161 protein-coding genes, 3 tRNA genes and 2 pseudogenes are annotated in these 174,910 nt (G+C 63.5%); 90 read left to right on the top strand and 76 right to left on the bottom strand.

What is annotated here, in order from left to right; genetic code table 11:
- Nucleotides 1-17: 17 nt before the first annotated feature.
- From etfB to PPL01S_RS08865, 6 genes are all read right to left on the bottom strand, one after another.
- The gene (gene etfB / locus PPL01S_RS08890; RefSeq protein WP_028625513.1) at nt 18-788 is read right to left on the bottom strand and encodes an electron transfer flavoprotein subunit beta; all 771 of its coding nucleotides are present in this window, start codon (nt 786-788) and stop codon (nt 18-20) included.
- Nucleotides 789-798: 10 nt separating this feature from the next.
- Nucleotides 799-2,031: an electron transfer flavoprotein subunit alpha gene (etfA, locus tag PPL01S_RS08885; RefSeq protein ID WP_028625514.1), complete on the bottom strand. Its 1,233-nt coding sequence runs from the start codon at nt 2,029-2,031 to the stop codon at nt 799-801.
- Entirely contained in the window at nt 2,031-3,983 is a 1,953-nt protein-coding gene (gene dgcB / locus PPL01S_RS08880; RefSeq protein WP_028625515.1) for a dimethylglycine demethylation protein DgcB, read from the bottom strand. Before dgcB ends, etfA begins: the two co-directional genes overlap by 1 nt.
- Nucleotides 3,984-4,165: 182 nt before the next feature.
- A complete protein-coding gene (dgcA, locus tag PPL01S_RS08875; RefSeq protein WP_016392224.1) occupies nt 4,166-6,226 on the bottom strand; it encodes a dimethylglycine demethylation protein DgcA in 2,061 nt (686 codons plus the stop codon).
- A gap of 15 nt (nt 6,227-6,241) precedes the next feature.
- Nucleotides 6,242-6,772 carry a DUF5943 domain-containing protein gene (locus PPL01S_RS08870; RefSeq protein ID WP_008091518.1) on the bottom strand — a complete coding sequence of 177 codons (531 nt, stop codon included), beginning with the start codon at nt 6,770-6,772 and terminating at the stop codon, nt 6,242-6,244.
- A gap of 77 nt (nt 6,773-6,849) precedes the next feature.
- Nucleotides 6,850-7,827, bottom strand: a complete 978-nt coding sequence (locus PPL01S_RS08865; RefSeq protein ID WP_016392223.1) for a dipeptidase — start codon at nt 7,825-7,827, stop codon at nt 6,850-6,852.
- A gap of 276 nt (nt 7,828-8,103) precedes the next feature.
- Between PPL01S_RS08865 and PPL01S_RS08860 the strand changes: the two genes are divergently transcribed.
- The gene (locus PPL01S_RS08860; RefSeq protein WP_028625516.1) at nt 8,104-8,505 is read left to right on the top strand and encodes a lysozyme inhibitor LprI family protein; all 402 of its coding nucleotides are present in this window, start codon (nt 8,104-8,106) and stop codon (nt 8,503-8,505) included.
- A gap of 34 nt (nt 8,506-8,539) precedes the next feature.
- Here the strand turns inward: PPL01S_RS08860 and PPL01S_RS08855 are convergent, their stop codons facing one another.
- Complete coding sequence (locus tag PPL01S_RS08855; RefSeq protein ID WP_016392221.1) at nt 8,540-9,484, bottom strand: GlxA family transcriptional regulator; 945 nt, start codon at nt 9,482-9,484, stop codon at nt 8,540-8,542.
- Nucleotides 9,485-9,629: 145 nt separating this feature from the next.
- On the opposite strand from PPL01S_RS08855, the gene choX reads away from it, so the two are divergent.
- The 5 genes from choX to PPL01S_RS08830 all read left to right on the top strand — a co-directional run bounded on the left by choX (nt 9,630) and on the right by PPL01S_RS08830 (nt 13,583).
- Nucleotides 9,630-10,574, top strand: a complete 945-nt coding sequence (gene choX / locus PPL01S_RS08850) for a choline ABC transporter substrate-binding protein (protein ID WP_016392220.1) — start codon at nt 9,630-9,632, stop codon at nt 10,572-10,574.
- 121 nt (nt 10,575-10,695) lie between these two features.
- Complete coding sequence (cdhC, locus tag PPL01S_RS08845) at nt 10,696-11,580, top strand: 3-dehydrocarnitine:acetyl-CoA trimethylamine transferase CdhC (protein ID WP_016392219.1); 885 nt, start codon at nt 10,696-10,698, stop codon at nt 11,578-11,580.
- Between the two features lie 18 nt (nt 11,581-11,598).
- Nucleotides 11,599-12,564 carry an L-carnitine dehydrogenase gene (locus tag PPL01S_RS08840; RefSeq protein WP_016392218.1) on the top strand — a complete coding sequence of 322 codons (966 nt, stop codon included), beginning with the start codon at nt 11,599-11,601 and terminating at the stop codon, nt 12,562-12,564.
- A gap of 10 nt (nt 12,565-12,574) precedes the next feature.
- Nucleotides 12,575-13,051, top strand: a complete 477-nt coding sequence (locus tag PPL01S_RS08835; RefSeq protein WP_028625517.1) for a thioesterase family protein — start codon at nt 12,575-12,577, stop codon at nt 13,049-13,051.
- A gap of 274 nt (nt 13,052-13,325) precedes the next feature.
- Nucleotides 13,326-13,583, top strand: a complete 258-nt coding sequence (locus tag PPL01S_RS08830) for a hypothetical protein (protein WP_003255717.1) — start codon at nt 13,326-13,328, stop codon at nt 13,581-13,583.
- Nucleotides 13,584-13,641: 58 nt separating this feature from the next.
- Here PPL01S_RS08830 and gbdR read toward each other — a convergent pair whose 3' ends face one another.
- Both gbdR and PPL01S_RS08820 read right to left on the bottom strand, forming a co-directional pair.
- Nucleotides 13,642-14,748 (bottom strand): choline metabolism transcriptional regulator GbdR, encoded by a 1,107-nt coding sequence (gene gbdR / locus PPL01S_RS08825; RefSeq protein ID WP_016392216.1) that lies wholly within the window; start codon nt 14,746-14,748, stop codon nt 13,642-13,644.
- A 431-nt stretch (nt 14,749-15,179) separates the two neighbouring features.
- A complete protein-coding gene (locus PPL01S_RS08820) occupies nt 15,180-16,556 on the bottom strand; it encodes an L-serine ammonia-lyase (RefSeq protein WP_016392215.1) in 1,377 nt (458 codons plus the stop codon).
- Nucleotides 16,557-16,997: 441 nt separating this feature from the next.
- Here PPL01S_RS08820 and PPL01S_RS08815 point away from each other — a divergent pair, with 441 nt between their 5' ends.
- From PPL01S_RS08815 to choV, 3 genes are all read left to right on the top strand, one after another.
- On the top strand, nt 16,998-17,945 hold the full coding sequence (locus tag PPL01S_RS08815) for a choline ABC transporter substrate-binding protein (RefSeq protein WP_016392214.1): 948 nt from the start codon (nt 16,998-17,000) through the stop codon (nt 17,943-17,945).
- An 81-nt stretch (nt 17,946-18,026) separates the two neighbouring features.
- The gene (choW, locus tag PPL01S_RS08810) at nt 18,027-18,875 is read left to right on the top strand and encodes a choline ABC transporter permease subunit (RefSeq protein ID WP_171817228.1); all 849 of its coding nucleotides are present in this window, start codon (nt 18,027-18,029) and stop codon (nt 18,873-18,875) included.
- Nucleotides 18,872-20,050, top strand: a complete 1,179-nt coding sequence (gene choV, locus PPL01S_RS08805; protein WP_016392212.1) for a choline ABC transporter ATP-binding protein — start codon at nt 18,872-18,874, stop codon at nt 20,048-20,050. Before choW ends, choV begins: the two co-directional genes overlap by 4 nt.
- A 36-nt stretch (nt 20,051-20,086) precedes the next feature.
- Here the strand turns inward: choV and hisF are convergent, their stop codons facing one another.
- The 5 genes from hisF to hisB are packed head-to-tail and all read right to left on the bottom strand — an operon-like array spanning nt 20,087 to nt 23,126.
- Complete coding sequence (gene hisF / locus PPL01S_RS08800) at nt 20,087-20,857, bottom strand: imidazole glycerol phosphate synthase subunit HisF (protein ID WP_003255729.1); 771 nt, start codon at nt 20,855-20,857, stop codon at nt 20,087-20,089.
- Nucleotides 20,858-20,867: 10 nt separating this feature from the next.
- A complete protein-coding gene (gene hisA / locus PPL01S_RS08795; RefSeq protein ID WP_003255731.1) occupies nt 20,868-21,605 on the bottom strand; it encodes a 1-(5-phosphoribosyl)-5-[(5-phosphoribosylamino)methylideneamino]imidazole-4-carboxamide isomerase in 738 nt (245 codons plus the stop codon).
- A gap of 27 nt (nt 21,606-21,632) precedes the next feature.
- Nucleotides 21,633-21,893 carry a DUF2164 domain-containing protein gene (locus PPL01S_RS08790; protein WP_016392211.1) on the bottom strand — a complete coding sequence of 87 codons (261 nt, stop codon included), beginning with the start codon at nt 21,891-21,893 and terminating at the stop codon, nt 21,633-21,635.
- Nucleotides 21,894-22,532 carry an imidazole glycerol phosphate synthase subunit HisH gene (gene hisH / locus PPL01S_RS08785; RefSeq protein WP_016392210.1) on the bottom strand — a complete coding sequence of 213 codons (639 nt, stop codon included), beginning with the start codon at nt 22,530-22,532 and terminating at the stop codon, nt 21,894-21,896.
- Nucleotides 22,533-23,126 (bottom strand): imidazoleglycerol-phosphate dehydratase HisB, encoded by a 594-nt coding sequence (gene hisB, locus PPL01S_RS08780; RefSeq protein ID WP_008091492.1) that lies wholly within the window; start codon nt 23,124-23,126, stop codon nt 22,533-22,535. It lies immediately after the preceding gene.
- 320 nt (nt 23,127-23,446) lie between these two features.
- On the opposite strand from hisB, the gene PPL01S_RS08775 reads away from it, so the two are divergent.
- The 4 genes from PPL01S_RS08775 to PPL01S_RS08760 all read left to right on the top strand — a co-directional run bounded on the left by PPL01S_RS08775 (nt 23,447) and on the right by PPL01S_RS08760 (nt 27,183).
- Nucleotides 23,447-25,684 (top strand): AsmA family protein, encoded by a 2,238-nt coding sequence (locus PPL01S_RS08775; protein ID WP_016392209.1) that lies wholly within the window; start codon nt 23,447-23,449, stop codon nt 25,682-25,684.
- The gene (gene mutY, locus PPL01S_RS08770; RefSeq protein WP_016392208.1) at nt 25,681-26,748 is read left to right on the top strand and encodes an A/G-specific adenine glycosylase; all 1,068 of its coding nucleotides are present in this window, start codon (nt 25,681-25,683) and stop codon (nt 26,746-26,748) included. Before PPL01S_RS08775 ends, mutY begins: the two co-directional genes overlap by 4 nt.
- Nucleotides 26,745-27,017, top strand: coding sequence for an oxidative damage protection protein (locus PPL01S_RS08765; RefSeq protein WP_016392207.1), 273 nt, complete (start codon nt 26,745-26,747; stop codon nt 27,015-27,017). The genes mutY and PPL01S_RS08765 overlap by 4 nt, the downstream gene beginning before the upstream one ends.
- Nucleotides 27,018-27,107: 90 nt before the next feature.
- A tRNA-Phe gene (locus tag PPL01S_RS08760) sits at nt 27,108-27,183 on the top strand.
- Nucleotides 27,184-27,320: 137 nt separating this feature from the next.
- Here PPL01S_RS08760 and PPL01S_RS08755 read toward each other — a convergent pair.
- Nucleotides 27,321-27,626, bottom strand: coding sequence for an addiction module antidote protein (locus PPL01S_RS08755; RefSeq protein WP_016392206.1), 306 nt, complete (start codon nt 27,624-27,626; stop codon nt 27,321-27,323).
- Nucleotides 27,627-28,107: 481 nt separating this feature from the next.
- On the opposite strand from PPL01S_RS08755, the gene PPL01S_RS08750 reads away from it, so the two are divergent.
- The 5 genes from PPL01S_RS08750 (at nt 28,108) to PPL01S_RS08730 (ending at nt 32,116) form a co-directional block, all read left to right on the top strand.
- On the top strand, nt 28,108-29,241 hold the full coding sequence (locus PPL01S_RS08750; protein WP_028625518.1) for an XRE family transcriptional regulator: 1,134 nt from the start codon (nt 28,108-28,110) through the stop codon (nt 29,239-29,241).
- The gene (locus tag PPL01S_RS08745; protein ID WP_028625519.1) at nt 29,238-29,735 is read left to right on the top strand and encodes a DUF4411 family protein; all 498 of its coding nucleotides are present in this window, start codon (nt 29,238-29,240) and stop codon (nt 29,733-29,735) included. Before PPL01S_RS08750 ends, PPL01S_RS08745 begins: the two co-directional genes overlap by 4 nt.
- Before the next feature lie 314 nt (nt 29,736-30,049).
- A complete protein-coding gene (locus PPL01S_RS25060; protein WP_016394198.1) occupies nt 30,050-30,397 on the top strand; it encodes a DUF3077 domain-containing protein in 348 nt (115 codons plus the stop codon).
- Nucleotides 30,398-30,584: 187 nt separating this feature from the next.
- Nucleotides 30,585-31,565 carry a polyphosphate kinase 2 gene (gene ppk2, locus PPL01S_RS08735; RefSeq protein WP_028625520.1) on the top strand — a complete coding sequence of 327 codons (981 nt, stop codon included), beginning with the start codon at nt 30,585-30,587 and terminating at the stop codon, nt 31,563-31,565.
- 107 nt (nt 31,566-31,672) lie between these two features.
- On the top strand, nt 31,673-32,116 hold the full coding sequence (locus tag PPL01S_RS08730; RefSeq protein WP_016394196.1) for a hypothetical protein: 444 nt from the start codon (nt 31,673-31,675) through the stop codon (nt 32,114-32,116).
- Nucleotides 32,117-32,223: 107 nt separating this feature from the next.
- On the opposite strand, the gene gabP is transcribed toward PPL01S_RS08730, so the two are convergent.
- On the bottom strand, nt 32,224-33,609 hold the full coding sequence (gene gabP, locus PPL01S_RS08725) for a GABA permease (RefSeq protein WP_016394195.1): 1,386 nt from the start codon (nt 33,607-33,609) through the stop codon (nt 32,224-32,226).
- A 651-nt stretch (nt 33,610-34,260) separates the two neighbouring features.
- Between gabP and PPL01S_RS08720 the strand changes: the two genes are divergently transcribed.
- The 5 genes from PPL01S_RS08720 (at nt 34,261) to PPL01S_RS08700 (ending at nt 38,582) form a co-directional block, all read left to right on the top strand.
- Entirely contained in the window at nt 34,261-35,034 is a 774-nt protein-coding gene (locus PPL01S_RS08720) for an ABC transporter ATP-binding protein (protein ID WP_028625521.1), read from the top strand.
- 11 nt (nt 35,035-35,045) lie between these two features.
- The gene (locus PPL01S_RS08715; RefSeq protein ID WP_016394193.1) at nt 35,046-35,807 is read left to right on the top strand and encodes an ABC transporter substrate-binding protein; all 762 of its coding nucleotides are present in this window, start codon (nt 35,046-35,048) and stop codon (nt 35,805-35,807) included.
- A 55-nt stretch (nt 35,808-35,862) separates the two neighbouring features.
- Nucleotides 35,863-36,555: an ABC transporter permease gene (locus tag PPL01S_RS08710; RefSeq protein WP_016394192.1), complete on the top strand. Its 693-nt coding sequence runs from the start codon at nt 35,863-35,865 to the stop codon at nt 36,553-36,555.
- Nucleotides 36,555-37,244: an ABC transporter permease gene (locus tag PPL01S_RS08705; RefSeq protein ID WP_016394191.1), complete on the top strand. Its 690-nt coding sequence runs from the start codon at nt 36,555-36,557 to the stop codon at nt 37,242-37,244. The genes PPL01S_RS08710 and PPL01S_RS08705 overlap by 1 nt, the downstream gene beginning before the upstream one ends.
- 132 nt (nt 37,245-37,376) lie before the next feature.
- Nucleotides 37,377-38,582 (top strand): methyltransferase, encoded by a 1,206-nt coding sequence (locus PPL01S_RS08700; protein ID WP_028625522.1) that lies wholly within the window; start codon nt 37,377-37,379, stop codon nt 38,580-38,582.
- A 97-nt stretch (nt 38,583-38,679) separates the two neighbouring features.
- On the opposite strand, the gene PPL01S_RS24575 is transcribed toward PPL01S_RS08700, so the two are convergent.
- The gene (locus tag PPL01S_RS24575; protein WP_081833304.1) at nt 38,680-38,910 is read right to left on the bottom strand and encodes a hypothetical protein; all 231 of its coding nucleotides are present in this window, start codon (nt 38,908-38,910) and stop codon (nt 38,680-38,682) included.
- A 485-nt stretch (nt 38,911-39,395) separates the two neighbouring features.
- Between PPL01S_RS24575 and PPL01S_RS08695 the strand changes: the two genes are divergently transcribed.
- The 3 genes from PPL01S_RS08695 to PPL01S_RS08685 all read left to right on the top strand — a co-directional run bounded on the left by PPL01S_RS08695 (nt 39,396) and on the right by PPL01S_RS08685 (nt 40,185).
- Complete coding sequence (locus tag PPL01S_RS08695) at nt 39,396-39,644, top strand: hypothetical protein (RefSeq protein ID WP_016394189.1); 249 nt, start codon at nt 39,396-39,398, stop codon at nt 39,642-39,644.
- A 98-nt stretch (nt 39,645-39,742) separates the two neighbouring features.
- Nucleotides 39,743-39,818 (top strand) — tRNA-Thr (locus PPL01S_RS08690).
- Between the two features lie 151 nt (nt 39,819-39,969).
- Nucleotides 39,970-40,185: a DUF3079 domain-containing protein gene (locus PPL01S_RS08685; protein ID WP_016394188.1), complete on the top strand. Its 216-nt coding sequence runs from the start codon at nt 39,970-39,972 to the stop codon at nt 40,183-40,185.
- Between the two features lie 109 nt (nt 40,186-40,294).
- Here the strand turns inward: PPL01S_RS08685 and PPL01S_RS08680 are convergent.
- Nucleotides 40,295-42,038 (bottom strand): annotated as a pseudogene (locus tag PPL01S_RS08680) (TonB-dependent siderophore receptor).
- Nucleotides 42,039-42,179: 141 nt separating this feature from the next.
- On the opposite strand from PPL01S_RS08680, the gene PPL01S_RS08675 reads away from it, so the two are divergent.
- The 3 genes from PPL01S_RS08675 to PPL01S_RS08665 all read left to right on the top strand — a co-directional run bounded on the left by PPL01S_RS08675 (nt 42,180) and on the right by PPL01S_RS08665 (nt 46,127).
- A complete protein-coding gene (locus tag PPL01S_RS08675) occupies nt 42,180-42,887 on the top strand; it encodes a response regulator (RefSeq protein WP_016394187.1) in 708 nt (235 codons plus the stop codon).
- Between the two features lies 1 nt (nt 42,888).
- The gene (locus tag PPL01S_RS08670) at nt 42,889-44,256 is read left to right on the top strand and encodes an ATP-binding protein (protein WP_028625523.1); all 1,368 of its coding nucleotides are present in this window, start codon (nt 42,889-42,891) and stop codon (nt 44,254-44,256) included.
- Between the two features lie 209 nt (nt 44,257-44,465).
- Complete coding sequence (locus tag PPL01S_RS08665; protein WP_016394185.1) at nt 44,466-46,127, top strand: FMN-binding glutamate synthase family protein; 1,662 nt, start codon at nt 44,466-44,468, stop codon at nt 46,125-46,127.
- Nucleotides 46,128-46,231: 104 nt separating this feature from the next.
- Here the strand turns inward: PPL01S_RS08665 and PPL01S_RS08660 are convergent, their stop codons facing one another.
- Complete coding sequence (locus tag PPL01S_RS08660) at nt 46,232-47,551, bottom strand: OprD family porin (RefSeq protein WP_016394184.1); 1,320 nt, start codon at nt 47,549-47,551, stop codon at nt 46,232-46,234.
- Between the two features lie 416 nt (nt 47,552-47,967).
- Here PPL01S_RS08660 and PPL01S_RS08655 point away from each other — a divergent pair.
- Nucleotides 47,968-48,759: pseudogene (locus tag PPL01S_RS08655) on the top strand (TonB-dependent receptor); the annotation flags it as partial.
- A 55-nt stretch (nt 48,760-48,814) separates the two neighbouring features.
- On the opposite strand, the gene PPL01S_RS24570 reads toward PPL01S_RS08655, so the two are convergent.
- The 3 genes from PPL01S_RS24570 to PPL01S_RS08645 form a co-directional block, all read right to left on the bottom strand.
- The gene (locus PPL01S_RS24570; protein WP_081833305.1) at nt 48,815-49,012 is read right to left on the bottom strand and encodes a hypothetical protein; all 198 of its coding nucleotides are present in this window, start codon (nt 49,010-49,012) and stop codon (nt 48,815-48,817) included.
- A 181-nt stretch (nt 49,013-49,193) separates the two neighbouring features.
- Entirely contained in the window at nt 49,194-50,300 is a 1,107-nt protein-coding gene (gene aguA / locus PPL01S_RS08650; RefSeq protein WP_028625525.1) for an agmatine deiminase, read from the bottom strand.
- Nucleotides 50,301-50,440: 140 nt separating this feature from the next.
- Entirely contained in the window at nt 50,441-53,341 is a 2,901-nt protein-coding gene (locus PPL01S_RS08645) for an aminotransferase (RefSeq protein ID WP_016394180.1), read from the bottom strand.
- A gap of 191 nt (nt 53,342-53,532) precedes the next feature.
- On the opposite strand from PPL01S_RS08645, the gene rfbC reads away from it, so the two are divergent.
- The 5 genes from rfbC to PPL01S_RS08620 are packed head-to-tail and all read left to right on the top strand — an operon-like array spanning nt 53,533 to nt 58,647.
- Nucleotides 53,533-54,078: a dTDP-4-dehydrorhamnose 3,5-epimerase gene (rfbC, locus tag PPL01S_RS08640; protein ID WP_016394179.1), complete on the top strand. Its 546-nt coding sequence runs from the start codon at nt 53,533-53,535 to the stop codon at nt 54,076-54,078.
- Entirely contained in the window at nt 54,075-54,935 is an 861-nt protein-coding gene (rfbD, locus tag PPL01S_RS08635; RefSeq protein WP_028625526.1) for a dTDP-4-dehydrorhamnose reductase, read from the top strand. Before rfbC ends, rfbD begins: the two co-directional genes overlap by 4 nt.
- A 39-nt stretch (nt 54,936-54,974) precedes the next feature.
- Nucleotides 54,975-56,789: a sensor histidine kinase gene (locus tag PPL01S_RS08630; RefSeq protein ID WP_028625527.1), complete on the top strand. Its 1,815-nt coding sequence runs from the start codon at nt 54,975-54,977 to the stop codon at nt 56,787-56,789.
- Nucleotides 56,786-58,195: a sigma-54-dependent transcriptional regulator gene (locus PPL01S_RS08625; RefSeq protein ID WP_028625528.1), complete on the top strand. Its 1,410-nt coding sequence runs from the start codon at nt 56,786-56,788 to the stop codon at nt 58,193-58,195. The genes PPL01S_RS08630 and PPL01S_RS08625 overlap by 4 nt, the downstream gene beginning before the upstream one ends.
- Nucleotides 58,192-58,647 (top strand): thioesterase domain-containing protein, encoded by a 456-nt coding sequence (locus PPL01S_RS08620; protein ID WP_016394175.1) that lies wholly within the window; start codon nt 58,192-58,194, stop codon nt 58,645-58,647. The genes PPL01S_RS08625 and PPL01S_RS08620 overlap by 4 nt, the downstream gene beginning before the upstream one ends.
- 43 nt (nt 58,648-58,690) lie before the next feature.
- On the opposite strand, the gene cysQ is transcribed toward PPL01S_RS08620, so the two are convergent.
- Together cysQ and nudE are read right to left on the bottom strand one after the other, a co-directional pair.
- The gene (cysQ, locus tag PPL01S_RS08615) at nt 58,691-59,518 is read right to left on the bottom strand and encodes a 3'(2'),5'-bisphosphate nucleotidase CysQ (RefSeq protein ID WP_016394174.1); all 828 of its coding nucleotides are present in this window, start codon (nt 59,516-59,518) and stop codon (nt 58,691-58,693) included.
- The gene (gene nudE, locus PPL01S_RS08610; protein WP_016394173.1) at nt 59,515-60,081 is read right to left on the bottom strand and encodes an ADP compounds hydrolase NudE; all 567 of its coding nucleotides are present in this window, start codon (nt 60,079-60,081) and stop codon (nt 59,515-59,517) included. The genes cysQ and nudE overlap by 4 nt, the downstream gene beginning before the upstream one ends.
- Nucleotides 60,082-60,145: 64 nt before the next feature.
- Between nudE and yrfG the strand changes: the two genes are divergently transcribed.
- Nucleotides 60,146-60,808 (top strand): GMP/IMP nucleotidase, encoded by a 663-nt coding sequence (gene yrfG, locus PPL01S_RS08605; RefSeq protein WP_028625529.1) that lies wholly within the window; start codon nt 60,146-60,148, stop codon nt 60,806-60,808.
- A 90-nt stretch (nt 60,809-60,898) separates the two neighbouring features.
- On the opposite strand, the gene lysM is transcribed toward yrfG, so the two are convergent.
- A complete protein-coding gene (lysM, locus tag PPL01S_RS08600; RefSeq protein WP_028625530.1) occupies nt 60,899-61,339 on the bottom strand; it encodes a peptidoglycan-binding protein LysM in 441 nt (146 codons plus the stop codon).
- Nucleotides 61,340-61,514: 175 nt separating this feature from the next.
- Here lysM and fdhD point away from each other — a divergent pair, with 175 nt between their 5' ends.
- The 3 genes from fdhD to PPL01S_RS08585 all read left to right on the top strand — a co-directional run bounded on the left by fdhD (nt 61,515) and on the right by PPL01S_RS08585 (nt 65,429).
- Nucleotides 61,515-62,345 carry a formate dehydrogenase accessory sulfurtransferase FdhD gene (fdhD, locus tag PPL01S_RS08595; protein WP_028625531.1) on the top strand — a complete coding sequence of 277 codons (831 nt, stop codon included), beginning with the start codon at nt 61,515-61,517 and terminating at the stop codon, nt 62,343-62,345.
- A gap of 5 nt (nt 62,346-62,350) precedes the next feature.
- On the top strand, nt 62,351-64,696 hold the full coding sequence (locus PPL01S_RS08590; RefSeq protein WP_016394169.1) for an FdhF/YdeP family oxidoreductase: 2,346 nt from the start codon (nt 62,351-62,353) through the stop codon (nt 64,694-64,696).
- A gap of 253 nt (nt 64,697-64,949) precedes the next feature.
- The gene (locus PPL01S_RS08585; protein WP_016394168.1) at nt 64,950-65,429 is read left to right on the top strand and encodes a YMGG-like glycine zipper-containing protein; all 480 of its coding nucleotides are present in this window, start codon (nt 64,950-64,952) and stop codon (nt 65,427-65,429) included.
- A 53-nt stretch (nt 65,430-65,482) separates the two neighbouring features.
- On the opposite strand, the gene PPL01S_RS08580 is transcribed toward PPL01S_RS08585, so the two are convergent.
- The 4 genes from PPL01S_RS08580 to PPL01S_RS08565 form a co-directional block, all read right to left on the bottom strand.
- Nucleotides 65,483-65,923 carry an acyl-CoA thioesterase gene (locus PPL01S_RS08580; RefSeq protein ID WP_016394167.1) on the bottom strand — a complete coding sequence of 147 codons (441 nt, stop codon included), beginning with the start codon at nt 65,921-65,923 and terminating at the stop codon, nt 65,483-65,485.
- A 134-nt stretch (nt 65,924-66,057) separates the two neighbouring features.
- Nucleotides 66,058-67,599 carry a phosphoenolpyruvate carboxykinase gene (locus PPL01S_RS08575; protein ID WP_016394166.1) on the bottom strand — a complete coding sequence of 514 codons (1,542 nt, stop codon included), beginning with the start codon at nt 67,597-67,599 and terminating at the stop codon, nt 66,058-66,060.
- A 179-nt stretch (nt 67,600-67,778) separates the two neighbouring features.
- Nucleotides 67,779-68,678 carry an Hsp33 family molecular chaperone HslO gene (hslO, locus tag PPL01S_RS08570; RefSeq protein ID WP_016394165.1) on the bottom strand — a complete coding sequence of 300 codons (900 nt, stop codon included), beginning with the start codon at nt 68,676-68,678 and terminating at the stop codon, nt 67,779-67,781.
- A gap of 248 nt (nt 68,679-68,926) precedes the next feature.
- Nucleotides 68,927-69,328, bottom strand: coding sequence for an RNA-binding S4 domain-containing protein (locus PPL01S_RS08565; RefSeq protein ID WP_016394164.1), 402 nt, complete (start codon nt 69,326-69,328; stop codon nt 68,927-68,929).
- Nucleotides 69,329-69,437: 109 nt separating this feature from the next.
- Here PPL01S_RS08565 and rimB point away from each other — a divergent pair, with 109 nt between their 5' ends.
- Both rimB and rimK read left to right on the top strand, forming a co-directional pair.
- Entirely contained in the window at nt 69,438-69,920 is a 483-nt protein-coding gene (gene rimB, locus PPL01S_RS08560) for a retropepsin-like aspartic endopeptidase RimB (protein ID WP_016394163.1), read from the top strand.
- A complete protein-coding gene (gene rimK / locus PPL01S_RS08555; protein WP_008099005.1) occupies nt 69,917-70,822 on the top strand; it encodes a 30S ribosomal protein S6--L-glutamate ligase in 906 nt (301 codons plus the stop codon). Before rimB ends, rimK begins: the two co-directional genes overlap by 4 nt.
- Before the next feature lie 48 nt (nt 70,823-70,870).
- On the opposite strand, the gene PPL01S_RS08550 is transcribed toward rimK, so the two are convergent.
- Complete coding sequence (locus PPL01S_RS08550; RefSeq protein WP_016394162.1) at nt 70,871-72,184, bottom strand: ATP-binding protein; 1,314 nt, start codon at nt 72,182-72,184, stop codon at nt 70,871-70,873.
- Between the two features lie 13 nt (nt 72,185-72,197).
- Nucleotides 72,198-72,938, bottom strand: a complete 741-nt coding sequence (gene ompR, locus PPL01S_RS08545) for an osmolarity response regulator transcription factor OmpR (RefSeq protein WP_016394161.1) — start codon at nt 72,936-72,938, stop codon at nt 72,198-72,200.
- 183 nt (nt 72,939-73,121) lie between these two features.
- Here ompR and PPL01S_RS08540 point away from each other — a divergent pair, with 183 nt between their 5' ends.
- The 5 genes from PPL01S_RS08540 to PPL01S_RS08520 all read left to right on the top strand — a co-directional run bounded on the left by PPL01S_RS08540 (nt 73,122) and on the right by PPL01S_RS08520 (nt 83,855).
- Entirely contained in the window at nt 73,122-75,446 is a 2,325-nt protein-coding gene (locus PPL01S_RS08540) for a Tex family protein (RefSeq protein WP_016394160.1), read from the top strand.
- Nucleotides 75,446-75,829: a PaaI family thioesterase gene (locus tag PPL01S_RS08535; RefSeq protein ID WP_016394159.1), complete on the top strand. Its 384-nt coding sequence runs from the start codon at nt 75,446-75,448 to the stop codon at nt 75,827-75,829. Before PPL01S_RS08540 ends, PPL01S_RS08535 begins: the two co-directional genes overlap by 1 nt.
- A 261-nt stretch (nt 75,830-76,090) precedes the next feature.
- On the top strand, nt 76,091-77,668 hold the full coding sequence (gene gshA / locus PPL01S_RS08530) for a glutamate--cysteine ligase (protein WP_016394158.1): 1,578 nt from the start codon (nt 76,091-76,093) through the stop codon (nt 77,666-77,668).
- Complete coding sequence (locus tag PPL01S_RS08525; protein WP_016394157.1) at nt 77,668-78,303, top strand: TetR/AcrR family transcriptional regulator; 636 nt, start codon at nt 77,668-77,670, stop codon at nt 78,301-78,303. The genes gshA and PPL01S_RS08525 overlap by 1 nt, the downstream gene beginning before the upstream one ends.
- Nucleotides 78,304-78,374: 71 nt before the next feature.
- Nucleotides 78,375-83,855, top strand: a complete 5,481-nt coding sequence (locus tag PPL01S_RS08520) for a dermonecrotic toxin domain-containing protein (RefSeq protein WP_028625532.1) — start codon at nt 78,375-78,377, stop codon at nt 83,853-83,855.
- Between the two features lie 98 nt (nt 83,856-83,953).
- Here the strand turns inward: PPL01S_RS08520 and PPL01S_RS08515 are convergent, their stop codons facing one another.
- The 7 genes from PPL01S_RS08515 to PPL01S_RS08485 all read right to left on the bottom strand — a co-directional run bounded on the left by PPL01S_RS08515 (nt 83,954) and on the right by PPL01S_RS08485 (nt 90,483).
- Nucleotides 83,954-84,169 (bottom strand): TOBE domain-containing protein, encoded by a 216-nt coding sequence (locus PPL01S_RS08515; RefSeq protein WP_008095172.1) that lies wholly within the window; start codon nt 84,167-84,169, stop codon nt 83,954-83,956.
- 44 nt (nt 84,170-84,213) lie between these two features.
- A complete protein-coding gene (ssuB, locus tag PPL01S_RS08510; RefSeq protein WP_016394154.1) occupies nt 84,214-85,026 on the bottom strand; it encodes an aliphatic sulfonates ABC transporter ATP-binding protein in 813 nt (270 codons plus the stop codon).
- The gene (gene ssuC / locus PPL01S_RS08505) at nt 85,023-85,820 is read right to left on the bottom strand and encodes an aliphatic sulfonate ABC transporter permease SsuC (protein WP_028625533.1); all 798 of its coding nucleotides are present in this window, start codon (nt 85,818-85,820) and stop codon (nt 85,023-85,025) included. Before ssuC ends, ssuB begins: the two co-directional genes overlap by 4 nt.
- A 10-nt stretch (nt 85,821-85,830) precedes the next feature.
- On the bottom strand, nt 85,831-86,979 hold the full coding sequence (ssuD, locus tag PPL01S_RS08500; protein WP_028625534.1) for an FMNH2-dependent alkanesulfonate monooxygenase: 1,149 nt from the start codon (nt 86,977-86,979) through the stop codon (nt 85,831-85,833).
- 60 nt (nt 86,980-87,039) lie between these two features.
- Nucleotides 87,040-88,005 (bottom strand): sulfonate ABC transporter substrate-binding protein, encoded by a 966-nt coding sequence (locus tag PPL01S_RS08495; RefSeq protein WP_028625535.1) that lies wholly within the window; start codon nt 88,003-88,005, stop codon nt 87,040-87,042.
- Between the two features lie 342 nt (nt 88,006-88,347).
- Entirely contained in the window at nt 88,348-88,986 is a 639-nt protein-coding gene (locus PPL01S_RS08490) for a peroxiredoxin (RefSeq protein WP_016394150.1), read from the bottom strand.
- Nucleotides 88,987-89,151: 165 nt separating this feature from the next.
- Nucleotides 89,152-90,483, bottom strand: coding sequence for an OprD family outer membrane porin (locus PPL01S_RS08485; protein ID WP_016394149.1), 1,332 nt, complete (start codon nt 90,481-90,483; stop codon nt 89,152-89,154).
- 501 nt (nt 90,484-90,984) lie between these two features.
- Here PPL01S_RS08485 and tauA point away from each other — a divergent pair.
- Genes tauA through tauD form a run of 4 tightly spaced genes read left to right on the top strand, consistent with a single transcriptional unit; the run spans nt 90,985 to nt 94,480 of the window.
- Entirely contained in the window at nt 90,985-91,956 is a 972-nt protein-coding gene (tauA, locus tag PPL01S_RS08480; protein WP_028625536.1) for a taurine ABC transporter substrate-binding protein, read from the top strand.
- A gap of 19 nt (nt 91,957-91,975) precedes the next feature.
- Nucleotides 91,976-92,764, top strand: a complete 789-nt coding sequence (gene tauB, locus PPL01S_RS08475; RefSeq protein ID WP_016394147.1) for a taurine ABC transporter ATP-binding subunit — start codon at nt 91,976-91,978, stop codon at nt 92,762-92,764.
- Complete coding sequence (tauC, locus tag PPL01S_RS08470) at nt 92,761-93,600, top strand: taurine ABC transporter permease TauC (RefSeq protein ID WP_028625537.1); 840 nt, start codon at nt 92,761-92,763, stop codon at nt 93,598-93,600. The genes tauB and tauC overlap by 4 nt, the downstream gene beginning before the upstream one ends.
- 46 nt (nt 93,601-93,646) lie before the next feature.
- A complete protein-coding gene (gene tauD, locus PPL01S_RS08465) occupies nt 93,647-94,480 on the top strand; it encodes a taurine dioxygenase (protein WP_016394145.1) in 834 nt (277 codons plus the stop codon).
- Between the two features lie 96 nt (nt 94,481-94,576).
- Here tauD and betT read toward each other — a convergent pair whose 3' ends face one another.
- Nucleotides 94,577-96,538 carry a choline transporter BetT gene (betT, locus tag PPL01S_RS08460; protein ID WP_016394144.1) on the bottom strand — a complete coding sequence of 654 codons (1,962 nt, stop codon included), beginning with the start codon at nt 96,536-96,538 and terminating at the stop codon, nt 94,577-94,579.
- 318 nt (nt 96,539-96,856) lie between these two features.
- The gene (gene epsC / locus PPL01S_RS08455; protein WP_016394143.1) at nt 96,857-97,789 is read right to left on the bottom strand and encodes a serine O-acetyltransferase EpsC; all 933 of its coding nucleotides are present in this window, start codon (nt 97,787-97,789) and stop codon (nt 96,857-96,859) included.
- 271 nt (nt 97,790-98,060) lie between these two features.
- On the opposite strand from epsC, the gene tcyJ reads away from it, so the two are divergent.
- The 9 genes from tcyJ (at nt 98,061) to PPL01S_RS08410 (ending at nt 106,973) form a co-directional block, all read left to right on the top strand.
- Nucleotides 98,061-98,855 (top strand): cystine ABC transporter substrate-binding protein, encoded by a 795-nt coding sequence (gene tcyJ, locus PPL01S_RS08450; RefSeq protein ID WP_016394142.1) that lies wholly within the window; start codon nt 98,061-98,063, stop codon nt 98,853-98,855.
- The gene (tcyL, locus tag PPL01S_RS08445) at nt 98,852-99,520 is read left to right on the top strand and encodes a cystine ABC transporter permease (protein WP_016394141.1); all 669 of its coding nucleotides are present in this window, start codon (nt 98,852-98,854) and stop codon (nt 99,518-99,520) included. Before tcyJ ends, tcyL begins: the two co-directional genes overlap by 4 nt.
- Before the next feature lie 2 nt (nt 99,521-99,522).
- Nucleotides 99,523-100,281, top strand: a complete 759-nt coding sequence (gene tcyN, locus PPL01S_RS08440) for an L-cystine ABC transporter ATP-binding protein TcyN (RefSeq protein ID WP_016394140.1) — start codon at nt 99,523-99,525, stop codon at nt 100,279-100,281.
- A 195-nt stretch (nt 100,282-100,476) separates the two neighbouring features.
- Entirely contained in the window at nt 100,477-101,718 is a 1,242-nt protein-coding gene (locus PPL01S_RS08435; protein WP_016394139.1) for an SfnB family sulfur acquisition oxidoreductase, read from the top strand.
- Nucleotides 101,719-101,867: 149 nt separating this feature from the next.
- A complete protein-coding gene (locus PPL01S_RS08430; protein WP_016394138.1) occupies nt 101,868-103,049 on the top strand; it encodes an SfnB family sulfur acquisition oxidoreductase in 1,182 nt (393 codons plus the stop codon).
- Nucleotides 103,049-104,434: an LLM class flavin-dependent oxidoreductase gene (locus PPL01S_RS08425; protein WP_028625539.1), complete on the top strand. Its 1,386-nt coding sequence runs from the start codon at nt 103,049-103,051 to the stop codon at nt 104,432-104,434. Before PPL01S_RS08430 ends, PPL01S_RS08425 begins: the two co-directional genes overlap by 1 nt.
- Nucleotides 104,427-105,227 carry a MetQ/NlpA family ABC transporter substrate-binding protein gene (locus PPL01S_RS08420; protein WP_028625540.1) on the top strand — a complete coding sequence of 267 codons (801 nt, stop codon included), beginning with the start codon at nt 104,427-104,429 and terminating at the stop codon, nt 105,225-105,227. Before PPL01S_RS08425 ends, PPL01S_RS08420 begins: the two co-directional genes overlap by 8 nt.
- Before the next feature lie 2 nt (nt 105,228-105,229).
- On the top strand, nt 105,230-106,339 hold the full coding sequence (locus PPL01S_RS08415) for a methionine ABC transporter ATP-binding protein (RefSeq protein ID WP_016394135.1): 1,110 nt from the start codon (nt 105,230-105,232) through the stop codon (nt 106,337-106,339).
- Entirely contained in the window at nt 106,329-106,973 is a 645-nt protein-coding gene (locus tag PPL01S_RS08410; RefSeq protein ID WP_028625541.1) for a methionine ABC transporter permease, read from the top strand. The genes PPL01S_RS08415 and PPL01S_RS08410 overlap by 11 nt, the downstream gene beginning before the upstream one ends.
- 287 nt (nt 106,974-107,260) lie before the next feature.
- On the opposite strand, the gene dibA is transcribed toward PPL01S_RS08410, so the two are convergent.
- Nucleotides 107,261-109,156, bottom strand: coding sequence for a phosphodiesterase DibA (gene dibA, locus PPL01S_RS08405; protein WP_028625542.1), 1,896 nt, complete (start codon nt 109,154-109,156; stop codon nt 107,261-107,263).
- Between the two features lie 147 nt (nt 109,157-109,303).
- Between dibA and desA the strand changes: the two genes are divergently transcribed.
- Together desA and PPL01S_RS08395 are read left to right on the top strand one after the other, a co-directional pair.
- Nucleotides 109,304-110,488 (top strand): delta-9 fatty acid desaturase DesA, encoded by a 1,185-nt coding sequence (desA, locus tag PPL01S_RS08400; protein ID WP_016394132.1) that lies wholly within the window; start codon nt 109,304-109,306, stop codon nt 110,486-110,488.
- A 141-nt stretch (nt 110,489-110,629) separates the two neighbouring features.
- Complete coding sequence (locus tag PPL01S_RS08395) at nt 110,630-111,616, top strand: GGDEF domain-containing protein (protein ID WP_016394131.1); 987 nt, start codon at nt 110,630-110,632, stop codon at nt 111,614-111,616.
- Nucleotides 111,617-111,724: 108 nt separating this feature from the next.
- On the opposite strand, the gene PPL01S_RS08390 is transcribed toward PPL01S_RS08395, so the two are convergent.
- The 5 genes from PPL01S_RS08390 to PPL01S_RS08370 all read right to left on the bottom strand — a co-directional run bounded on the left by PPL01S_RS08390 (nt 111,725) and on the right by PPL01S_RS08370 (nt 120,355).
- Complete coding sequence (locus tag PPL01S_RS08390) at nt 111,725-112,960, bottom strand: response regulator (protein WP_016394130.1); 1,236 nt, start codon at nt 112,958-112,960, stop codon at nt 111,725-111,727.
- Nucleotides 112,961-113,097: 137 nt separating this feature from the next.
- Nucleotides 113,098-114,375, bottom strand: coding sequence for a 4-aminobutyrate--2-oxoglutarate transaminase (gene gabT, locus PPL01S_RS08385; protein ID WP_016394129.1), 1,278 nt, complete (start codon nt 114,373-114,375; stop codon nt 113,098-113,100).
- Nucleotides 114,376-114,553: 178 nt separating this feature from the next.
- Nucleotides 114,554-115,996, bottom strand: a complete 1,443-nt coding sequence (gene gabD, locus PPL01S_RS08380; RefSeq protein ID WP_016394128.1) for an NADP-dependent succinate-semialdehyde dehydrogenase — start codon at nt 115,994-115,996, stop codon at nt 114,554-114,556.
- 306 nt (nt 115,997-116,302) lie between these two features.
- Nucleotides 116,303-117,979 carry an aryl-sulfate sulfotransferase gene (locus PPL01S_RS08375; RefSeq protein ID WP_028625544.1) on the bottom strand — a complete coding sequence of 559 codons (1,677 nt, stop codon included), beginning with the start codon at nt 117,977-117,979 and terminating at the stop codon, nt 116,303-116,305.
- Between the two features lie 18 nt (nt 117,980-117,997).
- Nucleotides 117,998-120,355 (bottom strand): TonB-dependent receptor, encoded by a 2,358-nt coding sequence (locus tag PPL01S_RS08370; RefSeq protein ID WP_415639443.1) that lies wholly within the window; start codon nt 120,353-120,355, stop codon nt 117,998-118,000.
- A gap of 156 nt (nt 120,356-120,511) precedes the next feature.
- Here PPL01S_RS08370 and PPL01S_RS08365 point away from each other — a divergent pair, with 156 nt between their 5' ends.
- Nucleotides 120,512-121,426: a LysR family transcriptional regulator gene (locus tag PPL01S_RS08365; RefSeq protein ID WP_016394125.1), complete on the top strand. Its 915-nt coding sequence runs from the start codon at nt 120,512-120,514 to the stop codon at nt 121,424-121,426.
- A gap of 49 nt (nt 121,427-121,475) precedes the next feature.
- Here the strand turns inward: PPL01S_RS08365 and PPL01S_RS08360 are convergent, their stop codons facing one another.
- Both PPL01S_RS08360 and PPL01S_RS08355 read right to left on the bottom strand, forming a co-directional pair.
- Entirely contained in the window at nt 121,476-122,381 is a 906-nt protein-coding gene (locus tag PPL01S_RS08360) for a TauD/TfdA dioxygenase family protein (RefSeq protein WP_016394124.1), read from the bottom strand.
- A 37-nt stretch (nt 122,382-122,418) separates the two neighbouring features.
- Nucleotides 122,419-123,462 carry an ABC transporter substrate-binding protein gene (locus PPL01S_RS08355; protein WP_028625546.1) on the bottom strand — a complete coding sequence of 348 codons (1,044 nt, stop codon included), beginning with the start codon at nt 123,460-123,462 and terminating at the stop codon, nt 122,419-122,421.
- A gap of 297 nt (nt 123,463-123,759) precedes the next feature.
- Between PPL01S_RS08355 and PPL01S_RS08350 the strand changes: the two genes are divergently transcribed.
- Both PPL01S_RS08350 and PPL01S_RS08345 read left to right on the top strand, forming a co-directional pair.
- Complete coding sequence (locus tag PPL01S_RS08350) at nt 123,760-125,352, top strand: ABC transporter permease (protein WP_028625547.1); 1,593 nt, start codon at nt 123,760-123,762, stop codon at nt 125,350-125,352.
- Complete coding sequence (locus PPL01S_RS08345; protein ID WP_028625548.1) at nt 125,349-126,212, top strand: ABC transporter ATP-binding protein; 864 nt, start codon at nt 125,349-125,351, stop codon at nt 126,210-126,212. The genes PPL01S_RS08350 and PPL01S_RS08345 overlap by 4 nt, the downstream gene beginning before the upstream one ends.
- 27 nt (nt 126,213-126,239) lie before the next feature.
- Here PPL01S_RS08345 and PPL01S_RS08340 read toward each other — a convergent pair whose 3' ends face one another.
- From PPL01S_RS08340 to PPL01S_RS08320, 5 genes are all read right to left on the bottom strand, one after another.
- A complete protein-coding gene (locus tag PPL01S_RS08340) occupies nt 126,240-126,515 on the bottom strand; it encodes a DUF971 domain-containing protein (RefSeq protein WP_016394120.1) in 276 nt (91 codons plus the stop codon).
- Complete coding sequence (locus PPL01S_RS08335; RefSeq protein ID WP_028625549.1) at nt 126,515-127,480, bottom strand: HEAT repeat domain-containing protein; 966 nt, start codon at nt 127,478-127,480, stop codon at nt 126,515-126,517. The genes PPL01S_RS08340 and PPL01S_RS08335 overlap by 1 nt, the downstream gene beginning before the upstream one ends.
- Nucleotides 127,481-127,506: 26 nt before the next feature.
- Nucleotides 127,507-127,752: a 4Fe-4S dicluster domain-containing protein gene (locus tag PPL01S_RS08330; RefSeq protein WP_008096634.1), complete on the bottom strand. Its 246-nt coding sequence runs from the start codon at nt 127,750-127,752 to the stop codon at nt 127,507-127,509.
- A gap of 133 nt (nt 127,753-127,885) precedes the next feature.
- Entirely contained in the window at nt 127,886-129,610 is a 1,725-nt protein-coding gene (locus tag PPL01S_RS08325; protein ID WP_028625550.1) for a fumarate reductase/succinate dehydrogenase flavoprotein subunit, read from the bottom strand.
- Nucleotides 129,607-130,356, bottom strand: a complete 750-nt coding sequence (locus tag PPL01S_RS08320; RefSeq protein ID WP_016394116.1) for a GntR family transcriptional regulator — start codon at nt 130,354-130,356, stop codon at nt 129,607-129,609. Before PPL01S_RS08320 ends, PPL01S_RS08325 begins: the two co-directional genes overlap by 4 nt.
- Before the next feature lie 231 nt (nt 130,357-130,587).
- Between PPL01S_RS08320 and PPL01S_RS08315 the strand changes: the two genes are divergently transcribed.
- From PPL01S_RS08315 to PPL01S_RS08295, 5 genes are all read left to right on the top strand, one after another.
- Nucleotides 130,588-130,664 (top strand) — tRNA-Arg (locus PPL01S_RS08315).
- A gap of 133 nt (nt 130,665-130,797) precedes the next feature.
- Nucleotides 130,798-132,525, top strand: a complete 1,728-nt coding sequence (locus PPL01S_RS08310; RefSeq protein WP_016394115.1) for a dipeptidase — start codon at nt 130,798-130,800, stop codon at nt 132,523-132,525.
- A gap of 184 nt (nt 132,526-132,709) precedes the next feature.
- On the top strand, nt 132,710-133,066 hold the full coding sequence (locus tag PPL01S_RS08305) for a DUF4190 domain-containing protein (RefSeq protein WP_028625551.1): 357 nt from the start codon (nt 132,710-132,712) through the stop codon (nt 133,064-133,066).
- Nucleotides 133,067-133,086: 20 nt separating this feature from the next.
- Nucleotides 133,087-133,554, top strand: a complete 468-nt coding sequence (locus PPL01S_RS08300; RefSeq protein WP_016394113.1) for a DUF805 domain-containing protein — start codon at nt 133,087-133,089, stop codon at nt 133,552-133,554.
- Nucleotides 133,555-133,736: 182 nt separating this feature from the next.
- Nucleotides 133,737-134,174, top strand: coding sequence for a CBS domain-containing protein (locus tag PPL01S_RS08295; protein ID WP_016394112.1), 438 nt, complete (start codon nt 133,737-133,739; stop codon nt 134,172-134,174).
- A gap of 6 nt (nt 134,175-134,180) precedes the next feature.
- Here the strand turns inward: PPL01S_RS08295 and PPL01S_RS08290 are convergent, their stop codons facing one another.
- From PPL01S_RS08290 to PPL01S_RS08280, 3 genes are all read right to left on the bottom strand, one after another.
- Entirely contained in the window at nt 134,181-134,819 is a 639-nt protein-coding gene (locus tag PPL01S_RS08290) for a hypothetical protein (protein ID WP_028625553.1), read from the bottom strand.
- 71 nt (nt 134,820-134,890) lie between these two features.
- Nucleotides 134,891-135,133 (bottom strand): DUF2789 domain-containing protein, encoded by a 243-nt coding sequence (locus PPL01S_RS08285; RefSeq protein WP_016394110.1) that lies wholly within the window; start codon nt 135,131-135,133, stop codon nt 134,891-134,893.
- 62 nt (nt 135,134-135,195) lie between these two features.
- Complete coding sequence (locus PPL01S_RS08280; protein WP_008099435.1) at nt 135,196-135,654, bottom strand: aminoacyl-tRNA deacylase; 459 nt, start codon at nt 135,652-135,654, stop codon at nt 135,196-135,198.
- 97 nt (nt 135,655-135,751) lie between these two features.
- Between PPL01S_RS08280 and PPL01S_RS08275 the strand changes: the two genes are divergently transcribed.
- Together PPL01S_RS08275 and PPL01S_RS08270 are read left to right on the top strand one after the other, a co-directional pair.
- A complete protein-coding gene (locus tag PPL01S_RS08275; protein WP_028625554.1) occupies nt 135,752-137,098 on the top strand; it encodes an NfeD family protein in 1,347 nt (448 codons plus the stop codon).
- 2 nt (nt 137,099-137,100) lie between these two features.
- The gene (locus PPL01S_RS08270) at nt 137,101-137,853 is read left to right on the top strand and encodes a slipin family protein (protein WP_016394108.1); all 753 of its coding nucleotides are present in this window, start codon (nt 137,101-137,103) and stop codon (nt 137,851-137,853) included.
- Nucleotides 137,854-137,884: 31 nt separating this feature from the next.
- Here the strand turns inward: PPL01S_RS08270 and PPL01S_RS08265 are convergent, their stop codons facing one another.
- Nucleotides 137,885-138,517 (bottom strand): LysE family transporter, encoded by a 633-nt coding sequence (locus PPL01S_RS08265; protein WP_016394107.1) that lies wholly within the window; start codon nt 138,515-138,517, stop codon nt 137,885-137,887.
- A gap of 119 nt (nt 138,518-138,636) precedes the next feature.
- Nucleotides 138,637-140,547: an ATP-binding cassette domain-containing protein gene (locus tag PPL01S_RS08260; protein ID WP_033743379.1), complete on the bottom strand. Its 1,911-nt coding sequence runs from the start codon at nt 140,545-140,547 to the stop codon at nt 138,637-138,639.
- A gap of 50 nt (nt 140,548-140,597) precedes the next feature.
- On the opposite strand from PPL01S_RS08260, the gene PPL01S_RS08255 reads away from it, so the two are divergent.
- Nucleotides 140,598-141,080, top strand: coding sequence for a TIGR02444 family protein (locus PPL01S_RS08255; RefSeq protein WP_016394105.1), 483 nt, complete (start codon nt 140,598-140,600; stop codon nt 141,078-141,080).
- On the opposite strand, the gene PPL01S_RS08250 is transcribed toward PPL01S_RS08255, so the two are convergent.
- The gene (locus PPL01S_RS08250; protein WP_016394104.1) at nt 141,056-142,084 is read right to left on the bottom strand and encodes an AlgP family protein; all 1,029 of its coding nucleotides are present in this window, start codon (nt 142,082-142,084) and stop codon (nt 141,056-141,058) included. The genes PPL01S_RS08255 and PPL01S_RS08250 overlap by 25 nt on opposite strands.
- A 223-nt stretch (nt 142,085-142,307) precedes the next feature.
- On the opposite strand from PPL01S_RS08250, the gene PPL01S_RS08245 reads away from it, so the two are divergent.
- Nucleotides 142,308-142,961: an FKBP-type peptidyl-prolyl cis-trans isomerase gene (locus PPL01S_RS08245; protein WP_016394103.1), complete on the top strand. Its 654-nt coding sequence runs from the start codon at nt 142,308-142,310 to the stop codon at nt 142,959-142,961.
- Nucleotides 142,962-142,970: 9 nt separating this feature from the next.
- On the opposite strand, the gene PPL01S_RS08240 is transcribed toward PPL01S_RS08245, so the two are convergent.
- From PPL01S_RS08240 to PPL01S_RS08210, 7 genes are all read right to left on the bottom strand, one after another.
- Nucleotides 142,971-143,441: an Rsd/AlgQ family anti-sigma factor gene (locus tag PPL01S_RS08240; RefSeq protein WP_016394102.1), complete on the bottom strand. Its 471-nt coding sequence runs from the start codon at nt 143,439-143,441 to the stop codon at nt 142,971-142,973.
- A gap of 231 nt (nt 143,442-143,672) precedes the next feature.
- The gene (locus PPL01S_RS08235; RefSeq protein ID WP_028625556.1) at nt 143,673-144,176 is read right to left on the bottom strand and encodes a disulfide bond formation protein B; all 504 of its coding nucleotides are present in this window, start codon (nt 144,174-144,176) and stop codon (nt 143,673-143,675) included.
- A gap of 195 nt (nt 144,177-144,371) precedes the next feature.
- Nucleotides 144,372-145,610 carry a heme biosynthesis protein HemY gene (locus PPL01S_RS08230; RefSeq protein WP_016394100.1) on the bottom strand — a complete coding sequence of 413 codons (1,239 nt, stop codon included), beginning with the start codon at nt 145,608-145,610 and terminating at the stop codon, nt 144,372-144,374.
- A complete protein-coding gene (locus PPL01S_RS08225) occupies nt 145,607-146,707 on the bottom strand; it encodes a uroporphyrinogen-III C-methyltransferase (protein ID WP_016394099.1) in 1,101 nt (366 codons plus the stop codon). Before PPL01S_RS08225 ends, PPL01S_RS08230 begins: the two co-directional genes overlap by 4 nt.
- A 45-nt stretch (nt 146,708-146,752) precedes the next feature.
- Complete coding sequence (locus tag PPL01S_RS08220) at nt 146,753-147,520, bottom strand: uroporphyrinogen-III synthase (RefSeq protein ID WP_016394098.1); 768 nt, start codon at nt 147,518-147,520, stop codon at nt 146,753-146,755.
- Complete coding sequence (hemC, locus tag PPL01S_RS08215) at nt 147,517-148,458, bottom strand: hydroxymethylbilane synthase (protein WP_016394097.1); 942 nt, start codon at nt 148,456-148,458, stop codon at nt 147,517-147,519. Before hemC ends, PPL01S_RS08220 begins: the two co-directional genes overlap by 4 nt.
- Nucleotides 148,459-148,654: 196 nt before the next feature.
- Nucleotides 148,655-149,398 carry a LytR/AlgR family response regulator transcription factor gene (locus PPL01S_RS08210; protein ID WP_016394096.1) on the bottom strand — a complete coding sequence of 248 codons (744 nt, stop codon included), beginning with the start codon at nt 149,396-149,398 and terminating at the stop codon, nt 148,655-148,657.
- 309 nt (nt 149,399-149,707) lie between these two features.
- Between PPL01S_RS08210 and argH the strand changes: the two genes are divergently transcribed.
- Nucleotides 149,708-151,102, top strand: a complete 1,395-nt coding sequence (gene argH / locus PPL01S_RS08205; protein ID WP_028625557.1) for an argininosuccinate lyase — start codon at nt 149,708-149,710, stop codon at nt 151,100-151,102.
- 39 nt (nt 151,103-151,141) lie between these two features.
- Here the strand turns inward: argH and PPL01S_RS08200 are convergent, their stop codons facing one another.
- Nucleotides 151,142-151,804 (bottom strand): glutathione S-transferase, encoded by a 663-nt coding sequence (locus PPL01S_RS08200; RefSeq protein ID WP_028625558.1) that lies wholly within the window; start codon nt 151,802-151,804, stop codon nt 151,142-151,144.
- A gap of 111 nt (nt 151,805-151,915) precedes the next feature.
- Between PPL01S_RS08200 and PPL01S_RS08195 the strand changes: the two genes are divergently transcribed.
- The 4 genes from PPL01S_RS08195 (at nt 151,916) to PPL01S_RS08180 (ending at nt 156,502) form a co-directional block, all read left to right on the top strand.
- Nucleotides 151,916-152,218 carry a hypothetical protein gene (locus tag PPL01S_RS08195; RefSeq protein ID WP_016394093.1) on the top strand — a complete coding sequence of 101 codons (303 nt, stop codon included), beginning with the start codon at nt 151,916-151,918 and terminating at the stop codon, nt 152,216-152,218.
- 69 nt (nt 152,219-152,287) lie between these two features.
- A complete protein-coding gene (locus PPL01S_RS08190) occupies nt 152,288-152,533 on the top strand; it encodes a TIGR02647 family protein (RefSeq protein WP_016394092.1) in 246 nt (81 codons plus the stop codon).
- A 183-nt stretch (nt 152,534-152,716) separates the two neighbouring features.
- A complete protein-coding gene (locus tag PPL01S_RS08185; protein ID WP_028625559.1) occupies nt 152,717-155,581 on the top strand; it encodes a class I adenylate cyclase in 2,865 nt (954 codons plus the stop codon).
- Nucleotides 155,582-155,659: 78 nt separating this feature from the next.
- The gene (locus PPL01S_RS08180) at nt 155,660-156,502 is read left to right on the top strand and encodes a PI-PLC domain-containing protein (RefSeq protein WP_016394090.1); all 843 of its coding nucleotides are present in this window, start codon (nt 155,660-155,662) and stop codon (nt 156,500-156,502) included.
- A gap of 14 nt (nt 156,503-156,516) precedes the next feature.
- Here the strand turns inward: PPL01S_RS08180 and rnk are convergent, their stop codons facing one another.
- From rnk to cyaY, 3 genes are all read right to left on the bottom strand, one after another.
- A complete protein-coding gene (gene rnk, locus PPL01S_RS08175; protein WP_016394089.1) occupies nt 156,517-156,927 on the bottom strand; it encodes a nucleoside diphosphate kinase regulator in 411 nt (136 codons plus the stop codon).
- Between the two features lie 132 nt (nt 156,928-157,059).
- On the bottom strand, nt 157,060-157,272 hold the full coding sequence (locus PPL01S_RS08170) for a DUF1289 domain-containing protein (RefSeq protein ID WP_016394088.1): 213 nt from the start codon (nt 157,270-157,272) through the stop codon (nt 157,060-157,062).
- Nucleotide 157,273: 1 nt separating this feature from the next.
- The gene (gene cyaY / locus PPL01S_RS08165; protein ID WP_016394087.1) at nt 157,274-157,606 is read right to left on the bottom strand and encodes an iron donor protein CyaY; all 333 of its coding nucleotides are present in this window, start codon (nt 157,604-157,606) and stop codon (nt 157,274-157,276) included.
- A gap of 188 nt (nt 157,607-157,794) precedes the next feature.
- Here cyaY and lptM point away from each other — a divergent pair, with 188 nt between their 5' ends.
- The 8 genes from lptM (at nt 157,795) to PPL01S_RS24565 (ending at nt 164,094) form a co-directional block, all read left to right on the top strand.
- Nucleotides 157,795-157,998, top strand: coding sequence for an LPS translocon maturation chaperone LptM (lptM, locus tag PPL01S_RS08160; RefSeq protein ID WP_016394086.1), 204 nt, complete (start codon nt 157,795-157,797; stop codon nt 157,996-157,998).
- Between the two features lie 9 nt (nt 157,999-158,007).
- Complete coding sequence (gene lysA, locus PPL01S_RS08155; RefSeq protein WP_016394085.1) at nt 158,008-159,255, top strand: diaminopimelate decarboxylase; 1,248 nt, start codon at nt 158,008-158,010, stop codon at nt 159,253-159,255.
- A 4-nt stretch (nt 159,256-159,259) separates the two neighbouring features.
- Nucleotides 159,260-160,090, top strand: coding sequence for a diaminopimelate epimerase (gene dapF, locus PPL01S_RS08150; RefSeq protein ID WP_016394084.1), 831 nt, complete (start codon nt 159,260-159,262; stop codon nt 160,088-160,090).
- Nucleotides 160,091-160,103: 13 nt separating this feature from the next.
- Entirely contained in the window at nt 160,104-160,814 is a 711-nt protein-coding gene (locus tag PPL01S_RS08145) for a DUF484 family protein (RefSeq protein WP_016394083.1), read from the top strand.
- Nucleotides 160,814-161,713, top strand: coding sequence for a tyrosine recombinase XerC (xerC, locus tag PPL01S_RS08140; RefSeq protein ID WP_016394082.1), 900 nt, complete (start codon nt 160,814-160,816; stop codon nt 161,711-161,713). The genes PPL01S_RS08145 and xerC overlap by 1 nt, the downstream gene beginning before the upstream one ends.
- Nucleotides 161,710-162,405, top strand: a complete 696-nt coding sequence (locus PPL01S_RS08135; RefSeq protein WP_016394081.1) for an HAD family hydrolase — start codon at nt 161,710-161,712, stop codon at nt 162,403-162,405. The genes xerC and PPL01S_RS08135 overlap by 4 nt, the downstream gene beginning before the upstream one ends.
- Nucleotides 162,406-162,724: 319 nt before the next feature.
- Nucleotides 162,725-163,960 carry an autotransporter-associated beta strand repeat-containing protein gene (locus tag PPL01S_RS08130; RefSeq protein WP_028625560.1) on the top strand — a complete coding sequence of 412 codons (1,236 nt, stop codon included), beginning with the start codon at nt 162,725-162,727 and terminating at the stop codon, nt 163,958-163,960.
- A gap of 11 nt (nt 163,961-163,971) precedes the next feature.
- Nucleotides 163,972-164,094, top strand: a complete 123-nt coding sequence (locus tag PPL01S_RS24565) for an autotransporter-associated beta strand repeat-containing protein (RefSeq protein ID WP_016394079.1) — start codon at nt 163,972-163,974, stop codon at nt 164,092-164,094.
- A gap of 75 nt (nt 164,095-164,169) precedes the next feature.
- Here the strand turns inward: PPL01S_RS24565 and sutA are convergent, their stop codons facing one another.
- The 3 genes from sutA to glnK all read right to left on the bottom strand — a co-directional run bounded on the left by sutA (nt 164,170) and on the right by glnK (nt 166,645).
- Complete coding sequence (sutA, locus tag PPL01S_RS08125) at nt 164,170-164,499, bottom strand: dormancy-specific transcriptional regulator SutA (protein WP_011536349.1); 330 nt, start codon at nt 164,497-164,499, stop codon at nt 164,170-164,172.
- 428 nt (nt 164,500-164,927) lie between these two features.
- The gene (locus PPL01S_RS08120; protein ID WP_028625561.1) at nt 164,928-166,259 is read right to left on the bottom strand and encodes an ammonium transporter; all 1,332 of its coding nucleotides are present in this window, start codon (nt 166,257-166,259) and stop codon (nt 164,928-164,930) included.
- Between the two features lie 47 nt (nt 166,260-166,306).
- A complete protein-coding gene (gene glnK / locus PPL01S_RS08115) occupies nt 166,307-166,645 on the bottom strand; it encodes a P-II family nitrogen regulator (RefSeq protein ID WP_002555808.1) in 339 nt (112 codons plus the stop codon).
- Between the two features lie 363 nt (nt 166,646-167,008).
- Between glnK and PPL01S_RS08110 the strand changes: the two genes are divergently transcribed.
- Nucleotides 167,009-167,272 (top strand): accessory factor UbiK family protein, encoded by a 264-nt coding sequence (locus tag PPL01S_RS08110; protein ID WP_028625562.1) that lies wholly within the window; start codon nt 167,009-167,011, stop codon nt 167,270-167,272.
- 25 nt (nt 167,273-167,297) lie between these two features.
- Nucleotides 167,298-167,726: a TOBE domain-containing protein gene (locus tag PPL01S_RS08105; RefSeq protein WP_016394076.1), complete on the top strand. Its 429-nt coding sequence runs from the start codon at nt 167,298-167,300 to the stop codon at nt 167,724-167,726.
- 14 nt (nt 167,727-167,740) lie between these two features.
- Here the strand turns inward: PPL01S_RS08105 and PPL01S_RS08100 are convergent, their stop codons facing one another.
- Nucleotides 167,741-169,765, bottom strand: coding sequence for a DUF4034 domain-containing protein (locus tag PPL01S_RS08100; protein WP_016394075.1), 2,025 nt, complete (start codon nt 169,763-169,765; stop codon nt 167,741-167,743).
- Nucleotides 169,766-170,019: 254 nt separating this feature from the next.
- Between PPL01S_RS08100 and PPL01S_RS08095 the strand changes: the two genes are divergently transcribed.
- A complete protein-coding gene (locus PPL01S_RS08095; RefSeq protein ID WP_016394074.1) occupies nt 170,020-171,510 on the top strand; it encodes a YifB family Mg chelatase-like AAA ATPase in 1,491 nt (496 codons plus the stop codon).
- A 72-nt stretch (nt 171,511-171,582) separates the two neighbouring features.
- Here PPL01S_RS08095 and PPL01S_RS08090 read toward each other — a convergent pair whose 3' ends face one another.
- Entirely contained in the window at nt 171,583-171,855 is a 273-nt protein-coding gene (locus PPL01S_RS08090) for a DUF3077 domain-containing protein (RefSeq protein ID WP_016394073.1), read from the bottom strand.
- 4 nt (nt 171,856-171,859) lie between these two features.
- Nucleotides 171,860-172,129 (bottom strand): hypothetical protein, encoded by a 270-nt coding sequence (locus PPL01S_RS08085; protein WP_016394072.1) that lies wholly within the window; start codon nt 172,127-172,129, stop codon nt 171,860-171,862.
- A gap of 539 nt (nt 172,130-172,668) precedes the next feature.
- Here PPL01S_RS08085 and PPL01S_RS08080 point away from each other — a divergent pair.
- Complete coding sequence (locus tag PPL01S_RS08080) at nt 172,669-174,456, top strand: monovalent cation:proton antiporter-2 (CPA2) family protein (RefSeq protein ID WP_016394071.1); 1,788 nt, start codon at nt 172,669-172,671, stop codon at nt 174,454-174,456.
- Nucleotides 174,457-174,910: the final 454 nt, after the last annotated feature.

Raw genomic sequence — 174,910 nt, 5'->3', positions numbered from 1 at the left:
CGATGAGGCCAGTGCGATCAGCGCAAGACCCCCTCCTCCACCAACAACTTCAGAATCGCCTCGGCGCCTTCCTGTGGAGAAACATCCTTCAACACCTTGCCGCCGCCGCCACTGGCCTTGGCTGTCGCCGCCTTCATCCGGTCCGCACCGCTCTTGGCCTTGATCACCTTGAGCCTTTTGGGCCGTGGACGCGCCGGCTGCAGCTCGGCATCCGCCAACAGTTCATCCTCGACAATCGCCACATTCCTCGCCGCCAGCACACCCCGGCGCGCCGGCCCAAACGCGCTCTGGCGCGGCTTGGGCGCGGCGTTATCCACAGTCGCCAGCAGCGGCAGGCGTACCTTCAGCCGACGCCGTTGCCCACGTGGCAATGCTTGCAGCACCTGGGCAGTGCCATTATCGATCGACTCCACTTCGGCCAGCCCCACCACCAGCGGCCAGCCCAGTTTCTCGGCCAGCAGGAACGGCAACATGCCCGATCCTTCGCCAGTCTCTGCCTGGCTGCCGGTGAGTACCAACTGGGCACCGGCATCGCGCAAATAATCACCGAGCACGCCCAACACATCGGCGCCAGCCGGCTGTTCCAGCACGTCGAGATGATCCAGGCCCATGCCCAGGTAAGCCCGCAGCGCCTCTTCCCGCGGGTCGCCGGCATGCACCACCTGCATGTTATCCCCAGCCAGTTGCAAGCCCAGCTCCACGGCGCGGGCATCTTGCTCGGCGCGGCGGGCGCGACCGGAGCTCGGGTGGGCACCAATGGAAACCAGGCTGATGACTTTCGTACTCATGCTCGTGCCCTTATGCCGCGTCGCGCTGACCGCCGCTGCGGAAGTTGTCCACAGCCTCGATCAGTGCCTGGAGAATCGCCGAGCTGTCGCCAATCACCGACAGGTCGGCCCGTTTGATCATGTCGCAGCCAGGGTCCATGTTGATCGCCACCACCTTGTCGCAGGCACCGATGCCCTGCAGGTGCTGGATCGCGCCAGAGATACCCACAGCCACGTAGACACGCGCCGTGACCCAGGTACCGGTGGCACCGACCTGGCGGTTGCGCGGCATGAAGCCGTCGTCCACCGCCACCCGCGAGGCGCCTTCGGTGGCGCCAAGGGCCGCGGTGGCCTTGTGGTAGAGGTCCCAGTCCTTCACCCCGTTGCCGCCCGAGACGATGAACTCGGCCTCGGCCATGGCGATGGTGGCCGGGTCCACGGCTACCGCACCCAGGTCTTCGATACGCGACAGGCTGCGTGCCACGCTTGTGGACAACTCCACCGGCAATGCCTCGTGACGGGTTTCGCTGACCGGCTCGGCACACTCCGCCGCCCCCAGGATCAGCCGTGGAACAGCACGCTGCAGGTCCTGCTGGCCAGCACCGGCACGGCCGATGCACTGGCCATCCCTGACCTGCCAGACCCGCGTCGCCGGGCGTTCGCCCAAGGCCGCGCCGAGGCGCCGGCCCAGTTCGCCGCCACCGCTGCGGCTATCGGGCAACAGCCAGTGACGCGGGGTGAACTGGTTATCCACAGCCCGCAGGCCCTGCACCAACTGCTCCGGTGCATAACCTTCGAATGCCTCGCCCTCGATGACCAGCAGGCGGTCGACCCCGGCTGTGGAAAAGTTGCTTTCCTTGTGCTCCCCGAACACCACGGCCAGCACGGCGCCGTCGTTGCCGGCAAGGCTGTGGGCCAGCCCCAGCAGGTCGCGGTCGTGGCTGCTCAAGCGACCACCGACCATGTCCGGCACCACGGCGATATAAAACGCCGGTGCCGGTACCTGGTGCAGCGGCAGCTGCACCTCGGCCGCTGCCGTGCGCCGCCCACCGACACCCGTACCCTGCTGGGCACCACTGCGGTCGATGCGCTTGAGGCCAGCCGGGCCGATGAAGCCGGCGGCAAGCGCATGGGGATTCTTGCGGATCAGGCCGTTGGGCCCCATCCAGCGGGTCTGTTGCGTCTGCATCGCCGCGTGCAGCGGATGCAGACGGTTACGGGCGATCCACTCGGCGCGTGGATCGCGGCGGATGATGTCGCTCATCAGTGCACCTCCGCAGGTTCACGTTTGACCGTTGGCGACTTTGGGGCCGACGGAGTGTCCTCTTCGATCAGCACATCGGCTACCAGCTCGGCGAGGTCCTTGATCTGTGGGCGTGGTTCGACCACACCTTCGAGCATCGCGGTGCACTGCGGGCAGCCCACGGCCACCAGCTCGGCTTGCGTTTCGCGGATGTCGTCCATGCGCATGTCGGGAATACGCTGCTTGCCCGGGATGTCGGTGATCGGCGCACCGCCACCACCGCCGCAGCAACGCGAGCGGAAGCCCGAACGCTCCATCTCGCGCACTTCGATGCCGAGCGCCTTGAGCACTTCACGGGGCGCTTCGTACTCACCGTTGTAACGGCCCAGGTAGCACGGGTCGTGGTAGGTGACGCTGCCGCCCTTGTGCTGGCCAAGGTTGAGTTTCTTCGCCGCGATCAGCTCGGCGATGTAGGTGCTGTGGTGCTGCACCTGGTACTCGCCGCCCAGCGCGCCGTACTCGTTCTTCAGCACATGGAAGCTGTGCGGGTCGCAGGTGACGATGCGCTGGAACTGGTACTTGGCCAGGGTCTGGATGTTGCGCTTGGCCAGTTGCTGGAAGGTCGCTTCATCACCCAGGCGACGGGCCACGTCGCCGCTGTCGCGCTCTTCCAGGCCGAGCACGGCGAAGTCGACGCCGGAGGCCTTGAGCACCTTCACGAACGACCGCAGGGTGCGCTGGTTGCGCATGTCGAAGGCGCCGTCGCCGACCCAGAACAGCACCTCGGTGGTTTGCACCTCCGAGAGCAGCTTCAGGTTCAGGTCCGCCGCCCAGTTCATCCGCCCGCCTGGGGCAAAGCCGCCCGGGTTGTCGGTGGCGATCAGGTTGTCCAGCACCTCGGCGCCCTTGTTCGGGGTCGCGCCTTTTTCCAGGGTGAGGTGACGGCGCATGTCGACGATGGCATCGACGTGTTCGATCATCATCGGGCACTCCTCGACGCAGGCGCGGCAGGTGGTGCACGACCACAGCGTTTCGGCGTCGACCAGGCCGTTGACGATCGGCTGGTGCGGGTTGCCGCCATGTTCGCCGATCGGCTTGCCAGGGTAAGGGCTGCCGGCGAACTGCGCGTCAGTACCGCCGGCCAGGCCGATGACCATGTCCTGGATGAGCTTTTTCGGGTTCAACGGCTGGCCGGCCGCGAACGCCGGGCACATGGCCTCGCATTTGCCGCACTGCACGCAGGCGTCGAAGCCGAGCAGCTGGTTCCAGGTGAAATCCACCGGCTTTTCCACGCCCAGCGGTGCGTTCGGGTCTTCCAGGTCCAGCGGTTTGAGGCCGGTGGAGCGGCCGCCGCCGAAGCGTTCGGCGCGGCGGTGCCAGGCCAGGTGCAGGGCGCCGGCGAAGGCGTGCTTCATCGGGCCACCCCAGGTCATGCCGAAGAACAGCTCCGACACGCCCCACAGCACGCCCAGGCCCAGCACCGCGACCATCACCCAGCCACCGGTGTTGGCCGGCAGGATGCCGGCGACCGGCAAGGTGGCGATGAAGAAGCTCGCGGAGAACGCCAGCAGGCTTTTCGGCAGGCGCATCCACGGGCCCTTGGACAAGCGCGAAGGCGGGTTCAGGCGCCGTTTGAAGACGAAGATGGCGCCCGCGAACATGATGACCGTGGCCACCAGCAAGGCATAGCCGAGGAGCTTGCTCTGCAGGCCGAAGCCGTGCACCAGGATCGCCAGCACGGCCGACAGCACGAAGCCGCCCGCGGTGGCCACGTGGGTCTTGGACATGTACTTGTCGCGCTCGACCACGTGGTGCAGGTCCACCAGGTAGCGCCGCGGCATGGCCAGCAGGCCGCCGATCAGGTCGACCTTGGAGGCGCGGCCACGCCGCCACATGCGCACCCGGCGCAGAGCGCCGAGCACCGCCAGGCCAAGGGCAGCGAACAGCAGGATGGGTAGAAGGGTGTTCAACATGGGAGGCTCCCACAAACAGCTGGATTCTTGCGCCGCTCTCTAGGGCAGCGCGGACCCCTGTAGGAGCGAGCAGCGCTCGCGATAGCGCCCGATCAGACAACCCGGTTGCCAAGGCTGACGCCATCGCGAGCTATGCTCGCTCCTACAGGGGGGCCAGTCCCGCCTCTACAGAGGCGGTGCGATCAGAAGTCCTTGCACAGGCGCAAGGCGTCGTAGATCGCCGCATGCACGTTGCGCTGGGCCACGCAGTCGCCGATGCGGTACAGCAGGTAGCCCTCGCCCGGCTGGCTGAGGATCGGCTGCGGCTTGATGGCGAACAGCGCCTCCACGTCGATCTGGCCCTTGTTGCGCGAACCGTCCTTCAGCGCGTAGTACAGCTGCTCGTCAGGACGCACGCCGTTCTCCACCACCACCTGGTCTACCACGCGTTCTTCCTTGGCGCCGGTGTACTCGTTCTCGAGCACCGCCACCAGCTTGTCGCCCTCGCGGTAGACCTTCTCCAGCATCATGTCGCCGGTCATGATCACTTCTTTGGGGTACATGCTGCGGTAGTAGGTCGGGAAGGTGGTACCACCCATGGCCACACCGGGCTTGATGTCGTCGGTGACGATCTCGACCTGGCTGCCCTTGTCGGCAATGAAGTCGGCCACGGACATGCCGGTGAACTCGCAGATGGTGTCGTACACCAGCACGTTCTTGCCCGGCGCGACCTTGCCGTCGAGCACGTCCCAGCTGCTGACCACCAGCCCTTCGGCGGCGCCCCAGTGCTCGTTCTGCTCGAGGAACGAATGCCCGCCCACCGCCAGCACGATGATGTCCGGGCGCAGGTCCTGGATGGTCGCGACATCAGCGGCGGTGCCCAGGCGCAGGTCGACCTTCAGGCGCGCGAACTCCAGCTGGTACCAGCGGGTGATGCCGGCGATCTGGTCGCGCTGCGGTGCCTTGGCGGCAATGGTGATCTGCCCGCCGATCTGGTCCTTCTTCTCGAACACGGTCACGTCGTGGCCGCGCTCTGCAGCCACACGAGCGGCCTCCATCCCGGCAGGGCCGGCACCGACCACCACCACCTTGCGCCTGGCCCCGGTGGTCTTCTCGATGATGTGCGGCACACCCATGTATTCACGGGAGGTCGCGGCGTTCTGGATGCACAGCACATCCAGGCCCTGGTACTGGCGGTCGATGCAGTAGTTGGCACCGACGCACTGCTTGATCTGGTCGACCTGGCCCATCTTGATCTTGGCGATCAGGTGCGGGTCGGCGATGTGCGCACGGGTCATGCCGACCATGTCCACGTAGCCGCCTTCGAGGATGCGCGTGGCCTGGTTCGGGTCCTTGATGTTCTGCGCGTGCAGCACCGGGACCTTGACCACTTCCTTGATACCGGCCGCCAGGTGCAGGAACGGCTCCGGCGGGTAGCTCATGTTGGGGATGACGTTGGCCAGGGTGTTGTGGGTGTCGCAACCCGAGCCGACCACGCCGATGAAGTCGATCATGCCGGTGGCGTCGTAGTAGGCGGCGATCTGCTTCATGTCCTCGTGGCTGAGGCCATCGGGGTGGAATTCGTCACCGCAGATGCGCATGCCCACGCAGAAGTCGTCGCCGACCTCGGCGCGCACGGCTTTCAACACTTCCATGCCGAACTTCATGCGGCCTTCGAAGGTGCCGCCCCATTCGTCGGTACGCTTGTTGACCCGCGGGCTCCAGAACTGGTCGATCATGTGCTGGTGCACGGCCGACAGCTCGACGCCGTCCAGACCGCCGTCCTTGGCACGACGCGCCGCTTGCGCGTAGTTGCCGATCACGCGCCAGATCTCCTCCACCTCGATGGTCTTGCAGGTAGCGCGGTGCACCGGTTCACGGATGCCCGACGGCGACATCAGGGTCGGCCAGTTGAAGCCGTCCCAACGCGAGCGACGGCCCATGTGGGTAATCTGGATCATGATCTTGGCGCCATGCTTGTGCATGGCGTCGGCGAGGTTCTGGAAGTGCGGGATGATGCGGTCGGTCGACAGGTTGACCGACGACCACCACTCCTGCGGGCTGTCGATGGCCACCACCGACGAGCCGCCGCAGATCGCCAGGCCGATGCCGCCCTTGGCTTTCTCTTCGTAGTACTTCACGTAGCGGTCGGTAGTCATGCCGCCGTCAGTGGCGTAGACCTCGGCGTGCGCGGTGCTGAGCACGCGGTTGCGGATGGTCAGTTTGCCGATCTGGATCGGCTGGAACATTGCTTCGAATGCCATGACGCTCTCTCCGGCTTACAACGGCTTTGTAACGAACAGGCCATCTTCGTGGCCTTCTTCCGAACCGCCGTAGACCTGTTCGGCCACCGTGCGGATCTTGCTGCCGCGGGCAGCGAGAATCTGGTCCATGGCACCGGCGAACCAGCCGGTGAACATGTAGTCGACCTTGCGGCCACATTTGCCATAGACGTACACGAACGCGGAATGCTTGAGCTTGACGCTGCAAGTGCCCTTGTCGAGGTCGATGTCCTGGATCTCGAACAGGCCCCAGCCACGTTGCGACAGGCGCTTCATGTAGTGCTCGAACACCGCCACGCCTTCCAGGCCGTGGCACTCGGCTTCTTTCTCACACCAGTGCCAGGCCGACTTGTAGCCCGCCTTGTAGAGGATCTCGGCGTAGGCGTCGGCGCCCAGCACTTCCTCGATGCCGATGTGATTGTTGACGAAGAAATGCCGCGGCACGTACAGCATCGGCAGGGCATCGCTGGTCCAGACTCCGGTCTCGCTGTCGACTTCGATTGGCAATTGCGGGGCGATCTTGGCCATGGAAACTCAACTCCATAAAAATTTTCATGTGGGGGCCCCGGCGTTGCTGGCAGGGGCTATCAGGCTTGGAGAGCGGCTTACTCGCCCCAGACGTCCTTGAGGACGTTGACCCAGTTCTCGCCCATGATCTTGCGCACAACACGTTCGGAGTGGCCGCGCTTGAGCAGGGTTTCGGTGAGGTTGGGGAACTCGCCGACGGTGCGAATGCCCAGCGGGTTGATGATCTTGCCGAAGTTGGTCAGGCGACGGGCGTAGCCCTTGTCGTGGGTCAGGTATTCGAAGAAGTCCTGGCCGTGGCCCTGGGTGAAGTCGGTACCGATACCGATGGCGTCTTCACCGACGATGTTCATGGTGTACTCGATGGCTTCGGCGTAGTCGTCGATGGTCGAGTCGATGCCCTTGGCCAGGAACGGCGCGAACATGGTCACGCCGACGAAGCCGCCGTGGTCGGCGATGAACTTCAGTTCTGCGTCGGACTTGTTGCGCGGGTGTTCCTTCAGGCCCGATGGCAGGCAGTGGGAGTAGCACACCGGCTTCTTCGACTCGAGGATGACTTCTTCGGAGGTCTTGGAGCCGACGTGGGACAGGTCGCACATGATGCCCACGCGGTTCATCTCGGCGACGATCTCGCGGCCGAAGCCCGACAGGCCGCCGTCACGCTCGTAGCAGCCGGTGCCGACCAGGTTCTGGGTGTTGTAGCACATCTGCACGATGCCCACGCCCAGCTGCTTGAACACGTCGACGTAGGCGATCTGGTCTTCGAACGCATGGGCGTTCTGGAAGCCGAAGAGGATGCCGGTCTTGCCCAGTTCCTTGGCCTTGCGGATGTCGGCGGTGGTACGCACCGGCATCACCAGGTCGCTGTTGTCGCGGATCAGCTTCTGGCTGGCGGCGATGTTGTCGACGGTGGCCTTGAACCCTTCCCAGACCGACACCGTGCAGTTGGCCGCGGTCAGCCCGCCCTTGCGCATGTCCTCGAACAGTTCGCGGTTCCATTTGGCAATGATCAGGCCGTCGATGACGATGCTGTCGGCGTGAAGTTCGGCTGGGCTCATCAGGCTGTCCCCTTTTTATTCAGTTGGGCTGCGCCAAACCTTCTGCCGGCGCTTTGGGGCCAGCATATGCCTGCGGCTGGATACGCCCCGATGCAAAAACGACAGGGGGTTTGCCGAAAGCGTCAATGCGCGACATCAGGCTGTCTGGCCCGCGACCTGGGGATGAGAGACAGTCTCGATAAGCGACTTACATGAACTTTTCTTCAGGAAGCTACCGTGTTGCCATTGGCTGAGCGAGAATCCCAGCCATTCGTCAGCCTGTTAAGGAGAAAACGGATGAAATCAATGGCATGGCTGGTACTGCTGGCCGTCGTCGGCGTGGCCCACGCCGGCGAGGAAGAAAGCACGCCTTGCGACAACGTCGAGACCGATCAGCAGACCTACGCCTGCGCGGCCTACAACAAGCAGACTGCCGAGCGTGAATTGAAGTCGGCCTATGACGACCTGATCCAGCGCATTCGCGCCCAGTACGCCGACGAAGCGGACAAGTCCACGGCGCTGACCGGGCGCGTGGACGCCGCCGAGAAGCTCTGGGCACAGCTGCGCGATGCCGACTGCAAGGTCGAGACCTATGCCGAGAAACCGGGCAGCAAGGCCTTCGAGGCAGCCTGGAATACCTGCGTGGCGCAGCGTAGCGATGATCGCTCGGAATATCTGCAGACCATCGGTCAGCAGTGATTCTGCGCCGGCGATGAGGTCCGCATGGCCACCCTCAAACGGCCCGCGCCAACCGGTCCTCGCGCGGACAGCGCTCGAAGCGCACCCGGTAACACCGGGTGAAGTACGAAGCCGACTCGAACCCGCACGCCACCGCCACCTCCAGCACGCTCATGTCGGTCTGGCGCAACAGCTGTCGGCCCTTGTCCAGCCGCAGGCGCAGATAAAAGCCACTGGGCGTGTCGCCCAGGTGCAAGCGAAACAGCCGCTCCAGCTGCCGTCGGGTCACCTGCACCGCATCGGCCAGCACCTGGGTATTGAGCGGCTGCTCGATGTTGCGCTCCATCTCGCCAATCACCTTCACCAGTTTCTTGTTGCTGATGCGATAGCGGCTGGCGATCTGCATGCGCTGGTGGTCCTGGCGCGGGCGGATGCGCCCGAGCACGAACTGCTCCGACACCTGCACCGCCAGCTCGCCGCCATGGGCCTGGGCGATCAGGTCGAGCATCAGGTCGATCGAGGCGGTACCACCGGCGCAGGTGATGCGCCGACGGTCGATCTCGAACAGCTCCTGGGTCGCCTGCAGCCGCGGATAGCGCTCCTTGAAGGCATCCAGCGCCTCCCAGTGCAAGGTCGCCCGATAGCCGTCGAGCAAGCCGGCCTCTGCCAGCAACATCGCCCCGGTATCGATACCACCGAGGATCGCCCCGTCATGCTCGAAGCGGCGCAAGCCCTGCTGCAGCGCGGGGCCGAAGTGTGCCAGCGGATCGAACCCGGCCACCACCAGCAGCAGGTGCCCAGGCGCTTCCTGAGCCAGCGCGCCGTCGGCATTCACCGACATGCCATTGCTCGCCTGCACCGCACCGCCGTCCAGACTGAGCACGCGCCAGCGGTACAGCGGGCCGCGAAAACGGTTGGCGACGCGCAGGGGTTCTAGGGCACTGATGAAACCCATGGCGGAAAAGCCCGGCAGCAATAGAAAGTGGATGGTGTCCGGCATCGAGTGCTCCACAGTGGAGGTGGTCGCTTGCGTGCAATTGTTGGTCGCCAGGGTGCGATTTTTCAACCTGGCAGCAGCGTAGCGTGTTCACACGGTCCAGAGAGGCCGGCCCCTATAAAAAATGCACTGCCGATGGAGAGCCACCATGCACAGCTTGATCCGCCGCAGCCTGTTGTCCCTTGCCCTGAGCAGCATCGTCGCTACCCCGCTTTTCGCCGCAGAACCTGCGGCCTGCAAGAACGTACGCCTGGGCGTGGTCAACTGGACCGACGTCATCGCCACCAGCGCCATGGCCCAGGTGCTGCTCGACGGCCTGGGCTACCAGACCAAGCAGACCAGTGCCTCGCAGCAGATCATCTTCGCCGGTATTCGCGACAAGCGCCTGGACATGTTCCTGGGTTACTGGAACCCGATCATGACCCAGACCATCACCCCCTTCGTCGATGCCCAGCAAGTCAAGGTGCTCGACAAGCCGAGCCTGGAAGATGCCCGGGCGACCCTGGCAGTGCCGAAGTACCTGTATGACAAGGGCCTGAAGACCTTTGCCGACATCCACAAGTTCGAGAAGGAACTGGGCGGCAAGATCTACGGCATCGAGCCCGGCTCGGGTGCCAACACCCAGATCAAGGCCATGATCACCAAGAACCAGTTCGACCTGGGCAAGTTCCAGCTGGTCGAGTCCAGCGAAGCCGGCATGCTCGCCGCCGTCGACCGCGCCGTGCGGCGCAAGGAAGCGGTGGTGTTCTTCGGCTGGGCGCCGCACCCGATGAACGTGAACATCCAGATGGCCTACCTGGGCGAGAGCCAGGACGCCCTGGGCCCGGACGAAGGCCGTGCCACGGTATGGACGGTGACCGCCCCGGACTATGCCGAGCGTTGCCCCAATGCCCATCGCCTGCTGGCCAACCTGAACTTCAGCGCCGAGGACGAGAGCCGCATGATGCAGCCGCTGCTCGACCACAAGGACGCCCTGGAGTCGGCGCGCCAGTGGCTCAAGGACCACCCCGAGGACAAGGCCCGCTGGCTTGAAGGTGTGACCACCTTCGATGGCAAGCCTGCCGCCGACAACCTCAAGCTCACCGCCAACTGACAGGGCCTCATCGCCGGCAAGCCGGCTCCTACAGGGACAACGCTCACCAGGGTTCACCGCGAACCCTGTGGGAGCCGGCTTGCCGGCGATAAGGCCACCACAGACACCACAAGGAACCGCCATGAACCACGACGTCATCATCACCTGCGCCCTCACCGGCGCCGGCGACACGGTCGCCAAGAGCCACCTGGTCCCTGTCACCCCCAAGCAGATCGCCGAATCCGCCGTCGAAGCCGCCAAGGCCGGCGCCACCGTGGTCCACTGCCACGTCCGCGACCCGCAGACCGGCCGCTTCAGCCGCGACGTGAACCTCTACCGTGAGGTCATGGAACGCATCCGCGAAGCCGACGTCGACGTCATCGTCAACCTCACCGCCGGCATGGGCGGCGACCTGGAGATCGGCCCTGGCGAAAACCCCATGGAATTCGGCCCCGGCACCGACCTGATCGGCCCACTGGAGCGCCTGGCCCACGTCGAGGCGCTGCTGCCGGAGATCTGCACCCTGGACTGCGGCACCCTCAACTTCGGCGATGGCAACGCCATCTATGTCTCTACCCCTGCGCAACTGCGCGCCGGCGCCAAGCGCATCACCGAGCTGGGCGTGAAGGCCGAGCTGGAAATCTTCGACACCGGCCACCTGTGGTTCGCCAAGCAGATGATCAAGGAAGGCCTGCTCGAAGACCCGCTGTTCCAGCTGTGCCTGGGCATCCCATGGGGCGCGCCGGCCGACACCACCACCATGAAGGCGATGGTCGACAACCTGCCGGCCAACGTCACCTGGGCCGGCTTCGGCATCGGCCGCATGCAGATGCCGATGGCCGCGCAGGCCGTGCTGCTCGGCGGCAACGTGCGGGTCGGGCTGGAAGACAACCTGTACCTGGACCGTGGCGTGCTGGCCAGCAACGGCCAACTGGTGGAGCGCGCGGCCGAGATCATCACCCGCATGGGTGGTCGCGTACTCAGCCCGGCAGAAGGCCGGGAAAAAATGAACCTCAAGCGCCGCTGATCCCTTCAGGAGACCGATATGCCTTTCATCACCGAGATCAAGACTTTCGCCGCCCTGGGTAGCGGCGTGATCGGCAGCGGCTGGGTCGCCCGCGCCCTGGCCCACGGCCTCGACGTGCTCGCCTGGGACCCGGCACCGGGTGCCGAACAGGCGCTGCGCAAACGCATCGCCAACGCCTGGCCGGCACTTGAAAAGCAAGGCCTCGCACCTGGCGCGGCGCAGGACCGTCTGAAGTTCGTCGCCACCATCGAGGAATGCGTGCGCGACGCCGACTTCATCCAGGAAAGCGCGCCAGAACGTCTGGACCTCAAGCTCGACCTGCATGCAAAGATCAGCGCCGCAGCCAAGCCCAACGCCATCATCGGTTCCAGCACTTCGGGCCTGTTGCCCAGCGAGTTCTACGAGTCTGCCACCCACCCCGAACGCTGCGTGGTCGGCCACCCGTTCAACCCGGTGTACCTGCTGCCACTGGTGGAGATCGTCGGCGGCAACCGGACCGCACCTGAAGCCATCGAGGCGGCAAAGACCATCTACACCGCACTGGGCATGCGCCCACTGCACGTGCGCAAGGAAGTGCCCGGCTTCATCGCCGACCGCCTGCTCGAAGCGCTGTGGCGCGAGGCGCTGCACCTGGTCAACGACGGTGTCGCCAGCACGGGTGAAATCGACGATGCGATCCGCTTCGGCGCCGGCCTGCGCTGGTCGTTCATGGGTACCTTCCTGACCTACACCCTGGCCGGTGGCGATGCCGGCATGCGCCACTTCATGTCGCAGTTCGGCCCGGCGCTGAAGCTGCCCTGGACGTATCTGCCGGCCCCGGAGCTGACCGACAAGCTGATCGACGACGTGGTCGACGGCACTTCCGAGCAACTGGGCGAACGCAGCATCGCGGCGCTGGAGCGCTATCGTGACGATACGCTGCTGGCGGTGCTGGAGGCGGTGAAGACCAGCAAGGCCAGCCATGGCATGTCGTTCAGCGACTGAGGAGACCGCGATGCCGGCACTGATCACCTATCGCACCCCAGTCCAGGAGGACTGGGTCGACTACAACGGGCACCTGCGCGATGCCTTCTACCTGCTGATTTTCAGCTACGCCACCGATGCGCTGATGGAGCGTATCGGCCTGGATGCCGACAGCCGGGGGCAGAGTGGGCAGTCGCTGTTCACCCTGGAGGCCCATATCAACTACCTGCACGAAGTGAAGCTGGGCACCGAAGTGTGGGTGCAGACGCAAATCATCGGCTTCGACCGCAAGCGCCTGCACGTCTGTCACAGCTTGCACCGGCAAGGGTTCGGCGAAGCGCTGGCAGTCAGCGAACAGATGCTTCTGCATGTCGACCTGGCGGGCCCGAAAGCGGCGCCGTTCAGTGAGCGCAGTGCAGGGTTGCTGCAGGCACTGGTCGATAGCCAGCGCGATCTGCCAGCGCCTGAGTACCTTGGGCGAGTGATTGCCCTTCCCCCCGCTAAATAAACGGCAGGCAAAAAAATGGCCCCGGGAAGCCGTGAGCATCCGGGGCCAAGAGAGCGAGCAACATCCACTGTGCGTGAGCGAGGGTGACCAAACCCTCTGGTACCGTGAATGGCTTCAGTGTGCTGGCTTCTCAGGCCAGGGATTTAGCCGGGAACGACCTGTTCTTAGCCAAAGCAGCCATCGCGACATTCTGCCCTTGCGGGCATGTCGTGCTCGTCACAGAATCGGTCGTGAATCAAGCAGCACTCTCTTCGCGATAAAAGGGACAACAGCCATGATGCATGCGGATTTGATTGATCAGGACGACCTGGCAGGCCACCTGCGCGCGCGCGGTTTCGACATCCCCGCCGGGGCCTCTGCCGAGCAGGCCTGCGAGGCGGTGGTACGCGGGTTGACCGAGCCCAATGCCCGAGCGCTCAAGGGTATGGTCGAACAGATGTATACCGGCAGTGCGACGATCCTGCCGGCAGTGCGCCAGGCCATCGACAAGCAACTGTTGCCAGCGCTGGCGCAATTCAACAAGCGCGCGTAATCGGTCCTTCCTGTTCCGGCCTCATCGCCGGCAAGCCGGCGATGAGGCCGGTGCTGTTTCAGAGCCTCACACTGGCAAAGGTCGACTCATTGCGCGCCTGGCTCAGTGCGGCCATCGGCCCACTGTGCGGCGACAGGGCCATGGCCTGCGGAATCGGCATCATCGCTACCTGCTGCGCGGTATTGGAACCGACGCGCTCATCCCGCGGCGGAATGCCGAAATACTCGCGGTAGCACTTGGAGAAGTGCGGCGTGGACACGAAGCCGCACACCGACGCCACCTCGATGATCGACATCGGCGTCTGCTTGAGCAACTGCCGCGCGCGGATCAGGCGCAACTTCAGGTAATAGCGCGATGGCGAGCAGTGCAGGTACTTCTGGAACAAGCGCTCGAGCTGTCGCCGCGAAACCGACACGTACACCGCCAGCTCGTCCAGGTCGATCGGCTCTTCCAGGTTGGCCTCCATCAGCGCGACGATTTCCTGCAGCTTCGGCTGGTTGGTGCCGAGCATGTGCTTGAGCGGCACGCGCTGGTGATCCTGCTCGTTGCGAATGCGCTCGTAGACGAACATCTCCGAGATCGCTGCCGACAGCTCGCGGCCATGGTCGCGGCTGATCAGGTGCAGCATCATGTCCAGCGGCGCGGTGCCGCCGGAGCTGGTGAAGCGGTTGCGGTCGAGGGTGAACAGGCGGGTGCTCATGTTCACCCGCGGGTAGGCCTCCTGCATCGCGGCCAGGCATTCCCAGTGCACGCTGCAATCGAAGCCATCGAGCAGGCCGGCGCAGGCCAGCGCCCAGCTGCCGGTGCACACTGCACCAAGGCGACGCGACTGGCGGGCCTGGGCCTGCAGCCAGGTGACGTGCTCACGGGTGACCGAACGCTGGATGCCAACGCCACCGCAGACGATCACGGTGTCCATGGGCGGTGCATTGCCGATGGCCGCATCCGGGGTGATCTGCAGGCCATCGCTGGCCCAGACCTGGCCGCCGTCGACGGTCAGGGTGTGCCAGCGGTACAGCTCGCGCCCGGACAACTGGTTGGCCATGCGCAGCGGCTCGACGGCCGAGGCGAGGGAGATCAGGGTGAAATTGTCCAAAAGAAGAAACCCGATGGACTGGGGTGCTGTGCGGTTCTGGGTTGGGTTCCCGGAGGTGTACGACGTCATCGCGATTTCTCCTCACACAAATGCTGGGTGTGCCTCAGGCGGGCACTGATTTCTTGTTATTGACCCGCCGGTCATTTTCCGGGGGTGGGTTGCCAATCTCAACGCAAACGCCGTGCCTGAAGTTGAACGGTCATTCGAAAAAACCTGAAAACGACGCCTTTATTGGGGCAATTCAGGCTCTTGCATGAGTTGGTCAGTCATCGCAAACCGCCGAGCTAGCGCGTTGCGTGTAACGGGTGAGCAATTTGGTGACACGGGCACTGTAGGTTTCCCAGAAACGACACTATTGAGTGTCACCGACAATGCCCACACCGATAACGACATCCGACGATCGGCGGTGCTCCAGAACAGGGCACCACCGAGTGTAGTGGCCTCTTGAGAATGCACGGCCCCTATCTCCGGCAAGCCGGCGATAGGCCCAGCGCGGTGTGTCAGCATTCGATGGCGCTGACCGCCAGGCCACCGCGCGAGGTCTCTTTGTACTTGTCGTGCATGTCGGCCCCGGTGTCGCGCATGGTGCGGATCACCTGGTCGAGGGAGATGAAGTGCTCGCCATCACCGCGCAGGGCCATCTGCACGGCGTTGATGGCCTTCACTGCGGCAATCGCGTTGCGCTCGATGCACGGTACCTGCACCAACCCGCCAACCGGGTCGCAGGTCAGCCCGAGGTTGTGCTCCAGGGCGATCTCGGCGGCATTCTCCACCTGTGGTGGAGTCGCCCCCAGCACCTCGGCCAGGCCCGCGGCCGCCATGGCACACGCAGAACCCACCTCGCCCTGGCAGCCAACCTCGGCTCCGGAAATCGAAGCGTTCTTCTTGCACAAGATGCCGACGGCGGCCGCGGCGAGGAAGAAGTCGACCACGCTGGACTCGTCCACCGCATCACTGAAGCGCATGTAGTAGTGCAGCACCGCCGGGATGATGCCCGCCGCACCGTTGGTGGGCGCGGTGACCATGCGCCCGCCGGCGGCGTTCTCTTCGTTGACCGCCAGGGCGAACAGGTTGACCCATTCCATGGCGCTCATGGTCGAGCCGATCACGTTGGGCTTGCCGATTTCCTGCAGGCTGCGGTGCAGCTTGGCGGCGCGGCGGCGCACGTTCAGCCCGCCGGGCAACGTACCTTCGTATTTGAGGCCGTTGTTGACGCATTCCTGCATGGCTTCCCAGAGCCTGTACAGGCCGGCGCGGATCTCCTCTTCACTGCGCCAGACCTTCTCGTTGGCCATCATCAATTGCGACACGCTGAGGTCGTTTTGCTTGCACAGGCGCAGCAGCTCGGCGGCGCTGTTGAAATCGTACGGCAGTACCGTCTGGTCGGCATCCAGCACACCGCTGGCGGCCTGGGCCGCATCGACCACGAAGCCGCCACCTACCGAGTAGTAGGTGTCACGGTGCAGCTCGCCCTGCTCGCCTTCGGCAATCAGGGTCATGGCGTTGGGGTGGTATGGCAGGTTCTCGTCCAGCAGGCGCATGTCGCGGGCCCAGACGAATTCGATGGGCAGACGGTTGTCCAGCAGCAGGGTGTCGGTTTCGCGCAGGTCGGCAATACGCGGGACGATCCGGGTCGGGTCGATGGCGTCCGGCCATTCGCCCATCAGGCCCATGATGGTGGCGTTGTCGGTGCCGTGGCCGATACCGGTGGCCGATAGCGAGCCGTACAGCCGTACCTCGATCCGCTTCACCCGTTCCAGCTCGCTACGTTCGCGCAGGCCCTGGACGAACAGGGCGCCGGCGCGCATGGGGCCTACGGTGTGGGAGCTGGAAGGCCCGACACCGATCTTGAACAGGTCGAACACGCTGATGGCCATTGTCGCTTCACCTCTTGCTGGGCTTGTCTCTGCGCGCCATGCGCAGGGCGGGGCAACTGCTAGGCTGAAGCTGCGAGCCGCCACGAATGCACGCATCATCGGTTTTTTACCGCCCTTCTCGCCGTCTGCAACCGACGTACTTTTGTCCAGCAGCGCCGCGCCTTTTTGGCCGCCTGCGCGCCGCTTTCCAGCGCTCTGGTGACGCAAAAACGCGGCCGTGGGGGTGGAAAAATCCATATGCGACATCGCCCGTACTGGATACGACCCGTTGCGTACTGGTTACGACCCCACCAGTAGGCGTTTGCCCGCCGCTGGAGGATTATCGAAAGCGACTCGTATTGCACGGCCTCGCAACCTGCCCTCTGCAGGCCTGGTCGACCGGACCCTGAGAACGCCCGGCGACCCTCGCGAACCCGAAGATAAAATCACAGGAGTCCATCCATGAAAGGTTCACCCTCGCTGTTGCTGGTTGCGTTGCTCTCGGCACCGTTGCTGGCCCAGGCCGCCGAACCCGAGCAGTGTCAGACGGTACGCTTCTCGGACGTCGGCTGGACCGACATCACCGTGACCACCGCGACTACCAGCGTCGTGCTCGAAGCCCTGGGCTACAAGACCCACACCACCATGATCTCGGTACCGGTGACCTACAAGTCGCTGGCCGCCGGCAAGGACCTGGACGTGTTTCTCGGCAACTGGATGCCGACCATGGAGAACGACATCAAGCCGTACCGCGACGCCGGCACTGTCGAGACGGTTCGCGCCAACCTGGAAAACGCCAAGTACACCCTGGCCGTGCCCCAGGCGCTGTATGACAAGGGCCTGAAGGATTTCAGCGACATTCCCAAGTTCAAGAAGGAACTGGACGGCAAGATCTACGGCATCGAACCCGGCAACGACGGCAACCGGACCATCCAGAGCATGATCGACAAGAACGCCTTCGGCCTGAAGGACGCCGGCTTCAAGATCGTGCAGTCGAGCGAGGCCGGCATGCTTTCGCAAGTCGACAGGGCGCAAAAACGCGGCGACGCGGTGGTCTTCCTCGGCTGGGAACCGCACCCGATGAACACCCGCTTCAAGATGCAGTACCTGACCGGGGGCGACGAATTCTTCGGGCCCGATTTCGGCAAGGCCACTGTGTTTACCAATACCCGCAAGGCCTACGTACAGGAATGCAGCAACGTCGGGCAGCTGTTGAAGAACCTGTCGTTCGAGCTCAAGGATGAAAGCACCATGATGGGCTATGTCCTGGACGACAAGATGAAACCCGACGCTGCGGCCAAGAAGTGGCTCAAGGACAACCCTGGCAAGCTGGACGCCTGGCTGGCGGGTGTCACCACCGTGGATGGCAAACCCGGCCTTGAGGCGGCCAAGGCCAAACTGACGCAATAACGCAAGACGCTATGGCAACACCGCGGGGCGGGACCGTGCCCGCCCCGGACTGATTTCAATCATTGCAGGTGGAAGCTCGCTATCATGCTTATCGATCAGAAAATACCCCTGGGGCAGTACATCGCCTCATTCGTCGAATGGTTGACCCAGAACGGCGCCAGCTACTTCGATGCCATCGCTCAAGGCCTGGAATTCATGATCCATGGCGTCACCAGTGCCCTGACCTGGTTCAACCCGTTCGTCCTGATTGCCTTGTTCGCCGCCCTCGCGCACCTGATCCAGCGCAAATGGGCGCTGACCGTGTTCGTCGCCCTGTCGTTCCTGCTGATCCTCAACCTGGGCTACTGGCAGGAAACCATGGAAACCCTGGCGCAGGTCACCTTCGCCACCGTGGTCTGCGTGGCCATCGGCGTGCCGCTGGGTATCCTCGCCGCGCACAAGCCGCTGTTCTATACCGCCATGCGCCCGGTGCTCGACCTGATGCAGACGGTACCGACCTTCGTTTACCTGATCCCCACCCTGACCCTGTTCGGCCTGGGTGTGGTGCCGGGGCTGATATCCACGGTGGTATTCGCCATCGCCGCGCCCATCCGCCTTACCTACCTGGGCATCTGCGACGTACCGCAGGAGCTGCTGGACGCCGGCAAGGCCTTCGGCTGCTCGCGGCGCCAACTGCTGACCCGCATCGAACTGCCGCATGCCATGCCGAGCATCGCTGCCGGTGTCACCCAATGCATCATGCTGTCGCTGTCGATGGTGGTGATCGCCGCCCTGGTCGGCGCCGACGGCCTGGGCAAACCTGTGGTCAACGCACTGAACACCGCCGATATCTCCCTGGGCTTCGAAGCGGGCCTGGCGATCGTGCTGCTGGCGATCATGCTCGACCGTATCTGCAAGCAACCGGAACTGCCGGTAAGGGGTGAGGCATGAGCATCATTCGCTTCGAAGACGTCGACGTCATCTTCTCCAACAAGCCGCGCGAAGCGCTGACGCTGCTCGACCAGGGCAAGACCCGCGAGCAGATCCTCAAGCAGACTGGCTTGGTGGTAGGTGTCGAAAAGGCCAACCTGGACATCAACAAGGGCGAGATCTGCGTGCTGATGGGCCTGTCCGGTTCGGGCAAGTCGAGCCTGCTGCGCTGCATCAACGGCCTCAACACCGTGAGCCGCGGCAAGCTGTTCGTCGAGCACGAAGGCAAGCACATCGACATTGCCCACTGCACCCCGGCGGAGCTGAAGATGATGCGCACCAAGCGCATCGCCATGGTGTTCCAGAAGTTCGCCCTGATGCCCTGGCTGACCGTGCGCGAGAACATCAGCTTCGGCCTGGAAATGCAGGGCCGCCCGGAGAAGGAACGGCGCAAGCTGGTCGATGAGAAACTGGAGCTGGTGGGCCTGACCCAGTGGCGCAATAAAAAGCCGGACGAACTGTCCGGCGGCATGCAGCAGCGTGTGGGCCTGGCCCGGGCGCTGGCGATGGATGCCGACATCCTGCTGATGGACGAACCGTTCTCGGCCCTCGACCCGCTGATCCGCCAGGGTCTGCAGGATGAGTTGCTGACCCTGCAGAGCAAGCTGAACAAGACCATCGTGTTCGTCAGCCATGACCTCGATGAAGCGCTGAAGCTGGGCAGCCGCATCGCCATCATGAAGGATGGGCGGATCATCCAGTACAGCAAGCCCGAGGAGATCGTGCTCAATCCGGCCGATGAGTACGTGCGCACCTTTGTTGCTCATACCAACCCACTGAACGTACTGTGCGGTCGCAGCCTGATGCGCACGCTGGACAACTGCAAGCGGATCAATGGTTCGGTGTGCCTGGACCCGGGGATCGACTCATGGCTGGACCTGGGCGAAGGGGGATCGCTCAAGCGTGCCCGCCAGGGGCAGAACGGGCTGGATCTGCAGAACTGGGCGCCGGGAGAGGATGTGGAACTGCTGGATCGGCGGCCGACGCTGGTCAATGCCGATATCGGCATGCGCGAGGCGCTGCGGATTCGTTATCAGACCGGCAACAAGTTGGTGTTGCAGGATAACGACAAGGTAGTGGGGATTCTCGGGGATACCGAGCTTTATCACGCCTTGCTGGGCAAGAATCACGGGTGAAGCTGTTGGGGCCGCTTTGCGGCCCCAATCATTTTTTCAGCGAACCACGATCCCGCGCGAAGCCATGTAGGCCTTGGCCTCAGGCACCGTGTACTCGCCAAAGTGGAAGATGCTCGCCGCCAGCACCGCACTGGCATGCCCTTCCAGAATCCCGTCCGCCAGGTGCTGCAGGTTACCCACACCCCCCGAGGCAATCACCGGAATCCCCAGCGCATCGCTGATGGCCCGGGTAACGCCCAGGTCGAAGCCGTTCTTCATGCCGTCCTGGTCCATGCTGGTCAGCAGGATCTCACCGGCACCCAGGCCTTCCATCTTCTTTGCCCACTCAACTGCATCCAGCCCGGTCGGCTTGCGCCCGCCGTGGGTGAAGATCTCCCAGCGCGGCGCTTCACCCGGCCCGGACACCTTCTTGGCGTCGATGGCCACGACGATGCACTGCGAACCGAAACGGTCCGCCGCCTCGCCGACGAACTCCGGGTTGAACACCGCGGCGGTGTTGATCGAGACCTTGTCGGCACCGGCGTTGAGCAGGTTGCGGATGTCCTGCACGGTGCGCACGCCACCGCCAACGGTCAGCGGGATGAACACCTGGCTGGCCATGCGCTCGACGGTATGCAGCGTGGTGTCGCGACCATCGACGCTGGCGGTGATGTCGAGGAAGGTGATCTCGTCGGCACCTTGCTCGTCGTAGCGACGGGCGATTTCCACCGGGTCGCCGGCATCACGGATGTTCTCGAACTTGACGCCCTTGACCACCCGGCCGTTGTCCACGTCCAGGCAAGGGATGATGCGCTTGGCCAGTGCCATGGTTCAGTCCTCAGCCTTGGTAGTTGTCGCAGAAGGCCTGGGCCTCGGCGACATCGAGGGTGCCTTCGTAGATGGCACGGCCGGTGATGGCGCCGATGATGCCCGGAGCCTTGGCGTCCAGCAGGGCCTTGATGTCGCCCAGGTTGTGGATGCCGCCCGAAGCGATCACCGGAATGCGCGTGGCTTCGGCCAGTGCCTTGGTGAACGGCACGTTGCAGCCCTGCATCATGCCGTCCTTGGCGATGTCGGTGTAGACGATCGCCGAGACGCCATCGGCCTCGAAACGCTTGGCCAGGTCGATGACCTGCACCGAGCTCACTTCAGCCCAGCCATCGGTGGCGACGAAGCCGTCCTTGGCGTCCAGGCCGACGATGACCTTGCCCGGGAATGCCTTGCACGCTTCGGCGACGAACTCAGGCTGCTTGACCGCCTTGGTGCCGATGATCACGTAGCTGACGCCAGCCTTGACGTAGTGCTCGATGGTTTCCAGCGAACGGATGCCGCCGCCGATCTGGATCGGCAGGTTCGGGTAGCGCTTGGCGATGGCGGTGACGACCTCACCGTTGACCGGCTGGCCTTCGAAGGCGCCATTGAGGTCGACCAGATGCAGGCGGCGGCAGCCACCCTCGACCCACTTGGCGGCCATGCTCACCGGGTCGTCGGAAAATACCGTGGAGTCTTCCATGCGGCCCTGGCGCAGGCGCACGCAGGCACCGTCCTTGAGATCGATAGCGGGGATAATCAGCATCTTGGGAACCTGTCTATTTGTTGGGTTTCAGGGCTTCTCGAGTGCCCACAGGTCGCTTTCGATGCTCTCGAACCGCTCCTTGAGGTGCAGCTGAACATCGGCAATCGCCCTGTTGTAGTAATGGGGTGCAATCTCTTTGCTGAACACGTCGAGGACCTCGGCCACTTCGAACGACCCCAGCTGCAACTCGAAACGGTCTTCGAGAAATCGCTTGAGGGTATCGAGCGCCTCGCGCTCCTGTTCGGGGGCCAGGGTGATGACCGGGGCCTTGGTCTTCGACCTGTTCATCTACCAGCGCCCGTCCCAGGCGGCGAAGTTCTGCAGCAGCTGCAGGCCATGGGTATGGCTCTTCTCCGGGTGGAACTGCACGGCAAAGCGCGAACCATCGGCCAGCGCGGCGGCGAAGTCGACGCCGTAATGGCCGCGGCCGACCACCTGGCCCGGCTTGCCGGCATTGATGTAGTAGCTGTGTACGAAGTAGAAGCGCGCACGCTCCGGAATGTCATGCCACAGCGGGTGGTCGATGGTCTGGCTGACCTCGTTCCAGCCCATGTGCGGCACCTTCAGGTGCTCGCCGTCTTCTTGCAGGTCCTTGCCGAAGAAGCGCACCTGGCCGGGGAACAGGCCGATGCAATCGACGCCCTCGTTCTCTTCGCTGTGGTCGAGCAAGGCTTGCATGCCGACGCAGATACCGAGGAACGGGCGGTCCTGGCTGACTTCACGGACCAGGCTGTCGAAGCCCAGACGGCGAATCTCGGCCATGCAGTCGCGGATCGCGCCCACACCCGGGAACACCACGCGATCAGCCTCGCGGATCACCGCCGCGTCGCTGGTGACCAGTACCTTGCCGGCGCCGACGTGCTCCAGCGCCTTGGCCACCGAGTGCAGGTTGCCCATGCCATAGTCGATTACGGCTACCGTCTGCATTTACAGGCATCCCTTGGTGGATGGCATCTGCCCGGCCATGCGCTCGTCCAGGGTCACGGCCATGCGCAGGGCGCGGCCGAAGGCCTTGAATACGGTTTCGATCTGGTGGTGGGTGTTGTGGCCACGCAGGTTGTCGATGTGCAGGCTGACCAGGGCGTGGTTGACGAAGCCCTGGAAGAACTCCTGGAACAGGTCGACGTCGAAGCCGCCCACCGTGGCCCGGGTAAAAGGCACGTGCATCTGCAGGCCCGGGCGACCGGAGAAGTCGATGACCACGCGCGACAGCGCTTCATCCAGCGGCACGTAGGCGTGGCCGTAGCGGAAGATGCCTTTCTTGTCGCCGATGGCCTGGGCGAATGCCTGGCCCAGCGTGATACCGACGTCTTCGACGGTATGGTGATCGTCGATATGCAGGTCACCCTTGCATTCGATATCCAGATCGATCAGCCCATGGCGGGCGATCTGGTCGAGCATGTGCTCAAGGAAAGGCACGCCGATATCGAATCGAGCCTTGCCACTGCCATCGAGGTTGATCGAGCACTTGACCTGGGTTTCCAGGGTATTGCGCTCGACGGAAGCCTTACGTTCGACCATCACCAGCTCCGCAAAATCATTGGGCGAAAAGGGCTCCATTATAGGCCCAGAACGCTCAAGCTTGAAACGCGGATGACATATGGCAATGCAAGGAACTGCTTTGCCCTTGTGAGCAGTGTGGATACCTGTGGGAGCCGGCTTGCCGGCGAAAAGGCCATTACGGCTTGCGCGGAACTGTCAAAAACCAGGCTGTCGAAAGCAGCATCTCCTGATCCATTGGCAGGAAATGTCCTGTATCGCTTGTCGAATACGCAGGGCCCACCCCGGCGGCGCTATACTCAACCGCTTGAAATTCAATAACGGACTACAAGGACTCGCCCATGAAAGCGTTCGGCAAAATCCTGGGACTGGGGCTTCTCGGGTTGCTGCTGATCATCGTGGCACTGGGCTTTGCCCTGACCCACCTCTTCGATCCCAACGACTATAAAGACGAGATCCGCCAGTTGGCGCGCGACAAGGCCCATGTCGAGCTGACCCTCAACGGCGATATCGGCTGGAGCCTGTTCCCCTGGCTGGGCCTGGAGCTGCACGAGGCCAGCATCGCCACCCTGAACAAACCCACCGAACCGTTCGCCGACCTGCAGATGCTCGGCCTGTCGGTCCGCGTGCTGCCCTTGCTGCGCCGCGAAGTACAGATGAGCGACGTGCGCGTCGAAGGCCTGAACCTGACCCTGCTCCGCGACGAGCAGGGCCATGGCAACTGGCAAGACATCGGCAAACCGCTGCCAGCGCAGGCTGGTGCCGACGCCAAGGCACCGGCGCCCACGACGGCAGAGCAGCCAGGCGCTGCGCCCGACAGCGGCAGCGAGCGCACCCTCAAGCTCGACATCGACAGCCTGACCGTCAACAACGCACGGGTGCAGTACACCGACGCCAGCAACGGTAAGAGCTACAGCGCCGAAAGCATCCAGCTGAGCACCGGCCCTGTGCACGAAGGCGCGAACATCGCCCTCAAGGCCAGCGCGTTCCTCGCCGCCAGCGAGCCGAGCCTCAAGGCCCGTACCGAGCTGGCCGGCGAGCTGCGCTTCGACCGCAAGCTCAAGCGCTACAACTTCGAGGACATGCGCCTGTCGGGCGAGACTTCGGGTGAACCCACAGGCGGCAAGCCCCTGACCTTCGCCGCCCAGGGCCAGCTGCTGGTCGACATGGCGGCCAACGTCGCCTCGTGGAACGGCCTGAAAATCTCGGCCAACCAGCTGCGCGCCATTGGCGAGCTGAACCTGCGCGACCTGGACAAGGAGCCGCAGCTCAGCGGTGGCCTGTCGATCGCCCAGTTCAACCTGCGTACCTTCCTCGACAGCATCGGCCAGCCGCTGCCCGCCACCAACGACCCCGCTGCCTTCGGCAAGCTGGAGCTGGTGACCCGCCTGCAGGGCTCGCCAAACAGCCTGACCCTTGCCGACCTGGCAGTGAAACTGGACGACAGCACCTTCACCGGTCGCGTGGCCGTGGAAGACATCGCCAAGCAGGCGCTGCGCCTGCAGCTCAAAGGCGACAAGTTCGACGCCGACCGCTACCTGCTGGCCAAGAGCGAAGAGGCCAAGGGCGCCACCGCCGCACGCCAGAGCGAAGTGCAGCAGCAGGAAGCCAGCGTCGTAGCCAGCCCCGGCAACTCGCCGTTGCCCAACGCCCCGACCCAGGTGGCCTGGAGCAATGACAAACTGCTGCCGGTGGATCGCCTGCGGGTACTCGACCTGCAAGCCGACCTGGCCTTCGGCGCGCTGACCCTGGACAAGCTGCCGATCAGCGACGCTCAGCTACAAGTCACTGCCCAGGGCGGCCTGGTGACCCTGCAAAGCCTGCGTGGCGGCCTCTACAACGGCAACTTCGACGCCAAGGGCAGCATCGACGTGCGCCCGGCGGTGCCGCAGGTGGGCGTGAACACGCGGATCACCCGGGTGCCGGTCGAGCACTTCATCAAGCGCGAAGGCAAGGAGCAGGCCCCGCCCGTGAAAGGCCTGCTGACCTTGACCGGCGATCTGACCGCGACCGGCAACAGCCAGAAGGCACTGGTCGACACCCTCAACGGCAGCGCAAACTTCACCATCAACGATGGCGTGCTGGTCAATGCCAACCTGGAACAGCAGCTGTGCCAGGCCATCGCCACCCTCAACCGCAAGTCCCTCAGCGGCGAGCCCCGCGGCAAGGACACCCCGTTCGAAGAGCTGCGCGGCAGCCTGGTGGTACGCAACGGCGTGGCCAGCAACCCGGACCTCAAGGCACGCATTCCGGGCCTGACCGTCAATGGCCATGGCGACCTCGACCTGCGCGTGCTCGGCATGGACTACAACGTCGGCGTGATCGTCGAGGGTGACCAGCGCGCCATGCCCGACCCGGCCTGCCAGGTCAACGAACGCTATGTCGGCGTCGAAGTGCCACTGCGCTGCCGCGGCCCGCTGGAGCTGGGCGCCAAGGCCTGCCGCCTGGACCAGGATGGCCTGGGCAAGGTGGCGGCAAAACTGGCCGGCAGCCGCCTGCAAGACAAGATCGATGAAAAACTCGGAGACAAAGTGAGCCCAGAACTGAAAGAAACGCTCAAGGGGCTGTTCAAGCGATGAGCCCAGAGCAGTTCTCCAGCGCCGTGCTGGCCTGGTACGACCAGCACGGCCGCCACGACCTGCCCTGGCAACAGGGCATCACCCCCTACCGGGTGTGGGTGTCGGAAATCATGCTGCAGCAGACCCAGGTCAGCACCGTGCTCAATTACTTCGACCGCTTCATCCAGGCCCTGCCGACCGTGCAGGCGCTCGCCGAAGCGCCGGAGGACGAGGTGCTGCACCTGTGGACCGGCCTGGGTTACTACACCCGTGCACGCAACCTGCAGAAAGCGGCGAAAATGGTCGTCGAGCAGCATGGCGGCGAGTTCCCCCGCAGCGTCGAGCAACTCACCGAGCTGCCCGGCATCGGGCGCTCCACGGCAGGGGCCATCGCCAGCATCAGCATGGGCATCCGCGCGCCGATCCTCGACGGCAACGTCAAGCGCGTGCTGGCCCGCTACACCGCCCAGGCCGGCTACCCCGGCGAGCCCAAGGTGGCCAACCAGCTGTGGGCCACCGCCGAGCGCTTCACCCCGCAGCAACGCGCCAACCACTACACCCAGGCGATGATGGACATGGGCGCCACGCTGTGCACCCGCAGCAAGCCCAGCTGCCTGATCTGCCCGTTGCAGCGCGGCTGCGAAGCGCACCTGCACGGCGAAGCAACCCGCTACCCCGAGCCCAAGCCCCGCAAGGCCCTGCCACAGCGGCGCACGCTGATGCCGCTGCTGGCCAACCACGAAGGCGCGATCCTACTCTACCGCCGCCCGTCCAGCGGGCTGTGGGGCGGCCTGTGGAGCCTGCCGGAACTGGACGACATCGCCCAGCTCGACGACCTCGCCTACCAGCACGGCCTGCGCCTGGCCGAAAGCCGCGCACTGGACGGCCTGACCCACACTTTCAGCCACTTCCAGCTGGCGATCGAACCATGGCTGGTGCGAGTCGACCCGGTCGACCCGCACGTGGCCGAGGCCGACTGGCTCTGGTATAACCTCGCCACCCCGCCGCGCCTGGGCCTCGCCGCCCCGGTCAAGAAACTGCTCAAACGCGCGGCCGACGAACTGATTGCAGGAGACGCCCGATGACCCGCACCGTGATGTGCCGCAAGTACAAAGAAGAACTGCCAGGCCTGGACCGCCCGCCCTACCCCGGCGCCAAGGGCCAGGACATCTTCGATCACATCTCGCAGCAAGCCTGGGCCGACTGGCAGAAGCACCAGACCATGCTGATCAACGAAAAGCGCCTGAACATGATGAACGCCGAGGACCGCAAGTACCTGCAGGGCGAGATGGACAAGTTTTTCGCCGGCGAAGAATACGCCCAGGCGGATGGCTACGTTCCACCGGCCGAATGACCCCAGAAAACGTAAGCGACGGAATTAATTTAAAATTTTTTCAAAAAGTCGTTGACGAGCGGTCTGGAAATCTATTTAATTCACCTCGTCGCCCAGATAGCTCAGTCGGTAGAGCAGAGGATTGAAAATCCTCGTGTCGGCGGTTCGACTCCGTCTCTGGGCACCACCTTCAAGCTTCTGGTGGTTGCAAAGTTACCCGAAGCGACAACAAGAAACCCGCCTAGTGCGGGTTTTTTGTTGTCTGGGATTTTTGCTGCAGATGACAGCCTCCCCTGAAAAGGATGTGCTGTCGCAGCGATACCTCTACCCCACTGTTTGTGGACGCACGATCTCCGCATGCAACCTCACCCCAAGCGCCGCCATGACCTTCATGACAGTGGCCAGACTGGGGTTACCTTCTGCAGACAATGCCTTGTACAGCCCTTCGCGCGTCAGACCGGTGTCACGTGCCAGTTGGGCCATCCCACGGGCACGGGCGATATCGCCCAAGGCCGCAGCGAGCAATGCCGGATCATTTTCTTCAAGGCAGGCCTCAAGGTACAAGAGCATGTCTTCTTCGGTCTTCAAGTGGTCTGCTGCATCCCACTTGCTCAGATTGATATCAGCCATGGTGGCCTCCTAAAGCTTATCCACGATTGAGATCGCGATACCTGAGCGTAAACCATAGCTCACAAACTGATCCCCGAAGCTTCTCATAAGCTCTGCCGACGCTTACCACACAGCCTAGCGCGCACTGCAGGACTCGAGGCGAAACGAACGCACCGCACGCTTACAACAAAGCCGAACGCTGAGACATCCCGACACCATTTCAGAAAGCCATAACCTCCACAAAGGCGCGTAGCGCTACTAACGTTAGGCCCTCATCGCCCCCGTGATCGCTCACAAGACTACGCAAGGCAGAGCATAACCGCCTATCGTGTTGACGAAGCCCGCATACTGCAAATACCGTAAAGTCGCTCAGCCCACTGGGCGACCTCAGTAGCCAAGGAGAAAGGCTAATGCGTACCCAGACTCGACTCGCTCGCCTCGGCAGGCCAAGTAACGGTGTGATCGGACACCAGAATGGAAACATCTGCATACCAACATTGCCATGACTCAAGCCGCCTTCGTCAATCCCACGATCCTCACTTGGTCCAGACTGCGCGCTGGCTTGTCTACCGAGCAGTTTGCAAGAAAGCTTCCGGTGAAAACTGAACGCCTTGAAAGCTGGGAAGCAGGAAAGGCCAAGCCTACCTTCCTGCAAGCTCAGAAGTGGGCTAACGCTGCCCATATTCCATTTGGTTTTTTGTTTCTTCCGCAGCCACCAGTTGAAAATTTGCCTCTTCCAGACCTGAGGACCGTAGGCGGTATTGCACCTGAGCGACCGAGCCTAAATTTGCTGGACACGGTGAAAGATGCAATACGAAAGCAAGACTGGTATCTGGATTATCTCCAAGAGCATGAACGCGCACAGTTAGACTTCGTAGGCCGGTTTAACAGTCGCTCCCCGGTAAAAGCTGTAGTTGAAGATATGCGTAGAACACTTGGCGTAGACCCTGCCGCGTCCCGCTTGGACTATGACAAATATGTTCGCGCACTCATACAAGCAGCAGAAGATATTGGCATCCTTGTAATGAGGAGTGGTATTGCTGTCGGAAACACACACCGGAAGCTTGAGGTTAGCGAGTTTCGTGGTTTCGCCATCAGCAACACTCTCGCCCCACTGATTTTTATAAATAGCTCTGACGCGCCTTCTGCCCGCCTGTTCACCTTAATCCATGAGCTGGCTCATATCTGGATAGGCACAAGCGGCGTTTCGAATGGCAGCTCTAGTGGACATGATGAAGAGCGGTTTTGCAACGCAGTCGCTGGAGAGTTTCTTGCTCCCGAGGAGTCCTTTCGCGAGACTTGGAATTCTCGAATTCTCTGGGAAGAAAACCTGCCTCCTCTGGCAACAAAATTCCATATTAGCAAGCTAGCAGTGGGTAGACGTGCGCAGGATCTCGGGCTGATCTCTAAAGATCAGTATAGTGCTTACTACCTAATGGTTCTCAAAGCCCATCAAAACAAAGAAGATGGAAGCGGCAACTACTACCGAAACCTGATCGCGAAGAACAGTGTGCGATTGAGTAAAGCAGTTTTGAGCGAAACCCTAAGCGGCCGACTACTTCTACGTGACGCCGGACACATTCTGGGCGTACAACCGGCCAACCTCCGAAAACTAGCCGGCCAGTTCATGGAATGAAGCATCTACTAGACGCAAACACTTTCATTGAAGCGAAGAACCGCTATTACGGCATGAAAATCTGCCCAGCATTTTGGCAGTGGCTACTCAACCAAAATCAGACCCTTGAGCTAGGCAGTATAACCTCTGTGATGGAGGAGCTCGCCAAAGGGAATGATGAGCTTGCCGAGTGGACGACTAAAAACCGCGCCTTCTTCCACAGTGTGAGTGACGAGCAAACGCAGACTGCATATACTCGGATCGCCGCCCATATTTCAGAGCAAGCCCCGAAAATGAAAGCCGGAGCCTTGGACGAATTCCTATCTGGGGCGGACCCGTGGTTAATAGCGAAAGCGATTTCCACGGGTGCCACCGTAGTTACTCACGAAGTACTAAATCTGGATGTGAAAAGAAAGTTCATAATTCCAAATATATGTGAGAACTTTAGCGTTCCCTACATGAATACTTTTGAACTGCTACACAGGCTTGAGGCGAAATTCGTCCTTCAACAGTGAGCAGGCAATTGTAACTGCATGATTTACCTCTGAGACCGGTATTGCCTAACCAAAGCAAGGTCGGTATCGTCTACACCGTCGCTTATAAACCAGCGACCAGGCTTGGCGGCCTGAACAGTACAAGGCGCAACAGCGCCCCATCACGGTTGTCGGCGCTTTTTTTGCGTCCGGCACTCCTGTGCTATGGCGGGTTGCGCAGGAGCACCTTCGGGTGCGCCGGTTCCCTTGTACGCCGGTCCGCCAATCCTGTGCAATCCGCCACCCTTACTGCTTGGCGGCAGCGGGTAGCGGCAACTAGTACAAGGAGTCTACTCATGCCCATTGCTTCTCACCCATCTCCACCTGCCAATGTCGGTCGCGACCTGAAGATCGCCAAAGGCCATCGTTTTTGCCCTACTGGCATGGCGGATAACGATTTCAAACTTTTCACCGTCACGCCCGGGGTTCCGGTTTCCGATGCTGCACGAACGCTGTGTGAGCTACTGGATGCACTGGACGAACCTATCTATGCAACGGCCATGAATGAGCGCGAGTTCTCTGCTCGCGATGCATGGTTAGCCAAGTACACGCTTGATGCGGCAAAGGCGGTTGCCTGTGCAATTGCTCATTCGCTGGAAAAGAATGAGTCAGAGATTCCAGGCCCTCAGGTCCCAATTGATTGAAACGCTGACGAAAGGGCCGCCCAGCGGCCCTTTCTGGGTGTCGTGTCACCTATCGAGCCAAATACCGTACGCGACTGGATGATCGGTTTGTACACCCATCCCCAAATTGACCAGCATCAACAAACGCCCTCTCGCTCAACTCGACAATTGCAATCGGACAATTAGAATCGACCTTGCAAGGATCTCCATGAGCGAAGAATCCCTCCTCCTGCTCCCCGCCCCCGAGGCGCCCTCCAGCAACACCTCGCCAGTGCCACGTCGCCGCCAACGCAAGCCTGCCCCGTGCATCACCCAGGTCAGCCAGCAACCTGCCGCACTCGAAGTGGCCAATGCGCCGCGAGGCAGCCGCGAAGACAGCACCCGTGCCCGTCTGCCGGCCTGCTACCCCTATCGCACCCGCATGTGCCGCCAGGAATACGAAAAGGCCAAGCATGCGCTGCAGATCGAGCTGCTCAAGGTACAAAGCTGGGTCAAGGAAACCGGCCAGCGGGTAGTGATCATGTTCGAAGGCCGGGATGCCGCCGGCAAGGGCGGCACCATCAAGCGCTTCATGGAGCATCTCAACCCCCGCGGGGCGCGGGTCGTCGCGCTGGAGAAGCCTTCCGAGCAGGAGCGCGGCCAGTGGTACTTCCAGCGTTACATCCAGCACCTGCCCACGGCGGGTGAAATGGTCTTCTTCGATCGCTCCTGGTACAACCGCGCCGGGGTCGAGAAGGTGATGGACTTCTGCACGCCGCTGCAGTACATGGAGTTCATGCGCCAGGCGCCGGACCTTGAACGCATGCTGTGCAACAGCGGCATCCTGCTGTTCAAGTACTGGTTCTCGGTGAACCGCGAAGAACAACTGCGCCGCTTCATCTCGCGCCGCGACGACCCACTCAAGCACTGGAAGCTTTCGCCCATCGACATCAAGTCGCTGGACAAGTGGGAGGACTACACCGCGGCCAAGGAATCGATGTTCTTCCATACCGATACTGCCGCTGCGCCCTGGACGGTGATCAAGTCGGATGACAAGAAGCGGGCACGGATCAATTGCATTCGGCATTTCCTCTACTCGCTGGATTATCCGGGCAAGGACCACGCCGTGGCGTGCGCGCCGGATTCGCTGCTGGTCGGGCGGGCATCGCATGGGTTCGAGGAAGATGAAAGCTCCGTGATTGGCAGTTGAATTGCCGGCGATGGGGCCGCATGGCGGCCCCTTTCAACAGCACTTGGGTTTCCCGGCCAACTGCGCTTCAATACGCGCAATTTCAGTCACACCCAAGGATTCGCCCCATGGCCACCAGCACCAAGCAACAGAAACGCGCCAAGCGCGCCGCCAGCAAGGCCAAGCAGAACCGCATGGTGCGCAGCGGCCAGGCGGTCAAGGCCAGCACCGGCGACAGCGCCAGCATCGAGCAGGTGTTCCACAAGGCCATGGAGTCGGACAGCTACAAAGAGCTGTTCAACAAAATGAAAGCCGCGCAGGAAACCAGCCTGGTCGCGATGATCTCGGTATTCCTGGTCGACCCGCTGCTGGCACTGGTGCTCAAGGGGCACAAGGAAGAGCACGCCACCGACTACATCGTGCTGGTGTTCAACGCCTACCGCACCTGGCTCGACGGCGCCGACGAAGACACCACAATGGCCTGGCTGGAAAGCGACGAGTTCCAGGAGGCGTACATCGCCGCTTCCGAGCTGGTGGCCAAGCAGCAACAGCAGCAGAAGCAGTTTGGCTGAGACCTCACTGGCCCTATCGCCGGCTTGCCGGCGATAGGGCCAGTACAGACCAACAAAAAGGCCGCGCCCTTCACAGGACGCGGCCTTTTCATTGCAGCCAGCGCGGATCAGTTATCCAGCGCCACCCGCCCGGCAGCTTCACGCTTGCGATGTACCAGCAAGCCCGCCGCCACCACACCAATGCTCAGCAGCGCAGTGGCGATGATCTCGGCACGGTGATCCTCACGCAGCGCCATCACCACCAGAATCGCAACGATGAAGGCAATGGTCGCCCAGGTCAGGCCCGGGAACAGCCACATCTTGAAGGCGATCTTCTCGCCACGGGCCTCACGTTGGCTGCGCATGCGCAGCTGCGAAATGGCGATCACCAGGTACACCAGCAGCGCGATGGCGCCGGAGCTGGCCAGCAGGAACTCGAACACCTGGGCCGGGGCCACGTAGTTGGCGAACACGCAGAGGAACGCCGCCGCGGTCGACAGCAGCACCGCCACATGCGGGGTAGCCGCCTTGGTGGTGCGCTGGGCAACGGCCGGGGCATCGCCACGCTTGCTCAGCGAGAACAGCATGCGCGAGGAGGTATACAGCGCCGAGTTCAGGCAGCTGGTCACGGCGATCAGCACGACGATGTCGACGATCAGCTTGGCGTTCGGCACGCCGATGCGGCTCAGCACGGTCTGGTAGGAACCGGTTTCGGCCAGGGCCGGGTCGTTCCACGGCACCAGGGCCACGACCAGGAAGATCGACACCAGGTAGAACAGGCAGATACGCCAGATCACCGAGTTGGTGGCGCGGCTGATCTGCTTGCCCGGGTCTTTCGATTCGGCAGCCGCGATGGTGACGATCTCGGTACCCATGAACGAGAACATGGTGGTCAGCATGGCCGCCAGCACAGCGCCCAGGCCGTTGGGCATGAAGCCCTGGGTGTCGAACAGGTGGCTGGCACCGCTGACCTGGCTGCTTGGCACGAAGCCGAACATGGCAGCACAGCCGACCACGATGAAGCCGATGATCGCCAGCACCTTGAGCAGGGCGAACCAGAACTCGAACTCACCGTAGTTCTTCACGCTGCACAGGTTGGTCGCCGTCAGCGCCAAGGTGATCAGCAGGGAGAACGCCCACAGGTCGACCGCCGGGAACCAGGCGTGCAGGATCGCTGCGGCCGCGTTGGCCTCCAGCGGGATGACCAGCACCCAGAACCACCAGTACAGCCAGCCAATGGTGAAACCGGCCCAGCGGCCAATGGCGCGGTCGGCATAGGTGGAGAACGAACCGGTATCCGGCGAAGCGATCGCCATTTCGCCCAGCATGCGCATCACCAGCACCACCAGGGTGCCAGCGGCAGCATAGGCCAGCAGAACGGCAGGGCCGGCGGCGGCGATGGCGTGGCCGGAGCCTACGAACAGACCGGCGCCGATGACGCCAGCAATGGACAGCATGGTGACATGCCGTTGTTTGAGCCCCTGAGCGAGGTCATTGGAATTGTTACCGCTCATTGAAACTACCTTTGTAAGGAGTGGACCACCCGACTGAATACCAAGCGCGCCAGGGGTTGGGTTAGGCGTCGCTGCAATCGGCGGTTTCCAGACGGCAATAAGCGGGCCATGTGCTGAATGCATTCGTCAGATAAACCTGGCAGGCCGTAAAGGACGCGGCTTGCAGGGCATTCGGCCAACTCCTGACCGAAAGGCCGTCAAATCCGACAGGAAAGACGGGATTACGGAAATACCCACTTACAAACGCACCAAAGGTGCTCCTCGGTAACACCTTTGCACCATTGCATAGCAGAAAAGTGCAACCTCGAGGTACAACCTTTTGTCTGGGCGGGCCGATCGCGGGCAAGCCCGCTCCTACAAGGGTCAAAGGTATCTGTAGGAGCGGCTTTGGCCGCGAGGGGGTCAAAACCGCTTCCCAGCCCTGGCCAAAAGTGGCACCATCGCGCCTTTTCTCATCAAGGCTCTGGAGCTGGGCGAGACCTTCGCGGACATCTGCGCGACGTTGCACTGCAGCGATGCGACAAACTGCCCCGGCATTGCCCCGAGCCCCCTGCGACCCTGTTGGCCGCCCTGATGCCGCTATGCTAGCTTGGCGCACGCCAGGAAGGCCGCCAAGAACTGGGAACGCACCCGAACACATGAGGACCGCACATGGCCCAGGCCACGCCCGCGCTGGAAATCCGCAATCTGCACAAACGCTACGGCGAGCAGGAAATTCTCAAGGGCATTTCGCTGACCGCGCGTGACGGTGACGTGATCTCCATCCTGGGATCGTCCGGCTCCGGCAAGTCGACCCTGCTGCGCTGCATCAACCTGCTGGAAAACCCCCACCAGGGCGAAATCCTCGTCGCAGGCGAAGCCCTCAAGCTCAAGGCCGCCCGCAACGGTGACCTGATCGCCGCCGACAACCGCCAGATCAACCGCCTGCGCAGCGAGATCGGCTTCGTCTTCCAGAATTTCAACCTCTGGCCGCACATGTCGATCCTCGACAACATCATCGAGGCGCCGCGCCGCGTGCTCGGCCAAAGCAAGGCTGAGGCCATCGAGGCCGCCGAGGCGTTGCTGAACAAGGTCGGCATCTTCGACAAGCGCCACAGCTACCCAGCCCAGCTTTCCGGTGGCCAGCAGCAGCGCGCTGCCATCGCCCGGACCCTGGCCATGCGACCTAAAGTCATCCTGTTCGACGAGCCGACTTCGGCGCTCGATCCGGAAATGGTCCAGGAAGTGCTTAACGTCATCCGCGCATTGGCCGAAGAAGGCCGTACCATGCTGCTGGTGACGCACGAGATGAACTTTGCCCGCCATGTGTCCAGTGAAGTGGTCTTCCTGCACCAGGGCCTGGTTGAAGAGCAAGGATCGCCGCAGCAGGTCTTCGAGAGCCCGACCTCGGCGCGTTGCAAGCAATTCATGTCCAGCCACCGCTAACGGAGCAATACATGCACACTTACAAGAAGTTCCTCCTGGCAGCCGCTGCCATGCTGGTGATGTCGGCCAACGCCATGGCCGCGGAAAAACTGCGCATGGGTATCGAAGCTGCCTACCCACCGTTCAACAACAAGGACGCCAGCGGCCAGGTGGTCGGCTTCGACAAGGACATCGGCGACGCGCTGTGCGCCAAGATGAAAGTCGAATGCGAAGTCGTCACCTCCGACTGGGACGGCATCATCCCGGCACTGAACGCGAAGAAGTTCGACTTCCTGGTCTCGTCGCTGTCGATCACCGACGAGCGCAAGAAGGCCGTTGATTTCACCGACCCGTACTACTCGAACAAACAGCAATTCATCGCCCCGAAGAACGTCGACTTCAAGACCGACCGCGCTTCGCTCAAGGGCAAGACCATCGGCACCCAGCGCTCCACCCAGGCCGCGACCTGGCTCGACGACAACGGTGGCCTGGACGGCGACTTCAAGGTCAACCTCTATGACGGCCAGGAAAACGCCTACCTGGACCTGACCTCCGGCCGCCTCGACGCCATCCTCGCCGACAAATATGCCAACTATGAATGGCTGAAGTCCGAAGCCGGCAAGAACTACGAGTTCAAGGGCGACCCGGTCAACGAAGACGACAAGGTCGGCATTGCCGTGCGCAAAGGTGACAACGAGCTGCGCAACAAGCTCAATGCCGCACTGAAAGAAATCATCGCCGACGGCACCTACAAGAAGATCAACGACAAGTACTTCCCGTTCAGCATCTATTGATTCGCCCCGACCGGCACGCCCTTCCGGCGTGCCGGTCCCTAGAACGACCCTGCCCATGAATATCGACCTGCACGGATTCGGTCCGGCCCTGGCGGCTGGCACCGTGATGACCGTAAAACTGGCGCTTTGCGCCTTGCTGCTGGGCCTGGTCCTGGGCCTGCTCGGCGCCCTGGCCAAGACTTCCTCGATCAAGCCACTGCAATGGCTTGGCGGCTTCTACTCGACCCTGGTTCGCGGCGTGCCCGAACTGCTGTGGGTCCTGCTCATCTATTTCGGCACCGTCGGGCTGATGAACAGCCTTGGCAATTTGTTCGACATGCCCGGCCTGGAACTCAGTGCCTTCGCCGCCGGTGTGATCGCCCTGGGCCTGTGCTTCGGCGCCTACGCCACCGAAGTGTTCCGCGGCGCCATCCTGGCGATCCCCAAGGGCCACCGTGAGGCCGGCCTGGCGCTGGGCTTGTCGAAAGGGCGCATCCTGTCGCGGATCATCCTGCCGCAGATGTGGCGCATCGCCCTGCCCGGCCTTGGCAACCTGTTCATGATCCTGATGAAGGACACCGCGCTGGTCTCGGTGATCGGCCTGGAAGAAATCATGCGCCACGCCCAGATCGGCGTGACCGTGACCAAGGAGCCGTTCACCTTCTATATGGTCGCCGCCTGCATCTACCTGGGCCTGACCATCATCGCCATGACCGGCATGCACTTCATGGAAAAACGCGCCGCTCGCGGCTTTGCGAGGGCCGAATAATGGATTGGGAAGTAATCATCAAGTGGCTGCCACGCCTGGCTCAGGGGGCGACCCTGACCCTCGAGCTGGTGGCCATCGCCGTCGTCGCCGGGTTGATCCTGGCCATTCCGCTGGGCATTGCCCGCTCGTCGCGACACTGGTACGTGCGCGCCCTGCCCTACGGCTACATTTTCTTCTTCCGTGGCACGCCGCTGCTGGTGCAGTTGTTCCTGGTCTACTACGGCCTGGCGCAGTTCGACCTGGTGCGCCAGAGCAGCTTGTGGCCATACCTGCGCGATCCGTTCTGGTGCACCGTGCTGACCATGACCCTGCACACCGCCGCCTACATTGCCGAGATCCTGCGCGGTGCACTGCAGGCCATCCCCAAAGGTGAAGTCGAGGCAGCGCGGGCGCTGGGCATGTCGCGTGGCAAGACGCTGTTCTACATCATGCTGCCGCGTGCCGCGCGCATCGGCTTGCCGGCCTACAGCAACGAAGTGATCCTGATGCTCAAGGCCAGCGCCCTGGCCAGTACCGTGACCCTGCTGGAACTGACCGGCATGGCGCGGACCATCATCGCCCGGACCTACCTGCCGGTGGAGATCTTCTTCGCTGCTGGCGTGTTCTACCTGGTGATCTCGTTCGTACTGGTGCAAGGCTTCAAGCTGCTGGAGCGCTGGTTGCGCGTGGACGCCTGCCAGGGCCGTTGAGACCTCACTGGATTCATCGCCGGCAAGCCGGCGCCCACGGGTGATGCACAGACCTCGAAATCTGTGATGCTCCCTCTGTGGGAGCCGGCTTGCCGGCGATAGGGCCCTCCAACTCAACCATTACCTATACCCATGCCCCCTTTCCTCCACAGCCACCACCTAAGCGACCGCTTCCAGGCCCTCGACCAGTTCCTGGCCGACCACCAGCCGCTGTGGAAACCCCGCCCATTCACCGCGCTGCGCCTTGACTGGGAAACCACCTACCCCGAACTCGCCGCCCACCTGCGCCAATCCTCCCTGGCCGACGCAGAAGCCGACATCGACCCCCAAGACCTGCCTGCCCCCTTCCCGCAGCTGGCCCAACAAGCCCGGCAGCTCTGCGCCGTGGGCGAGCTCCCCGACATCGGCCTGCCCCCGGCCGGCCACCGCCTGGACGTCAACGTCCCCGGCCGCAAATGGCAGCAGATCGAAGCCTTCAGCCGCCGCCTGGGCTTTCGCCAGCAAACCGCGCACTGGCTGGACTGGTGCTCGGGCAAAGGGCACCTCGGCCGCCGCCTGCGGCAACCCGGCCAACAACTGACCTGCCTGGAATACGACGCCGAACTTGTGCATGCCGGCCAGGCCCTGAGCGACCATCACCAGCTGCCGGCCACCCATGTTCACCAGGACGTCATGGCCGCCGACAGCGCTCGCCACCTGGGCAGCGACAAGAGCGCGGTAGCCCTGCACGCCTGCGGCGACCTGCACGTGCACCTGTTGCGCACCGCCAGCCAGCAAGGCTGCCGCCACCTGGCCGTGGCCCCATGCTGCTACAACCGCATCCAGGGCGAGCACTACCTGCCGTTATCCACAGCCGCGCAACGCTCGCCCCTGCAGCTGTCGATGATCGACCTCGGCCTGCCGTTGAACGAAGCCGTCACCGCCAGCGCCCGGGTCCGCCACCAGCGCGACCGCTCGATGGCCCGGCGCCTGGGCTTCGACCTGCTGCAGCGCCAGCAGCGTCAGTGCGACGAGTACCTGTCCACCCCTTCCTTGCCGACCGCCTGGCTGGACAAATCGTTCGAGCAATACTGCCGCGACCTGGCCGAGCTGCGCGGGCTGGAATTGACCCTCGCCCCGGACTGGGCGGCGCTAGAAGCGGCCAGCTGGCAGCGCCTGGCCGAGGTGCGCAACCTCGAACGGCTGCGCAACCTGTTCCGCCGCTCCTTGGAACTGTGGCTGGTGCTGGATCGCGCCCTGTTCCTCGAAGAACAGGGCTACAGCGTCCAGGTGGGCACCTTCTGCGACTATCCACTGACGCCGCGCAACCTGCTGCTGCTTGCCGAACGCGACCGTTAGCCGCAGCACAACCTGTGGATAAGTCTGTGAACAAGCTTTTGATGACCGGTGCAAGCGGAGCGCTATTTCAGCGCTCCTGGTTATTCCCTCTAGTGCTTCAAGCCCAGTAAAAACAGGCGTTTGCGCAAAGACCAGCGGTGCAGCCCGTCGGCATGCCTTTCGCGCAAGTGGTCAATGCCTCTTGTGCATAAGCTTTGCTTGTGCATGGACGCGGAGCCTTGATGCAAGCGTAGACAAGGGCATCAGGCGGGGTGATATCGCTGTGGATCGAGAAGAACGGGGTGTTGAGGATTTTCTGGCGGGGTGGGTCGGGGACAATCTTTTTCATGGCAGCAGCTCCAGATAGAACTGCCACAGTGACCTTTCTCACGGATCAAGGCGGCAGCCATACACGGGGTGAGAAAACCGAGGGAGCTACAAAGCTCGGCCAGACCGAGGTCTGCCCGTGTACGACTGCCATAACAGCAAGCTCAGTAACTCCATAGCGGGTTCTCACACCCGGTCACCAGGAATTGGCGACCCGGGAACGGTATTCCTGGGGCACTTCCCCGCCAACAGTGAAACTTCGCTAGCGGCTGTAGGATAATTCGCTTTGTGATGTTTCCTGAAGCATTTGGTTGCAGGATCAGAATCTCCTGACACCTGAGGGCCCTATCGCCCCCCACAAAACCAAAGCGTTGCCCCACCCCCAACCCACCGGTGTATCATCCGCCCCCCAAGCCATTCCAGAACCAACGTCGCCCGCTGCCCGCCAGCCCCGCGACCGTCTGGCGTTGCGCCAGAATCGACATTGGACTAACGGACTTACCCATCGTGACCCGAGCCAAACCCCTGATCCTGCTGGCCTGCACCCTGGCCCAGGGCGCCTGCGCCAGCGGCACCCCGAAACCCCACGGCACCAGCCTCGACTGGAACACCCCCGGCATGCAGCTGGGCGGCGACAACGGCCTGCCCCTGCGTACCGAAAGCCCCTGCCGCAAGCGCGGCTGTGACAACGACAAGCTGTTCTTCAACCCCGCCAAGACCGAACCGAACGTCAATACGATCCATCGCGGCTGGTAGGAAAATTCTCCTTTCAGACCGATGACTTAGGTCATTTTCGGGTAATCGAAAGGAAGTGGTTTACAGGCGCCAACCGATCGCTATAATGACGCCCCATTGCCGGTATAGCTCAGATGGTAGAGCAACTGACTTGTAATCAGTAGGTCCCGGGTTCGATTCCTGGTGCCGGCACCATACGCAGTATCAAAAAAGGCTCACCGAAAGGTGGGCCTTTTTTGTTTTCAGCTGCCCCAACGCCCTCCTCTCCCGCAACTTGATTTCAATCAATCCCCGTTGGGGTAGCAAGCGTAGGCTCAGGCCAAGCGGATATTTCTGGAGGCATGCGATGGCCAAGACATTTCCACAGAACCCCAGTCACCCCGAGCGCATCTGCTGGGGGTGTGACCTGTACTGTTCGGCCAAGTCGCTAGCCTGCGGTAATGGGGCCGAGCGCACCATGCACCCGGTGGAGTTGTTCGGGGAGGATTGGGACAGCCTCGATGGGCATTTGCAACAGGCTGACGCGGGGCGTGGGGATAAGCACGTGGACAAGAGGGCGTGAGGGCAGCCAGGTGCATGGCATTGGTAATGCGGCGATGTTCAGATCGAGCGCCGCCCGCGCGGCGCTCGATCGCAAGACCACTACAAGGCCAAAGGCTTGCACCTGCCACTCAAAACGCCGTACTCACCGTCACCGACATGCTCCGCGGGTCGCCATAGATCGCCCCCGCATAGAACCCATACTGGGTGTAGTAATGCTTGTCGAACAGGTTCTCGACATTCACGCTCACCGTAGTGTCATCGGTCAGCTGATACCTGGCCATGGCATTCCAGATCGCATACCCCGACCAGTTCACATCCGTCGCCCCCGCACTCACCCCATTCACCGGCTGCCCCGCCGGGCTTGAGATGGCGCGGATGTTGGTTTGCGCCTTCACCCCGGCGCCCAGGGTCAGGCGATCGAGCGGGCCGGACAGGCGATAGGTGGTCGACGCCTTGAACAGGTGCGAGGGGTCGCTGCGCCCGTCGCTGTCGACGCGACGCAAGTGCAGGTAGGTATAGCCGCCATACACATTCCAGTTCGGTGTCAGCGCGCCGGCGATTTCCAGGTCGATGCCGTCGGTTTCCTGGCCGGTGCCGGCCTTGTAGGCATCACCACCGGTCGGGGTGGTCAGGCCGTCGTCGAGCACTGCCTTGTTTTCCTGCCGGGTGCGGAAATAGGCAGCCGAAGCATTCAGCCGCCCGTCCAGCCACTCGCCCTTGATACCGGTCTCGTAACTCTGGCCACGGATCGGCTCGACCTTGGTGCCGCTCGCCGTCTCCGCGGTCTGCGGGTAGAAGATGTCCACTGCCATCCTGGTCCCAGTAGCCGCCATAGCTGCCGCGCCCGGCCGAGTTGACCTTGGCCAGCCCTCGGTGGTTGAGCACCTCACTGGTGCTCTGGGCGGCTTTCAGGTCCAGGGCCCAGTCGTTGTCGAAGCGGTGCTGCAGCGAGCCGAAGGCGGTGCGGGTGGTGTACTCGCCAAAGCTCCAGCTCGGCACCAGGTTGGTGCTGCGCGGCAGGTCGGTGGTGCTACCGTCGCGGTACCAGATGGGAATGTTGGCACCCCAGCCGCCGCCGACCACCTTGTTGTATTCGTACTGGTAACCGGCGCCGAGGGTGGTGGCGTCATGCAGGTCGAACTCGAAGTTGGCCAGGGCTGCGCGGGCGCGCTCGGACTGGTTGTCGCGGAACGAGTCGGCGTCCTGCTGGGTCACGACGAAACGCGAGCGCAACCGGCCATCGGCCGACAGCGGCAGGTTGAGGTCGGCGCCCAGGCGGCGTTTGTCCCAGCTGCCGTAGGTGGCGTACGCACTGCCGCCGAAGGCGCGGGCCGGGGCCTTGCGGATCAGGTTGACCGTGGCCGACGGGTCGCCGGTGCCACCGAGCAGGCCGTTGGCGCCACGCACGATGTCGATGCGCTCGTACAGGTCCATGTTCAGCGCGTTGCCGCCACCGCTGAAGTCGGAGCCGCCCTGGAACTGCAGGCCATCGACCTTCCAGTTGCTGATCGAGTAGCCACGTGCACGAAAATCGGTGCGCCCGCCCACTTCGGACTTGCTCGCGCTGACGCCGGGCGTGGTGTCCAGCGCCTGCTCGAGGCTGTGGACATCGCGGTCGTCCAACTGCTGGCGGGTGATGCTGGTGACCGATTGCGGGGTCTGCCGTGGCGTCAGGGCAAGGCCGGTGGAACTGCGGGTGTTTTCCACCGTGTAACCGAGCTGGCCAGCCTCGTCGGCCGGTAGCAGCGCACTGTCTTCGATCTGCGTGGCCTGCAGTTCCAGCGGTTGAATGTCGGCGGCCATGGCACTGCCACTGACGACCCAGGCGATGACACAAGCCAGCGGGTGAATCCTGATGCTTTGAGGTTTCATTTGGGAAGGTTTCGTATTTGCAGATGATTTTTTGTTACGATTCTAGGGATCCGCTCTCCGGGCTCCATGCCCGGCTTGTACGGGCATGTAATTGAACGTAACGAGCGCTGCCGGCCCTCCCCTGACAGGTGTTTCCCCCCGATGAGCACGACCCTGCTGGTCGTCGACGATGACGACGAAATCCGCGAACTTCTCTGCGATTACCTGAGCGATGCCGGCTACACCGTGCTGGCGGCAGCCGACGGCGATGGCATGCGCGCGCAGCTGGCCCGGCACAAGGTCGAGCTGGTGGTGCTAGACCTGATGCTGCCAGGTGAAGATGGCCTGAGCCTGTGCCGCCAGCTTCAGGCGACGCCGGGCCTGGCGGTGATCATGTTGTCGGCCAAGGGCAGCACACTGGACCGCATCATCGGGCTGGAAGTCGGTGCCGACGACTACCTGGCCAAGCCGTTCGAGCCGCGTGAACTGATCGCCCGCATCAAGGCGGTACTGCGCCGGCCACAACGCCTGGATACACCTGAAGCGCAACCCGCGGCGGCCGACGCGCAGCACTTCGCCGGTTTCAGCCTCGATCACGCCAAGCGCCTGCTTACCCGCCCCGACGGCGAGTCGCTGACCCTGCCCCGCTCCGATTACCGAGTGCTGCGCGAACTGCTGGAGGCCAACAACCGCGTGGTTTCGCGGGATCAGCTGACGCGCAGTGCATTCGGCCGCGAGCACCTGCCCGACGACCGTTCGGTGGACATGTGCATCAGCCGCCTGCGCCAGCAACTGCGCCGCGCGCCAGGCGGTGAAGTGCAGATACTCACGATCCGCAACGAAGGCTATCTGCTGAGCATCGCCCGCTGACATGGGCGGGCTCCGCCGTCTGTGGCCGCGCACGCTGTTCGGCCAGTTGCTGCTGATCATGGTCAGCGGCACATTGTTGATCCAGCTGATGTCGAGCAGCATCTGGTTCGATGTGCGCTTTGCCCAGGTGCTGGAAGCGCCGGTGCGGCTGATGGCCGCCCGCAGCGCACCACTGATCGCCCGGGCCGATTGCCAGGCCTCCGACCTGCAGCTGCCCCGCCATTACGCTGTGCGCTGCGCCGACAACCCGCCGGCAGCCGATGACAACCCGCGCCGCGGGCATCGGCGCATCGCGCTGCTGCTGCAGCAGTCGCTCGGTCATGAACTGGGGCATGCCCAGACGGTGCGCCTACTCAAGGCTCACCTGACTGACGAACAAGGCCAACCTATCGTCTGGCACAGCCTGTTCGGGCTGCGCACGGCCCAGGCGCATCTGCAGTTCGCGGTGCCCTTGGCCGACGGCCACTGGTTGCTGGTCGACGGCCAGGAACTGCAGGGCTGGAGTGGCGAGTCGGCCTGGGTGCTGATCAGCGATTACCTGTTGCGGGTGTATGCCTTGCGCATCGTCGCCGTGCTGGTGGTCTGCCTGGTTGCAGTGCGCCTGTGCCTGCGCCCGTTGCGGCGCCTGGCCGATGCCGCACGGGGGCTGGGCAGCAACCTTGCGCAAGCGCCGCTGGCACTGGACGGGCCGCAGGAAGTGCGCCAGGCCGCCCAGGCCTTCAATGCCATGCAGCAGCGCCTGATCGCGATGGTCAACGACAAGGCGTATTTCCTCGCCGCCGTCTCCCACGACCTGCGCACGCCGCTGACCCGCATGCGCCTGCGCCTGGAGCGCCTGCCGGACGACGAGCACCGCGAACGCCTGCGGCAGAACATCACGCAGATGGACGGCATGATTGGCCAGGTGCTCGATTACCTGCGCGCGGGCGAGCAGCAGAACCTGCAGCAGGTCGACCTCGACCGGCTGGTACCGCGGCTGTGCGCCGACCTGGCCAGCGCCAGCGAGCCACTGCCGGTGCAAGGCGTGGGCGGCAGCGTGGAGGTCGATGCCGTGCTGCTGCAGCGTTGCCTGCAGAACCTGCTGGTCAATGCCCTGCGCTATGCCAGGAAGGTGTCGGTCACGCTGGAGCGAGACGCCAAGGGCGTGGCCATCCATGTCGATGATCGTGGGCCGGGTATCGCACCTGGCTTGTTGGCGACCATCACCGAGCCGTTCGTGCGTGGCGAGCATTCACGCAACCAGGCCTCCGGTGGGTATGGCCTGGGGTTGAGCATCGCCCAGCGAATCACTATCAGCCATGGGGGTGAGTTGGTGTTGAGCAATCGTGACGGTGGCGGTTTGCGGGTCAGCGTTCTGCTGCCCAGCTAGGGGCTGCTTCGCAGCCCGATCGCTGGCAAGCCAGCTCCTACAGGAACAGCGCGAGGCTTGAGTCCTGTGGTGTACCTGTGGGAGCCGGCTTGCCGGCGATGAGGCCAGCAGCAACACCGCAACCGTAATAGTGTTTTACCGATTCGACAGGTTTTCCAACCGACCACTTTGCCTATCCTTGGCCCGGTCATCCTGCCTGCGATGGACCCATGAAACACTCTCTACCCAGCCGCTACGCCTGCCTCGTTCTCTGCCTGCTCTTCACCTTCGCCAGCCTGCCGCTGCTGGCCCAGCACGCCTGGCTCTGGCCGTTGGCAGTGGTGACCACCCTGCTCAGCCTGGTCGGCCTCAACGACCTGCGCCAGAGCCAGCACGCGGTGCGCCGCAACTACCCGATCCTGGGCAACATCCGCTACCTGATCGAAACCATTCGCCCGGAAATCCGCCAGTACCTGATCGAGGGCGACGACGACAAGCTGCCCTTCTCGCGCTCGCAGCGCTCGCTGGTCTACGCCCGAGCCAAGAACGAAAGCGCCGAGAAAGCCTTCGGCACCCTCAACGACGCCTACAAACCCGGCTTCGAGTTCATCAGCCATTCGATGCTGCCCGTGGCAACCCCGGACCCCGCATCGTTTCGCATCGCCATCGGCGGGCCACAGTGCCGCCAGCCCTACTCGACGTCGATCTTCAACATCTCGGCGATGAGCTTCGGTGCACTCAGTGCCAATGCCATCGCCGCGCTGAACCAGGGTGCGCGCCTGGGCCGTTTCGCCCACGACACCGGCGAAGGCAGCATCAGCCCCTACCACCGCGAACATGGCGGTGACCTGATCTGGGAAATCGGCAGTGGCTACTTCGGTTGCCGCACCGAAGACGGGCGCTTCGACGCGCAACGCTTCGCCGCCCAGGCCAGCGACCCGCAGGTCAAGATGATCGAGATCAAGCTCAGCCAAGGCGCCAAGCCGGGCCACGGCGGCATCTTGCCGGGGCACAAGGTGAGCGCGGAGATTGCCGAAACCCGCGGCGTGCGCGTAGGTGAAGACTGCATTTCGCCCGCCGCGCACAGTGCATTTCGCACCCCGGTCGAATTGCTGCACTTCGTCGCCAGCCTGCGCGAGCTGTCGGGTGGCAAGCCGGTGGGTTTCAAGTTCTGCCTCGGCCACCCATGGGAATTCATGGGCATCGCCAAGGCCATGCTGGCCACCGGCATCACCCCGGACTTCATCGTCGTCGATGGCAAGGAAGGCGGTACCGGCGCGGCGCCGCGCGAGTTCAGCGACAACATCGGCGTGCCCATGCGCGAAGGGTTGATGTTCGTGCACAACACCCTGGTCGGCCTGAACCTGCGTTCTAGCATCCGCATCGGCGCGGCCGGCAAGATCGTCAGTGCCTTCGATATCGCCAGCGTGCTGGCCATCGGCGCCGACTGGGTCAATTCGGCGCGCGGCTTCATGTTCGCCATTGGCTGCATCCAGTCGCAGAGCTGCCACACCAACAAGTGCCCGACCGGGGTCGCCACCCAGGACCCCTTGCGCCAACGCGCGCTGGTGGTACCAGACAAGGCCCAACGGGTTGCCAGTTTCCACCGCAATACCTTGCACGCCTTGGCCGAAATGCTCGCGGCGGCGGGCCTGGAGCACCCGTCGGAGCTCAAGCCCAAGCACCTGGCGCGACGGATCAGCGCCAGCCAGATCAGCCTGTTATCGGACTTGCACCACTTCCTCAAGCCTGGCGAATTGCTCAGTGGCTCGATCAAGAGCGAGTTCTATGCACGGATGTGGCGGATGGCGCGCAGTGACAGCTTTGCGCCGGAGACGGGGGATGTGATGGTGGCGACAGTGCATCGCCAGAAAGAAGTGGAACCTGCCTAGGCCCCATCGCTGGCAAGCCAGCTCCCACAGGCGTGATTTCGCGCTCTTTGTGGGAGCCAGCTTGCTGGCGATCGGGCTGCCAGGCAGCCCGCGAGGCCATCAGATCAGAAGATGCTGATCGGGTACTCGACGAATACGCGGACTTCGTTGCCGTCGTCGTTGTAGCCGTTCTGCTGTACAGCGTTGTTGGTGCGAACGAACGAGCTGCGCAGCTTGATCGACAGATCCTTGGCCGGGCCGTCCTGCACCACGTAGCGGATCTGGTTGAAGATCTCGCGCTCTTCACCCTCGCCGAAGCCCTGCGGGTTCTTGACGTTGCGGGTGTTGATGTTGTCACCCACCACGTAGGCCAGCTTGTAGGTCAGGCCCGGGATGCCGTAGGCACCGAAGTCCAGGCCGTAGCCCAGCTGCCAGGAGCGCTCGTCTTCGGCGTTGAAGTCGGACCAGTAGGAGTTGGCCAGGTAGATGGTCGAGCCACCGTCACCCACGCCGCCTTCGTTCTGGTACCAACCGTAGTTGTAGCCAGTGCTGCCGGTGCTGCGCTGGTGCGCGAGGGTGAACGAGTGCGCGCCGTAGGCGTAGGTCGCGGCCAGGCTCCAGATAGTGTTGGAGTCACCGTTGAGCTCGGCGGACTCGACGAACTTCTTGTCGATGTCCGACTTGTAGCCGTTGAAGTCCAGGGTCAGGGACTGGTCGCTGGCGATCGGGAAGACGTAGTTCAAGCCCAGGTAGTGCTTCTTCATCACGTCTTCGTTGTCTGCGGTGTACAGCGAAGCGGTGAAGTTGTCGGTGAACTTGTAGCTGCCACCGAACACGTTGATCGACTTCAGGCCACCGCCGTCGCGGCGCTCGGCGCTCTTGCGCGCTTCCTGGGTGAAGCGACCGGCGTTCAGCTCCAGGCCCTGGATCTCCTTGGAGGTCAGCAGGGTACCGGTGAAGCTTTCTGGCAGCAGGCGCGCGTCGTCGTACTGCAGCACAGGCAGGGTCGGCATCTGGTCACCGTACTTGAGCACGGTGTTGGAGACGCGGAACTTCACGGCAGCACCGGCACGGGACAGGTCATGCGGGCTGCTGGCGTTGCCGTTGGCGTCCTTGGTGTTTTCCGGCTTGAAGAAGTCGATACCGGCGCCACCGTTGTGGCCCTGGCCGCCGTCCAGGCGCACCGCGTACAGGCCGAATGCGTCGACACCGACGCCGACGGTGCCCTGGGTGAAGCCGGAGGAGAAGTTGCCGATGAAGGCCTGGCCCCATTCCATCTGGTCATCGGTACCGTGTTTCTTGTCACGGTTGATGTACGCGTTACGCAGGAGAACGTTTGCGTGGCTGTCTTCGATAAAGCCTTTGCTCTCGGCCTGCTCATTGGCCTGGGCCTGGGTCGCGGCGATCATCGCCAGGGCGACCAGGCTGATCCTGGTTTTCAACATGTTATTTTCCTTATTTCTTAATCAAAAACGCTCTGCACTCTGACGCCAGGAGCCAACGCCCCTTCGTAGGTTCGACGCTATGCGGATCCAAACTGAAAAGCCCGCCGGAGCTTGCTTGGCGGGCCTTGAACAGCAGCATGGCCAAGTCATGGCCAGCGGGCGTTGGCCGAATCCTAGCGGGCTGTGATTGCAAATGTCAAAAAGTCGTGAAAAGCAGGTCGATATAACCAGAATCACAGGAACGAACGGTGCATTTTCACGCATGTTCGCGCCGTAGGCGGGTAATTTATCTTTTGTCAGAAATGTCATTTTGAGAACAATGACAATTTTCGCGGCATGCAGCGTGCCAGGAACGGAGTTACGAAGTGATACATACGTAAAGACAAGTCTTTACGAATAGCCGAGCAACAGCAAATCGTTTCGACCAGTTCGAGGTGGAGACCACCAACAAGCTGCGCGACCTCACCGAGAAGCAGGACAGCAACAGCACCAGCCCGCGCATTGGCGTGGTCTATACGCCGTGGCGCGATCATTCGTTCTACGCCTCGTGGAGCAAGACCTTCTCGCCGGTTGGCGGCGGCCTGATCGGCATCACCCCGGGCGCCCCCGGCAACGCCAACGACACCAGCCCCGAGCAGACCCGGCAGAAGGAAATCGGGGTGAAGAGCGACTGGCTGGATCAGCGCCTGACGACCACCCTGGCCATCTATGAACTGGAGCTCTACAACCGCCGCACGCGCGACCCGAACAACCCGGAGATCACCCAGCTGAGCGGCCTGCAGCGTTCGCGCGGAGTCGAGCTGACGGCCACGGGCAACATCGTTGGCAACTGGTACGTGCGCGGCGGGATCGGCCTGCAGGACGCCACCATCGTCGAGGACAACAATGGCCTGGAAGGCAACCGCATCAACGATGTGGCCAAGCGCAACGGCAGTCTGTTCGTGACGTGGAAACCGGAGCTGGGCTGGTACGCCGAAACCGGGTTGACCCTGGTGGGCGAGCGTTATGCGGATAACCAGAACACCACGCTGATGCCGGGTTATGGGCGTTGGGATGCGTTGGCGGGGTTCCGCACCCGCGATTGGGATGTGCGGGCGGCGTTGAGCAACATCGCCGACAAGACCTACTACAGCTCGGCGACCAGTGCGGCGCAGATTCAGCCTGGGGATCCACGTAGCCTGGTGGTGACGGGGACCTACAGCTTCTGAGGGTTGTCTGCACCGGCCTATCGCCGGCAAGCCGGCGATGGGGGCAGCGCTTGTTTCAGTGCCAGACACCCATGAGCGCTTCGAACTCCGCATCGCTGATCAGACCTTGCGGATAGCGGCCGTCAAGCAGACGTCGTGGGTCGGTCGTCCTGATCCTGTTGCTTCCCTGGTGTTTCAGCCACCGCTTCAGCGTGCCGAGCGGTTGGCGATTCACGGATGATGGGCGCAAAGCCGTCTCACTTGCTGCATTCATGTCTACACGTACTCCTAAGCCCGTGAGCGGCTAATCTACGTCGTGATTGTTACAGGACGGATATCCGACCCTCAAAGTTAACTCCCTGAAATCAATACAAAAGATATGCCATTTGGACCACCGGATATCGCACCTAAAAAAAAAGCCCGTCATCTGACGGGCCTTTTCGTTCAACGCTGGATCAACGCTTGACCGGCGCCGGTTGCTGCTGGGTCAGGCAGTGGATGTTGCCGCCACCCAACAACAGCTCACGGCCAGGGATCATCACCACTTCGTGGTCTGGGAAGACCTTGGCCAGGATCGCTCTAGCCTGGGCATCCGCCGGGTCGTCGAAGCTTGGCGCGATGATGCCGCCATTGACGATCAGGAAGTTCACATAGGAGCCGGCCAGGCGCACCGATGGGTCGCGCTCCTGGCTGCCAGCCACGTGATCGACACCGGCACATTCTTCTTCGGTGGCGAACAGCGGGCCCGGGATCGGCATCTTGTGCACCACGAACTCACGGCCTTTGGCGTCACGGCTGTTTTTCAGCACCTCATAGGCCGCGTGGCAGCGTGCGTAGTTGGGGTCGTTGGAATCATCGGTCCAGGCCAGTAACACTTCGCCTGGGGCGACGTAACAGCAGAAGTTGTCGACGTGGCCGTCGGTTTCGTCGTTGTACAGGCCGTCCGGCAGCCAGACGATGGTTTCCACCGCCAGGTGCTCGCGCAGGATCTCTTCGATCTGCCCGCGGTTCAGGTGCGGGTTGCGGTTGCGGTTGAGCAGGCACTCTTCGGTGGTGATCAGGGTGCCTTCGCCGTCGACGTGGATCGAACCGCCCTCGAGCACGAAGCCCTCGGTGTGGTAGCGCTGGCTACGTTCCATTTCCAGGACCTTGGCCGCCAGTTCCTCGTCACGGTTCCACGGCGCATACAGGCCGCCATCGAAGCCACCCCAGGCATTGAAGCCCCAGTCCACGCCGCGCACTTCGCCGGCATCGTTGATCACGAACGTCGGGCCGGTGTCGCGCACCCAGGCATCATCGTTGCTGATTTCCACCACGCGGATGTTCGGCAAGTCGAGCTGGCGACGGGCGTTTTCATACTGGCCGGCGGAAACGGCGACGGTCACCGGCTCGAACCGGGCGATGGCCTTGGCCAGGGTCACGTGGGCAGCCTGTGCGGGCTTGCCACCCAGGCGCCAGTTGTCCGAACGCTCTGGCCAGACCATCCAGACCTGGCTTTGCGGCGCCCACTCGGCAGGCATGTGGAAGCCGTCGGCACGTGGCGTGGAGTTGAGGGTTTTCATCGGTAACCTCTGGGAAGAAGGGAAGGCATGGCGATTTTATACCCGATATATATCGACAATAAAAGCTAACCAACCAACCGTTAAGGAATAAAAAAAGCCGCGCAAGTCGATAACAATCGACATGCGCGGCTTGACCGTTGTTACAGGTCTTCCGACAGGATGCGATCGACGCTGTCGACAAAGTAGTCGACGCTCGCCCGCGTGGTACACATCGGCGGCTTGATCTTGAGGATGTTCAGGTAATCGCCGGTGGGCTGCATGAAGATGCCCAGGTCGCGCAGGCGGTCGCACAGCACCATGGTCTCTTCGGTAGCGGGCTCCAGGGTCTGGCGGTCGCGTACCAGCTCCAGCCCCAGATAGAACCCGGTGCCATGGGCCGCACCGGCAAGCGGATGTTTATCGACCAGCGCCTGCAAGCGCGCCTTGAAGTAGCGGCCGGTATCACGGGTGTTCTCCCACAACCCCTCCTCCTTCATCACATCCAGCACCGCCATGCCGATGCGGCAGCTGACCGGGCTGCCGCCCGCCGAGGAGAAGAAGTAGCCCTCCGCCTCCAGCGCCTCGGCGATTTCGCGGCGGGTGATGACGACGCCCAGTGGCTGACCGTTGCCCATGCCCTTGGCCATGGTGATGATGTCGGGCACCACGCCCTGCTCCTCGAAGCCCCAGAAGTATTCGCCCAGGCGGCCATAACCGACCTGCACTTCGTCGGCGATGCACACGCCGCCACGCGCGCGCACCTTGGCGTAGGCCTGCTGCAGGTAGCCCGCAGGCAGCGAGATGCCACCGGCGTTGCCATACACCGGCTCGCAGATCATGCCCGCCAGCTGACGGCCACGGGCATCGAGGTCGGCAAGCTTGGCATCGACGTCGCGCAGGTAGTCGGCTGCGCTGTCGGCACCGCGGTAACGACCACGGAAGGTATTCGGTGCCTCGACCGGGTGCACCCAGTCCGGCCGGGTTTCCAGGGCCTGCGGGTTATCGGCGATGGAGGTGGAGATGGCATCGGTGGCCATCGACCAGCCGTGGTAGGCCTCCAGCACGCTGATCAGGTCGCGCCCGCCGCTGTAGGCCCATGCCAGGCGAATCGCCAGGTCGTTGGCTTCGGTACCGCTGTTGACCATGAACACCCGGTCGAAGCCCGCGGGTGCCAGTTCGAGCAGGCGCTCGGAGAACTCGGCGATGGCGGCATAGTGGAAGCGCGAGTTGGTGTTGAGCAGCGACCATTGCCGCGCCGACTCGGCGGCCATGCGCGGATGGCCGTGGCCCAGTACCGCGACGTTGTTGAGCATGTCCAGGTAGGAGCGGCCCTGCATGTCGATCAGGTAGTTGCGCCAGCCCCGCTCGATCTGTGGCGGCTGGGCATAGTAGTGCTTCTGCGAACGGGCGAAGCTGGCATCGCGTCGGGCCAGCAGGGCCTGCGGGTCGGCCAGCGGCTCGGCATCGCAATCAAAATCCAGCAGCGCTGCCGGCGACGGGCATAGCGCCAGCCAGGCGGCGGCCTGAGATGGCTTGGCGAAGAACGGTGGCTGAATGTCGCCCTCCATGCACAGCTGCACATTGAGGAAACCACAGCTGCTGCCCAGGGTCTGCTCCTTGGCCACGGCCTGGCCATCTGCCGGGGCCTCTTCCAGACCGCTCAGCCACAACGTCCAGCCTGGCGTGCGCAGGCAACCGCGGCCGTCGCCCTGGCGCTGCCAGGTGCCCGCCTGCGGCGCCTGTACCACGGTGCCGTTGGGCACATGCAGCTCGACGCCCAGGGCGCAGGTGGCCGGCTCATCGGCGCGGTCGACATGGGTTTGCGACAGGCGGTACTGCCCGTGCAGGCTGCAAGCCGGCGCGGGTTGCGCCGTCAGCAGGTGCTGATCGAACCCCGGTTGCTCCCAGTTGCCGGCTTCGCAGTGGCTGCTGAGCACGCCCAGGTCGACCCGACTCACCGCCTGCCCGGCCAGCTCCGGGAGCAAAGGCGCGCAACCGGCCAGTTCCGGCGCGCCCGCTTCGACCCCGGCGGCCTGCAGGATGGCGGCCTGCATCAGGGCAAAAGGCACGGCAGTGGCGGTGTCGAAGATCTCCCATTCGTGGGCGATGTTGTCGCGGATGTACTGGTTGCCCGGGTCCACGGCCAGTTGCTGCTCGCTGCTCAGCACCAGCACGGCGGCGCGGTTCAGCACCAGCGGCCAGAGGGCGCGCAGCTCGGCTTCGCCCAGCGGGTTGACGGCCTGGTAGGCACGCACCGCCGGCAGGATGCGCAGCGGGTCGCCCTCGGCATGGTGCAGCAAGGCTGCGCAGGTGACCGAAAGGTCGGCGATACGCCAGGTCCGCAGCAGGTCGCCGAAGTCGATGACGCCCTGCAGCTGCCATTGGCGCTGGTCATCACGGGCCCACACGGCGTTGTCGTCGGTGATGTCCAGGTGCACCGCCTGGCTCGGCAGTTGCCCCGCCAGCGGTGCCAGTTGCGCGCCAGCCTGGCGCGTGGCCTGTTCGATGCGGGCGCGTTGCGCAGGATCCTGCACCACCGGCAGCAGGTGCTCGATCAGTGCCTGGGCATGCTGCGGGTCCCATTGCAGGGTACGCACCAGGCCCGGGTGATCGAAGCCGGCCAGCGCCGCGTCGACGCGGGCGCAGAGCGCGCCCAGTTCAGCCATCAAGCGCGCCGGCATGTGCTTTATTCGAGTCAGCGGCTGCCCCTCGATATAATCGAGCAGCCGTGCGCGCAGCGGTTGCCCGTCGATGTCCAGCGCCAGCAAGGCCTGCCCGTCACGCGCCGGACGCACGGCAGGCACCGGCACACCCTGCTCGCGCAGGAAGGCCAATGCCGCATGCTGCGCCTCCAGTTCCACCTGGGCATAACTGCCATGGCAGACTTTGAGCACATAACGCCCCTGGCCCGTGTCCAGCCGGAAGTTCAGGTCCTGCTGGCTACCCAGGGCGCTCAGGCTGCCGGCAAGGTCATAGTGCGCCTGCAGCAAGGCATGGGCCTGGGCTTCGCTCAGCGAAGGGCTGGGCAGGCTGGAACGCTGGATCAGGGTGCTGAGGGGCATGAAGATGAAACCTCTTTTACTTTTCGCTTATCTCGCCACTGCCAAGGCCGATAAACAAGTGGCAAAGATGAAATGATGACCATGCGTCAACGCGCAGATCATTCGAGAAACTAGGCTGCAAAGGGCCAAGGGCGGCAAACTGCACATGACCGGTACGGTCCAATTCTGAGCACACTGGTCAAAGAATCGCCATGAACATAATCGCTACTGAAATTCCCGACTTGCTGATCATCGAACCCAAGGTCTTCGGCGATAGCCGCGGATTCTTCCTCGAAAGCTTCAATGCGCGCGATTTCGCCAGGGCGACCGGCGTCGAGGCGCGTTTCGTGCAGGACAACCACTCACGCTCCCAGCGCGGTGTGCTGCGCGGGCTGCACTACCAGATCGACAACCCCCAGGGGAAACTGGTGCGGGTCACCCAGGGCGAAGTGCTCGACGTGGCCGTGGATATCCGCCGCAGTTCGCCGACGTTCGGCCGCTGGGTGGCTGCCCGCCTCAATGCCGACGACCATCGCCAGTTCTGGATCCCGCCAGGGTTTGCCCATGGCTTCCTGGTGCTGAGCGAGTCGGCCGACTTCCTCTACAAGACCACCGACTACTACAACCCCGCTGCCGAGCGCTGCATCCGTTGGGATGACCCGCAACTGGCGATCGACTGGGGCCTGGAACTGCCGCCCTTGCTGTCGGCCAAAGACCAGGCAGGTGCGCTGCTGGCAGATGCGGACCTGTTCCCATGAAAATTCTTGTCTGTGGCCACAATGGCCAGGTCGCCCAAGCATTGGCGACGCAACTGGCGGGCCTCGGCGCAATACACCTGCTGGGCCGCGACCAGCTCGACCTGGCCCGGCCGCAGGCACTGCGCGAACCGCTGCGCCGGCTGGCCCCCGACCTGATCATCAACGCAGCGGCCTATACCGCCGTGGACCAGGCCGAAAGCGAGCCCGAGGCTGCCTACGCGATCAATGCCGACGCGCCGCGCGTGCTGGCCGAAGAGGCGCTGCGCCTGGGTGCACCGCTGATCCACTACTCCACCGACTACGTCTTCGACGGCTGCAAGGCAACGCCCTACACCGAAGCCGACCGGCCCAACCCCTTGAGCATCTATGGCCGCAGCAAACTGGCAGGTGAACAGGCGATTGCCGCTGTCGACGGCGAACACCTGATCCTGCGCACCAGCTGGGTCTATTCGCTGCACGGGCGCAACTTCCTGCTGACCATGCAGCGCTTGCTGCAGGAAAAGCCGCAACTGCGTGTGGTGGATGACCAGATCGGTGCGCCGACCTGGGCGGCGAGCATCGCAACCAGCACCCGCGCCCTGATCGAACGCTGGCAAGCCGGCCAGGCCGGTGCCTGGGGCACCTACCACCTGACCGCACAGGGCGAGACCTCCTGGTTCGGCTTCGCCCAGGCCATCGCCGCGCAGCTCGAGGCCCGCGGCCTGCCCTGCGCCGAACTGCTGCCGATCCCCTCCAGCGAGTACCCGACCCCCGCGCACCGGCCACTCAACTCGCGCCTGGACTGCACACGTCTGGCCCGCGAATGGGACATCCACCTGCCGCATTGGCAGCAGGCGCTGATCGACTGCCTGAAGTAGCGCATAATTGCGCCAGACTCTTCTGGCGCATCCACGCAAATGATTGCAACACCGACGCCCCCACGCCGTCCCCGCTGGCGCAGCCTGGCCTTGCTGGCCCTGTGCCTGGCATCGCTGCTGTGGCCGCTGAACCACCTCGCCGAACGCTACTACCAGGACCAGTTGGCCTCGCAGAACCGCCAGACCCTCGACCTGTACGTGGCCAACCTGCTCGGCATCCTGCACCGCTACGAAACCCTGCCGCAGATCCTCGGCGAGCTGCCCGCCCTGCGCTCGGTACTGGCCGACCCGCTCAAGCTGGAAACGGTGACCAACGCCAACCGCCTGCTCAAGGACATCGCCCAGCAGACCGGTGCCGAAGTGATGTACCTGATGGACGTGCGCGGCAACACCCTGGCGGCCTCGAACTGGGACAAGCGCGACAGCTTCGTCGGCCGCAACTTCGCCTTCCGGCCGTACTTCAACGAAGCCATGGACGGCCACCTGGGGCGTTTCTTCGGTCAGGGCACCACCTCGGCCAAGCGTGGCTACTTCTTCGCCGCCGCCGTGCGCGAACGCGAGCGCATCGTCGGCGTGCTGGTGGTCAAGGTCGACCTCGACCACACCGAAACCCTGTGGGGCCGTACCCCCGAGCAACTGCTGCTGACCGATCACAACGGCGTGGTCATCCTCACCTCGCGGCCTGACTGGCGCTTTCGTGCGACCCGTCCGCTGACCGAGGCCGAGCGACAGGCCATCATCGCCATCCAGCCTTACCCGACCCAGGCGCCACAGCCCCTGGCGCTCAACCCGGACGCCTGGCTCACGCAAACCCGTGACATCAAGGAAACCGGCTGGCAGGTCAGCCTCCTGGCCCCGCGGATGCTGGTCGACCGTTCGGTACAAACGGTGATGGCCATCGGTGGTGCAGCGCTGCTGGTGTTGGTGCTGCTGGCCGGCCTGGTGATGCAGCGGCGCCGGCACTACATCGACCGCATCGGCTTCGAGGCCCGCGGCCGCCAGGAGCTGGAGCACCGCGTGGCACAGCGCACCGCCGACCTCGAAGGCCTCAACACCCGCCTCAAGAGCGCCGTGCTCGAACGCGAGAACGCCCAGCAGGAGCTGGTGCGGACCCAGGACGAGCTGGTGCAGGCGGGCAAGCTGTCGGTGCTCGGCACCATGTCGGCGAGCATCAGCCACGAGCTCAACCAGCCGCTCGCAGCGATCCGCAGCTACGCGGAAAACGCCGAGATCCTGCTCGATCACCAGCGCACCGAGGATGCCCGCGGCAACCTCAAGCTGATCGGCGAACTGACCGGTCGCATGGCGTCGATCATCGCCCACCTGCGCGCATTCGCCCGCCGCGACCGCCATGCACCGGAAAGCGTGGCCCTGCAGCCGGCGCTGGACGATGCCCTGGCGTTGCTGGCCAAGCGCCGCCGGGCGATGGCCGTGGAGCTGATCCGCGACCTGCCTGACGCCACCTTGTGGGTGCAGGCGGGCGAAACACGCCTGCGCCAGGTGCTTGGCAACCTGCTCGCCAACGCCCTCGACGCCTTGACCGAAAAGGCCAACCCGAGGCGCCTGTGGCTCAGTGCCGAAACCGGCGAGGGCTACGTCTACCTGTATATCCGCGACAATGGCCCGGGCTTCAGCCGCCAAGCCCTGGAGCACGCCAAGGAGCCGTTCTTCACCACCAAGACCCGCACCCAGGGCCTGGGCCTTGGCCTGGCCATCTGCGAAAGCCTGATGCGCGCCCTGGGTGGCGAACTGCTGCTGGCCAACCACCCGGAAGGCGGCGCCCTGCTGACCCTGCAACTGCGCATGGCAACGCCCGGCGCCAACCTGCAACCCACGGAGGACCCCTCGGCATGACGACCGAGACAGCGATCGACAGCCAGGCCCAGGTGCTACTGGTCGACGATGACCCGCACCTGCGCCAGGCCCTGAGCCAGACCCTCGATCTGGCCGGGCTCCAGGTGGTCGCCCTGGCCGACGCGCAGGGGCTGGCCGAACGCCTCGAGCCCGATTGGCCTGGCGTGGTGGTGAGCGATATTCGCATGCCCGGCATCGATGGCCTGCAACTGCTGGAACAGCTGCATGCGCGTGACAACGAACTGCCGGTGCTGCTGATCACCGGCCATGGTGATGTGCCACTGGCGGTGCAGGCCATGCGCGCCGGCGCCTATGATTTCCTGGAAAAGCCCTTCGCCAGCGAGGCCTTGCTCGACAGCGTGCGCCGCGCCCTGGCCCTGCGTCGGCTGGTGCTGGACAACCGCAGCCTGCGCCTGGCCCTGAGCGACCGCCAGCAGCTGGCCACCCGCCTGATGGGCCAGTCGCCCTCCATGCAGCGCCTGCGCGAGCAGATCGGCGCCCTGGCCGGGACCCGCGCAGACGTGCTGATCCTCGGGGAAACCGGGGCCGGCAAAGAAGTGGTCGCCCGTGCCCTGCACAACTTGTCCAGCCGCCGCGACGGGCCCTTCGTCGCCATCAATGCTGGCGCGCTGGCCGAATCGGTGGTGGAGAGCGAACTGTTCGGCCACGAGCCCGGGGCGTTCACCGGCGCGCAGAAGCGCCGTATCGGCAAGTTCGAATTCGCCAACGGCGGCACGCTGTTCCTCGACGAGATCGAGAGCATGAGCCTGGACGTGCAGGTGAAGCTGCTGCGCCTGCTGCAGGAGCGCGTGGTCGAGCGCCTGGGCGGCAACCAGCTGATCCCGCTGGACATCCGCATCATCGCCGCGACCAAGGAAGACCTGCGCCAGGCCGCCGACCAGGGCCGTTTTCGCGCCGACCTGTACTACCGCCTGAACGTCGCCCCACTGCGCATTCCACCGTTGCGCGAGCGCGGCGACGACATCCTGGTGCTGTTCCAGCACTTCGCCGATGCTGCCAGCCAGCGCCACGGCCTGGCCCCGCACAGCCTGCAACCGGCGCAGCGCGCCATGCTGCTGCGTCACGGCTGGCCGGGCAACGTGCGTGAACTGCAGAATGCCGCCGAGCGCTTCGCCCTTGGCCTGGAGCTGGCCCTCGACGGCGAGGTAAGCGCGACAGTGCCCGCTGCGACACCGATCCTGCTGGGCAACCTCAGCGAGCAGGTCGAGCGCTTCGAGCGCTCGCTGATCGCCGCCGAACTGGCCCAGCCCCATAGCTCCATGCGCAGCCTCGCCGAAGCCCTCGGCATCCCGCGCAAGACCCTGCACGACAAGTTGCGCAAACACGGCCTGCATTTCGAAGGTGGCAACAGCGGGCCCGACGACCACGAGGAAAACCGCCCATGAGTTCCGATAGCCAATACCTGCAGTCCGTTCTGCACGGCGACATCCCGCTGACCCGTGAAATGGGCATGGAGGTCATCGATTGGCATGCCCATACCCTGCGCCTGCAACTGCCGCTGGCTGCCAACGTCAATCACAAGAGCACGATGTTCGGCGGCAGCCTGTACTGCGCCGCAGTGCTGGTGGGCTGGGGCTGGCTGCACCTGCGCCTGCGTGAACTGGGTATCGATGACGGGCATATCGTCATTCAGGAGGGGCAGATCAGCTATCCGCTGCCGGTCACCGGCGCTGCGCTGGCACGCTGTACGGCGCCGGACGAGAAGACCTGGGAGCGGTTCCTCACGATGTACCAGCGCCGCGGTCGAGCGCGGCTGACGCTGGAGACCACGGTGAGCAATGCTGGCAGCGACGAGGCTGCCGTCAAGTTCAGCGGGCAGTACGTCCTGCACCGCTGATCATGCTTTGTTGGCCTTGCCGGCGATAGGGCCGGGCCTGCCTTCAGCGCTTGATATGCTGTTCGATGAACGCCTGCCGCCACACCGCCGCAGCAGGCAAGGCCAGGAAGAACGGGTTGAGCAGCGACTCGCGCGCGGGGTAACGGAACGGCAGGCCCTCCAGGTCGATCACCTCGCCCCCGGCGCCTTCCAGCACGCCCTGTGCAGCCGCGGTGTCCCACTGCGAAGTCGGCGCCAGGCGCGGGTAGCAGTCGGCGCTGCCTTCGGCCAGCAGGCAGAACTTGAGCGAGCTACCGATGTTCGCCAGCGCCAGCTCACCCACTGCAGTCCCCAGGCCAGCCAGCAACGCTTCCTGCTCCGGGCTGGAGTGGCGACGGCTGGCCACTACGGTGAAGCGGCCATCGGCAGGCGGCGCGTTGCGCACCTGGATCGGCAGGGCATCGCTGCCCGCGTCAGTGCGCCAGGCGCCCAGGGCACGACCGCCGAAATAGCAGCGCCCGCTGGTCGGCATCGACACCACGCCAAACACCACCTCACCGTTCTCGATCAAGGCGATGTTGACAGTGAACTCTTCGCTGCCGGCGATGAATTCCTTGGTGCCGTCGAGCGGGTCGACCAGCCACCAGCGTTGCCAGCCCTGGCGCGTGGCCAGGGGGATATTGCAGTCTTCCTCGGAAAGCACCGGAATCTGCGGCGCCAACGCCTGCAGGCCGTCGGCGATCACGCGGTGCGCCGCCAGGTCGGCAGCGGTCACCGGTGAGTCGTCGGCCTTGTTGGCAACAGCGACATCGGCGCGCCAGAACGGCAGGATCGCCTCGCCAGCCAGACTGGCCAGCTTGACCACTTCATGCATCAGTTGCTGGTCGTTCATGCCTCGAACAGCCCCCGCTGGATAAGCAGGTCACGGGCCAGGTACAGCGCCGCCAACGCCCGTCCTTCGGTGAACTGCGGGTGCATGGCCAGGGCCGAGAGCTCGCGTAGGTTGACCTTGTCGACGCGCATCGGCTCGGGCTCGTCGCCTTCCAGGCGCTCTTCGTACAAGTCACTGGCCAGCACCACCTGGATCTTCTGGCTCATGTAGCCCGGCGACAGCGACAGTTCGGTCAGGTGCTCCAGCTGGCGTGCGCCGAAGCCGGCTTCTTCCTTGAGCTCCCGGTCTGCCGCTGCCAGCACGTCCTCGCCCGGTTCGATCAGACCCTTGGGCAAGGACAGTTCGTATTCGTCGGTGCCGCCGCAGTATTCCTCGACCAGCACCGCGTGCTCGGCGTCGAGCATGGCCACGATCATCACGGCGCCATAGCCATTGCCACGCCCGACCAAGCGCTCGTAGGTGCGCTCGTTGCCGTTGCTGAAACGCAGCTGTACGGCTTCGACGCGGAACAGGCGGCTGCTGGCGACGATTTCGCGGCTGAGGACGGTGGGTTTCTGGCGCATGGGGCGGCTCCTTGGCGTGAACGGGTTACTATACCGTGGCTTGCCGACTGAACGAGAGTTTCCCATGCCTGTTCTTCCCTGGTCCGACATCGATACCGTCCTGCTGGACATGGACGGTACCCTGCTCGACCTGCACTACGACAACCGCTTCTGGCTCGACCACCTGCCCCAGCGCTACGCCGAGCTGCACGGAGTGAGCCGGGCCATGGCGGAAATAGAGCTGCAGCCGCTGTTCGAGCGTAATGCCGGCACACTGAATTGGTATTGCCTGGATTTCTGGAGCCGCGAGCTGAACCTGCCGATCCGCGAGCTCAAGCGCGAGATCGCCGACCTGATCGCCCTGCGGCCCGATGCCGACACGTTCCTGGCAGCGATCCGCCAGGCGGGCAAGCGCGTGGTGATGATCACCAATGCCCATCGCGATTCGCTGTCGCTGAAGCTGGAGCGGGTGGAACTGGCGCCGTATTTCGAACGGCTGATCAGTTCGCATGACTATGGGTATCCCAAGGAGAGTCCGCAGTTCTGGGATGCGCTGCAGGCGGATATCGGCTTCCAGCCGGGGCGCAGCCTGTTCATCGACGACACCCTGGCCATCCTGCGCAGTGCGCGGCGGTTTGGCGTGGCGCATCTCCTGGCGGTGCGCCAGCCAGACAGCCAGGCAGCGCCGCGCGATACCCAGGAGTTCGCGGCGGTCGAGGATTACCGGGACTTGCTGGTGGGTCTGTAAGGGCCTCATCGCCGGCAAGCCGGCTCCCACACAGACAATGAAGATCCTTGTGGGAGCCGGCTTGCCGGCGATGAAGCCTCTACGGATCCATCAGTCAGGAATACGCAGGACCTGCCCCGGATAGATCTTGTCCGGATGCTTGAGCATCGGCTTGTTGGCCTCGAAGATCTTGTTGTACTGGTTGGCATTGCCATACACGACTACGGAAATGGCCGACAGCGTGTCACCCGACTTCACGGTAACGAACCGCGCAGCCTTGACCACCGGCCCGGTCACGGTAATCTGGTCATCGACGCTGGCCACACCATTGATATTGCCCGCCGCCAGGATGATCTTCTCCTTCTCCTCCTGGCTGGCCACCTCGCCCTTGAGGGTGATCGTGTCACCCGTTACAGTGGCGGTGATGTTGGGGTTGCCCAGGCCGACACTCTCCACGTGTTTCTTCAGCTGCTCCTCGGCATTGGCATTGCCGGGGGTCAGCAGGTCGATCAACTTCTCGCCGGCTTCCTTCACGAAACTGAACAGACTCATGACGCGCTCCTTGTTGACGTTAACCTCGGAGCAAGGAGTCTAGGCCAGGATTGCCCTCCCCGCCCTCTGCGACCCATCGACGCGCTCTATCAAGGCATAGACCCTAGCGATTAGACGCAACCGGCGCACGCGCCTAGGCTGGTGCTATCGAACAGCCGCCGGTAGTCAGCCCCCGATGCAAAGCAAACCTCCGGTCTGCGCGGCCTCCACGCCCCTGGACATGCCCGCCGCCAGCAACACTTACGACTACGTGCAACTGAGCGACGGCGAGCGCGCCTGCACGCCACTGGCCGAAGAAGTCGCATTGGCCATCGCCTACAACGGCCTCAGCCAGGCGGTCATGCTGGTCAGCCCGACCGACCTGGAAGACTTCGCGGTCGGCTTCAGCGTCGGCAGTGGCATCGTCGACGGCACGGACGAAATCTACGACCTGAAACTCTCCGGCAGCGGTTCGGCGATGTACGCCGACCTGGAGATTTCCAGCCGTGCGTTCTGGAACCTGAAGAACCAGCGCCGCCAACTGGCCGGCACCAGCGGGTGCGGGTTGTGTGGGGTCGAAGCGCTGGAGCAGGCCTTGCCGGAACTGAACGCACTGGCAGGCGCACCCTTGCCGCCCGCGCAGTGGCTTGCCGGCCTGCGTGAACGCATCGACGCCTTCACCCCACTGGGTCGGCACTGCGGTGCGGTGCATGCAGCCTTGTTCATGAAGGCACAGGGCGAACTGCTGCTGGGTCGCGAAGACATCGGCCGGCACAACGCCCTCGACAAGCTGATCGGTGCCTTGCTGCGCCAAGGCATCAGCACCACCGGCGGCCTGGCCATCGTCACCAGCCGCTGCAGCCTGGAGTTGATCCAGAAAGTCCTGCGCGCCGGCATCCAGACCCTGGTCAGCCTGTCGGCACCGACCGGCCTCGCCCTGCAATGGGCACGCAAGCACAACCTCAACCTCATCCACCTGCCCAAACACAGTGCACCGCGGGTCTATAGCCCAGCGGCGGAGTCGTAACAGCCGTGACCTCGTACCAGAACCTTCCTGACAACGCCCCAGCCTCCTCCCCTCGTTACCAGCCCTACCACGGCCCTGCCGGCGGTTGGGGCGCGCTGCGCAGCGTGGCCAAGGCCTGGGTCGGCAGCGACAATGCGCTGAAGAACATCCGCGCGCTGCTCAAGACCAACCAGAACGGCGGCTTCGACTGCCCTGGCTGCGCCTGGGGCGACTCGCCGGAAAGCGGCATGGTCAAGTTCTGCGAGAACGGCGCCAAGGCGGTCAACTGGGAAGCCACCAAGCGCCGTGTCGACGCGGCCTTCTTCGCCCGCTACAGCGTGAGCGCGCTGCGCCAGCAAAGCGACTACTGGCTCGAATACCAGGGCCGCCTGACCGAACCTATGGCCTACGACCCGGCCAGCGACCGCTACCGGCCCATCGCCTGGGACGCTGCCTTTGCCCTTATCGCCCGCGAACTGAACAAGCTGACCAGCCCGGACCAGGCCGAGTTCTACACCTCGGGGCGCGCCAGCAACGAAGCGGCGTTTCTCTATCAGCTGTTCGTGCGCGCCTACGGCACCAACAACTTCCCCGACTGCTCGAACATGTGCCACGAAGCCAGCGGCGTGGCCCTGGGGCAGAGCGTCGGGGTCGGCAAGGGCACGGTCACCTTCGACGATTTCGAGCACGCCGACGCGATCTTCGTCTGGGGACAGAACCCCGGCACCAACCACCCGCGCATGCTCGACCCGCTGCGTGACGCGGTGAAGCGCGGGGCCCAGGTGGTGTGCGTCAACCCGCTCAAGGAACGAGGCCTGGAGCGCTTCCAGCACCCGCAGAACCCACTGGAGATGCTCACCAACAGCGACCGCCCGACCAACACGGCGTTCTTCCGCCCAGGCTTGGGCGGTGACATGGCGATGCTGCGCGGCATGGCCAAGTTCGTCCTGCAATGGGACCGCGAAGCCCAGGCCAAGGGCGAGCCTGCCGTGTTCGACCATGTGTTCATCGCCGAGCATGGCCAGGGCGTCGACGCGTACCTGGCAGCGGTGGATGCCACGCCGTGGCAGCACATCCAGGAACAATCCGGCCTGGCGCTGGCCGACATCGAGCTGGCCGCACGCATGTACTGCCGGGGCAAGCGGGTGATCATGTGCTGGGCGATGGGCATCACCCAGCACCGCCATTCGGTGGCGACCATCCAGGAAATCGTCAACCTGCAGATGCTGCGCGGCAATATCGGCGCGCCCGGTGCCGGCTTGTGCCCCGTGCGCGGCCACAGCAACGTGCAAGGCGACCGCACCATGGGCATCAACGAGCGCCCGCCGCAGGCACTGCTCGATGCCATCGAAAAGCGCTTCGACTTCCCCGTGCCGCGTCACAACGGCCACAACACCGTCGAAGCCATCCACGCCATGCTCGAGGGCCGTGCCAAGGTCTTCATCGGCCTGGGCGGCAACTTCGCCCAAGCGACCCCGGACACCGAACGTACCGCCCAGGCCCTGCGCAACTGTGCGCTGACCGTGCAGATCAGCACCAAGCTCAACCGCAGCCACCTGATCCACGGCCAGCAGGCGCTGATCCTGCCGTGCCTGGGGCGCACCGACATCGACCTGCAGTCCGAAGGGCCGCAGGCAGTCACCGTGGAAGATTCCTTCAGCATGGTTCATGCCTCCAATGGCCAGTTGAAGCCGCTGTCGACACAGATGCGCTCGGAGCCGGCCGTCATCGCCGGCATCGCTGCCGCCACCCTTGGCAAGCACCCGGTGGACTGGCACTGGCTGGTGGCCGACTACGACCGCATCCGCGACCTGATCGGCGACACCATCGCAGGCTTTCGCGACTTCAACCAACGCCTGCGCCAGCCGGGTGGTTTCCACCTGGGCAACAGCGCCGCCAACCGGCAATGGAAGACCGCCTCGGGCCGTGCCAATTTCAAGCCCAACCTGCTGCCGGACACCCTGCTCGACGAGCGTGTGCGCGCCAGCGGGCAAGTGCCGGACCTGATCATGCAGTCGATGCGTTCGCACGATCAGTACAACACCACCATCTACGGCCTGGACGACCGCTATCGCGGCGTGCGCGGCCAGCGCGAGGTGTTGTTCGTCAACGAGGCAGACATCGTTCGTCTGGGCTTCCAGCCGGGGCAGAAGGTCGACATCGTCTCGCTGTGGGGGGATGAGCACGTGCGCCGTGTGCAAGGCTTCACCTTGCTGGCGTTCGATATCCCTGCGGGGCAGGCAGCGGCGTACTACCCGGAAGTGAACCCGTTGATCCCGCTGGAGAGCATTGGCGAGGGCAGCCATACGCCGACGTCCAAGTTCGTTGCAATCAAACTGGAGCGGGCGCGGGACGACGGGCGCATTCTTTAAACGATCACTGGCCCCATCGCCGGCAAGCCGGCGATGGGGCCCGTCGCAGCACCGCCAAAAACGAAAAAAGCCCTGATCCACGGGGGTCAGGGCTTCGTCACAAATATTTCAGACCTGCAATATTTGAGAAAGTTTCATCGCAAAAACAATAAGTTAGAAAATTGTGTACAACCCGTGCTACTCGTCGGATTTCAATTGCCACACGCATTCCAGAGCCTCAAATTCGCCTAGTCATCCCTATGAGGCTTTGTTGATGAAGAAGTACTCCTCGATTCTGTTGTTGTCTTTTAGCTTGCTCAGCGGCGTTGCCATGGCCGGTGGCAATACCGAGGCCGGCATTGGCGGCGCATTGGGTGGGGTACTCGGCTCCGTAGTGGGCAACTCCATCGGAGGCAGCACCGGCGGCGCCATTGGTGCCGGTCTGGGTGGTGCGGCCGGTGGTGCCCTGGGTGCCGACAAGCACCAGCGTGGCGAAGCCGCCGTAGGTGGCGCGCTGGGTGCCGCAGGCGGCAACGTGGTAGGTCGTTCGATGGGCGGCACCACCGGTAGCTACATTGGTGCAGCCGCTGGCGGCGGTATCGGTGGCGCGGCGGGTAACTACCTGGGCAACAAGGCCGATGAAGACGAGCGCCATGACGAGCGCAAGTACTACAGCCGCGGCTACCGGGACGGTCGTCATTATGACCGTGGTCGCCACTACGGCCACCGCAAGCACAAGCACTACCACCACTGATACCGGGATCACCACCCCGGTTTGAAAAGCCCCGCCTCGCCAGCGGGGCTTTTTCATGCCTGCGCGTCGAGCTGCAGGCCTGACAGGATGATCTGCAGCCCCTCGGGCAGCGGCACGGGCCTGCCAGTGGCGCGCTCGACGAAGACCTGCACCACCGACCCCGCCGCGCAGGCATCTGCCTCTCCAGGGCGGTACAGCGCCAGCCGGTACTCCACCGTGCTCCCTGCCAGGCGCGTGACACCCAGCCCCACCTCGAGCACGTCCGGGAAGCCCGGCAAGGCGTAGAAATCCGCCGCAGCGCTCACCACAAAGGCCGCCAGCGCACCCTCGCGCAGGTCGAACGCTGCCTGTTCGACCAGGAAGGCCTGGATGGCGGTCTCGAAGAAACCGTGCACGCTGGCACCGGCAATGTGGTCGTTGTGGTCGTTGTCCTGGGGGCGGGTGAGGATCGGGTGGAAATGGGAGAAGGCAGTGCGGTTGGGGGATTCGATCATCTGGCTGACTCATAGCGGCGCAAGGGGGGCTACCAGTGAAACAGAATTTCCGGATCTTGGGGTGGCGATAGGGCCCGAACAGGCACAAAAAAGCCGCCCCAGAGGGCGGCTTTCTCGTTGCGGTCGGGCTCAGCTTACAGCTGAGGCCCCGCGGCCTTGATGGCCTCGGATACGTCGAACTTCTTGAAGTTCTCAGTGAACAGCTTGGCCAGGCCTTTCGCAGCTTCGTCGTAGGCAGCCTTGTCAGCCCAGGTATTGCGTGGGTTGAGCAGCTCGGTCTCGACGCCCGGAACGGCCTTCGGCACGTCCAGGTTGATGATGTCCAGGTGCTCGGTTTCCGCACCGACCAGAGCACCGCTCTGGATCGCGGCGATCACGCCACGGGTAGTCGGGATGCTGAAGCGCTTGCCGACGCCGTAGCCGCCACCGGTCCAGCCGGTGTTGACCAGGTAGACCTTGGAGCCGAAGGCATTGATACGCTTGATCAGCAGCTCGGCGTACTCGCCGGCCGGACGCGGGAAGAACGGTGCGCCGAAGCAGGTGGAGAAGGTCGACTTGATGCCGCCGCCCGAACCCATTTCAGTGGAACCGACCAGCGCGGTGTAGCCGGACAGGAAGTGGTAGGCCGCCTGCTCGTTGTTCAGGATCGAAACAGGAGGCAGAACACCGGTCAGGTCGCAGGTCAGGAAGATGACCGCGTTCGGCTCGCCACCCAGGTTGGCTTCGGCGCGCTTGGCGACGTGCTCCAACGGGTAGGCGGCGCGGCTGTTCTGGGTCAGGCTGACATCGGCGTAGTCGGCGTGCTTGTTGGCGTCGAGGACGACGTTTTCCAGCACGGCGCCATGCTTGATGGCTTTCCAGATGACCGGCTCGTTCTTCTCGGACAGGTCGATGCACTTGGCGTAGCAGCCGCCTTCCATGTTGAAGACAACGCCTTCGCCCCAGCCGTGCTCGTCGTCGCCGACCAGGTAACGGCTTTCGTCGGCCGACAGGGTGGTCTTGCCAGTGCCGGACAGGCCGAAGAACAGGGTCACGTCGCCTTCTTCGCCGATGTTGGCAGCGCAGTGCATCGGCAGCACGTCAGCGGCCGGCAGCAGGAAGTTCTGCACCGAGAACATGGCTTTCTTCATTTCACCGGCGTAACGCATGCCAGCGATCAGCACCTTCTTCTTGGCGAAGTTGATGATCACGCAGCCGTCGGAGTTGGTGCCGTCACGCTCAGGTTCGCACACGAAGTTGGCGACGTTGAGGATCTGCCACTGGTCGCGGCCAGCCGGGTTGAACTGCTCCGGGTTGATGAACAGGCAACGGCCGAACAGGTTCTGCCAGGCGGTCTGGGTGGTCATCTTCACCGGCAGGTAGTGCTCGGCGGCAGCCCCTACGTGAACGTAGGAAACGAAGTGATCCTGGGCGTTGTTGAACGCCTCGACGCGGTCCCACAGGGCATCGAACTTGTCGGCCGGGAACTTGCGGTTGATGGGGCCCCAGGCGATGGCGGCCTGGGTGGAAGGTTCTTCGACGATGAAACGGTCAGCCGGCGAACGGCCAGTACGGTGGCCAGTTTCGACTACCAGTGCGCCAGTATCGGCCAGCACGCCTTCACCGCGGGACAGCGCTTCTTTAACCAGCTCATCGACGCTCAGGTCGGTGTACACGGTGTTGTTGGCTTGCGTCATGAGATACCCCATCCGGCCCGAGGCCGAGTGCTCCAAACGTTTTGTAGTTGTCTGTAAAAAACTACTACAGCGAAAAAAGTGGCCGGATTATGCCAGAAACGCCCAAAAAAAGTAGGCCCCTCCTGTCGTAACCGCGCTTTTGCGCAATTAGACAGGAGTTTTACCTGTAGTTAACCGTTTCAGTGGCGAGTTTCTGAGGCCGTGTCGGTGCCGCCACCGGCAAAGAGTTGCGCGACATCGCTGGCATCGAAGAAATAGCGCTCGTTGCAGAACTGGCAATCGATCTCCACCGTGCCGCCGCACTCCTCCACCAGTTGCTTGGCATCGTGCTCGCCAAGACTGACCAGCGCATTGCCGGAACGTTCGCGCGAGCAGCTGCAATTGAAGCGCAGGGGATGGATATCGAACAGGCGCACGGCGTCTTCGTGATAGAGACGGTGCAGCAGGGTTTCGTTGTCCAGGCTCCACTCTTCGGACTTGAGCGTTGTAGCCAGGGCCACGACGTGCTGCCAGCTCTCCTCTCGCTCTTCATCGTCAGGTTGACGATCGCGCGGCAGCTGCTGAAGCAGCAGACCACGCGCCTTGCCGTCCTGCGCGTTGAGCCAGAAGCGGGTGTTGAGCTGCTGCGACTGCACGAAGTAGTTGGTGAAGCACTCCGACAGATTGGCACCGTCCAGATCGACAGTGCCCTGGTAGCGCTGGCCCTTGACCGGATCGACCGTGAGGGTCAGGTGCCCGTCCGGCATCAACTGCGAAAGGGTCGCGTCAGCCGGAATCTGGTCCTCTTCGTAGCGGGCCATGCCGCGAATGTCGCGCTCGCCCGAGCACTCGACCATCAACAGCGGGATCGGCCCCTGCGAACGCGCTTGAAGAATCAGCAGACCGTCGAACTTCATCGCCCCCACCAGCAAGGCAGTGGCTGCCATGAGTTCACCCAGCAGCGTTTGCACGGGCTGCGGGTATTCGTGACGTGCCAGCACCGAGGCGTAACTGTCATCGAGAGACACCCACTCGCCGCGCACGTCGCGCTCGTCGAAGATGAATCGTTGGGTGAAATCGGTATCCGGCAAATCGCTCATAGGTTTTGGCTATCTGAAATAATCACTAAAGGGTTACACGGGCATGCGACATGGCGCGCGCTGCTGCTATCGCTCTACTGTGTTTCTGGATATGGCCATTTGGCCAGATCTTGTGCATGACTTTCGACGAGTGGCTGTTCCCACAAGATTTGTACTATGTGGTGACTGATGCGCTGTTTTCCAAGTGGCATCAATGTCGGGGCTGCTCTGCAGCCCTATCGCCGGCAAGCCGGCTCCCACAGGCCCACTCAATCGAAATTGCCATGCAGCTGGTGGATCTGCCGCCGCTGCTTCTTGTTCGGCCGACCATCGGTCGTCATACCCAGCGCGCCGGCCTTGCGCATCTCTGCCGCCTGCTCACGGCGGCGCACACTGTCCTCGGTCTCTTCATACAAGGTCTGGGCCTCCGGAGCGCCCCTGCGCACCACAGACAGCGCCTTGACCACCACCGTGCGCTCATCGAAGCCGGTGCGCAGGACCAACTCGTCGCCCACCCGTGGCTCCTTCCCCGGCTTGCAGCGCTCGCCTCGGCAATGCACCTTGCCGCTTTCGATCGCCGCCTTGGCCAGTGCCCGGGTCTTGTAGAAACGCGCCGCCCACAGCCACTTGTCCAGGCGAACCTTGTCGTCGTCTTCGGCTTTTTGTGCCATCCCGTTTCCTCGAATGCTGTCTTTCATCGAACTGTACTACCGTAACTGACGGATGCAAAAAGTGCCCGCCGTGCTTACAGTTCACCACCTCATTCGCAGGGTGTGATTCGTGAAGACATTTGACCATCTGAAAGTGATCGGCCTGCGCGAGTGGGTCGCCTTGCCCGACCTCGGCGTGGCGGGGCTGCGCGCCAAGATCGACACCGGCGCCAGCACCTCCAGCCTGCATGCCACCGACGTCGAGCCGTTCGAGCGCAACGGTGAGGCCTGGGTACGCTTCACCGCCCACCTGGGTTCGGTGGTGCAATTGCGCCACCGCCGTTGCGAGGCACCTTTGGTCACCATGAAGAACATCAAGAGCTCCAACGGCCAGGCCCAGACCCGCTATGTCATCCGTACCGCGCTGGCGCTGGGCGACGGTGTGTGGGAGGTCGAGTTCACCCTGGCCTGCCGCAAGAGCATGCGTTATCGCCTGTTGCTCGGCTCGAAGGCACTGATTCGCGGCCAGTTGGTGGTCAACCCTGGCCTCAAGTACGTCCAAGACAAACCGGCCTTTCCGGCAACCCTTTCCCCTGTCACAGGTGCTGCATGAAGATCGCTGTGCTGTCGCGCAATCCGCGTCTGTATTCCACCCGCCGCCTGGTCGAAGCCGGTATCCAGCGTGGCCATGAAATGGTGGTGATCGATACCTTGCGGGCCTACATGAACATCGCCAGCCACAAGCCGCAGATCCACTACCGTGGCAAGCCGCTGGAGGGCTTCGACGCAGTGATCCCGCGTATCGGTGCCTCGGTGACCTTCTATGGCTGCGCGGTCCTGCGCCAGTTCGAAATGATGGGTGTTTACCCGCTCAACGAATCGGTGGCCATCGCCCGCTCGCGGGACAAGCTGCGCTCGCTGCAGTTGCTGTCGCGACGCGGTATCGGCCTGCCGATCACCGGTTTCGCCCACTCGCCGGACGACATTCCCGACCTGATCCAGATGGTCAACGGCGCGCCGCTGGTGATCAAGGTGCTCGAAGGTACCCAGGGCATCGGCGTGGTGCTGTGCGAGACCACCCAGGCGGCCGAGTCGGTGATCGAAGCCTTCATGGGCCTGAAGCAGAACATCATGGTCCAGGAGTACATCAAGGAGGCCGGCGGTGCCGACATTCGCTGCTTCGTGGTGGGCGACAAGGTGATCGCTTCGATGAAGCGCCAGGCCAAACCAGGCGAGTTCCGCTCCAACCTGCACCGAGGCGGTGTCGCCAGCCTGATCAAGATCACCCCTGAAGAACGCATCACTGCGATTCGTGCGGCCAAGGTGATGGGCTTGAGCGTGGCGGGTGTGGATATCCTGCGCTCGAACCATGGGCCGTTGGTGATGGAGGTGAACTCCTCGCCGGGGCTGGAGGGGATCGAGGTGACCACCGGCAAGAACGTGGCCGGGATGATCATCGAGCATCTGGAGAAGAATGGCGGGCCGAATCAGACTCGGACCAAGGGCAAGGGTTGATTCAAGGGCCCTGATCGCCGGCTTGCCGGCGATCAGGGCCAGCGAAAATCAGACAGCATTACGCGGTAACAAAAGCCCCAACGGCAACCGCACCCGCGCCTCGATCCCACCGCCGGACCGATTGCGCAACTCCACATTCCCCCCATGCTGCGCCGCGATCCGCTTGACGATCGCCAGGCCCAGCCCGGTGCCCTTGCCACCCCGGGCTCGGTCTCCACGAATGAACGGGTTGAAGATGGTCTCCAGCTCCGATTCGTCGATCCCGGTACCTCGGTCGAGCACACTGAGCACTACATAAGGCGCACTCTCGTCACCCGACACATAGGCGGCCACTTCGACCCCTTTGCCCGCATGGTGCAGGGCATTGCCGATCAGGTTGCCGAGCATGCGCTTGAGCGATATCCGCCGCAGCGGGAACGGCGGAATCGGCTCCAGGCACAGGCGCACACGCTCCACAGGCTGGTTGTAGGGCGCCACCACCTCGCGCACCAGGTCGGCCAGGTCGACCTCCTCCACCGGCTCGTCGCGGCCATCGCGGATGAACGCCAGGAACTGGTCGAGAATCGCGTCCATGTCCTCGATGTCGCGCACCATGTCATCGCTCAGCTCGTTGTCGCTGTCGAGCAAGGACAGAGACAAGCGCAAGCGCGTCAGCGGCGTGCGCAGGTCGTGGGAAACCCCCGCCAGCATCAGCTCGCGCTCACGCCCGGCCTGTTCGACGTCCTCGGCCATCTGGTTGAAGGCCCGGTAGACCTCAGTCATCTCGCTGGGCGTGTCGCTGATCGGCAGGCGCACGCTGCGTCCCTGGCCCAACTGGCGAGCGGCGAACACCAGGCGCTTGAGCGGCTGGTTGAGCTGGCGCACGAAGATCCACGCCGAGGCGGTGGACAACAGCCCGATGGCCAGGAACCAGCCCAGCACGTTCCAGATCTTCTGTCCGCGCAGCGGGTGGGGATACAGCGGCACTTTCAGCCAGCCAGGGCCCAGGCTCGGGGCGTTGACCCACAACGCCGGCGGCGCATGTATGCGCAGGCGCACTTCGGTGTCTTCGCCCAGCTCGGCCTGCATCTGCCGCTGGTAGATTTCGCTGTAGGGCCAGTGTTGCTCGCCTTCGGGAACGCCAGAGCCGGTCACCCGGATCAGGCCGGCGGCCTCGGCGATCTTGTCGCGGTTCTCTTCATCGGCGGCCCAGTAGGCGCGCAAGGTCAGTGCCACACCGTGGCTGTACTGACGATCGACCAGCACGTCCTCGTTCATCAGCAGGTAGACCAGGGTCAAGGCCTTCGAGAACAGGACGACGATCAATACCAGCCACAGGGTGCGGGCAAAGAAACTCTGCGGGAACCAGACCGGTGTCTTCATCGATGGCAAGGCATCATTTACCGGCGTTTCCGTCCGGAACGAACACGTAACCCACGCCCCAGACCGTCTGGATGTAGCGTGGCTTGGACGGATCAGGCTCGATCATGCGACGCAGGCGCGAAATCTGTACGTCGATGGAGCGCTCCAGGGCATCCCATTCGCGACCGCGGGCCAGGCTCATCAGCTTGTCGCGGGTCAACGGCTCGCGTGCATGCATCACCAGCGCCTTGAGCACGGCGAATTCACCGGTGGTGAGCATGTGCACTTCGTCACCGCGCTTGAGCTCGCGGGTGGCCAGCGACAGCTCGTAGTCGCCGAAAGTGACCGACTCGTCCTCGCTGCCCGGTGCACCCGGCACGCTGGGAGCCTGGCGGCGCAGCACGGCCTTGACCCGCGCCATCAGCTCGTCCGGGTTGAACGGCTTGCCGAGGTAGTCGTCGGCGCCCAGTTCCAGGCCCTTGATGCGGCTGAGTTCGTCGCCCTTGGCGGTGAGCATGATGATCGGAATCTGGTTGTTCGACTGGCGCAGGCGCTTGCACGCGGACAGGCCGTCCTCACCCGGCAGCATCAGGTCGAGCACCACCAGGTTGAAGACCTCGCGCTGCAGCAGGCGGTCCATCTGTTCGGTGTTGGGGACCGCACGGGCGCGATAGCCCTTGCTGGTGAAGAAACGTTCCAGCAGGCTGCTGAGCCCCGGGTCGTCATCGACGATGAGAATCTTGTCACCTTCAGCGGTGTTGGGGGTGCCAGTCATGAATAACTCCTCTGATTTCGCCGCGCATTATGGCGTAGCCATTACCCTGCGTGACGTGAGCATTGTTAGCAGATTTTTCCCCGGGCGCCAGTTCCTGACCAGCGTCGCTGGCCGGGCGCCATCACCGCAAGCCGTTTTCGATGGGTATAATGCGCGGCTTTCAATCCTTGTCAGGTGGTTCACATGGACAGCATCAACAGCCGTATCGCCGAGGAACTGGGCGTTCGCCCACAGCAGGTCGAAGCGGCCGTGGGCTTGTTGGACGAAGGCTCGACCGTGCCCTTCATCGCCCGTTACCGCAAGGAAGTGACCGGCAGCCTCGACGATACCCAGCTGCGCCACCTGGAAGAGCGCCTGCGCTACCTGCGCGAGCTCGACGAGCGCCGCGCCAGCATCCTCTCCAGCATCGAGGAGCAGGGCAAGCTGACCCCGGAGCTGGCCCGCGAGATCAAGCTGGCCGACACCAAGACACGCCTCGAAGACCTCTACCTGCCGTACAAGCAAAAGCGCCGCACCAAGGGCCAGATCGCCCTGGAAGCCGGCCTTGGCGCGCTGGCCGACGGCCTGTTCGACGACCCGCAGCTGACCCCCGAGAGCGAAGCCGCACGCTTCGTCGACGCCGACAAGGGCGTGGCCGACGTCAAGGCCGCCCTGGAAGGTGCCAAGTACATCCTCATGGAGCGCTTCGCCGAGGACGCCGCTCTGCTCGACAAGCTGCGCAACTTCCTCAAGCAGGAAGCCGTGCTCAGCGCACGCGTGGTCGCTGGCAAGGAAGAGGAAGGCGCCAAGTTCCGCGATTACTTCGCCCACGACGAGCTGCTGCGCAACGCGCCGTCGCACCGCGCCCTGGCGATTTTCCGCGGGCGCAACGAAGGCGTGCTGAGCGCATCGCTGAAGGTCGGCGAAGAGCTGCCAGGTACCTTGCATCCGTGCGAGCTGATGATCGGCAGCCATTTCGGCCTGCAGAACCACAACCGCCCGGCCGACAAATGGCTGGGCGAAGTGGTGCGCTGGACCTGGAAGGTCAAGCTCTACACACACCTGGAAACCGACCTGTTCGGCGAGCTGCGCGACAACGCCGAAGGCGAGGCGATCAACGTCTTCGCCCACAACCTGCATGACCTGCTGCTGGCCGCTCCGGCCGGCCCGCGCGCCACCCTGGGCTTCGACCCAGGCCTGCGCACCGGCTGCAAGATCGCCGTGGTCGACGCCACCGGCAAGCTGCTGGACTACACCACGGTCTACCCGCACGCGCCGAAAAACGACTGGGACCGCACCATTTCCATCCTCGCCGCCCTGTGCGCCAAGCACTCGGTGGAACTGATCGCCATCGGCAACGGCACCGCCAGCCGCGAAAGCGACAAGCTGGTGGCCGAGCTGGTCAAGAAGTACCCGGCCCTGAAGATCACCAAGATCATGGTTTCGGAAGCCGGCGCTTCGGTTTATTCGGCTTCGGAGCTGGCCGCCCGCGAATTCCCGGACCTGGACGTCTCGATCCGTGGTGCGGTGTCGATCGCCCGTCGCCTGCAGGACCCGCTCGCCGAGCTGGTGAAGATCGACCCGAAATCCATCGGTGTCGGCCAGTACCAGCATGACGTGTCCCAGGTGAAACTGGCTCGCGGCCTGGACGCGGTGGTCGAGGACTGCGTGAACGCCGTGGGCGTGGACGTCAACACCGCCTCGGTGGCCCTGCTGACCCGCATCTCCGGCCTCAACGCCACCCTGGCGCAGAACATCGTCGCCCACCGCGACGCCAACGGCCCGTTCGCCACCCGCGCCGCGCTGAAGAAAGTCAGCCGCCTGGGCGAAAAGACCTACGAACAGGCTGCAGGTTTCCTGCGCGTCATGAACGGCGACAACCCGCTGGACGCCTCCGCCGTGCACCCTGAGGCCTACCCGCTGGTGAAGCGCATCGCCGCCGACACCGACCGCGACATTCGCTCGCTGATCGGCGACAGCGGCTTCCTCAAGCGCCTCGACCCGAAGAAATTCACCGACGAGAGCTTCGGCCTGCCAACCGTCACCGACATCCTCCAGGAACTGGACAAACCCGGCCGCGACCCGCGCCCGGAGTTCAAGACCGCCACCTTCCAGGAGGGTGTCGAGGACCTCAAGGACCTGGAGCCGGGCATGATCCTCGAAGGCGTGGTCACCAACGTCACCAACTTCGGTGCCTTCGTCGACATCGGCGTACACCAGGACGGCCTGGTGCACATCTCGGCGCTGTCGGAGAAGTTCGTGAAAGACCCGCGTGAGGCGGTCAAGGCCGGTGACGTGGTCAAGGTCAAGGTCATGGAAGTGGACATCCCGCGCAAGCGCGTCGGCCTGTCCATGCGCATGAGCGACACCCCGGGCGAGAAGGTCGAAGGCAACCGCGGTGGCAACCGTGGCAACGGCGGCAACCGCCCGCAACAGGCGCCACGCCAGCGTGAGACCGCCACCGCAGCCCCGTCCAACAATGCCATGGCCGCACTGTTCGCCAACGCCAAGCAGCTGAAGAAGAAATGATGGAGATCCCCAAGGAGCTGGTCGAAAGCGCTTACAGTCAGCTGCTCGGCTGCCGCGTGCAACGCCTGGATACAGGCGTCGCCGAGGTGGCCCTGGCGCTGGAGCCACACCTGCGCAATCGCGGCCAGAAGCTGCACGGCGGGGCGATCTTCAGCCTGGTGGACATCGCCATGGGCCTGGCCTGCTCGGCCAGCCATGGCTTCGACCAGCAGAGCGTGACCATCGAATGCAAGATCAACTACCTGCGTGCCGTCAGTGAAGGCGACGTACTGTGTACCGCCCGTGTCCTGCATGCCGGGCGCCGTACGCTGGTGGTCGACGCCGACGTAGTCCAAGGCGACAAACTGGTGGCGAAAGCACAGGGAACCTTCGCGGTTCTCTAGCTCACCAAGCGTTATCTGCGGTATTTTTCGGCAATAGCTTGGGGCCACTTCCTGGCCCATCACCGGCAAGCCGGCTCCCACAAGGTCCACCACGGATCTCCTGTGGGAGCCGGCTTGCCGGCGATGGGCCGCGAAGCGGACCCGAATTCGGCGCCGGAACCGCGTAAACCAGGCGACAACGCCAGTTCCTTTTCCAACTACCCTTGTAGACCGTCATCTCTACCCCCATATTGGGGCGACTGACGCGTGAAGGAATCCATCTTGAGCGACCTCCTCAACCGCCGCCTGAGCCTGCTCGGCGCCAATCTCCCCCTGCTCGAGCAGTGCCTGCACGGTATTGAGCGCGAATGCCTGCGCGTGACCGACGAAGGTCGCCTGGCCCAGACCCCACACCCGGAAGCACTGGGTTCGGCGCTGACCAACGAGCAGATCACCACCGATTATTCCGAGTCGCTGCTGGAGTTCATCACACCGGCCCTGGCGGACCCGGCCAAGGTGCTCGAGAGCCTCGAACAGACCCACCGCTTCGTCTACAGCAAGCTCGGCGACGAGTACCTGTGGAGCCCGTCGATGCCGTGCACGCTGCCGGCCGAGGAAGACATCCCGATCGCCGAGTACGGCACTTCCAACATCGGCAAGCTCAAGCACGTCTACCGCAAGGGCCTGGCCCTGCGCTACGGCCGCACCATGCAGTGCATCGCCGGCATCCACTACAACTTCTCGCTGCCCGAAGCGCTGTGGCCCCTGCTGCGCGAAGCCGAAGGCGGCAGCGAAAGCGACCGTGACTACCAGTCCTCGGCCTATATCGCGCTGATCCGCAATTTCCGCCGCTACAGCTGGCTGCTGATGTACCTGTTCGGCGCCTCGCCGACGCTGGACAAAGGTTTCCTGCGCGGTCGCCCGCACCAGCTCGAAGAGCTGGATGCCGAAACCCTGTTCCTGCCCTACGCCACCAGCCTGCGCATGAGCGACCTGGGCTACCAGAGCAATGCCCAGGCGGGCCTCACGCCCTGCTACAACAACCTGGCCAGCTACACCGACAGCCTGCGCAAGGCCGTTGGCACGCCCTACCAGCCCTATGTCGAGATCGGCACCCATGTGGATGGCGAGTGGGTGCAACTGAACACCAACATCCTGCAGATCGAGAACGAGTACTACTCGAACATCCGCCCCAAGCGCGTCACCTACACGGGTGAGCGGCCGATCCAGGCCCTGACCTCGCGCGGCGTGCAGTATGTGGAAGTGCGCTGCCTGGACATCAACCCGTTCCTGCCGGTAGGCATCGACCTGACCGAGGCGCGCTTCCTCGATGCGTTCCTGCTGTTCTGCGCGCTGGAAGAAAGCCCGCAACTGGACAACGGCGAATGCAGCCAGTGCACCAGCAACTTCCTCACCGTGGTCAAAGAAGGCCGCCGCCCGGGGCTGGAACTGCACCGTGATGGCCAGCCCATCGCATTGAAAGCCTGGGCCGGCGAACTCATTGCGCGCATCGGCCAACTGGCCGACCTGCTCGACCGCGCCCACGGTGGTGACGAACATGCCAAGGCGCTGGCAGAACAGCAGGCCAAGGTCGAAGACACCTCGCTGACGCCGTCGGCGCAGGTGCTGGCGCGCATGACCGAGCATGACGAAAGCTTCGTGCAGTTCTCCCTGCGCCAGAGCCGCCTGCACGCCCAGGCCTTCCGCGAACAGCCGCTGCCCGCCGAGCGTCAGCAGGCCTACGAGACCCTGGCCCGCGACTCGCTGGCCGAACAGTCGCGCCTGGAGCAACAGGAGGTCGGCGACTTCGACCTGTTCGTCGGTGCGTACCAGGCGAGCATCCTGGCGATCAGCAACTGATGAGCCGCAGCGCCACCCCTCGCAAGCCACGCGCCAGCAGCCAGGCCAGGATCGAAGCGATCCTGGCGGCGGCACGCGAACTGCTGGCCGGGCAAGGGGTGGCCGCGTTGTCGATCTACAGCGTGGCCGAACGGGCGCAGATTCCGCCATCGTCGGTGTACCACTTCTTCGCCAGCGTGCCGGCCTTGCTTGAGGCACTGACCGCGGATGTGCACAGGGCGTTTCGTGAAGCACTGAGTGCACCGATCGACAGCAGCGCGTTCGATACCTGGCATCAGCTGTCGCGCCTGATCGAACAGCGCATGCTCGCCATCTACAACGAAGATGCCGCGGCGCGGCAGTTGATCCTCGCCCAGCATGGATTGAGTGAGGTGGTGCAGGCCGACCGCCAGCACGACATGGAACTGGGCGACCTGATGCACAAGCTGTTCGACCAGCATTTCAAGCTGCCGGTGATGCCTGTGGATGTGGATGTGTTTGCCCTGGCCATGGAGCTGAGCGACCGGGTGTATGCGCGCTCGGTGCAGTTGCATGAGCAGATAACGCCGCGCATGGCCGAGGAAGGCATGAGGGTATTCGAGGCATACCTGGGGCTCTACCTGCCACCGTTCCTGGCGAAACGCCACATACGCTGAGAGAGCAACATGTAACACCGTTCGTAGTCGGTCTGACGTTGAAATGAGCGCTCTTCAGCACTCACGCAAATGTGGACCATGACCATGACCCCCCCCCCTCTCTTCCTGATACACCCATCCCCGACACCGACACTCAAAACGTTGCTACGCTCCTGCTCCCAAGCGATGACTGGATTCTCGCCGGCCGTGGCAATGCCCTGATCCTTGCAGACGAACACCGACGCCATGCCGCCGATACGCTGCAAGATCTGTTCAATCACGCGCCTTCACTGCGCATCACACTGAACAATGCGCTGCGCCGCGCCCTGGAAGTCGACCCGCAAACCTGTGGCCTGGAAGATCGCGACCGCCGCATAACCTTGCTGGATTTCGCCGCCCGCCTACTCGTCAACCCCGCAATGACCAACTCTGTCATCGAGTGGTCGACCTGGGGAGTTGAGGAGGCGTCAAGCTATGCAGCATTCAGCGCAAGGCACTGGCTGCAGGCACTCACATCCGTACTTCCCAAGAGGACCCTGCCCACTGCGTACTGGGACACCCGTATGCCTGGCCAATCTGTATCGCGCAGGTCTTACGCGGAAAAGAACCTGCGCGAACATTTCCGTCACACCCTTGATCTGAACTACGGACTTGACCGTCTTCAAACACAAGGTTGGAAAATCGGCCAGTTAGACGAGGCCAGCCGCTATGCCCAGCTTCACTGGCGCCAACCTGGAGAGGGGGTAGGCGTGTGTCCAGGGGCGTTGCTGATCCAGTCCGGTGCAAATGATAAAGCGTGGCTGATCTACCGGCCGATGGCCAAAAATCCAGTACGTGCCTTTCAGAACGAAGCCGCGCTGCTGGAATGGGCCCACAAAAACCAACACCAACTGTGGAGCACCCCCTCTACACCCCTTGCAAGCGAAAGCGACAGCGCATTCATCCAGGTCACGTCGCTTGTCGGTGATGCTTTCAGCGGCCTCTTGGACAGTATCCTGACGAACCAAGAGCAGTTGGTCGAAGGCGAACTGCTACAAGCCCCGCAATCACCGATGGACTGGGTAGGGCTCGAAGAGAAGGAAGCCGAGTGCAAACCTCGGTTCAGAAAGGCACTGCCCGATGCCTTGGATCAACAACTGAAAATGTTGGTGAGCGGGGATGAAGCACTGGCCGCGCAAGAGGTTCATTTCGACTCGCTGGATGAGCGTTTGCCACTTGGCTGGCGCAAACAGCGGATAAATCGCCAGGAGAAGTTGCTGTCCGCTTATCTGGGCAACGATACCGAGCCAACATCACCCCTCATGGCCGCCTTGCGGACACAGCAGGCAAAATTGGACGAGCAGGATGCCGCGTTACAAAAGCTGCTGAGCACCTTACCTGAAAACATCACCCTGCAGAGCTGGAGCCAGGCATACGATGACCGTAGCCGCTTCGATTGCCTCAGCCAACACTTCGCCAGCAGCCTGCTGCTCGAAGCCGACTTCCAGCAGCTACTGGGTGAGCTCAGTTCGTCACACCTACAGTGGGTCCATGAACTGGTGGAAAGGCCCGAACCTAGTCTTCAGCGCCCCGTCATGCCCAGCGCGCTCAAGCTGGTGGTGGGCGATCGCAGCTGGATGTTGACTGGCCTGATGACCCTACAGGCGCTGCCAGACGAAGAAATGCAAGCGCCAGACACCACACTGCTCCTCTACAAGCCTGGCTTCGACGGTGGTTTGGCTACTTACGAAAGTGAGCACGTACTGTTCGATCATCTGCTGAATACGCTTTACGGCGCTTGGCCGGAAATGTTGCTGGAAAGCGCCTGGCCCCAGGATAGCGAGGCATTGCTGGAGCAATTGGACAGCACAGGCACCAAAGCGAAGCTCGTCAGCATTCCAATTACCAACCATGCGTTCGACTATTTGACGCAGACCCACTTGGCCTTGCTCACCGATGCCGACGATGCCACAAAGCTTCAATTGCGCTGGAAGCTCGGTATAACCAACAACAGCGCAAGGCAACAAGCATTCGAACGGCTCGCAGAACGCAATCGAACTTCCCACCTGCACACCAACCTCCACCCCCTGAGCCACCTTGACGCTGCTCAGCGCACTGCGCTGGCTGCACAAGTCGACGCGCTGCGCAATGCAATGCTGGCCTCCAGCCAATTATTGGCCAAGGACTTGCCCGAACGCGGGCAATTCGCCAGCAATCAACTGAATGCCCACCTGCGCAGCACGTTCTCAGTGTCTGAAGCCCCGAAGATCACCCTGGACATCGCCGACTACACGGGCAAGAAACGGGAGCCAGTACCAGAGTCCGGCTTCGGACACGCCTACAAGATAGTCACGACATTCAGTGCCGAGCGCAGCCATGTACCCCTGGAGGAATTCCTGCTCTGGGCACTGAACGATGACCTCACCTTGCGCCTTGGCAATGCCAATATCATCTTCGACGACTCGGTATCCGACCCAGAGCTGAAGCAGAAGATCACCCTTTCGACCATAGCCAACCTGGTAAAAACCCTGGACCTGGCAGGTGCCTATGAGCAAAAAATTCTCGATGCCTTCAAGGGTGATGGCGGGCAGACCGATTGGGAGGCCCAATGGCGCCAGGAAACCTTGCGCAGGCCCTTCGAGCATCAGCTCAAGATCCTGGCACTCAGCCAGCCACAGGCTTTGGACGAAGCTGGCAAAAAGGTACTCGAACTGTACTGCCAGGAACAACTTGATGCCTCCCGCACTCCCACGGTCAGGCATCACAGTCTTGTGCTACGACCCGGCACCGCCCCTGACGGGTCCAGTCATCAGCTAACCCTCTCCGGTATGTTTCTGCTCGAACCTTCTGAGGGTCCCCTGCTAGTACTCATGCCCGACGCACCGAACGGCAAGGTCATAAGCCAGTACGCCAGCCGTGAGGCGGCCTGTCAGGCGCTGGAAAACCTGGCCATGGACACGGACATGCGCACTTACCTCGCCAGCCGCCCGCTCGATGGTGATAGCAGCACCCACTTGTCCTACATTGACCAGGCACTGCTGAAGCGACTTTCAGGGTTCATCGCAATCGGCGAAACCCGCTCGGAGTCGTTTGCCCAAATGCAGATCAACCTGTTGATGGGGCGTCTGATCACGAAGCACCGCGCTTCGTCTCGCAGCCAGGTCGACTTGTATCTGGAAAAGGAAGCAATCCGCCACGGGCGAGTATACGACTACATCAAACTGGCAGTGGGTTTTATCCCGGGTGTTGGCACCCTAGTGGCACTGTACGACGGCTGGCACGCTGCCAAGGAAAGCGTGGAAGCTTTCTTGCGAGGCGCCCCCGGCGAAGGGATCGAACACCTGAACAGCGTTTTCCAATCGCTGGTCGATGCCCTCTTCGACGTGGTGGTCACCACATCCTTTCATCCCTCAGGCACTCAAGCGCGTACGCGCACCCACAACCGCCAACAGCTTGCAGGCCTGCGCTCCACGAGTGTGACCCGACAAGCGCGCCCTGACCCTTTCGACGGCTACACCACAGAAGCGCCAACAGGCCCTTGGATCAACCACCCTGAGGCGTATGGCAAAGGCGTCTACCGCCATGTGGAGAGTGGCGGCGACTACATCCGGCATCAAGAAATGCATTACCTGGTGGAATGGGACACCACCTATCTCACCTGGCGGCTCAAGGGCGGTTCTTCACGCAGATACAAACAACCGATCCGGCTTGATGAGCAGGGCACCTGGACGACTCATGGAGGCTTGAGCGGGCGATTGGTCGACAGCGGATTGGCGGGTGGCGGCGCCTATCTCGCCAGGCTGTACCAACAAGGCTGGGAGACTTTGCGTACCTACACTGGACGACAACCTGCATTACGTTCACCCAGGCAAGTCGTCCAGGACATCGTGGACAAACGCAAAGCCCAGGTCGACACCCTGAACGCGAAGCTCAGAGCATTTAAGCAAGCACTCAGTGCCTCCTCTGACCACCCGGTTGAATTAGCCTCGTTACAACGCGCTCTGCAAGAGTCCGTCGATCAACTGGAATCATTCGTGAAGTTCAGCTTCGAGAGCCTGGAGGCTCTGCGCAGGATAAGAGCGGAGTTGGGACGCCTTTACCAGGGTATGCGCGATGAGGTCGCCTCAGGTCTGGGCAGACAGCACCCCGCCCTCGTCCAGCAACGCCACCTACAAATGCAGCATCAATTCAACCAGGTGAAAAAACTCGAAGATGCTTCGCCCAACAACCTCGACGAGGTCCTCGAATATCATCGGCAATTGAGTGTCGCGCAGGAAAAACTTTGCCAATCGCTCTCACGGATGGAAGAAGAACTGCACAGAACTGCCAAGGTAACCGAGACGCTGCGGGGCGGTCATCTTACCGATTACCAGAGACGGCTCGACACCTTCGACATTCCGCTGGATCCGAACGGATTTCGCACCTTCCGCCTGTCCATTCAGGCTGGCAACATCATTCGGACTCCGGGCTCGTTCAGCGATGATCTACTGTTGCTGATGAGGCAGGTGCGGCGGGAACTCCTGGAGTTGCGCCACCAACTGTTCAGCCACCAAGATCTTCCCGCCGCAGACTTGAGCCGAGCCCAACGGTACAAATTTCTGCAACAGGTCAAAGCTCGCTACCAGCGCTACGACAATTACATGACCACATGGCAAGACAGCTTCCCAACACTCGTCACGCCACAAAGTACCCAATGGCTGCGCAAAGATTTGAAGAAGCTGGTAGCCGAGGTCGATGAAGCACTTTCCGCATCCGCGCCCATCAGTCGAGCGAAAGCTGCCAAACGCGGTTCAAGCAAACCACGCATCTTCGACACCGTGGATCAACAACAATTGATCGGCCACGAAGTCCGCGTTGATGGTCAGGTTCAGATACAGGTCGGCAGCCGCCTCGACGAAGCGGGAACTACCACATTCACCCAGTCAGCCAACAACCTTTGGCAATCGAGCATCCGCCAACCCTCTGAGTCCTTGATCAGCATGTCGTCACTGCTGGCCATGGCCGGAAAGCGGCTGAAGGGGGCCGCCGCCCAGCATGCGAAGCTTCGGCAGTACCAGGCACTCAACATGACGCCAGCCAGCCTGGAAGATCTTGCCAATGGCTACGCCGCCACTCTCAAGGAACTTGCGCAAAGCATCACGCGTAAAGGTGGAGAGCGTCTTGAGGATGTTCAGCGAGCCGTGGCCCTGGATCTCCAGAACAGCGCGAAGAATCTGGAGCGTACAGGCCAGCAATTGCGCATCGAACAGACCAAGATCGCCCAGCAACCTGGTTTCGGTCATTTGGAATATCTGCATGTTCAAGAGGAAGTCTGCATTCATTGGTCCCGAACGCTGGAGCCGGCAAAGAACAAGCAGGGGAACGCCATCGAGTACCTGGAGGAATATCGCATCGACGACAAGACCACCGGTGATCCTCTCTGGTATGCCCACTTCCATTTCAAGAATCGGCCAAAACAGGGCTTCGCTCGCCTGGAGGCCGGTCACCTCAAGCTGGCTGCCGAGGTCAATCAGCGAGCTGGCGTATGGCGAGGCGTCTTGACTGAAAGCCAGGCCGGCAAACTGTTTGGCGGGTTACGTCCAGCCGAGGTGTGAGGTCAACGCTGTTCACCCACAGGTGCACCAATGCGTTCAAGGCAAGGGTGTACCTGTGAGTGTCATTGCGACAGGTGAAGGCGTGGTGCTCACAGGCATCACAGTTTAGCAATGGATACTTCGGTAGATTTGACGAAGGCAATCACCTCGCTGCCCACCTGCAGTTCCAGCTCCTTCACCGAACGCGTGGTAATCACCGACGTGACGATACCCGAGGCCGTCTGCACGTCGATTTCCGACAGCACCGGGCCTTCGAGGATCTCCTTCACGGTGCCTTTGAACTGGTTACGTACGTTGATCGCTTTGATGGTCATGGCTTGATTCCTTCTCTTTGGCTTCAGTCGGGTAAGTGAGTCATTCAGTGCGCCCAACGCAGTTGCGTGGGCAAAGGGGCTACAGGGTCCGGCTCGGGCGCAGTGCCCGGGGCCGACAGAACACGGTCGAGCACTTCGCTTTCCAGCGCGGCCAGGCGGTGCGAACCACGCGCCCTGGGCCTTGCCAGTTCGACATTGAGGTCCAGGCCGACCTCGCCGTCCTCGATCAACACCACCCGGTCGGCCACCGCGACGGCCTCACTGACGTCGTGGGTCACCAGCAGCACGGTAAAGCCGTGCTGGCGCCAGAGGCGTTCGATCAGCTGCTGCATCTCGATTCGGGTCAACGCATCCAGCGCGCCCAGCGGCTCGTCCAGCAGCAACAGGCGCGGCTGGTGGATCAAAGCGCGGGCCAGGGCCACACGCTGTTTCTGGCCACCGGACAGCGCCGCCGGCCATTCATTGGCACGGTCAGCCAGGCCGACCGCCTCCAGGGCATCCAGCGCAGGTTGGCGCCAGTCGCCACGCAGGCCCAGACCGACGTTGTCGATGACCTTCTTCCAGGGCAGCAAGCGCGCATCCTGGAACATCAGGCGGGTATCCTCGCGGGCATCTGCCAGCGGTGCGGCGCCGGCCAGCAGTTCACCGGCGCTGGGCTGGTCGAGCCCGGCCAGCAGCCGCAGCAAGGTGCTCTTGCCGCAACCACTGCGGCCGACGATGGCGACGAACTGTCCGGCCGGAATGTGCAGGTCGATACCGCGCAGCACTTCACGCTGGCCGAACGTCTTGCGCAGGCCGTTGGACGCCAGCGGAATGCCCCGCAACAAGCGCGGCGGTTGTTCCTTGAGCACGGTCATGCGCCCTCCTTCTTCGCCACTTGGTAGGCCGGGTGCCAGCGCAGCCAGACACGCTCCAGGCCGCGGGCGGCGAGGTCGGCAAGCTTGCCGAGCACGGCGTACAGGACGATCGCCAGGACCACCACGTCGGTCTGCAGGAATTCACGGGCATTCATCGCCAGGTAGCCGATGCCGGCATTCGCCGAAATAGTTTCCGCGACGATCAAGGTCAGCCACATGAACCCCAGGGCAAAGCGCACGCCGACCAGGATCGACGGCAGCGCGCCCGGCAGGATCACCTGGCGAAACAGACCGAAGCCCGACAGGCCATAACTGCGCGCCATCTCGACCAGCGCCGGGTCGACATTGCGGATGCCGTGGTAGGTGTTCAGGTAGATCGGGAACAAGGTGCCGAGCGCGACCAGGAAAATCTTCGCCGACTCGTCGATACCGAACCACAGGATCACCAGCGGGATCAGCGCCAAGTGCGGCACGTTGCGGATCATCTGCACCGAACTGTCGAGCAGGCGTTCGCCCCAGTTCGACAGGCCGGTGATGAAGCCCAGCACCAGGCCGAGGCTGCCGCCGATCAGGAAGCCCAGGCCGGCTCGCCATCCGCTGATGGCCAGGTGGCTCCAGATCTCGCCGCTGCGCACCAGCTCGACACCTGCGCTGACCACCGCGCTCGGCGCCGGCAGGATGCGTGTCGACAGCCAGCCCGCGCTGACTGCCAGCTGCCAGACCGCCAGCAGCGCCAGCGGCAGTGCCCACGGCGCCAGGCGCTGGGCCAGGGTGGAGGACGTTGCACGACTCATGGCCCTGTCCTCAGCTCTGCGACACGGATTTGGGCAGGATGTCGTTGGCCACCATCTCGCCGAATGGGCTCACGTAGCCGCCGGTTTTCGGCTGTTCCGGGCGTTGCACATCAAGGTGCGGGAACAACAGTTCGGCCACGCGGTAGGACTCTTCCAGGTGTGGATACCCGGAGAAGATGAAAGTATCGATGCCCAGCTCGGCATACTCCTTGACCCGCGCCGCCACGGTCGGGCCATCGCCGACCAGCGCGGTACCTGCGCCGCCACGCACCAGGCCGACACCGGCCCACAGGTTGGGGCTGACTTCCAGGTTGTCACGGTTGCCGCCATGCAGCGCAGCCATGCGCTGCTGGCCGACCGAGTCGAAGCGCGCCAGCGACGCCTGGGCGCGAGCGATGGTGTCGTCGTCCAGGTGCGAGATCAGGCGGTCGGCGGCGGCCCAGGCTTCGTCGTTGGTTTCCCGCACGATCACGTGCAAGCGGATCCCGAAGCGTACTTCGCGGCCTTGGGCGGCGGCCTTTTCCCGTACCTGGGCAATCTTCTCGGCCACCGCGGCCGGTGGCTCGCCCCAGGTCAGGTAGAGCTCGACCTGCTCGGCGGCCAGGTCCTGGGCGGCTCCAGACGACCCACCGAAGTACAGCGGCGGGCGCGGCTGCTGAATCGGCGGGTAGAGCAGCTTGGCGCCCTTCACCTGGATGTGCTTGCCGTCGTAGTCGACGTTTTCGCCTTCCAGCACCTTGCGCCAGATGCGGGTGAATTCGACCGAGGCCTCGTAGCGCTCCTGATGGTTCAGGTGCAGGCCATCACCAGCCAGTTCGTCAGGGTCGCCACCGGTGACCAGGTTGAACAGCGCGCGGCCGTTGGACAGGCGGTCGAGGGTTGCGGCCTGGCGTGCCGCCACGGTCGGCGAAATGATGCCCGGACGCAAGGCCACCAGGAATTTCAGGTGCTGGGTCACCGGGATCAGCGATGCCGCCACCAGCCAGGAGTCCTCGCAGGAACGACCGGTCGGGATCAGCACCCCACCGAAGCCAAGACGGTCGGCGGCCTGGGCAATCTGCTGCAGGTAGCCATGGTCGACCGCGCGGGCGCCGTCGGAAGTGCCCAGGTACTTGCCGTCACCGTGGGTAGGGAGGAACCAGAAGATGTTCAGGCTCATTGGAGTTGTCTCCTCAAGGGTGGCTCATGCCGGAGCGGTGCCCCGGCGCAGGCGAATCGATCAAGGCGCGCTGGCGACCTTGGCAGGGGGTGTCCAGATCACGTCCTTGATGCTCAGCGGCTTGGGAATCAACTTGAGCGCCTGGAAGGTATCGGCGATTTTCTGTTGCGCAGCGACTACCTCGGGGGTCAGCGCCGCGGCACCGTAGCCCTGGCGCTTGACCGAGGTCAGGGTGATGTCGGTGGGCAGGCCGAGCAGCGGCGCGACCTGGTCGGTGACCTGCTGCGGGTTGGCCTGGGACCATTCACCCACCGCACGCACTTCTTCGATCAGGGTGTTGATCACGGCCGGGTGCTGGGTCGCATAGTTGCGAGTGGCCAGGTAGAACTGATGGTTGTCGACCAGACCCTTGCCATCGCGCAGGGTACGCGCCTGCAGCTGTTGCTCGGCGGCGGCCTGATACGGGTCCCAGATCACCCAGGCATCGACGCTGCCTCGCTCGAAGGCGGCGCGGGCATCGGCGGGCGGCAGGTAGACCGGCTGGATGTCACTGTACGTGAGGCCGGCGTCTTGCAGGGCGCGAACCAGCAGGTAGTGGACATTGGAGCCTTTGTTGAAGGCGACCTTCTTGCCTTTGAGATCCTTGACCGACTGGACGGTCGAGCCCTTCGGCACCAGGATGGCTTCGCTGTGCGGCGCAGGCGGCTCGTAGGCGACGTAGAGCAGATCGGCACCGGCGGCCTGGGCGAATACCGGTGGGGTTTCGCCGGTGACGCCAAAGTCGATCGAGCCGACGTTCAGTCCTTCCAGCAGCTGCGGGCCACCGGGGAACTCGGTCCACTGCACCTGCACGCCCTGCTCGGCCAGGCGCTTTTCCAGCGTGCCCTTGGCCTTGAGCAGCACCAGGGTGCCGTATTTCTGGTAACCGATACGCAGGCTCTCGGCCTGGGCTTGGGTGATGGCGCCGAAGGACACAGCCGCCGCGAACAGGGCGACCAGACCACGACGCAAGAAGACTGTGCGCATGGCGCTCTCCTGTGCGAGTTGGGTTCGGGTTGCACCTGCTTGCCTCGTTGGCGGGCGAGTAAGGTGATACAGCGGTAGGACGGGGATCAGACGATCTGTGGAAGTGACAGTACCAGCCTTGTTATATATCTAGAAATCATATTTTTTCATTTGTTTATTCCATTTTTGCGCTTTGCTTCCAGGGCCCTATTGCCAGCAAGCTGGCTCCCACAGGTTGGATCCTGCCCCAATCCCTGTGGGAGCCGGCTTGCCGGCGATGGGGCCCTTGCAGGCATAAAAAAGGGCCGTCGAAACGGCCCGAATATCCCTGCTATGGCTAAGAGCAATGCAACGAGGAATGCGTCAGCGATTGGGTTGCGGGGTCAGCCGCAGATAAGGTTTGACCGCCCGATAACCTTTGGGGAAGCGCTGCTTGATCTCGTCCTCGTCCTTCAGCGAAGGCACGATCACCACCTCGTCACCATCCTGCCAGTTCCCCGGCGTGGCGACCTTGTGGTTGTCGGTCAATTGCAGCGAGTCGATCACCCGCAGGATTTCGTTGAAGTTGCGCCCGGTACTGGCCGGATAGGTAATGGTCAGGCGCACCTTCTTGTTCGGGTCGATGACGAACAGCGAGCGCACGGTCAGGGTGTCGCTGGCATTGGGGTGGATCAGGTCGTAGAGGTCGGACACCTTGCGGTCGGCGTCGGCGATGATCGGGAAGTTGACGACGGTGTTCTGGGTTTCGTTGATGTCATCGATCCAGCGGTGGTGCGAGTCGACCGGGTCCACCGAAAGGGCGATGGCCTTGACCCCGCGCTTGGCGAAGTCGTCCTTGAGCTTGGCGGTCAGGCCCAGTTCGGTGGTGCACACCGGCGTGAAGTCGGCCGGGTGGGAGAACAGCACACCCCAGCTGTTGCCCAGCCATTCGTGGAAGCGGATCTTGCCTTCGCTGGATTCCTGTTCGAAATCGGGGGCGATGTCGCCGAGTTTGAGGCTCATGGGGTGCGGCTCCTGTGCTGTGTTCTGGCCTTGTGGGATTCAATGTGCCTGCATCCGGATAAAAATAAAAAGAATAAATACTGATTTATTTATAACCGTAATGCATACAGAAAAGCAGGCACAAAAAAGCCTCGCACTAGGCGAGGCTTCTCGATCAGCTACGGCTTACAGGAAGTTGTAAGTGTAGTTGAAGATCAGGCGGGTCTGATCCTTGTCGGCTGGCGACTGGCCTTCACCGCGGAACACACCGTGGCGCAGGCTGGCGCCCAGGCCTTTGAGGGTGCCTTCCTGGATCACGTAGTCGATACGCGCGTCGCGTTCCCACTCGTGGTAGGTACCGTCGCCGGAAGTGTTGCGGATGTCGGTACCACGCAGGTAAGCGATGGACGCCTTCAGGCCAGGTGCGCCGACACGGGCGAAGTCGTAGCTGTACTGACCGAAGGTGGTGTTGGTACCGGCACGGGCGAACTGGTTGATCATGCTGTCGGTGAACAGGTAGAAGCTTGCACCGCCAGCGCCTTCCAGGTTGCCGTTGCCGTCTTCGACGTTACCTTGGTTCAGCCAGACGAAACCGCCGTCGTCGCTGACCTGCTGATGGCCGAGCATCAACGCATGGCCACCCAGGGCGTAGGTGAACATGGCCGACCAGGTCTTGTTGTCGATCTCGCCGGCATGCTTGGCATAGCCGCCGTTGTTGTTGAAGAAGTACTCGCCGCCGTCGCCGTTCTTGCCGTCGCTGCTGCTGTCGAAATAGCGCAGGTCGGTCTTGAACGAGGAGTCGTCGGAAATCTTGTAGACGTGGGTCGCACCCAGGAAGTGCTGTTTGTAGAAGTCCTTCAGGTTCGAGTAGTAGTACTGCAGGGTCAGGTCCGGGGTGAGCTTGTAGTCCAGACCGCCGTAGTAGAACTTGTTGCTGTCGACCGCGGAACCTGCGACGGACAGGCCGGTACGGTTGCTCGAGGCACGGCCCATGGCGTGAGTCAGCTGACCGGCGTTGAGGGTCAGGTTGTCGATTTCCTTGCTCTGGATGGTGCCGCCTTCGAAGGTCTGCGGCAGCAGACGGCCATCGTTGGCTACCAGGATCGGCAGGTTCGGCGCCAGGGCGCTACCGAAGTGGGCCTCGGTCTTGGAGAAGCGAGCCTTGGCGTTACCGCCAATGCGAGCCCAGTCATGGACGGCAGAGCCATCGGAATCGCTAGGGAAGAAGGTGTTGTTGGCATCCGGACGGCTGCCACGGCCACCATCCAGGTGAATGCCCCACAGCGCCTGGATATCGACGCCGAAACCTACGGTGCCTTCAGTGAAGCCGGACAGGTAGTCGAGCTTGAAGCCCTGACCGGTTTCGTTCTGGTCAGCGCCGCCTTCACGGTTGTCGTCGTTGAAGTACATGGTGCGCGAGCTGAGCGCCAGTTTGCTGTCTTCGACGAAGCCGGCAGCGCCTGCTTGTTGGGCGAGAACCCCCAGTGCCACGGCCAGGGCCAGGCTGGACTTGTACATGTTTTGCTCCTCTACGTTCTAATTCTTGTGTATCTCTGACGGCGAAGTCTGCTGCTCCGCTCGTCGTGGATGGGCGATTAAGTCCCAAAGCGTGACCAATAAGTCAAACGTTTCTAAACGTTTCGCGACTTTGGTCTAAGGACGCCTCCTGCGCTACAGGATAATGACAATCCTATAAATCCAAAATGACTGTTTTATGAATTTGTAAGACTTTTAAGGAATATCATTGAAACCTTTACTGCGAAAAATTGTATCGACTCTGTCAGTCATACCTTTAGGTTATTTGCAAACGTTTGCCGACCGACAACGTGTCAACCCCCCTTTGACAAGGGATCAAAGCCTAGCAGTGGGGACGTGATTCGCCAGTGGGTATCCACGGCAGCGGACGTGGGTTAAAGCAATTGGCTCCTAAGCTAATTCTAAAAAGTTATTTATTTTCGATTTCTTAGATCATCTAGTCTCTTCGTCATCCAAGCCCACTTGCCTGACGAGAGGTTCACCATGATCCCGCATGCCCCGCTGCGCCTGTTCGCCGCCCTGACCCTCGCCAGCGCCAGCTGGCTGGCCCAGGCCGCCGACCTCACGGTCGCCTACCAGACCACCGTCGACCCGGCCAAGGTCGCCCAGGCCGATGGCACCTATGAAAAAGCCAGCAAGGCCGACATCGCCTGGCGCAAGTTCGACAACGGTGCCGATGTCATCACGGCGGTGGCCAGCGGCGATGTGCAGATCGGCTACCTGGGTTCGAGCCCGCTGGCTGCAGCCGCCACCCGCAAGCTGCCGGTCGAGACGTTCCTGATCGCCACCCAGATCGGTGCCGGCGAAGCGCTGGTCGCCCGCGACAGCATCAAGTCGCCGCAAGACCTGATCGGCAAGAAGGTCGCCGTGCCCTTCGTCTCCACAGGCCACTACAGCCTGCTGGCTGCGCTGAAGAGCTGGAACATCGACCCGTCGAAGGTACAGATCCTCAACCTCGCGCCCCCGGCGATCATCGCTGCCTGGAAGCGCGGCGACATCGACGCCACCTACGTCTGGGACCCGGCCCTGGGCGTGGCCAAGGAGAACGGCAAGGTACTGATCACCTCGGGCGAACTGGCCGACAAGGGGGCACCGACCTTCGACGCCTGGATCGTGCGCAAGGACTTCGCCGACAAGCACCCCGACGTGGTCAAGGCCTTCGCCAAGGTCACCCTCGACGCCTACGCCGACTACCGCAAGGACCCGAAGACCTGGCTGGCCAACCAGGACAACGTGACCAAGCTGGCCAAGCTGTCCGGCGCCAAGGCCAGCGACATCCCGGTGCTGCTGGAAGGCAACGTCTACCCGCTGGCCGCCGACCAGGCCAGCGCCCTGGGCGCGCCGACCACCCAGGCGTTGACCGATACCGCCACCTTCCTCAAGCAGCAAGGCAAGGTCGACGCGGTACTGCCGGACTACTCGCCGTACGTCAGCGCCAAATTCCTGCCTAACTGAACCTGACCCGGAGCCCGTCATGGCCTTGCTCGAACTGGAGCGCATCAGCGCACAGTACCCCGGCGCCAGCACCCCGGTGCTGGCCGACATCAACCTGAGCCTTGGGCCTCGCCAGCTGCTGGTGGCCCTGGGGCCATCGGGCAGCGGCAAGACCTCGCTGCTCAACCTGATCGCCGGCTTCGTCGCCCCCAGCAGCGGACGCATCAGCCTCGATGGCGTGCCAGTGCAAGGCCCCGGTGCAGAACGTGGCGTGGTGTTCCAGGATGACGCGCTACTGCCGTGGCAGAACGTGCTCGGCAACGTTGCCTTCGGCCTCGAACTGGCCGGCGTGCCGCGCGCCGAGCGCGAAGCCAAGGCGCGGGAGATGCTGGCCCTGGTCGATCTCGACGGTTTCGCCGAGCGCCGTATCTGGCAATTGTCCGGCGGCCAGAAACAGCGCGTGGGCCTGGCCCGTGCGCTGGCGGCCGCCCCCCGGGTACTGCTGATGGACGAGCCGTTCGGTGCACTGGACGCCTTTACCCGCGAGCAGATGCAGGAACTGCTGCTGCAGGTGTGGCAGCGCACGGCCAAGCCGGTGTTCCTCATCACCCACGACATCGAAGAGGCAGTGTTCCTGGCCACCGAGCTGGTCCTGCTGGCCCCTGATCCGGGCCGTGTGGTCGAACGCCTGCAGCTGGATTTCGGCCAGCGCCATGCCGCAGGCGAGCCGGCCCGGGCGATCAAGTCCGATCCACGCTTCATCGAAACCCGCGAGCATGTGCTGGCGCGGGTGTTCTCCCAACGCCAAAGCCAGCAGGAGCGCGCATGAGCAGCCTGGACCTGCCGGTCACCGGCAAGCATCACAGCCAACCCCGGCCCGCCGTATGCGCCCGCCGCCCGCTCGCCACCCGCTGGATCAGCGCCCTGACCCTGGCCAGTCTGCTCCTGGCCTGGTGGCTGGTGACCGCCGCCGGCTGGATCGAGCCGCTGTTCCTGCCCTCGCCCGGCGATATCCTGGCCAGGGCCTGGAGCTTGCTCACCCAGGGCTACATGGACGCCAGCCTGTGGCAGCACCTGGGCGCAAGCCTCGGCCGGATCGGCCTGGCCCTGGGCGCCGCCACCCTGAGCGCCATCCCGGTCGGCATCGCCATCGGCTACAACCGCGTGGCACGCGGCATCTTCGACCCGCTGATCGAGTTCTACCGGCCGATTCCGCCGCTGGCCTATCTGCCACTGATCGTCATCTGGTGCGGTATCGGCGAGCTGTCCAAGGTGCTGCTGATCTACCTGGCGATCTTCGCCCCGATCGCCATCGCCACAGCCACCGGCGTACGCACCGTGGACCCTGCCAAGTTGCGCGCTGCCCAGTCGCTGGGCGCCAGCCGAGCGCAGCTGATTCGCCATGTGATCCTGCCCAGCGCATTGCCCGACATCCTCACCGGTATCCGCATTGGCCTGGGCGTCGGCTGGTCGACCCTGGTCGCTGCCGAACTGATCGCCGCCACCAGCGGCCTGGGCTTCATGGTGCAGTCGGCGGCGCAGTTCCTGGTCACCGATGTGGTGGTGCTGGGCATCCTGTTGATCGCCCTGATCGCCTTCGCCCTGGAGATGGGCCTGCGCGCCCTGCAACGCAAGCTGGTGCCCTGGCACGGGCAAAGCCACTGAACTGGACTGACCACGCCGGCACCCCGGCGCCTGCACGAGAAAAGCCATGAGCCTGACCATTACCCCACTCAGCCCGGCGCTTGGCGCCCAGATCAGCGGCGTGGACATCAGCCGCGACATCAGCGCCGAACAGCGCGACGCCATCGAGCAGGCATTGCTCGAGCACCAGGTGCTGTTCTTCCGCGACCAGCCGATCAACCCCGAGCAGCAGGCACGTTTTGCTGCTCGCTTCGGTGATTTGCACATCCACCCGATCTACCCCAACGTGCCGGAGACCCCGCAGGTGCTGGTGCTCGACACGGCCGTCACCGACGTGCGCGACAATGCCGTATGGCACACCGACGTGACCTTCCTGCCCACCCCGGCGCTGGGCGCGGTGCTCAGCGCCAAGCAGTTGCCGGCCTACGGTGGCGATACCTTGTGGGCCAGCGGCATCGCGGCGTTCGAGGCGCTGTCGGCGCCGCTGCGCGAGATGCTCGAAGGGCTGAGCGCTACCCATGATTTCACCAAGTCGTTCCCATTGGAGCGCTTCGGCACCACGCCGCAGGACCTGGCGCGCTGGGAGGAGACACGGCGCAAGAACCCACCGCTGTCGCACCCGGTGGTGCGCACCCACCCGGTGAGCGGGCGCAAGGCACTGTTCGTCAACGAAGGGTTCACCACGCGGATCAACGAATTGAGCGAGCTGGAGAGCGAGGCGCTGCTGAAGCTGCTGTTCGCCCATGCGACGCGGCCGGAGTTCAGCATTCGCTGGCGTTGGCAGGAGAATGACGTGGCGTTCTGGGATAACCGCGTGACGCAGCATTTTGCGGTGGATGACTACCGGCCGAACCGGCGGGTGATGCATCGGGCGACCATCCTTGGGGATGCGCCGTTCTGAAGGGCCTTGGGAGGCCGCTGGCCTCCAATCGCCGGCAAGCCGGCTCCCACAGGATCTGCACTGCCCTTGTGGGAGCCGGCTTGCCGGCGATTGGGCCTACCGGACCAGATGCAGGTACTGCATGTGCCGCTCGTACTGGTCGAGGATGTCGTTGATGATCTGCTCCTTGCTGTAGCCCACCAGGTCGTAGTTCTGGCTGCCTTCGCTCAGGTGCACCTCCGCCCGGTAATAGCGACGGTTCTTCAACTCCTGAGTGCCCAACCCACCCAGCGCGAACGATGGCGTGAAATACCCGCGCATCTGCACCTGGTAGATGAACGGCTGCTCCTCGCCATGGCCGACCTTCAGGCTGACGTTGTCATGGCTCGGGTCATCCTGGGTGACCAGCACCAACCCTTTCTGCTCGAACACTTCGCGCACCTCGGCGATCGCCGGGCGCACCACGTCGTCCATGAAGCGGTACACCTCATCGCGTGACGGGAAGTGCACCGCCTGGCTCAGGCGCTGGCGCCAACCGCCGCGGCCACGCCGAGACTGGGCGAACGGTGCCAGCGAATGCATCTGCGCGATCTGCCGCTGGCTCTCCAGGTAGAAGGCCTTGTGCAGCCCCCACATCATGCACAGCAGGATCAACGAGAACGGCAGCGACGTCAGCACCACCGCCGATTTCAGCGAATCGATGCTGCCGGCGAACAACAGGCCGCTGGTGATCAGCGCGGTCATCACGCCCCAGAAGATGCGCAGCCAGTTCGGGCCGTCTTCGTCGGCGCCACCACCCTTGGCCGACAGGGTCGACAGCACCACCGTGCCAGAGTCGGCCGAGGTGACGAAGAACACGAAGCTGATGAACACCGTCACGGCGATGACCGTCTTGCTCCACGGGTAGGTTTCCAGCAGCAGGTACAGGCTCATCGACGGGTTGTCCAACGCCGACTGGCCGAGCGCCGTCATGCCGTGATTGATCACCTGGTCGAGCGCGCTGTTGCCGAAGATCGACATCCACGCCAGGGTGAAACCCAGCGGAATCAGCAGCACGCCGAAGACGAACTCGCGGATCGTGCGGCCGCGGGAAATCCGCGCGATGAACAGCCCCACGAACGGCGCCCAGGCAATCCACCAGGCCCAGTAGAACACGGTCCAGCCACCCAGCCAGTCGCGGTTCTCCCCGTAGGCGTAGACGTCGAAGCTCTTGCGCGGCAAGGCCCCCAGGTAGTCGCCCAGGTTCTGGATCAGGGTATTGAACAGGTGCTGGGTGGGCCCCGCGAACAGCACGAACAGCAGCAGCGCACAGGCCAGGAACAGGTTGATGTCGCTCATCACCCGCACGCCCTTCTCCACCCCGGCGACCGCCACGGCCACGGCCGCGCCCATCATCAGGGCGATGAGCATCACCTGCACCCACTGGCTGTGGCTGATGCCGAACAGGTAGTCGAGGCCGGCATTCAGGTGCAGCACGCCGAAGCCCATGTCGGCGCCCAGACCGAACACCGTGGCGATGATGCCGAAGCCATCCACCGCGTAGCCGATCGGCCCGTTGATGCGCTTGCCGATCAATGGGTACAGCGCCGAGCGCAGCGCCAGTGGCAAGTTGTGGCGGTAGGCGAAGTAGGCCAGCGCCATGCCGACGAAAGCGAACACGCCCCAGCCATGCAGGCCCCAGTGCAGGAACAGGATCTGCATTGCCTGGCGCCCGGCCTCTGCCGTGCCGGCCTCGCCTTGCGGCGGCTGCAGCATGTGGGTCAGCGGTTCGGAGACGCAGAAGAAGAACAGCGTGATGCTGATGCCGGCAGCGAACAGCATCCCGGCCCACGACAGGTAACTGAACTCGGGTTCGTCGTGGTCGGCACCGAGCTTGATCTTGCCGTAGCCGGACAAGGCGGTGACCACCACGAACACCAGGTACAGGGTCATGGCCAGCATGTAGTACCAGCCGACCGTGTTGGCCGCCCAGTTCTGCGCGGCCAGCAGCCACTCGCCCGAAGCTTGCGGGAACGCGATGACCACCAGGCCGAAGATGAGGATGAAACTTGCCGCGAAGTAGAACACCGGGGGGTTCATGCGGATCTTGCCGGGGGCAAGTGAAGCGGTTGGTGCACTCATGGAACAGGCACCTCGTCGATCGACGTGAGGTACGGATTGAACGGGTTCAGCAAAGGAATCCTCCTGTTGAACACCGGCAGCGGACCAGCGTTTTTCATTGAACAAGCGTTCAAGTTAAACATGGATTGGCATTCAATGCGAACCGGGGAGCTGATCGGTGCAGACCTGTACCGGCCCCATCGCCGGCAAGCCGGCTCCCACAGAGTCGCCACCGAACCTGACTGCTGTGGGGTAAGTGTAGGAGCCGGCTTGCCGGCGATAGGGCCGGCAAGGAACTCAGTTCTTGTCCTGACAATCCAGCTGCAAGTTCGCCTGGGTGATGTTGCTGTCGGCCGGCACGCTGCGGGTCAGCCACACATTGCCACCAATGGTCGAACCCTTGCCGATGGTAATACGCCCAAGGATGGTCGCCCCCGCATAGATCACCACATCATCCTCGACGATCGGATGGCGCGGCAGGCCCTTGTGCAGCGTCCCCGACTCGTCGCTGGGGAAACGCTTGGCGCCCAGGGTCACGGCCTGGTAGATGCGCACGCGCTCGCCGATGATCGCCGTCTCGCCGATCACCACACCGGTGCCATGGTCGATGAAGAAACTCGGGCCGATCTGCGCGCCGGGGTGGATGTCGATGCCGGTGGCCGAATGCGCCAGCTCCGAACTGATCCGCGCCAGCAACGGCAACCCGGCCTGGTACAGGTGGTGGGCCAGGCGGTGATGGATGATCGCCAGAATCCCCGGGTAGCACAGCAGCACTTCATCGACACTACGCGCCGCCGGGTCACCGTGGTAGGCCGCCAGCACGTCGGTATCGAGCAACACCCGAAGGCCAGGCAGCGCCGCAGCGAAGTCCTGGATCAGGCGCAGGGCCTGGCCTTCGACACCAGCCACATCGCCCTTGCTCTGGCGGGCGGCATAGCGCAGCTCCAGGCGCGCCTGGGCAAGCAGTGCGGTCAGCGCCGCATCGAGGGTATGGCCGACGTAGAAGTCCTCGCTTTCCTCGCGCAGGTCCACCGGCCCCAGGCGCATCGGAAACAGCGCGCCGCACAGTTGCTCGAGGATTTGCCGCATGGCCTCGCGCGAGGGCAACTCGCGCCCGCCCTGTTCGCCGATGCTGCGGCCATTGCGGCTGCGCCACTGCTCACGGGCACCGCGCAGGCCGCTGACGATGCTCTGCAACTGCCAATGGGCGGATGATGGTTGTTCGCTCACGGGGTTCTCCTGCCAGGGGGCAATCTGTGGTTTTGCATTCCACTCTACGGCAAATCCGTCCCTTGGAAAAAACAACGCTTTATTCCATCCTGCGCTAAGTCGGGCATAAGGCGCGATGACGAACCGGGCAACCTCGCCTACCCTCAACACAGCCGAAATGCCAAATTTTTTCTTAAATAGAATAACAAAATAAGTTTTTATTATTTCCTGGCCTATGAAGCCAACTCTATAGTCGCCACCCACTACTTCCACAACAAGCGCGGGGCCTGACATGTCGAAATTCGCCAAACCGCTACTCAACGCCAGCCTGGCCATCCTCCTGGGCGCCGGCCTGCTCGGCCAGGCATTCGCTGGTGAGCAATTGAAGACCATCCAGGAAAAAGGCGTGATCAACGTCGGCCTCGAAGGCACCTACCCACCGTTCAGCTTCCAGGATGAAAACGGTAAGCTGGCCGGCTTCGAAGTCGAGCTGTCGGAGCTGCTAGCCAAGGAGCTGGGGGTCAAGGCCAAGATCCAGCCGACCAAGTGGGACGGCATTCTCGCCGCGCTGGAATCCAAGCGCCTGGACGTGGTGGTCAACCAGGTGACCATTTCCGAGGAGCGCAAGAAGAAGTACGACTTCTCCGAGCCCTACACCGTCTCCGGCATCCAGGCGCTGATCCTGAAGAAGAAAGCCGATCAACTGAACATCAAGAGTGCACAGGACCTGGCAGGCAAGAAGGTCGGCGTGGGCCTGGGTACCAACTACGAGCAATGGGTCAAACAGGACGTACCGAAAGCAGAAGTGCGTACCTACGAGGATGACCCGAGCAAGTTTGCAGACCTGCGCAACGGCCGCATCGACGCCATCCTGATCGACCGCCTGGCCGCGCTGGAATACGCGCAGAAAGCCAAGGACACCGAACTTGCCGGCGATGCCTTCTCGCGCCTGGAAAGCGGCGTGGCCCTGCGCAAGGGCGAGCCTGAACTGCTGGCGGCCATCAACAAGGCCATCGACAAGCTCAAGGCTGACGGCACGCTGGCCAAGCTGTCCGAGAAGTACTTCGGTGCCGATGTCACCCAATGATCGCTGAAAGCCTGCAACTGGTTGCCGACTCCACGCCCTTCTTGCTGAAGGGCGCGGGTTACACGGTGCTGCTCAGTGTCGGCGGGATGTTCTTCGGCCTGGTGCTGGGCTTTGCCCTGGCACTCATGCGGCTGTCGAGGATCCTGCCGCTGAACTGGCTGGCACGCATCTACGTCTCGTTCTTCCGTGGCACGCCGCTGCTGGTGCAGCTGTTCGTGATCTACTTCGGCATGCCGCAGATCGGCATCGAGCTCGACCCGATCCCGGCCTCGCTGATCGGCCTGTCGCTGAACATGGCCGCCTACATCTGCGAAATCCTTCGGGCAGCGATCTCGTCCATCGACCGTGGACAGTGGGAGGCCTGCGCCAGTATCGGCATGACCCGCACCCAGGCCATGCGCCGCACCATCCTGCCCCAGGCCCTGCGCACCGCGCTGCCGCCGCTGGGGAACAGCTTCATCTCGCTGGTCAAGGACACCGCCCTGGCGGCGACCATCCAGGTGCCCGAACTGTTCCGTCAGGCGCAGCTGATCACGGCGCGTACCTTCGAGGTGTTCACCATGTACCTGGCGGTTGCGGTGATCTACTGGATCCTCTGCAGCATCCTTGCGCACTTCCAGAACCGCATGGAAGCGCGCGTCAACCAGCACGACCAGGAGCACTGAAGATGATCGTCGTAGAAGGCCTGACCAAGCAGTTCAAGGGCCAGACCGTGCTCAGCGGCATCGACCTGACCGTGCAGCCCGGCGAAGTGGTGGCCATCATCGGCCCCAGCGGCTCGGGCAAGACCACCTTCCTGCGCTGCCTGAACCTGCTGGAAACCCCGGACGCCGGGCTCATTCGCATCGGCGACATCAGCATCGATGCCAACCGCCCGCTGGGCAGCCAGCAGAGCGCGATCCGCCGTTTGCGCCAGCAGGCCGGGTTCGTGTTCCAGAACTTCAACCTGTTCCCCCATCGCACGGCCCTGGAGAACGTCATCGAAGGGCCGGTGATCGTCAAGAAGACGCCCCGCGAGCAGGCCCTCGAACTCGGCCGGCGGTTGCTGGCCAAGGTCGGCCTGGCGGGCAAGGAAGACGCCTACCCCCGGCGGCTTTCCGGTGGCCAGCAGCAGCGCGTGGCCATCGCCCGGGCCTTGGCCATGGAGCCTGAGGTGATCCTCTTCGACGAACCCACCTCGGCGCTCGACCCGGAGCTGGTCGGCGAAGTCCTGGCGACCATCCGAGGGCTGGCCGAGGAAAAACGCACCATGATCATCGTCACCCACGAGATGAGCTTTGCCCGGGATGTGGCGAACCGGGTGATCTTCTTCGACAAGGGGGTGATCGTCGAGCAGGGCGAAGCCAAGGCGCTGTTTGCCAACCCCAGGGAAGAGCGGACCCGGCAGTTTCTGCGCAAGTTTCTCGGTACCGCAGCTTCCGAATAATTCACTGGCCTCATCGCCGGCAAGCCGGCGATAGGGCCATCTGATTCACCAAAAAACCCACTTCTATGCATATTCCAAAAGGTTAGTTTATAAACTTTTAACAAATCATTACGATATATGAACCGGACCACCGGACCAGCAAACGCTTGTCGCATCAGCTGAAGCGACGCATCCACTTTGTGAGGTTCGGTACTGATGTCCACCCTGCCAAAAACCCAATTCCACAGCGACCTCGACAGCTCGCCCCTGCTGCTGCAGGCCCAGGTTCTGCGCAACGACGCCGAAGCCCTGCAAGCCGCCCACAACCTGGCCGCAGTCGCCCGCGAGCAAGCCGCCCGCCGCGACCAGCAACGCAAGCTCCCTTGGGCCGAGATCGAGCAGTTCACCCGCAGCGGCCTGGGCAGCATCAGCGTGCCCAAGGCCCATGGCGGCCCCGACGTCTCGTTCGAAACCATCGCCGACGTGTTCCGCATCATCAGCGCCGCCGACCCGGCGCTGGGGCAGATTCCGCAGAACCAGTTCGGCATGCTGCAGCTGCTGCGCCTGACCGCTACCGAGGCGCAACAGGCAGTGATCTTCCGCAACGTGCTCGACGGCTGGCGCATCGGCAATGCCGGACCGGAGCGCGGCACCAAGGACACCCTGACCCTGAAGGCGCGAATCACCCGGACAGGCGCTGGCTATCGCATCAGCGGTGAGAAGTTCTATTCCACCGGCGCGCTGTTCGCCCACTGGGTCGCGGTCAAGGCCCTGGACGACGAGGGCCGCCAGCGCCTGGCATTCGTCCGCCGGGGCTCGCCGGGGCTGCGTATCGTCGATGACTGGTCGGGCTTTGGCCAACGCACCACCGCCAGCGGCACCGTGCTGCTCGACCAGGTCCCGGTCGACGCGGAACTGGTGATCGACAACTGGCGCCAGCGTGACGTGCCGAACATCCAGGGCGCCGGCTCGCAGTTGATCCAGGCCGCCATCGATGCCGGCATCGCCGAAGCGGCGATCGATGACGCCATTCACTTCGTGCGTGAAAGATCGCGTCCATGGATCGAGGCCAAGGTCGAGCGGGCCAGCGACGACCCTTACGTGATTGCCGACATCGGCCGCCTGAAACTCGAACTGCATGCGGCCCAGGCGCTGCTGCGCAAGGCGGCGCGGGTGCTCGACGAAGTGAACGCGGCACCGATCGATGCCGCATCGGCAGCCCGCGCCTCGATTGCCGTGGCCGAGGCCAAGGTGCTGACCACCGAGATTTCCCTGCAGGCCAGCGAGAAGCTGTTCGAACTGGCCGGCAGCCGCGCCACCCTCGCCGAATTCAACCTCGACCGCCACTGGCGCAATGCCCGGGTGCACACCCTGCATGACCCGGTGCGCTGGAAGTATCACGCGGTGGGCGCCTACTACCTCAACGGGACCTTGCCGGCGCGGCATTCCTGGATCTGATTCTGGCCTCGGGGCTGCTGTGCAGCCCAATCGCTGGCAAGCCAGCTCCCACAGAGATCCCACACCAGTCGAGATCAGCGCTGTACCTGTGGGAGCCGGCTTGCCGGCGATTGGGCCGCACAGCGGCCCCCAAGGCCCCGGAGAACACCATGACAACATCGATCATCACCAGCGACACCCAAGCCCTGGCCATCGCCGAAGAACTCGCCCAGCAACTGCGCCGCGACAGCCCCCAGCGCGACCGCGAACGACGCCTGCCGCACCCCGAACTGGACCTGTTCACCCGCAGCGGCCTGTGGGCCATCAGCGTGCCCAAGGCCTTCGGCGGCGCGGGCGTGTCCAACGTCACCCTGGCCAAGGTCATTGCCCGCATCGCCCAGGCCGATGCTTCACTCGGACAGATTCCGCAAAACCATTTCTACGCCCTGGAAGTACTGAGGGTAAACGGCACCCCCGAACAGCAGCAGCGCCTGTATGCCGAAGTACTGGCCGGCCGACGCTTCGGCAACGCCCTGGCCGAGCTCGGCACGAAAACCGCCCACGACCGCACCACCCGCCTGACCCGCGACGGTGACGGCTACCGCATCGACGGTCGCAAGTTCTACGCCACCGGCGCCCTCTACGCTCAGCGCATCCCGACGTCAGTGATCGACGAACAAGGCGTGCAGCACCTGGCCTTCGTCCCGGCTGACAGCCAGGGCCTGCAGGTGATCGACGACTGGAGCGGCTTCGGCCAACGCACCACCGGCAGCGGCTCGGTGGCATTCGAAAACGTGTACGTGCGCAGCGAAGACGTGGTGCCGTTCCAGTCGGCTTTCGAACGCCCCACGCCGGTAGGCCCGTTGGCGCAGATCCTTCACGCGGCCATCGACACGGGCATTGCCCGCGCCGCCTTTGATGACGCCCTGCACTTCGTGCGCACACGCAGCCGGCCCTGGGTCGACTCCGGCCTCGACAAGGCCAGCGACGATCCGCTGACCCTGAAAAGCTTCGGCCATCTGAGCATTCGCCTGCACGCCGCCGAGGCCTTGCTCGAGCGCGCAGGTGAATACCTCGACCGCGCCCAGGCCGACAGCAACGCCGACACGGTCGCCGCGGCTTCCATCGCCGTGGCCGAGGCGCGGGCGATCAGCACCGAGATCGCCCTGGCCGCCGGCACCACCCTGTTCGAACTGGCCGGCAGCCAGGCCACCCTGGCCGAGCACAACCTCGACCGCCACTGGCGCAACGCCCGCGTGCACACCCTGCACGACCCGGTGCGCTGGAAGTACCACGCCATCGGCAACTACTACCTCAACAACGAAAACCCACCCCGCCGAGGGACCATCTGATGGCCAGGGAAATCCTCCTCAATGCCTTCAACATGAACTGCATCGGGCACATCAACCACGGCCTGTGGACCCACCCGCGGGACACCTCGACCCAGTACAAGTCGCTGGACTACTGGACCGACCTTGCACGCCTGCTCGAACGCGGGCTGTTCGACGGGCTGTTCATCGCCGACATCGTCGGCACCTACGACGTCTACGGCCAGTCGCTGGACGTGACGCTGAAAGAGTCGATCCAGCTACCGGTCAACGACCCGCTGCTGCTGGTTTCGGCCATGGCTGCAGCCACCCGCCACCTGGGCTTCGGCCTCACCGCCAACCTCACCTACGAAGCGCCGTACCTGTTCGCCCGACGCCTGTCCACGCTCGACCACCTGAGCAACGGCCGGGTCGGCTGGAACATCGTCACCGGCTACCTCGACAGCGCCGCCCGTGCCATGGGCCTGGAGCAGCAACCGGAACACGACCGCCGCTACGACCAGGCCGACGAATACCTGCAGGTGCTGTACCAACTGCTCGAAGGCAGCTGGGCCGACGATGCGGTGGTCGAGGACCGCGAGCGGCGGGTGTATGCCGAGCCGGAAAAAGTGCGCAAGGTGCGCCACCACGGCGAGTTCTACAAGGTCGAGGGCTACCACCTGTGCGAGCCTTCGCCGCAGCGCACTCCGGTGCTGTTCCAGGCCGGCAGTTCACCGCGTGGCCTGGCCTTCGCCGGCAACCATGCCGAGTGCGTGTTCATCAGCGGCCAGGAAAAAGCCGCGACCCGCGCCCAGGTCGACAAGGTGCGCGCCGCCGCCCAGGCGGCTGGCCGCAACCCGCAGGCGATCAAGGTGTTCATGGGCATCACGGTGATCGTCGCGCCCACTGAGCAAGAGGCCCAGGCCAAGTACGCGCAATACCTGTGCCATGCCAGCCCGGAAGCGGGCGTTGCGCACTTCGCCGCGTCGACCGGGATCGACTTTGCCGCCTATGAGCTGGATGAACCGATCGACGCCAGCAAAGGCAACGCCATCCAGTCGGCCACCCGCCAGCTGCAGGACAACGCCTGGACTCGCCGCCGCCTGCTGGAGCAGCACGCTCTGGGTGGACGCTACGTGACCCTGGTCGGTGCGCCGGCACAAGTCGCCGAACAACTGATTGCCTGGATCGACGAAACCGGCCTGGACGGTTTCAACCTGACCCGCACCGTTACCCCTGAAAGCTTCGAAGACTTCATCGACCTGGTGGTCCCGCAACTGCAACAGCGTGGCCGCTACAAGACCGCCTACGCCGACGGCACCTTGCGCGAAAAGCTGTTCGACAGCCGCCACCCTCACCTGCCTGCCGACCACATCGGCTCGACCTATCGCCACACCTCTGCCCCGACTGGAGTTGCGCACCATGCTTGAGAACCTGTTCCGGCCCGTCGCGGCCATCGCCCTCGCCCTCGGTCTGTCCAGCGCTGCAGTGGCTGCCGAGCCGCTGAAGATCGGCACCACCGCCGCCTTCGCCATCCCGCTGGAAGCTGCCGTGGAAGAAGCCCACAAGCAGGGCCTGGAAGTGAAGCTGATCGAATTCAGCGACTGGATCGCGCCGAACGTGAGCCTCAACAGCGGCGACATCGATGTGAACTACTTCCAGCACATCCCCTTCCTGGAGAACGCCAAGGCCGCGGCAGGCTTCACGCTGGAGCCCTACGCACCGGGCATCATCAACAACGTCGGCCTCTACTCGAAGCAGTACAAAAGCTTCGCCGAGCTGCCCGAAGGCGCCAGCGTGGCCATCGCCAACGACCCGATCAACAGCGGCCGTGGCCTGCAACTGCTGGCCAAGGCCGGATTGATCACGCTCAAGCCGGGCGTCGGCTACAAGGCCACCGAAGACGACATCGTCGCCAACCCGAAGAAGCTGAAGATCCTGCAGGTGGAGGCCGTGCAGCTGGTGCGCGCCTATGACGATGCCGACCTGGTGCAGGGCTACCCCGCCTACATCCGCCTGGCCAACAGCTTCGATGCCACCTCGGCCCTGCTGTTCGACGGCCTTGAGAACAAGGAATACGTGATCCAGTTCGTCATCCGCCCGCAGAGCAAGGACGACCCGCGCCTGGCCAGGTTCGTCGACATCTACCAGCATTCGCCCGCCGTGCGCGCAGCGCTGGACAAGGCCCACGGCAGCCTCTACCAAGCCGGCTGGGAAGGCTGAACATGAGCCAGGCCAACGCCTTGAAGGCGCCCACCGCTCGAACCTTGCCGCCACCGGCTCGGGAGCAGGCCTTGCGCCCGGAGGTCAACGAAGCCCATGTGCGCTTCGTCGGCCTCGGCAAGACCTACCCGGGCCAGGAGCAGCCGGCATTGCAAGGCATCGACCTGAACATTCGTCGCGGCGAAATCTTCGGCATCATCGGCCGCAGCGGTGCGGGCAAATCGTCACTGCTGCGCACCATCAACCGCCTGGAACAACCCAGCCAGGGCCGCGTGCTGATCGACCAGGTCGACATCGCCCCCTTCGACGAAGACCGCCTGGTGGCACTGCGCCGGCGCATCGGCATGATCTTCCAGCACTTCAACCTGATGTCGGCCAAGACCGTGTGGCAGAACGTCGAGCTGCCCCTGAAGGTGGCCGGCGTGGCCAAGGCCGAACGCCAGCGCAAGGTGCGCGAGTTGCTGGAGCTGGTGGGCCTTGCCGAAAAGCATCAGGTCTACCCGGCCCAGTTGTCGGGTGGCCAGAAACAGCGCGTGGGCATCGCCCGCGCCCTGGTGCACGACCCCGAGATCCTGCTGTGCGACGAAGCAACTTCGGCGCTGGACCCGGAAACCACCGCCTCGATCCTCGAACTGCTGCGCACCATCAACCAGCGCCTGAGCCTGACCGTGGTGCTGATCACCCATGAAATGGCGGTGATACGCGACATCTGCCATCGCGTGGTGGTGCTCGAGCGCGGCCAGGTCGTCGAACAAGGTGAAGTCTGGAAAGTGTTCGGCACACCCCGCCATGAAGTCACCCGGACCCTGCTCGCACCGCTGCAGGCCAAGTTGCCAGCGACCTTGCAGGCCCGGCTGCAGGCCAATCCGGCGAGCCGTGACGCTGCGTTGGTGCTCAAGCTCAACGTGATCGGCGAACCGCCGTTGTCGGAGCTGTTTCATGACCTGGGCGGGCGGGTACGCCTGCTCCAGGGCGGTGTGGAAACCATCGGCGAACATGCCCTGGGGCAACTGATCCTGTCGGTGCAGGGTTCGCCCCACGACACCCGACAATTGCTCGAACACGCCCGCCGCTGGGCCGAGGACGTGGAGGTGCTGGGCCATGTGGTTTGATCGACTGCTCGAAGGATTGCTCGACACCCTGCTGATGGTGGGCGTGTCGTCACTGATCGCTTTGCTGGTGGGCGTGCCGATGGCGGTGCTGCTGGTTACCAGCGACAAGGGCGGGATTTTCGCGGCGCCTTCGTTGAACCGGGTGCTGGGCGCCTTCGTGAACCTGTTCCGTTCGATCCCGTTCCTGATCCTGATGGTGGCGCTGATCCCCTTCACCCGTCTGGTGGTCGGCACCACCTATGGCGTATGGGCTGCAGTGGTACCGCTGACCATCGCCGCCACACCATTCTTCGCGCGGATCGCCGAGGTGAGCTTGCGCGAGGTCGACCATGGGCTGGTGGAAGCTGCCCAGGCCATGGGCTGCCGACGCTGGCACATTGTCTGGCATGTGCTGTTGCCCGAGGCACTGCCGGGGATTGTCGGGGGTTTCACCATTACCCTGGTGACGTTGATCAACTCCTCGGCCATGGCCGGGGCGATTGGTGCAGGTGGGCTGGGGGACATTGCCTACCGCTATGGGTATCAACGGTTCGACAGCCAGATCATGCTGACGGTGATTGCCATGCTGGTGGCGCTGGTGGCGTTGATTCAGCTTGGGGGGGATCGGTTGGCCAAGGGGTTGAACAAGCGCTGAGTTTGGCTTGAGTGATTGGTTGGGGCGTATATCGAGCGCCGCCCACGCGGCGCATCGCGAGCTACGCTCGCTCCTACGTTTGTTTCTGGCCAGTTATGCCTGTGACGCAAGCGCGCGACCGCCTTGATTGTACGGCGCGATATCGAGACATGCGCCAAGGCGTTCGCGCGCACATCCAACTGGGCTGATTGGCCCGAAACAAACGTAGGAGCGAGCGCAGCTCGCGATGCTGCCGCGCGGGCGGCGCTCGATCTCACCCGCACCATAAATCCCAAGACAATCACCCCTCACCCCCAGCGCAGATCCTGCGCTGGCAGCGGCCGCCCGAACCAGTACCCCTGCCCCAACTGACACTGGTGCTCCAGCAGGAACCGCGCCTGCTCTGCCTGTTCGATGCCCTCGGCATGCACCTGCATGCCCATGCTTCGCGCCAGGGCAATGATCACCCGCACGATCGCGATGTCATCCTCATCCAGCGGTAGCCCGGCAACGAAGCCCTGGTCGATCTTCAGCTTCTGCACCGGCAGGCGCTTGAGCCGCAGCAACGACGAATAGCCTGTGCCAAAGTCGTCGATCGCCAGGTTCAGGCCCAGCTCGCGCAGGCGATGCAATTGCTCCAGCGCGACTTCCGGGTCTTCCATCACCGCGCTTTCGGTCACTTCCAGTTCCAGCATTGCGGGGTCCAGACCGGTTTCGTGCAGCACCTCGGCCACCTGCTGGTACAGTTCCCGCTGGCCAAACAGGCGGCTGGAGACGTTGACCGCAACGAACGCCAGCACTCGCCCCTGTGCTTGCCACTGGACCATCTGCCGGCACGCACTGCGCAGCACCCAGGCATCGATCTCGGCAATCAGCCCCGTGCGCTCGGCGATGGGGATGAACTCGCCTGGCGATACCATGCCCCGCAGCGGGTGCTGCCAGCGCACCAGCGCCTCGACCCCGACCAGGCGCGCGGTGAACAGGTCGTAGACCGGCTGGTAGAACACCCGCAGTTCATCCTGCTCCAGCGCACGGCGCAGTTCACCGGCGGTTTCCACCCGATGCTGGGCATGGGCAGTCAGTTCTTCGGTGTACAAGGCGTAACAGGCGCGGCCATTGCCCTTGGCCTTGAACAACGCCGCATCGGCATTGCGCAGCAGCTGCTCGGCACCCAGCGCATCGCTAGGGAACAGGCTGATACCGACACTGGCGCTGATGAACAACCGATGTCCCTCGAATTCGAAGGCTTCGCGCAGGCGGTCGATGATGCTCTGCGCCAGCTTGTCGGCCTGGCCGACCTCCTGACAGTGCTCGAGCAGCACGCCGAACTCGTCGCCCCCCAGGCGCGCGAGGGTCACGCCGTTGCCCAGCAGGTCGCGCAGGCGTTCGCCCACCAGCTTGAGCAACTGGTCGCCGATGGTGTGGCCCAGGCCATCGTTGATGCTCTGGAAGTGATCCAGGTCGAGCAGCAGCAAGCCGCAGCCGCGCTTGTTGGCCTGGGCCGAGGCCAGTGCCTGCTCGACGCGGTCGTTGAACAGCAGGCGGTTGGGCAGGCCGGTGAGCGGGTCGTGATGGGCCAGGTAGGCCAACTCCTGCTCGGAATGCATGATCGCGCTGATATCGCTGAACACGGCCACGTAATGGGTCAGCTCGCCGCTGTCGTCGCGAATGGCGCAGATGGTCTGCCACTGCGGATAGATTTCGCCGCTCTTGCGACGGTTCCAGACCTCCCCGCTCCACTCGCCCTTCTCTGCCAGGGTGGAGAAGATGTCCTGGTAGAACGACACACCGTGGCGGCCGGACTTGAACTTGCTCGGTCGATGGCCCAGCACTTCGTCGGCCTGGTAGCCGGTGATGCGCATGAAGGCGCGGTTGACGTGCACGATCAGGCCATCGCGGTCGGTCACCAGCACACCTTCCAGGGTGCTGTCGAATACCGCCGCCGCCATGCGCAGGCGTTCGCGATCGTCGCGGCGCAGGCGGGCGCCAACGCCGATGAAGTTGAGCAGGCGAGCGCGGGAAAAGAAGATCAGCAGGGCACTGACCAGGACCCAGACCACCACATTGATCTGCCGACCCACGTGCTGTGCCAGGGGGTCATCGGAAATGTTGCGCAACACCAGTTCCGCCAATACCAGCCACAGGAACGAGAGCACCACGTAGAGCGCGGCCATGCGCAAGGCGTCGCGAACGGAAACAGACATGTCGGGAGAGAAAACCCATGAAAAAGAATGGGACATTATAAAGGCAGAAACAAACAGTGACGTCCTATCTGAAAGGGTGACTGGTTTTATTTCCCGGCCAAGGGATAATCAGTCCTTTCCCCCGCAATCCCGAGGGTTTCCATATCCATGTGGTACAACGGTCTACTCGACTTGTCGGTCTGGCAACTGATCGGCGTCACCCTGCTGATGACCCATGTGACCATCGTCAGCGTCACCATCTACCTGCACCGCTACTCCGCCCACCGCGCCCTGGAGCTCAACGGCGCGCTCAAGCACTTCTTCCGCTTCTGGCTGTGGTTGACCACCGCGCAGAACACCCGCGAATGGACCGCCGTGCACCGCAAGCACCACGCCAAGTGCGAAACGCCCGATGACCCGCACAGCCCTGTGTACAAAGGCCTGGGCACCGTGCTGCGCAAAGGCGCCGAGCTGTACCGCGAAGAGGCACGCAACCCCGAGACGCTGCGCATCTACGGCAAGAACTGCCCGGACGACTGGATCGAGCGCAACCTCTATTCCCGCTACAAGCTCGGTGGCATCGCCCTGATGGCCGTGATCGACCTGCTGCTGTTCGGTACCCTCGGCATCACCGTCTGGGCGGTACAGATGATGTGGATCCCGTTCTGGGCCGCCGGGGTGGTCAACGGCCTGGGCCACGCGGTGGGCTATCGCAACTTCGAATGCCGCGACGCCGCCACCAACCTGGTGCCCTGGGGCATCATCATTGGCGGAGAGGAGCTGCACAACAACCATCATACCTACCCCAACTCGGCCAAGTTGTCGGTCAAGCGCTGGGAGTTCGACATGGGCTGGGCCTGGATCCGCCTGCTGTGCCTGCTGCGCCTGGCCAAGGTGCAACGCGTGGCGCCCATTGCCCATCGCGTCGAGGGCAAGGCCAGCCTGGACATGGACACTGCCATGGCCATCCTGAACAACCGTTTCCAGATCATGGCCCAGTACCGCAAGCTGGTGATCGGCCCGCTGGTCAAGCAGGAGCTGGGCAAGGTCGACGCGTCGGTGCGCCACCGTTTCCGCCGCGCCAAGCGCCTGCTGTCGCGGGAAACCAGCCTGCTGCAGGACCGCCACCATGTGCGTATCGAGACCATGCTCGCCCACAGCCAGGCGCTCAAGACCATCTACGAGAAGCGCCTGGCGCTGCAACAGATCTGGGCCCGCACCAGCGCCAACGGCCACGACATGCTGTCGGCGATGAAAGACTGGGTGCACGAGGCCGAGGCCAGCGGCATCCACGCCCTGCGCGACTTCGCGGCGCAGCTGAAAACCTACTCCCTGCGTCCCGGCGCCGTCTGATGCCGTTGATCGGCACGCCCCGTCCCAGGGCGTGCCGGCTCGGAACTTCACCCCCTCGAACACACTCGAATCCGGCACATCGCCCGCGTGGCGGGCCGGTTCGTGGCCGCACGCCTTCCCGTCGAGAACCGCTCCGTGCACATGGCCAAGAACATCGATTCATCCCTGCCCGGCAACTCCCCACCCGCAGCCGCCCAGACCCTGCTCGCCCTGCTCCACGCCCAGGGCGAAGTGGCCCGGCTCAGCGAACGCGAGCAGCTTTACAGCTCGCTGCTGGACAGCGTCAACGCCGTGCTCTGGGCGTTCGACTGGGAAACCCGCCAGGTGCTCTACGTCAGCCCTGCCTACGAGCGAATCTTCGGTCGCCCGGCCAGCCTGGTCCTGGCCGACTACAACGAATGGCGCGACAGCATCTACCCCGACGACCTGGAATACGCCGAGCGCAGCCTCGCCCAGGTGTTGCTCAAGGGCGCAGTGGAGGACCGCGAATACCGCATCCTCAACGGCAACGGCCAGCTGCGCTGGCTGAGCGACAAGTGCTACATCAACCAGCAGCGCGAAGGCGACCGGGTGATCATCGTCGGCATTGCCGAGGACATCACCGAGAAGAAGCAGCTTGAGGGCGAACTGCAGCGCCTGGCCACCACCGACGTGCTGACCCAGAGCAGCAACCGCCGGCACTTCTTCGACTGCGCCCGCCAGGCCTTCGACCGCGCCCGGGAGGACGGCACGCCTCTGGCGTTCCTGCTGCTGGACATCGATGATTTCAAACAGATCAATGACAGCTACGGCCACCAGGAGGGTGACCAGGTGCTGCAACGCATCGCCGACAGCGGCAAGGCCGTGCTACGTCGGGGCGACCTGTTTGGGCGTATTGGCGGTGAGGAGTTCGCGGCGGTGTTTCCGGGATGCGATGCACAGGTCGCCGAGCAGATCGCCGAGCGGCTGCAGCGGGCGATCCAGCGGCTGAGCTTCAGCCATGGGCAGCAGAGCTATGGCGTGACGGTGAGCCAGGGGCTGACCGGGCTGCTCGACGAGGATGAATCGGTGGACAGCTTGTTCGGCCGGGCCGATGCGGCGATGTACCGGGCCAAGCGGCAGGGCAAGAACCAGATAGTGCGGGGTTGACCAGCGCCTTCGATGCCTGGGTTGGCCCTATCGCCGGCAAGCCGGCTCCCACACCGACCCTGTAGGAGCCGGCTTGCCGGCGATGGGCCGCGAAGCGGCCCCAGGGTCTCAAGTCGAAACGTGCTCTTCAGGCGCCGGCGGATTCTCAACCTTGCGCAACCGGCTCAACTCCGGCAGCCCGACCTTGAGCAATCGCGCAGTCTTGTTGTCTGCCACCTTCTCCAGCCCCTGGTCCGCCGGCAACCTCGCCAACTGCCCAGCCAGGTTCATGGCCAGGATCTCGCGCGAATACACCCCACCGCCCAGCTGGTAGATCGCCGCGATCAGCTCTCGCAGGCTCAGCGGCAAGCGCCAGCGGGTACGCAGGGCCGAACCGAACGCTGCACCGAAGTCACCGAGCGAGGCTTTCACCCGCGCCTCGTCGAGCTCCCCGTCAGCCAGGTGCCACTCCTGCAAGCAACGCAGCACTGCCAGGTCGCCCAGGCAATGCAGCAAGCCCGCGCAATAGCACCGCTCTTCATCCAGGTCGAGCATGCGCGCCAGCGAGCGGGCGTACTCGGCGGTATGCAACGACAGATTCCAGAAATGCGCGGCCTGCGGCGTCAGCAAGGGGTCGCTCAGGCGCGCGCTGCGCTTGAGGGTCAGACCCAGGATCAGGTTCATGCTCTGGGTGCTGCCCAGCTTGGTCAACGCCTGCATCAGGGTCTGCACCGGGGCATCGCGATGCAGGCTGGCGCTGTTGGCGGCCGCGATCAGCACGGCAGTGACCTGCGGATCACTGCGCACTTCTTCTTCCAGCACCTTGAGGTTCAGCCCCTGAGGGTTGAGCGCGCGCTTGATCGCCCGCTGCACGTCGGCGAACAGCGGGCCACCATCGGCACTGGCCCTGCGCTGTTCGAGGTAGGCAGGCAGGCTCGCGCCGGGCTGCAAGGGCGGCAGCGGGCAAGCGATCTGCTCGCCCACCGCCAGCAGCAGCTCCTGCAGGCGCTTGCGCAGGTTTTCCATGTTCAGCGGCTTGCTCAGGTAGGCCGTGGGGTGCAACGGCAGCGCTTCGCGCACGCTGGCGCTGTCACTGCGGCTGCTGATGAGGATGAACGGCAGCCCGGGGCCCTTGGCGCGAACCTTGCGCAGCAGGTCGAGACCATCGACGCCGGCCAGTTCACGGGCGGCGATGATCAGGTCGGGTTTGCTGGCCAGTGCCGTCAACGCCTGCGAACCGTCGGCACACTCATGCAACTGGGCATCGCAACGCACGCTGAGGAGCATTTCGCGAAGCATGTCGCGTACCCACGGATCGCCTTCGGCAATCAGTACGCTAGGTGGTGTGGGGTCTGCAGCGCTCATGGCCAACTCCTGAATATCCCTGACACGCAATCCGTTGCAGCTTCCAAGGCAAGTCCTGCCACAACCATAGCGTCACGGGCCTTTGTTTGGCACAAAAAAAACCCGCCTAGGCGGGTTTTTTCATGAAGCGCGTCACATCAGGCGAGTTCAGCGAAGCACTCTTCGATGATGGCCAGGCCTTTGTCCAGCAGTGCGTCTTCGGCGGTCAGCGGAACCAGGATACGCAGGACGTTGCCGTAGGTGCCGCAGGACAGCAGGATCAGACCCTTGTCACGTGCCTTGGCAACCACTTGGGCAACGGCGGCAGCGTTCGGGGTGTGGGTGCCTTTTTCGAAGACTTCCACAGCGATCATGGAGCCCAGGCCACGGACGTCGCCGATGATCGGGTGCTTTTCCTGGATCTTGCGCAGACCGGTGGTCAGGTGCTCACCGACGGCCTTGCTGCGATCCAGCAGTTTCTCTTCCTCGAACACTTCGATCACGGCCAGGGCCGCGGCGCAAGCGATCGGCGAACCGGCGTAGGTGCCGCCCAGGCCGCCCGGAGCGATGGCGTCCATGTATTCGGCCTTGCCGCACACACCGGCCAGCGGGAAGCCGCCAGCGATGGACTTGGCGAAGGTGGTCAGGTCAGGCGCGACGCCCATCTGTTCCATGGCGAAGAAGGTACCGGTACGGCCGGCGCCAGTCTGTACTTCGTCGGCGATCAGCAGGATGCCGTGCTTGTCGCACAGCTCGCGCAGGCGCTTCATCAGCTCTTTCGGCGCTGGCAGGAAGCCGCCTTCGCCTTGTACCGGCTCGAGGATAATGGCGGCGATGTCGCGTGGCTCGGCATCGTTCTTGAAGATGCGCTCGACCGAAGCGATGGCGTCGTCAACGCTGATACCGTGCAGTTCGCTCGGGAACAGGGCGCGGAAGATGCCGCCTGGCATCAGGCCCATGCCAGCGGAGTACGGCACGACCTTGCCGGTCAGGCCCAGGGTCATCATGGTACGGCCGTGGTAGCCGCCGGTGAAGGCGATCACGCCAGCGCGGCCGGTGGCGGCACGGGCGATCTTGACGGCGTTCTCGACGGCTTCGGAGCCGGTGGTCACCAGCAGGGTCTTCTTGTCGAAGTCACCTGGAACCAGCTTGTTGATCTTTTCGCACAGCTCGACGTAAGGCTCGTAGGCCAGCACCTGGAAGCAGGTGTGGCTGACCTTGGTCAGCTGCTCTTGCACGGCTGCAACCACTTTCGGGTGCAGGTGGCCGGTGTTCAGTACTGCGATGCCGCCGGCGAAGTCGATCAGTTCGCGGCCTTCAACGTCGATCACGGTCGAGTTCTTCGCGGTGTCGACGAAGATCGGGTGGATCTGGCCAACGCCACGTGGGACGGCGGCTACACGACGTTGCATCAAGGATTCGTTGGTCTTGCTCATAATGCCCTCATTTGCGCCGGTCAGCGGCGCTTTTACTCGGGGGTGGCTGGGTGTGCCCTTGATCAGTATTCGTTGATCGACTGTCAAAGGCGCCTTGGCCACCAGGTACTGCGATGTCAAAAAGGCCAGCGAGACGTCGCTCTCGCGCCCCGCTGGCAGAGGTAAAACCTTCAGCGCATCAGATGCTGATGCACAGGTATTTGATTTCGAGGTAGTCCTCGATGCCGTACTTGGAACCTTCACGGCCCAGGCCCGATGCCTTGATACCGCCGAACGGCGCGACTTCGTTGGAGATCAGGCCGGTGTTGATGCCGACCATGCCGTATTCCAGGGCCTCGGCAACACGGAACACACGGCTCATGTCGCGAGCGTAGAAGTACGAGGCCAGGCCGAACTCGGTGTCGTTGGACATGGCGATGACTTCGGCCTCGTCCTTGAAGCGGAACAGCGGCGCCAGCGGGCCGAAGGTCTCTTCCTTGGCGACAGCGGCAGACTTCGGCACATCGACCAGGATGGTCGGCTCGAAGAAGTTGCCTTCGATGATCTTGCCACCGGCCAGCACCTTGGCGCCTTTCGAAACGGCGTCGTCGATGTGTTCCTGGACCTTGGCGACAGCTTTGCCGTCGATCAGCGGGCCAGTGGTGGTGCCTTCTTCCAGGCCGTTACCGATCTTCAGCTTGGCCACGGCGGCGGCCAGCTTCTCGGCGAAGGCGTCGTAGACACCGTCCTGCACGTAGATACGGTTGGCGCAGACGCAGGTCTGGCCGTTGTTGCGGTACTTGGAGATGATCGCGCCCTCGACCGCCTTGTCCAGGTCGGCGTCGTCGAACACGATGAACGGGGCGTTGCCACCCAGCTCCAGGGAAACCTTCTTGATGTCCTTGGCGCATTCTTCCATCAGCTGGCGACCGATTTCGGTCGAGCCGGTGAAGGACAGCTTGCGTACCAGGGAGTTGCCAGTCAGCTCGCCACCGACTTCGCCAGCGCTGCCGGTGACGACGCTCAGCACGCCAGCCGGGATACCGGCACGGTTGGCCAGCTCGACCAGGGCCAGGGCAGAGTACGGGGTCTGCGAAGCAGGCTTGAGCACCATGGTGCAGCCAGCGGCCAGGGCCGGGCCGGCTTTACGGGTGATCATCGCGGCCGGGAAGTTCCACGGGGTGATGGCCGCGGTAACGCCGATTGGCTGCTTGATGACGATCAGGCGCTTGTCTGGCTGGTGGCCCGGGATGGTGTCACCGTAGATGCGCTTGCCTTCTTCGGCGAACCACTCGATGAACGAGGCAGCATAGACGATTTCGCCCTTGGCTTCGGCCAGTGGCTTGCCTTGCTCGGTGGTCATCAGGCGAGCCAGGTCTTCCTGGTTCTCGATCATCAGTTCGAACCAGCGACGCAGCTTGGCCGAACGCTCCTTGGCGGTCAGTGCACGCCAGGCCGGCAGGGCCTTGTCGGCGGCTTCGATGGCGCGGCGGGTTTCCGCAGTGCCCATCTTCGGCACGGTACCGATGACTTCACCGGTGGCCGGGTTGGTCACCTTGATGGTCTGGCCGCTGTCCGCATCCAGCCACTCACCGTTGATGAAGGCTTGCTGGCGGAACAACTGAGCGTCTTTGAGCTGCATGTCGGCTTCCCGAATTGTTGATTTATTGAAAAGCGCCCAATACAGGGCATCGAGCGTTTGAAATCTCAAACGAATGCTAAGCGGCTGCTGGGGTGTAGGACAATAGGCTGTTCGAAAAAAAGAACGAATGGTTGAACAGCCCATCCGAAAAAGCGTTGCTCCCATCGCCGGCAAGCCGGCTCCCACAGGAGGCTCGGTGGCGTACCTGTGGGAGCCGGCTTGCCGGCGATGAGGCCAGTACAGGTTAGACGAATGAACTGAAAGAAATGTGAAGGGAGGACCGACGGCCCTCCCGGAAGGGATGATTCAGAACGCCTTGGCCAGATCGATCACCAAAGCCCGGTAACCCACGCTCCCTGGCTGACGGCTGTGCACCTTCAACTCCACCAGCACCTCCTGAGTCCCGCGACGCACCTCATTGAGCACCGTGGTGGTCAGCTTCTCCGGCGTGAGGAAATTCACCGAAGCCGAATAGATGAACTGGGTATCGGTCTCGGGCCGGTAAGCCACCACCGAAGTCACTGGGCTATACCACTCGTCGCCGCGCTCCTTGCCGTACTCCCAAACCTGCTCGACCGTGCCCTTGACCTCGTCGATCCTGTACTCCACTGCCCGGCTATAGTTGCCGCTCAGCTTGGTCGGCGCAAAATCCCGCCCCCAGCCATTGTCGAACACGGTCAACGTTCCTTTGCCGGTCAACCAGGCGGTGTGCTGGGTCCACGACCAGTCGAAGCCTTCGCTGGCGATCGGCTTGAGGACCTTTTCCTGCAAACGCTGCGGCCAACCCTGTGGCGAGGCCAGAATCCACTTCACCTGCTTGTCACGGCCAATCTTCGCCACGCCCTGATGGCGCGCTGAAACGATGATGCTGTCGTCATCGGCGTCGTAGTCGATGGCATTCACGTGCGCCCAGTTACGCCCGGTGCCGACCCCCGGCGTGTCACCAAACGGCAGGTTGCCTTCGGCCAGTTCATTGGCCAGCCGGTCGTCCTGCTTCTGCACGCCGTCAGGCAGTTGCAGGGCGGCCTTGCCCAGGGTTTCCAGCAAGTCGCCGCGGTACGGGTCGAGGATCTGGTTCAGGTCCCAGAAGTCCAGCACGTCCCCGGCCTCGTCGACCTCGATGATGTGGTCGCGGATCGAGCGCACGCGCTTGCCATCCGGGCGGCGGTAGTCACTGGTGCCGACCCGCAGCAGATAGGTCCCGTTGGCGGTCTCGCGGATTTCATGGGAGAAGTCGGCGAACTTGTCGGGCAGGCTGCGTTGCCAGATGCGCCGGCCGAGCAGGTCGTACTTCGAATAGGTCTGGCCCTGCCCCCAGATCAGCTTGCCGTCGCGGGTCTGCTGGAAGCCCATGGTGCCGCCCAGGCCGTCGCGGCGGTTGGAATCGTGGATCTGCTCGATATCCAGGTACCAGCGCACGTCGCCATTGCTGTCGGCGATCCAGTTGTTGCCCACCTGGTCCCACTCGGCGGCGCCGCCCAGGCCATTCCACTTGAAAGCACGGCCGCCGGGGATGTCACCTTGCAGGTGGTTGAACAGGTACAGGCGGTTCTCGAAGCCGGGTGCGACTTTCACCGGCTCGACTTCCGGCAATGCAGCCGTCTGCTTCGCCACCACCGGCAGGCGCACGGCCGGGGCATAGATCTGGTAGCGCTGGCGAACACGCTCGCCGTCGAGCTTGCAGGTCACTTCCACCTGGTTGACGTAGTCCGGATACAACCCGAACACCGGGATGCCGCCGTAGGTCCACAGCGCGCGGTCGGACACCTCATAGGCGATGTCCACACCGCGTTCGCCTCGGCCCAGCACACGGACATGAGCCGCGCTCAAGGCGCGCCCGCCGTCACGGATGATCGCGGTCAGCGGCGCCAGGCGATACGGGTTCACCTGCACGTCGCCGAGCAGCGCTTCATCACGCTCGGGCACCTTGGCCGTCAGGCAGGCGCCTTCGGGCAGCACGGGGGTTTCGGTCTTGGCATTCATGGCAAAGCTCCTTTTTACTCAGAAGTCGTAACGGGCGGTGGCGCCGAAGGTGCGCGGGGTGCCGAGCACGCCGGCATAGCCACCGTTGGCGGAGTTCCACAGGCTGGTGAAATAGGTCTTGTCGCCGGCGTTCTTCACCCACAGCGACAGATCGAGCACGCCGTCGCCCTGGTCCAGGCGCACGCCGGTAGAGAGGTTGACCAGCGCATAACTGGGGATCTGGCCGAAGTCGGAATCGTCGATGGTGCCGACCGCCTTGGAGCGGAAGGCGTAGCTGGCGGTGACGTAGGGTTCGATGTGATCGGTCAGCTGCCACTTGTACTGGCCGTTGAGGTTGGCGATGTACTTGGAGGCGCCAACCACCTGGTGGCCGGACAGGTCGCAGGTGGCTGTGGCATTGGCCAGGCTCACTTCCGGCGGGCATGGGGCATCGTCGTAGTCGGTGTAGCGCACGTCATTCCATGAACCGTTGAAGTTCACCGTCAGACCGCGGATCGGCAGCGCCGTGGCTTCGAATTCGAGGCCGCGCGAGCGCACGCTGCCAGCGTTGGCCAGGTACTGCACGCGGTTGATCTGGTCGTAGACGTTGGCCTGGTAGCCATGCACCTCGGCCCAGAACAGGTTGGCATTGAGCTGCAGGCGGTCGTCGAACAGGGTGCTCTTGAGCCCCACTTCGGCATTGTTGACCCGCTCGGTGCCGACCAACAGCGAGTCGGTGCCCAGGCGCGGCGCCGCGCCGACGGTGAGGTTGATGCCACCGGACTTCTCGCCGTGGGTGAGCGTGGCGTAGCCGAGCAGTTGCTCGTTGAAGCGATAGCTCAGGCCGAGCAGCCCCGAGGGGCTGAAGCTGTACTGGTTGAGGTCGCCCGAATCATAGGCCCCCACCCGGCCCTGGCGCGCGGCTGCGGCAGCACCGGTCACTGCGGCGCCACCGGTTGGCGCATCACGGGTGACCCAGGCGCTTTTCTCTTCATAGGTGCCGCGCACACCGGCGGTGAAGTCCAGTCGGTCGGTCAGGTGCCAGGTGCCTTGGGCGAACAGCGCGTAGCTGTCGGTATCGATGTGCCCGTCGCCAATGGTGTTGACGTTGTTCAGGGCCCCCGCCGGGGTAAGGTTCCAGACGTCGGCCTGCGGGCCGTAATAGGTGAAGGAGGTGTTGTCCAGGTCCTGCTTGAAGTAATACGCCCCCAGCACATAGTCGAAGGCGCCTCCGGTTGGCGAGGCCAGGCGGATCTCCTGCGAATACTGCTTGTCACGCACCGATACCCCGGCGCTGTGGAACACCGGCACGTTGAGGCCGTCGTCGTTGCGCGGGGTGAAGTCCCACCAGCGGTAGGCCGTGATCGAGGTCAGGGTGAAGTCGTTGGGCAGGGTCCAGTTGGCCTCCACCGAGGTCCCGCCCTGGAACACCGTCACCCGTTGCTCGGCATCGAAATTGACCTTGCGGTCCTTGCCCGAGACCAGCGTCGCGCCGGCCTGGGCGGCCAGGCTTTCATAGCGGTTCGGGCCGGTGCTGTACAGGCTGAGGATGCCGTTGTTGGAGTCTTCCTCGTTGTACTCGCCGATCCAGCGCAGGTTGAAGGTGTCGCTGGGCTGGAACAGCAGCTGGGTACGAAAGCCCTGGCGCTTGCCGCCGTTGAGGTCTTCGCCGTTGTAGACGTTCTTCACATAGCCGTCGTCCTCGGTGTGATAGGCACTGAGGCGGCCGGCCAGCGTGTCGGTAAGCGGCCCCGAGAAGCTGCCCTGGGTCTGCAGGTAGCCATCCTCGCCGACGGACTGCTGGATGCTGCCCTCGCGGTGAAAGGTCGGTTTGCGCGTGGTGATGTTCAGCACACCCGCCGTGGTGTTCTTGCCGAACAGGGTGCCTTGCGGGCCGCGCAGCACTTCCAGCTGCTCCACGTCGAGCAGGTCGAACACCGCCATGCCCGGGCGGCCCAGGTAGACGTTGTCCAGGTAGATGCCGACGCTGCCTTCCAGGCCATCACTGGCCGGGTTGTTGCCCAGGCCGCGAATCGAGATGCTCGACTGGCGCGCATGCACATAGGCCACGTTGGTGCTGGGCACCAGCTGTTGCAGATCCTGCACACGGTAGATGCGCTGGGTTTCCAGGGTCTCGCTGTCGAGCACGCTGATCGGCGTGGGCACGTCCTGGGCGGTTTCCTCCCGCCGGCGGGCGTTGACCGTGACGGTGCCGAGCTTGGCGTCCTGTTCCACGGTCGGGGTGGTGCTTGAAGGTTCTTCGGCGAAGCTGGCGCCGGAAGCCGCCAGCAACACGCCAGCGGCCAAGGGTTGCAAGGCGGACCGCGACACGTGCGCAGGCCAACGGAAAACTCGGGACATGCAAATGCTCCTTGAGGCATGGGCCCTGGCGAGCATTTCCGTTGGCGGAATCGTATCGCGGTCAGCGGGGCTTATATTCTTTTAAGAGATATAAATATTTGTAATTCATATTTTGTGGAATAAGTAAGTCCCTTTATAAGGGGGCTCACCCTCTTCATCAATTGCATTCGACCGATAGTTTTCATGTAGAAAATGCATATAGATCTCCGACAGCTCCGCCACTTCATCGCCCTTGTCGAGCACCGCAGTTTTGTCGCTGCGGCGGCCGCGGTGAACCTGTCGCAATCGGCTTTCAGCCGCAGCATCCAGACCCTGGAACACAACGTCGGCTGCCGCCTGGTCGACCGCGCCAGCAAGGAGCTGTCGCCCACCCGACAAGGCTTGCTGGTGCTTGAGCACTCACGGCGGCTGGTGCATGGGGCGCACAACCTGGTCAACGAGATTCACCAGTTCAACGGTGCGACCACGGGCGTTGTGCGCTTCGGCTCCGGCCCGGCCCCGGCCGGTGGCCTGGTCCCCCGGGCGGTGGCACGTTTCGTTGCCGAGTACCCGGCGGCGCGCACGTGCTTCCAGGTGGATAACTGGCAGGCCTTGAACCGCAAGCTGATCGCCGAGGAGATCGAATTCTTCGTCGCCGACACCCGCCAGTTCGAGTCCGACCCGGACTACCGCGTGCACAAGCTGGCAGCGCAGCGCTGGCACTTCTGCTGCCGTGCGGGGCATCCGCTGACCGAGCGCAGCGAGGTGCGGGCGCGGGATGTGTTCGACTTCCCGCTGGCGACCACCTTCCGCCCACCGAACATCCGCAAGATCCTCAGCGACCTCAGTGGGCGCCAGGACTTCCTGCCGACGGTGGAATGCGAGCATGGTTATGCCTTGCTCAATGTGGTGATGCACTCGGACACCATTGGCATCGCCTGCAGTGCCAACCTGCGGCCGTATCAGATGGGCCAGGGGCTGGTGGCGCTGCAGCTGGCGGATCTGGCGCCGGAGCAGGAAGAGTCGTTCTATACCCGCTATGGGGTGGTGAGCCGGGTGGGGTATGGCTTGTCGCCATTGGCGCAGGGGATGGTCAGGCAGTTGATTGCCTGTGATACAGAGGTGTGATCTGCGCGGGCGTTGCCAGCGATTGGGCCGCAAAGCGGCCCCGACGCTATCAGCCCTTGCGCGTAGTCCGGCTCAACTGCCCATCCACACCAACCGGCACTTCCCCGGCCAGCGTCACCCGCCGCACGATCCGCGGCTGGGTACCATAGTCATCCACCGCATAATGCTGCGTGGCGCGGTTATCCCAGATCGCCACATCCCCCGCCTCCCAGCGCCAGCGCACGGTGTTCTCCAGGCGCGTGACATGCCCCTGCAGCACCGCGAACAGGTGCTGCGAGTCTGCCAGCGAATAGCCCTTGATGCGTTTCACGAAGTGCCCCAGCTGCAGCGCCCGCTCACCACTGATCGGGTGCACGCGCACCACCGGGTGCTCGGTCTCGTACACCGTCGAGGTGAACACCTGGCGGTAGCGCTCGAGCTTGGCCGGGTCGACGTCCGGCTTGACGCTGGCGTAGTCGTATTCGTTGCTGTGCACCGCCCATAGCTTGTCCGCCAGTTGCCGCAGCGGCTCGGGCAGTTCCTGGTAGGCCGCCGCGGTATTGGCCCACACGGTGTCGCCACCGGAGGCCGGCGCCACCACGCTGCGCAGGATCGAGGCCTTGGGGTAGGCATCGACGAAGGTCACGTCGGTGTGCCAGGAGTTCGCCCGCTGGCCTTCGGCGCCATCGAGCTGGAGCAGGTAGTGGGTGCCGTCGACCACCGGTACGGTGGGGTGGGCGACCGGCTCGCCGAGCAATTTGGCGAAACCTTCCTGGCTCTGGTCGTCGAGGTGGCTCTGGCCACGGAAGAAAATCACCTTGTGCCTGACCAGCGCGGCCTGGATGGCCTCGACGGTCGCGGCATCGAGTTCGGCGGACAACCTGACGCCACGGATCTCGGCGCCGATGCGGCCGGCAACGGGGTGGATATCGAGTTCGAGGGTTTGCGGCGCGGTGGCCAGTGCAGCATTGCTCATGGTCGTGGTCCTTGCGGTCATTGTCGGGTGATGGGGTTCAGCGGGCGGCCTGCGTGGCCTGTTCCTGTTGCAAGGCAGCATCGAGGAAACGCGGTTCGAGCCACTGGGAAACCTGGAAGGTGCGGCGGATCAGGCGCTCCTTGGCCGCCAGGTCGACGCCTTGTTGCAGCTGGGCGACGAATTCGGCGTCCAGGCGGGGATCGAAATAGTGGGCGAGGTCTTCCTTGGCCAGGTCGTCGGCAAGGATGCTGCGGGGCCAGTTGGCGTTGTTCGCCACCAGGTCGACGTAGGCCTCGCGGTTGTGTTCGTCACGCAACCAGCTGGCGGCCTGTTGTTGGGCATTGACCAGGCGCTGGACCAGCGCTGGATACTTGTCGATGAACGCCCCGGTACCCAGCAGTACCGCCTGGGTGCTGCCGGCGCCTTCCAGGTCGCGGGAGTTGACCGGCAGTTCGACCAGGCCCCGCTCACGCAGCGACAGCAGGCTGGACAGGCCCCAGGTTGCATCGATCTGCTTCGCGGCCAGGGCTGCGTTGGCGGCGTTGAAATCCAGATTGATCACCTTCAGGTCGCGTTCGGACAGCCCTTGGCTGGCAAGGGCGCTGGCGAACGAAAGCTGGTTGGCGGTACCACGGAACACCGCCACGCGCTTGCCCTTGAGGTCGTGCAAGGTCTTGATGCCCGAGCCGGGCACCACGCCCAGGTAGCTTTTCACTCCCCGAACGCCGGCACTCAGCACGCGGGTGTCGAGGCCGTTGGCCTTGCCGACGATGGCCGCCAGGTCGCCCAGGTAGGCGAAGTCTGCCTGACCATTGGCCAGCGCTTCGTTGACCACTGGCCCGGCGCCCTTGAAGAAGTGCCAGTCGATGCGGATGCCGTCCTTGACGAACGCCTTCTCCAGCAGTTGCTGATCGCGCAGCACATCGACCACGCCCCCGGCACTGTGCTTGCTGCCCGCGCTCAGGTCGGGCACGGCGATACGGATGCTCTCAGGCTTGGCCGGCTCGGCGGCTTGGGCGCCGAGGGCGAAGAAACCGACCAGCCCAAGGGCGGTGATCAGGTGGCGCAACGGGGTTTTCATGGGAAGGCTCCTTGGCAGGCTGCCACCGGCGATGGCCGGCGCTTTGGCCAGAAGCTAGGCAGGTCTGGTTAGAACCTACAAAGATCAAAACTTCATTTTTTAGTAACCAGAAGACATAAATCAGGCAGTACGTGGCTCCGCGCTCAGGTTGCGAAAAACGCATGGAAAATATGAGCAAAACGCAACGGACAAAGGGTTACGGATGCGTGAGGTACATGCTCTTATCTCTTGAAGATCACTTTGATGATTTTTTAATTCCATAAGTGAATAATCCATATGCGCTTCGAGAGATGGCCGATGAATGGAATTCTGAACAAGGGGAGCCTTCCAGGGCTGCTGCGCAGCCCTTTCGCGACACAAGGCCGCTCCTACATTGCCGGGTGCGTGCTGCCCTGGGTGTTGCCGGCGCTTATCGCACTGTTGTGGGGGGTGGCGAGCGGGCAGCACTGGATGAGCGAGCAGATCCTGCCAGCGCCTTCACTGGTCTGGCAGAGCGCCTTGGAGTTCGGCTCCGGTGAGCTTTGGGGACATCTGTGGATAAGCTTGCAGCGACTGTTCTGGGGACTGCTGGCGGGCATCGCCAGCGGCCTGTTGCTGGGAACGTGGCTGGGCACCTCACGCACCGCGCAAACGCTGGTGCTGCCGACTTTCGTGGCGCTCGCGCAGATTCCTACTTTGGCGTGGATCCCGCTGTTCATGCTGTTCTTCGGTATCGGTGAAGTGCTCAAGCTGGTGGTACTGGTAAAAGCCGTGGTGGTGCCGGTGACCTTGCACACGCTGGTCGGTGTGCGCGACGCCCAGCCCAAGCTGCGCGAAGCCGCCGCGGTGCTGCGCCTGCCAAGGCATCTGCTGTTCCTGCGCCTGCTGCTGCCAGCTGCCCTGCCCGCCTTCCTCACCGGCGTACGCCTGGCCCTGGCCACCGGCTGGACGTCGCTGCTGGCCGTGGAACTGCTGGCCTCCAGCGAAGGTATCGGTTACCTGATGGTGTGGGGTCGGCAGCTGTTCATGCTCGACCTAGTGCTGCTGTGCATCCTGGTGATCGGCCTGGTCGGCGCGCTGCTGGAGCGAGGCTTTTCAACGCTGGAAAAACGCCTGTTGTTCTGGCCGCAGGCGGCCACCGGCGAACAGCAGCGCGGGCCGCTGCCCAAAGGCTGGCAAAGCCTGCTGCTGCCGGCCGCGTTGCTTGCCCTGTGGCAAGCCAACAGCAGCCTTGGCTGGGTCGACCAGAACATCCTGACTTCGCCGCTGCAGGTCCTGCACACGCTGCTCGCCGGCGTGGCCGATGGCTCGCTGCCGCAGGCCATGCTGCTGAGCCTGCAACGGACCCTGACCGGGCTGCTGCTGGGTGGTAGCGCGGGGTTGCTGACGGGCCTGTTGCTCGGCCTGTCACAGAGTGCCGAACGCGCCATCGGCCCCAGCCTGTCGGCATTGCGCCAGGTGGCGCTGTTCGCCTGGGTACCGCTGCTGACGGCCTGGTTCGGCCTGGGCGAAGGCGCCAAGCACGTGTTTGTCGGCCTGGCCGCCTTCTTCCCCCTGCTGATCGCCACCCAGCGCGGTATCGCCGGCCTGTCGCCGCAACTGGGCGAAGCCGCCCGTACCCTGCGCCTGAACCTGTGGCAACGCGTGCGCCTGCTGGTGCTGCCCGGCGCCGCCCCAGCCATTTTCGCCGGCCTGCGCCTGTCGCTGATCTACGCCTGGCTGGGCACCATCGGCGCGGAATACTTCATGCCTTCGGACGGCGGCATCGCCAGCCTGATGATCGGCGCCCAACAGCTGTTCCGCATGGATCAGGTCATGGCCGCCATGGTCCTGATCGGCCTGGTCGGCGCCCTGCTCGGTACCCTCGGACAACGCCTCGAATCGCGCGCCACGCGCTGGAGAACCGCATGAACGCTTTCAACACGTCGCACTTGCTGGCCGCCAACCAATCCGACACCACGCCCGCGCGGGTCAGCTTCGAGAACGTCGGCAAGGTGTTCAGCGTCGATGGCCAGCCGTTCGAAGCCATCCGCAACTTCAACCTGTCGATCAACGAAGGGGAGTTCATCGCCATCGTCGGCGCTTCCGGCTGCGGCAAGTCGACCCTGCTGCGCCTGCTGGTGGGGCTGGACACCGACTACAGCGGCAACATCCGCGTCGACGGCCAGGCCGTCAGCGGCATCGCTGGCGAGCGTGGCATCGTGTTCCAGGAGCACCGGTTGTTCCCATGGCTGACGGTGGAACAGAACATCGCCCTGGGCCTGGTCAACGAGCCCCTGACCCAGGGTGAGCGCGCGCGCCGCGTGCATGAATTCGTGCTGCTGGTGGGCCTGGCCGGCTTCGAGTCGGCTTACCCGCACCAGCTTTCCGGCGGCATGGCCCAGCGCGTGGCGATCGCCCGGGGGCTCGTGGCCAGCCCTCGCATCCTGCTGCTGGACGAGCCGTTCGGCGCACTCGATGCGCTGACCCGGCAGCAACTGCAGGATGAACTGCTGGCCATTCGCGAACGTGCGGGTATCACGACCTTGCTGGTGACGCACGATGCCGAGGAAGCCACCTACCTGGCTGATCGGGTGGTGGTGCTGGAGCCACGCCCGGGGCGAATCAAGTCGGTGGTGGAGATCGACCTGCCACACCCACGGCTGCGCACAGGTGCGGCGTTGCATGGGTTGCGGGAGAAGGTGCTGCACCAGATCACGGGCGCTGGTGGGTACCTGCCACCAGCGGCGCGGCGGGTCGAAGGGCTGAGGCCTGAGCTGATTGCCTTGTAATGGCTGCCGGCGATAGGGCCAGTGGCTTCAACCAATATCTCGCAGGTAAGCCCAGGGATAGATCCCCCGCTCATGCCCATCGCTGAACACCAGCTGCACCCCATAACCCTGTACCTCGATTCGCTCGATGCGTACATCGTCGCGCACGATCGCAATGCGCCCCGACAGCCGCGCCGCGCGGCATTGCGAGCACGGGCAGGCGCCACGCAGTCGGGTATGGCTGATACGGTGTTCGCCATCATCCCACTGCATGACCAGTTCCCCCGACCCGCGCAGGTTGCGAATGGCCCCCGGGGCATTCATCACGCCACACCACGCAGTTGAGCCAGGGCAATGCGCACCGCCTTGCGCACTTCCGGATCGTTGTCGGCCTCGGCCGCCTGCAACACCGGCAGGGCTCGTGCCTGTCCCAGCTCACCAAGCACCAGGGCCGCTTCCTTGCGCAGGTTGGCGATGCCATGGCCGAGCAGCTCGCCAAGCGCGTCCAGTGCAGGACCATAACGCAGGCGCCCCAGTGAACGAGACGCTCGCAGGCGGACCTGCCAGAATTCATCGGCAAGTGCATTCACCAGCGCCGGGCCCGCCTGTTCCTGACCCACTTTACCCAAGGTAGTGGCGGCCTCTTCGCGCACTTGCCATGCGGCATCGTTCAGCGCCGCCATCAACGCCGGCAGCACGCTACTGTCACGCGCCAGGCCCAGCGCACCAATGGCCGCACGACGCACATCGGTGTCGGGCTCGGTTTCGGCCAGCCGTGCCAGCGCCGGCAAGGCTGGCTGGTGCTTGAGCCAGCCCAGGATGCCCACTGCCTCCCGCCGCACGGCGGCGGCGTCATCCGCCAGCGCCAGCAACGCAGGAGCCGCTGCGTCTTCCAGGCGCAGCTCGCGCAAGGCACGCAAGGCACTGGCGCGCACGAACGGCTCGGCGTGATGGGTCCACGGCAGGATCAGTTGGCCTGCCTCAAGGCTCTTGAGCTCGCTGAGGCTCTGCGCGGCGGCCTGGCGCACCGGCTCGGCGGTATCGGCCAGCGCGGCGCACAAGGCCTGTACCACCTCGGGTTCTTCCCAGGCCTCAAGTAGACGCGCGGCCTCGGCACGGACCTCGTCGCAGGTGTCGGCCAGCAGTGCATCGGTGAGCCACGGCAAGGCCTCGGGATCTTCCAGGTCGGCCAGATCGATCAGGCCGATGCGGCGCACGCCAGGGTCGACGGCCTGCAGGCGAGGCAGCAAGGCAAGGATGTCGGAGTTGTCGGTAATGCGTTCAGTCATGGCGCGGTCCGTGGTGACGGGAGGGTTCAGCGCAGCAGGTAAGGGATGTCGACCTTCACCGCGCCAGTGGGGCAGTCCTTCTCGCAGGGCATGCAGTACCAGCATTCGTCGAAGGCCATGTACGCCTTCTGCGTGGCAGGGTTGATGGCCAGCAGGTCCATGGGGCAGACCTCGACGCACACGGTGCAGCCCTTCTCGGCGATGCATTTGTCTTCGTCGATGGTGACCGGGGCACTGCTGCGGAAGAAGATTTCTTGGGGCTGGTACGCCATATCGCGGAGTCCTTTGTTCTGAAATTGTCGGTGTCGCTGATGGCCTCATCGCCGGCAAGCCGGCTCCTACACCGATCTGTGCCGACCTTGTGGGAGCTGGCTTGCCAGCGATGGGCCGCGCAGCGGCCCCGGTTCACGCGGCATCGGCCTTGACCCGCAACCGGTCATAGGCGGTCTGCTCTTCGGCATCCAGAGCGATCAGGTACGGCTCGACAGCTTTCTTGAAGCTGGTCATCTCGCCGTCCTCGCCCTTCTTCAGGTGGCAATGGCAAAACCACTCGCCATCGTTGCGCTCGGGAAAGTCGACCCGATGGTGGTACAGCCCCCAGCGGCTTTCCTCACGGAACAGCGACGCGCGTGCGGCCATTTCGGCGCAGTCGCGGATCACCGCCACCTCCATCGCACGCATCAGCTCGTGGGGGTTGCTGGCCTTCATCTGGGCAAGGTCGCGCTCGATCTCGGCGAAACGCTCCAGCCCGATCTCCATCTTCTTGGTCACCTTGGGCGGCTGCAGGTAGTCGTTGACCATGCGCCGCAGCTTGTACTCGACCTGCGCCGGCGGCAGGCCGTGTTCGCGCTGCAGCGGCGCGAACACGCGCTCGCGCTCACGCGCCACCTGCAGCGCATCGACCTCGGCCAGCTCGCGCCCCGCCACGTATCGCGCGGCGTTGATGCCGGCGAACCAGCCGTAGGTGAAGGCGCCGAGCATGTAATTGTGCGGCACCGCCGCCATGTCGCCGGCCGCATACAGGCCTTTGACGCTGGTCTCGGCCTTCTCGTTGACCCACACACCCGAAGCCGAATGTCCGGAGCAGAAGCCGATCTCGGAGATGTGCATCTCGACCATGTGCTGGCGGTAGTCGGTGCCGCGCCCGGCATGGAACTGGCCACGGCTGGGGCGTTCGTTGCTGTGCAGGATCTGTTCGATGTTCTGGATGGTCTCCTCGGCCAGGTGGTCGAGCTTGAGGAACACCGGGCCGTTGCCCCCTTCGAGCTCCTGGTGGAACTCCCACATCATCTGCCCGCTCCAGTAGTCGCACTCGATGAAGCGCTCACCCTTGCTGTTGGCGGTGTAACCACCCAGCGGGCCGGTCACGTAGGCGCAGGCCGGGCCGTTGTAGTCCTTGATCAGCGGGTTGATCTGGAAGCACTCGAGGTTGGCCAGCTCGGCGCCTGCGTGGTAGGCCATGGCATAACCGTCACCGGCATTGGTCGGGTTCTCGTAGGTTCCCATCAGGTAGCCCGACGACGGCAGCCCGAGACGCCCGGCGGCACCACAGGCGAGGATCACCGCCTTGGCCCGCACCACGCGGAACTCGCCGCTGCGGCAATCGAAACCCAGCACACCGGCTGCAGCGCCTTCGGCATCGAGCAGTACCCGAGTGCAGACCATGCGGTTGCTGATCTCGACCCGGGCGCGCTTGAGCTGGCGGTACAGCACTTTCTTGATGTCATGGCCTTCAGGCATGGGCAGCACGTAGGCGCCCATGTGATGCACCTTCTTCACCGCGTAGTCGCCGGTTTCGTCCTTCTCGAACTTCACGCCCCAGCGGTCGAGCTGCTCGATGGTCTCGAAACTGTGGGTGGCATAGGCATGCACGGTGGCCTGGTTGACGATGCCGTCATTGGCCACGGTGATTTCCTTGGTGTACTGCTCGGGCGTGGAGTGGCCGGGGATGATGGCGTTGTTCAGGCCGTCCATGCCCATGCTGATGGCGCCGCTGCGCTTGACGTTGGCCTTTTCCAGCAACAGCACGCGCAGGGTCTTGTCTTGCTCCTTGGCCTTGATCGCGGCCATCGGGCCGGCGGTGCCGCCACCGATCACGATGATGTCGTAGTCCTGGGTCTGGATGCTCATGCCTTGCTCCCCTTCTGGCGATCGATGCGCAGGCGGTACTGGAAGGCATCACCCCGGTAGTACAGGTGTTCGAAATCCAGTGGCGTGCCGTCGGCAGCGTGGGTCAGGCGCTCGATGCGCATGATCGGCGAGCCTTCCTCGACCTGGAGTGCCTGGGTCAGGTCGCTGTCGGCCAGCACGGCATCGATGGCCAGGTCGGCGTGGCCGAGCGGGATGCCGCAGTCGTTTTCCAGCAACAGGAAGATATCTCGGGTGACCAGGTCGGCCTTTTCCAGCTTTTCGCCTACGGCCTTGGGCAGCCAGGTCAGCTCCAGCGAGACAGGCTCGCGGTTGATCAGTCGCACCCGGCGGATCTCGGTCACCAGGCTGCCCTCCTCGACCTGCAACCGCGCCGCCACCAACGGGGTAGCCGGCACATGGCGGAAACTGCGCAGGCGATTGAGCACTTCGTAGCCCATCTGCGTCATCGACTCGCCCAACCCCTGCAAGGTGCTGACATTCTGGAACGCCTTGGGCTTGGCGACGAACGTGCCTTTGCCGTGGATCTTGAAGATCAGCCCCTCTTTCTGCAGGTCGCCCAGCGCCTGGCGCACGGTGATGCGGCTGACGTCGAACGCCTTGCCCAGTTCGTTCTCCGAAGGCATGCGGCTGTGCGGCGGGTAGGTGCCGTCGAGAATGCGCTCGCGCAGCAATTCCTTGAGCTGGGTGTAGAGCGGTACCGGGGACAGGGGGAGCAGTTCGGCCATGGGTTCCTTCGCTAATCGATGACTTGTTATAACAAGTTGTGACGAGATAGTGCCAGTCATAAGAATTGATGGGGAAATACTGTTATTGCATATGCATAGAGGGGTTTGTGGTGGCCGGGCGGACCCTATCGCCGGCAAGCCGGCTCCCACAGACCTGAACAAGCGGGAAAAAAGGCCGAAGATCAAGGCGATGGACGCCACCGAATCAGATGGGTATGATGCGTGCGCGTTGCACTCGTAGCTCAGCTGGATAGAGTACTGCCCTCCGAAGGCAGGGGTCGTGGGTTCGAATCCCGCCGAGTGCGCCATATCAAGAAGCCCTGGGCCATGCCCGGGGCTTTTTCGTTTGTGCGACATATCGTGTTCTGGCACTCCCGTGCCATGGGGCAATGGTGATAGCGTGAGCATCCCTTTTCAGCAATCGCGAAGGAATGCGCCCACATGCTCCTGAAAAAACTTACCGCGGCCGTGCTGCTGGCCAGTGCCAGCCTGCTCAGCCTGTCCGCCCAGGCCAACCTCTCGCAGCAGCAGTCCGCGGCCATCCTCAAGGCCTACGACGGCGCCGACCCGGCCAATTTCAAGGCGTTCATCGGCAAGTTGAACAGCAGCGAGCTGGCCAAGGCCGACAATCTGCGAGCCACCCTCAAGGCCTACCTGGCCAACAAACCCCTGAGCGCCGACCAGCAGAACGAAATCAACCGCCTGCTTGGGCTGTACACCCGCATCAAGTATGGCAAGGCCGCTACCGAAACCCTGCGTGAACTGGTGGCCATCCCCACGTTCAGCGTTGATGGCCTCCCGCAGCACGAGAACCCCGAGTTCACCAAGATCGCCGACAAGATCAAGGCGTTGGCCGAAGGCTTCGGCCTGGCCTTCCGTAACATCGACAACCGCGTCTATGAGATCTCCCTGGGTACCGGCAAGGAAGTGGTCGGAATCCATGCCCACGCCGACGTGGTACCGGTCAACCCGGACAACTGGAAGCTGGCCGACGGCACTCGCCTGGACCCGTTCAAGGTGACCCTGGTCGGTGACCGCATGTACGGTCGCGGCACCGAGGATGACAAGAACGGTATCGTCGTGGCCTTGTATGCGCTGAAGGTGGCCAAGGACGAAAATCTGCCCCTGGCCCGGCAGTTCAAGCTGTTGATCGACACCACCGAAGAAACCAGCGGCGACGCCATCCCCTACTACTTCGCCCGCAACCCGACGCCCGACTACAACCTGGCGCTCGATGGCGGCTACCCGGTGGTGATTGCCGAGAAAGGCTATGGCACAGTCATGGCCAGCTTCAGCAAACGCCCGGGCAGCGGCAACGGCGCGGAAATCATCGACCTCACCGGCGGCCTCGCCACCAACCAGATTCCCACCACATCCGTGGCGACGCTGGTGAGCGACAACCCGGCGCAACTGGCCACACAGCTGGAAAAGGCCGGCGCCGAGTACGCCAAGCGTAATGGCGACGACTTCAAGATCGACGCCAAGGCCAAGGGCGATCAGGTTCTGCTCACGGTCACCGGTGTTTCGGCCCACTCTTCCGAGCCGGAATCCGGGGTCAACCCGGTGGCACGCATGCTCGACTTCATCAACGGCCTGGGCCAGCAGGTACCGCTCAAGCACAACCACTTCACCGATGCTGCCCGCTACGCGGCCGACAACTGGGGCCTGGACTACCTGGGCAACAAGCTTGGCATTGCCTACAAGGATGAATTCATGGGCCCGCTGACCGCTTCGCTGACGTTCGTCGGCGTGGACGAGAAAGGCCTGAAGCTGGCGGTCAACCTGCGTATCCCCAAGGGCAAGCCGCTGGCCACGATCAAGGATGAAATGGCCGAGAAACTGGGCCAGTGGACACGCCAGAGCCACACTTCGGTCGCCTTCAACTACAGCCTCGACGAGCCGATGTATCGCAACCCCGAAGGTGAATGGGTCAAGGCCCTGCTCGATGTGGCTACCGAGAACCTGGGCATGAAGCATGCGTTCGGCGCCTCAGCCGGTGCCACCTCGGTGCATGACCTGCCCAATGGCGTGCAATTCGGCCTGGCCATGCCGGGTGTGAAGTACACCGGGCACAACGACAACGAGTTCAAGACCGTGGAGCAGTTCATGCTCGACCTGCAGGTGGTGAGCGAAATGGTGGCGCGGATCGGGCAGATGCCGAAACTTTGATCGTCCCCTCTGGAAACGAAGGCGCCTATGGCGCCTTTTCCATGTCGGCAGCGTTTTTTCTGCGATCACAGGACGCCATTACTTCGCCATCAGCGAAAGATTTGGTAACCTCCGCACGGACTGCTCGATGAGCAGTAACGAATCAACCAGGGACGCGTTCCTCGAGCGCTGGAAAGGACTCGCAATGGCAATGGTTTTTTGTCGCGGCTGCGCTCGTCAGCTGCACGAATCGGCACACACCTGCCCACAATGTGGTGCCCCTCAATTTGCAGTGCCTGCAGCCACCCAGAGCACCGGTAGTCAATCACCGTGGCTGGGCATCACGTCCCTGATCCTGGGCATCATCTGCTCGATGTCGCTGTTCGATGAAAGTGAATGGGACAGCGACACCCTGCTGGGCCTGGGCCTGTTCGCCAGCATCAGCCTGGTCATGGGCATCGTCAGCATCAGTCAGAAGAGACCCGGCAATGGCCTCGCCATCGCAGGTGTCGTCATGTCTGGCGTATCGCTGCTTTGCTACATCGGTCTATCAACAAGCTAATCAACTGTAAGGGAAAACAAATGAACATGGTGTTCTGCCGCGGCTGCGCCAAACAGATCCATGAAACCGCCTTGAGCTGCCCGGATTGTGGCGCGCCGCAGGTTGCCAGCAATGGCGTGACAGCTACCGCTGTCGCCGACAATACGCCGATCACCTTTGGCAACGTATTCGCCGTCGTGATGAAGAAATATGCCACGTTCCAAGGGCGTGCCCGCCGCAGGGAATACTGGTTGTTTCTTCTGGTCAGCACGCTGATCGCCTTTGCCATCGGTATGGTCGAAGCCCTGGCGGGTGAATCGCAGATCATCAGCAGCATTTACAACTTGGCGCTCCTGGTTCCCACCATTTCTGTCGGCGTACGTCGCCTGCACGACAGCGATCGAAGCGGCTGGTGGTTGCTGCTGCCCATCGTGAACCTGATCTTCCTGGTCCAGGACGGCACTCAAGGCGACAACCGCTTCGGCCCCAACCCGAAGGCCACTGCCTAGCCACGTTTCGCCGACGGGCTAACCGACCAGCATTAGCCCGCCGGCTGCCTTTTTGCGCCATGCGTTCAAGACAATGACGTTTTTCAATCGAGTCCATGCCGTTTCCTGCATTGCCGTGCAGGCTGGCGTGCCGGATGCTTTATTTACTCCAAGAACTCGGTTTTCCACCCGCAGAGGCCCGTATGAAGAACGTCGAAGAAATCCTCAAGACCAAGTCCCAACACCAGACCGTCTACACCATTGGCCCGGATGACTCGGTGCTCGACGCCCTGAAACAGCTGGCGGAAAAAAACGTCGGTGCTCTTCCCGTGGTGGAAAACAACCAGGTAGTAGGAATCGTCAGCGAGCGTGACTACGCTCGCAAGCTGGTCCTCAAGGGCCGCTCTTCCGCGGCAACTCCGGTGCGTGAAATCATGAGCGCACCGGTGGTCACGGTGGAGCCCAAGCAGAGCCTCGACCACTGCATGAACCTGATGACCGACCGTCATCTGCGCCACCTGCCGGTGGTCAGCAATGGCGAGTTGCTCGGCCTGCTGTCGATCGGCGACCTGGTCAAGGAAACCATCAAGGAACAGGCCAGCCTTATCAAGCAGCTGGAGCAGTACATCCGCGGCGAGTGACCCTGCTCAGTGGTAGGCGCGTTCCAGCTCGTCCAGCTGATGGTCGAAGCTGCGCAGGCGCGCCGACCAGGTGTACACCAGCACCTCCAGGTCGCGGTTGAGCACCGCGGTGTTGCCATGGCCATTGCTCGACGGCTCGCACAGGTCCAGCTGGTAGCGCTCGCGCGCCATGGCCGAGGCCACGCTGGAAAGGTCGCGGGCGTTGGCCAGCCAATGGTGATGGTGATCATGGACCTCGCGGTCGAGCGCACGGCACTGGCGTTTGAGTGTATCCAGGCTCTGCTCCAGGGGGGTGCCCTTGAGCTCGCCCATCACCTCTTCGAAGGTGCGCCCGGAATGCCAGTAGCTACCCCAGAAATAACGGTCGAACACGGTCTCGACGCGGCGCAACGCGACCTTGGTGTTCCAGATGGTCAGCAACGTTCGCCCCTGTCTGACTTCACGTCTGTTCAGGTGCAACTGCTGCCAGGCAATCCATGTCAGTCCCACCAGCGCGACAGCCGCAGTGACTGCGGCCGCGGCGTAAAGGAACTGCACGGCCTGGTTCATCTGCTGGGTGTGGCGGATACCGTAGAAGTAACCGGCCGTCAGGGTGCCCAGGATCGTCACGGAGCACCAGAATCCTGGTGCGTAGGGATCTTTCATAGCGCCTATCCCCTTCTTGTTTTTCCTGAGCATAGCAACGGCCAATCACTCATCAGGTGCCACTCGGCGCTTTATTTTCGCGGGCGACGCAAGGCCTCGTTGAGTTGATCGAAGGGTACCGCCCAATCGGCATCTTCAATGATGCTGTCCTTGAGAAACTGGCGTTGGGAATCGGTCCAGAAGTGCGCATCCACCAGCTTGGTCTCATTCTTCAGCGGCGAGTGGCTGGCGATGAACTGGTCGATGCTCACGGCATCGTCGGGCAGGCCCAACTGTTTGAACAGCTCGGCGAATGGATGGATCGGTGCTTCCATGATTCCTCCTCATGTGCCGGGCGGGCCGTCCACGACGCCGACCCGGCATTGGTTTGAGCACATCAGCACAGCTCGCGTACTTCGGCTTGCGGTACCAGTTTCAGGTACTGCTCCATGCTCATGTGGATCAGGTGATCGTGGTCACCCGCCTCCAGGTAGACATCGCCCTGGCGGGTAAGACTCGAATCGAGCAGCATCTTTATCTGGTAAGCGTCACCCATTGCCGGAATGGCGCCACGCTCGCAATCGCCGAACAGGTTCGGCAGGCCGCTTTCGCGGGTCAGTTGCCAGGCGCCCGACATGCGCACCTTGCTCATGTCCAGGTGCCGGTTGGCCGGTAGCACGGCCATGATGTAGTTGCCATGGCGGTCGTCGAGCATGACCGACTTGGCGACCCGCTCTGCAGGTACCCCGGCCGTGCGCGCCGACTCAAGGCTTGTGGCCGAGTGTGGATGGGGAATGATGTCGTAGTCGCAGTTGGCCTGGTCCAGGCGCTGCTGCAGGGTCTTGGCCATTCGCATGATGCACCTCCGCTTTCGCCCCCAATCTTCAAGTTTAGGCCGTACCCCGACAGCCACGACTAAACTTCAAGTACATGGACCCACGAGGTGACGACAGGTGCTCGCTCGCTGTTGCCGCTGGTTGATGCTGTTGCTGTTGCTTGGCTGCGCCCCGAGTGGCTTCGCGGCACCCGCAACGGTCTGGGTGCTGAGTATCGACGATGCCATCGGCCCGGCCAGCGCCGACTATCTGGTGCGCAGCCTGGAACAGGCCAAGGCGCAGAACGCACAGCTGGTGGTCATCCGCATGGATACCCCTGGCGGGCTGGACAGCGCCATGCGCCAGATGATCAAGGCGATTCTCGCAAGCCCGGTACCGGTCGCCACCTTCGTCGCCCCGAGCGGCGCTCGCGCTGCCAGCGCCGGCACCTACATCCTCTATGCCAGCCACGTGGCGGCCATGGCCCCCGGGACCAACCTCGGCGCCGCCACGCCGGTGCAGATCGGTGGCCCGCCTGGCGCAAAGGACGACAAGGCCAAGCCGAGCGACGATGAGCAGACCCTCGCGCGCAAGCAGGTCAACGATGCCGCTGCCTATATCCGTGGCCTGGCCCAGCTGCGCGGGCGCAACGCCGACTGGGCGGAACAGGCCGTGCGCGAAGCGGTCAGCCTGTCGGCCAGTGAAGCGCTGCGCCTGAAAGTGATCGACCAGGTGGCCGAGGATCTGCCCGACCTGATGCATCAGCTCGACGGCAAGACCCTGGTCGCCGCTGGCCAGCCACACACGCTGCAAACCCGAGACGCCGCCCTGGTCGAGCACTTGCCGGACTGGCGCACGCGCCTGCTGGCGGTCATCACCAACCCCAGCGTGGCGCTGATCCTGATCATGATCGGCGTCTACGGCCTGCTGTTCGAGTTCATGAACCCAGGCTCGGCGTTGGGTGGCGTGGTCGGCGGCATCTGCCTGCTGCTGGCGCTGTATGCCCTGCAACTGCTGCCGGTGAGCTTCGCCGGTGCGGCGCTGATCCTGCTCGGCATCGCCTTCATGATCGCCGAGGCGTTTCTGCCCAGCTTCGGCGTGGTCGGCTTCGGCGGCATCGTGGCCTTCGTGGTCGGCGCACTGATCCTGATCGATACCGATGCCCCTGGCTTCGGCATCCCGCTGGCGTTGATCGGCACCCTCGCCGTGCTGTCGGCATTGCTGATCGGCGGCGTGCTGGGCATGGCCATCAAGGCGCGTCGACGGGCACCGGTCAGCGGCGATGCCGGCCTGGTCGGCAGCCTGGTGATCGTCACCCAGGTGATGGCAGACAACCCGTTCTGCGGTTCGGTACAGGCCCAGGGCGAACAATGGCAGGTGCAATGCTCGACGCCGCTGCAGACCGGGCAGAACGTGCGGGTCACGGCGCGCCATGGCGTCATGCTGGACGTAAGCGCCGCCGCGCCTGCGGCGCAAGGAGACTGACAATGTTCATGCAATTGGGTTTTGGGGCCGTGCTGATCGTGCTGGCCATGCTGTTGCTGTCAGCGTTTCGCATCCTGCGCGAATACGAACGCGGTGTGGTGTTCCAGCTGGGTCGCTTCTGGCAGGTCAAGGGGCCGGGGCTGATCCTGCTGATTCCGGTGATCCAGCAGATGGTGCGGGTCGACCTGCGCACCGTGGTGCTGGATGTACCGCCCCAGGACGTGATTACCCGCGACAACGTGTCGGTGAAGGTCAACGCCGTGGTGTACTTCCGCGTGCTGGACCCGCAGAAAGCGATCATCCAGGTCGAAGACTTCCTGGTCGCCACCAGCCAGTTGGCCCAGACCACCCTGCGCGCGGTGCTGGGCAAACATGAACTGGACGAACTGCTGGCCGAGCGTGAGCAGCTCAACTCGGATATCCGTCAGGTGCTCGATGCACAGACCGATGCCTGGGGGATCAAGGTGGCCAACGTCGAGATCAAGCACGTCGACCTCAATGAATCGATGGTCCGCGCCATCGCCCGCCAGGCCGAGGCGGAACGGGAACGGCGGGCCAAGGTGATCCACGCCGAAGGCGAGTTGCAGGCGTCGGAGAAGCTGATGCAGGCGGCGCAGATGCTCAGCAAGGAGCCGGGGGCCATGCAGTTGCGCTACATGCAGACCCTGGGGACGATTGCCGGGGACAAGAGCTCGACCATCGTGTTTCCGCTGCCGCTGGACCTGCTCAAGGGGATGATGGAACGGCCGAAATGAACCGGGGCTGCTTTGCAGCCCCGGCAATTCATCAGATCGGCGCGCGACGCAAGGTCGCCAGGAAGGTCGCTGCACCGATGAACAGCCCGGCGAACGTGCGGTTCAGGCGCTTCTGCTGCCTGGGCGTGCGCAGCAGGCGCAACACCCGCGAAGCCAGCCCGGTGTAGCCCGCCATCACCAGCATGTCGACGCTGACCATGGTCACCGTGATCGCGATGTACTGCGGCAACAGCGGCGCGTGCGGGTTGATGAACTGCGGCAGTACCGCGAGCATGAAGACCAGCGCCTTAGGGTTGCTGACGTTGACCAGGAAGCCACGGAACACCAGGCTCAGCGGCTTGCCGATCGGGCGCACGGCGGATTCGTCGGCCATGTCCAGCGGCAACGCACGCCACTGCTTGTAGGCCAGGTAGATCAGATAGGCGACGCCGAACCACTTGATGATCTGGAAGGCGGTGGCGGATGCGGCGAGGATGGCGCCGACACCGGCGGCAATGATGGCGATCTGCACGATCAGGCCCAGCTGCAGGCCCAGGGCGTTCCAGTAACCGCGCCAGAAACCGTACTGCAGGCCGCTGGACATCGAGGCAATCGCCCCGGCGCCCGGAGAAAGGCTGATCACCCAGCACGCGGCAAAGAAGCCCAACCACACTTCCATCGACATCACACACCTCGCTCGACATTTGTTGCAAAACGTTAAGCTAAGGGGTTGGTGAAAAAATGACCAGCGAAATTTCTTGTAGCGTCTGCCGGCGATTGGGCAGCACTCACGACATCAATTTCTCAGGACAACGCCTCAAGCTCGGCCTGCATGCTCTCGAGCGTCTCCAGGGCCTCCATCCAGCCCTCTTCTAGCTCGCCTTCACGCTGCTTGAGCTTGGTCTGCCGAGCCAGCAGATCGCGCAGCTCATCCTTGCGCGCCGCCTCGTACAAACCGCTGTCACCCAGCGCCGCCTCGATCTCGGCCAGTTGCGCATGCACCTGGTTGAGCTCGGTCTCAAACTTGTCGGCGGCCTTCTTGTGCGGTGCCAGCTGCTGGCGCAAGGCAGCAGCAGCCTGGCGCTGGGCCTTCTTGTCGGTCTTGTCCGGGTTGACCGAGGCACTGCTTGCCGGCGCACTGCGCTGGCGGAACTCGATCAGCCAGCGGCTGTAGTCATCGAGGTCGCCATCGAAGGCGTCGACCTTGCCATCGGCCACCAACAGGAACTCGTCGGTGGTGCTCTTGAGCAGGTGGCGGTCGTGGGAAACCACCACCACTGCCCCGGCAAACTCCTGCAAGGCCATGGTCAGTGCCAGGCGCATTTCCAGGTCGAGGTGGTTGGTCGGCTCATCGAGCAGCAACAGGTTCGGCCGCTCCCAGGCGATCAGCGCCAAGGCCAGCCGGGCCTTTTCACCACCGGAGAAATTCACCACCGGTTCGTCGACGCGGTCACCATGGAAGTCGAAGCCGCCAAGGAAGTCGCGCAGGGTCTGCTCACGTTCGGTCGGGGCGATGCGTTGCAGGTGCAGCAGCGGGCTGGCCTTGTCGTCCAGCGAGTCGAGCTGGTGCTGGGCAAAGTAGCCGACGGCGAGGTTCTCGCCACGCACCAGACGGCCCGACAACGGCTCGAGTTCGCCGGCGAGGTTCTTGATCAGGGTCGACTTGCCGGCGCCGTTGGGGCCCAGCAGGCCGATCCGCGCACCCGGTACCAGTTGCAGCTTGACCTTGTCGAGGATGGCCTTGTCGCCATAGCCCAGGCGCCCCTCGGAAAGGCTCAGCAGCGGGCTGGAAATCTTCTGCGATTCGCGGAAGACGAAGTCGAACGGCGAATCGACATGCGCCGCCGACAGCTCCTCCATGCGCTCCAGGGCCTTGATCCGGCTCTGCGCCTGGCGGGCCTTGGTGGCCTGGGCCTTGAAGCGGGCGATGTACTTTTCCATGTGCGCGCGTTGGGCCTGCTGTTTCTCGTAGGCCTGCTGCTGCTGCGCCAGACGCTCGGCGCGGGTGCGCTCGAAGGCGCTGTAGCCACCCTTGTACAGGTTGAGCTTGCGCTGCTCGACATGCAGCACATGGTCGACCACGGCATCGAGGAAGTCGCGGTCGTGGGAGATCAGCAACAGCGTGCCGGGGTAGCCCTTGAGCCAGTCTTCGAGCCACAGGATGGCATCGAGGTCGAGGTGGTTGGTCGGTTCGTCGAGCAGCAACAGATCCGACGGGCACATCAAGGCCTGGGCAAGGTTCAGGCGCATCCGCCAGCCACCGGAGAAGTCGCCTACGCGGCGGTCCATCTGCTCGTTGCTGAAGCCAAGGCCCGCGAGCAGCTTGCGCGCACGCGCATCGGCGGTGTAGCCGTCGGCGCTTTCCAGCTCACTGTGCAGGCGCGCCAGGGCGGTGCCGTCGTGGGCCTGCTCGGCCACGGCCAGTTCGGCCTGGACCTTGCGCAGGCGCGCATCGCCGTCGAGCACATAGTCCACGGCCAGGCGATCGAGGGTATCGACCTCCTGGCGCATGTGAGCGATGCGCCAGTCAGCGGGCAGCTGGCAGTCGCCGGCATCGGGCGACAGCTCGCCGCGCAGCAAGGCGAAGAGGCTGGATTTTCCGGCACCGTTGGCGCCGATCAGGCCGGCCTTGTGACCGGTGTGCAGGGTCATCTCGGCGCCTTCTAGCAAGCGCTGCGGACCACGCTGTAAAGTGAGGTTGGATAGTCTGATCATGATGGTCGCGGAGTCTACCAGCTTCCTCGACCCGTAGCGTGAGTGGAATCATGTACACCGACCTGTGGAATCACGCCCTGGCCCTGTATGCGCGGCCCGGTGTCGAAACATCCTGTATGCAGCTGCAGGCACTGGGGGCCGATGTCTGCCTGCTGCTGTGCGCGACCTGGCTGCAGGCACGCGGCGTCGAGCCAAGCCCTGCGCGCGCGCAGGCCTTGCGCGCGCTCGCAGACCCCTGGCAGCAGCAAGTGGTGCAGCCCCTGCGCGCCCTGCGTCAGGCATGGCGAACGCCTGCGCAGCAGGACGCGCAGCTGACGGCGCTGCGTGAGCAGTTGAAAGGGTTGGAATTGCAAGCGGAAAAGACGTTGCTGCAGCGCCTGCAGGCGTGCGCCCTTCAATGGCCCTCGCAGGCGTCAGCAAGTAGCGGGGATTGGCTGGCCTGGATGGCACCCGACCAGGCCCTTGGCCACGACGCGCTGGAACAGTTGCGCGTCGCGGCCGCAGGGCTTCAGGAGGCCGAAGACGGCGTCTGAGTTGGGGGGATTGCCGGTGCCGATGGCGCTGCCGGGGTGACCGAGTTGGTCATCGGCGCAGTGGCGGCCGGTGCAGCCGGTTTGGCTTCGGCAACTGGCTTGCTCGCCGCGGGTTTCGCAGCGGGCTTGGCGGCAGCACGCTTGGCTGCAGGTTTGGCAGCCGGCTTGGCTGCAACAGGCTTGGCTGCAGATTTGGCAGCTGGCTTGGCCGCTGCCGGTTTGGTTGCGGCTTTGGCAGCAGCTGGCTTGGCAGCAGGTTTGGCTGCAGCGGTTCTTGCCGGTGCGGCTTTAGCTGCAGGCTTGGCGGCCGCGGCTTTTGCCGGTGCAGTTTTAGCGGCTGGCTTGGCGGCTGGTTTGGCTGCAGCCGCTCTTGCCGGAGCGGCCTTGACGGCGGCCGGCTTGGCAGCAGGCTTGGCGGCCGCCGCTTTGGCCGGTGCTTTGGCGGCAACGGGCTTGGCAGCCGCAGTGCGGGCTGGAGCCTTGCTGGCGGCGGCTCTGGCAGGTGCCCTGGCAGCAGGTTTCGCAGCCGGCTTGGCCGCAGGCCTGGCGGCTGCCTTGACAGGTGCCTTGGCAGCGGCCGGCTTGGCCGACTTGGCGGCGACCGCGCGTTGGTCCAGTGCCTTGCCGACAGCCTCGCGTACCTTGCCGACACCCTGGGCCAGTTTCAGGCTTTCCTGGGCATCGCGCTTGAGTTGCTGAATGTAAGTACGGGTTTGCGTCTGGCGATCCTTGAGCGAATCGAGCAGCCCTTCGAGTTCACCGATGGCTTTCTGGGCCTTGCCTTGTGCCTTGGCTTTGCCTGCCTTGGCCGCATCCTGCAACTTCAGGCGACCGTTGTGCAGTTTATCCTGGGCCTTGACGCGTTGCTTTTCCAACTTGGCCAGCAGTTTCTCCGCATCAGCCAGCGCTTGCGAGCAGGCATCTTCCAAGTGTTCGAGCAGGCTGCCCGAAAGTTGCTGGAGCAGGTGTAACGGCGTACTTACTGGCTTCTTTTTGGCCGACATGGTTTACCTCCTGGCTGACGAGTTTGCGGCTCATACTATGCTTCTGCTGCTACTGCCGCTAGGGCATGTGACAGTATCGCTAACGCCGCGTTGCATGCCTGGGCAAAGTTGTTATCTTGCAGCTCCGTGCAAGTGTAGTTGCTAGACACAACGCTGCTGATATTTACGCGTTCCTGCCCAACAAAGCTGGCATACTTGATCGCTCATTGAGCTGGAGTTGAGCATGCCTCGTTATCTTGTGTTCGGCCTGTGCCTGCTGGCGCCCATCGCCCTGGCCGCCCCCGATGCTGCCCCCACCGACGACACCGACCTGGCCTACAGCCTGGGTGCAAGTCTGGGTGAACGGCTGCGCCAGGAGGTACCTGGACTGCAACTGGATGCACTGGTCGAAGGCCTGCGCCAGTCCTACCAGAATCAGCCGCTGAAACTCGACAAGGCGCGCATGGATGCGATCCTGCAGCAGCATGAAGAACATGCGGCGCAGGCCGAAGTGACGAAACTGCAGGCCATCGAGACACGCTTCATGGCCAATGAACGCGCACGTGCTGGCGTGCATGAACTGCCTGAAGGGGTTCTCTACAGTGAACTGAGCAGAGGCAATGGCGCACTGCCAAAAGCCGACGGCAAGGTACAAGTGCGTTATGTCGGCAGGCTGCCAGACGGATCGATATTCGACCAGAACCAGCAGCCACAATGGTTCAGCCTGGACTCAGTGATCGAAGGGTGGCGGGTGGCCTTGCCGCAGATGAAAGCAGGGTCGAAATGGCGCCTGGTGATTCCTTCTGCACAAGCCTACGGTGCAGAGGGCGCAGGTGACCTGATTGCGCCCTACACACCACTGGTATTCGAGATCGAGCTGCTGGCGGTCGGTGACTGACGCTGCGCGTCACGCCTGGACCGCGCCCTCTTCCTTGTGTGCGTTGTGCAGCACCTCGATCAGGCAGTCTTCGAGTTCGAAGCGCTCGTGCAGCAGGCTGCCAAGCTTGCCCAGTTTCTCCGCGAAACGTTCCGGGTCCTTGCACTCGCCCTTCTCGCAATGGTCATTGAATGCCAGTGCGATCTGGGTGCTGTCATCGATACGAGGATTGATCTGCGTGGCCAGCTCCAGGCCACGGGTGTCACCGAAGGCCTTGGCCTCGCTGACCAGCTGTTCGCTGACCTCGAAATGCCAGGCCGAGACATAGTCGACGAGGATCGCGCAGAAATCCCGGTTCTTGTCCTTGTCGGCGAAGGCCGGCTTGGCATCGCGCAATGCGCGGAAAGCCTGCACCAGTTCCTGGCGCTCCTCCAGCCAACGGTCGATCAGCTTGTGAACCCCACCCCAGCGTTCCTGGGCGTTCTGACAACTATCGAGCATGGCGATCTCTTCCCTTCTGGGTAGATGCCGCTGCACCTCGCACCACGACCGCGCAGCACAAAGGTGACATCAGCAGGACGGCATCGAGCAGTTGTATTTTCGGTATGCGTGCTGGGAGATTATTCCCGCGCGTGCTGACCATCAAGGTACGCAGCAGACAAAGTTCATACAAGCGTTTAATACCTTGGCGTAGCACCACTGGTCGCGTTAGCGCCCAACGTTTGCGCTGGGTCAAGTTTTGCCGAGGGTGCGGAAACGATACGCCAGCAAACAGGCCATGGGCAGCATCGCCAGCAGGACGAAGGCGAGCAGGCTCCATTCGGGCATGGTGAGGTCGAGAAAGCTCCAGCTCAGTGAGCTGCAGTCCGGGCCACCCAGCAGCAACTGCCGGATCACGCCGCCCCAAGACTGCTCGAGCAGGTGCCAGATCGACGACGAGCCAACAGGGCTGGCAGGGTCGGCGCCCTGCAACCAGACATGCCGTGCCGCCAGCAGTGTCCCGAGTGCCGAACTGGCCAGCGCTGCCCCGGCGTAACGTCGAATGCCGAGCGGGCCAGGCAAATGCAAGGCCGCGCACAGGCAGATCGCTGCATACACGCCTAACAGCAAACGCTGGCTGAGACACAGAGGGCAAGGCATCAGCCCCAAGGTCGCTTCCAGGTAGAAGGACACCGCAAGCACAACCAGCGAGGCCAGGCAGCCAGGAAGAAAGAACGTGCGCAGACGGGCCGGCATGGGTGATGGAGGTCCGGAAGTGACTTGAGTGGTTTGAAACGGTAGAGGAAACACACGCTTTGTTTCAAGGCAAGACAGGCGCGAGAAGTCACCGGGAGAGGGGGGAAATCTCTGGCCGATTAGTAGGAAATTTCTCGGAGATGGCAATGAAGAAACAACCTTGGGCCCGTGCACCCGCACGGGCCCAAGGATCGGTCAGGCGCGCACGCCTTCTGGCAATGGCAACGCCAGCAGGCGCTCATCGAGCAAGCCAAGGCCTTCCTGGAAGAGCTGATTGCTGCGCTCGGTCTCGCCAAGCCCTGCCAGCAACCTGGCGAGCTCGGCGCAGGTTTCCGGATTGCGCTCCATGCGCAAGCTGCTTTCCAGGTAGTCGCGAGCCTTGCCCCACAAGCGGTTCTGCAAACTCAACCGGCCGAGGGTCAGCAGCAGGCTCGGATCCTGCGGGTGGTCCTTGAGCCAGGATTCGGCCGTCTGCAGCTGACGCGCCGGGTCATCGCCGCGGACCAGCCCATACAGGCGAGCCAGATGGCTTTCGTAGTCACGCTTGAGCGCACCGCGCAGCACCTGCTCGGCCTCGCCCTGGGCGCCCACCTGACGCAGCTGCTCGGCATAAGCCAACACCAGCTGCGGCTCCTGGCGCTGGGCGGCAGTCAGCTGTTGCCAGGCACGCTCCAGTGCCTGGCGAGCGCTCTGCGCATCATCGCCACGCGTGGCCGCCAGGCTCAGGTTCTGGCCCCAGGCCCGCTGCTCCAGCGCGGCCAGCTCGCTGGTCGGAAGCACCTTGTTCTTGCGCAGGTCGGGCAACAGGCGGATCAATGCCGACCAGTCGCCACGCTCCAGATACAGCCGTTGCAACAGGCGCAGCACCTGATTGTTATGCGGGTGCCGCTCTTGCATGGCCAGCAGGGTTTCCAGCGCGCCGTCGCTTTCGCCACGGTCCATCTGCATCTGCGCATGGGCCAGGGCAATGGCCAGCTCGGCCTGTGGCTGGCGCTCCAGCGCGCGCTCCAGGAGATTGTCGCTTTCTTGCGCGCGACCCAGCTCGTTGGCCGCGCGCGCCGCACCGAGGTAATACAGCAGTGGTTGCCGTTCAGCTTCGGCAGCACGGTGCAGGTGGCGCTGGGCGCTGGCCCAGCGGCCCTCGGCCAGGTCCAGCTGGCCCTGTTCGATGGCGATGCGCACACGCCGGCTGCGGTTGCGGCGCGACCACGGGTTGACCACACCGCTGGAGGTCAGCACCAGCCCTACCAGGTAACGCAGCAGCCACAGCACCACGACGATCGCGACCAACGCGGCGAGCGCGGCCCACAGCCCCGACTGGTAGCGGAAGCCGCCATAGGAAATCAGCACATAGCCGCTGTGCTTGGCCACGGCGATGCCCAGTGCTGCGGCGATCACGATGGCCAGCACCGCCAGCAGGTAGACGCGCTTCATGGCTTGGCCCCCTCGGTCTCGGCGGGCAGGTGGCGGCGCTGGATGTAGGCTTGCACTGCAGCCAGGCTTTCGCTCAGGTCAGGGGTGACCACCGAGACCGGCTGCTCGGCCAGCGCGTTGAGACTGTCGAGCATGGCCTTGCTCTGCGGGTTGTCGGCATTGAAGTTGGCCAGCAGCACGCTGCGCGCATCATCCAGCGCCTGGTTGTAGACCTTGGCGTCACCGTTGAGCGCGGCCCACTGGGCTTGCTCGATGGTCAGGCTCAGGGCCAGGCGCAACTGGTTGAGGGACTGCCCGGCAAGCAGTGGCCGGACATTGTCGTCGGCATCGAAATCGATCTGGAAGTACTTGGAAATCTCCGCCCACCATTGCGAAAGGCGGCTTGCCCCATCGCCATCGGCGGTCAGGGCGCCGAGCGCGTCGGCATTGCTGTCGAACTCCGGCGACTGGGCGTTCAGCTGCTGCACCATGTCACGCTGGGCAGCCAGCTTCAGGAACAGCCCGGTGCGGTCCGGTTGCTGGGTGCTGTTGAGTGTCGCCAGGCTGCGCGCCAGCTGCTCGCGTGCAGCGAAGGCGCCTGGGTCGCTCTGTTCGCGGAGGATTTCGTCGGCGCCCTCGACCAGCGCCTTGGCGCTGGTGATGTCCTGCAACGCCGAAAGGCGCAGGGTGGCCAGGCGCAGCAGGTGCTCGGCCTCGGCCAGGCGCCATTCCTTGCGGCTCTCGCCCAGTGCGGTTTCCAGGCGCTGGCTCAAGCGCTGCTGATCGCCCTGCAGTTGTGCCACCAGGCGACGGCGGTCTTCCAGCTCGCTCGCGGCCGGCAGGCTGGCCAGCTGGGCGCTGATCTGCTGCTCGCGCTGCTGGAGCGCCGCAGCGCGCTGGTTCAGCGCCTCCAGGTGCTGACCCTGGCTCACTTCACTGCCTTGCAGCTGCCGCACCTGCCAGACGCCCCAACCACCTACCGCAACCCCGGCTGCGCCTACCAGCAGCGCCAGCAAGGCCAGACCACTGCCAGAGCGCTTGGCGGATGGCGTGGTGGCCGGTTGCGTCGGCTCCTGGGCCGACGGCTGATCATTGTTCGACAAGACAGTTTCGCTCACGTATCCATCCTTTGCATGGGGGCACTCCGCTCTGAGCTTAGCGCCTTAAGAGGCAGGTGCAGCGCTGCGCTGCACGGCTGCCAGCAAGGCCGTGGCACTGGCGCCACGGCAATCCACAACCTGTTGCGCCCCGGCGGCCCGGGCCTGCTCGGCGACGCGAGGGCTGGGCACGAACAACGGCAGACGTGCCACCCGCGGCCATTCGCCGGCAGCCAGCTGCTGCAAGTGTTCGAGACCCTGCCCACTGCTGACCACCAGGCCATTGAGGCGTTCCGCCTCGATGCGGCGCAGCAGTGTGCCCGCCGGGTACGCCGGCAGGCAGCGACGATACAGTTCCAGATAATCGACACTAGCACCTTGCTCTGCAAGACGCTCGGCCAGCAGTTCGCGACCTCCGACACCACGGACAATCAGGACGCGTGATGCAGGAAGCGCGATAGCCTTGCGCAGGAACGGCACTGCGAGCAAGGCCTCACTGTCATCACCTTGCGTAGGGAAGGTCACCTCCAGACCAGCGGCCTGAAGCACCCCCGCCGTTGCCTCCCCGACCGTGAACCAGCCGGTTTCCGGGGGCTGCAGCCCAGCCTGGACGAGCTGCTCAAGCAGCAGCCTGGCTGCCGGCTTGCTGACCACGATAATGGCCTGGTATTGCGCCAGGCCGGCAAGCTGCTCGCGCTGGCAGTCACCCAGTTGCACGGGCTCGATTGCCAGCAATGGCAGGCAGCTGCTGGCCACACCCGCCACTGCCAGGCTCTGCGCCAGTGCCGCGCAGTCCTCTTCGGGCCGGGTCAGCAACAGGCGCCAGGGGCTCACGGGTGCCCGGCCTCGCCGTAGACTTCCTTCAGGATGGCTTCAGCGCCCTGACCCAGCAGGTCTTCGGCAACCTGCACGCCCAGGGCTTCGGCGCTGCCTCGCGGGGCGCGGGCGTCAGCCACCAGCAGGGTACCGCCGCTGGGTTGGCCGACCAGGCCACGCAGCCACAGTTGCTCGCCTTCGAGCACCGCATAGCAGGCGATCGGCACCTGGCAGCCGCCGTTCAGGCGCTTGTTCAAGGCCCTTTCGGCCACCACCCGGTCGGCGGTATCGGCATGGTGCAGGGGCGCCAGCAAGGCATGAATCTCGCTGTCCGCGCTGCGGCACTCGATGCCCACTGCACCCTGGCCGCCAGCCGGCAGGCTGTCGTCGACGCTGATGTTGGCGGTGATGCGCTGTTCGAAGCCGAGACGGATCAGGCCAGCCGAGGCGAGGATGATCGCGTCGTACTCGCCGGCATCGAGCTTGGCCAGGCGAGTGTTGACGTTGCCACGCAGAAACTGGATTTTCAGGTCGGGCCGGCGCGCCAGCAACTGGGCCTGACGGCGCAGGCTGGAGGTACCGACGACGCTGCCTGCCGGCAGGGCATCAAGGCTGGCGAAGTGGTTGGAGACGAACGCGTCACGCGGGTCTTCGCGTTCGCAGATGCAGTACAGGCCCAGGCCTTCGGGGAAGTCCATGGGCACGTCCTTCATCGAATGCACGGCGATGTCGGCTTCGTTGTCCAGCAGGGCGGTTTCCAGTTCCTTGACGAACAGGCCCTTGCCGCCGATCTTCGCCAGCGGCGCATCAAGCAGCTTGTCGCCACGGCTGACCATGGGTACCAGGGTGACCAGCAGGCCGGGGTGCGCCTGCTCGAGGCGGGCTTTGACGTATTCGGCCTGCCACAGGGCCAGGGCACTTTTACGGGTGGCAATGCGGATTTCGCGAGTGGACATGGAACGCCCCAATGCTTAGGAATGCCGCCGATGATAACAGCTCCGTCGGCTTCGCTAGCAGATGTGGGTCAGGATCCTGTTTCGCCTGAAGCGGCCCTATCGCCGGCAAGCCGGCTCCCACAGGGTCAGCACAATTCCTGAGGTTGCACTGTAGCTGTGGGAGCCGGCTTGCCGGCGATAGGGCCATTGCGCAGACCTAGAGCGTCTGCATCATCTTGCGCACACCCGCCACGTGCCGGCGGCTGACGGTCAGCGCGTCACCGTCCAGGCCCTTGAGGAACAGCTGGAAATGCCCAAGCGGCGTGCGCTGCAAGCGTTCGATTCGCTCGCGGGCAACCAGTGCGTTGCGGTGGATGCGCACGAAACGCTCGCCGAATTCGTCCTCCAGGGCCTTGAGCGGCTCATCGAGCAGCACCTCCCCCGCTTCGTGGCGCAAGGTCACGTACTTGTGGTCGGCAATGAAATAGATGACCTGCGGCAAAGGGATCAGCTCGATGCCCTTGCGCGTGCGCGCACTGATATGGCTGCGCGGCCCCCCGCCTTCACTGCCTGGCCGGGTCAACGCCGCCAGCTGGGTACGGTTGGGTTTCTCGGCCTTGCGCAACGCTTCGCGCAGGGCCTGGGGTTGAATCGGCTTGGTCACATGGCTGAGGGCACTGTCCTTGAAGGCCTCGGCACCGTATTCATCGTCGCCGGTGCAGAACACCACCGACGGCGGCGCCTCGCGCTCGCACAGGCGAGCGGCGACCTGAAGGCCATCCAGGCCAGGCATGCCGATGTCCAGCAGGACCACATCGGGCTTGTGGCTTTCGATCAGGGCCAGGGCCTCCTCGCCGTTGGTGGCGCTGGGCTCCAGCACGGTGTACCCCTCCAGTTCCCCGAACAAGCGCGCCAGGCGTTCACGGGCTTGGGGTTCATCATCAACGATCAGGACATTCATAATTGCTCTGGATTCCTGAGTGAGTCTCGCACAGGTATAGCGTAGACAGGTGCAGGTCGAGCGACGCTGCGGTCTCGCTCTAGACCAATGCGAAGGCCAAAGATTCACTGAGCCGGCAGATTCGCTGCCAGTCCTTTGTCCAACTGTAGACGGTCCGTGGAACACTGCCGTTCAATCGGTGAATATCCTCTTCGCCCGCCTTTACCAAGGTTTAGCGCAGATTTCTCTCGACCGGTGTCCTTCGGCGCCACGCCCAACCCTGCTATCATCGGCGCCACTTTTTCGTTCACGCCTTCAACGAGTGAATCCATGAGCACCGACAAGACCAATCAGTCCTGGGGCGGCCGCTTCAGTGAACCCGTCGACGCCTTCGTCGCCCGCTTCACCGCTTCGGTCGAATTCGACAAGCGCCTGTACCGCCACGACATCATGGGTTCGATCGCCCACGCCACCATGCTGGCGCAGGTCGGCGTGCTCAGCGATGCCGAGCGCGACACCATCATCGACGGCCTGAAGACCATCCAGGGCGAGATCGAGGCCGGCACGTTCGACTGGCGCGTGGACCTCGAAGACGTGCACATGAACATCGAGGCACGTCTCACCGACCGCATCGGCATCACCGGCAAGAAGCTGCACACCGGTCGTAGCCGCAACGACCAGGTGGCCACTGACATCCGCCTGTGGCTGCGTGACGAGATCGACCTGATCCTGGCCGAGATCACCCGCCTGCAGAAGGGCCTGCTGGAGCAGGCCGAGCGTGAAGCCGACACCATCATGCCGGGCTTCACCCACCTGCAGACCGCCCAGCCCGTCACGTTCGGCCACCACCTGCTGGCCTGGTTCGAAATGCTCAGCCGCGACTACGAGCGCCTGGTCGACTGCCGCAAGCGCACCAACCGCATGCCCCTGGGCAGCGCCGCGCTGGCCGGTACCACCTACCCGATCGACCGTGAGCTGACCTGCAAGCTGCTGGGCTTCGAGGCCGTGGCCGGCAACTCGCTGGACGGCGTTTCCGACCGCGATTTCGCCATCGAATTCTGCGCCGCCGCGAGCGTTGCGATGATGCACCTGTCGCGCTTCTCCGAGGAGCTGGTGCTGTGGACCAGCGCGCAGTTCCAGTTCGTCGACCTGCCTGATCGCTTCTGCACCGGCAGTTCGATCATGCCGCAGAAGAAGAACCCGGACGTGCCGGAGCTGGTGCGCGGCAAGAGCGGCCGTGTGTTCGGCGCCCTGACCGGCCTGCTGACCCTGATGAAAGGCCAGCCGCTGGCCTACAACAAGGACAACCAGGAAGACAAGGAACCGCTGTTCGACGCCGCCGACACCCTGCGTGATTCGCTGCGTGCCTTTGCCGACATGATCCCGGCGATCAAGCCGCGCCATGCCATCATGCGCGAGGCGGCCCTGCGTGGTTTCTCCACGGCTACCGACCTGGCCGACTACCTGGTTCGCCGGGGCCTGCCGTTCCGCGACTGCCACGAAATCGTCGGTCACGCGGTGAAATATGGCGTCGATACCGGCAAGGACCTGGCCGAGATGAGCCTGGATGAGCTGCGCCAGTTCAGCGACCAGATCGAGCAGGACGTGTTCGCTGTGCTGACTCTGGAAGGCTCGGTGAATGCGCGTGACCACATTGGCGGTACGGCGCCGGCGCAGGTGCGTGCGGCTGTAGTGCGCGGCCAGGCTTTGCTGGCTTCGCGCTAAGCCTCATTGCGAGGGCTGCAACGCAGCCCCCTCTTCGATTCAGCGCTTGCCGCTGCTGATCATCTCCATGAAGGCCGGCATCGCCGCCTCCTTGTCCGCCACGATCCGCGCCATGTGCGGGTTCTCGCGCATTTTCTCGAGCAACGCCTTGGCCTGCGGGAAGTCCGCGAGCAAGTCGATGTTCAGCACCTTCTTGCCCACCGCATAGGCCAGATCGACCGAGAAGCAGAACATCAGGTCGGCCAGGGTCAGTTCCTCACCCGCCACATAAGGTGCAAAGCGGCCATTGCGCTTGAGCGTGGCGAACCCCGCCAGCAGCTCGGTACGCGCCCGTTCCTTGATCAACGGCTCGACCGCCGCGCCGAAGAACGACTCGGCATAGCAGGTACGTGCCGGCAGCTCGATGTACAGCTCGATCTCCTTGAACAGCTCGCGCACCTTGGCCTGCTCGAACGGGTCGGCCGGCAGCAGCGCCTTGCCGCCCCGGGTCTGCTCGATATAGTCGAGGATCACGCTGGTCTCGCTGAGGAAGCCGTGCTCGGTCTCCAGCACCGGCACCTTGCCACGCGGGCTGACTTCCAGCGCCTGCGGCGCCTGGCCACCGTAGAAGGTGACCTCCTCGAACGGCAGGCCTTTTTCCAGCAGCGCCAGCTTGACCATGTTGTAGTAGTTGCTGACCGAGAATCCGTGAAGCTTGAGCATGGGTAACAGCCTCCAGGCCGTATGGGGATGGCCCGGCTTTTATAGACCTATCGGCCAGGCATGACCAGCGCGAGCGTGGCAAACTGTAGGCCCCACTTAAGGAGTAGCGCCATGAGCGAGCCCACCGACATCGATACTGACGACGACGAAGCCTTCGCCGAGGCAACGCTGACCCAGGCCATCGAGAACCAGATCGAAAGCGGCGAACCACCGGCGGCCAAGGCCACCTTCAACAAGCTGAGCCTGGTCGGCTACGAGCGCGAGGACATCCTCAATCTCATGGCCCATGTCCTGGCCATCGAAATCGACAGCATGCTGGCCGAAGATCGCCCGTTCAACGCCGACTGGTACGAAACCGCCCTGCGCGCCCTGCCCGAGCTTCCCCCTGAGGCAGATCAAGGCGAGGACGAATAACCCGACTACACTCCAGGATCAGGCACCGCTGGCGGTGCCGCCATCCTCGTCTGGAAGTCAGGAGTCGCCATGTCCTTCACCCCCGATTTGATCGCCGAACTGGAAGTGCTCGCCCTGTTCAACCTGGACAGCAGCCAGGAAGGCATCAAGATTCACAATAACGCTTCCCCCGCCCTGGTCGCCGCTGCCCAACGCCTCTACGACAAGCAACTGACCGATCAGCCTGATGGCGGATATCTCACCAGCCTGGGACACGACGCGGTCGAAAGCGTGCAACTGCTGCTGAACATCCTCAAGTCCCCGCAGCCTGCGTAAACCTGTACCGACCCTATCGCCGGCACCCACAAGGGTTGTACAGAACAGGTGGGAGCCGGCTTGCCGGCGATAGGGCCAGAACAGACGCTGGAAAAATGGCGTCAAAAACCACAATCCACTTATCCGAGTGCTCCACTCAGGCTAAACTCGCCAAAGCTTCCCCGCCCTGCCCCTGAGTGCGCAATGAACCAGCCCCACGAGATCCGCCCGGACCTGCACGACGGCATCGACCGAAAGGTGCTGGCGAAACTGCGCGCGCGGTTCCTGCAAATCAACCAGGGCCGGTTCGAGCGCGCCATGGAGGGGCTTTCGTCACGCCAGCAACAAGTGCTGACCCTTCTGCCGCTGCTGTTCCACGTCAACCATCCACTGCTGCCCGGGTATGTCTCCGGCAGCACGCCCGCTGGCGTGTCAGGTTTCGAGCCCTCTGCCGATCTGGTTGCCGAAGGCCAGCGGCTGGCCCGCTCGTTCAGCTACAAGACCCGCCTGGGCAACCCCCACCGCCCGATCCACGGCCTGTTCCTGATGGGCAGCCTCGGCTCCCTGGCCCAGGCCGAGCAGAGCGATATGGACGTGTGGGTCTGCCACGCGCCTGGCCTGGCCGTCGACCTGCGCGAAGAGCTTCAGCGCAAGTGCCAGCTGCTGGAAACCTGGGCCGCCAGCCTGGGCACCGAAGCGCATTTTTTCCTCATCGACCCGCACGACTTCGCCCAGGGCCAGCGCGACGGCCAGCTCAGCTCCGACGATTGCGGCACGACCCAGCATTACCTGCTGCTCGATGAGTTCTATCGCACCGCGATCTGGCTGGCCGGGCGCACGCCGCTCTGGTGGTTGGTGCCGGTCTATGAAGAGCAGAACTACCAGCGCTACAGCGAGACCCTGCTGAGCAAGCGCTTCATCCGCAGCACCGATGCCCTCGACCTCGGTCACCTGGCGCACATTCCGCCCGGCGAGTTCGTCGGGGCCGGGTTGTGGCAGCTGTACAAGGGCATCGACTCGCCCTACAAGTCGCTGCTCAAGCTGCTGCTGACCGAGGTCTACGCCAGCGAGCATCCCGCCATGCGCTGCCTGAGCCTGGACTACAAGCAGGCGGTGTTCGCCAACCGCCTGAATCTCGATGAGCTGGACCCTTATGTGATGGTCTACCGGCGCATCGAGCACTACCTGCAACAACGCGGTGAAACCACCCGCCTGGAACTGGTGCGGCGCAGCCTGTACCTGAAGGTCAACAAGAAAGTCGGCGGCCTCGACCGCAGCCGCAGCAACGGCTGGCAGCGCCAATTGCTGCAGCGCCTGACCGATGAGTGGGGCTGGGACGAACGCCAGTTGGCCCTGCTCGACAGCCGCAGCCAATGGAAAGTGCGCCAGGTCGCGGTCGAGCGCCGTGAACTGGTGGCCGAACTCAACCACAGCTATCGCTTTCTCGGCCAGTTCGCGCAAAACCAGAACACCAGCGACCGCGCCGACCAGCGCGACCTGAATGTCCTTGGCCGGCGCCTGTACGCTGCCTTCGAACGCCGCGCCGGCAAGATCGAGGTGATCAACCCGGGCATTGCCCCGGACCTCGCCGAAGACACCCTGACCCTGGTCCAGTCGCTCAACCGCAAGGAACCCGGCAGCCAGCACTGGGGGCTGTACAACGGCAACCTGGGCGTCCACGAATGGGAGCACTTCACCCCGATCAAGCGCTGCCGCGAACTGCTCGAACTGCTGACCTGGGCCCACCGCAACGGCGTCATCGACAGCAGCACACGCCTGGCGCTGCACCCGGGCGAGAGCGACCTCAGCGAATTCGAGCTGTTCAACCTGATCGGCAGCCTGCAGCAGAGCATTCCGCTGCCGCTGCCCCCCGTCAGCGAAGTGCGCCTGCTGCAGCCCAGCGTGGCCGACGAGATCCTGTTGCTGGTCAACGTCGGCGTCGACCCGCTGCGCCACCATCGCGACCTGAACATCCTGATGACCACCGAACGCACCGACTCGCTGAGCTACGCGGGCGTGCGCGAAAACCTCGTGCTGACCCTCGACCAGGTCACCTTGAACAGCTGGAACGAGGTGCTGGTGCAGCGCTATGACGGGGAGCACGCCCTGCTACGCTGCCTGCGCGACTTCCTCAACAGCCTCGGTCAGCGCAGCCACCGGCCGCGCGTGCGGGTACGCTGCTTCTGCCACAACCGGGCCCAGGCCATCAGCCAGCGAGTGGAGGAGATTTTCGACACCGTACAGCTGCTGCTCGACCAGGGCCGCAACCATCGCTACCTGCTGCAAGTGGCGCAGCACACCCATGTGCTGGAGCTGCTCCCCGGCCATGTCAGCCTGAAGACGCTGAGCGGGCATGCTGCCGTGCTCGACTGCCTGGCCGAAGAGCGCAGCGTCTACAGCCCGTTGCACCTGGATGCCAACGCCTTGCAGGACCACGACCTGCCATTGGTACTCGAGCGCGGCCACCCCGACTGCATCCAGGTGTTCTATCGCCTGCTGGACGGCTGGGCCGACCTGTATGTGCTGGATGAATACAACGCACTGTGGCAGCAGCGCCTGCCGCTGCACGACGAAAATCACCTGTTGCTGCCGCTGCAGCGCTTCCTGCGTTCGGTGGTGATGCGCCACGACGCCCGCGTACCGCTCGACAGCCTGCAACAGGCGTCGCTGCAGATCCGCTATGCGCAATTGTTGCCCTCAGGGCCGGGCAAGGCGCGCAGCCTGGAGCCACGACCGGCACCGAGCGAAGGCAGCGATCAGCCCTATTACGAAGTGCAGGCCATTCTCCAGGCCGGCACCGGCGATGGCGTGCATGTCACGCTCTATTGCGACCAGCAGGAATTTTCCGAACTGGACCACGGCGACGAGCTGTACACCGTGGTCGCCCGGCAGATCCTCGGCCAACGCCGTGGCGCCGGGCACTACCGCTGCTACATCACCGACCTGGACCTGTCCGAACTGCTCGATGACGAACAGGGTTCGACCCTCCTCTACCTGCGCTACAAGCGGGAGCTGGAGCAGGCCCTGAACGATGGGCTGGAACAGTTGAAGACGACGCTCGCACACTGACCCCTATCGGGTTTCCCTCTGCACCGGCCAGCGCGGCAGCAACATCCTTGTGCACTCGGTCAACCACTGGAGTGCCTCATGAACAAACAGAACTGGATGGGCAGCCTGCCCGAACTGGGCCGTCTGCGCGTCGATCAACTGATTCTCCCGGGCAGCCATGACTCGGGGATGGACAAACAGGCCGACAATATCGTCCCGCCGCAAGAAGTGACCCAGGATGTCTCGTGCATCGAGCAGATTCGCGGCGGCATCCGCGTGCTGGACCTGCGCGTGCGCGCCAATCGCGAATACACGCCAGACTCGCCCTATCGCTACAAGCTGTTTCACATGAGCACGTCCGGGCGCACCGTGCTTGGCGACATCGTGCTGGAGCTGAACGGTTTTTATCATGACCCTGCCAACGCCAGGGAAATCGTCATTCTCGATTTCCACGGGTTCGACAACTTCAGCGACCAGGAGCATGCATGGCTGCTGGAGATGCTGGAGCGCGAGCTGGGCCAGCGGATCATCCCATGGGCGTTGCATGCCTTGACGCTGGATGAACTGTGGAACGAACACCCGGGAAAAACCGTGGTGATTGCCTACAACAGCTCAGCCCGTGGCCAACACTGGCGCGGCGTGGAGCAGGTCTGGATCGGTGAGGACACGCCGTCCACCGTAGAGCTGAAAGCCTTCATGGACGAGAAGGCGCGACGCTACAAGGCTGACTACAGCCTGCGCTCGATCCAGTGCGCCAAATACAACAAAGTCGTGTTCACACCCGATGACTTCAGCGACAAGCTCGATGACTGGTTCGAATCACGTGATGCGCAAAGCTACATCCAGAACTTCCACATCATCAACACGGACTGGTCGTTGCGCAGCCGCATCGTCGACAACTGTATCCATGCCTGCCAGATCAGGGCGCTGAACACGCCCTGAAGAGCGCACGGAGATCAGAGGTCGAAATCCCCCGCGGCTTCCGGCTGATATTCGACCGCCAGCAACTTCAGTTTCAGGGTCTTGCCCCCAGGCGCCGGCCAGTCGATCTGCTCGCCCACCGACAAGCCCAGCAGCGCGCAACCAACCGGTGCCAGGATCGAGACCTTGCCTTCGCCGCCGGCGTCCTTCGGGTAGACCAGGGTCAGGTGGTAATCCTTGCCACTGGCCTCTTCGCGGCAATGCACGCGCGAATTCATGGTCACCACACCGGCGGGCACTTCCTCGTGACCGACCACTTTCTCGGCACGGTCAAGCTCCTCCTGCAAGGCGAGCACACCCGGGGTACTTTCATCGAGGCTGTCGATCAGACGCTCGAGACGCTGTACGTCCAATCGGGTGAGGATGAGGGAAGGCTTGGTGCTCATGATCCAGTCAGGCTCCTATGTACAGGCAGTTTTCTGTGGGCAGATAAAGCAAAACCCCGCCCAAGGGCGGGGTTTGTGAATGCTTTTGCGTCACCGACGCACAAACCGACACTACCACAGACAGGCAAATACTCAAGCCCGTGCGCGCAGGGCCTCGGCCTCGCGGCAGATCTGCCGACGGCGTTCGTCGTCTGCCGAGCGCCATTCGCGGATGTGCTCGACGTGGCGGTGGCAACCGGTGCAGACCTTGTGTTCATCCAGCCGGCAGACGCTGATGCATGGCGAAGGCACTGCAGGGCTGACGTTGCTGTACAGCGGCTTGGCTGGCCGCACCTGGGCAGTCATGTCAGATCTCGTCGAAGTCCAGCTTCTCGCCGGCCCGCTCCCAGACGATGCGCTCGAGCATTTCGCCCAGCAGCTCTTCGCTCTTCTCGCACACCCACTTGCCACTCTCTTCGTCGTAGTCGAAGTGGAAACCACCGGAACGATCGGCCAGCCACAGCTGGCGCAGCGGCTCCTGGCGGCTGAAGATCAAGTGGCTGCCGTTGTCGAACTTGACGGTGAGGACCCCGGCGGAATTCTCCATGTCCAGGTCCAGGCCGCTTTCGTCGAACAGGTCTTCCAGGGCCTGTTGGGTGGCGTCGACCAGATCATGGAAACGCGCTTCGCTCAAACTCATTGCAGGAACCTCGAAATTGGCTGCGTTACAGGCAAGCCGGGCACGATACGGGCGGTTGGCGCCGAATGCAAAGGTTAGCCGCTGACCCACAAGCATAGCCCGCCCGACGGACCGGCTCTTGCATAGGCAAGCCGCCGGTCGCTCGGTATACTCGGGCGCAATACTGCATATTTCAAAGGATTTCACCCATGAAGCGCCTGATTTCCTCACTAGCGGCGCTGGTCGCGGTTGCCTGCCTCGTTTCGGCCTGCGGTCAGAAAGGCCCCCTGTACCTGCCTGAAGACGGCAAGGATGGCAAAGGCAGCAACAAGTCACATCAGCACCAGCACGCGCCAGCGGTTCAGCCGCAGGACGAGCAGCCCATCGAGCCCGAGCAGTCGCCTGCGCAGTAAGGAAATCCAATGAACGCTTTCAATTACCGCGACGGTGAACTGCTCGCGGAAGGTGTGGCCCTGTCGGCCATCGCCGAACGTTTCGGCACCCCGACCTACGTGTACTCGCGCGCCCACATCGAGGCCCAGTACCGCAGCTATACCGATGCCCTGCAAGGCGTCGAGCACCTGGTCTGCTTCGCCGTAAAAGCCAACTCCAACCTTGGCGTGCTGAACATCCTGGCGCGCATGGGCGCAGGCTTCGACATCGTTTCCGGTGGCGAACTGGAGCGCGTGCTGGCCGCCGGCGGGCGTGCCGATCGCGTGGTGTTCTCGGGCGTGGGCAAGACCCGCGAAGACATGCGCCGGGCCCTGGAAGTCGGCGTGCACTGCTTCAACGTCGAGTCCAGCGACGAACTCGAGCGCCTGCAGGTCGTGGCCGCCGAGATGGGCAAGGTTGCCCCGGTCTCGGTGCGGGTCAACCCGGACGTCGATGCCGGTACCCACCCGTACATCTCCACCGGCCTCAAAGAGAACAAGTTCGGCATCGCCATCGCCGACGCCGAAGCCATCTACGTACGTGCCGCGCAGTTGCCTAACCTGGAAGTGGTCGGTGTCGACTGCCACATCGGCTCGCAGCTGACCAGCGTAGACCCGTTCCTCGACGCCCTCGACCGCCTGCTGGTGCTGGTCGACCGTCTCGCCGAATGTGGCATCCACCTGCGTCACCTGGACCTCGGCGGCGGTGTCGGGGTGCGTTATCGCGATGAAGAGCCGCCACTGGTGGCCGACTACATCAAGGCCATCCGCGAGCGCGTCGGCACCCGCGATCTGGCCCTGGTATTCGAGCCGGGCCGTTACATCGTGGCCAACGCCGGTGTCCTGCTGACCCGCGTGGAATACCTCAAGCACACCGAACACAAGGACTTCGCCATCATCGATGCGGCGATGAACGACCTGATCCGCCCGGCCCTGTACCAGGCCTGGATGGGCGTCAGTGCGGTCAAGCCGCGCGAAGGCGAAGGCCGTGCCTACGACCTGGTCGGGCCGATCTGCGAGACCGGCGACTTCCTGGCCAAGGACCGCCAGTTGAACCTCGCCGAAGGTGATCTGCTGGCTGTCCAGTCGGCGGGCGCCTATGGTTTTGTCATGAGCTCGAACTACAACACCCGTGGCCGTTGCGCAGAAATCCTGGTCGACGGCGACCAGGCCTTCGAAGTGCGCCGCCGCGAGACCGTCGCCGAACTGTACGCTGGCGAAAGCCTGCTGCCGGAGTGAACCCATGCTGCTGCGCTTTACCAAGATGCATGGGCTGGGCAACGACTTCATGGTCCTCGACCTGGTCAGCCAGCACGCTCACATCCAGCCCAAGCACGCCAAGCAATGGGGTGACCGCCACACCGGCATCGGTTTCGACCAGCTGCTGATCGTCGAGGCGCCGAACAATCCGGAAGTGGACTTCCGCTACCGGATCTTCAATGCCGATGGCTCCGAGGTCGAGCAGTGCGGCAACGGCGCGCGCTGCTTCGCCCGCTTCGTGCTGGACAAGCGCCTGACCGCGAAGAAACGCATCCGCGTGGAAACCAAGAGCGGCATCATCGTGCTGGACGTGCAGAACGATGGCCAGGTGAGTGTCGACATGGGCCCGCCGCGCTTCGTGCCAGGCGAGATCCCGTTCGTGGCCGATGAGCATGCGCTGAGCTACCCGCTGGAGGTCGACGGCCAGGTCCATTCGATTGCCGCCGTGTCCATGGGCAACCCGCATGCCGTGCTGCGCGTCGATGACGTGCGCACCGCACCTGTGCATACCCTCGGCCCGAAGATCGAGCACCACCCACGCTTCCCGCAACGGGTGAATGCCGGCTTCATCCAGGTCATCGACCGCCACCGCGCCAACCTGCGCGTATGGGAACGCGGTGCGGGCGAAACCCAGGCCTGCGGCACCGGTGCCTGCGCCGCTGCCGTGGCCGCGATCAGCCAGGGCTGGATGGATTCCCCGGTATCCCTGGACCTGCCCGGTGGCCGCCTGAACATCGAATGGGCCGGCCCCGGCAAACCCGTGTTGATGACCGGCCCGGCCGTGCGCGTCTACGAAGGACAGGTTCGTCTCTAAGCGAGTAACCGTCATGACCGATCAGCCCCAGGTTGTACCCCAGCAGTCCAGTGAGCTCGATGCCGAGGCGGTGGTCGCCTACTTGCGCGCCCACCCGACCTTCTTCGCCGAGCACGACGAGCTGCTGATCGAACAGCGCATTCCTCACCAGCGTGGCGACAGCGTGTCGCTGGTGGAGCGCCAGCTCAAGCTGCTGCGTGACCGCAACATCGAAATGCGCCATCGCCTGTCGCAACTGATGGACGTGGCCCGGGACAACGACCGGCTGTTCGACAAGACCCGCCGACTGATCCTCGACCTGCTCGACGCCGCGAGCCTGGAAGAAGTGGTGATGGCGGTCGAAGACAGCCTGCGCCAGGAGTTTCAGGTACCGTTCGTCAGCCTGATCCTGTTCGGCGACAACGCCGCCCCGGTCGGTCGCTGGGTCAGCAATACCGAGGCCCAACAGGCCATCGGCGGCTTGCTCGGCGGCGGCAAGACGGTCAGCGGCAACCTGCGCGAGAAAGAGCTGGCCTTCCTGTTCGGCGAGGAGCAGCGCCTCGAAGTGGGCTCCAGCGCCGTCGCGGCACTGGAATACCAAGGGCTTCACGGTGTGCTGGCGATCGGCAGCCGCGACCCGCAGCACTACAAGAGCAGCGTTGGCACCCTGTTCCTCGGCTATATCGCCGAAGTGCTGGGCCGGGTGGTCCCGCGCCTCACCCAGACCCTGCGTCCGGTGCGCTGATGGAACGCCAGCTGGAGGCTTATTGCGCACACCTGCGCAACGAGCGCCAGGTGTCGGAACACACCCTGCTGGCCTACCGACGCGACCTCGACAAGGTCATCGAATACTGCAACAGCCAAGGCATCGCAGGCTGGGGCGCACTGCAGATCCAGCAACTGCGCCAGCTGATCGCCCGCCAGCACCATCAGGGCCAGTCCTCGCGCAGCCTGGCGCGGCTGTTGTCGGCCGTTCGCGGCCTGTACCGCTACCTCAATCGCGAAGGCCTGTGCCAGCACGACCCGGCCAGCGGCCTGAGCGCGCCCAAGGGCGAGCGCCGGCTGCCCAAGGTGCTGGACACCGACCGCGCCCTGCAGTTGCTCGATGGCGGCGTCGACGATGACTTCATCGCCCGCCGTGACCAGGCCATCCTCGAGCTGTTCTATTCGTCCGGCCTGCGGCTTTCCGAGCTGACCAACCTCGACCTCGAACAACTCGACCTCGCCGCTGGCCTGGTCCAGGTGCTGGGCAAGGGCGGCAAGGCACGCGTGCTGCCGGTGGGCCGCAAGGCACGCGAGGCGCTGCAGGCGTGGTTCAAGCTGCGCGGCATCGGTGGCCCACGCGACAGCGCCGTGTTCATCACCCGCCAAGGCAATCGGCTCAGCCCCCGGGCCATCCAGATGCGGGTCAAGGCTGCCGGCGAGCGCGAGCTGGGCCAGCACCTGCACCCGCACATGCTTCGCCACTCCTTCGCCAGCCATGTGCTTGAATCGTCCCAGGACCTTCGCGCAGTGCAGGAAATGCTCGGCCATGCCGACATCAGCACCACGCAGATCTACACCCACCTGGACTTCCAGCACCTGGCCGCGGTGTACGACAGCGCCCACCCTCGGGCCAAACGCAGCAAAGGCACAGACTCATGAGCATCAAGCTGATCACCTTCGACCTCGACGACACCCTGTGGGATACCGCACCCGTCATCGCCAGCGCGGAAGTCGTGCTGCGCGACTGGCTGCAGGCCAATGCGCCGATCCTCGGTGGCGTGCCGGTAGAGCATCTGTTCGCCATCCGTGAACGCCTGGTGCAGGCCGAGCCGGGCCTCAAGCACCGGATCAGCGCCCTGCGCCGGCGGGTGCTGTTCCATGCCCTGGAAGAGGTCGGCTACAGCGAAAAGCACGCGCAGGAGCTGGCCAACGAAGGGTTCGAAGTGTTCCTGCATGCACGGCATCAGGTCGAGGTCTTCCCCGAGGTACAGCCGGTGCTGGAGATCCTGCGCCACCACTACACGCTGGGCGTGGTCACCAACGGCAATGCCGACGTGCGCCGCCTGGGGCTGGCGGACTACTTCAAGTTCGCCCTGTGTGCAGAAGACCTGGGGGTAGGCAAGCCAGACCCTGCGCCATTCATCGAGGCGTTGAAACGCGGCGAGGTCGAGGCCGGCGCGGCAGTGCATATCGGGGATCATCCCGGGGATGACATCGCTGGCGCCCAGCGGGCGGGCCTGCGAGCAGTCTGGTTCAATCCGCAGGGCAAGGATTGGGCTGGGGAGCGGGAGCCGGATGCACAGATTCAGCGCTTGTCCCAATTGCCTGATGTGCTTGCGCGCTGGCGCTGACCAGCGCTGCCCTACGCCATGCTCAACAATCCTGAAACTCAGGATTGGCTGATTTCCATCAAAGTTCGACACCCCTAACCTTGGACGCACTGGGTGTCGAACCTGTAAAGCCCGCAATCCACGTTTAGCGCTCTTGCGTTTCGACCACAGCCGAACTTGCTGCACCAAGACATTGAGTCATTCCTGAAACCTCAGGAGGCTTTTTCGTGCGCGAAGACCTGTTAAAAGAAACGACAACTTTTCCCGTCTTTAAATTAATGGGTCGCACTGGCATACCCCGCCAGGAAACGCGGCATCTCGCTATTCAATTTGAAGACAGATGAAGAAAAGAAACTATTGCACGTGCGACAAGAAGAGAAAAACCAGTAAACGGGTTGTCGTGGCTGCGATGGCCGGCAGCAGCCTGGTATTCGTCTCTCCCGCAGACGCCAACTGCGTTGCAACCACTACCTCCGTGATGTGCGACGCTGGCGATCCCTATACCTCGCCGATTGGCAGCAGGTCTGCTGTAGACGGATTCAATGTCGTGCTCGGTGCCGGTAGTCAACTCAACATTGGTGATGCTTCAGGCATCACGTTGGGCAACACTGGCTCCATTACCTTGCAACAGGGTGCGTCCGTCAGAAACACCGGCCAACAATCCTACGGAAGCTATGGAGCCGGCGAGGCGATCAACGCCATGGGCGACGGCAACACCATCTCGAACCGAGGCACGATCCGTGGCGGCGCAAGCTCGGCGATCTTCTTTGCAAACAGCGGTGCGCTGATTGGACATGGCCGGAACCGGATCGACAACTTCGGAACCATCATCGCCGGCGCGAACGGCGAGGCACTTGGCAGTTACGGAAGTGTAGGGATCGACTTCATCAATCGGCCCGGCTCGACAGTAGTGGGCAACCTGAACTTCCAAGGTGGTAATGACACTGTTGTTCTGGGCAATGATTCGACCTTCTCCGGAAACCTCGACGGTGGCGGCGGAACAAACACGTTGCGCCTGGACGCAGACCCCGGAAATTCAGACCTCTTGGCCGGGCAAGTCAAGAACTTCACATTCATCAACAAGACGGGGTTGGGTACCTGGACTTTAGGTGGGCAACTGCGGCCGAACGACAGAACCGCACAGGCGACCCTGGCCGTTCAAGCCGGCACCCTCCTCTTGGGGGCCAACTATAGCCACTTCACCGGCACTACCATCGTCGACAATGCCGGAACACTGATGGGGGCAGGCGAGCAATTTCCGCAGAACATCACTAACAATGGTCAGGTTCTATTTGATCAGCCAACGGACGCTGTCTATGGTGGCGTGATTTCCGGTACCGGGAGGGTGACCAAGTCCGGTTCCGGTGCACTCGCACTTGCCGGCAACAACACCTACGCTGGCGGCACCACCCTCGAGGCCGGCACGCTGGCACTGAGTGGCACGGGAACGCTGGGGGCCAGCACCGGCACAACGACCGTCCTGGGTGGCGCGCTCGATCTGGGTGGAACCACGCAAAGCCAGGCGGCGCTGAACCAGTTCGGCGGCACCGTGCGGGGCGGGACACTGACGCCCTGACCGACCAGAACGTGCCGGTCGCTGGCTTCGACAGCGGCTGGGACGGCAAGAGCCTGAGCAAGTCGGGTGGAGGCTTGCTGGTATTGTCGGCTGCCAATACCCATACCGGCGGCACGACAGTCGAGGCCTGGTAGGCACGAGCGTGCCGTGAGATTCGAGCAGCCAGAAAAAAGCCCGCAGCGACGGCGGGCTTTTTTGCATTCAGCCACTCAGATAGGGCGGCTGCCGTACTTGTTGTCCGGCTTCTTGGGCGGGTCGGCGACCACGTTGGCCTCGACTTCCTGCACCTTGCCACCACGCGACAGGAATTCTTCCATCGCCTTGGCCAGGGCATCACGCTCCTTCTGCTTGGCTTCCATGCTCGGCATCTCGTCTACCGAGACAGCCGCCTTGGACTTGCCCTTGGCAGCCGGTGCCGGGCTGCTGTCGTCATCGCCAGCATCTTCTGCACCATCGTCAGCCGCCGCTTCGAGGCCTTCATCAGCCTCGTCTTCGTCGCCTACTTCGAGGTCATCATTTTCCAGATCGTCGTCGCTCATGTTCTACCTCATGACTTGCGAAAAGCAGGTTAGTTATAGACCAGTGCAGCCGTAGACCGGCAGCCACCAGTGAAAATTCAACTGGCCGTGGGTTAGGCCACTGCCCTTGGGTCGGCGCTCCTGATGGGAGTCGCCACCCGGCAGGCCCTGCTCCTGGCAGGACCTGAAAAATCCTTGAACCCCTGCTGGCCACACGTTATTGGCAAGCCTAGCAAAGGCTGAGGGAGCGTGCGGACATCTCGTCTCACACCCCTCGGCGCGCATTCTAGCGCGCCCGTGGAAAAAGCAAAGCTCCATAAACGCCCTGCTTGTTGTAAGTTTTCGCCCTACGTCGCGAACGTGACGGATAAACCGTTTGCACTGCGGAAAAAGGCAAAAAACAGGCAAAAAAATGCCCGGCAAGCCGGGCAAGTTTTCCAGCGTCGCAGTTACAGGTTGTAGCCGCGTTCGTTGTGTTGAGCCAGGTCGAGGCCGACCGACTCTTCTTCTTCGTTTACCCGCAGGCCCATCACCACATCCAGCACCTTGAGGATCACGTAGGTGACGATGGCGGTGTAGACCACGGTGAAGATCACGCCCTTGGCCTGGATCCAGACCTGGGCCCCGATATCGGTGACCGCGCCGAAACCGCCCAGGGCCGGTGCCGCGAACACGCCGGTCAGGATGGCACCAATGATGCCGCCGATGCCGTGCACGCCGAACGCGTCGAGCGAGTCGTCATAGCCCAGCTTGCGCTTGAGGCTGGTGGCGCAGAAGTAGCAGATCACACCCGACGCCAGGCCGATCACCAGCGCGCCCATCGGGCCGACGGTGCCGGCCGCCGGAGTGATTGCGACCAGGCCTGCCACCACGCCGGAGGCGATGCCCAGGGCGCTGGGTTTGCCGTGGAAGATCCATTCGGCGAACATCCAGCCCAGCGCAGCGGCAGCGGTGGAGATCTGGGTCACCAGCATGGCCATGCCGGCAGTGCCATTGGCGGCCGCGGCGGAGCCTGCGTTGAAGCCGAACCAGCCGATCCACAGCATGGCCGCGCCCATCAGGGTGTAGCCCAGGTTGTGCGGCGCCATCGGGGTGGTCGGGTAGCCCTTGCGCTTGCCCAGCACCAGGCAGCACACCAGGCCAGCGACACCGGCATTGATGTGCACCACCGTACCGCCTGCGAAGTCGAGCACGCCCCAGTCCCACATCAGCGCGCCGTCACCGCTCCAGACCATGTGCGCGATGGGGGCGTAGACCAGGGTGAACCAGATGCCCATGAACACCAGCATCGCGGAGAACTTCATGCGCTCGGCGAAGGCACCGACGATCAGCGCCGGGGTGATGATGGCGAAGGTCATCTGGAAGGTGATGAAGACTGCCTCAGGGAACAGTGCGGCAGCAGAGGTCAGCCCCGATGGCGTCACGCCACTAAGGAAGGCCTTGGAGAAGCCACCGACAAAGGAATTGAAGTTGAGCACGCCCTTTTCCATACCGGTGGTATCGAAGGCCATGCTGTAGCCGTAGACGACCCAGAGAATGCTCATCAGGCCGGTGATGGCGAAACACTGCATCATGACCGACAGCACGTTCTTCGAACGCACCATGCCGCCGTAGAACAGGGCCAGGCCGGGGATGGTCATGAACAGCACCAGCGCCGTGGCCGTGAGCATCCAGGCGGTGTCCCCGGAGTTCAGCACCGGGGCAGTTTCCTCTGCCAGGGCAAGGCTCGGCATTACGAGGGACAATAGGGCTCCTAGCCCTGCGATCTTACGCAGAGTCATGTTGTTTTCTCCTGGGGCGTTGGGTTTGGTGAGGCTTTTTTCGGCGCTTAGATCGCGTCGGTATCGGTTTCGCCGGTACGGATGCGGATCGCCTGCTCCAGATTCACCACGAAGATCTTGCCGTCACCGATCTTGCCGGTGTTGGCAGCCTTGGTAATGGCTTCGATCACGCGGTCGAGGTCCTTGTCGTCGATGGCCACGTCGATCTTCACCTTGGGCAGGAAGTCGACCACGTACTCCGCACCGCGATACAGCTCGGTGTGGCCCTTCTGCCGGCCGAAGCCTTTGACTTCGGTGACGGTAATACCTTGCACGCCGATTTCCGACAGCGACTCGCGTACGTCGTCCAGCTTGAACGGCTTGATGATGGCTGTGACTAGCTTCATGAAACTCTCTCCCGATTTGGTGGACTTGCCCCAGGAAAACAAACCCGTCTCAAGTCTAAGCGCAGCGCCTGGCTTTGTAACGCGTCGTCGGCATCCCGCTCCGCGTGCGCACTGCCTGGTCACAAGGAACTGCATCAGTGCATGGCTCGCTCAGGTCTTTGCAGAAACCTTGCCAGTTCGCTTAAAACGCGGGAAAACAATGGCTTGAAGGAAACACTCGGGATTGGCCAGTCGCCAGCATGGAAAAGACGCACAACTTCGGTGCGCAGCAGCCTGGGGGCTGCTCGAAAAACGTGCAATCAAAGGCAGATTTTCACCGTGCTACACTGCGAGCCATTTCCCAGTATCAGTGGACAGCCGCACATGCTCGCGCCCAAAGCCCTTCTCGATGCCCTGAGCGACCAGGCCTCACGCCTGTTCAGCGGTGACACCGCACAGCCCCGCGCCGAACTGGAAAGCCAGTTCAAGGTGCTGATGCAAGGTGCCTTCAGCAAGCTCGACCTGGTCAGCCGCGAAGAATTCGACAGCCAGATGGTGGTCCTCGCGCGCACTCGCGCACGCCTGGAAGCCCTGGAAAAACAGGTTGCCGAGCTGGAAGCCCGGATTGCGCCAGCCGCACAGGAATAAACAATCGTCAAAGGAGTGCTTGAAGATGAAAGTCAGTGCCCGCAATGTCTTTGAAGGTACCGTCAGCGCCGTTCAGCCCGGTGCAGTCAACGCCGAGGTCGAACTGACCCTGGCTGGCGGCGAGAAGCTGGTGGCGGTCGTGACCATGACCAGCCTGCATAACCTTGGCATCAACGTTGGCAAGCAAGCTGTTGCGCTGGTCAAGGCGCCCTGGGTCGTGCTGATGACCGATGCAGCTGGCTACCGGCTCTCTGCGCGCAATGCCCTGGAAGGCGAAGTGGTGCGCATCGGCGACGGCGCGGTCAACGCCGAAGTGGTGCTGAAGCTGGCCGGTGGCACCGAAGTGTCCTCCATCGTCACCCGCGAAGCGGTGCAGGAGCTGGGCCTGGCGGCCGGCGTCAAGGCCACCGCGCTGATCAAGGCATCGCACATCATCCTCGGCGCCAAGCCCTAGAAAGAAAGCCTGCCTCAGGCAGAAGCCCGCTGGCGGTGCGATCTTGAGCCGCCAGCCGTTGGCGGCAGATCCCTGGCCTCCAGATCACCTCGAAACAGCGTTGCACCGCAAACGGTGATAAAGGTCTTCACCACGCTGTGCGCGTTCAGTATCTGCGCGCGTATCTGTTCGATGACAGGATCATCCGGCTGCAGCGCGACGGCTCGGTTGGCCCATTCGATGGCGGCGAAGCGGCTCTGCTTGCGCGTACCCTGCCCTTGCATCCAGGCAAGGCCGAGCTCTGCACAGGCCCGCCCGGCGATTCCCGCATCGGGGAACGCGACCAGCTCCAGCAGAAAGGCCACCCCCTCTTCACGCTCACGCACATCGCCATGCAGGCGTTGCAGTATGCCCAGCTGCAATCGTGCACGGCCATCGAGCTGCTCGTTGCCCAGGCAATCGAGCAGCATGCGCCTGACCGACAGCATCGCCCGCCGCTCATCCAGCCCGTCGCCATCACGCATGCGCTGGCAGGCCAGATCGTACTTGGCCATCTGGCTGCCTGACTGTGCGGCGCACAGCAACCAATGCGCCGCTGATGCAGCATCACGGTAGTGATCGGGGGTGTCGGCCAGGCGGCCGCAGTGCAGGGCATAGAGTGCGGCGGCGGCCTCCGGCAATTTGCGCTCGGCACATTGCTGGTAAAGGAAATACGCCGCCTCGTGCAGGTTCGCCGCCCACAGCAGGCGCGGCACTTCCAGCACATCGAAGCCCAGGCCCTCGCGCCCACGTTGGCGGTTGACCGCTGCGTCCAGCCACAGCTGCGCCTGCTCGGCAGATTGCCGGAAACCCCACAAGCCAAACTGGTGCCCTGCTGCGCGCAACGCGCAGGCCGCAACCTGCCTGCGGTTTTCACACAGACGCTCGATGGCGATGCGCAAGGCCGCAGTGACATTCTGCCCACCGTGAAACAGCACCAGGCATACGAAGCTGTGGAATGGCTCGCCGATGGCCTCGACGAAACCTTGGTCAGGGTAGAGCTCGACACTGGCAACGAAGTCCGGCAACGCACCCGGACAATCGCGCAGCGAGGCGTAGCGCAGAGCGCCACGCAAGGCCAGCAAGGTGGCGCGCTCCTTGGCCCGCAGATCATGCTTGACCCAGGCCTCGAAGGTTTGCTGCCACGCCAGGATGTGTTGCGACTGATCGGCTTTCGGTAGCCAGAACGCATCTTCAACGGCCAGCCAGCGGATGGCATTGCGCAGCCGCTCATCCCAGTTCTGGCAGTGTGGGCCGCCGGCGAGCTCATCGATTGCTTCGTAGCTCCCCCCCCATCGCGGGGTCAGATAGCGCGCACAGGCTTCGACGGCCTCGAAACATCCAGGCCGCCAGGCAAGGGCCTGACGCAGCCAGTAATCCTTGGCGCGCTCCCCTTCGGTCAGGCGTGGTTCGAGGCATCCGGGCAATGCCTGGGGCAACTCCACCAGCGGTGCCAGGCCATAGTTGACCAGCAGCGGCGCCGCTGCCTCCTGCACTTCCACGTCGGCGTGCGCGTTCGGCCGAAAGCGCGCCACCTGACCGCGGAAAAGTTCGCCCAGCCAGCCGGGCTCATGGAAATGCGCACAGATCTGCAGCATGCCGATAGCGGCAGCAACAGGTTGCGGGCTGCGCTCCATGGCCCGCAAGAAATGCGCCGCGCCCAGTTCACAGGCTTGCTCGGCAGCCAGACGGCGCTCTTGAGAAACGGCATCGGCCGCGCCAATGCCACGGATGCGACACGCCCGGTTGAAGCAGTGAAAGCCCATCGCGACCTGAGGGTGATAAGCCTTGGGACAGGCGTAGATCCACGCCTTGAGCAACTGTGTCAGCGCCTTGCTGCCGCCTACATCCCAGTCGACCAGCATATGCCCCTGGACGGCTTCCAGATATGCCGGGCACTCGCCCGATGGCGCCTGCTGCCACTGGCTTTGGAGGCGATCGAAGTAGCGGTCGAGTTCAACGAATTCATTGGCCTGCACCCGTTCACGGATCTGTTGGCGGGCGCGAATGAGTGTTTGCACAGGCAGTACCTTAAGTCCATTTATGGATCGCGTTGTCATCCGATGGCAACGGCAGCAACGCTTGAACACTAAGTCATGAATCGGCGCTGCGCAAAGTTATTGGATCCATTTTTTGCGAGAATTTGTGAAAAGGCAGGGAAAAGCCCTGGCCTGAAAAACCATGACGCACTCTTCTTGCGCGCTTGGTTGTCCTGCTCACTATGCTTGCCAAGGCCGCAGGAAGCGGCGCCTTCCTCAGTGACAACGGAGTGTCCATGTCCCTTGCCCTCGTCCACAGTCGCGCCCAGGTTGGCGTGCAGGCACCGTCGGTCAGCGTCGAAACCCATCTTGCCAACGGGCTGCCCCATCTCACCCTGGTCGGTCTGCCGGAGACCACGGTCAAGGAAAGCAAGGACCGCGTGCGCAGCGCCATCGTCAATTCCGGCTTGAACTACCCGCAACGGCGCATTACCCAGAACCTGGCCCCTGCCGACCTGCCCAAGGACGGTGGCCGTTACGACCTGGCAATCGCCTTGGGCATTCTTGCTGCCGACGCCCAGGTGCCGCTGGCAAGCCTGGAGGATATCGAATGCCTGGGCGAACTGGCGCTTTCCGGCAAACTGCGCCCTGTGCAGGGTGTGCTGCCGGCGGCCTTGGCCGCGCGCGAAGCCGGGCGGGCGTTGGTGGTGCCGCGGGAGAACGCCGAGGAAGCAAGCCTGGCTGGCGGGTTGCTGGTGTATGCGGTGGGTCACTTGCTGGAGCTGGTCGCCCACCTCAACGGGCAGGTGCCGTTGCCGCCTTTCTGCGCCAATGGCCTGGTTCTGCAGCACCAGCCCTACCCCGACCTGAGCGAAGTGCAGGGCCAGGTTGCCGCCAAGCGCGCCTTGCTGCTGGCGGCAGCCGGGGCGCACAACCTGCTTTTCACTGGCCCCCCAGGTACCGGCAAGACCTTGCTCGCCAGCCGCCTGCCCGGGTTGTTGCCGCCACTGGACGAGCACGAAGCCCTGGAGGTCGCGGCCATCCAGTCGGTGAGCGGGAAAACGCCATTACGCAGTTGGCCACAACGGCCATTTCGCCATCCCCATCACTCCGCATCAGGCCCGGCGCTGGTGGGTGGCAGCAGCCGGCCACAGCCCGGCGAAATCACCCTCGCGCACCATGGCGTGCTGTTTCTGGACGAGCTACCGGAGTTCGAGCGACGCGTGCTGGAAGTGCTGCGCGAGCCCCTGGAGTCCGGCGAAATCGTCATCGCACGGGCACGGGACAAAGTGCGCTTTCCCGCGCGTTTCCAGTTGGTGGCGGCCATGAACCCCTGCCCGTGTGGCTACCTTGGCGACCCTACTGGCCGCTGCCGCTGCAGCACCGAGCAGATCCAGCGCTACCGCAACAAACTCTCCGGCCCCTTGCTGGACCGTATCGACCTGCACCTGACCGTGGCCCGGGAAACCACCACGCTCGACCACCGCCCCAGCGGTGAAAACAGTGCTGAGGTGGCGGCCCGAGTGGCGCAGGCGCGTGAAGTGCAGCAGGCCCGGCAAGGGTGTGCCAATGCGTTTCTGGACCTTGAAGGGCTAAGGCAGCATTGCCCGCTGCAAGCGACTGACCAGGCCTGGCTGGAAAGTGCCTGCGAACGCCTGACGCTTTCCTTGCGCGCCGCCCACAGGCTGTTGAAGGTGGCACGCACGCTGGCCGACCTCGAAGGTGCCGGTTCGATTGCCCGAACTCACCTTGCCGAGGCACTGCAGTACCGTCCTGGCAGCCAGTAGGCCTTATCGCCGGCAAGCCGGCTCCCACAGGTGCCTGTAGGAGCTGGCTTGCCAGCGATTGGGCCCTGGAGGTCAATGCAGTCGGTTCTTGGCCACCTCGATATCGTTCATCAGCGCCTTGGCCATGGCACTCAGGTAGTCCGCTGCGCCGAGCAACTTGTGGTCATCTTCCATATCGCCCTCGCGGACCAGGTGCTTGATGTAACCCAGCAACACCGAGACCTGCTCGTAGGCATCATCGATCGGAATCCCAGGCTGCACCCGCAGCAGGTCAACCGGCGGATTGCCGACATCGAGGAAGGTCACCACGCCGACGGTGGCGAGGGCTTTGGTTTGGTCTGCCATCGCGTCATCCCTCCACCTGTTGGCCATACAGCCGAGCGTGCACATGCTCCACCAGCGAATAGGCGATCTCGCTGGCATGCATGGCATTGCTCAGCATGCTCAGGCCGTGTTCGCCGGCGCGGGAGCGGCAGTGCTCGTCGAGGGTTTCGATGACGCCGCGTAGCAACTCGCTGGCGTGGGCAAGGGCGTCAGGCGGGTACAGGTCGGATTGGACGGTGAAGAATGGGGTGGTGATAGGTTTACGGCGGGGTGGGTCGGGGACGATCTTCTTCATGGTGTAATTCCAGCTTCACAGGCAAAGGGAACTACCACCTGAATCTTTCTCATGGATTGAAGGTGGCAGCCGTACGCGGGTGTGAGAAAGCCGATAGAAGCTAGCAAACACTCGGCCAGGCGAAAGCCCGCCCACGTACGGCCACCATAACGGTGCTGCTAGCTGATCTGTCGGGTTCTCATGCCCGGTCGCCAGAGCGACCCGAAAACGTTATCCGTGAGGCATTTCCCCGACAACAGCGAAACTTCAGCAGCGCTCGTAGGATAATTCCCAAGCATGAAAAACCTGAAGCATTTGGTTTCAGGTTCAGAAAAATCTTACGGCTGCTGGCCCTATCGCTGGCAAGCCGGCTTGCCGGCGATAGGGCCCTCGAAGTCAATGCAGCCTGTTCTTGGACACCTCGATATAGCCCGCTGATTGTCCCCCTCAAAGGGACAATGTTTCTCCCATAACCCCGATTGTGCAAACCCTTCACGGTCCCCAGAATTGTCCGCCACACTGTTCTAACGCTGCCCCGGCAGCTCATGGAGTACGAGCCAATGCCACACGAAGGCAGCCTTCTGCAAACCGCGGTGATCTTCCTGCTCGCCGTCGTCCTCGCCGTCCCTCTGGCCAAGCGCCTGCAGCTGGGGGCCGTGATCGGCTACCTGCTCGCCGGCGTGGCCATCGGCCCGCAGGCCCTGGGCCTGATCCGCGACACCGAAAGCGTCGCGCACATCTCCGAACTGGGCGTGGTCCTGCTGCTGTTCATCATCGGCCTGGAACTGTCGCCCAAACGCCTGTGGCTGATGCGCAAATCAGTGTTTGGTGTCGGTACCGCCCAGGTCCTCCTGACCGGCGCGGTGATCGGCGCCATTGCCCTGTTCGGTTTCGGGCAGTCGCTGCCGGCCGCCGTAGTGCTTGCCCTGGGCCTGGCGCTGTCGTCCACCGCCCTGGGCCTGCAAAGCCTGGCCGAAAGCAAGCAGCTCAACGCCCCCCATGGCCGCCTGGCCTTTGCCATTCTGCTGTTCCAGGACATCGCCGCGATCCCGCTGATCGCGCTGGTGCCGCTGTTGGCGGCCAGTGGTCCGGACACCAGCCACGGCGACAGCCTGCAGCACGGCCTGAAAGTGTTCGCCAGCATCGCCATCGTCATCGTCGGCGGCCGCTATCTGCTACGCCCGGTGTTCCGCATCGTGGCCCGCACCGGCCTGCCGGAAGTGTCCACCGCCACCGCGCTGCTGGTGGTGATCGGTACGGCCTGGTTGATGGAGGAAGCCGGCATTTCCATGGCGTTGGGTGCATTCCTCGCCGGCCTGTTGCTGGCCGACTCGGAATACCGGCATGAACTGGAATCGCAGATCGAACCGTTCAAGGGCCTGCTGCTGGGGCTGTTCTTCATCAGCGTCGGCATGGGCGCCAACCTGCGCTTGCTGCTGGAAATGCCATTGCTGGTGCTGGGCCTGACGTTGCTGCTGGTGGCGGTCAAGCTGGTGCTGCTGATCGGCGTCGGGCGCATCGCCGGTGGCCTCAACAGCGCCAGCGCGCTGCGCCTGGGCATGGTGCTGGCAGCAGGTGGCGAATTTGCCTTCGTGGTGTTCAAGCTGGGCAAGGACCAGGGCTTGTTCGACACCCTGACCTACGACTTGCTGCTGATGACCATCACCCTGTCGATGGCCATCACCCCGCTGTTGATGCTCGGCTGTGCCCGCGCCCTCAATCGCCCGCAACCCCCGCGTGAAGTGCCCGAGCAATACAAGGCCATCGACGCCGGCACCCCGCGCGTGGTGATCGTCGGCATGGGCCGCATGGGGCAGATCGTGTCACGCATCCTGCGCGCGCAGAAGATCCCGTTCATTGCCCTGGAGACCTCGGTGGATGCCATCGAGATGACCCGCATGTTCGAACAGGCCCCGGTGTTCTACGGCGACCCGCTGCGCCCCGAGGTGCTGCATGCGGCCAAGGTCGGCGAGGCGGAGTACATCGTGATCACCACCGACGACCCCGAAGTGACCACGCGAACGGCTGAACGGGTCAAGCGTCTGTACCCCCACCTGAAAGTGCTGGCCCGAGCGCGCAACCGCCAGCATGTGCACAAGCTGGTGGATGTAGGGGCCGAACCGATCCGCGAGACCTTCTATTCGAGCCTGGAGATGACCCGGCGGGCGCTGGTCGGCCTGGGGCTGAGCGATGAGCAGGCGGCGGACCGCATCGAGCGCTTCACCCAGCATGACGAGGAAGTGCTGGTCACACAGGGCCAGGTGCGCAATGACCGCGCCAAGGTGATGCAGACGGCGAAGGAGGCGCGGGTGGAGTTGGAGCGGTTGTTCGATTCGGATGCGGATTGAGGGTGAGGGTGAGGGTGAGAGTCAGAGCGTTCGCCGTTAGTGATTCATCGTTCTCGAGATCGAGCGCCGCGCGGGCGGCGCTCGATCTCAATGACACCGGATGACTAACGACATGCGCCCAGCGGCCTCAATTACCTATTTGGCCAGCCGCGTCTCCAGCCTGAACGGCATCGAACTGGCAGAGGATTTGTCCAAGCACTGGCATTGAGTCAATGCCTGTGAATTGATGCTGCCAGCCATGGCCCTATCGCTGGCAAGCCAGCTCCCACAGATAATGCACTGCGCGGTCCTTGTGGGAGCCGGCTTGCCGGCGATAGGGCCACAGCAGACAACAAAAAAGGCCGGCCCCCAATGGGAGCCGGCCTTGTTGCATCACGCCGCCAGGTATTACTTGGCAGCAGTCAACGCGTTATAGCTGGTGATCAGGTTGCGGTAGTCCGGGATGTGATTGGAA

Origin of the sequence: Pseudomonas plecoglossicida NBRC 103162 = DSM 15088, assembly GCF_000730665.1 — a bacterium.
In the GTDB taxonomy this organism is placed as follows: Bacteria; Pseudomonadota; Gammaproteobacteria; order Pseudomonadales; family Pseudomonadaceae; genus Aquipseudomonas; species Aquipseudomonas plecoglossicida.
Note: the sequence above shows the minus strand (reverse complement) of the source record. Positions and strands in the feature narration are given on the sequence as shown.

Excerpts from the sequence above, each read along its gene's own strand:
- tauB (WP_016394147.1), top strand. The coding sequence starts at position 91,976 with ATGGCCTTGCTCGAACTGGAGCGCATCAGCGCACAGTACCCCGGCGCC.
- xerC (WP_016394082.1), top strand. The coding sequence starts at position 160,814 with ATGGAACGCCAGCTGGAGGCTTATTGCGCACACCTGCGCAACGAGCGC.
- PPL01S_RS08230 (WP_016394100.1), bottom strand. The coding sequence starts at position 145,610 with ATGAAGCGCGTCTACCTGCTGGCGGTGCTGGCCATCGTGATCGCCGCA.
- PPL01S_RS08580 (WP_016394167.1), bottom strand. The coding sequence starts at position 65,923 with ATGATCGAATCCCCCAACCGCACTGCCTTCTCCCATTTCCACCCGATC.
- sutA (WP_011536349.1), bottom strand. The coding sequence starts at position 164,499 with ATGAGCGACGACGATCTGGAAAATGATGACCTCGAAGTAGGCGACGAA.
- dapF (WP_016394084.1), top strand. The coding sequence starts at position 159,260 with ATGCTGCTGCGCTTTACCAAGATGCATGGGCTGGGCAACGACTTCATG.
- tcyJ (WP_016394142.1), top strand. The coding sequence starts at position 98,061 with ATGTCGAAATTCGCCAAACCGCTACTCAACGCCAGCCTGGCCATCCTC.
- choV (WP_016392212.1), top strand. The coding sequence starts at position 18,872 with ATGAGCATCATTCGCTTCGAAGACGTCGACGTCATCTTCTCCAACAAG.
- PPL01S_RS08285 (WP_016394110.1), bottom strand. The coding sequence starts at position 135,133 with ATGGAAGCACCGATCCATCCATTCGCCGAGCTGTTCAAACAGTTGGGC.
- dgcB (WP_028625515.1), bottom strand. The coding sequence starts at position 3,983 with ATGTTGAACACCCTTCTACCCATCCTGCTGTTCGCTGCCCTTGGCCTG.
- PPL01S_RS08430 (WP_016394138.1), top strand. The coding sequence starts at position 101,868 with ATGACAACATCGATCATCACCAGCGACACCCAAGCCCTGGCCATCGCC.
- PPL01S_RS08180 (WP_016394090.1), top strand. The coding sequence starts at position 155,660 with ATGAACAAACAGAACTGGATGGGCAGCCTGCCCGAACTGGGCCGTCTG.
- betT (WP_016394144.1), bottom strand. The coding sequence starts at position 96,538 with ATGAACCCCCCGGTGTTCTACTTCGCGGCAAGTTTCATCCTCATCTTC.
- glnK (WP_002555808.1), bottom strand. The coding sequence starts at position 166,645 with ATGAAGCTAGTCACAGCCATCATCAAGCCGTTCAAGCTGGACGACGTA.
- PPL01S_RS08685 (WP_016394188.1), top strand. The coding sequence starts at position 39,970 with ATGGCCAAGACATTTCCACAGAACCCCAGTCACCCCGAGCGCATCTGC.
- hemC (WP_016394097.1), bottom strand. The coding sequence starts at position 148,458 with ATGTCCACTCGCGAAATCCGCATTGCCACCCGTAAAAGTGCCCTGGCC.
- PPL01S_RS08250 (WP_016394104.1), bottom strand. The coding sequence starts at position 142,084 with ATGTCGGCCAAAAAGAAGCCAGTAAGTACGCCGTTACACCTGCTCCAG.
- PPL01S_RS08200 (WP_028625558.1), bottom strand. The coding sequence starts at position 151,804 with ATGCTCAAGCTTCACGGATTCTCGGTCAGCAACTACTACAACATGGTC.
- PPL01S_RS08790 (WP_016392211.1), bottom strand. The coding sequence starts at position 21,893 with ATGAACAGGTCGAAGACCAAGGCCCCGGTCATCACCCTGGCCCCCGAA.
- PPL01S_RS08415 (WP_016394135.1), top strand. The coding sequence starts at position 105,230 with ATGAGCCAGGCCAACGCCTTGAAGGCGCCCACCGCTCGAACCTTGCCG.
- PPL01S_RS08305 (WP_028625551.1), top strand. The coding sequence starts at position 132,710 with ATGGCAATGGTTTTTTGTCGCGGCTGCGCTCGTCAGCTGCACGAATCG.
- gbdR (WP_016392216.1), bottom strand. The coding sequence starts at position 14,748 with ATGACGTCGTACACCTCCGGGAACCCAACCCAGAACCGCACAGCACCC.
- PPL01S_RS08255 (WP_016394105.1), top strand. The coding sequence starts at position 140,598 with ATGTACACCGACCTGTGGAATCACGCCCTGGCCCTGTATGCGCGGCCC.
- lptM (WP_016394086.1), top strand. The coding sequence starts at position 157,795 with ATGAAGCGCCTGATTTCCTCACTAGCGGCGCTGGTCGCGGTTGCCTGC.
- etfA (WP_028625514.1), bottom strand. The coding sequence starts at position 2,031 with ATGAGCGACATCATCCGCCGCGATCCACGCGCCGAGTGGATCGCCCGT.
- hisF (WP_003255729.1), bottom strand. The coding sequence starts at position 20,857 with ATGGCACTGGCCAAGCGCATCATCCCTTGCCTGGACGTGGACAACGGC.
- choX (WP_016392220.1), top strand. The coding sequence starts at position 9,630 with ATGCACAGCTTGATCCGCCGCAGCCTGTTGTCCCTTGCCCTGAGCAGC.
- rfbD (WP_028625526.1), top strand. The coding sequence starts at position 54,075 with ATGAAAATTCTTGTCTGTGGCCACAATGGCCAGGTCGCCCAAGCATTG.
- PPL01S_RS08145 (WP_016394083.1), top strand. The coding sequence starts at position 160,104 with ATGACCGATCAGCCCCAGGTTGTACCCCAGCAGTCCAGTGAGCTCGAT.
- rfbC (WP_016394179.1), top strand. The coding sequence starts at position 53,533 with ATGAACATAATCGCTACTGAAATTCCCGACTTGCTGATCATCGAACCC.
- PPL01S_RS08090 (WP_016394073.1), bottom strand. The coding sequence starts at position 171,855 with ATGGCAGACCAAACCAAAGCCCTCGCCACCGTCGGCGTGGTGACCTTC.
- PPL01S_RS08435 (WP_016394139.1), top strand. The coding sequence starts at position 100,477 with ATGTCCACCCTGCCAAAAACCCAATTCCACAGCGACCTCGACAGCTCG.
- PPL01S_RS08820 (WP_016392215.1), bottom strand. The coding sequence starts at position 16,556 with ATGGCCATCAGCGTGTTCGACCTGTTCAAGATCGGTGTCGGGCCTTCC.
- PPL01S_RS08540 (WP_016394160.1), top strand. The coding sequence starts at position 73,122 with ATGGACAGCATCAACAGCCGTATCGCCGAGGAACTGGGCGTTCGCCCA.
- PPL01S_RS08835 (WP_028625517.1), top strand. The coding sequence starts at position 12,575 with ATGCCGGCACTGATCACCTATCGCACCCCAGTCCAGGAGGACTGGGTC.
- PPL01S_RS08300 (WP_016394113.1), top strand. The coding sequence starts at position 133,087 with ATGAACATGGTGTTCTGCCGCGGCTGCGCCAAACAGATCCATGAAACC.
- PPL01S_RS08280 (WP_008099435.1), bottom strand. The coding sequence starts at position 135,654 with ATGCGAATGGCCAAGACCCTGCAGCAGCGCCTGGACCAGGCCAACTGC.
- rnk (WP_016394089.1), bottom strand. The coding sequence starts at position 156,927 with ATGAGCACCAAGCCTTCCCTCATCCTCACCCGATTGGACGTACAGCGT.
- PPL01S_RS08345 (WP_028625548.1), top strand. The coding sequence starts at position 125,349 with ATGAACGCTTTCAACACGTCGCACTTGCTGGCCGCCAACCAATCCGAC.
- PPL01S_RS08745 (WP_028625519.1), top strand. The coding sequence starts at position 29,238 with ATGAAGCATCTACTAGACGCAAACACTTTCATTGAAGCGAAGAACCGC.
- PPL01S_RS08495 (WP_028625535.1), bottom strand. The coding sequence starts at position 88,005 with ATGCGCACAGTCTTCTTGCGTCGTGGTCTGGTCGCCCTGTTCGCGGCG.
- hisB (WP_008091492.1), bottom strand. The coding sequence starts at position 23,126 with ATGGTCGAACGTAAGGCTTCCGTCGAGCGCAATACCCTGGAAACCCAG.
- PPL01S_RS08815 (WP_016392214.1), top strand. The coding sequence starts at position 16,998 with ATGAAAGGTTCACCCTCGCTGTTGCTGGTTGCGTTGCTCTCGGCACCG.
- ssuC (WP_028625533.1), bottom strand. The coding sequence starts at position 85,820 with ATGAGTCGTGCAACGTCCTCCACCCTGGCCCAGCGCCTGGCGCCGTGG.
- ppk2 (WP_028625520.1), top strand. The coding sequence starts at position 30,585 with ATGAGCGAAGAATCCCTCCTCCTGCTCCCCGCCCCCGAGGCGCCCTCC.
- PPL01S_RS08705 (WP_016394191.1), top strand. The coding sequence starts at position 36,555 with ATGGATTGGGAAGTAATCATCAAGTGGCTGCCACGCCTGGCTCAGGGG.
- cdhC (WP_016392219.1), top strand. The coding sequence starts at position 10,696 with ATGAACCACGACGTCATCATCACCTGCGCCCTCACCGGCGCCGGCGAC.
- PPL01S_RS08350 (WP_028625547.1), top strand. The coding sequence starts at position 123,760 with ATGAATGGAATTCTGAACAAGGGGAGCCTTCCAGGGCTGCTGCGCAGC.
- PPL01S_RS08370 (WP_415639443.1), bottom strand. The coding sequence starts at position 120,355 with ATGCTCGCCAGGGCCCATGCCTCAAGGAGCATTTGCATGTCCCGAGTT.
- PPL01S_RS08665 (WP_016394185.1), top strand. The coding sequence starts at position 44,466 with ATGAAACACTCTCTACCCAGCCGCTACGCCTGCCTCGTTCTCTGCCTG.
- PPL01S_RS08290 (WP_028625553.1), bottom strand. The coding sequence starts at position 134,819 with ATGAAAGATCCCTACGCACCAGGATTCTGGTGCTCCGTGACGATCCTG.
- PPL01S_RS08870 (WP_008091518.1), bottom strand. The coding sequence starts at position 6,772 with ATGGCCAAGATCGCCCCGCAATTGCCAATCGAAGTCGACAGCGAGACC.
- PPL01S_RS08420 (WP_028625540.1), top strand. The coding sequence starts at position 104,427 with ATGCTTGAGAACCTGTTCCGGCCCGTCGCGGCCATCGCCCTCGCCCTC.
- PPL01S_RS08485 (WP_016394149.1), bottom strand. The coding sequence starts at position 90,483 with ATGTACAAGTCCAGCCTGGCCCTGGCCGTGGCACTGGGGGTTCTCGCC.
- PPL01S_RS08620 (WP_016394175.1), top strand. The coding sequence starts at position 58,192 with ATGAGTTCCGATAGCCAATACCTGCAGTCCGTTCTGCACGGCGACATC.
- PPL01S_RS08525 (WP_016394157.1), top strand. The coding sequence starts at position 77,668 with ATGAGCCGCAGCGCCACCCCTCGCAAGCCACGCGCCAGCAGCCAGGCC.
- PPL01S_RS08410 (WP_028625541.1), top strand. The coding sequence starts at position 106,329 with ATGTGGTTTGATCGACTGCTCGAAGGATTGCTCGACACCCTGCTGATG.
- PPL01S_RS08365 (WP_016394125.1), top strand. The coding sequence starts at position 120,512 with ATGCATATAGATCTCCGACAGCTCCGCCACTTCATCGCCCTTGTCGAG.
- PPL01S_RS08260 (WP_033743379.1), bottom strand. The coding sequence starts at position 140,547 with ATGATCAGACTATCCAACCTCACTTTACAGCGTGGTCCGCAGCGCTTG.
- PPL01S_RS08320 (WP_016394116.1), bottom strand. The coding sequence starts at position 130,356 with ATGGCCGAACTGCTCCCCCTGTCCCCGGTACCGCTCTACACCCAGCTC.
- PPL01S_RS08840 (WP_016392218.1), top strand. The coding sequence starts at position 11,599 with ATGCCTTTCATCACCGAGATCAAGACTTTCGCCGCCCTGGGTAGCGGC.
- PPL01S_RS08190 (WP_016394092.1), top strand. The coding sequence starts at position 152,288 with ATGTCCTTCACCCCCGATTTGATCGCCGAACTGGAAGTGCTCGCCCTG.
- PPL01S_RS08425 (WP_028625539.1), top strand. The coding sequence starts at position 103,049 with ATGGCCAGGGAAATCCTCCTCAATGCCTTCAACATGAACTGCATCGGG.
- PPL01S_RS08235 (WP_028625556.1), bottom strand. The coding sequence starts at position 144,176 with ATGCCGGCCCGTCTGCGCACGTTCTTTCTTCCTGGCTGCCTGGCCTCG.
- PPL01S_RS08335 (WP_028625549.1), bottom strand. The coding sequence starts at position 127,480 with ATGACTGAACGCATTACCGACAACTCCGACATCCTTGCCTTGCTGCCT.
- lysA (WP_016394085.1), top strand. The coding sequence starts at position 158,008 with ATGAACGCTTTCAATTACCGCGACGGTGAACTGCTCGCGGAAGGTGTG.
- yrfG (WP_028625529.1), top strand. The coding sequence starts at position 60,146 with ATGCCTGTTCTTCCCTGGTCCGACATCGATACCGTCCTGCTGGACATG.
- gabT (WP_016394129.1), bottom strand. The coding sequence starts at position 114,375 with ATGAGCAAGACCAACGAATCCTTGATGCAACGTCGTGTAGCCGCCGTC.
- PPL01S_RS08270 (WP_016394108.1), top strand. The coding sequence starts at position 137,101 with ATGTTCATGCAATTGGGTTTTGGGGCCGTGCTGATCGTGCTGGCCATG.
- mutY (WP_016392208.1), top strand. The coding sequence starts at position 25,681 with ATGAGCCCAGAGCAGTTCTCCAGCGCCGTGCTGGCCTGGTACGACCAG.
- PPL01S_RS08860 (WP_028625516.1), top strand. The coding sequence starts at position 8,104 with ATGAAATCAATGGCATGGCTGGTACTGCTGGCCGTCGTCGGCGTGGCC.
- argH (WP_028625557.1), top strand. The coding sequence starts at position 149,708 with ATGAGCACCGACAAGACCAATCAGTCCTGGGGCGGCCGCTTCAGTGAA.
- cyaY (WP_016394087.1), bottom strand. The coding sequence starts at position 157,606 with ATGAGTTTGAGCGAAGCGCGTTTCCATGATCTGGTCGACGCCACCCAA.
- tauC (WP_028625537.1), top strand. The coding sequence starts at position 92,761 with ATGAGCAGCCTGGACCTGCCGGTCACCGGCAAGCATCACAGCCAACCC.
- PPL01S_RS08565 (WP_016394164.1), bottom strand. The coding sequence starts at position 69,328 with ATGGCACAAAAAGCCGAAGACGACGACAAGGTTCGCCTGGACAAGTGG.
- PPL01S_RS08210 (WP_016394096.1), bottom strand. The coding sequence starts at position 149,398 with ATGAATGTCCTGATCGTTGATGATGAACCCCAAGCCCGTGAACGCCTG.
- tcyN (WP_016394140.1), top strand. The coding sequence starts at position 99,523 with ATGATCGTCGTAGAAGGCCTGACCAAGCAGTTCAAGGGCCAGACCGTG.
- rimK (WP_008099005.1), top strand. The coding sequence starts at position 69,917 with ATGAAGATCGCTGTGCTGTCGCGCAATCCGCGTCTGTATTCCACCCGC.
- PPL01S_RS08830 (WP_003255717.1), top strand. The coding sequence starts at position 13,326 with ATGATGCATGCGGATTTGATTGATCAGGACGACCTGGCAGGCCACCTG.
- PPL01S_RS08195 (WP_016394093.1), top strand. The coding sequence starts at position 151,916 with ATGAGCGAGCCCACCGACATCGATACTGACGACGACGAAGCCTTCGCC.
- PPL01S_RS08515 (WP_008095172.1), bottom strand. The coding sequence starts at position 84,169 with ATGACCATCAAAGCGATCAACGTACGTAACCAGTTCAAAGGCACCGTG.
- PPL01S_RS24575 (WP_081833304.1), bottom strand. The coding sequence starts at position 38,910 with ATGAAAAAGATTGTCCCCGACCCACCCCGCCAGAAAATCCTCAACACC.
- PPL01S_RS08120 (WP_028625561.1), bottom strand. The coding sequence starts at position 166,259 with ATGACTCTGCGTAAGATCGCAGGGCTAGGAGCCCTATTGTCCCTCGTA.
- PPL01S_RS08750 (WP_028625518.1), top strand. The coding sequence starts at position 28,108 with ATGACTCAAGCCGCCTTCGTCAATCCCACGATCCTCACTTGGTCCAGA.
- PPL01S_RS08360 (WP_016394124.1), bottom strand. The coding sequence starts at position 122,381 with ATGAGCAATGCTGCACTGGCCACCGCGCCGCAAACCCTCGAACTCGAT.
- PPL01S_RS08710 (WP_016394192.1), top strand. The coding sequence starts at position 35,863 with ATGAATATCGACCTGCACGGATTCGGTCCGGCCCTGGCGGCTGGCACC.
- nudE (WP_016394173.1), bottom strand. The coding sequence starts at position 60,081 with ATGCGCCAGAAACCCACCGTCCTCAGCCGCGAAATCGTCGCCAGCAGC.
- PPL01S_RS08240 (WP_016394102.1), bottom strand. The coding sequence starts at position 143,441 with ATGCTCGATAGTTGTCAGAACGCCCAGGAACGCTGGGGTGGGGTTCAC.
- PPL01S_RS08170 (WP_016394088.1), bottom strand. The coding sequence starts at position 157,272 with ATGACTGCCCAGGTGCGGCCAGCCAAGCCGCTGTACAGCAACGTCAGC.
- PPL01S_RS08185 (WP_028625559.1), top strand. The coding sequence starts at position 152,717 with ATGAACCAGCCCCACGAGATCCGCCCGGACCTGCACGACGGCATCGAC.
- desA (WP_016394132.1), top strand. The coding sequence starts at position 109,304 with ATGTGGTACAACGGTCTACTCGACTTGTCGGTCTGGCAACTGATCGGC.
- PPL01S_RS08095 (WP_016394074.1), top strand. The coding sequence starts at position 170,020 with ATGTCCCTTGCCCTCGTCCACAGTCGCGCCCAGGTTGGCGTGCAGGCA.
- PPL01S_RS08855 (WP_016392221.1), bottom strand. The coding sequence starts at position 9,484 with ATGCCGGACACCATCCACTTTCTATTGCTGCCGGGCTTTTCCGCCATG.
- PPL01S_RS08645 (WP_016394180.1), bottom strand. The coding sequence starts at position 53,341 with ATGCCCCTCAGCACCCTGATCCAGCGTTCCAGCCTGCCCAGCCCTTCG.
- PPL01S_RS08765 (WP_016392207.1), top strand. The coding sequence starts at position 26,745 with ATGACCCGCACCGTGATGTGCCGCAAGTACAAAGAAGAACTGCCAGGC.
- PPL01S_RS08390 (WP_016394130.1), bottom strand. The coding sequence starts at position 112,960 with ATGAGCGCTGCAGACCCCACACCACCTAGCGTACTGATTGCCGAAGGC.
- PPL01S_RS24570 (WP_081833305.1), bottom strand. The coding sequence starts at position 49,012 with ATGAATGCAGCAAGTGAGACGGCTTTGCGCCCATCATCCGTGAATCGC.
- ssuB (WP_016394154.1), bottom strand. The coding sequence starts at position 85,026 with ATGACCGTGCTCAAGGAACAACCGCCGCGCTTGTTGCGGGGCATTCCG.
- PPL01S_RS08550 (WP_016394162.1), bottom strand. The coding sequence starts at position 72,184 with ATGAAGACACCGGTCTGGTTCCCGCAGAGTTTCTTTGCCCGCACCCTG.
- PPL01S_RS08355 (WP_028625546.1), bottom strand. The coding sequence starts at position 123,462 with ATGAAAACCCCGTTGCGCCACCTGATCACCGCCCTTGGGCTGGTCGGT.
- ompR (WP_016394161.1), bottom strand. The coding sequence starts at position 72,938 with ATGACTGGCACCCCCAACACCGCTGAAGGTGACAAGATTCTCATCGTC.
- PPL01S_RS08535 (WP_016394159.1), top strand. The coding sequence starts at position 75,446 with ATGGAGATCCCCAAGGAGCTGGTCGAAAGCGCTTACAGTCAGCTGCTC.
- tcyL (WP_016394141.1), top strand. The coding sequence starts at position 98,852 with ATGATCGCTGAAAGCCTGCAACTGGTTGCCGACTCCACGCCCTTCTTG.
- PPL01S_RS08265 (WP_016394107.1), bottom strand. The coding sequence starts at position 138,517 with ATGTCGATGGAAGTGTGGTTGGGCTTCTTTGCCGCGTGCTGGGTGATC.
- hisA (WP_003255731.1), bottom strand. The coding sequence starts at position 21,605 with ATGCTGATTATCCCCGCTATCGATCTCAAGGACGGTGCCTGCGTGCGC.
- PPL01S_RS08625 (WP_028625528.1), top strand. The coding sequence starts at position 56,786 with ATGACGACCGAGACAGCGATCGACAGCCAGGCCCAGGTGCTACTGGTC.
- PPL01S_RS08720 (WP_028625521.1), top strand. The coding sequence starts at position 34,261 with ATGGCCCAGGCCACGCCCGCGCTGGAAATCCGCAATCTGCACAAACGC.
- PPL01S_RS08130 (WP_028625560.1), top strand. The coding sequence starts at position 162,725 with ATGAAGAAAAGAAACTATTGCACGTGCGACAAGAAGAGAAAAACCAGT.
- PPL01S_RS08110 (WP_028625562.1), top strand. The coding sequence starts at position 167,009 with ATGCTCGCGCCCAAAGCCCTTCTCGATGCCCTGAGCGACCAGGCCTCA.
- gabP (WP_016394195.1), bottom strand. The coding sequence starts at position 33,609 with ATGAGCGGTAACAATTCCAATGACCTCGCTCAGGGGCTCAAACAACGG.
- PPL01S_RS08310 (WP_016394115.1), top strand. The coding sequence starts at position 130,798 with ATGCTCCTGAAAAAACTTACCGCGGCCGTGCTGCTGGCCAGTGCCAGC.
- etfB (WP_028625513.1), bottom strand. The coding sequence starts at position 788 with ATGAGTACGAAAGTCATCAGCCTGGTTTCCATTGGTGCCCACCCGAGC.
- PPL01S_RS08865 (WP_016392223.1), bottom strand. The coding sequence starts at position 7,827 with ATGAGCCCAGCCGAACTTCACGCCGACAGCATCGTCATCGACGGCCTG.
- tauD (WP_016394145.1), top strand. The coding sequence starts at position 93,647 with ATGAGCCTGACCATTACCCCACTCAGCCCGGCGCTTGGCGCCCAGATC.
- PPL01S_RS08085 (WP_016394072.1), bottom strand. The coding sequence starts at position 172,129 with ATGAAGAAGATCGTCCCCGACCCACCCCGCCGTAAACCTATCACCACC.
- aguA (WP_028625525.1), bottom strand. The coding sequence starts at position 50,300 with ATGAAAACCCTCAACTCCACGCCACGTGCCGACGGCTTCCACATGCCT.
- PPL01S_RS08700 (WP_028625522.1), top strand. The coding sequence starts at position 37,377 with ATGCCCCCTTTCCTCCACAGCCACCACCTAAGCGACCGCTTCCAGGCC.
- cysQ (WP_016394174.1), bottom strand. The coding sequence starts at position 59,518 with ATGAACGACCAGCAACTGATGCATGAAGTGGTCAAGCTGGCCAGTCTG.
- PPL01S_RS08675 (WP_016394187.1), top strand. The coding sequence starts at position 42,180 with ATGAGCACGACCCTGCTGGTCGTCGACGATGACGACGAAATCCGCGAA.
- PPL01S_RS08135 (WP_016394081.1), top strand. The coding sequence starts at position 161,710 with ATGAGCATCAAGCTGATCACCTTCGACCTCGACGACACCCTGTGGGAT.
- PPL01S_RS08325 (WP_028625550.1), bottom strand. The coding sequence starts at position 129,610 with ATGAGCATCCAGACCCAGGACTACGACATCATCGTGATCGGTGGCGGC.
- PPL01S_RS08080 (WP_016394071.1), top strand. The coding sequence starts at position 172,669 with ATGCCACACGAAGGCAGCCTTCTGCAAACCGCGGTGATCTTCCTGCTC.
- PPL01S_RS08395 (WP_016394131.1), top strand. The coding sequence starts at position 110,630 with ATGGCCAAGAACATCGATTCATCCCTGCCCGGCAACTCCCCACCCGCA.
- PPL01S_RS08670 (WP_028625523.1), top strand. The coding sequence starts at position 42,889 with ATGGGCGGGCTCCGCCGTCTGTGGCCGCGCACGCTGTTCGGCCAGTTG.
- PPL01S_RS08755 (WP_016392206.1), bottom strand. The coding sequence starts at position 27,626 with ATGGCTGATATCAATCTGAGCAAGTGGGATGCAGCAGACCACTTGAAG.
- PPL01S_RS08730 (WP_016394196.1), top strand. The coding sequence starts at position 31,673 with ATGGCCACCAGCACCAAGCAACAGAAACGCGCCAAGCGCGCCGCCAGC.
- ssuD (WP_028625534.1), bottom strand. The coding sequence starts at position 86,979 with ATGAGCCTGAACATCTTCTGGTTCCTCCCTACCCACGGTGACGGCAAG.
- PPL01S_RS08105 (WP_016394076.1), top strand. The coding sequence starts at position 167,298 with ATGAAAGTCAGTGCCCGCAATGTCTTTGAAGGTACCGTCAGCGCCGTT.
- lysM (WP_028625530.1), bottom strand. The coding sequence starts at position 61,339 with ATGAGTCTGTTCAGTTTCGTGAAGGAAGCCGGCGAGAAGTTGATCGAC.
- dgcA (WP_016392224.1), bottom strand. The coding sequence starts at position 6,226 with ATGGCATTCGAAGCAATGTTCCAGCCGATCCAGATCGGCAAACTGACC.
- PPL01S_RS08585 (WP_016394168.1), top strand. The coding sequence starts at position 64,950 with ATGAAGAAGTACTCCTCGATTCTGTTGTTGTCTTTTAGCTTGCTCAGC.
- fdhD (WP_028625531.1), top strand. The coding sequence starts at position 61,515 with ATGCAAAGCAAACCTCCGGTCTGCGCGGCCTCCACGCCCCTGGACATG.
- dibA (WP_028625542.1), bottom strand. The coding sequence starts at position 109,156 with ATGTCTGTTTCCGTTCGCGACGCCTTGCGCATGGCCGCGCTCTACGTG.
- PPL01S_RS08575 (WP_016394166.1), bottom strand. The coding sequence starts at position 67,599 with ATGACGCAAGCCAACAACACCGTGTACACCGACCTGAGCGTCGATGAG.
- PPL01S_RS08490 (WP_016394150.1), bottom strand. The coding sequence starts at position 88,986 with ATGAGCCTCAAACTCGGCGACATCGCCCCCGATTTCGAACAGGAATCC.
- hisH (WP_016392210.1), bottom strand. The coding sequence starts at position 22,532 with ATGCAGACGGTAGCCGTAATCGACTATGGCATGGGCAACCTGCACTCG.
- PPL01S_RS08245 (WP_016394103.1), top strand. The coding sequence starts at position 142,308 with ATGCCTCGTTATCTTGTGTTCGGCCTGTGCCTGCTGGCGCCCATCGCC.
- PPL01S_RS25060 (WP_016394198.1), top strand. The coding sequence starts at position 30,050 with ATGCCCATTGCTTCTCACCCATCTCCACCTGCCAATGTCGGTCGCGAC.
- gabD (WP_016394128.1), bottom strand. The coding sequence starts at position 115,996 with ATGCAGCTCAAAGACGCTCAGTTGTTCCGCCAGCAAGCCTTCATCAAC.
- PPL01S_RS08340 (WP_016394120.1), bottom strand. The coding sequence starts at position 126,515 with ATGAATGCCCCGGGGGCCATTCGCAACCTGCGCGGGTCGGGGGAACTG.
- PPL01S_RS08330 (WP_008096634.1), bottom strand. The coding sequence starts at position 127,752 with ATGGCGTACCAGCCCCAAGAAATCTTCTTCCGCAGCAGTGCCCCGGTC.
- PPL01S_RS08375 (WP_028625544.1), bottom strand. The coding sequence starts at position 117,979 with ATGAATGCCAAGACCGAAACCCCCGTGCTGCCCGAAGGCGCCTGCCTG.
- tauA (WP_028625536.1), top strand. The coding sequence starts at position 90,985 with ATGATCCCGCATGCCCCGCTGCGCCTGTTCGCCGCCCTGACCCTCGCC.
- PPL01S_RS08630 (WP_028625527.1), top strand. The coding sequence starts at position 54,975 with ATGATTGCAACACCGACGCCCCCACGCCGTCCCCGCTGGCGCAGCCTG.
- PPL01S_RS08295 (WP_016394112.1), top strand. The coding sequence starts at position 133,737 with ATGAAGAACGTCGAAGAAATCCTCAAGACCAAGTCCCAACACCAGACC.
- PPL01S_RS08660 (WP_016394184.1), bottom strand. The coding sequence starts at position 47,551 with ATGTTGAAAACCAGGATCAGCCTGGTCGCCCTGGCGATGATCGCCGCG.
- PPL01S_RS08775 (WP_016392209.1), top strand. The coding sequence starts at position 23,447 with ATGAAAGCGTTCGGCAAAATCCTGGGACTGGGGCTTCTCGGGTTGCTG.
- hslO (WP_016394165.1), bottom strand. The coding sequence starts at position 68,678 with ATGAGCGATTTGCCGGATACCGATTTCACCCAACGATTCATCTTCGAC.
- PPL01S_RS08715 (WP_016394193.1), top strand. The coding sequence starts at position 35,046 with ATGCACACTTACAAGAAGTTCCTCCTGGCAGCCGCTGCCATGCTGGTG.